Genomic DNA, 230006 nt, shown 5'->3' with positions numbered 1-230006 from the left:
TAGGCCGCCAGCACTTGGGTCAGCGTGGGGATGGCCTGTGTGAAGCCAAAGGCTTTCGCCATCTCAGGCGACAAGGTCAGCTGCTGGTGGGGTAACTCCACAATCCAGCCGCCCAGGCGTGCCACCCGGCCTGCGGCCTCCAGTGCCTGGCCTTGCAGGCGCAAGGTGGCATGCATCTGGTCGCGCTCTTGCAGCATCTGGCCCAGCAGGTGCTTTTGTCGGCGCAGCTCCAGCTGGTCCATGGTCTGGCGCGCCAGCATCTGCAATGCCTGAAGGGATTCACCGCTCAGGCCACGGCTGCGGGTATCCATCACCGCCAGCGTTCCCAAGGCATGGCCCTCGGCCGTGACCAGGGGAATGCACGCGTAAAACCGGATGTGGGGCTCGCCTACCACCAGCGGATTGGTGGCAAATAGCGGGTGCAGCGTTGCGTCTTCCACCACGGTCGGCACCTCGGGGGTAAGCAATGCGTGGTCGCAAAAAGCGATCGAGCGCGGTGTCTCGCGCAGGGGCACGCCCACCGATGCCTTGAACCACTGCCGCCCAGCATCCAGAAAGTTGACCACCGCCATGGGCGCATCGCACAGCCATGTGGCCAGGGTGGCCAGTTGGTCGAAGGACGCCTCTTGCGGGGTGTCCAAAATGGCATAGGTCTGCAATGCCTGCAGCCTTTTGGACTCTGCTGGCGATAGCACCGGCCCAGCCATGCTCACACGGCCCCCCGTGGCGGGAGGCTGCAGTGCACTGGCTGGGGGCTGTGGGGCAAAGTCACCGACATGGAATGAGGGGATAAATGGCGGTCAATGCTACACCGTGACGCTGTGGTGACAGCGCGTCCCCGCCATGCCAATTGGGCTGGGGTTTATGCCTTGCGCAGCGCCCGGCGCGCACGCACCGATGCCGCCAGGCCCTGCAGCACGGGCACCGTCTGCGCCATGCTGATGCAGGCGTCGGTCACCGAAACGCCTTTTTGCAGCGCTTGCCCAGGCACGATGTCTTGGCGGCCCTCTTGCAGGTGGCTCTCGATCATCAGACCCGTGATGCGCGCGTCGCCCGCTGCAATCTGTTGGGCCACCTCGGCTGCCACGGTGATCTGGCGCTGGTGTTGCTTGCTGCTGTTGGCGTGGCTCACGTCGATCATCACTTGCTCGCGCAGGCCTGCGGCCTTGAGCACGGTGCAGGTGGCATCCACATCGGAAGTGCTGTAGTTGGGCTGCTTGCCGCCGCGCAGAATCACGTGGCAATCCTGGTTGCCACGCGTTTCAAAAATCGCGGCCTGGCCCATCTTGGTCATGCCCATGAAGGCGTGCGCCGCCTGTGCGGCCTGGATGGCGTCGCTGGCCACCTTCACGCCGCCATCGGTGCCGTTCTTGAAGCCGACGGGGCATGACAGCCCGCTGGCCAGCTGGCGGTGGCTTTGGCTCTCGGTGGTGCGCGCACCAATGGCTCCCCAGCTCACCAGGTCGCTGATGAATTGTGGCGAGAGCAGGTCCAAAAATTCTGTGCCCACGGGCAGCCCGGTGGCCAGCACGTCCAGCAGCAGCTTGCGCGCCAGCTCCAGCCCTTCGTTGATGGCAAAGCTGCCATCCAGGTGCGGGTCGTTGATGTAGCCCTTCCAGCCGACGGTGGTGCGGGGCTTTTCAAAGTACACGCGCATCACGATGAGCAGGTCGTCCTGCAGTGCATCTGCCTGCACCTTGAGCTGGTGCGCGTATTCCATCGCCTGTGCGTGGTCATGGATGGAGCACGGCCCCACCACCACGATGAGCCGGTCGTCCTGCCCATGCAGGATGCGGGAAATCGCGGCGCGGCTGGTTTCGACCAGCGTCTGCGCTGCGTCCGGTGTGGGCAACCATTCCTGCAACAGTGCGGGCGTAATGAGCGGGCGCACGGCCTTGATGCGCGTGTCATCAATACGCGTGGTGTCGTGGGTGGAGATGGGGTTTGCGGAGTGGTGTGCGTGGGTCATGGTGGCCCCGATTGTCGCAGCGGCGGCCATCTGCAGCCTTTCAGCCGGCGCGCGAGTCGCGCAGCGTCATGCGTGGGGCGGCTGCGCCAGGGAGATCCTGACGTTGAGCGGGCCCGGGCGTTGCAAGGCCTGTGTGCCAGATACCAGGCGGCCCAGTAGCACGAGGCCTTCCGACGCCACACCGTCCCGGTAAAAAATGGCGAGATTGCCCCATGGCGCGTAGAAGCTTATATCGCCCGCTACCGGTGTCCACACCTGCGCTTCCTTGGCCGTGGTCAGCGCTCGCGGCAAGTCTGCAATCTTCTCGGTGGCGTCGTAGTCCACCAGCCTCAGCGATACCGGCAGCAGCGTCGCAAAATCTCGCGCCGTGGCGTTGTCCTCCAGTTCCCCCAGCGCGATCACCCTGCTGTCCACGCGGAACTCAATTTTCATGAACTGCATCTCCTGTCGAGGTACTGAGTGCGTTGGCATGTTTGGAGGTACAAGAGCCCGCCTACTGCAGCGAGAACGTGACGCGCACGCCTTGCGTGCCCAGTGCTTGCGTGAGGGCAGCGGGATTGTCCACCTGGCCCAGGCGGGTGTAGGAATAGGACGAGTCGAAGGTGGCGTAGAAGATCACCACGGTCCGGGTGCCGTACAAAAGCAGGTCGCCGCTGCGGATGGTGCCCAGCCGCGCGGCGCTGGCGGGCAGCGGTTCGCGCAGATCGGCGTGTTTTTCATTGCCATTGAGATCGGCCATCTCCAGCGACAGCGGCATGGCCGCTGCAAACGCCCGTGCCGCTGCCGTATCCGCCAGCGTGATGCCAAAGCGGCGCTGGCCGATGGTCATCCACGCGCGGCTGGGTGGCTGGGTTTGGGCCGCCGGGCTGGTCGCTGGCTGCGCGTGGGCTGTGCTCGAGAACGCGATCGCGGCCATGGCCCAAAGACCCATCCCCGCCAGTGCAGTGCGGCGAACGCGTGCGTGGATGTGGCAGGCAACGGGCGTGAAGATTGGGATAGCTGTGAAACAGGTCATGTCGTGTGTCCTATCGCAGTGGTGCGGTCAGCGCGCGCCGTCAGGCCTACCAGAAATCCGCTGAGCAGCAGCAACCCGGCACTCAAGGCAAACACGCTGGGGTACCCGTTCGTATCGAAGAGTACGCCACCAACAGTGGCACCTAGCGCAATCGACACCTGCACCACCGCCACCATCAGGCCGCCGCCGGCTTCAGCATCGTGCGGCAGGCTGCGGGCGATCCAACTCCACCAGCCCACCGGGGCGGCTGTGGCCACCAGGCCCCATAACGCTAGCAGCGCGGTGGTGGTTGCTACCGACGGGCCCGCTGCGGTCAGCGCCAGTGCAATCGATGCCATCACGGCCGGAATGATCGCAAGCGTTCCGTAAAAGCGCTTCCTCAAAAACCACCCGATCGCCGCCGTACCAGCCAGACCCGACACCCCGATGACCAACAGCACCAGCGACAGCGTGGTGGCGTCAACCTGCGTCACCGTTTCCAGAAAGGGCCGCAGATACGTGAACAGTGCAAATTGCCCCATGAAGAACACCCCCGCCGCCAGCATGCCCAGCAACACACGCTTGCGCTGGAGCAGCGCCCACACCGAAGCGCTGGAGCCCGCCTCACGCTGTCGGATCTCCATGTCCGGCAGGCTGAACCACAGCCACACATACGCGATGACTGCGATGGGAACCAGGCTGAAGAACGCGCCGCGCCAGCCGACGACGGATGCGAGGTAACTGCCAAGCGGCGCCGCAATCACGGTGGCCAAGGCGTTGCCGCCGTTGAAGATGGCCAGTGCACGCGGCACGTGAGCTGGGGCTACCAGCTGCATCGCGGTTGCGGCCGACATCGACCAGAAGCCGCCAACCACCACGCCAATCAGCGCGCGCCCGGACATATAGGTGGCATAGGTGTCTGCGATGGCCACCACGAAGCCTGATACGCACATCAGCGCGGTCAGCGCCAGCAGCAGGGTCTTGCGGCGCACCCGGGCGGCCACGGTCGCGATGCCAAGGCTGGTGACCACTGCGAAGGCGCCTGAGATGGCGATGCCGCGGCCCGCTATGCCCTCGGTGATCTTCAAGTCAAACGCCAGCGGGGTGAGCAGGCTCACCGGCATGAACTCGGATGCGATCAGTGCGAATACGCACAACGACATCGCAAAGACGCCTCCCCAATGCTCTTGGCGTGCCCCTGGCTCAGCCTGCAGTGGGGTGTCGCATGCGCCGAGACCGGGGGCCGCTTGGAGGGCTTTCCGCTCTGTCACCCGGCGCTCGCAGCCACCAGGTGCTTGCCGAAGAATGCCGTGAGCTTGTCCCACGGGATCAGCGTCACCCGGTCGTACAGGTCCACGTGGCCGGCGCCGGATACCCAGTGCAGCTCCTTGGGTTCTGCCGCCTTCTGGTAGGCGTCTTCGCTGAACTCGCGCGAATGCGCCTCGGTGCCGGCGATAAACAACAGGGCGCGCGGCGAGATCGTCTCGATGTCGTTGAACGGGTAGAAGTTCATGAACTTGACATTGCTCGTGAGCGTGGGCTGCGTCGTCGTGCGGGGTGACGCGCCCGGCGGCGTGAACTCGCCGCGCGGCGTGCGATAGAAATCAAAGAACTCGCGCTGGATGGGGTGGGTGTCAGCCGTGAGTTCCAGCACCGTGCCGCCGGTGGTTTGCACTGGCGCGCCGTTGAACTCTGCCTGGCGCTGCTGCGCAGCGGTGGCGATGATCTGCTTGCGCTGCTCCAGCGTTTGTGAGCGGCGCAGTGCGTGGCGGTTGGCAGCGCCCATGTCGTACATGCTCACCGTCGCGATGGCCCTCATGCGCGGGTCGATCTTGGCGGCGCTGATCACAAAGCTGCCGCTGCCGCACACGCCAATGGCGCCGATCCGCTGCGGGTCGACGAAGGCCTGGCTGCTGAGAAAATCCACCGCAGCGCTGAAGCTTTCGGCATACAGGTCGGGCGACACTGCGTTGCGCGGCTGGCCCTCGCTGCCGCCCCAAAAAGGCAGGTCCAGCGACAAGGTCACGTAGCCCTGCTCTGCCATCTTGGTGGCGTACAGGTTGGCGCTTTGCTCTTTGACGGCGCCCATGGGGTGGCCCACTACCAGGGCGGCATGCTTGCGGCCACGGTCGAGGTTGTGGGGCACAAACAGGTTGCCCGCCACTGACATCTGGTACTGGCTTTGAAAGCGCACCGGGCGCATCGTGACGCTCCGGCTGATGTAGAAGTTGTAGGCGCCGCTGGGCAGGTTTGCCGCAGCTTTCGTACCGGTGGCCGTCTGGGCCGATGCGCTGGCCGTGGCCAGCGTGCCGGAAGTAGCTGCGATGGCGACACCTGCGCTGGCAGCCTTGAGGAATTCACGGCGATCACCCGCACTGGCTGCGGGCTCTCGGAGTGCGCCAGTGGCGCGGTCGATAAGCGTGTTCATGGGTCTATCTCCTGGGGTTGTACAAGGCGCGGTGATTTGTGCAGAGGGTCCCTAGGTCACCGTGGAAGAATTTTGCGCATCTGGCCGAGTGTTGACTAGATAATGAATACTTAATGCGCTTATTAGCCAATTAATAAATGGTGAAAAAACGGGGCACAGGTAGCACATGCCAAGACGCAACTTCAACGATTTGCTGGCCTTCGTCACGGTGGCCCGCGAGGGCAGTTTCACCAAGGCTGCGGGTACCCTGGGTGTCACGCAGTCCGCACTGAGTCAGGCCATCCGCGGGTTGGAGGAAAGCCTGCAGATCCGCCTGCTGACGCGCACCACGCGCAGCGTGGCGCCCACCACCGCTGGCGAGCGCCTGATGAAGGCCATCGGCCATCGCTTTGACGAGATCGAGTCCGAGCTGGCCGCATTGACCGAACTGCGCGACAAACCAGCGGGCACAGTACGCATCACCTGCGGTGACAACGTGATGCACACGGTGCTGCTTCCCAAGCTCATGCCGCTTCTGCGCGAGTACCCGGACATCAAGCTGGAGTTCGATATGAACTATGGCTTTCGCGACATCGTGGCAGACCGTTTTGACGCGGGCGTGCGCATGGGCAACACCATCGACAACGACATGATTGCGGTCCCCATCGGCCCGCCGCTGCAGATGGCCGTAGTGGGGTCACCTGAGTATTTCCAGCGCCATCCCATCCCCAGGGCGCCAGGCGACCTGACCGCGCACCAGTGCATTAACCAGCGCATGCCAACGTCGGGCGGACTGTATGTGTGGGACTTCGAAAAACGCGGCCGCAAGGTGAACGTGCGCGTGGATGGTCCACTGATCTTCAACACCGCGCCGCCGCAGGTGGACGCAGCGCTGGCGGGGCTTGGCCTTTCGCTCCTGCCGGAGGACGAGTTGATGCAGCACATCCATGCGGGCCGGCTGGTGCGCGTGCTGCAGGACTGGTGCCCCAAATTTGCGGGCTACCATCTGTACTACCCCAGCAAGCGCCAGCTCTCACCCGCCTTTCAGTTGGTGGTGAAGGCGCTGCGCTTCAGTGGCGCGCGGCGGCAGTAGCTGCAACGGGTGCGTCGGAAAACGGGTTCCACCGCACCAGAATCAGGGCCTGCGGAATGCCGCGTTTTGCCGTGCCCAGTATTTGGATTCCAGGTGGTCCATGCGCACCGTGCCGCCGGTGGACGGTGCGTGCACAAAGCGCCCTTCGCCCACGTAGATCCCGGCGTGCGATGGGTTGCGGCCTCGGCCAAAAACCACCAAGTCACCGGTGCGCAGCTCGCTGCCGTCAATCACCTGGCCCCAGCCGCTGAGCTGGGCCACGGTGCGTGGTGGGGCGGTGCCCACCTGGTTGCGGTACACATAGCCAATGAGCCCGCTGCAGTCAAAGCCCGATTCGGGGGTGTTGCCGCCATAGCGATACGGCGTGCCCACCAGCCCCAGGGCGTGGATGGCAATGCCGTGGGCCTGCTCGTCTGACAGCGTGGTGCCCGCAGACCGCTGCGTGGGCCAAGGGGCGGGCTCTGCCGAGCCGGTGGACGGTGGGCGCACGGTTCCGCAGCCCACCAGCAAAACGGCGGCCGAGGCCAGCCACACAGCACAGAAAGATCGATGGAAAGATCGCATGGCCCGAAGGTTAACGGATGCTTGCCCGCATGGGCCCCAGGCGTTGACTGGGGCAAGGTTATTTATCGTAAAAAGTGCCTGTAAGGCGCATCCAGCAAGCGCTAAAAGCTATGTTATTCATAGTAAGAGATGCCGGGTAAAACACCGGCTTGTGACCGGTGTCTTGCATGCGTTGCCCAGTGCCCAGAACGGGCTTTGGGCCATCATCGCGCCTCAGGCGCTTTGCGCCACCTGGGGCTGGGCTTGGTTGCGCCGCTGGGCCAGCCGGTTGGCCACGCTCACAATGGCCTGCACCGAGGCGGTGACGATGTTGTGGCTGGTGCCCGCACCAAAGGTAGAGCCCGTCACGCCGTCCATCGCGGCTTCCACAATGGCCAGCGCCTGGGCGTTGGCACCGGTGCCGGTGGCCCGTTCTTCGTAGTGGTCTACGCGCAGGGGCAAGCCCAGCGCGTCCACCGTGGCGGCAATGGGGCCATTGCCCTGGCCGCGCAGCGTCTGGCGCACGCCTTCGATGGAGACATCCAACTCAATGCCCTGCCCGTCTTCGTCCAGCCGGTGGCTGTGGCACACCACGGCAGGCTGCGCCGGGGCGCGCAGGTAGGTGGCCTGAAACAGCTCCCACAACTGGGCGGCGCCCATTTCGGTCTCGCTGGTGTCGGTGTGGCGCTGCACCACGGCGCTGAACTCCACCTGCATGCGCCGGGGCATCACCACGCCGTGTTCGCGTTCGAGCAAGAAGGCAATGCCGCCCTTGCCCGACTGGCTGTTCACGCGGATCACGCTGTCGTAGGTGCGGCCCAGGTCGGCCGGGTCAATGGGCAAATAGGGCACCTCCCACAGCGCATTCGGGTCTTGCGCGGCAAAGCCCTTCTTGATCGCATCCTGGTGCGAGCCCGAGAACGCGGTGAAAACGAGGTCGCCCGCATACGGGTGGCGCGGGTGCACCGGCAGCGAGGTGCATTCCTCGGCCACGCGCGCCACGGCGGTGATGTCAGAGAAGTCGAGGTGAGGGTGCACACCCTGGGTGTACAGGTTCAACGCCAGCGTCACGATGTCCACATTGCCGCAGCGCTCGCCGTTGCCAAACAGGCAGCCTTCCACGCGGTCGGCCCCGGCCATCATGGCCAGCTCGGCGGCGGCCACGCCCGTGCCCCGGTCGTTGTGCGGGTGCACCGACAGCACGATGTGCTCACGCGGCACAAGGTGGCGGTGCATCCACTCGATCTGGTCGGCAAACACGTTGGGCGTGGCGTTTTCTACCGTGGTGGGCAGGTTGATGATGATGGGGCGGCCGGGGCCTGCGTTCCATGCGGCAATAGCGGTCTGGCAGGCCTTGAGCGAGACATTCAGCTCGGTGGCGCTGAAGGTTTCGGGCGAGTACTGCAAGGTCCACTGTGTGCCCGGCTGCGCGTCGGTGAGCTGCTTGAGGTAGCCCACATGGTGCGCGATGAGCTGCATCACCTGCGTCACGTTCATGCCAAACACAATGCGCCGCCACGCAGGCGCGGTGGCGTTGTACAGGTGCACGATGGCGCGGGGCGCACCCTTCACCGCCTCTACGGTGCGCGCGATCAGGTCTTCGCGCGATTGCGTCATGACCATGATGGTCACATCGTCGGGGATCAGGTTCTCGTCGATGAGGCGGCGCACAAAGTCAAAGTCGGTCTGCGACGCGGCTGGAAAGCCGACCTCGATCTCCTTGAAGCCGATGCGCACCAGTTCGTGAAAGAGCTTCATCTTGCGCTCGCCGTTCATGGGCTCGAACAGCGCCTGGTTGCCGTCGCGCAGATCGGTCGAGAGCCAGATGGGCGCGCGGGCAATGGTGCGGCTGGGCCATTGGCGGTCGGGCAAATTGATGGGGGCGATGCCTTGGTACTTGGTAGCGGGTTTGGCGATCATCATGAAAGGCTCCACAAACGGTGGGTGCCGGGGCAGCGCATGGGTGCATTGGCTGCGCAGTGCCCGGGCACGGGGTCATCAAAGGTCAACGAACGGACGACATCCCCTGCAGCCCTTTGCGTGTGCAAAGGCTGGTTTGTGGGCCGGGGTCAGGGGGAAGTCAGGTGTTGCGCGAAGTGGCAACAGGAGAGGCGAACGCAGGCAGACCCCGGCCGAGCACTAGTAGGCTTAGCGATAGGGTGGACAGGGGCAGGCTGCGTTGCATAAGAGCCAAAATGTTAGCACAGGCTCCAAACCACCTGCTCAGCCTGCCCTCCACCGTGCCTGGGGTCAGGTGCGGTCTGGGCGCGGCTGGGCCAGCGCTTGCCCTGCCTTGCGGTACAGCGGCCACCAGCACAGCACGTAGGCGGCGACGAGGGCTGCAGTGGTGCCCAGCAGGGGGCGTGCGGGCTCGGTCCACACAAAGCGCCAGGCCCAATACAGTTCAGAAAACCCCAGCAGCGTGAAGCTGGCCAGCCCGGCATAGGCGCCCTCGGCCCGCCATGCACCCACCGACACGAAGGCATGTCCCACCATGGCGCAGGCCCCGCCCAACAGGTGCAGCAGCAAGGCCAGCACGGGGCGCTGCTGCATCCATCCCACCAAGCCACCCTGCGTGGGCGCTTGGGAGGACGGTGTCATGAGGCTGCATGCCAGCAGCGCCACCCAGCCCCCTTGCCTGCGGGCGCGCTGCATCCACGGCATGCCGGGTGTGCGCTGCAGGGCTTGCCATTGCACAGCCAGTTGTTCTGCCAGCCGTTGGGCGATGGCGCCCTGCTCCTGGCTGTCGCTGACGGTCTGAACGGCCAGGGCCTGCGCCGCTTGCAGCGCCTGGGGCTGCAAGCGTGCGGGCACATGCTGCAGCGCGCTGGCACTGGCCTGCATGGCCACGGCACACACCGCCACGGTGCGCCATGGCGTGGGCACATCGGGCAGCCGCCATCCCGCCTCGCGCACATGGTCGGCGCAGGCCTCTTCGCTCAGCATGGGGGCCGGAATCTGTTCCCAAGTTTTCACGCCCTGGCGCAGCGCAGCGGCGTAGCGTGCGGGCGTCATCAGCCGCTTGGGTACAAAGCACACGGCACCCTCGTCGGCCCGCAGCGCAGCATCCACCATGGCATGGGTGATGCGCGCACGGGGCACATCGGCCAATGTGCGGGGGTGGCTTTGCAGCTGCTGCACCAGCGTGGCCTCGTCCGCCGCCCGCATGTGTTCGCGCGCCAGCGGGGCCAGCCAGGTGGTGTCTTCGTGTGCGTCCCATTCGGCGGTGTAGGGCGATTGCAGCGAGAGCACGGTCGATGCCTCCAGCGCCGCCTGCCGGGTGTGTCCCAGTGCCCGGTAGGCGCTGGCCAGTACGTAGTGCGCGTGTTGTGGGTAGCGGGCGTGTGGCAAGCCCTGCAGCGCGTCTTGCAGCGCCAGTGCGGCTTGGCGGCTCCACAGGTGGGCCCAGGCCCGCTGCACGTGCCAGTGGCTGCCATGGCGGGGCTCGCCCTTCTGGCGGGCACGGGCCAGGTCGTTGTCGATCAGCCGGGTGGTCACGTCCGCAGCCAGGTGTGGGGGAACGTGGTGGAACACGTCGTTCCGGTCCTCCAGCGCTGCCACGCACACCTCGGCGCTGCGCAGGGGCTCGGGGATGTCTTGCAGCGTGAGGCCATTGGCGCGGGCCGATGCCAGGCACAGCGCGGGCGTGATCAGCGCCTGGGGTACGTGGGTGATCAGGCGGCCGTAGTCGTGCAGCACAGCGCGCTGCGCCAGTGCGGGGGTGACCTTGTCCGCAGCGATGTAGCTGATGTTGTAGATGTCGGCCTGCAGCGCGGCATGCTCCAGCGCATCGGTGCGCAGCCAGTGCGGCACAGTGCGCAGCGGTGCACCGCATTGCACGGCGTGCAGTGCCAAAGCAGGGGTCAGCAGGCAGCCCCAGAGGTCGTACAGGCTGTTGTGGTCCCACCGGTTGGGGGCGAGTGGGGGGACTTGGCTGCAGCGCTGGTCGTGCCAGTCCCAGTCGGGGTCTCCGGCATACCGCTCGCGGGCCAGCAGCAGCGCGTCCCGCGTCATGCAGTGTGGCGGAATCTCACGCGCCTGGGCCAGGCCCTGGCTCACCAGGGCGTGTAGCCGTTCGGGCGTATGCCAGGCGGGGGGGATATCGCCCAGCACTTGGGCCGCTGCGGCCAAAGCCGTGTCGACCAGGGCATCGTCCAGCCAAACTGCAGGCATTTGGCCGATGGCGCTGGGGTCCTGTTCCACGGCCAACCGCCAAGCCTCGCGCGTGGTGGGTGGATTGTTGGCTGTCAGTGTTTCTTCAGCGTCGGGCAAACAGGGGTTCGGCACGCCAGGGCTGTGTGCAGCCATGGGCCGTCGTGCATCGCGTGCGTGTTGTGCGGCTTGCAGTGCGTCCACGCTCGGTGCCACCATCAGCCACAGCTCCCACCAGGCATCGCCATCGCCCGTGTCGGCCTGGGGGTAGAGGCTGAGCCACAGGGTGTTGGCCTCGGGCACGCACACCAGCTTGTCCGGCGTGTCTGCCACCAGGGGTTGGTGCAGCGGCAGGTTCCAGGCGGCCATGGTGGCGCCACTGTGGTGCCAGGGGGCGGCATGTTCCGGGTCAGGGTCGGCGTGGCCCCAATGGGCTTGCAGGCGAGAGTGCAGCGCTTGGCGCAGCTGCTCCACGGCCTGGGCCAGCCCTTCGCCCATGAAGGCGTAGGGGCCGTTGTGCTCTTCGCTCAGGTAGGCGCGCGCCACGCGGCGCACGACCACGGTGTGGCGCTGGTTGGCGGCTTGGGGGTCATCGTCGTCATCGGCCCCCTCCTCTTCATCGGCTTCGGATGCGTCGGTGAGGGGCTGCGTTGGCAGGCCTTGGGCCAGGTGGTGCAGCCTTTCTTCGGCTTCGGCGGCCAGGGTTTGGGCGTAGTCGGCCACATCGTCAATGCAGGCGATCTGCTCCAGGTGGTCGCTGGCAGACCGATGGAAAAACGGGCGGGGTGCGCTGCAGTGCGGCAAGTTCGGCAAGGGGCCACTGCTCCACAGCGTGTGGCCCTGCGTGTCGCGCAGCGATACCTGCCCTGATTCGTACTTGGCGCGCCATACCACTTGGCCCTCCTTGTCCATCCAAGCCAGGTGGCCGTCGGTGGTCAAGAACGGCACCAGCGGTGTGTCGGGCAGGGTGTTGGGTATCCAGCCGTTACCGTCGGTCAGAGGCTCCAGAAGGCCTGGCGCTGCGGGCACCCAGCGCCCACTGGTGTGCAGTAGCCCCCAGGCGCTGGTGGTGGGGTCTGGGCGGTGGGCTGGGGTGGCAAGCCGCGCCACGGCGCATTCGGTTTCGGCGCGGAAGTCGCTGGCGTAGCTCAGCGCGGGGCCCTGCAGCAGCTTGCCGTGGGCGTCCAGAAAGCGCGTGCCGTCATAGCTGTCCGCCACCACCGCGCAGGCCATGTGGCGGCTGAGGTGGCGCCCGCCTTTGACCACCACCTTGCCCCGCGTGTTCAGGTAACCGTGGCCGTTGTCCCAGCTGTCCGGCTCGTCGTAGTAGGCCAGCCCTTCGCTGTTGAAGGCCTCGATGCACGGGTAGTAGGGCTTGAGCACCCATGCCCCTTCGGCGTCGATCAACCCCCAGGTCTCTCCGTCCACCGAGGCCGCCGTCACGGCATGGTCGTCAAAGGCACGGGCCTGCGCAAAGCGGGCGGCAATCACCCACCGCCCCTGGTGGTCCACATAGCCGCGCAGGCGCTGGTTGCTGCGTGGGTCCCACTGCTCGGCCAGTGCCAGGCCCACGGCGCCAAAGTTGTCCAGTTGGTGGAAGGTAGATTCGCAAGTGAACCGACCTTGGCGGTCGATGATGCGCCAGCAGTGTTGCCCCGTCTTCACGGCGGCCAGCCCGTTGCGCAGGGGGCGCGCGTCTTCAAATTGCGCAGCGATTGCCTCTTGCGCCAGCAGGTCGATGTAGCCCCAGCGTCCGTCGCGGCAAAAGCGGGCCAGGCCGTCGTCAGAAAAGCCGCGCGCGTTGTCCAGCGTGGGCGCAATCAGCCACTGGCCCTGCGCATCGATGTAACCCCAGCGGCCATCCAGGGCCTGCGCTGCGCTGATGAAACCGCCCTGCCCGTTGTCCTCAAACTCCACCACCTGGCGCAGCGCCGGTGTGGGTGCAATGGCCCGGTCGGCGTGCACGATGAGCAGCGCGTGTGCCTGCCCTTCCGCCCCCAGCGGTACCTTGGCCAGCCATGGCGTTGCCGGTGCATTGAGTGTCATTGGGTTGTGCTCCTCCGGGCGGCATCGTAGCCATGCCCCCCGCCCCCCGTGGTAACCATTTGCACCCGTAGGCATGAACCCGACAAGCCCAGACTTTTGCCCTGCACCCAGTGATTTTTGGATTGGATAAAAAAGTGCCTCTAGCGCTTGCTCATCAAGCGCTGGCAGCTATTAATTAAATAGCAAGCACATTTGCTGCGGGGATGCTTGCGCCGCTGTGGTGGTGGGGGCGGTTGGGGGCATTGCCTTGGCCTGCCGCTGCAGCCATTGCGGCAGGGCTTTGAGGGCGCAGCGCTGCAGGCCCTGCAGCAGCGCAAAGTCGGCCGCTGGCACCTGCCATTGGGTGGCCAGGTCGTGCTGCATGCGCGCCAGCAGTGCCGCGGCCATCTCCGCATCGGCCAGTGCCCTGTGGGCCCGCTGCGCGCGCGGCAGGCCCAGGTGCTGCACCAGCGGCCCCAGCTTGTGGGTGGGCGCCTGGGGGTACAGGCGGCGCGACAGCAGCACGGTGCAGGCAAAGGGCTGCGGTGCGGGCGTGTCGGCCAGGGCCAGCTCGGCCTGCCAGAACTTGCTGTCGAACGACGCGTTGTGCGCCACCATGGGCGCATCGCCCACAAACCGTGCCGCATCGCGCATCACGCTGGCGGCCTCCGGTGCCTCCTGCACCATGGCGTTGGTGATGCCCGTCAGCTCGGTGATGAAGGGCGGTATCCATGCCCCCGTCTTCATCAGGCTTTGGAAGCGGTCCACCACTTTTCCGCTTTCCAACAAAACGATGGCCACCTCGGTGGCACGCGCGCCCTGGCCGGGCGACATACCGGTGGTTTCAAAGTCGATGACGGCGATGGGAAGCATGGGAGCTGTGTGACGCGGGGAGGGCTGCAGGCGTTGCGGTGCTTTGGCAGTATCGCCGTTCAGCGGCGGCCCAGCAGCTGCCGAAGTGCACGGGCAATCGCGGTGGGCTTGTCGGCCTTGTCGGTGCCGTCGCCTTCGGCGTAGATGGCATCGCAGCGCTCGGCATGCAAGGCCTCTTTCAGGCCCGGCGCCACGCTGGCGTGCAGTTGCTCACAGTCGCAGCGCAGCCGGGCCTTCACGGTGCGTTTACGCGCATCGCGCACCTCGGCCACCCAGCACGCATCGCCACAGCCACAAGAGCGGTAGACCAGTACCTCACCTGCGGTGGGCGAGGGCAGCGGGTATTCGCCCGTGCCGCCTACGGCATGGCACGAGAGCACGATGGCGCCCCAGGCCAACGCCACCTGCGCTGCGTGGCGTGCGTACCTGCGGCGTTGGGGTTGGGCGTGGGTCGACATAGGTTGGCTGACGGTCTTTCGCAGAGAATCGCGGGATCGGGCTGTGTCCGGTGGCAGCCTGGCTTCGGCACCGCCAACGCGGCCTGTCGTCTTTCTTCCCAATAAACCTCCGATTTTCCATGCGAGTTCACCCGTTTGTGGTCCGTCTTGTGCAAAGTGTGCTGCGCATTGGCGCCGCAGTGGTGGGCGTGTTGGCTGTGGTGGCCTGTGCCGTGCTGGTGATGACCACCATGCCGCTGCACTCCCACCGGGGCGCATTGCCCGCCCTGACGCCGCAGGAATCAGCGCTGGCCGACCGCTTGCGCGCCCATGTATCCACCGTCGCCCAGCAAGAGCACAACTTGCGCAACCCTGCGGCGTTGGAATCAGTGGCCACGTATTTGGAGCAGCAACTCGCTGCCATGGGCTATGGGGTCGAGCGGCAGGAATACACCGTGGCGGGCAAGCCGGTGCGCAACCTGCAGGCCCTGTTGCCCAGCCGCACGGCCCCAGGCCAGCGCACCGTGGTGGTGGGCGCGCATTACGACTCTGCCCACCACACCCCTGGCGCCAATGACAACGCCACGGGCACTGCGGCTGTGCTGGAGCTGGCCCGCAGCCTGCGCAATCAGGGGGACACCTCTGCCGACATCCTGTTTGTGCTCTACACCAACGAAGAGCCACCCTATTTCAAAACCCCTTTGATGGGGAGCCAGGTCCATGCCAAAGCCCTGGCGGCACAAAACACCCGCGTGGTCGCCATGTTGTCGCTGGAGACCATGGGCTATTACTCAGACGTAGCGGGTTCGCAAAAGTACCCATGGCCTCTGAGCCTGCTCTACCCCTCAGAGGGCCATTTCATCGCCTTTGTGGGGGCCACGGGCGACCTGGGCCTGGTGCGCACAGTGGTGCGCTCGTTTCGCTCGCACACCTCTTTTCCGTCGGAGGGCATTGCGGCGCCCCGGTTCATCCCTGGGGTGGACTATTCGGACCATGCGGCCTACATCGACGCGGGTTACCCCGCACTCATGGTGACGGACACGGCGCCCTACCGCTACCCGCACTACCACAGCAGCCAAGACACTCCCGACAAGGTCGATTTCGAGCGCCTGGCGCGCGTGGTGTCGGGCGTGGAGCGCGTGGTGACTGAACTGGCCCGGCAAGCGCCATAGCAGGTGCCCGTGCCGATCTTGGTCCCTGCGCTGTTTACTGCGGTGAATACCTCACCACCCTGACCTCTGCCTGAGTGGGTGTGGTGTTGAAGACCTCTTGCATCCATTGCAAGGCCTGGTCGGCTTGTGCCCCGCCGGTGCCGCCGCCAATCACCGGAAATGCCACAGAGGCGATGCGGTGTTGATGGACCACCGCCATGGCGGATTGCACCGATTTCTGGATCGACTGCTGCGAGGCCACCCACCACATGCTGATACCCGCCACATGGATGATGCCCTGGTACGGTAAGCGCCCCGCAGCGGTGAGCACGGCGCTGCCCAGCGGCATGGGGCCATGGCGTGCCAACTCACGAAAAGGCTGATACCCCGCCCGGCGCTTGATGGCCCCGGAAACGCCTTGCGGCACCAGCAACCACCACGGGATGATGTTGCGGTTCCAGGCGTTGACGATGACATCCACATCCTGGCTCAGCAAGTCGCCTTGCACCACCCGTACCACGGGCACCTGGGGTGCAGCATCTTGAAGCGGTGGGTATGTCATCTGGGGCTCAGGCCTTCTTCAAAAACTCCGACTTCAGCAACATGCTGCCCAGGTCGGTCTTGCAGTCCACGTTGTGGCCGTCTGCGCCGTCGACCAGGCGGATGCTCTTGATCTTGGTGCCCTTTTTGAGCGAAGACGACGAGCCCTTGACCTTGAGGTCTTTTACCAGGATCACCGCGTCGCCATCGGCCAGCGGGTTGCCGTTGGCGTCGCGCACCACGCCGTCGCCAGCGTCGCTGGCATCGGATTCGGCGGTGTCGGCCACCTGGGGCCATTCATGGGCGCAGTCGGGGCACACGTAGTTGGTGCCATCGGGGTAGGTGTTCTCCAGGCCGCATTGGGGGCAGGCAGGCACGGTGTTGGGCATGGGGTTCTTTCTGGTTGTTTGGGGAAAAGGGCTGCGACTGTACAGCGTCGCAGCCCGGCTCTCAAAGTCTCAAAGAGGCGCGCGTTGCTCCAGCGCAAACGGTGGCAAGCCTTTAAGCAGCCGCTGTCCATAGCTAGTGCGCGTCAGGCGTTTGTCGTAGCAGTACACATGGGCCTGGTCGTCTTCGGTGCGGATGGCGCGGCCCACCCATTGCGCGAGGCGGATGGCCGTGGCGGGCACTACCAGCTCGCTGAACGGGTCGCGCCCCACGGCGCGCAGCCATTCGGCGCGGGCCTCGCCCACCGGGTCGTCGGGCGGGGCAAAGGGCAGCTTGGTGATGAAGACCGATTCGCACAGGCGCCCGGGCAAATCCAGCCCCTCGCCAAACGACTGCATGCCGAAGATGACCGAGGGCTCGCCGTTCTCCACGCGCTCACGGTGGCGCTTGAGCAGCTGCGTGCGCGGCAGCGCGTTTTGCACCAGCACCACGCTGCGCATGGCGGTGGGCAGCGCATCCACGGCCTGGCGCATTTGCTCGCGTGAGGTGAACAGCACCAGCGCGCCGTATTCCACGCGGGCAATGTCGTGCAGCAGCGCGTCCACCATCTCGGCGGTGAACTGCGCGGCGTTCTTTGGGTCGGCATGCGTCTCTGCAGCAATCAGCGTGCCCTGCGCTGCGTAGTTGAAGGGGCTTGGCACTTCGAGTGTGGTTGCGGCCTCGTCGCCATGTAGGCCCGCCTCGCGCAAGAAGAAGTCAAAGTGCCCGCAGCTGGTGAGCGTGGCCGATGTGAGCACCGCACCGCGCACCGCACTCCACAGGTGGTTGCGCAGCGTAGTGCCGGGCAGGATGGGGCTGGCGTGGGCCTTGACCACAATGAAGTCGCCATCCACCTCCAGCGTGAACCATTTGGCCGCCGGTACCGCGCCCTCGGGCGCATCCTGCAGCAGCAGTTGCGCCGTGGCGTGCAGCTCTTCCAGGCGCGGGGCCAGCATGCCGATTTGTGCGTACAGCGTGGACAGGCGCTTGGCCTCGTCGGGCTTGTCGCGCATCTCGGCGCGCAGCGCCTTGCTGATGGCGCGCAGGGCGTCGAGAAAGCCCTCGGCACTTGCGGCCAGCAGGCCCAGCGGGGCAATGAGTTGTTCAGGCAGCTCGCCACGCGGCACGCGCACACGCGCCGGGCCCCAGGCGTTGGGCTGGCTTTTGAGCTGCGCGCCATACACGTCCATCACGATGCGCGCCAGGTCTTGCAGCGTCTGCCGCAATTGGGCCGAATGTTTGGGGATGTCGGCAATCTCCTCCACCTCCAGCAGCGCACCAATGCGCAGGCCCCGGCTCGACAGGCGCTCGATCCAGGTGATGCGCGACAAATCCATGCTGCAAGCAAACTGGTCTAGCGCCGTGGCGGGAAGGTGGTGGGCTTCGTCCAGCACCAAGAGGCAGTTGTCCAACTCGGGCAGCACGCGTGCGCCCAGCGACGACAGCAGCAAATCGTGGTTAGCGACGATGACCTGCGCGCCCACCAGCTCCTTGCGCTTGTCGTAATAAGTGCACTGGCTGAAGGCCGGGCAGTGCTTGCCGGTGCACGATGCACCTTCGGCCGCCACGGGGCTCCACACCTCGGGCTCGGGTGGCGTGTCCAGGCTGTCGCGGTCGCCATCCCACGCGCCTTTCGACAGCGTCTGCGCCATGGTCGAGTAGAACTGCATGCGCGCCTCGGTCTCGTGCCGGGGGCGCTTGGCGCGGGCGGCGGCTTCTTCCTCGGCAAACAGGTCGTCTTCGCCTTCTTCCTCAGCCTCACCCGTGCCGGCCAGGCGGTCGAGCTTGAGCTTGCACACATAGCGCCCGCGCCCCTTGGCCAGCGCAAACTTGAAGGGCTGCGGCATCAGCGCGGCCAGCGCGGGCAGGTCCTTGTTGACCAGCTGCTCCTGCAGCGCCACCGTGGCGGTAGAGATCAACACCCGCGTACCGCGCGACAGCGCCAGCGCAATGGCCGGCGCGCAGTACGCCAGCGACTTGCCCACACCCGTGCCCGCCTGGATAACGGCAATGGAGCGCGTGGGCGCGGCCTCGCCACCTTCTTCATCCACCTTGCCCAGCGTGGCGCTGCTGAACGTGCGCGCCACCTGCTCGGCCATCAGCCGCTGCCCGGGCCGGCCACGAAAACCTTCGGTGGCGTTCACCACCGCATCAAACGACTGCAGGGCCGCCTGGGCCCACTCTGTAGAAGACATAACCACCTGCTGTAAGAGCGAGAGTGTGGCATGGCCGCTCTGGCCGCCTTGTTTGGCGGTTGCTGAGGCCGTTGGATGGATGGGAGGTGCCTTGGTTGTTGCTATGTTTTTTATAGCTGCTAGCGCTTTCAGCGTAAGCGCTAGAGGCATTTTTTGCTTCATTGGCGATGGCAACCCTTTCTCTAAGCGCTTGCGGAGGCGCCCTACCCCCCAAAAAGCGCAAAACCCCGAAAAAGAAGTAGCTCGCGGAACAACGCTTTCCTCCGTTGGGTTTTCTGCGCACGGCCATCGGCCTGTTCGGGTCAGTCCGCAGGCCCGGCCGAGGCCATTCAGCCGTCAATCGCCAAAAAACAGCCCTTCTGGCTACTTTTGAACCCCTGTGTTGATTAGTGAAAATTATTAAAAACTGTTCTGGAAAAAATATCAAAAACTGTTTTTCAAAAATCTAAATGGTCGAAAAATTCAATTTCTTAATTCATTTTTTAGATGAATTTTGATTTTTTTAGCACATTTTTGTTAATTTCGAGTTTTTCATTTTTTGCGAAGTAATTGATTTTGCTTAACAAAAATCCATGTTCTGTCAATTAATTTTTATGTGGATGTTTTGTATTTTATTGATGAAATCAGACTAGCCGTCTTATGGATAATTAAAAATGCACAAAATATCCAAATTTCATGAAATCTGTATGAATCAAAAATACAGATTAAAAAATCGATGGATTGCCTAGATGCTTTCAAAAACCGCCTTACCTCGGCTTGAAATGAGTTGAGGGTGAAGCGATAAGGTTGGGCCTCTGCGGCCAGGTGCTTGGTCGCCGCTTGAGGTAGATCCATGGCCAGGGGGGCATGGTGGGCTGCCGTGGCCCGCGTGTGTACCCCCTCACCTTGGGCACGCAATTCGATCATCCACAAAAAAAGATGATCGATGATTTTGTAAGGATTTTTTTGAGAGTGAGCACTGGCGTTTTACTTTTCTGCCAGTGGGTCAAGATGACCCGCTGTGTGTTGCATCCGCTTTGCAATGGGTTGAGATGCGCGGCTGCTGTGGATTGACCCTGTTTAGACGATACAGGCTCAGATGTTCCATCTTCCTGTGGGTCACTGTTTCTAATAAAAAATGGATCCACTGATTTTTATTTAGTATTGGATATTTTTAGGTATTCTGAATTTACGATAAGTTGCTTCATGTGTTTGGTTATTTTGAAAAATCCATTTTATGGAATCTTCAAATGGTGGGCTCACCTTAAGCACATTCTTTGAAAATCCATAAAGCCGCTTTGCGGATCAACCCGCAAATCAGCGTGGCGGTATCCCTCTTTTGATGAAGACACCGTCCATCACAAAAACCGGTGGGTTTTCCCTGGGCTACCGCGTGCCGGGTATGGCCTGCGCAGCCCGCGTGGGTTTGCGTGGCGCTGAGCTCCTATCATGGCCACTGCAGGCTCCCCGACAGTCCAGCCCGTGCAAGTGCCTGCCCATCGATGAGGGAACATGGAATACACGACGCGATTCACCTTGGTTTGCCATCACACCGACGATGCCGATGCGCTCTATGCAGCGTTCAGCGCCCCATCTGGCGAGGCGCTGGAGGACTCCATCAAGGCCTTTTTTGCCAGCCGCAAGGTCGCCATCTACCCGCCGGATGGCATGGGGTTTGACCATTGCGAGCGTGCAGGCCTGGTGATCGATGCGGCCTTCACCTCGGGCTCTACGCATGCGGACGAGTTCATTGGGCCGTTGTCTAGGGTGTGCCACGCGCTGCATGCCGACCTGCGCGATGACGAGATTGCGCGCACCATGGAATACGGCTTTGTGCATGGCAAGAAGAAGCCGCCTGCCGACGTGGTGGCCCTGATGAAGACGCTGGCCCCCGTGGCGCAACTGGGGCGCGTGGGCCGCACCATTGCTGCAACTGACCGTGCAGAGAACGACCCCAGCTATGCGCTGACGGTGGCCATAGGCCTCTCCAAGAACGCAGCCACTGTGCAGGCCTTGCTCGAAAAGGGGGCCGATCCCAACAGCAAGCTGCCCTCTGGCACCTCGTGCCTGAACCGGGCGGTGACCAAGAAGAACGCCAAGATCGTGCAACTGCTGCTGCTGCATGGCGCCGACCCCAACCTGCCGCACAAGGGCTATCCCAACCTGTATGAAGCCTGCCGCTTTTCAGCGCCCAAAATTGTGGATCTGCTGCTGCAGCACGGTGCCGATCCGAACGTGCGCAACGCTGGTGTTTCAGAGCACAGTTACCCCATAGAGATTGCCATCTACTACCACCAGTCCAAAGCCGTGCAGTCGCTGCTGGCCCAGGGGGCCAAGACCACGGGCATGCCCAAGATGTGCAACTTGCTGGATTTGAACGCGGGGTATTTCCACGACAACCACAGTGGCCACCTGCTGGAAAAGCGGGCTATCTTTGAGCTGCTGGTGCAAGACCCTGTGCACCAGGCAGACCTGGTGCAGCGGCGCGACCACCTGGTGGGGCTGCTGCACAAAGGCTTTGAGCCGATGCACAAGACGCCCAAGGACCGGGCGGACTTTGACGCCCTGCTGGCCTACATGGGTGCAGCAACCTGAGGCTGACGAAGGGCCCTTTTTGCAGGGTGTCGTGCGAACCCGGGCGTGGCCCAAGCCAGTCCCCCCGCGCAAAGGCCTGATCCGGCCGCGCCGCCCCACCGCGCTGGGGGTGTCCCCCTCCGGGGGAAGGCGCGAAGCGACTCAGGGGGAGCTTCTCAAGGCCCGCTCAATGCGGTCACGCCGCACCGTTGTTTTGGGCACCTTGAAGGGGAACCAGCTGCGCACGTCTTCTTCCAACCCGATGCCGTGCATGTAGTTGTAGATGGCCTTTTTGAGCGCGCTGCCCAGCGCGTCGTGGTCTACGCCCGTGGGGTCGATGAAGGCCACATCGTTCTTGGCAAAGTCGCCCGGCGGCAGCGGCGCCAGTGTCACGCCGTATTCCTCGGGGTTCTTGCCCACGGGTGAATGCACCGTGCAGGCAAAGCGGTGAAAGAACCCGCTTTGAATGCAGCCGTTGGCAAACAGCTGGCGCACGTATTCGAGCGCGTCCACCGTGTCCTGCACCGTCTGGGTGGGAAAGCCGTACATCAGGTACGCATGCACCAAAATGCCTGCATCGCTGAACGCCTTGGTCACCCGGGCCACCTGGTCCACCGACACACCTTTTTTCATGAGCTGCAGCAGCCGGTCCGAAGCCACTTCGAGCCCGCCGGAGATCGCAATGCAGCCGCTGTCGGCCAGCAGCTCGGCCAGATCGGGCGTGAAGGTTTTTTCAAACCGCACATTGCCCCACCAGCTGATGCCCGCGTTGCGCGCAATCAGCTCGGTGGCCAGCGCTTTGAGCGCCTTGGGCGGCGCGGCCTCGTCCACAAAGTGAAAACCCGTCTGCCCCGTCTCGCGCACGATTTGCTCGATGCGGTCGGCCAGCACCTCGGCACTCGCGCCCTCGTAGCGGCTGATGTAGTCCAGGCTCACATCGCAAAAGCTGCACTTCTTCCAGTAGCAGCCGTGCGCCACCGTCAGCTTGTTCCAGCGCCCATCGCTCCACAGCCGGTGCATGGGGTTGAGCATGTCCAGCAGCGACAGGTAGCGGTCCAGCGGCAGGCCGTCCCAGGTGGGGGTGCCCACCTCGGCAAAGGCGATGTCGGCTTCCATCATGTTGATGTACTGCACGGCCCCGCCATCGCCCCGCACAAAGGTGCGCACCAGCCGCTGGCGCCCCCGCTCGCCGCGCAGGTGTTCCAGCAGGGCCAGCAGCGGGCGCTCGCCTGCGTCCAGGGTCACGTAGTCAAAGTGGTCGAACACGCGCGGGTCGGCCAGCTCGCGCAGCTCGGTGTTCACAAAGCCGCCGCCCAGCACCGTGGCGATGTGCGGGTGCCGCGCCTTGATGGCCTGCGCAATGCGAAACGCCGCATACACCGAGCCGGGGAACGGCACCGACAGCAGCACCACATCGGGCCGGTGCTGTGCGATGGCCTCGTGCGTGAGCTGCTCCAGCAGCTCGTCCACCAGCGTGGGCGAGACCTGGGCTTTGGCCAGCGCATCGGCCAGTGGGTCAAACGTGGGCTGGCTGCCCGCCAATGATTCGGCATAACGCACAAACTCAAAGCGTTCGTCCACCGCGTCGCGCAGCACATCGGCCAGATCGTTCAGGTACAGCGTGGCCAGGTGCTTGGCCTTGTCGGTCAGGCCTAAAGCGCCAAAGGCCCAGCCCAGCGGGTCGCCGCCGTCGTCGTCCACGTACACATCCAGCGTGGCAAAGCGTGGCCCCTCGGGCAGGTAGTGGCGGCCCGCAATGCGGTGCGCCAGCGTGCTGTCGCGCCCCTGCAAAAAGGCAATGGCGGGGCCGATGGTGGCAAGGTAGCGATCCTTCTGCGCCGCAAAGCTTTGCACGGCAGGGCTTTGCTTCTTGGCGGGCAGCGCATCCACCTTGGCGGCCACGGCGCGCAGCCCTTCAGGCGAGAGCAAGCGCAGCACCAGCGCCAGTGCCAGGTCTTCCTGGAACGCCGTGACCCCCCGCGAGCGCAGAAAGCCGGTGAGGTAGGCAGTGGAGGGATAAGGCGTGTTCAGCTGCGTCATCGGGGGGATGACGGAGAGGACGCGCTGGCTGGGGACGTTGGCTAAAGCGGCGGCAGACATGGTGTGAACGGGGCGATGCGGTGCCGCCGCGGGGATCGTGGAAGCCCCCGATTATCCCGGCCCCGCTTTATCCCTTGCTGGCAGGTGGCGCAGGCGGCACCATGGCTGTACCCGGTGGGCCCGCCAGATAGTTGTTCTTCACCCGCACATAGTGCTCAGCCGAGTACTTCAGATAAGCGATCTCAGCCTCCGTTAGCGCCCGCTGGCGCACCGCCGGGCGGCCGATGTAGAGGTAGCCGCTTTCCAGCACCTTGCCGGGTGAGACCAGGCTGCCAGCGCCCAGCATCACGCGGTCTTCGATCACGGCGTCGTCCATCACGATGGAGCCCATGCCGATGAGGCATTCGTTGCCAATGCGGCAGCCGTGCAGGATGACCGAGTGGCCCACCGTGACGTAGTCGCCAATCACCAGCGGCGATCCTTCGGGCTTGCTGGCGTTGCGGTGCGAAACATGGCCCATGGTCAGGTCTTGCACATTGCTGCAGCGGCCCACGGTGATGCGGTTCACATCGCCGCGCAGCACGGCGTTGCACCACACCGAGCTGTCATCGCCCAGTTGCACATCGCCAATCACTTGCGCGCTGGCATGGACGAAGACGTTATGGCCCAACTGGGGCGCGGTGTCGAGGTACGGTTCAAGGGGCATGGGGTGTGGGTCCTGAGGTCTTGAAAAGGCGGCTGCAAAGGGCAGCAGCGTAGCGCATCCCAGGCAGTGCTCCACCTGTCAGCAGCCAAGCCCCTGGAAACACGCCTTTGCCTTTGCTCAGGGCGATGCGCGGGGTTTGCGTGGGCGGGGCGGTGCCTTGCCAGGGGTCGACTGGGCTGCGGCCTGCACTGGGCATTCGGCCACGGCATACAGCCCCAAAAACATGTCCACCGCATCGCCCATCACCTGCGCCTGCTGTGCGGGTGTGAGGGGCGGCTGGCCCATGGCCAGCTGGGGCCAGAAGGCAAAGGCCTTGATCATGCCCTGCAGCAAGTTGGCGGCGTAGGCCACATCCATACCGGGGCGCAGGCGCCCGTCTTGCTGGGCGGAGCGCAGCCAGCGCGGCAGGCCTTCCTCTTTGGCCGAGAGCTTGGTGGCGATGGCGCGTGCGCGCTCGGGCGTGTGCATCATGTCGGCCATGGCCACGCGGCTGAGGTCGATGAAGCTGGCGTCGTCCAGCAGGCGCATCTTGTGGCCCAGCAACGCCAGCAGCTGGCCCCGCAGCGGTTGGTGGGCGTCGTACACCAGCTCCTCGGGCGAGCGGCTGCGCTCCCACATCAGCATCAGGATGGCCTCGAACAGGTCTTCCTTGCTGGGGAAGTGGTTGTACACCGTGCGTTTGGAGACCTCGGCCGCTGCGGCTACGCGGTCCATGCTGGTGCCGTTGAAGCCGTGCTGGCGAAACTCCTCAATGGCGGCTTGCACGATGGCATCGCGCTTGCGGTCCGTCAGGCGGGTGGGGGAAGGCTGGGCACTCATGGGGGAATTTTACACCGTGCAGTTTACTTTTCTTGAAACTAAACTACACTGTGCAGTGCACATTTGAAAAACCACCGGAATTTGCCCATGCCCCGCCGTCTTTCCCGGGTCTGGACCATCGCCACCGTCTTGATCGGAGCCCTTGCCATGGCCGTTGCCACGTCGTCCTGCACCACCTTCCATGCCACCACGCACACCGAAAACGCGCTGCAAGAGGGCGGCAAGTACCGCAATGCCAAGCCGCGCCAGTCGCTGGGGGCGGCCAAGACAGCCAAGGTGCTGTGGAACTTTGCGACGGGCAAAGATGCCGATACTGTGCCCCGGGCCCCCATCCCCGTGTATCCGGTACTGCGCACCGACCTGCTGGCCGCGCCCGATGGCAGCCTGTGGCGCCTGGGGCACTCCACCATGCTGCTGAAGGTGGGCGGGCAGTTCTGGCTGACGGACCCTGTGTTTTCCGAGCGTGCTTCGCCCTTCCAGTTCATGGGCCCCAAGCGCTTTCACGCCCCACCCATCAGCATTGACGAGCTGCCCCCCATCGAAGGCGTGGTGCTGTCGCACGACCATTACGACCACCTGGACTACAGCGCCATCCAGAAGCTCGCGCCCAAGGTGGCGCACTTCATCACCCCGCTGGGCGTGGGCGACCGGCTCATCGGCTGGGGCGTGCCTGCGGCCAAGGTGCAGCAGCTCGATTGGTGGCAGAGCACCACCGTGGGCGCGCTGGAGCTGACGGCCACGCCCGCGCAGCATTTCTCAGGCCGGGGCCTGACGGACAGCGACCGCACGCTGTGGGCTTCGTGGGTGCTGCGTGTGGTGGGGGCTGGCGACGGTGGTGAATCCTCCTCCAGCGGCTTGCGCGTGTTTTTCAGCGGCGACTCAGGCTACTTCGACGGCTTCAAAGCCATCGGCGAGCGCTTTGGCCCGTTTGATTTGACGATGGTGGAAACCGGGGCCTACAACAAGGACTGGCCCGACGTGCACATGCAGCCCGAAGAAAGCCTGCAGGCCCACCTGGACCTCAAGGGCCGCTACCTCATGCCCATCCACAACGGCACGTTCGACCTGTCGCTGCACCCCTGGACGGAGCCCTTTGAGCGCATTACCGCCCTGGCCGAAGCCGCCCAGGTGCCCCTGGTAGCGCCAGTGATGGGCGAGCGCATTGACCTGCGCCAACCGACCTTGTCGCGCCACTGGTGGCGCAGCGTGCAGGCCACGCAGCCCAGCGCAGCGCAGGCCCCAGCGCTGGTGGCCCCGGCGTCTTTATGAAACGAATCTCCAGCGCGGGGCACTAGGGACTCTTGTCAAAGAGCTTGCCCGGTCGCGTGCATTGGTTGCGCGCATTGACCGGGGCATCGGGCTACCGCCCCGCCAACGCCCCCACCACACGCGCCGCCGCGCGAATTTCCTCGTCCCCATACCCTGCATAGCCCAGCAGCCAGCCGCGCCGGGGCGAGTGGATGGCGTAGCGTGACAGCGGCACCAGCATCACGCCCGCCGCCTGGGCGCTGCGGGCCAGGGGCTCGTCGTCGGTGTCTGTGGGCACCTCGTGCAGCAGGTGCATGCCCCGGTCGCTCGCTGGCAGTTGCCAGTGGCCGTCGCTGGCGTCGGCCAGGGTGCCGATCAGCAATTGCTGGCGGTGCAGGTACAGCTCGCGCATGCGACGCAGATGGCGCAGCAGGTGCCCTTCGGCAATGAAGCGGGCCAGCACGGCCTGCGCGTCGCCCGGCGCGTGCCGGTCGGTGATGGCGCGGGCCATGGCAAAGGCTTCCACCAGTGCGGGCGGCACCACCACAAAACCCAGGCGCATGCCGGGGTGCAGCGTCTTAGAAAACGTGCCCACGTACAGCACCCGCTCCGACCCCGGCAGGCTGCACAGCGCAGGCACGCGCTGGGCGGCGTTGCCGTACTGGAACTCGCCGTCGTAGTCGTCTTCCACCACCCAGGCATCGTGGTCGCGCGCCCATTGCAACAGGGCCTGGCGGCGCGGCAAATCCATGCGCACACCTGTCGGGAACTGGTGCGTGGGCGTGACCACCGCCATGCGCGCAGCGGGCCACTGCGCAGCGCCTTGCGCAATGCACAGGCCGCTGGCATCCAGCGGCACAGGCCGCGCCAGCGCGCCGTGGCCCAGCAGGCTGGCGCGGATGCCGGGGTAGCAGGGGTCTTCCACCAGCACCTCCTCGCCCACGTCCAGCAGCAGGCGCGCAATCAAATCAATGCCCTGCTGTGAGCCCGAGCACACCACCACCTGTGCCGCATCGCAGCGGATGCCGCGCGACGCCCACAGCCACTGCGCCACGGCCTGGCGCAGGTCGGGGTCGCCCGCCGGGTCCAGGTAGTGGGCGCGGGCGGCGCGCTGGGCCTGGCTGGCCTGGCGCGCCAGGCGGTCCCACACGGCAAACGGAAAGCTGGCCACCTCGGGCGCACCCATGCGAAACGCCCTGGCGGCCACCAGCGGCGGGCGCCAGCGTGCCGCCGTGTCGGCCACCAGCTGCCCGCGCCGCGACAGGCCCCGGGGTGGCGCCACCAACGCCGGTGCATGGAGTTGTGCATTGGAAGGTGCACCGACCCCGTGCTTGGCCAGGGCCTGCGCCACATAGGTGCCATCGCCCACGCGGGCTTGCACATAGCCCTCGGCCAGCAGGCGCTGCACGGCCCACAGCACCGTGTTGCGCGACACCCCCAGCAGCCCCGCATGCGCGCGCGAGGGCGGCAGCCGCATGCCCGCAGGCCAGCGGCCCTGCTCGATGGCGCTGCGCAATTGCGCATACACCTGCTGGCGCAAGGTGGCCGACGAAGGCGTGGCGCTGGGTGGATTGGCTCTGGCAACGGACACGAATTGGCTCCTTGTGAATGCGCTATGGCCCCTAAACTGAAGAACCATTGTAAAAACCCTCGCCGGAACTTCACCCATGGCTGCACCGCACACCGCCTCCGTCGTCTGGACCCGTGGCACCGATGACTTTCTGGACAAGCGCTACCACCGCAGCCACCAGTGGCAGTTTGATGGCGGTGCCACCGTAGCGGCGTCTTCGTCGCCGCATGTGGTGCCGGTGCCGTATTCGGATGCTGCGGCGGTAGACCCCGAAGAGGCCTACATCGCCGCCCTGACCAGCTGCCACATGCTGTGGTTCTTGGACTTGGCCAGCCGCGCAGGCTGGCGTGTGAACCGCTACACCGACGCCGCCGTAGGCACCATGGCCAAGGATGCCGAAGGCCGCTTGGTGGTGAGCCATGTGCAGCTGCACCCCATCACCGTGTTTGACGCTGCCCATGCGCCCAGCGCCGCCGTGCTGGCCGACCTGCACCACCAGGCGCATGCGGCCTGCTTTCTGGCCAACTCGGTCAAGACGCAGATCGACTGCGCCCCGGTGCTGGAAGTAGAAGCCGCTGCAACGCAAGGAGCCTGACATGGCCAACGCGAACCGCCAGTTTCAAGTGACCGATGCCCCCACCCTGCACGCGCTGGTGCGCGCGCAACCCTTGGCCACGCTGGTGGTGGCGCATGCCGGGGCTCTGCATGCCAACCATATCCCTTTGTTTCTGGACCCCACCCGTGGCCCGCACGGCACGCTGGTGGGCCATGTGGCGCGGGCCAATGGCGTTTGGCCGCTGCTGCCGCAGCAGGCCGTGGCCATCTTCCACGGGCCGCAGGCGTACATCTCGCCGTCGTGGTACCCGTCCAAAGCGGTGGACGGCAAGCAGGTGCCCACCTGGAACTACGCCGCCGTGCACGCACATGGCACGCTCACGGCGGTGGACGACCCGGTGCGCCTGCGCGCCCTGCTGCACACCCTGAGCGAGCAGCACGAAGCCCACCGCCCCCACCCCTGGCGCATCGACGATGCCCCGCCCGATTACATCGACAAGCTGCTGCGCGCCATCGTGGGCATTGAGCTGGAAGTGCAGCGCTGGGAGGGCATCTGGAAGGTGAGCCAAAACCGCACCGACGAAGACCGCGCGGGCGTGGTGCAAGGCTTGCTGGCCGAAGGCACCCCAGCGGCCGAGGACATGGCGGCGCTGGTGCTGGGGCGGTTGATGGGGTGATGATGCAGCTAGAAAGCTATTAATTTCATAGCTGTTTGCGCTTGTCAGATAAGCGATAGAGCCTGTTCTGGCTCTATTTTTGAAGCTGGTGCCAATCACCCCCACCGTTCAGCCGGAGCTTGCCGAAGGCCGTCACAGGTTCACGCCCTGGCTTCGACGAGCTCAGCCCGAACGGGTGGGGTCGATAAAAAAGCAGGCACGCCCCCCACCGTTCAGCCTGAGCTTGTCGAAGGCCGTCACAGGTTTGCGCCCCGGCTTCGACGGGCTCAGCCCGAACGGGTGGATCGATAAAAAGCAAGCAAGCCCCCCCACCGTTCAGCCTGAGCTTGTCGAAGGCCGTCACAAGTCTGCACACGGGCTTTGGCAGCTTCAGCCCAAACGGCTTATGGGCCCATCACCCCTCCAGCACCTCCACCCGCAGCGTCACCACCGGGCCTGCCACCGCAGGGTGCGCGGCCAACGCGTGCACAGCCAAGTCCACGGTGGCTTGGCCCACGGCGTCGGTCAGCACCAGCACCTGGGGCCCGCTGCCTGCGGGCAGTGCCTTTTCGCAGGCTAGCTCCACACGCTGCACGGGCACCTGCTGCGCTGCCAGCCAGGCACCCACGGCCTCCACCTGCTGGGCGGTGTGCACCGGCACGCGCAGGTAGTGGCGGGTGTGCACGGCAGCGCGGGGCAGCACGGCCAGTTGCTCGTTCATCGCCTGGGGGTGAAAGCCCAGGTGCGGCACGCGTTGCGCGGTGGTGGTGCCGTTCAACCGCGCCACGTCCACCAGGTCGGCAATCACCGCCGATGCAGTTTGCTCAGACCCTGCCCCCGCGCCGTAGAACATCGTCACGCCTGCCGCGTCGCCCTTGACCATCACCGCGTTCATCGATCCGTTCACATGCGCCAGCAAATGCGTGGCGGGCACCAGGGCAGGCTGCACGCGCAGCTCCACGCCATCGGCATCTCCGTCTTTGCGCCGCCGCGCCACGCCCAGCAGCTTGATGCGATAGCCCAGCTGCTCAGCACAGGCCACGTCCAGCCCCTGCAGGCGGGTGATGCCCTCCACCTGCGCATCGGCAAAGCGCACGGGCATGCCAAACGCATTGGCCGCCAGCAGCGTGATCTTGTGGGCCGCGTCGATGCCCTCGATGTCAAACGTCGGGTCCGCCTCGGCATAGCCCAGCGCCTGCGCCTGCGACAGCGCCTCGGCAAAGCCCAGCCCCTCATCGCGCATCTTGCTCAGGATGAAATTCGTGGTGCCGTTGATGATGCCCGCCACCCACTCGATGCGGTTGGCCGTAAGCCCTTCGCGCAGCGCTTTGACGATGGGGATGCTCACAGCCACCGCACCCTCATACGCCACGGCCACGCCGTGCTGGCGCGCGGCGGCAAAGATCTCGTTGCCATGCACGGCCAGCAGCGCCTTGTTGGCCGTGACTACATGCTTGCCCGCACGGATGGCGGCCAGCACCCAGTCACGCGCCGGGCCGGTGCCGCCTGCGGCCTCCACCAGTACATCCACATCGGGGTGGGTGGCGACCTGCATCGGGTCGTTGGTCAGCGCCACATCGGTGCCCACCACGCTCATCGCACGCGCCAGGCTGCGGGCGCACACCATCACCAGCTTGATGCCCCGCCCCGCGCGGCCCGCGATCTCGGCCTGGTTGCGCGCCAGCACCCTGAAGGTGCCAGCCCCCACGGTGCCAATCCCAATCATGCCCACGCGCAGCGGGCGGGTGGCCACCGCATCGGCGGGGCTGGACTGGGGCTCAAGACTCTGGACGGGATCGCGGTACATCGGCTTCTCCAAACGATTGAAAACAATCAAACGAACCAACAAACACGACTTGCGCAAATCGGGGTGCAACAGCCGGGTCGCCCTAGGGCAAACCGCCTGCCTCAGCCCTGTTTTGCGCAAGGCATAAAAAAACCCAGCTGCCAGAGCTGGGTTTCGTGCATTCGTCTTGGAAGAGAAGAGAGAGCGATCACCAGGTGGCTGCCGAAACGGCCACCTGCGCTGCGCTCAGGTGGCCGCGGTGGTAATGGTGATCATCATTCGTGCACCCATCGCCCGCGTAAACGCAGGCAGCATCATGCCCATGCACGCAAAGGCTGCGGCAGGTGCGATGACGGAGGATGGAGTGAACGACATGACCGCTGCAGTGTAGCGCACAGCCCGGCGCGTGGCCAACGCGCACTGCGCGGGCTGTCTGGCCATGCATCGCTTTCTCTTCCCATCGCAGAAAGCGTTGCTACTTTATCTGCAGCTACCAGCGCTTGTTTAATAAGCGCTAGCGGTCATTTTGACCATTTCTATTCAAAGATCAGGCGCAAGCGGCCGCCCGGTGCGAACCATCGCAATCGCATCAAACGGGCAGCGCACGGCGCACAAGGCACAGCCCGTGCAGCCCGCCGCATCGTCCAGGTGCGAGCGCTTGGGGCCCCAGGCTTTGGGCGCCGCCCCCGTGCCCTGCGCCTGTGCCTGCACTTGCAGCGACAGCACATGCGGCGCGCACACCGCCACGCACCAGCCGCAGCCCGTGCAGCGGGCGGGGTCTATTGTGGGCAGGGCTTTGGCGTGGGTGGCCTGCGGCAGTGCAGCTGCGCTGGGTGCGTTCTCCGTCACGGCAACACCCCTTGGATGTCGGTGACCACGCGTGCCCCCAGCAGGCCCCGCGAGTGGGTAATGTGCAGCACATTCGTGCCCGATTGCGACCATGCCGCATGGTCCGCAGCCGACACCAGCAGGCGCCCCGCCTTCACATCGCCTGCGCTGCTCGCATCGTTGCGGGTTTTGCCGCCTTGGCCACCTTGACTGCCTGGGGTGCCACCATCCAGCGGCACGATGCGCGCCCAGTGGTAGGGCTCGCGTTGGCCTTTTTGCGGTGAGGTTGTCAGTTGCATCAGTTGTACTTGGGTCACGCGCTCAGCCGTCAGCCGCGCGCCGTTGACCGTGGGGAGCAGCCCCATGGTGACCACAGGCCATGCCATCAGCGCCCCCAGCGTAGTCAGCCATGCAAGCACCCGCCGCGCCTGCGACGGCGGCACCTCTTTGCGCAGCCGCCACTGCAGTGCGGCCACCACGCCCACCACCACAGCCAGCCCTTGCCACACCAGCCCATGCCCCGGTACCAAAGTGCGGGGCACCGACCACCAAGGCAGCAACAACGCGAACGCCATGGTGAGCAACACCGACCCTACAAACGGCGCAAAGCACCACACCACCCACTGGATACCGTGGCGCTGGGTAGCTTGCGCCCAGGCCGCTTTGGCCCTGCGTGCACGCTGGTGGCTTTGCGGGTCGCGGGCGGGGTCTGTGGGGTGGTGCATGGCAAGGGGCCAATCATCGATGTCGCCATCATCCGCCGACCCGTGCCACCCAGGCAAGGCCACGCAAGCAAAGACCCACGGCGGTTGGCTGCTTCACCGCGCCAGCGCCAGGCGCGCTAGGCTCGCCGCGCGCCATAGGCGCAGTACCCCGGCTTGGGGCTCTTCTTCTGTGGGTGCAGCCGGCAGGTCTCGGGCCGCTGGTCGTACACGGTGCACAGGCGGGTTCTGGGGTCGAGAAAGTTGCAGTCCCCACTGCCCCGCCGCGCCATGGTGAACACCACGTTCTTGTGGTTGAAGTGGTCAATCAGCCGCGCCTTCTGCAACCGCTTGGCAATGTGCCGGGGCTCCTCGTGCTCGGCCTCAAACGCATCCACCAGCCCCAGCCGCACCAGGTCCGATAGTTGCACTTCCAGCGGCATGGTGCAGCAGTTGGCCGCACAGGTCTCGCACAGGCCCGCACGGTAGCGGGACCAGGTGTCTAGGCGGTCAACGTCAACGATGGAGATGGAGGAGCGCATGGGTGCAAGTCTGCGGCCAGTGGTTTGTGGGGGGACTAAGAAAAGCTGGCGCGATAAGTGATGGGATCTAGGTCACAGTGCTGATCCAGTGCGCCTTTCAGAGAGAACAACTTTGGAGTCTGCCGAAACTCAAACAGCCGACACAGCGTGAAGTCAGGACCTGCGTCTCTGGAGAAATGCAATTCGTTCTTGGATACGAAAAACGGTGTGTCTTTGCCAAACGCCGTAGTTTTCACTTCGATGAATCGCTCGCGCCCATTCGTATCGAAAGAAAGGATGTCGTAGCCAAGGCCATCCCCCTTTGTTTGCGAAACATGCTCCACCCGTTCAGCCAGATCGAGCTTGCCGATATGAGCCAGTCGCCATTGCTCGTAACGGAAAACGAACTCTTCGCCAGCCTGACCTAGCGAGCGATTGCGGGACTCGATCGCTAGGTAGTCACGCTTGATGGGTAGGTTGCCGTAGCACGGGCTTGATTCGCTGGCATGGTGGCGCTTTTGCGGTGCCTCAGTTTCAACCTTTGAGAAATCCACAATTTCATGGGATATCGCAGGCTGGTGCGCCGCCGCAAGTGCCAGTGAATCTAGTGCGGAGAACCGGTCAACTTGCCGCTCCACTACTTCACGCAGCAGACGTTGGTAATTGGCTCGTGGTTGATATCCGCGCAGGTACGGGCAGCCCAGATGGATGAGCACCGCACTGATATTGCAGTGCTTGAATTCAAGCGAACCGGCAGAGCGGCCATTGAGCTTTTCAAGCAAGGCGCGACGGTGCGCAGCCTTGCTGTAGGCCTGACCAGCCAGTTCAAGACTGAGCATCTTGAGGTAGTCGGCAACAACGGCCTCTACCTCGGCCTGAGACCAGTCCACGATCGGTTCAACCGAGTCGGCTGACTATGTCAAACGTCGATATTCCCAGCGCGCAAGGCGTTGGTTTCAATAAAGTCTCGGCGCGGCTCCACCTCGTCGCCCATCAGCATCGTGAACACGCGGTCGGCCTCGATCGCGTCGTCGATCTGCACGCGCAGCAGGCGGCGCACGGTGGGGTCCATCGTCGTTTCCCACAGCTGCTCGGGGTTCATTTCGCCCAGGCCCTTGTAGCGCTGGCGGGCGGTGGTGCGTTCGGCCTCTGAGATGAGCCACTTCATGGCCTGGCGAAAGTCGCCCACTTTTTCTTCCTTCTGCTTGTCGCCTTCACCGCGCAGGGCCTTGGCACCCTCGCCCAGCAGGCCACGGAAGGTTTCGGCGGCTTCGGCCAGGGCGGCGTAGTCGGCGCCGTGCACGAAGTCTTGGGTGATGACGCTGCTCTTTATGTTGCCGTGGTGGCGGCGGCTGATGCGCAGCAGGGGCTTGTCGGTGCGGGCGTCGAATTCGCCAGCCACTTCGGCGGGGGCGCCAGTGGTGTTGAGCTCGCGCAGCTTGGCTTGCAGGGCCACGGCGCTGGCTTCGGCATCCTGCACGGTGTCGAGCTTCAGGCTCACGCCGTCGGCAATCGCGCGCAGGGCTTCGGCGTCCATGAAGTTGCCCAGGCGGGCGATGACGCTTTCGGCGATCTGGTGCTTGCGCGCCAGCTCGGCCAGGGTGTCGCCGGTCAGGGTTTGCGGGTTGGCGCCGCCGGTGGTCACGCTGGCGTGGTTCAGCGCAATGCGCAGCAAGAAGCCGTCGAGGGCAGGCGCGTCCTTCAGGTACAGCTCTTCCTTGCCGGCCTTGACCTTGTACAGCGGTGGCTGGGCGATGTAGATATGGCCGCGCTCGACCAGCTCGGGCATCTGGCGGTAGAAGAAGGTGAGCAGCAGGGTGCGGATGTGGGCGCCGTCGACGTCGGCGTCGGTCATGATGATGATGCGGTGGTAGCGCAGCTTGGCCACGTCAAAGTCATCACCCCCGGTGGTGCCACCGGCCTTGCCGATGCCGGTACCCAGGGCGGTGATCAGCGTGAGGATTTCGTTGCTGGTCAGCAGCTTTTCGTAGCGGGCTTTTTCCACGTTCAGGATCTTGCCGCGCAGAGGCAGGATGGCCTGGAACTTGCGGTCGCGGCCCTGCTTGGCAGAGCCGCCGGCGGAGTCGCCCTCGACGATGTAGATCTCGCACATCGCCGGGTCTTTTTCCTGGCAGTCGGCCAGTTTGCCGGGCAGGCCCATGCCGTCGAGCACGCCTTTGCGGCGCGTCATTTCGCGGGCCTTGCGGGCGGCTTCGCGGGCGCGGGCAGCTTCCACGATCTTGCCGCAGATGATCTTGGCGTCGGCCGGGCGCTCTTGCAGGTAGTCGGTGAGCAGCTTGCCCACGATGTCTTCCACCGGGGCGCGCACTTCGCTCGACACGAGCTTGTCTTTGGTCTGGCTGCTGAACTTGGGCTCGGGCACCTTCACGCTCAGCACGCAGCACAGGCCTTCGCGCATGTCGTCGCCGGTGACTTCGACCTTGGCCTTCTTGGCGAACTCGTTTTCTTCGATGTACTTGTTGATGACGCGGGTCATCGCGGCGCGCAGGCCGGTCAGGTGGGTGCCGCCGTCACGCTGGGGGATGTTGTTGGTAAAGCAGAGCACTTGCTCGCTGTAGGCGCTGTTCCATTGCATGGCCACTTCCACGCCAATGTGCGTGCCGGGGATGCCGCCGTACGTCTCGGCCGGGCGCTCGCCTGCGGCGTAGAACGAGGTGGGGTGCAGAACGGTTTTGCCCTTGTTGATGAACTCGACAAAGCCGCGCACGCCGCCCGCGCCCGAGAAGTCGTCTTCCTTGCCGCTGCGCTCGTCCTTCAAGCGGATGCGCACGCCGTTGTTCAAGAACGAGAGTTCGCGCAGGCGCTTGGCCAGGATTTCGTAGTGGAAGTCGTTGTTCTCTTTGAAGATCTCGGTGTCGGGCAGAAAGTGCACTTCGGTACCGCGCTTGTCGGTGGTGCCGGTGACTTTCATGGGGGAGACTTCGATGCCGTCCACGGTCTCGAGCAGGCGGTCTTGCACAAAGCCCTTGCTGAACTCCAGCACATGGACCTTGCCTTCGCGGCGCACGGTCAGGCGCAGCATTTTGGAGAGCGCGTTCACGCAGCTCACGCCCACGCCGTGCAGGCCGCCGGAGACCTTGTAGCTGTTCTGGTTGAACTTGCCGCCCGCGTGCAGTTCGGTCAGGGCGATTTCAGCGGCACTGCGCTTGGGCTCGTGCTTGTCGTCCATCTTCACGCCGGTGGGAATGCCGCGGCCGTTGTCGGTCACGCTGATGGAGTTGTCGCTGTGGATGGTGACAACGATGTCGTCGCAGTGGCCGGCCAGGGCTTCGTCGATGGAGTTGTCCACCACCTCGAACACCAGGTGGTGCAGGCCGGTGCCGTCGCTCGTGTCGCCGATGTACATGCCGGGGCGCTTGCGCACGGCCTCCAGGCCTTCCAGGATGGTGATGGCGCCTTCGCCGTAGCTTTCGCTGGCGCCAGCTTGGTTGGTGTCGATCTTGTGTGGAGCGGGCTCACCAGTGCCGGTGGATTCTGGCTCGGGCAGGTTGTTGTCAGCGGTCATGGTGGGCCTTGGGATCCGTGCAGACCTCGGGGTCTCGCACATGGTAAAAGGGTTCAATACAGGTCAAATAACCTTCTAGGGCAAGTAGGATAAGCGCTAGAAGCTATCAAATTGATAGTAATTACGGTGGGTTGCAGTCTGTTGCAAAAGGCTTGCGGCACCCGCAGGTGCCGCAATGCCCATCACCCGTGCGTCATATGCGCATCGGCATGACGACGTATTTGAAGGAGTCGTTGTCTGGGATGGTCATCAGCGCAGAGCTGTTGCCGTCGGCCAGATCGATCTTGACCATGTCTTGGCCCATGTTGGCCAGGGCGTCGATCAGGTAGGTGACGTTGAAGCCGATCTCAATGGTGTCGCCGCCGTAGTCGATATCGAGCTCGTCCACCGCCTCTTCCTGCTCGGCGTTGTTCGATGCCACGCGCAGCGTGCCGGGCTCGATGTTCAGGCGCACGCCTTTGAACTTGTCGCTGGTCATGATGGCCGTGCGCTGCAGGCTGGCCAGCAGCGGGGCGCGGCCCAGGGTCACGCTGTTGTGGTGGTTCTTGGGGATGACGCGGTTGTAGTCAGGGAACTTGCCTTCCACCAGCTTGGTCACGAACTCCATGCCGCCAAAGGTGAACTTGGCCTGGTTGTTGGCGAACTGCATCTCGATGTGGGGCTGGTTCTCGCCACCGGCATCAGACAGCAGGCGCTGCAGCTCAATCACGGTCTTGCGCGGCAGGATGACTTCCTGCTTGGGCACTTCCACGTCCAGCGTAGCGCTGGCAAAGGCCAGGCGGTGGCCGTCGGTGGCCACCAGGCTCAGGGTTTTGCCCTCGGCCACAAACAAGATGCCGTTGAGGTAGTAGCGGATGTCTTGCACCGCCATGGCAAACGACACCTGGCCCAGCAGGTCCTTGAGCGTCTTTTGCGGAACAGCGAACACGGGGCCGAAGGCGGCGGATTCTTGCACCAGCGGGAAGTCTTCGGCGGGCAGGCTTTGCAGCGTAAAGCGGCTCTTGCCGCCCTTGAGGATCAGCTTGGACTGGCTCGACTCCAGGCTCACGGTCTGGTCGCCGGGCATGGTCTTCAAGATGTCGATGAGCTTGCGCGCGCCCACGGTGGTGGTGAAGTCACCAGTGTCACCGCCCAGCTCGGCGGTGGTGCGGATCTGGATTTCGAGGTCGCTGGTGGTCAGTTGCAGCGCATTGCCCGTCTTGCGGATCAGCACGTTGGCCAGAATGGGCAGCGTGTGGCGGCGCTCGACGATGCCAGCCACGGACTGGAGTACCGCGAGAACCTTGTCTTGTGTTGCCTTCAGGACGATCATGTCATCAACCTCTTGTGGTTTTTAGGACGGTGCTTGGGTAGCAGCGGCGCTCCTCGCGCCTTCCCCGTGCTGCACAGCACGCCATTTTGCCTTCTTGTAAGGGCGTTACGGTGGCAGAAACGGTTTTCCGTTGCATGGCTTGCGTGACACCCCAGTCGCCCGGCCAACTGGCGCAGCCCAAGCGCGAGGGACGCCAAGCAAGGGCCGCCCCGCAGCGAGGGCGTCGTCCCCCTTGAGGGCGAAGGCGCCGAAGGCGACTCAGGGGGGTGTTCCATCTCAGCCCTTGAGCGTTTGTTCCAGCACATGCAGCTGCTGGTTCAGCTCAGTGAGCTGCTGGCGCTCGCCAGAAATCTTGCGCACGGCGTGCAAAACGGTGGTGTGGTCGCGCCCGCCAAACAATTCTCCAATTTCTGGAAGGCTTTTTTGCGTCAGCTCTTTGGCCAGGTACATCGCAATCTGGCGCGGGCGTGCAATGCTGGCCGGGCGCTTCTTGCTGTACATGTCGGCGACCTTGATCTTGTAGTAATCGGCCACCGTTTTTTGAATGTTTTCCACAGAAATTTGCCGGTTCTGAATTGACAGCAGATCTCGGAGGGCTTCGCGCGCCAGCTGGATCGAAATTTCCTTCTGGTTGAAGCGCGAATACGCCAGGATTTTGCGCAGCGCGCCTTCGAGTTCGCGCACGTTGGAGCGCACGTTCTTGGCCACGAAGAAGGCGACTTCCTCGGGCATTTCGGTGGCTTCAGCGCGGGCCTTGTTGATCAGGATGGCCACGCGCATTTCCAGCTCGGGCGGCTCAATGGCGACTGTCAGGCCCGAGTCAAAGCGCGACACCAGCCGCTCGTGGATATTGGCAAGGCCCTTCGGATACGTGTCCGAAGTCATCACGATGTGGCTCTTCTTGGCCAGCAGGGCTTCGAAGGCGTTGAAGAACTCTTCCTGGGTGCGGTCCTTGTTGGCAAAGAACTGCACGTCGTCGATCAGCAGCAGATCAAGCGAGTGGTAGCGCTCTTTGAACTCGTCAAAGGTGCGGCGCTGGTAGGCCTTGACCACGTCCGACACGAACTGCTCGGCGTGGATGTAGAGAATCTTGGCGTCGGGCTTGTCTTGCAGCAGGCGGTTGCCCACGGCGTGCACCAAGTGGGTTTTGCCCAGGCCCACGCCGCCGTAGATGAACAGCGGGTTGTACAGGTGCCCGGGCATGCCCGCCACGTGCATGGCCGCCGAGCGCGCCATGCGGTTGGCCGTGCCTTCCACCAGGGTTTCAAACGTGAGGGCTGCGTTCAGGCGGTTGCGAAACACGCCCGCTGAGGATTCGTCGCTGCCGGTGCTGCTGCCCTGCCCTTGCCCAGAGGGACTGCCTTGGGCAGACCCGTGGTTTTGCGTCTGGCCGGAAGACTGCGAGTGCTGCGGTTCCTGCTGCTGCGACGCTGGGCGCACATAGGTACGGATGACCGATTCGCGCTGGGCAATGGCCAGCTCCAGTGTGACGGGCTGGCCGTACAGTCCTTCGAGCAAAGCCGCAATGCGGCCTGCGTATTGGGCGCGAATCCAGTCCAGCTTGAAGCGATTGGCCACCAGCAGGGTGACCTTGGTGAAGTCGTCTGCCACCTGGGCCACCAGGGGCTTGATCCAGGTGTTGAACTGCTGTTCTGGGAGGTCCTGGGCCAGTTGTTCCACACAGGCCTGCCACAGGCCTTGTCTGGCGTCCGAGCCGGTGGGGGTATTGGGGTTGCGTTGGGGTTCCTCGGTCATTTCAAGGGGTGTTTTTATTGTGGATAGGAGGAACGAAGCAAGGGGTGGCATTGTAGCTTGTCAAGGAGTTATCCACAATTTGTGGCCTGGGTAAGAATGGGGTCCCTGATGGGCTACCGCAGGCTGCCGCGCTAGGCATTTCGCAGGTATTTGAGCGCTCGCGGCGCCGGGCTGTGCAGGCGCCTTCCGGGTCGTCCGCTCGCGTGTTACGCAGCCAAGGCATTGCCAGAACCGCAATAGCCTGCGATAATTTTGGGTTTCCCTGAATGTGTTCAGGGCGATTTGACCCGGCGCGCCGTTATTTCTGCCCCAGAGGTCTGTGCTCATGGCACTGCAATTGCAGTGCGGCGGCGCGGGATTCAGGGGGTTCAAGAGCAGCAGTCCGGAACTGAACCTCAAGGAATAGCACCATGAAACGTACTTACCAACCTTCCAAGACCCGCCGCGCCCGCACCCACGGCTTCCTCGTTCGCATGAAGACCCGCGGTGGCCGTGCTGTGATCAACGCACGCCGCGCCAAGGGCCGCAAGCGCCTGGCCGTCTAAGGCCAAACCACCCACCGGCCTGCTCCCCGGTTTGTACCGTCAGGTCCTCAACGGGGTGCGCGCATGCAACGGCTAAAAACCCGTCCGCAGTTCCAGGCCGCCATGGCGGGGGGCACTGTCTCTCGCACAGCGCATTTTGCGTTGCACCGCTTGGTACTCACGGCAGGCAGTTCGCCAGCAGCGTCCACGTCACTTTCAGGGCCCGGTCTCTCGCTTTCTGAGCAAGGGCCGCAGGCCCTGTTTGTCGTGCCTGATGTGTGGCTGGGGGCCATGGTGCCCAAGCGTTGGGCCCGCCGTGCCGTCACGCGCAACACCATCAAGCGCCAGATATACGCCGTGGGCGCTACGTTTGAGGCGCAAATGCCGCAGGCTGCCCATGTGGTGCGCTTGCGCACGGCGTTTGATCGAAAGCAGTTTGTGAGCGCTACCTCGGATCAGCTCAAGCAGGCCGTGCGCGCCGAACTGCTGCAACTGTTTGGGCAGGCCACCAAGCGCCCAGCCAGCGCAGGTGCCAAGGCCGGGCCTGCGGTTGTGGCCCCAGAGGCTGCGCCATGATGCGAGCCCTGCTGATCGGTGTGGTCAAAGGCTATCGGTTGATACTCAGCCCCTGGCTGGGATCGGCCTGCCGTTTTGAGCCCACCTGCTCCGCGTATTCTCTTCAGGCCCTGGAACAGCATGGCGCTGCCGTGGGGAGTTATCTCACAGTGCGCAGGCTGGTACGCTGCCACCCCTGGTGTGACGGGGGGCATGATCCGGTGCCGCAGGAATTGCCGCGCAGCTTGCGGTTGTTCTCGCGACTGAACCCTTCCAACACCCAACCATCCTCACCAAAGAAGTCTTCATGAACGACATTCGCCGCACCATCCTGTGGGTGATTTTTGGCTTTTCCATGGTTTTGCTGTGGGACAAGTGGCAAGTGCACAACGGCAACAAGGCCACATTTTTCCCGTCGCCAGCGGCCGTGGGCGCTGCGGCCCCAGCGGCTGGCGCATCGGCACCCAAAGCCGGGGTTGCCAGCGTGCCTGGCTCTACCGCGCCAGCCGTTGCCTCCATCGGGGCTTCTGCTGTGCCCGGAACGCCTGCTCCGGCAACCTCCGTGGCGCGCGAGAAAATCGAAGTCACCACCGACGTCTATCGACTGACGTTTGACGGCGAAGGCGGCTCGCTCGTGCACGCCGAGTTGCTCAAGCACGCGGACATGGCCGACAAGACCAAAAACTTTGTGCTGTTCGATGAGAGCACGCAACGGGTCTATGCCGCACAAACCGGCCTGATTGGCGGCAGCTACCCCACGCACAAGACCGTGATGACGGTTGTGCCCGGCCCGCGTGCGCTCAAGGATGGCGAGAATGAATTGAGCATCCGCTTCGAGTCGCCAGAGCAAGGCGGCGTCAAGCTGATCAAGACCTGGACGCTCAAGCGCGGCGCCTACGACATTGCCGTCAAGCACGAAGTCGTGAACGCAGGCAGCACCGCCGTGTCGCCTCAGCTGTACCTGCAGTTGGTGCGTGACGGTAACAAGCCGCCAGGAGAGTCCTCGTTCTACTCGACCTTCACAGGCCCTGCGGTGTACACCGAGGCCAAGAAGTACCAGAAGATCGAGTTCAAGGAAATTGAGAACGGCAAGGCCGACATCCCCAAGGAGTCCACCAATGGCTATGTGGCCATGGTGCAGCACTACTTTGCCAGCGCCTGGCTGGTGGCCGACGGCGTTCAGCGCGATCTGTTCACCCGCAAGGTGAGTGACAACCTGTACTCGGTAGGCATGATCGCCTCGCTGGGCAGTCTGGAGCCAGGCACCAGCAAGTCGGTGGATGCGCGCCTGTTTGCTGGCCCTCAGGTCGAAACCATGCTCAAGGAGTTGGCACCCGGTCTGGAGCTGGTCAAGGACTACGGCATGCTGGCCATCCTGTCCAAGCCCCTGTACTGGCTGCTGGACCAGCTGCATACGCTGTTGAACAACTGGGGCTGGTCCATCGTGGCACTGGTGCTGCTGCTCAAGATTGCGTTCTATTGGCTCAATGCCAAGGCCTACGCCAGCATGGCCAAGATGAAGGCTATCAACCCCAAGATCATGGAGTTGCGCGAGCGCCTGAAGGACAAGCCGCAGCAGATGCAGCAAGAGATGATGCGCATCTACCGCGAAGAGAAGGTCAACCCCATGGGGGGCTGCTTCCCGATCATGATCCAGATTCCGGTGTTCATCGCCTTGTACTGGGTGCTGCTGTCCAGCGTGGAAATGCGCAACGCGCCCTGGATCGGCTGGATCCGCGACCTGTCGGCGCCAGACCCGTTCTTCATCCTGCCTTTGCTGATGACGGTCAGTTCCTTGCTGCAAACCGCACTGAACCCCGCACCACCAGACCCGATGCAAGCCAAGATGATGTGGTTCATGCCGCTGATCTTCAGCGTGATGTTCTTCTTCTTCCCCGCCGGTCTGGTGCTGTACTGGCTGACGAACAACATCCTGTCGATTGCACAGCAGTGGATCATCAACACCCGCATGGGCGTTCCACCACAGTTCAATCTGCCGAAGTTCAAGTGAACTTTGTGATCCTGAGAAGCCATTCTCAAACCCTCCAAGGCCGCGCAAGCGGCCTTTTTCATTCTTGCAAGGTGTGCCGCCCCTCGCTGGCATGGCCTTGCCTTGTGTAAAGTGCCTCACCATGCTTGCCCGTCACGTTGACCCCATCGTTGCCATTGCCACTGCTCCCGGCCGGGGGGCTGTGGGTATCGTCCGAGTCTCGGGCAAAGGATTGGCGCCGTTGGTGCAGGCGCTGTGCGGGCGGGAGCTTCGTCCGCGCGAGGCCACCTACCTGCCTTTTCGGGATGCGCAGGGCCAGGCCATTGACCAAGGGTTGGCGCTGTACTTTCCTGCGCCCCACTCCTACACCGGCGAAGACGTGCTGGAGCTGCAGGCCCATGGCGGCCCCGTGGTGCTGCAATTGCTGCTGGCGCGTTGCTTGCAGGCGGCCCAGGCACCCGCAGCGCACGCTGGTGCCGTGCTCCCTGGTTTGCGTGTTGCCCAGCCTGGCGAGTTCACAGAGCGCGCTTTCCTCAACGACAAGATCGATCTGGCCCAGGCCGAGGCGATCGCCGACCTGATCGATGCCAGCACCGAAGCGGCAGCGCGCAGTGCCAGCCGGTCGTTGACGGGGGCGTTCTCGCAAGAAATCCATGCGCTGCGCGATGCGCTGATCCACCTGCGCATGCTGGTGGAAGCCACGCTGGATTTTCCGGAAGAGGACATTGATTTTCTGGAGAAAGCCGATGCACGCGGCCAACTCCAACGCCTGCAGGCCACGCTGGCCCAGGTGCGCCAGCGTGCGCAGCAGGGGGCTCTGCTGCGCGAGGGCATCAAGGTGGTCATTGCTGGCCAGCCCAATGCGGGCAAGAGTTCGCTACTCAACGCCCTGGCAGGGGCAGAGTTGGCCATCGTCACGCCGATTGCAGGCACCACTCGCGACAAGGTGCAGCAAACCATCCAGATCGAAGGGGTGCCGCTGCACGTCATCGACACCGCGGGCCTGCGCGACAGTGACGATGAAGTCGAGCGCATCGGCATTGCGCGTGCCTGGACCGAGATCGAGGGTGCAGACGCCGTGCTGTTTTTGCACGACCTGTCGCGCGCCCACTTGCTGGAGTACTGCGCAGCCGATGCTGCGGTGGCGGACTCCATGCAGCATAAAATCCCGGCCTCCGTTCCGGTGATCGATGTTTGGAACAAAACCGACTGCGCCAGCCTGGGCACCGAAGCCGCTGCCAAATCGAATGAACCGAACGAAGCGAGCCGACGCTCGGTAAGGATTTCTGCGCGTACGGGTGATGGTCTGGACGCATTGCGTCGGATACTGCTGGACGTGGCTGGTTGGCAGTCGGCTCCTGAAGGCATTTACATTGCGCGAGCACGCCATGTGCAGGCTTTGGCGCAGGTGCAAGGCCACCTGGAGCAGGCATCGGCCCAATTGCTCATTGCCTCGCCTGCGCTGGATCTACTGGCCGAGGAATTGAGATTGGCGCAAAACGCCTTGGGCGCCATCACTGGCGAGTTTTCGTCCGACGATCTGTTGGGTGTAATTTTTTCGAGCTTCTGCATCGGCAAGTGACGCTGCGTGCGGGGCGCTCTTTGTTGTAAACGGACGTAAGCATCGCTTGTGTCCATGCTGTAACGCAGGTACTTTCCGCATCATCATGAATGCCATAACGCCCACAGCCCCCCGAGTTGACCTTCGCGGTCTCATTGATGCCATTGCCCAGGCCAATGCAGACGACGCCATGACCAACCCTTTATCGCCAACGCAGTGGGAAGCTATCGCACCTTATTTGCAGTCCATGGTGTTTCCGGCGGGCCACACCGTGTTCACCCAGGGCACCGCAGACCGTACCCTGTATCTGGTCGAGAGCGGCAACCTGAGCGTGCACTACCAAGACGAAAAAGAGCGTTTGCGCCTGGCCGTTGTGGGCCCAGGCTCGGTGGTGGGTGAAGGCGCTTTTTTCTCGCACCGCCCGCGCTCTGCCACGGTGCAGACCAGTGTTCCTTGCAAGCTCTGGGCTTTGCATGCCATGCGCTTTACAGAGTTGGCCAACCGCCAGCCAGCCGTGGCCTTGGCGTTGACCATGGCGGTGGGCTCGGTGCTGGCCAAGCGGCTGGGCAACCGCAAACGCCGCGTTGCGGCCACCTGACACTGCGCACTGTTTGGGTGCGCCTGCGGGCACTACGCACCTTGGGCACCCAAACACCACGTTACACTCAATTCGGATTTATTACGGGCGCCCTTCCGAAGAAAGCAAGCCATGTCTCTGTTCAGTTGGTTCAGTCGCAAACCTGCACCGCCCAAGGCCAAGCCCCGCAGCGGCGGGGCAGAGCCCTCCGGGCTGATGAATGCCGATGCCACTGTGCCTCTGGCGCCTGGGCGACCAGGACAGCCGCTTTTGGAACCCAACCCCCCCGAGCACGCAGCCAATCGCAAAAATGAGCGCATGGAGCGGCGCGAGCTGCTCTACACCGTGGTGCGCGATGCCATGGTGCGCGCAGGTGTTTTGTCGGCCAGCTACAAGTTCAAGGTGTTGTCGCTGGACCAGCGAGGCCGCCAGTTCCTGGTGATGATGGATTTGGCCCGCGAGTACGGTGGCGAGACCACCCGTCTGAGCGAAATCGAAGCCTTGATCGCCCAGACGGCCAAAACCCGCTACGACATCGTGGTGACAGCGGTGTACTGGCGTATCAATGACCATGTGGCGGTGGGACTGCCCCAAAAAGGCATCACGCCTACCCAGCAGCAGGGCTCTTTGTCTGCTCCCAACTTGGCGCGCAAGCCTGCTCCGGCCCCGGTGCCAGTTTCTGCACCCGCGCCAGTCCCCGCATCGTCTTCTTCGCTGCTGTTCCCTGCCGAGCCTGCGGCGCGGTTCCCGGCCACGCCCACTGCTGCGGCGCGTCCCTCCACTGGTGCCACAGCGCCCGCACCGTTGCTCCCCGCGTCCAACACCGGCCCTGCACCATTGGCCCGTGCCACGGCGTCGCGCTATGAGCCCATCGAGGCCGACGAAGTGGCCGCTTTCAAACGTGCACTGGCCGATGCTGCCAGCAGCCCCACCGCAGCCCCGGCGGCAGCGGCCCGCCCTGGGGTTCCCGTGCGCTCTGGGCCTTTGCTGCCACCGTCCAGTTCCACAGGGTTTGCTGACACCGAAATGCCCGGCTCCGACGCGCCCAGCCCAGACCTGAGCAGCACCCAATACGGCGAGTTGAATTAGGCTGGCCAGCGCTGCGGACCAAGCAAAAAGGGGTTCCATCTGCAAAGATGGAGCCCCTTTGTTTTGGACGTTAGAAGGTTTTTGGCGCGGGTGCGTATGCGTGTATGCGCCTATGCCTTGGTGTTGAGCAAGGCGCCCATCATCTGGTCATTGGTCTTGATCACCTGCACATTGGCTTTGAAGGCGTACGTGGCGGACATCTGCTCCACCACGTCTTTTTCGAGCGCCGAGCCCACTTGTCCATCACGTTGCACGCTGGCTTGCACCCCGTTGCTGCCGGGGGCTTCTGTTTGCTCGACCACTTGGCGGCGAAAGCCGGGGGTGTTGAGGTTGGCCACGTTGTGGGCCGATGTATCCAACCTCAACTGGGCCGCTTGCAGGCCAGAGTTGCCAATGGAGGAAAGGCTTGCCATAAAAAGGCCTCACAAAATGTTGCAATTGGGAGGATTGTCGGACGCCTGCCGCGTCAAGGCAAGTGGGCCCGCGCTAGACAACCCTGAAACGCCTGGGTGGCCCGCGATGGGGCGGGTGAGCGGCGCACCAGGCTCACGAACTTGCACTCGTAGTGAAACTGGTCGGGTTGCACCGCCTGCATGCGGCCCGCGCGCTCAAAGGCTTCTGCGTAGTGGTCAGGCAAAAAGCCCAGAAACCGCCCCGACAGGATCAGCGTGGCAATCGACTCCTGGTCGAACCCCGTGGCAGCCCGGGTGAGTTCAGCACGGTGGCTCAGCTCCATGTTGGGCGAGTGGTAGCCCAGTCCGGCAAACGGGTGGTGGCGCACACTTTCCCAGTCCAGCGTGGGGCGCTGCGCGCCAAACAATGGGTGCCCGATGCCGCAGTACAGCAGCATGGTTTCAGTGAACAGATCGGTGTAGATCAGGCTCTGCGAGCTGCGGTGGGCGGGGATGATGCCCACGTGGTAGCTGCCGTCCATCACGCCGCGCTCGATGGCGTTGATGGATCCCACATGCAACTGCAAGTTGACGTCGGGCGCCTGCTGCGCGAAAGCGGCGATGGCCTCACTGATGCGGGCGGCAGGGTTGCTGGCGGTTTTGTCGAATACGGCTACGGCCAGTTGCCCGCCCATGCGCGAGTGGATGTCGTCGATGCTGCTGCGAAAAGCATCTACTGCACTGAGCAGGCGCAAGGTTTCGTCATACACCCGCTGCCCCTCGGCCGTAAGGGCGAACCCCGCACGCCCCCGGCGGCACAAGGTGAGGCCCAGGCGGGTTTCCAGGTCCTTCATGTGGCGGCTCACGGTGCTGGTGCCGATGTTCAATTCCAGCTCGGCAGCCGACATGCCGCCGCACTCCACCACGCTTTTAAACACCTGCAGCAGGCGCAAGTCCATGTCACTGAGCTGGCCCAGCAGGGCTCGGTGCTTGGCTGTGCGGATGTGGGGGGCGTCTGGGGAGGTTTTTACTTGCATAAACGCTCAAGTAAACATTGATATTTGACTATTTGAGAGATTAACACCCCCAGCAACAATGCCCCATATCAAGCCCCAGACGCTGGGGTCGTCCGCCATTTTTCGCCGCCCTTGCACTGGAGAACCCCATGAGCTTCGTCAACATCGAAAAACCCGCCGCCGGTGCCGAAGGCCCCCGCATGGACGCCGAGTGGCTGGACGCCCACTGGATGCCCTACACAGCCAACCGCCAGTTCAAGGCCAATCCGCGCATGATCGTGGAGGGCAGCGGCGCCTACTACACCGACTCCGAAGGTCGCAAGATTTTTGACGGCCTCTCGGGCCTGTGGTGCGCGGGCTTGGGCCACGGCCGCCGCGAGATCGCCGAGGCCATCGGCAAGCAGGCGATGAAGCTGGACTACGCCCCCGCCTTCCAGTTTGGCCACCCGCTGTCTTTCGAGCTGGCCAACCGCGTCAAAGAACTCACGCCTGCGGGCCTCGACTACGTGTTCTTCACCGGCTCAGGCTCCGAGTCGGCCGACACTTCGCTCAAGATGGCACGCGCTTACTGGCGCGCTAAGGGCCAGGCCAGCAAAACGCGCCTGATCGGCCGCGAAAAGGGCTACCACGGCGTGAACTTTGGCGGCATCTCGGTAGGCGGCATCGTGGCCAACCGCAAGCTGTTTGGCCAAGGCATTGAGGCCGACCACCTGCCCCACACCCAGCCGCCCGCAGGCTCGTTCCACAAGGGCATGCCGCCCACGGGCAAAGAGCTGGCCGACCGCTTGCTGGAAGTGATCGCGCTGCACGACGCATCGAACATCGCCGCCGTGATCGTCGAGCCCTTCTCGGGCTCTGCCGGTGTGGTGATCCCGCCCGTGGGCTACCTGCAGCGCCTGCGCGAGATCTGCACGCAGAACAATATCCTGCTGATTTTTGACGAAGTGATCAGCGGCTTTGGCCGCAGCGGCGCTTGGACGGGTGCCGAGGCTTTTGGCGTGACGCCCGACATCCTGAACTTTGCCAAGCAAGTGACCAACGGCGCGCAGCCACTGGGCGGCGTGGTGGCCACCAAAGAGATCTACGACACCTTCATGGCCGCAGGCGGCCCCGAGTACATGCTGGAGTTCCCGCACGGCTACACCTACTCGGCCCACCCGGTGGCGTGCGCAGCGGGCATTGCGGCGCTCGACATCCTGCAAAAGGAAGACATGATCGGCCGCGTGAAGGCGCTGGCCCCGTACTTTGAGCAGGCCGTGCACAGCCTCAAGGGCGCCAAGCATGTGGCCGACATCCGCAACTTTGGTCTGGCTGCTGGCTTCACCATTGCCGCGCTGCCGGGTGAGCCGGCCCGCCGTCCTTATGAAATTGCGATGAACTGCTGGAAGAAGGGCTTTTACGTGCGCTACGGTGGCGACACCATCCAGCTGGCACCGCCCTTCATCAGCACCCAGGCTGAAATCGACCGCCTGGTCAGCGCCCTGGGCGATGCCCTGCACGAAACGGCCTGAGCCTCATCCGCCTGCCCATCGTTCCATGCGCATTTCCATCCTTACCTTCGATGCCTTCAACGACCTCGATTCGCTGGTGGCGTTTGGCATGCTCAGCCGCATTGCGCTGCTGGGCGACACGGACTGGCAGGTGCGCATTGCCAGCCCCACGCCGCGCGTCACGTCCATGAACGGGTTGACCATCGACGCGCACGAGGACCTGAGCCAATTGGCCCAGGCCGACGCGGTGTTGGTGGGCAGCGGCATGAAGACGCGTGAGGTGGCCAACACCCCGGCGCTGATGGAGCCACTGCGCGTGCTGAACCCCGAACGCCAGTTGCTGGCGGCGCAATGCTCGGGCACCTTCCTGCTCAGCCGCCTGGGCCTGCTCAGCGGCACGCCCGCCTGTACGGACCTGACCAGCAAACCGTGGGTGGTGGAGTCCGGCGTCGATGTGGTGCCACGCGCCTTCACTGCCCGTGGCAACGTGGCCACGGCGGGCGGTTGCCTGGCGTCGCAGTACCTGGTGGCGTGGCTGATTGCCCGCCTCAAGGGGCTGGACGCCGCGCGTGAGGTGCTGCACTACTTTGCCCCGGTGGGCGAGAAGCAGGACTACATCGACCGTGCGCTGGCCCATGTGCTGCCTGTGCTGGAACCACAGACAGTCTCGGCTTGATCAATATTAATTTGATAGCTGCTAGCGCTTGATAGGTAAGCGCCAGAGGCACTTTTTACTTGAAACCACCATGAACCACGACAAGAACGTCACCACCACCATCGGCCACCTGATTGACGGCCAGATCGTCGCTGACACCGAGCGCACGCAGCCCGTGTTCAACCCCGCCACCGGCCAGTCGACCACCAGCGTGGCGCTGGCGAGCCAGGCCACGGTCGAGGCCGCCATTGCCTCCGCCGAGGCCGCCTTCCCCGCCTGGCGCAACACGCCGCCTTTGAAGCGCGCCCGCGTGATGAGCAAGCTCAAGGTGCTGCTCGAAGAAAACGCCGACAAGATCGCCGCCCTGATCACCGCCGAGCACGGCAAGGTGCTGGCCGACGCGCATGGCGAGCTGCAGCGCGGCGTCGAGAACGTGGAATACGCCAGCTACGCGCCCGAGCTGCTCAAGGGCGAGCACAGCCGCAACGTCGGCCCCAATATCGACTCGTGGTCCGAGTTCCAGGCGCTGGGCGTCACGGCAGGCATCACCCCGTTCAACTTCCCGGCGATGGTGCCGCTGTGGATGTGGCCCATGGCCGTGGCTTGTGGCAATACGTTTGTGCTCAAGCCGTCCGAGCGCGATCCATCCTCCACGTTGTTCATTGCCCAGCTCGCGCTGGAAGCCGGCCTGCCGCCTGGCGTGCTGAACGTGGTCAACGGTGACAAGCTGGCTGTGGACACGCTGCTGCAAGACCCGCGCGTGAAGGCCGTGAGCTTCGTCGGCTCCACCCCGATTGCCGAGTACATCTACGCCGAAGGCTGCAAACACGGCAAGCGGGTGCAGGCCCTGGGCGGCGCCAAGAACCACGCCGTGCTCATGCCCGATGCCGACGTGGGCAACGCCGTGAGCGCCCTGATGGGCGCGGCCTATGGATCGTGCGGCGAGCGCTGCATGGCCATCCCGCTGCTGGTGGCCGTGGGCGACGAAGTGGGTGACGCCGTGATTGCTGGCCTGAAGACCGAGATCGCCAAGATGAAAGTCGGCCCCGGCACCGACAACAGCAACGACATGGGCCCGCTGGTGACCAAGCCGCACTTTGAAAAAGTGAAGGCCTATGTGGACAGCGGCGTGGCTGAGGGCGCCACGCTGGTGGTGGACGGCCGTGGCGTTCAGGTGGCGGGCCATGAGGAAGGCTACTTCCTGGGCGCCTGCCTGTTCGATAACGTGAAGCCCGGCATGAAGATTTACCAGGAAGAAATCTTCGGCCCCGTGCTGGGCGTGGTGCGCGTGAAGACGCTGCAGGAAGCCATGCAGCTCATCAACGACCACGAGTACGGCAACGGCACCTGCATCTTCACCCGCGACGGCGAGGCTGCCCGCTATTTCACCGACCACATCCAGGTCGGCATGGTGGGCGTGAACGTGCCCCTGCCCGTGCCCGTGGCGTACCACTCGTTTGGCGGCTGGAAGCGTTCGCTGTTTGGCGACTTGCATGCCTACGGCCCTGACGCGGTGCGCTTCTATACCAAGCGCAAGACGATCACGCAGCGCTGGCCCTCGGCGGGCGTGCGCGAAGGTGCGGTGTTCAGCTTCCCGAGCAGCCGATAGGCAGCCGAGGCAAGGGCGCCAAGAAGCGCAGCGCGCTCCAGCAGATACGGCCCCTTGTGGGCCGTTTTCTTTGGTGCGTGGACGTTGAGGATGGGGTCTGAGGCAGCGGTTTACGCACCAGTGTGGTGGGACCATGGTGCGGGGGCTGCAGCCTGGTGCAACGGGGGCTGTGCTGGCGTATTTCGCGTGGCATATCAATTGCTTGAAGGGGTGTTGCATCTATCAACCCGCAACCCCTTTTGAAGGTGAATCCATGCGCAATGTCCTGACGTCGCAATCTCTCCTCCAGCGTCGCAACGCGTTGGTGTTGGCCCTGGTCTCTGCCCTCTCACTCATGGGTGGCAACGCTGCGGTGGCGCAGGACAAAGTGTTGCGCATCGCCATGACGGCCGCCGACATTCCGCGCACGCTGGGGCAGCCTGACCAGGGCTTTGAGGGCAACCGCTTCACTGGTATTCCCATCTACGACTCGCTCACGCAATGGGACTTGTCAAAGGCCGATGCACCGAGTGTGCTGATCGAGGGGCTGGCCACCTCGTGGGCGGTAGATGCCAAGGACAAGACCAAGTGGGTCTTCAAACTGCGCTCTGGCGTCAAGTTCCATGATGGCTCGGCCTTCAATGCCGATGCGGTGGTGTGGAACGTGGCCAAGGTGCTGGACAAGGACGCCGTGCACTTTGACGCCAGCCAGGTGGGCGTGACGGCGTCGCGCATGCCCACGCTGCGCTCGGCCCGCAAGATCGACGACCTCACGGTAGAGCTGACCACCAGCGAGCCCGATGCCTTCCTGCCCATCAACCTGACCAATCTGTTCATGGCTTCGCCCGCACATTGGCAGAAGAAGTTTGATGCAGCCTCTGGCGCCACACCGGCCGACAAGTCCAAGGCAGCGTGGACCGCCTTTGCGGCCGATCCCGCGGGTTCGGGTCCCTTCAAGGTGACGCGGTTTGTGGCGCGTGAGCGCCTGGAGCTGGCTGCCAACAAGGGGTATTGGGATGCCAAGCGCACCCCCAAGATCGACAAGGTGGTGATGTTGCCCATGCCTGAGGCCAACGCCCGCACGGCCGCGTTGCTGGGCGGCCAGGTGGACTGGATCGAGGCGCCTGCGCCCGATGCCATGCCGCAGATCACGCAGCGTGGTTTCAAGATTTACTCCAACGCCCAGCCCCACGTATGGCCGTGGCAGCTGTCGTTTGCCGAGGGCTCGCCCTGGCTGGACAAGCGTGTGCGCCAGGCGGCCAACCTGTGCATTGACCGTGGCGGCATGAAGCAGCTGCTGGGCGGCATGATGGCCGAGCCCAAGGGCACAGTGCCGCCCGGCCACCCCTGGTGGGGCAACCCCAAGTTCGACATCAAGTACGACGTGAAGGCGGCACAGGCCTTGATGGCGCAGGCAGGCTACTCGGCTGCCAAGCCCATCAAGGTGAAGGTGCAGATCTCGGCCTCGGGCTCGGGGCAAATGCAGCCACTGCCGATGAATGAGTTTGCGCAGCAGTCCCTCAAGCAGTGCTACTTCGACGTGCAGTTCGATGTGATCGAGTGGAACACCTTGTTCACCAACTGGCGCAAGGGCGCCAAGGACCCGTCAGCCAATGGTGCGAACGCCGTGAACATCAGCTTTGCCGCCATGGATCCGTTCTTTGCCATGGTGCGATTTGTGAGCACAAAGGCCTTCCCGCCGGTGTCCAACAACTGGGGCTACTACGGCAATGCCGAGGTGGACAAGCTGGTGGCCGATGCCCGCACCAGTTTTGACGATAAGGCCCGTGACGCTGCCCTGGCCAAGTTGCATGCCCACATCGTGGAAGACGCACCGTTTGTCTGGATCGCCCACGACGTGGGGCCGCGTGCCCTGTCGGCCAAGGTCAAAAACGTAGTGCAGCCCAAGAGCTGGTTCATTGACATCGCCACGATGACGATGGATTGATCCCCGGGCAGGGTCACACCGGCCAGCCCGGCGTGAACCCTGCACCCCGCGCCCAGCCCCTGCGGGCGCGCAGCTTGACCTTTCACCCCGTTGCAGGACTGTCCCATGATTGCTTATCTGCTGCGCCGCGTCGTCTATGCCCTGCCCATCATGTTGGGCGTAGCGCTGGTGTGCTTTTTGCTGGTGCACCTAGCCCCTGGCGATCCGCTGGTGTCTATCTTGCCGCCCGACGCCTCGGCCGAGCTGCAGGCCCAGTTGCGCGAGTTGTATGGGTTTAACCGATCGCTGCCTGAGCAGTTTGCGATGTGGGTGTGGCGCGCACTGCACGGTGATCTGGGCGTATCGATTGCCAGCAACCGCGCCGTGGCGGGCGAAGTAATGACGGCCGTGGCCAACACCCTGCGCCTGGCCGTGGTCGCCACAGCCATTGGCTTTGTGCTGGGCAGCCTGTTTGGCTTTGTAGCAGGGTACTTTCGCCACTCGTGGGTAGACCGGCTGGCGTCTCTGCTGTCGGTGCTGGGGGTGAGCGTGCCGCACTACTGGCTGGGCATGGTGATGGTGATCGTTTTCAGCTCGCAGCTGGCCTGGCTACCCGCCACGGGGGCGGGCCCGGGGGGCTCGTCCGACTGGGCCTGGGACTGGGAGCACCTGCAGTTCCTGGTGCTGCCTGCTATCACGATGTCGGTGATTCCGATGGGCATCATCGCGCGCACCGTGCGTGCCCTGGTGGCCGAAATTCTGGACCAGGAGTTCATCGTGGGCCTGCGGGCCAAGGGGCTCACGCACTTTGGGGTGTTTCGCCACATGGTCAAGAACGCAGCGCCCACGGCGCTGGCGGTGATGGGGCTGCAACTGGGCTACCTGCTGGGGGGCTCCATCCTGATCGAGACCGTGTTCTCCTGGCCGGGCACGGGCTTCTTGCTCAACTCCGCCATCTTCCAGCGCGACCTGCCGTTGCTGCAGGGAACCATCCTGGTGTTGGCCTTGTTCTTTGTGTTGCTCAACTTGCTGGTGGACATGCTGCAAACGCTGCTGGATCCGCGCATTGCCCGCGCTTGAGGGAGAAGCCTCCATGACCATCTTGACTGCCGCGTCTTCACCCCATTCTTTGTCGCCTGCCCCATCGTCACCGGATGCCCTGGCTGCAGGCGCGTTACCAGCGCAGCGATCGCGTGGGTACTGGACGGCGGCCTTCATCCGCTTTACGCACGACCCCGTCGCCATGGGGGCGGCCCTGGTGGTGGTGGTGCTCATCGCCTTAGCCGTGTTCGGGCCGTGGATTGCGCCCGCTGACCCGTATGCATCTTCCATGCTCAAGCGCCTCAAACCCATCGGTACCGAGGGTCTTCCGCTGGGCAGCGACGAGCTGGGGCGCGACATGCTCTCGCGCTTGATTGTGGGTGCCCGGCTGTCCCTGTTCATTGGCATAACACCAGTGGTGTGTGCGTTTGTGATCGGCTCGGTCATCGGCATCGTGGCAGGGTATGCCGGTGGCCTGGTCAACACCGCCATCATGCGCACGGTGGATGTGTTCTATGCCTTCCCCTCGGTGCTGTTGGCCATTGCGCTGTCGGGTGTGCTGGGCGCGGGCATGGTCAACTCGCTCATCTCGCTGACCATCGTGTTCATCCCGCAGATCGTGCGCGTGGCCGAGAGCGTGACCACCCAGGTGCGCAACCGCGACTATGTGGAGGCCGCGCGCGCGTCGGGGGCCAATGCCTTCACCATCGTGCGGGTGCACGTGCTGGGCAATGTGCTGGGTCCCATCTTCGTGTATGCCACCAGCCTGATCGCGGTGTCGATGATCCTGGCCTCAGGCCTGTCGTTTCTGGGCTTGGGTGTGAAGCCGCCCGAGCCCGAGTGGGGCCTCATGCTCAACACCCTGCGCACGGCCATCTACGTGCAGCCCTGGGTCGCTGCACTGCCCGGGTTGATGATTTTCATCACCTCCATCTCGTTCAACATCCTCTCGGACGGCCTGCGGTCGGCCATGGACAACAAGGGCTGATGCCATGCATGTGAACCTGGATGTCGGCGGACCTGCGCAGCCGTTGCTCACCGTGCGGGGCTTGGTCAAGCACTTCCCGCTCAAGAAAGACGCGTTCGGGCGCGGCGGTGGCGTGGTGCACGCGGTGGACGGCGTGGACTTTGAGGTGCTCAAAGGCGAAACACTCGGGGTGGTGGGGGAGTCGGGCTGCGGCAAGTCCACCACAGCTCGGCTATTGATGCAGTTGATGGAACCCACGGCGGGTGAGGTCATTTTTGACGGCTGCACGGTCGGCAGCCGTGACCTGCCGCTCAAGGAGTTTCGGCGGCAGGTACAAATGGTGTTTCAGGACAGCTATGCATCGCTGAACCCGCGCCTGACCATTGAAGACTCGGTGGCCTTTGGCCCGCAGGTGCACGGACTGCCAAGGCGCGATGCCGTCGCCCGCGCCCGCAATCTGCTGGACCGCGTGGGCCTGGCGCCTGCGCGCTTTGCAGAGCGCTACCCGCACGAGCTTTCAGGCGGGCAGCGGCAGCGGGTGAACATTGCACGGGCGCTGGCTTTGCAGCCGCGCATGGTGATCCTGGACGAAGCAGTCTCCGCCCTCGACAAGTCGGTGGAAGCCCAGGTACTGAACCTGCTGACCGACCTCAAAGCAGAGTTTGGCCTGACCTACGTCTTCATCAGCCACGACCTGAATGTGGTGCATTACATGAGCGACCGGGTGATGGTGATGTATCTGGGGCAGGTGGCAGAGATCGGGCCTTCGGATGCGCTCTTTGAGCAGCCTGCGCACCCCTACACTGCAGCCCTTTTGTCGTCCATGCCGTCGATGGATCCGGACCACCGCACCGAAGAAGCCCCTCTGGCCGGCGATCCTCCCAACCCCATCCAGCCGCCCTCCGGGTGTCGGTTTCACCCGCGCTGCTGCCTGGCAGCGCCGGTGTGTGCGCAACAGCTGCCGCAGCGCACGTTGGCCACGCCCGTGCATATGGTGGCCTGCTTGCAATACGAACCTGGCAGCGGCCATCCCAAGGCCTTGCCTTTGCGCCAGGCGGCATGAAACCCCGGCACCCATGACGCGCCTTTGGCGCCCCTCCTCAATGCCGACGTATCGCTGACTTCTCCAGAGAAAAATCCAACCATGATGTCCACACCCGACGAAGAGCCAATGGTGGTGCTGCGCGACTTGAGTGTCACCTTCACCGGAGGTCGCAAGCCCGTGCAGGCCGTCAGCGGAGTGACCTTGCAGGTGGGGCGCGGTGAAGTGGTGGCGCTGATCGGTGAGTCTGGCTCGGGCAAAAGCGTCACCTTACGCACGCTGCTGCGTTTGCACCCCGAGCGGCGCACGCGCCTGGGCGGTGAGGTGCGGGTGGCGGGCATGGATGTACTGGCCCTGTCGAGCAAGGCTTTGGCGGACTACCGGGGCAAGGTCACTTCCATGATCTTCCAGGAACCCTTGCTGGCGCTGGACCCGGTGTACACCGTGGGTGCGCAGATCGTGGAGGCCATCCGGCGCCATCAGCCCGCCATCACCGCAACCCAGGCCCAGCAGCGCGCGTTGGCATTGTTCGAGCGTGTGCGCATCCCCAGCCCAGAGCGCCGTCTGCAGGCTTACCCCCATGAAATGTCGGGCGGCATGCGCCAGCGCGCCATGATCGCCCTGGCCCTGGCCTGCCACCCCCAGCTGCTGCTGGCCGATGAGCCCACCACCGCACTGGACGCCACGGTGCAGATCCAGATCCTGCTGCTGTTGCGCGAGCTGCAGCGCGATCTGGGACTTTCGGTCATCTTTGTCACCCACGACATTGGTGCCGCAGTGGAGGTGGCCGACCGCATTGCCGTGATGTATGCCGGGCGCATTGTGGAAGAGGGAACAGCCCACGACCTGATCCGCAATCCACGCCATCCCTACACGCGGGCTCTTTTGCAAAGTCGCGCCCACGGTGCCATGGCGCGTGGCATGCCGCTGCAGACCATTGGCGGGGCTCCGCCTGACTTGTCTGCGCTGCCGCCAGGGTGTGCATTTGCTGAGCGCTGTGCACTGGCCGCCGAGGCGTGCCACTTGCAGCAGCCCCCGCTGGTGGCTATCGCCCCCGGCCACCAGGCCCGCTGTCTGCGCACCGATGCTCTCGATGCTGCAGCCCCCGCTCCCGCTTCGTTCACCCATTAACGCCACTGCCGCTATGCCCTTGTACGACCCTGCCCATGCCTTTGTGCCTTATCCCGACGTGCCTGTGCCCCATGCTGGCTCTGGTCCGCTGTCGGGCCTGACTTTCGGGGTCAAGGATTTGTTTGATGTGGCGGGCTATCCCACGGGGGGCGGCAATCCGCTGGTGTTGGCCCAGTCGGGTATCAAGGCGCAGACGGCGCCCACGGTGCAAAAGCTGCTGGACGCAGGTGCTCGCATGGTCGGCAAAACGGTGACCGACGAACTGGCGTTTTCCATGAATGGCAACAACGCCCACTTTGGCGCGCCCATCAACGGTGGTGCGCCCACACGCATCACAGGCGGCTCTTCATCGGGCTCGGCTTCGGCGGCGTCCTCTGGCCTGTGTGACTTTGCCTTGGGCACAGACACCGGGGGATCGGTGCGTGCCCCGGCCAACCACTGCGGTCTGTACGGCTTGCGCCCTACGCACGGGCGTATCAGCCTGCAAGGCGCTCTGGACTTGGCCCCCAGCCTGGACACCTGCGGCTGGTTCGCTCGCGATGTGTACACCTTTGCCCGCGTGGCCGATGTGCTGCTGGCGGCAGATGTGTCGCCCCTGCCGCCCCAGGTGCGCGTGCTGTGGCCTGCCGATGTCTGGGGTCTCTTGGCTCCCGGTGTGGTGGATGCGCTCCAGGCCGCTACCCAGAGTGTGACCGCTGTGCTGGGGGCACCCATCCGATTGGGTGTAGCGCTGGATTCGTTCGACGCGATGTACTGGAACTTTCGCTATCTGCAAGGCCGTGAAGCCTGGATGACAGATGGTCCACTGATCGAGCGCTTTGCCCCGCCCCTGGGGCCTGGTGTGGCAGAGCGGTTTGCCTGGTCGCGCGCCGTGACCGATGCGCAGGTGGCCGCTGCAAGTGCCTTTCGCGGTCGATTCAAGCAGCATATGACGGACCTGCTGGGAGCCGACGGGGTGTTGCTGATGCCCACCATGCCCGATGTGGCGCCTTTGCGGGCTGCGCCAGAGAGCAGCCTGGAGGACTACCGCAACCGTGCCATCCAGATGCTCTGCATTGCAGGGCTGGCAGGCTTTCCGCAGTTGTCTATGCCGATGGCTCAGCGCGATGGAGCGCCGTTGGGGTTGTCTTTGCTGGGCCCCGCTGGCAGCGATAGATCACTGGTGGGGTTGGCGGAGCGGATCGCTGCTGCGGCCTGAGCTCTGTGAGCGGGGTATTTGTCCAGCCAACTGCTACGTTCCGCATCGCAGCGGTTCAATCCTCTGGGCCCCATTGCAAACACAGCGGGGTGGTCAGAAGCCAAGTATCGCAGTCGATTGCGGAGCTGGCCCGTTCCACCACCAGGAAATCGCCCGCATCCACCGCCATTAAGGCGTGGTGCCATGTACCTGGCGCCAGGGTGACCCCTTGCAGTCCATTGCTTACAAAAGCGCGCAGATCGGATGCTTGTGGGGGCAGGCCTGCGGCGGCCACCACGATCACGAAGCGGCGGCGTCCCAAGGGGATGAACGACTGGCTGCCCAGTTGGTGGCGCTCCATCTCTTCCAGCGCGACGGGAAATTGTCGCGCCTGGGCCCGGAACAGCGCCATTTGTGCCCGCCCGCCTTGTTGGCCCAGGCACAGGTCGTCCACCAGGTCAAACCGCTCGCTGGTGCCTGCATTGATCAGGCGGCCTGGGCCAGGTGGCGCTTGCAGCACGGTGCCAAAGGCTGCGAAAGCTGCAGGCGTGAGGACTGCGGGTGTCAGCTGCTGTGCAGGTGTTGCCAAAGTGGAGGTGTTTAAGGTGGGCATAGGCTCTGTTAGTGCAAGAAGCGCGCCTGTTGGGTGTAGTCGCGCTCAGCGCAATTCCCTATGGCATTTACGCATTGGCAATTGGACAAAATCGCTCCGGACCCAGGCCACAATGCGTTCCCGAGAAGTAAGCAGATCCGCTTACTAGGGTTTTTACGTAACGGCGCCTACAATCTCAGACCCTTACAAAGCTGACAGCCTTCGCCGGGCGTGTGCCCGGTGTTCCTTTCGCCTTACCCCAAGCTGGAGACACTGCATGCCCGAGAACACCACGGCCCAGAACAACAACCCAGACAAGCGTGCCCAGCTGCGCCGCGCGGCACTCGAATACCACGAGTTTCCCAAGCCCGGCAAAATCGCCATCGCTGCCACCAAGCAGATGGTCAACCAGCACGATCTGGCGTTAGCTTATTCGCCGGGTGTGGCCGCTCCTTGTGAAGAAATCGTCAAAGACCCGAACGCGGCCTTCAAGTACACCAGCCGTGGCAATTTGGTGGGCGTGGTGACCAACGGCACCGCCGTGCTGGGCTTGGGCGATATCGGTCCGCTGGCTGGCAAGCCCGTGATGGAAGGCAAAGGCGTTCTGTTCAAGAAGTTCTCGGGCATCGATGTGTTTGACATCGAAATCAATGAGAAAGACCCCGAGAAGCTGGTCGAAATCATTGCCAGCCTGGAGCCCACTTTCGGCGGTATCAACCTCGAAGACATCAAGGCCCCTGACTGCTTCTACATCGAGCGCAAGCTGCGCGAACGCATGAAGATTCCGGTCTTCCATGACGACCAGCACGGCACGGCCATCGTGGTGGGCGCGGCCATCTTGAACGGCCTGAAGGTGGCGGGCAAAGACCCCAAAAGCGTGAAGCTGGTGACCTCGGGCGCTGGCGCTGCAGCCCTGGCGTGCCTGGGCCTGCTGGTTAAGCTGGGCATTCCCCGCGAAAACATCTGGGTGACCGACCTGGCCGGTGTGGTGTACGAAGGCCGCACCGAGCTGATGGACGAGGACAAGATCCAGTTCGCCCAAAAGACGGACCAGCGCACCCTGAGCGAAGTGATCGACGGCGCGGACGTGTTTCTGGGCCTGTCGGCAGGCGGCGTGCTCAAGCAGGACATGGTCAAGAAGATGGCGGCCCGCCCCTTGATCTTCGCGCTGGCCAACCCCAACCCTGAAATCCAGCCCGAAGACGTGAAGGCGGTGCGCGATGACGCCATCATCGCCACGGGCCGCACGGACTACCCCAACCAGGTCAACAACGTCCTCTGCTTCCCGTACATCTTCCGTGGGGCGCTCGATAGCGGCGCCACCACCATCACGCTGGAGATGGAAATTGCCGCCGTGCACGCCATTGCCGAGCTGGCCCAGGCCGAGCAAAGCGAAGTGGTGGCTGCGGCTTACGTGGGCGAGCAGCTGGCCTTTGGCCCCGAGTACCTCATCCCCAAGCCGTTCGACCCCCGCTTGATGATGATGATTGCGCCCGCCGTGGCCCAGGCAGCTGCCGACAGTGGCGTGGCCCTGCGCCCCATCGCTGACATGGACGCTTACCGCGACCAGCTGCAAAGCTTCGTGTACGCCTCGGGCACCATGATGAAGCCCATCTTCACGGCCGCCAAGAGCGCTACGAAGAAGCGCGTGGCCTATGCCGAAGGTGAAGAAGAGCGCGTGCTGCGCGCTGCGCAAATCGTGGTGGATGAGCGCGTTGCCCGCCCCACACTGATTGGCCGCCCCACGGTGATCGCCGAGCGCATCGAGAAATTCGGCCTGCGCCTGCAGGAAGGGCGTGACTACGACGTGGTGAACGTGGAGCAAGACCACCGCTACCGCGACTTCTGGCAAACCTACCACCGCATGACCGAGCGCAAGGGCGTGACGGTGCCGATTGCCAAGATCGAAATGCGCCGCCGCCTGTCGCTGATCGGCGCCATGCTGCTGCACAAGGGCGAGGTCGATGGCCTGATTGCAGGCACCTGGGGCCACACCAATTTGCACCTGAACTACATTGACCAGGTGATTGGCAAGCGCGCCGGCGTGACCACGTTTGCGTGCATGAACGGCCTGCTGCTGCCCGATCGCCAGGTGTTCCTGGTCGATACGCACGTCAACTACGACCCCACAGCCGAGCAACTGGCGGAAATCACCGTGATGGCGGCCGAGGAAATGATGCGCTTTGGCATCAAGCCCCGCGCTGCACTGCTGTCGCACTCCAACTTTGGCTCCAGCAACCAGCCCAGCGCCATCAAGATGCGCCAGACCCTGGAGTTGCTGCGCGTGCAGGCCCCCTGGCTGGAAGTGGACGGCGAGATGCACGGCGATGTGGCCCTGGACAGCAAGGCCCGCGCGGCCATCATGCCGCACAGCGACCTGATCGGTGACGCCAACTTGCTGGTGCTGCCCAACATCGATGCGGCCAATATTTCTTACAACCTGCTCAAAACCGCAGCGGGCGGCAACATCGCCATTGGCCCCGTGCTGCTGGGCGCGGCGCAGCCGGTGCACATCCTCACCGCCAGCACCACAGTGCGCCGTATTGTGAATATGACGGCTTTGACGGTAGCCGACGCTAACGCGTCGCGATAAGCCCTCAAAAGATAGTAACTGCCAACTTTTTTGGCTGCCACCCACGCCAAGCGCCTGCCCAATAATTGGGCAGGCGCTTGCTTTTTGGGGGGTATTGCGTCACACTACGGGCTCGAAATTTCGGGTTAACCCGTGGTTTCTGAAAGGTGTCGTTGATGCTGAAGGCTTTTGCCACCCAGGTTCGCAAAGCAGGGGTTTTGTGGGTTTTGGGTGCCGCGTTTGTGTTGGCTCCGGTGGTGGGCCATGCCCGCCAAACTCCGTCTGCCGCTGGTTCTCTTTCCTCCATTGCATTGGCCGAGCTGCCTGCCCAGGGGCGGGCGACCTATGCGCTGATCCGGGAGGGTGGGCCGTTCCCGTATGACAAGGATGGATCGGTCTTTGGCAACCGTGAGCGCATCCTGCCAGCACAGCAACGCGGCTACTACCGCGAATACACCGTCAGAACGCCTGGCGCTCGCAACCGGGGGGCGCGCCGCATTGTGTGTGGAGGCCAGAAGCCCCGGACGCCGGACGCTTGCTACTACACCAGCGACCACTACGCCAGTTTCCGCGAAATCGTCGAGTGACCTCTTCCATGCCGTGTGCGCCAGTCCCATCTTGGCTGCGCACGGTATGCCCTTTGAATCCTCCCACCCGCAAGGTGCATGCACCGGCCCTGCGGAATGCCAGAAGTTTGTGGACTTTATTTAGAAAGAGTAGCGGAGATGCAGACGCCACTTCGTAAAGACCTGGAAACGCCCCTGCGTGGCGTACGTGCCAACATCGTGCAGTCTATTCGCGCCTTCCGCGTGCAGGATCTGCAGGATGCGGCCACTTCCATGGGCCACCATTTTCTGTATGCCAACCTGGCCCACGCACAGACCAAGCAGGATGTGCTTGACCTCATCGCCGGGCAATTCACCTTCCCGGCGCACTTTGGCAAGAACTTCGACGCGCTGTACGACTGCATGACAGACCCCTTGCACAAATCGGGCCCACAGCCTGGTTTCATTGTGGTGCTAGAGCAGATTCCGGCCACCGTGAAGTTTGACAAGGAAGCCCGGGAGCAACTGCTCGATATCTTCCGGGATGCAGCGGACTACTGGAGTGACCGGAAAATACCCTTCCGCTGTTTCTATTCTTTTCTGTAGCCCGTTCTGCATCCAACAGCCAAGCAGAACGGGCGAACGAGGCCAGTGAAGCACCCAAAGTCCAACGGATCGAGATTGCAGCAGAGCCCGCAGAAAAAATGCCCACCGACAAACTGGTCGATGTGTCCCCCTTGGCGCTGCGCATGAGCAGCCCGTTCAATGCTGGTTATTGGCTGAGCGCGGCTTGAATTCTGTGCATCCCCCTGAGGCGCTTTGCGCCTTCCCCCCTTCTCTCGAACGGCTGCGCCGTTCGGGAAGGGGAACGACACCAGCGCGGCGGGGCGGTGCGGCCGGCGTAGGCCCTTGCGCGGTGTCTCTCGCCTTGGCCGCGCCAGTTGCGAAGGTGAGTGACGACATGGGCGCGAGCGACGGAAGCCCGGGATCTGCTCCCAGCCTGTTTCGTTCCCACCCATTGATGTTTGACTGACGGATTTGGCATCGCATCAAGACCGGTGTGATGTTGGTGGGCACATCTGCTGCGCGACCAGCCTGGGCCCCTAGACTGTCCCAATACTGATCAAATTGGCCGCTACCGCTTTTCCCAAAAGCGCCAACAGCTATCAATTTAAGAGCAAAATCAGGCCTGCTGTGCCAGTGCCACGTATTCTTCCACGGGCACTTCTTCGGCGCGGCGTTGGGTGTCGAAGGTGCCTGCAAACTGGCGCGCTTCGAGCCAGCGGCCCAGGGTGTGGCGCAGCAGCTTGCGGCGCTGGCTGAAGGCCACTTGCACCAGTTCTTCGAGCAGGGCTACGTTGACCTGTGCAGGGGCCTCGCGCGGCACCATGCGCACCACGGCGCTGTCCACACGCGGGGGCGGGTCAAAGCTCTCTGGGGGCACGAACAGCACGTTCTCCATGGCGTAGCGCCATTGCAGCATCACGGATAAGCGCCCATAGTCGCTGGTGGAGGGCCCTGCCACCATCCGGTCGATCACTTCCTTTTGCAGCATGAAATGCTGGTCTTGAATCACGTCCACATGCTCCAGCAGATGGAACAGGATGGGGGTGGAGATGTTGTAGGGCAGGTTGCCCACCACGCGCAGGCGCAGGGTGGGTTGGTTCAGGCGTTCGCGAAAGGTCTGGGCCAGGGCCGTGAAGTCGACCTTGAGCACATCCGACTCGATCACATCGAGCTGTCCATGCAGGCGCAGCCGCACGGCCAAGTCGCGGTCCAGTTCAATGACGGTGAGGCGGCCCAGGCGCTCGACGAGGGGCTGCGTGAGGGCGGCCAGCCCGGGGCCGATTTCCACCATCGGGTCGCCCGGCTGCGGGGCGATCTCTTGGACGATGCCTTCGATGATGCCCTGGTCAGACAGGAAGTGCTGCCCAAAGCGCTTGCGTGGGATGTGCTTCATGGTTTTGTCGCCGGGCCGCCCCAAGGCAAAACGCGGCCCCCTCGGGGGGCAAGGAGCCACACGCAGTGGGCGACTGTGGGGGTCATGTTCATTGGGGGGGCTCGCGGTATTCCACGTAGGCGCGGCCACGCAGTTCCTGCGCCCAGGTGGCGTAGGCTTCGTCCAGCTTCTTTTCACGCACGGCGTCGCGCATCATGTCGCGCTGCTCGCGTTGGTTCAGCTTGGCTTCGCGGCGGTCCACCAGCTGGATCAGATGCACGCCAAAGCGCGACACCAGGGGTTCGCTGATTTCGCCGGGGCGCAGGGCGCTCAGGGCCTGTTCAAACTCGGGCACGTAGCGGCCGGGGTTGGCCCAGCCCAGGTCGCCGCCTTGCTTGGCGCTGCCGTCTTGCGAATGCTCGCGCGCCAGCGTGGCAAAGTCGGCCTGGCCAGCCTGAATGCGGCGGCGGTAGTCGCTCAGGCGCGCTGCGGCAGCGGCCTCGGTCAACTGGGGGCCGGTGCGCAGCAGGATGTGGCGCGCGTTGGTTTGCACGACGGTGGGGCCAGAGCCTGCAGCAGAGCGCTCCACCACCTTCAGGACGTGAAACCCGGCGGGTGAGCGCACAGGCCCGGCAATGCCACCGACCGCCAGCGCTTGGGTCGAGGTGACGAACAACTCGGGGTATCGGTCGGTGGGGCGCAGGCCCAGCAGGCCACCGTCGCGGCGGCCTTCGGGGGCGTCGGAATATTCCTGGGCCACCTTGGCAAAGTCTTCCCCCGCGCGGGCCTTGTCGGCCGCTTGCTGTGCGCGGGCCTGGCGCTCGGCCACCACGGCGGGGCTGGCGTCTTCGGGCACGCGCACCAGCACATGGGCCAGGTTGATTTCGGCGGCACTCACTTCGGAGCCTTGTTGTTCGCGGATGAACTGGTCAATGTCCAGATCGCTCACCTTGACCTTGGCGTCCACTTCGCGCTCGCGCACGCGCTGCATCAAGAGCTGGTTGCGCAGCTCTTCACGAAAGCGGTCGCGGTTCAGGCCCTCGCTCACCAGCCGGCGTTGCAACTCGCTCACGGTGAGCCCGTTTTGCTGGGCCACAGCGGCCTCGGCCTGGTTCACTGCGTAGTCGTCAGCACGGATGCCGGTTTCGCGCGCCAACTGCAGCTGGGCCTTTTCCAGAATGATGCGTTCCAGCACCTCGCGGGCGATCAGCTCGCGCGGGGGCGTGGGGGCGTTGCCGCCTTGCTGGGCCAGTTGCTGCTCCACCCGGGCGATGCGCGAGCGCACTTCGTAGTTGGTGACGGGCTCGGAGTTGACGATGGCCACGATGTAGTCGGCCGAGCGCGGGCCGGTGTCGGCGGCTGAGGGGGTGGGCAGCGCCAGTGTGGGCTTGGCTGCGGGTTTGGCGGCAGGCGTTGCCGCAGCCGCCGCGGGTTGCTGCGCCAGCCCCTTGCTGGCGCTGTTGGAGGGGCGAAGCCCTTGCGCCGCAGCGCCTTGGGATGCGAGGCAGGCCAGGCTGGCCGCCAGGGCCAATGTCATCACGCGGTGGTTCATGGCTGTGTCGATTTAGTCGTAGTTGCTGAAACGGCTGGGCGTACCGACCTGGTCTCGCAGGTACTGGTAGCGCGGCACGTGTTGCTTGAAGGTTTCGAGGGGGCTGGAGCCCAGGCTCAGGCGGGAGAAGCCCACAAATTCGATTTGGAACAGCAGTCGGGTGTTGGAGGTGGAGGTGCTGTTTTGCAGGCGCTCCAGCACCACACGGCCAATCCAGCAGCAGCTGTCGTACTCCAGGCCCACCACGGTGTCTACCAGCTTGCGGTCTTGCATGCTGTAGTTCAGGCGTGCCACGCTGTACCAGCGGCCACCACCTTGTCCACGCCCGGCGCCCAGGTCCTGGCCCTTGTCGCCCCACAGGTCATTCAGCGGCCATTGCCAGCCAATGTCGACCTGCTCGCTGGTGCCGCGCTGGAAACGGTAAGCCGCGCTCACGGTGCGGTAGTTGCCGGGGCTGTAGCGGGCGCTGATGGTGGAGCGGATTGAGCGCTGCGTCTTGGGGTTGTATTGGGTGGTGGAGTCAAACGCCCACTGCTGCGTCCAGTTGATGCCCGCGCCCACCAGCACGTCCGACAGCCGCTCGCTCACCGGGGCCACGCCCGGCAGCGTCACGTTCTGGTCGGTAAAGCGCAGGCGCTGGGCCACGCCAAAGCGCACGTTCTCGGCGCCGGTGTCCGGGTCCAGCAGGCGGGTGGTCATGCCCAGCGTCAGCAGGTTGTTGTCGGCAATGCGGTCGTTGCCGCCGTAGGCGTTTTCGGTGTAGACGGTGGCGAAGTTGAAGTCGTTGGCGGCCGTGTCGTACACCGGCAGGCGGCTTTGGTCGCTGAACGGTGTGTAGGTGTAGAACGCGCGGGGCTCCAGCGTTTGCAGGAACGAGCGGCCAAAGAAGCTGGTATCGCGCTCAAACACCAGCCCGCTGTCCAGGCTGAAGGTAGGCAGCGTGCGGCTGGCCGAGCGCGAGCCGTTGGACAACGCACTGTCAAACTGGTACTGCGTGGTGTGCAACTGCAGCTTGGGCGTGATGAAGCCGCCCGGTGCCAGGAAGGGGCGGCTGATCTGCGCGATGGCGTACGAGCGGTCGGCATTGGGCTGGCCGGTGAGCGCGCGTGCGGCTTCAAATCGCGTGGTGTCCAGCTCCACGCTGGCATCCAGCCCCGCAGGCAGGGTCGATGGCGTGTAGCGCCAGTTCAGCTGCGGCATGCGGTCGTACGGCGGCACGATGGGCGAGGTGACGTCTTGCAGCGTTTGCCACTTGAGCGTGCGCACCTGCGCCGAGATATCGCCCGAGCCCCAGGACAGCGAGGCGTCGTTGGGCAGCAGGCGCTGGCGCAGCGGCTCTGAGGCGCGGCCAAAGTCGCGCCAGTAGTTGTCGTCGCTCACGCGGTTGAGGTTCAGGTTCAGGCCCAGGCCACCCATGCTCGATTCAATGGAGCCCTGGTGCTTGGCCGTGATGCCCCAGCGGGAGCGATCGCGCAGGCTGTCCGATGGCATCACATCGCCGCTGATGGCGCCCTGGTAGGTGGGCTCCAGGTAGCGGAACTCGCCTCCCAGGTTGGCGCCGCGCTTGCTCATCAGCGCCGCGCGCAAGGTGGCGTCGCGGTTGGGGGCGATGTTCCAGTAATAGGGCTGGGCGTATTCCAGGCCGTCGCGGCTGTCCAGCCCGATGGTGGGGGGCAGCAGGCCGGATTTGCGCTTGTCCGACAGCGGGAACGTGATGTACGGAATGGGCAGGATGGGCACGCCCTGGAATTCGAGCACCGCGCCTTCGGCCGTGCCCACTTCTTCCTCGTTGTCGATGCGGATCGTGTCGGCCCGCAGCACCCAGGCCGGGCGCCAGCTGGCCTCGTCGTCCTTCTGGCAGGTGGTGTAGGTTGCGCTGTGCACCAGGGCGCGGTCGCGGTCCAGGAAGTCCACGCGCGTGGCCTCGCCGTGGGCCTGGGTGGCCAGGAAGCGGTAGCGCGCGTCGGTGAAGAACCCTTCAAACGCTTCCACCTTCAGGTCCAGCGCCGAGCCCTCGTAGGAGTTGCCCGCGCGGTTGATGCGCACATTGCCGCGTGCCTTGGCCAGATCATCGGGCACGGTGTAGTCGAGCCGGTCGGCGCGGATCACTGTGTCGCCCCGGCGCAGCTCGGCGTTGCCCTCGATGGTGGCGTTCAAGTCGGTCTGGCCGCTGATGCGGTCGCCCGTGACGAACACCGGCAACTGCGAGCGCACGGCTTCCGGAATCGTCTCTTGCAGCGCAGGGGATTTGCGCAGCGTGATGGGGGCATCCCAGGCGCTGGGTGCGGCGTCCTGTGCCTGGGCGGCCAGGGGCATGCCGCACCAGGCCAGCGCCACGCAATAGGCCAGCGCAGTGGGCACGGGGGGGCGCAGCCGCAATGCAGCTGCCGCAGCGGGCCGGGTCCGGAGGGAAGGGGTCTGCACGGTGGTGGGCTTGCGGCGTGGCACGTGGGGCGTAGGGGGCGAGGGCGGATGGAATCACCCGCGCCGATGGCCCATGGCAAGGCGGTGGGGGCGGGTTTGTAAAATCCGATTATCCATGAGCCACCCCTCTTCCCCCTCATCCCCTGTTTCTTCCACCCACACCACGGGCGCTGCGGCGCCTGGCGCGGTGGTTTGGCCCGATGCGGCCCGCCAAAAAGCCTTTGAGGCCTGGCTCGCCCCCCTGGTGGCCAGCCACCAGCTGGTGGCTGCCAGCCTGCGCCCGGCCTCGGCCGACGCGAGCTTTCGCCGCTACCTGCGCATCGACACCGCTCAAGGCGCCAGCTGCATCGTCATGGACGCCCCGCCCGACAAGGAAAACTGCCGCCCCTTCGTGCAGGTGCAGGCCCTGATGGCGGGCGCGGGCCTGAACGTGCCGCAAATTCTGGCGTGGGACGAGGTGGGCGGCTTCATGCTGCTGACCGACCTGGGCAAGCAGACCCTGATTGAGCTGCTGAAGCCCGAAAACCCCCAAGCGGCACTGCCTTGGTACCAGCAGGCCGCCGACGTGCTGTTGGACTGGCAAAAAGCCTCGCGCCCCGGCGTGCTGCCCGTGTACGACGAACCCCTGCTGCGCCGCGAGCTGTCGCTGTTTCCTGACTGGTACCTGGCCCGCCACCGGGGCGTGACGCTCAATGACAAGCAGCAGGCCACGCTGGACAACGCCTTCAACCTCATCGTGGCGCACAACCTGGCCGTGCCCAGCGTGTTTGTGCACCGCGACTTCATGACCAGAAACTTGATGGTGCCGCTGCAAGAGGGCGGCCCGCTGGCGGTGCTGGATTTCCAGGACGCTGTCTACGGCCCCATCACCTATGACATCGCCAGCCTGCTGCGCGACGCGTTCATCAGCTGGGAAGAGGAATTCGTCATCGACGTGACCGTGCGTTACTGGGAGAAGGCCCGCAAGGCCGGGCTGCTGGGGGCTAACAGCGCCAGCGGCTGGGGCGCGGACTTTGGCGAGTTCTACCGCGCGGTGGAATGGATGGGCCTGCAGCGCCACCTCAAGGTGGCTGGCATCTTTGCCCGCCTCACCTTGCGCGACGACAAGCCCAAGTACCTGGCCGACGCCCCTCGCTTTTTGCACTACATCCGCTCCACCGCCAACCGCTACCGGCAGCTCGGCCCGCTGCTGCAGTTGGTGGATGAGATCGAGGGCACGACACCCGTCACCGGCTTCGCTTACGGGCGCATGTAAAGAAGTACACCCCCCCTGAGTCGCTGCGCGCCTTCCCCCTCTCTCGCTGCGCGGGAGGGGGACAACGCCAGCACGGCCCCGGTTTTGAATCAAATTGGCCTCCAGCGCTTATTAATCAAGCGGTGGCAGCTATGAAAGTAATAGTAGATGCCCCGCTTCCACTGCCCCGCTGACCTGGCCCCTGGTGCCGAACTCGACTTGCCCCCGGGCGCTGCGCGCCATGTGCAGGTGCTGCGCCTGCAGCCAGGCGATGGCATCACCCTGTTCCACGGCGGCGCAGATGGCCCAGGCGGCGAATTTGAGGCCACTGTGCTGCGCATGGGCCGCAGCGACGTGCGCGTGCAGGTGGGCACCCACCATGCGGTGGAGCGCGAGGCGCCCCGCGCCATCCACCTGCTCGCGGGCATCACGGCTAACGAGCGCATGGACTGGCTGGTCGAAAAAGCCACCGAGTTGGGCGTGGCCAGCATCACCCCGCTGGTGGCAGAGCGCAGCGTGCTCAAGCTCAAGGGCGAGCGCGCTGACAAAAAACTCGCCCACTGGCAGGCCGTGGCCGTGGCCGCGTGCGAGCAATGCGGCCGCAACCGCGTGCCCGTGGTGCACGACGCGCTGGACCTGGCCGCCTGGGTGCGTGCCCATGCTGAGCCCGCTGCCGCAGAGCCCGCCAGTGGCACACCCACTGGCCTGCGCCTGTTGCTGTCGCTGCGCGAAGGCACACGCCCCCTGCTGCAGGCTGCGGCAGGGGCGGGGCCGGTGTGGTTCCTCTCGGGCCCCGAAGGTGGCCTGAGCGCGGCCGAAGAAGCCCTGGCCGTGCAACACGGCTTTGCCCCCACCACCCTGGGCCCGCGCGTGTTGCGGGCCGAAACTGCCCCCCTGGCGGCCCTGGCCGCGCTCACACTGGTCTGAACGCAGGGAACAGGCTGGTGTTCCCCTGCCCGCGGGTGCGCAGGTATCGAGGTTGCCTGGATGAACTCGCCTAGCCCGACAGCGCATTCAGTGCTTGCTGTTATGCCTGTGCGCCGTAGAATTTGTTCGGAACAGCGATAGCGAGCGCATCCTCACATGATCGGGCCCCTGTGCCACTGTGTGCGGCCGTGCACCACCACAGCGGGGGGGACCACTTGCATCTGAGCACGTACTGCCGGCGTTGGACCGACTGGGTGCTGACCACCGACAAGCGCCAGCGCATTCGCCTGGCCATGGCGGGGCTGGCGGCGCTGCTCATGGTGTGTTGCCTGTTGGTGATGAACGCCGTGGCCGCAGCGGGCCTGGCCAACGCCGCGCATGTGCGGGTGTGGACGGTGTGCTCGGTGATCGGCCTCATCGTGGTGTATGCGGCCATCCGCAGCGGCTGGTCGCGCCGCTTCAAAGACCCCTCCCTCACGCTGGCACAAATCCTCTACTCCATCGCCTGTTGCGCCGTGGCTTTTGTCATCGCGGGGCCTGCACGGGGCGTCACCCTGCCAATCCTGGCCATCATCCTCATGTTCGGCATCTTCGGGCTCACCACGCGGCAGATGCTGGGCATTTTGCTGTACGGCCTGGTGGTGTTTGGCGTGGCCTCGGGCGCGGTCGCCCTGCGCGACGAGCCCGGTTACCCCCCCGTGGTTGCAGCCGCCTACGTGGGCATGGTGGTGGTGGTGTTGCTCAGCAGCACCTTTCTCACCACCCGCGTGCAAAGCACCCGCGAGCACCTGCGCCGCCAAAAGTCCGAACTCGCCCGTGCGCTGGAGCAAATCCGCGAGCTGGCCACCCACGATGACCTGACGGGCCTGCTCAACCGCCGCGCCATGTTCGAGCGCATGCAGCTCGAGCAGCGGCGCAGCCTGCGCACCGGCCACCCCCTGCTGGTGGCGCAGCTGGACATCGACCACTTCAAGGTGGTCAACGACACCCACGGCCACGCCAACGGCGACCTGGTGCTGCGGGCCTTTGCCGACATGGTGCGCCACAGCGTGCGCGACACCGACCTGCTGGCCCGCTGGGGCGGCGAAGAATTTGTGCTGATGCTGTGCGACACCCCGACCGAGGAGGCGCATGCCCTGCTAGAGCGCGTGCGCCTGGCCGTGCAGGCCATGCGGGTGCCACTGCCCCAGGGGGGCAAGCCCATCGCCATCACCGTCTCCATTGGGCTGGCCCGCCACACCTCGGCCGATACCCTGGCGCGCACGCTGGAGCGGGCCGACCAGGCCCTGTACGCCGCCAAAGCCCAGGGCCGCAACCGGGTGGTGCTGGAGCCCGGATTGGCGTGATGCGGCCTGCCGCCGCAGGTGCCGCCGCCGCGCAGGGCATGGTCCACGCCGCCGGGTCCGGCGTTGGTGCAGGTGCTGGTGCTGGTGCGATCCTCTCCGTCTTCTTCGCATTCCCTTGAGCCGATCTCCATGCCTTCTTTCTCCCGCTCTCTCGTTGTAGCCCTGGGTTTGGGGGCGCTGGTGTACGCAGCCTTGTGCGCGGCCCTGTGGGGCTTTCAGCGATCGCTCATCTACTTTCCCCAGCCGCGCAGTGCAGGCCCACAGGTGCCCAGCTTTGGCCTGGCCGTGCCGGGGGCTCAACTGGTGGTAACCCACCGTCCACGCCCTGGCGCGCCCGCGCTGGTGTACTTTGGCGGCAATGCCGAAGACGTGTCCGCCAGCCTGCCAGCGCTGGAAGCCGCCTTTGCCGGGCATGCGCTGTACCTGCTGCACTACCGGGGCTATGGCGGCAGCACGGGCCAGCCCACCCAAGAAGCGTTGTTCGCCGATGCGGCTGCGCTGTTCGACCACGTACACGCCCAGCATCCCAATATCACCGTGGTGGGCCGCAGCTTGGGCACGGGCGTGGCCGTGCACCTGGCCAGCCAGCGCCCGGTGCAGCGCCTGGTGCTGGTCACCCCTTACGACAGCATTCGCGGCATTGCCAGCGCGCAGTTCCCCTTCTTCCCGGTGCGCTGGCTGCTGCGCGACCCGTTTGATTCTGGCCGTTACGCCCCTGCCGTGACTGCACCCACCCTGGTGCTGATGGCGCAGCACGACGAAGTCATCCCTGAGGCCAGCACCCGGCTGCTGCACACGCGCTTTGCGCCCGGCGTGGCCACGCTGCAGGTGGCCGATGGTGTGGGCCACAATTCCATATCGCAGCACCCTGCCTACGCACAGTGGCTGGCAGGCCTGCGTTGATCGCCTTGAAAACCCGTTCCGATGACCGAATCCACCTCCACTCCGACCCCTATCGTTGCTACCACCGAACTCCATTGCGACACCCACGGCCCGTCGGTCAGTGCCTACCTGTGCGCCCACCTGCAGCAGCAACCCGTGCAGGCTTGGCACTGCAACCCGCCCACGGCCGACGAGCCCTGCCCCGATGCCTGGTGCGACGCCTGCGAGCGTCTGTTTCAGCAAGAGGGCGAATGGAATGAGAAGAACGAGGGGCAGGTCGATATCCGCCTGGTGTGCCAGCACTGCTACCAGGATGCCCGCGCCGCCAGCGTGCAGGCCATGGACGACGAGGTCAAAGCCCTGTGGGTGGACACCGTCACCGTGTGCCACCAGGCGCTGGCAACGCGCCAGGGGCGGCTGACCGAGGCGTATGGCCTGTCCACCCACGAACGCTTTGACTACGACCAGGCCAGCGCCACGCTCACCTTCTCTAACGGCGGCGTGCCCGCCGTGGTGGCCGACGTGGAATTCATCGGCTCCATCTCCAACACCAGCGGCACCTGGCGCTGGTCATGGGCCAACTTCAGCCTGCACCCCCAGGTGGTGGGCCGCATCAGCGCCGTGCGCCAGTACGGGCTGGACAACGGCTTTGCCCCGCTGGTGGTGCCGCAGTGGAAGGCCGACGTGGTCGACGCCTGGGAGCTGGCTGGCGTGGCCGCCTACGTGCTTGAAGCCCAGGGCGTGTACCGCGCACCCACCGACAACGGCTACTTGTTCATGGCGCTCATGGGCATTCGCAGGGCAAGCGTTATCCATCCTGGTGATGTCACCGCATGACGCCCAAAGCCATGGGCTATTTGCGGCTGGTATAAACCTTGTCAACCAAGGAGTACCCCATGAAGACCCCTTCTCAGATGAGCGAAGAATCCATGCAACGCATGGAAGCCCGCATCCCAGAGTTGGCGGGCAGTGCCGTCAAGCTGGCCTATTTGCAGGCGTTGACCACCAGTGGGAGAGTGATCGAGGCCCGTGATGGGCAGTTAATTGAAACCACTGCAGAAGGCAAGGTGCGTGTGATTCGCTCCATTGCCAAGCCTATAGCGGTGACGGTGGGGGCCAAACGGGTGCGGGCGCGCCGGGCATGACAGCACCCGTTCCACGTCTGCGCATGTTTGCGGGACCCAATGGCTCGGGCAAAAGCACCATCAAAGACATGCTCCCGCCGCAGTGGCTGGGTGTGTATGTCAACGCGGACGAGATGGAAAAAGCCATCCGCTCTGATGGCTACTTGGACCTGTCCAGCTTTGAGGTCATGGCCGATGCGGCTGAGCTCCAAACGTTCTTCCAAGCGTCTACCTTGTTGGCAAAGGCGGGGCTTTTGCCACAAGCGCAGCAGTTGACGGTGGTGGATGGCAAGGTGGGTTTTGGCGCAGTTGCCGTCAATTCGTACTGGGCCTCGGTTCTGGCTGACTTCATCCGCCACAAGCTGCTGGTGGCCCAAGTCTCATTTACTTTTGAAACCGTCATGTCGTCGCCCGACAAGGTTGAATTTTTGCGAAAAGCCCAGCAGGCGGGCTATCGGACCTACCTGTACTTTGTGGCCACGGAAGATGCTGAGATCAATGTGGCCCGCGTGCAATACCGGGTAGAGACGGGCGGGCACCCGGTAGCGGAAGACAAAATTCGCAGCCGCTACGTGCGTTCGCTTGAGTTGTTGGCGCAGGCCGTGGCTTATGCCGACCGGGCCTACATCTTCGACAACTCGGGATCAGAGCGCGTGTGGATCGCAGAGGTGACGGACGGCGTTGAAATCGAAATGAAAACAGACGAGATGCCTGCATGGTTCAAGACTGCGCTGTGGGACAAATTTGAACCGGAAGAATCGGCGCCATAACCCACTGCCGTGAGCGGTGTGGCTGCGTTGCCAAGGCTTTGCCTGCACATGGGTTGCTGCAGCGACATGCGAAGCGCTCGCGTGCCACGGCTTGCTTCACGGCTGGACTGGTGGCCCGAGCCCAAGGTTTTTCAGCCCACGTCTTCCGCACGCGCCGGAAACCGCACACTGAACCGCGCCCCCGGCGGTTGCTGGCCGGGGTGGGCATCTTCCAGCAGCACCTCAGCGCCGTGCTTGGCCGCAATCTCCATCACGATGGGCAGGCCCAGGCCCGAGCCGTCCGCTTCGCTGCCCAGCGCCCGGTAAAAGGGCTGGAAGACCAGCTCGCGCTCGGCCTCGGGCACGCCGGGGCCCGAGTCTTCCACCTGCAGCATCAGCACATGGCCAAAGGTGTCGGCCAGCACGCGGGCGGTGACCACGCCGGGCTTGTCGGGTGTTGACGGGGTGTAGTTGATCGCGTTGTCCACCAGGTTGCGCACCAGCTCTTTGAGCAGCGTAGGGTTGCCGTCCAGCCACACGCCGGGCGATTCGGGGAGCGCCCCGTCGTAGCCCAGGTCAATGTGCTTTTCCAGCGCGCGGGGCACCGAGTCGCGCACCACCTCAATGGCCAGTTCGGCCAAGTCACACGGCTGGCGGGCGATGCCCACGCCACTGCCCTCGGCCCGCGCCAGCGCCAGCAGTTGGTTGACGGTGTGCGTGGCGCGGATGCTGGAGCGGCCAATTTGCTGCAGCGAGCGTTTGAGTTCCTCGGTGCTCGTGCCCTCGCGCTGCGCCAGATCGGCCTGCATGCGCAGGCCCGCCAGCGGCGTTTTGAGCTGGTGGGCCGCGTCGGCCAAAAACCGCTTTTGCGTGGCCAGCGACTCGTTCAGCCGCGTGAGGAGGTCGTTGACGGACGACACCAGCGGGGCCACCTCCAGCGGCACGGCGTGGTCGTCCAGTGGCGAGAGGTCGTCCGGGCTGCGCGCGCGGATGCGCTGCTCCAGCTGGTTCAGCGGCTGAATGCCCCGCGCCAGCGCCAGCCACACCAGCAGCACCGCCAGCGGCAAGATGACGAACTGCGGCAGCATCACGCCCTTGATGATTTCGGTGGCCAGCACGCTGCGCTTCTCGCGCGTCTCGGCCACCTGCACCAGCGCCAGCGGGCCGCCCTGCAGCGGCAGCCGTACCCAGATGTAGGCCACCCGAATCTCCACCCCGCGCAGCTCGGCATCGCGCAGGCGCACCTCGCCAGACATAGGGGTTTCATCGGCGGGGGGCTCAGGCAACTCGCGCTCGCCCGAGAGGAATTCGCCCCCCGGCCCCATCACCTGGTAGTAGACGATGTCCGAATCATCGGCCCGCAAGATCTCGCTGGCGGGCTGCGGCAGGTTGAACTGCACCTCGCCGCCCTTCCCTCCCTTTTCGCCGTCTTTTTGCACCCCCACCAATTGCGCCAGGGCGTGGGCGTTGTACTCCAACGCGCGGTCAAACGGCTTGTTGGCCAGGCCCTGCGCCACCAGCCAGGTCAGCGCCAGACTCACCGGCCACAGCAGCAGCAGCGGCGTCAGCATCCAATCCAGAATCTCGCCAAACAGCGAGCGCTGCTCGCGCTGGAAAATTTTCACTGCGCCCCCGGCGTGGTGCGAAATTTTGAGTAAAAAATGGCTCTAGCGCTCAATGGATAAGCGCTAGCAGCTATTGATTTCATAGTGAATGCGCCCTGGCTGGAAGCGGCTAGCCCGGGATTTTTTCCAGGCAATAGCCCAGACCACGCACCGTGGCAATGCGGATCGGGCCCTTTTCAATCTTCTTGCGCAGGCGGTGGATGTACACCTCGATGGCGTTGTTGCTCACCTCTTCGCCCCACTCGCACAGGCGTTCCACCAGTTGCTCCTTGCTCACCAGGCGGCCCGCGCGCTGCAACAGCACCTCCAGCAGGCCCAGCTCGCGGGCCGACAGCTCCACCATCTTGCCGTCAATCGTTGCCACCCGCCCGGCCTGGTCGTACACCAGCGGCCCGTGCTTGATGGCACTGCTGGCCCCGCCCATGCCCCGGCGCGTGAGGGCACGCACGCGGGCTTCAAGCTCTTGCAGGCTGAACGGCTTGGCCATGTAGTCGTCTGCGCCGTAGTCCAGCCCCTTCACCCGCTCTTCCACGCTGTCGGCCGCCGTGAGGATCAGCACCGGCAGCGCCGAGCCCCGGCTGCGCAGCTTCTTGAGCACTTCCAGCCCATGCAACTTGGGCAGGCCCAGGTCCAGGATCAGCAGGTCAAACTCGGTGTTCGTCATCAGCGCCGCGTCCGCCTCGCTGCCACTGGCCACATGGTCCACCACCGCCCCCGAGGCCCGCAGCGTGCGCAGCAGGCCATCGGCCAGCACTTGGTCGTCTTCGGCAATAAGGATGCGCATGGGGTGTCTCCTGGGGCGGCGTGGTTTCTTGCTGATTCTAGGGCGCTGCATGGGGGGGCACGCAGTGGCTGGTCGCCCAGAGGCCCCCACAGCAACACCCGCCTGGTGTCTGCTTGGCTGGCTGGGGTGTCATACCTTTGACGCACTCCCCGCCCAAACTCTCTGGCTTCCTCCATCACCGCGTAGAGACTTGATATGGGCTCCGTACTCCACTCCTTTTGGGGTCGCTTGGCTGCGGCTTCTGCCTTCACCGCCCTGGCGGTCACCTTGGTCGCCTGCGGCGGCAGCGACGATGGCAATCACGCGGGCGAATCCCGCGTCGCCTCGCTCAAATTGATCGGCACAGCCTCCATTCCTACGGGCACGCTGTTTGAGGGGGTGGAGTTTGGTGGTATCTCGGGGCTGGACCAGGCCACGGACGGTAGTTTTTGGGCCATCTCGGACGACCGGGGCGGAGAGCGGGGCACGCCACGCTTTTACAACCTGAGCATTGACTATGCCGGCACCGGCCCTGTCACCGTCAAGATCAACCGCCAGACGTACATGCAGCGCGAGGATGGCTCTTCTTTCCCCGCCGCTGCGCGCACGGTGGACCCAGAGGCGATTCGCCTCGCACCCAATGGCAACCTGTACTGGTCGTCTGAGGGCAACTGGGGCTCGACGGCTGCCACTTTGTTCCAGCCTTTTGTGCGAGAGATGACCACGGCGGGCAAGTTCGTGCGCGAGTTCAAGACACCGGCGATCTACAACTACGTGGACAACACCACTACGGGCGGGCGCAGCAACAAGCTGTTTGAAGCGTTGACCGTGGCGCCCGATGGCACGGTGTTCGTGGCCAATGAGGACGCGCTGATTCAGGACGGCCCCATCACCACCCTGCAGGCGGGCAGCGTGGTGCGCGTGACGGCACTTGACCCGGCCACGGGATCAGCCAAGGCGCAGTATGCGTACCAGTTGCCGAAGATTCCGGTGGATGCTCCGGCGGGTGCTCCTTTCGGCCCGGACAATGGCCTTTCTGACATCCTCGCCATTGGCAACAAGAAGTTCATCGCGGTGGAGCGTGCCTTTGCCTCAGGTATTGGCAACACCATCCGTCTGGTGCTGACGGAGATCACCGATGGCACGACCAACGTGACCAGCATGGCGAGCCTCACCGGTGCAGCAACTTACACGCCCATGAGCCGGAAGCTGCTGCTGGAGATGCCCATCAACTACCAGGGTGTGAAGCTCGACAACATTGAGGCCATCACCTGGGGGAAAACCTTGCCGAACGGGCACCGGACCATCGTGCTGGCGGCAGACAACAACTTCACGGTCACTACTCAGGCGAATCAGTTCATCGTCTTCGAGGTCATTCCGGATTGAGTCGCTTCGCAGGCATTTTTAGGTTACCCCCGCGGATCCGTCCCCAGCAACTTCTCCGTCAACGCCTTCAAATCCCCCTGCAACCGCGCCATCCCTTCAGGGTTCTCCGCCAGCGTGCTCTCGTCCATGTAGAGCTTGCGGTTGATTTCGAGCTGGATGCTGTGGCGGTGCTGGGCTGGGGCGCTGTAGCGGCGCACCAGTTCCACGCCTTTGTAGGGGTGGTTGTATTCCACGCTGTAGCCACAGCCGCGCAGGTGCTCGCACACCAGGACCGACAGGGCGGGGCGGGCGGTGGTGCCGTCGCGGTCGCCCACCACAAAGTCGGCGTGCACCAGGCCCGGAAAGTCGGTGGCGTGGCTGGCCGATATGGCGGGCATGGAGTGGCAGTTGATGTGGATGCTGTAGCCGTGGCGGGCGTGGGCGGCGTCAATGGCCTGGGCCACGGCGGCGTGGTAGGGGCGCCAGCAGTGGTCGATGCGGGCGCGCACCTCTTCCACGGTGAGCAGGCGGTTGTAGATGGCCTCGCCTTCGTCGGTGAACTTCCAGATCAGGCCCTTGCCCAGGCGCACTTTGTTCAGCACGGTGGGGTCGGTGGCGACGGGGTCGGGCCAGGGGGCGTCGAGCAGTGCCGTGTCCAGCTCCAGCGTGTCGCGGTTGGCATCGAGGTAGATGCGGGGGAAGTGGGCTTCGATCCAGGCCACGCCGAGGGCGGGGGCGAAGGCGTAGATTTTTTCAACGTGCGTGTCTTCGGCGCGGCGCAGTGTGGGCAGGCTGCAGGCGGAGCGGAAGTCTGCGGGGTAGTGGGTGCCGCTGTGGGGCGAGTCAAACACCAGGGCGCTGGTGCCGGGCACGGTGGTGACCATGGCGGGCGTGGCCGCTGGCGATGGGGTGGCGGGCGCGCTGGCGGCGCCGGGCTGGGTGGTGTGGGGTTGTGGGGTCAAAGCTGCATGCATAGGCAAGGCATCTGTTGATGGGGGTGGCTGGCCTGGCCACCCGGACCGGCATCCGGGGGCGCGCAGGGCTCCCTCAGTATGGCGGCTTGGGCCGGTGGAGCGGTGTATTCACCCCGGCAGGGGCAGGGCCGCTGCGCGCCGCACGGGTGCGCATTCAAGGCGAAAACAGGCTCCAGGGCAAGTATATCAAGCGCAAGTAGCTATGAAAAATATAGCAATTGGCGGGCGCTGGTGTGCCAACGCCGGGGTACTCAGTCCCCGCGCACCTCGGCCACCAGGTCGGCGAGGGCTTGCACATCGGTCACCACCAGGGCGTGCAGCCCGTCCTTGCGCAGCAGACCGCGTTTGGTCAGGGCGCTGATCTCGCGGGTGACTTGCTCGCGGTTGGTGCTGATTTTGCTGGCCAGCACGGCGTGGGCAGGGGCGGGGTCGATGCGGGCGGCGTTGTCGCTGGGCACCCCGCCCGCATGGGCTAAGCGCAGCAGCTCGGCGTGCAGGCGGGTTTGCACGCCCAGGGTGCTCAGGTCGATGACGCGCTCGGTCAGGCGCCGCACCAGGGTCGTGAGGTTCCTCATCATGCGCAGGGCGACGATGGGCTCGCGCTCCAGCATCGCAATGAAGGCGGGGGCCGACAGGCTGGCCAGCACCGAGGCCTCCAGCGCCACCACGTCGGCCGAGCGGGGTTGCCCGTCAATCGCCGACAGGTCGCCAAAGTGCTCGCCCGCCTCGCAGTCCCGAAACGTGACCTCGCGCCCGCTGGCCGCATAGGTGGTGATGCGCACGCGCCCCGCGCACAAAAAGTACACCTCGCCACCCGGCGATGCGCGGGTGAACAGGGGCGTGCGCGCCTCCACCGTGCGCCAGTCGCACTCGGCGGCAATGCGGTCCAGGCAGGCTTCGCCCAGGCCTTCAAACAGGGCGATGCGGCGCAGGGCCAGGGTGGAGCGGGGGGATTGCGGTGCGTTCATGGAACGTTCATGGAACCAAAGGGTGGGCGCAGTCCCCAAGGCTGGCGCCGCAGAGGTGTGCTAAGTGGGCGGATTATGCTCACAAGCTTCAGAATTCAGTGCTGTACTGGGCTTCTGTGGTGGGCTTCGTTGCGGGTGGGGCGCGTTGTCGGTGATACCGCCTGTGGGGCCTTTCTTTGTGAGGGGGCTCGCCCTCGCATTGCATTTTTGTGTCCTGTGTTTTGACCTTTTCCATCCCCTCCCTTTCATGTCCCTTGCCCTGATCCGCTCGCGCCTGCCTTCCCTCCGCCAGGTGCGCTGGGGCAGTGGCCTGGTGCTGTGGGGCTACGTGGCCCTGCACCTGGGCAACCACGCCACGGGGCTGGTGTCGCTGCAGGTGGCCGATGCGCTGCTGGAGGTGATCAGCAGCGGGTGGCATTCGGTGCCGGGCACGGTGCTGCTGTATGGCGCGCTGCTCACGCATCTGGCGCTGGCAGGCGTGGCCCTGTGGCAGCGGCGCAGCCTGCGCATGCCGTGGGTGGAGGGTGTGCGGCTGGCACTGGGCCTGTGCTTGCCGCTGCTGCTGGCGGGGCACTTTGTCGCCACGCGCTGGGCATTTGAATCCATGGGCGCATCGCCCCCCTACGGCCGCATGGTGAACGGCCTGGCCCGACCCGAGAACCTGGTGCTGCAGTCGCTGCTGCTCATCACGGCGTGGTGGCATGGCTGCCTGGGCCTGCACATGGCGATGCGCGGGCGGCCGGTGTGGCGGCGCTGGCAGCCCGCCTTGCTCACAGGGGCCGTGCTGCTGCCGGTGCTGGCGGCGCTGGGCCTGTTGTCGATGGCCCGCGAGATTGCCTGGGAGGTGAGCGCGCTGCCCCCACCGCCCTCGGGCCGCACCGCGCAGGCCGTGGCGGCGTCGGCCTGGCTGGAGGATGCCTTGCGCTGGGGCTGGGTGGCTGCCGTGGGCGCCCTGTTGGCATTGCGCTGGGCATGGCGCACCTTGCGGCGCTGCCGTGGGGGCGGGCCCATCACCCTGCACTACCCCGACCGCGCTGTGCAAGTGCCGCGTGGCTTTACGGTGCTGGAGGCCAGCCGCAGCCACGGCATTGCCCATCTGGCGCTGTGCGGCGGGCGGGCGCGCTGCTCCACCTGCCGCGTGCGGGTGGATGGGCCCAGTGCCCATGTGCCCGAGCCTGGCCGCGACGAGCGCACCACGCTGGCCCGCGTGCAGGCCCCGCCGGGCGTGCGCCTGGCCTGCCAGCTGCGCCCCACCGGCGATGTGCAGGTCACGCCCCTGTTCCAGCCCGGCCAGGCCCCGCTGCCTGGGCGCCTGGGACAAGAGCGGCCGGTGGCCATCTTGTTTGTGGATTTGCGCCGCTGGTCGGGCATGGCCGAGCGGCAGTGGCCGTTTGATCTGGCCTGGATGCTGGACCAGTACTTCGCCCGCGTGGGTGCGGCCGTACAAGACAGCGGTGGCATGGCCAACCAGTTCATTGGCGACAGCGTGATGGCCATCTTTGGGCTGGAGACCGATTTGCCCACCGCCTGCCGCCAGGCCGTGCAGGCTGCTGCGTTGATCGAGCAGCGCATGGACGCCTGGAGCGAGACCTTTCGCACCCAGTTTGGCCAGTCGCTGGACTTTGGCATGGGCCTGCACGCAGGCCGCGTGGCGCTGGGACAGGTGGGCTATGAAGACACCACCACCTTCAGTGCCGTGGGCGAGGTGGTGAACACCGCCAGCCGCTTGCAAGACCATTCCAAAGTGGTGGGCGCGCGGCTGGTGCTGTCGCTGGAGTCGGCCCGCCTGGCCGGCGTGGCCGACGCTCTGGGCATGCCCGAAGAGGTGCAGGTGCGCGGGCGTTCGCAGCCGCTGCAGGTGTTGCATGTGAAGCGGCCGTCGCAGCTGTTGGGGCCGCCTTTGATCGTATGAGCATGGCGGCGCGGCCGTGGTGCGCGGGGGCTTGATGCTCTGGCAACCTCGCAAAACCTGTGCGTTTACGCACATACGCCAACGCACCCAAAACGGAAACTTCTTCCCATGCAGAACGCAATCACGCACTGCAGGAATCACTCCAAAGGAAGAACTGCTATGACCAACGCCAAGACTGCCGCCAAGACCCTGATCGCTATCGCCACTGTGGCTGCCGCCACCTTTGCCGGTGCCGCTTCGGCCGCCACCCCCACACTGCTGACCGAGCAATGGGTGGGCGCCGAGCCCGTCGCCCAAGGCCCCGCACTGAGCCGCGCTGAAGTGCAAGCCGACCTGAACCTGTGGAACCGCGCTGGCCTGGGCCAAGCCAATGCAGGCGACCGCACCCCCGATGCCGATCCCGCCTACGAAGCCCGCCTAGCCGAATACCGCCGCCTGCGCAGCGGCCCCGAGTTTGTGGCCGAAGTGCGCCGCCTGGGTGGCGATGTGAGCCGCATTGCCGGCCAAGCTGCCGCCAACACAGCCCATTGATGTTGAGGCGTTCAGGGGCACGGTAGGCCGCCAGCGCGGTGCTGCTGCGCGCTCCCCTGAAAGCCTTTTCACTGAACCCCAGGCGCGGCTGTCGTTGACAGTGGTGCCTGGGGTTCAGTGTTTTGGCGGACCTGTGTTTATGACCTTGCAGGGCTAGTTGCCGCCGCCTGCGTACGCCTCCAGCCCAATGGCCACCACCGTGGCCACATCGTCGCCCACCTCGGCGCGAAACTCCGCCTCCGCCTGCGTCACCGCATCACGAAACCCCTGCAGCCACGCCAGCCCGGTGGGCGTAAAACACACCTGGCGTGCCCGGGCGTCGTGCGGGTCGTTCTCGCGGGTCACCAATCCCCACGCTTCGCACTGGTCCACCAGTTGCGCCATCGACTGCTTGGTCATGCCTGCACGCTGCGCCAAGTCGGTCAACCGGTCGCCCCCCAGAGCAAGGTGGCGCGTCAGGTGAATATGCGCCGCGCCCACTTGGTCGCGCGCAGCCAGGTTCGACAGGGCCAGAGGCACTTCCACATTGCGGGCCATGAGCTGCAGCACGCGGGCGTCAAAGCGGCGCATGGCGTGGCCTAGCAGCCGGCCCAGGTGGGTCTGGCGCCAGGCATCGTCAGACGGGGCAGGGTGGTGGGGCGTGCTGTTCATGGGGGGCTCCAGTCGTCCCGGGGGGCGTTCAAAACCTGGTGCGCGGCAGCGGTACGTCGCGTCCACACAGCGGTTGGTAGATGGTAAGGCAAACTGACTAAAAAACTGTTTACTTGCCTGTTTTGCACATCTACATTACTGATCAAGCAGCCAGTGCTGTTGTTAAAAACAGTGGTGTCAAGTACTGACCCAGACAGATCACAACGTTTTATTCAGGAGCCCTTCCATGGACGTCAAAGGTACCAACCCCGCCCTTCCCGTGAACGCCGAAAAGGCCAAGGCCCTGGCGGCAGCGCTGGCGCAAATCGAAAAGCAGTTTGGCAAGGGCACGATCATGCGCCTGGGTGAAGGCGAGGCGATTGAGGACATTCAGGTGGTTTCCACCGGCTCGCTGGGCCTGGACATTGCCCTGGGCGTGGGCGGCCTGCCCCGTGGCCGTGTGGTCGAAATCTACGGCCCGGAATCCTCGGGCAAGACCACGCTGACCCTGCAAGTGATTGCCGAGATGCAAAAGCAGGGCGGCACTTGCGCCTTCGTTGACGCTGAACACGCCCTGGATGTGCAGTACGCCCAAAAGCTCGGCGTGCAACTGTCTGACCTGCTGATCAGCCAGCCCGACACCGGTGAGCAGGCTCTGGAAATTGTGGACAGCCTGGTGCGTTCCGGCGCTGTGGACCTGATCGTGGTGGACTCGGTGGCTGCGCTCACGCCCAAGGCTGAAATCGAAGGCGAAATGGGCGACGCGCTGCCCGGCCTGCAGGCCCGCCTGATGAGCCAGGCGCTGCGCAAGCTCACGGCCACGATCAAGAAGACCAACTGCATGGTCATCTTCATCAACCAGATCCGCATGAAGATCGGCGTGATGTTCGGCAGCCCCGAAACCACCACCGGCGGTAACGCGCTGAAGTTCTACGCTTCGGTGCGCCTGGATATCCGCCGCACCGGCACCATCAAGAAGGGCGACGAAGCCATCGGCAACGAGACCAAGGTCAAGGTGGTCAAGAACAAGGTGTCGCCACCCTTCAAGACGGCGGAGTTCGACATCCTGTTCGGTGAAGGCATCAGCCGCGAAGGCGAGATCATCGACATGGGTGTGACGGCCAAGATCGTGGAAAAGAGCGGTGCCTGGTACGCCTACAACGGCGAAAAAATCGGCCAGGGCCGCGACAACGCGCGTGAGTTTTTGCGCGAAAACCCCGACCTGGCCCGCGAGATTGAGAACAAGGTGCGCGAAGGTCTGGGTATTGCGCTGCTGCCCGGCGCGTTGCAGGCTCCTGCGGCCACTGCTGACGAGTGATGTTTCACGCTGGATGTTTCTGGTTTTGAAGAAAAAAGGCTGCTAGCGCTTATAAATCTAGCGCTGGCTGCTATCAAAAAAGAAGCATTTAAACGTCCACATGGGATTCACGACGCTATCGCTCAAAGGCCGCGCGCTGCGGCTGCTCAGCCAGCGCGAGCATTCGCGCTCTGAGCTGCTGCGCAAGCTCAGCCCCCATGTGCAAGAAGGTGAAGATCTGAACGCGGTGCTCGATGACTTGCAGTCCAAAGACTTCATCAACGAGGCGCGGGTGGTGGAGTCGGTGCTGCATCGGCGTGCTGGCCGTCTGGGCGCGGCGCGCATCCGGCAAGAGCTGCAATCCAAAGGACTGGGGGCAGAGGCCGTGCAGGGCGCCGTGGCCCAGTTGCAGGGCAGCGAACTGGAACGCGCCCGCGAGGTGTGGCGCCGCAAGTTTAGCGAGCCCGCAACAGACCCACAAACCCGCGCCAAGCACATGCGCTTTTTGCTGACGCGGGGGTTTTCAGGCGATGTGGTGCGGCGCGCAGTGCAGGGCTCAGTACCGTCAGACGACGAGTGACTTTGCCCTTGGGCGGGCGCGCCTGACCGGTGGGCAGGTTCTTTCCTGCCCGCGCTGGTTTACAGGCCCAGCATCAACTGCATGTTTTGCACCGCAGCGCCGCTGGCGCCCTTGCCCAGGTTGTCCAGGCGCGCAATGACGATGGCTTGGCGGTGTTCCTCGTTGGCAAACACGCGCAGCTCCAGCTTGTTGGTGTCGGCCAGGGTGTCGGCGGCCAGCTTCAAGTCGTCGGTGGGCGGCAGCACGCTGACCCATTGCTCTGGCGTGTTGGTGCGGGCGTAGTGGCTGGCCAGCGCATCGTGCAGATCGCTGGCTTTGGGGGCGCCGGGCAGCAGGTCCAGGTGCAAAGGCAGTTGCACCAGCATGCCCTGGCGGAAGTTGCCCACGGCCGGAATGAACACGGGGCGGCGTGTGAGCCCGGTGTAGCGCAGGATCTCCGGTATGTGCTTGTGCGTGAGGCCCAGCGCGTAGGCCTCGTAGGGTGCTGCCGTGCCTGCTTCGTAGGCCTCGATCATGGTGCGGCCACCGCCCGAGTAACCCGACACTGATGGCAGGCTCAACGCAGCATCTTTGGGGACCAGGCCCGCATCCACCAGCGGGCGCAGCAGCGCAATGGCGCCTGTGGCGTAGCAGCCAGGGTTGGAGACGCGGGTGGCTTGGCGCACGGCCTGGGTTTGCGAGGCGTCCAGCTCCGGAAAGCCATACACCCAGCCCGCAGCCGTGCGGTGGGCGGTGCTGGCGTCAATGATCTTGATTTGGCGGCCACCCGCGGCTTCGATGGCGTCCACCATGGCGGCGGTTTCGCGGGCGGCATCGTCGTGCAGGCACAGCACCACCAAGTCCACGGTCTCGATCAAAGCGCGCTTGGCGCCTGGGTCTTTGCGCAGTTCGGGGGCAATGCTCACCAGCTCGATGTGCGGCATGGCTTGCAGGCGTTCGCGGATCTGCAGGCCTGTGGTGCCAGCTTCGCCATCAATAAAGACTTTGGACATGGAACAGCTCCGGAGAGGGTAGAGGGGCACCTGGAAGGCCTGCGGCGTACGTAAGTTTGCTACAAGGATGGTGCGTTGCAGCATGATACAGTCGCGGGTTGCCATGTCCCAAGCCCGCGGCCAGACAATCTGTTCATGGCAAACGGGTAATTACCACCCTTCCCTGAGAGAGACCTCATGAAGATTCACGAATACCAAGGCAAGGAAATCTTGCGCAATTTTGGTGTGCCCGTTCCGCGCGGCATCCCTGCATTCACGGTGCAAGAAGCCGTGGAAGCTGCTCAAAAACTCGGCGGCCCCGTGTGGGTGGTCAAGGCCCAGATCCACGCCGGTGGCCGTGGTAAGGGTGGCGGCGTCAAGGTTGCAAAGACCATTGACGACGTCAAGCGCATCTCTGGCGAGATCCTGGGCATGCAGCTCAAGACCCACCAGACCGGCCCCGAAGGTCAGAAGGTCCGTCGCCTGTACATCGAAGACGGCGCCGACATCAAGAACGAACTGTACGTGTCCCTGGTCACCGACCGCGCTACGCAAAAGGTGGCTCTGATCGCTTCGAGCGAAGGCGGCATGGACATCGAGGAAGTGGCCCACTCCACTCCCGAGAAGATCATCACCGAGATGATCGACCCCATCGTCGGCATCACCACCGAGCAAAGCAAGAAGGTTGCAGCCGCCATCGGCCTGACCGGCGCTTCCATCGACCAAGCCGTAGACATCTTCGCCAAGATCTACAAGTGCTACATGGAAACCGATGCGTCGCTGGTGGAAATCAACCCGCTGAACTGCGACTCCAAGGGCAACCTGATGGCCCTGGACGCGAAGTTCAACTTCGACGCCAACGCGCTGTTCCGCCACCCTGAAATCGTGGCCTTTCGCGACCTGGACGAAGAAGACCCGGCCGAAGTCGAAGCCTCCAAGTTCGACCTGGCCTACATCAGCCTGGACGGCAACATTGGTTGCCTGGTGAACGGCGCAGGTCTCGCCATGGCCACCATGGACACCATCAAGCTGTTCGGCGGCGAGCCCGCCAACTTCCTGGACGTGGGCGGCGGTGCCACCCCCGAGAAGGTGACCGAAGCCTTCAAGATCATGTTGAAGAACCCCAAGGTCGAAGGCATTCTGGTCAACATCTTCGGCGGCATCATGAAGTGCGACACCATCGCCACCGGCGTGATCACCGCCTGCAAGGCCGTGAACCTGAACGTGCCGCTGGTCGTGCGCATGAAGGGCACGAACGAAGAGCTGGGCAAGAAGATGCTGGCCGAGTCCGGCCTGCCCATCATTGCCGCAGACACCATGGCCGAAGCTGCGACCAAGATCGTTGCTGCCGTCAAGTAAGCCCGGAGAACACACATGTCGATCTACATCAACAAAGACACCAAGGTCATCACCCAGGGCATCACGGGCAAGACTGGCCAGTTCCACACTGAAAAGTGCCAGGAATACGCGAATGGCAAGAACGCCTTCGTGGCCGGCGTGAACCCCAAGAAGGCTGGCGAGTCGATCTTCAACATCCCAATCTACGCCTCCGTCAAGGAAGCCGCTCACCAGACCGGTGCCACCGTGTCGGTGATCTACGTGCCGCCCGCAGGCGCTGCTGCCGCGATCTGGGAAGCTGTGGAAGCCGACCTGGACATGGCCATCTGTATCACTGAAGGCATCCCAGTGCGCGACATGCTGGAAGTGCGCAACAAGATGAAGGCCAAGGAAGCCGCTGGTGGCAAGAAGACCTTGCTGCTGGGCCCCAACTGCCCTGGCCTGATCACGCCTGACGAAATCAAGATCGGCATCATGCCCGGTCACATCCACCGCAAGGGCCGTATCGGCGTGGTGTCCCGTTCGGGTACGCTGACTTATGAAGCCGTGGCCATGCTGACCGAAGTGGGTCTGGGCCAGTCGAGCGCTGTGGGCATTGGTGGCGACCCCATCAATGGTCTGAAGCACATCGACGTGATGAAGGCTTTCAACGACGATCCAGACACCGACGCTGTCATCATGATCGGCGAAATTGGCGGTCCAGACGAAGCCGAAGCCGCCCAGTGGTGCAAGGCCAACATGAAGAAGCCTATCGTGGGCTTCATCGCTGGTGTGACTGCCCCTCCCGGCAAGCGCATGGGCCACGCTGGCGCGCTGATCTCTGGCGGCGCTGACACGGCTGATGCCAAGCTCGCCATCATGGAAGAATCGGGTTTCATCATCACCCGCAATCCTTCGGAATTGGGCAAGCTGCTCAAGGCCCAACTGAAGTAATCAGAGCCCAGCGAGGGCTGCCTCTGGCGGCCATGCACAGGTGCTGAAAGCACCCGCTACCGATTGGTGGCGGGTGCTTTTTTTTGCTTTGGCGATTCCTGCGCGGTCTTTCTGTGGAGCGCAGAGATGGGGTGATGTTGACAATTTTGTCGCTGGCCGTGGTGTGTCCGACAAAGAGCGGCAACGCCGCCTTCTTCGGCTGCCGAATACGTGCGATAAGCCCGTTTCGGCAGGGTTTGGAAGCCCGGTTTGGGCGGGCGTGAAATTTGCTTTTTTACAATCATTCACAGATTTACACATTGATTGCAAGTGGCCAGACACACATCGGAGCGCAAGCCAAAGACAGGGCGATTGGACGGGTGGATCTGTGCGGCGATCGCTCTCGTACTGGTGGGCGCTTTGTGGCTGGTGGGCGCACTGTCGGCGTTGCAGCGGGTGGTGTACGACTCTGCCTTGGCCCAGACCAAGGTAGTGGCCCCCGCCGATGTGGTTCTGGTCGATATTGATGCGCGCAGCCTGACCGCTGTGCGAGGCGGCTGGACTGATGAGGCGCATGCGGCCTTGATCGACCGATTGGCCTTGGGGGGCGCTAAAACCATCGTCTACACCGCCCCTTTGGCTGCAACCGCTGCGCCGGGTGCCCAAGAAGCCTTGGTGCGCAGTGTGGCGTTGGCGGGCAATGTGCTGTGGCCCGCTGGCTTTGCCTCCACTGGCGCGCCCGCGCCATTGCCACCTTCTTTTTACCGCAGTGTCGTGCCTGAGCTCGCAGGTCTGGGCCCAGATGCTGTGCCCGTGCAGCTGGCGGGTTTGGCGGCAGGTGCGGCTGGTGTGGGTCATCTGCAATGGGCTGCGGACAGCGACGGGGTGCTTCGCCGTGTTCCGCTGCTGCTCAGCCATGACAAGGCTGGGGTTCCTTCGTTGGCCATGCTGGCGGTGCTGCGCGCGCTGTACCTGAGCCCTGCCGATGTGCGTTGGAATGCCCAGGCCCAGAGTTTGCTGTGGGGGGGCTTGTCGGTGGGGGTGGATGCTTCCGCAGCCTTGCGCCCGGTGTTTGGTGCCTCGGTGCCGCGTTGGGCAGCTGCAGATGTGTTGGCCCAGAAGGTGCCCGTTTCAGCGCTGCGTGACAAGACGGTGGTGGTGGGCGTGACGGCTGGGCCACAGGCTGTTTCCTGGCCTGCGCCCGGAGGGACCACGCTGTCTGTGTCGGATGTGGTGGCGCAGTCTTTTGTGGGGCTGCGTTTGGCGCGCGCAGTGACCAAGCCGGGTTGGGGGCAGCCAGTGGGCTGGGCTGCAGCGCTGGTCATGGCTTTACTGGTAGTGGTCATGCCTCGGGCGGGCAAGGCCGTGGTTTGGGGGGCGGGTGCAGCCCTGCTGCTGTGCGCTGCACAGTGGCTGCTGCTTCAGCAGACCTTGCATGTGGTGCCGCTGCTCCCTGCCGCTGGGGTGGCGTTGTTAGGAGGGCTTCTGTGCGCTATGTTGGCAAGGGTGCCCCAGCGTGCTTCTGCCGCTTCTCCGCAAGAGTCCGCGGATGCCGAGCGAATGATGGGGCTGGCGTTGCATGGGCGTGGGGATTTGTTGGAAGCGTTTGCGCGGTTTCGTCCGCTGCCCACCAGCGATGCTTTGAAAGACAACCTGTACCACCTGGGCAAGGACTTTGAGCGCAAGAAGGACTATGCGCATGCCAAAAAAGTCTTCAAGCACCTGCTGCGCCGGGACATGGAATACAAGGACGCCCGTGCATGCTACCGCCGGGCCAAAGCGCACCTGCTGGCGCAGGCGGGCATGGCTGCGGACTCGGTGGCCAGTGGCATTTCGGTGACGGGCGCTTCGTCATTGCCCGCGTCGGTGCAAGAGACCTTTCCGCGCCACAAAGTGCCGGGGCCGCTCGCGCACTACGACCTCAGGCATGAGCTGGGCAAGGGCGCCATGGGGGTGGTCTACCAGGGCCGTGATCTGCGCTCTGGGCAGATTGTGGCCATCAAGACGCTGGCATTGCAGCAGGAGTTTGACGGGGCGGCACTGGTGGACGCGCGTGAGCGTTTTTTCAAAGAGGCTGAGGCCGCCAGTCGGCTGCAGCATCCCCATATCGTCGCCATCTACGGCAGCGGTGAAGAGCAAGGCCTGGCCTACATCGCCATGGAGTTTGTTGCGGGGACCGATCTGAGTGCATTCACGCAACCGGCCTACCTGTTGCCCGTGGCCCAGGTTTTGTCCATTGCCCGCCGCGTGGCGCAGTCGCTGGACTACGCGCATGCGCACAACGTGGTGCACCGCGATGTCAAACCTGCCAACATCATGTGGGACGCCGCGACGGATACGGTCAAGGTCATGGATTTTGGGGTGGCACGCATCACCGATGCGAGCAAGACCCGCACGGGCATTGTGCTCGGCACGCCCAGTTTCATGTCGCCTGAGCAATTGTCCGGCGCCAAGGTCGATGGGCGTGCAGACCTGTATGCCCTGGGCGTCACGTTGTTCCAGCTGTTGACGGGCTCTTTGCCCCTGCGTGCCGACTCCATGCCGGAGCTGATGCGCAAGATCGTCCATGTGGACCCTCCAGATATCCGCACCCTTCGTACCGATTTGCCAGAGGCCGTGGCGCGGCTGATCGCCAAGGCCCTGCGCAAGCTGCCCACCGAGCGGTATCAGACGGGGCAGCAGCTGGCTCAAGACTTGGCTTATGTGATGGGCACTGTTGTGACGGAGGTTCCTGGATCTCAAGCGTCAGCAGTGGTCTATGATTCGGGCCGCACCCCGACAGGGCAACACATGGTGGATCTGGAGAAAACAGTGCTGGAGTACCCGACAGAGCGGGCGCCGGAACAAAGGTCTGTGGTGGCCTCTGCGGGATGACGTGCAGCCCAAAATCCATGACCTACGAATTTTTCGCCCAAACCGACCGTGGGCGCGTGCGCGCCAACAATGAAGACGCAGTGACCGTTGACCGGGATACCCAGGTGGCCATCCTTGCGGACGGCATGGGCGGATACAACGCGGGCGAAGTGGCCAGCGGTATGGCCATCACTTTCATCCGCACAGAAATGAACCGCTGGCTGGCGCAGGCAGGGCCAGAGCCGTCTTCCACGGACTTGCGCCGGGCATTGGAGCTGTGTGTGGAAAACGCCAACCACGCCATTTTGGGCGCGTCGCTGTCCAATCCTCAGTATGCCGGCATGGGCACCACGCTGGTCGTGGGTGTGTTCCAGGGCGATCGCTTGATTTTGGGTCATATCGGGGACTCCCGGTGCTACCGCCTGCGCGCCGGGGTGTTGCAGCAAATCACGCGCGACCATTCGTGGTTGCAGGAACAGGTGGATGCAGGCATATTGACGCGGGAACAGGCAGCCGCCTCTTCCAGCCGCAATCTGGTCACCCGTGCGCTGGGGGTTGAGCCCAATGTGCAGATGGAAGTGAACGAGTTTCAGGTGGCACCCAGCGATCTTTTCGTGATGTGCTCAGATGGCTTGACGGACATGGTTAACGATGACGATCTTGCGCAACTGATGCGCACCCCCGCACCTCTGGAAGAAAAAGCGGCGTTGCTAATTGATACAGCCAATGCACACGGTGGGCGTGATAACGTTAGCGTATTGCTTGTGCAGGCTGCGGCGGGAGGGAAGAAACGCAGCCTCATGTCCCGTCTCCTAGGTGCCGCATGACGGGTGGCAACAAAACAAATCATCAAATCAGGAGTAGATCATCATGCCCAGAATGATCGTTTCAATCGACGGCGTTGTTATCAAAGAAGTACAACTCACCAAAGAGCGTACGACGCTCGGCCGTCGTCCCTATAACGATATCGTTATCGACAATCTGGCGGTGAGCGGTGAGCACTCAGCGATCCATATGGCCCCTAACGGGGTTGAGATTGAAGACCTGGGAAGCACCAATGGCACGTATGTCAATGCCAAAGCTGTGAAACGCCAGGAGTTGCGCAACGGCGACACGGTCGAAGTGGGCAAGTACAAGATCCGCTTCCTCCAGGACGCCGAAGCGGAGAACTTTGAAAAGACCATGGTCTTCAAGCCCGGCATGCTGCCTGCCCTGAATGCTGCCGCGCGCCCCGGTGGAGTGGCTGCGCCGCAGCCTGCCCCTCCCCTGCATGCGGTCATTCGCGTGCTATCTGGCGCCGCTGCGGGCCGCGAGGTGTCTTTGCAAAAAGTGGTAACAACCATCGGCAAGCCGGGTGTGGCCGTAGCCTCAATTACCAAACGCATCCAGGGCTTTGTGCTGGCCCATGTGGAAGGCCCCGACATGCCCACGCTCAACGGCGTGGCGATTGGTACCAGCCCTGTTCCTCTCAAGAGTGGTGACAAGCTGGAGTTGGCCGGCACAGAGATGCAGTTCGAGCAATCCTGATGGCAGTTTTGGCGGGCCTTGCTGCAGTGGCAATGGCCTTGCCCACCTGCTGAGCGGGTTCTAAGTCCATGCGGAGCCTCCTGCTTTTTCGCCGTTGGCGCCGCATCTTGCTCACGCTGGTTCCGCTGGTGTTTGCACTTTTGCACGTATCCGGCAAATTGTCCCTGCCGTTGCTCGACCGGCTGGACCAGATTTTTTACGACGCCCGCCTGCGCCTGAGCATGCCCAGGACATTGGACGAGCGCATCGTCATTGTTGATATTGACGAAAAAAGCATTGAGCGCATTGGCCGCTGGCCCTGGGGACGGGACAAGCTCGCCGTCCTGACGCAAGAGTTGTTTGCGCGCCAGCGTGTGGCCGTGCTCGGTTTTGATGTCATCTTTGCTGAGCGCGACAACAGCTCGGGACTTGCCGCGCTGCAAGCCCTGGAGCGTGGCGCGCTGGCAAAAGCTCCGGGCTTTGCTGAGCAGGTGGCCAGGTTAACGCCTTCGCTAGATCACGATGCCCTGTTCGCGCGCAGCCTGCAGGGGCAAGCGGCCGTCCTGGGCTACTACTTCACCAGTGATCGAAAGGGACACACGCTGGGTGCGCTGCCTTCCCCGGTCGTCACGCCTGCCCAATTGCGCGGACGGCCTTTGGCCGCTACGATTTGGAATGGATTTGGCGCCAACCTGGATGCGTTGGGCCAGGCGGCCCCGGTGGCGGGGTTCTTCAACACCATCAGTGACTCGGATGGTGTGATCCGCAGTCTGCCACTGCTGGCCGAGTACCAGGGGCAGTATTACGAATCTCTGGCCCTGGGGATGTTCCGCTCCATGATGGGCATGCCAGGCGTGGAGCCCGGCTTTCCAGCCACGCCATCGCTGGGCACCCATGAGACGCTGGAGAGCGTGGTGCTGGTGGAGGGCGCACGCCGCATGGCCTTGCCGGTGGACGATCGACTCTCGATGCTGATCCCCTTTCGCGGGCCCGGCGGGCCAGATGGCGGTTCATACCAATACATTGCAGCCAGCGATGTGATCGAAGGCCGCCTTGCAGAGGGTGCTTTGGCTGACAAGGTGGTCTTGGTGGGTACCTCGGCTCCGGGTCTGCAGGATGTTCGCATTACGCCAGTCGGCTTGGTCTACCCAGGCGTAGAGGCCCATGCCAACATGTTGTCCGCTTTGATGGATGGCAATGCCATAGCGATACCAGACTATGCCCGTGGCTTTGATGTGCTCCAGCTGGTGTGTGCTGGGCTGGTGCTGGCCTTGGGACTGTCACTGTTGCCTGCAGGGGCGGGTTTGGTGCTCAGCTTGGCCGTGATCACTGCACTGGTGGGTCTCAACCTGTGGCTGTACCGTGCCCATGGGTTGGCAATGCCTTTGGCCGCTGCGGTGGCTATGGCCCTCTGTGCATCGGTGGTGAACATGGCCCACGGCTACTTTTTTGAAAGCCGTGCAAAGCGAGCCTTGGCCTCCAGGTTTCGCTCCTACGTACCCCCCGAGCTGGTCGATGAAATGCTCAAACACCCCGAGCATTACGGCATGCAGGCAGCTAATCGCGAGCTGACGGTCATGTTTTGCGACATGCGCGGTTTTACCGCCCTGTCTGAATGCATGCCGCCTTTGCAATTGCAGGCGTTGCTCAATGGCGTGTTCACCCGCCTCACCCGTGTCATCCAAAGCCAGCGCGGCACTATTGATAAGTACATGGGTGATTGCGTCATGGCCTTTTGGGGGGCCCCCGTGCCGACGCAAGATCATGCTGCGTGCGCAGTGCGTGCCGCGATGGGTATGGCGCAGGCCATGCAGCAGCTCAACCAAGAGCACCGCGCTCAAGGCCTGCCCGAGGTCGGGGTTGGCATTGGTTTGAACACCGGCACCATGTGTGTAGGTGATATGGGGTCCGACATTCGACTCAGCTACACCGTCATTGGCGATGCAGTGAACCTGGGCTCCCGCCTGGAAGGGCTCTCTAAAACCTACGGGGTTGCGGTCATCGCCAGCGAATTTACCCAGGCCCAGGCCCCCGGATTTTTGTGGCAAGAGCTGGACCGCGTGCGCGTCAAAGGCAAAGCCCAGGCCGTCGCGATCTATACGCCGGTGGCCGAGCATGCGCTGGCCACTCCTGGACAAACGGAGTGGCTCGCCGTCTGGCGGCAATTTCTCACAGACTACCGCGCTCAAGACTGGGCAAAATGCATGGCCGCTTTGCAAATGCTGCTGCGCAGCGACCCCCAATCCACCTTGTATGCCTTGTACGCAGAGCGCCTGCAAATGCTGGCAACACTGCCTCACCAGCCGAACTGGGATGGTGCCACTAACTTTGACACCAAATGACCCGCCCTTCTTGCCCACTCTTCTTGCGCCAAGACCTTGGAGCTGATGGCCATGCTGGTGTTCCGCCTCGCTGCCGTTTCGGGGGCGTGTTCCTGTGAAAGTCCGTGTCCTGGGTTGCTCAGGCGCCATCGCCCGTGATTGCCGGACCACCTCTTTTCTCATCAATCACAACATCCTTATCGACGCAGGTACTGGGGTGGGGGATTTGACGCTGGACGAGATGGCCCAGATCGACCATGTCTTTCTGACCCACTCCCACCTGGACCATGTGGCGGCATTGCCACTCATGCTGGACGCTGTGTCTTCCTTGCGCAGCCAACCCGTCTTGGTCCATGCCCTGCCCGCCACCATTGCTGCACTGCAGACGCACGTCTTTAACAACACCATCTGGCCAGACTTCAGCCGCATTCCGTCAGTGCAGAACCCGTTTCTGCGATACCGCCCCTTGGTCGAGGGGCGCGCGGTCCATGTGGACGGTACTTGGGTACAAGTGCTGCCGGCCGTCCATACGGTGCCTGCAGTGGGCTATGCCGTGCGTGGTGAAAGAGGTTGGTGGGCTTTCAGCGGCGACACCGAGCGCAATCCAGCCTTTTGGGATCAGCTTGAGCAACTGACCCAACTACAGCCGCCACGGCCTGTGGGCATGCTGGTCATTGAAACCGCCTTCAGCAACCGGGAGAGTGAACTGGCACGCCGCAGCTTGCACTTGTCGCCCCAAACTTTGGCTGCTGAACTGGCCCACAGGGCTGGGGACACGAGCTACCCCATCTACATTACCCACACCAAGCCATCAGAAACCAGCCTCATTCTTCAAGAGATAGACCAGATGGGACTGAGCGCCACTGCAGATATCCGCTGGCTGCAGGCTGGACAGGTCTTTGATGTGTAACTAGCTATGTGTTCCGTGACATTCGTGGCGGAACAAAAATGTCAATGTGACGCAGGCCATGCGGTGACCCGATGCCGTTTGTGGAGAAGTCGGCCCTCTGGCGCTTAGGAAAGTGTGCTTCTACCGTATTTCGCAAGCTGGCACGCTATCTGCTTTTAGAGAACCAGCCTGAAGAACAATCGACAGGTTTTCACTTGCAATTTACCCCGAGGAGAGATTTATGAAGCGTTCGCTGCAAAAAGGTTTTACCCTGATCGAACTGATGATCGTGGTGGCCATCATCGGTATTCTGGCTGCTGTGGCTCTGCCTGCTTACCAAGATTACACTGTGCGTGCCAAGGTTTCCGAAGGTTTGAGTTTGGCTTCGGCTGCCAAGACGGCCGTTGCAGAAACCTTTGCAAACACAACACAAGGCACCATTGAAGCGTATGCAGGTGCTGGTGCGATTGTGGCCCCGGCTGCAGGAAATACCACCTACGGCTATGAATACACAGCTGGCACCAATGTGGCAACTGTTGCAATCGCTGCAACTACCATTGCTACTCCTGTTGCTCCTAACTCTGGCCGTATCACTATCACGTACGCCGGTAGCTTGGGCACTACGCTCGGTAATCCCTTGGTTCTGACTCCAGGAAGCGGGACAGTAACCAACGCCGCGTCTCCCTCAGGCCCGCTGGCTGCTGGCGCTCCAGTGGTTTGGGGTTGTGGTATCGCTTCAACCGCATCATTTAAGTATGTTCCTGCAAACTGCCGTTTTGTAGTTGCCCCATAAGTGTGAACGCTTTTGTTAGGCCGCCTTGTGCGGCCTTTCTTTTTGGTGGTGTAGTTGGATTTTAAATTGCGAATTTTTAATATAGAAGTGTAATAATCAAATCTAATTTTGGTGCTTCATGAGAAAATTTGTAAAAAATGGTTTTACTCTGATTGAGTTAATGGTTGTAGTTGCCATTTTGGGTATTTTGGCTGCTGTGGCTTTACCGACCTATCGGGGTTATGTTGTTCGCGCGCAGGTTACAGAGGGCTTGGTTCTTGCGGCTGCTGCAAAGGCGGCGGTGGCGGAAAATTTCTCGTCTACTCCAGAGGGCGGGATATTAAATTACCCTGGTACGGGTGCGCCATTATCTGGTTCATATTCATATCAATATACGGCTGGGGCAAAAGTTGCATCAATCGCAATAGGCGGTATTGCAAATGTTCAAGCTCCTGCCTTGGGCGAAGCGCGCATTACAATAAACTACACTGGAGAGCTGGGTGCACTCCTAGGCTCGCCCGTGGTTCTCACTCCTGGCAGTGGTACTGTTTCTAATTCTGCAATTCCGTCCGCTCCGCTGTCAATGAGTGCACCTATCGTATGGGGCTGCGGTATAGCTTCTACCATCTCGTACCGGTATGTTCCGGTCAACTGTCGATATAGCCCTTAGTTTTGCAAAATGGTTTTTGATAATTTAAGAGATTTTGGGTGGATAGATGTTTAATTTACGTCGCGTACATTTTGCGTTGCGCGCATGTTTTTATCATTTTCTTCTTTCGGTGTTTTTGACAATATGTACGGCTGCGCTGGTATTTGGTGTTTGGTATCCTTGGCCTTTGTATAAAATTGTCGGTGGGTTGGAATTATTCTGGCTTGTGGTTGGTGTTGATGTTATTTGTGGTCCACTTCTTACATTTATTATTTTTAATCCTGAAAAAATAAAAAGAGAATTATTTTTCGATTTATCTTTGGTTGCTTTGGTTCAGGGTATTGCTTTGGCTTATGGTATACATACCGTCGCGACAGCGAGGCCTGTGCATTTGGTTTTTGAGGTGGATCGCCTGCGTGTTGTAACTGCTGCTGAGATCGATACCGCGGGACTAGTTCATGCCCCTGAAACCATGAGCAAGTTGCCTTGGTTTGGGCCCACTTTAATAAGTTTGCGGAGTGCGCGCAACAGCAGTGAACTTGTTGAGAGTGTAGATCTTTCCATTGCGGGTGTTGAACCATCCCTGCGCCCTGGTTGGTGGCAAGACTACGATCTGGGAGTTCCCGAGCTTCTGAGGCGCGCTAGGCCTTTGGATGTTTTGTTTGAGGCGCGTGCGGCACAGAAGGAACTGTTGGATAAAGCAATAAAAAATTCGGGATTACCTGTTCAAGATTTGGCTTGGCTCCCATTGACTAGTTCGAAATCAATGGAGTGGATTGTTTTAGTTGATAAGGCAACGGGCCGGCCTAGAGCTTATGCGCCAATTGACGGTTTTTTGACGAAATAGACTGGTGTCGGATCCCGGACAATTGCATAGATCATGAACGCTATCCACTTTTAATAGCCCGAGCCGTTCTGCAAGAGTTGGTAGAGTCCTTGCAATCCACCCGGGGAGTGAAGCCATGTTGATTGCCCTGTACAAGAACGCCCGCACCACGCCTGCCGTGCGCGCCGAGATCGCGGCCAGCAACGAGACAGCCCGTGTCCTGGCCCAGCGCTTTGGCATCACCGAGCAGACGGTTTACAAGTGGAAGAAGCGCGGGGACCGCTCGCACACGGCCCATCGTCTGCAGACCGTGCTCACGCCTGCGCAAGAGACCGCGGTGGTGCACCTGCGGCGTACCTTGCTGTTGCCCCTGGATGACCTGCTGGCGGTCACGCGCGAGTTCATTTGCCCCCATGTCTCACGCTCGGGCCTGGACAGGTGTCTGCGCCGCCATGGAGCGGGCAACCTCAACGCTCTCAAACCCCAGGAGCCTGCGGTGGCCTACAAGGCCTTCAAGAGCTACGAGCCAGGCTATCTGCACATGGACGTGAAGTACCTGCCCCAGATGCAAGACGAGAGCAGCCGACGCTATCTGTTCGTGGCCATCGACAGGGCCACGCGGTGGGTGTTTGTGCAGTTCAAGGCCAACAAGACGGCTGCCAGTGCACAGGCCTTCCTGAAGGCACTGCACAGGTCTGTCCGATCAAGATCAACAAGCTGCTGACCGACAACGGCAAGGAGGGCGCGATCCGCCTGTTGGCCAGCAAGGAACGCGAACCCAGCGGCAACCATGAGTTCGACCAGCTGTGCTAGGAGCTGGGTATAGAGCACCGGCTGACCAGGCCCAGGACACCCAGAACCAATGGCATGGTGGAGCGGTTCAATGGCCGCATTGCGGACGTTCTGAAGACCCACCGGTTCAACAGCCGTGAAGATATGGAGCAAACCTTGCAGCGCTATGTGGCTTTGTACAACCACCAGTTGCCGCAGTCAGCACTGGGCAGCAAGACGCCGATGCAGGCCATGAAGCAGTGGTACCAGGAGAGGCCGGATCTGTTTCACAAGCGGCCATACGATCGGCCGGGATGCGACAGCTACGCCAAACGATAGGTTCCCGACTTTCCTCCCCGCTTTTCCCTCACCCCCACCCCCATAATCAGCATCCCCCTATCCACCGCCTTGCACATGTCATAAATCGTCAGCAAGGCGATCTGGACGGCGGTCAGCGCTTCCATTTCCACCCCGGTTTGCCCCACTGTCTCCACCGTAGCTGAGCAAAATATGCCCGTAGCGTCCGGTATACGTGTGCTGGCTGCTTCAAATTCAATAGCAACCCGTGTCAGTGCCAAGGGGTGGCACAGCGGAATCAGGTCGCTCGTCTTTTTCGCGGCCATGATGCCGGCGATGCGGGCGATGCCCAGAACATCCCCTTTTTTGGCAGTGCCCGATTCAATCAGTGCCAAGGTTTCCGGCTGCATTTCGATACGGCCGGTAGCTACTGCGATGCGGTGGGTGGCGGCCTTGGCACCTACGTCGACCATGTGTGCCTGGCCTTGGGCGTCGAAGTGGGTGAGCGGGGATGCGCTGGCTGTTTCGGGGGAGTTTGGTGTTTTGGAGGTCATGGTCTTGGCCTGGGCAAGCACGTTGGGTTGCAAACGTGTGCGAAACAATTGGGTTGTCGGGGCATCATACGGTCATGCATCGCGAAGTGAGCGTTGTGGCCGATGGACGGCGCCAGGGAGACCACAAGTGTTGATATTGGGTAAAAAAAAGCCGCTAGCGCAGGTGTGTCAAGCGCTGACAGCTTCTCTTTTGATAGCGACAAGCGCATTTGCTCCGGCGGTGGCGCAGGCCCAGGCTGGGCTGCCCACGCTGGGGGATGGCAGCGACTTGACCAGCAGCGAGGAGCGGCGCCTGGGCGACCGCATCATCCGCGAGCTGTACCGTGATCCGGATTACATCGATGACCCGGTGATTGCCGAGTATGTGCAGGGCATTTGGCAGCCGTTGATTGCTGCGGCGCGTTCGCGCGGGGAGTTGTCTGCCGAGCTGGACGAGCGCTTTGCCTGGGAAGTGCTGCTGGGGCGGGACCGCACGGTGAACGCGTTTGCGTTGCCTGGGGGCTACCTGGGGTTGCATCTGGGGTTGATCGGCGTGGTGGGCACGCGCGATGAGTTGGCCTCGGTGCTGGCGCACGAGTTGAGCCATGTGACGCAGCGACACATCTCGCGGCTGCTGACGCAGCAAAGCCGACAAGCGCCGCTGTTGCTCGGGGCGATGGTGCTGGGTGCCTTGGCGGCCAGCAAGAACCCCGGCGCCACGCAGGCCCTGGTGGTGGGCGGTCAGGCCGTGGCGATGCAGAACCAATTGAATTTTTCGCGCGACATGGAGCGCGAGGCCGATCGGGTGGGCATGGGCCTGATGGAGCCCGCTGGTTTTGCGCCCGAGGGCTTTGTGGGCATGTTTGAGAAACTGCAGCAGGCCAACCGCATCAACGACAACGGCAGCTGGCCCTATTTGCGCAGTCACCCGCTCACAACGCAGCGCATGGCCGATATGCAGTCGCGCTTGCCTTCAGGCGGGCTGGCGGCCAGCAGCGCCCCGGTGTTGGTGGCGGAGCATGCCATGGTGTCAGCGCGGGCGCGGGTGCTGTCCAACCCTGGGGTGGATGTGCTGCGCCAGTGGATTGCTGAGCCGCAGGGTACGGGCTTTGCGGCCCTGCCCCTGGCGCGCAAAGCGGGTGTCTTGTATGCCGCAGCGCTGGGCAGCAGCCAGTTGCGCGATGTGGCGGCTGCCCGTCGGTCGGCCGGGCAACTGCAGCAATTGGTCAAGGGCGATGTGGCGGCGGCCCGCGTGGCGCAGTTGTTGGTGGCCGAGTTGGAACTGGCCGCTGGCAACGCCCCAGCCGCCCTTGCCGCCATGCCTGCGGGGGATACCCGCCGCCCCGAAATCTTGCTGCGCACACAGATCGTCTTGCGCACGGGCCAGCCAGGTTTGCAGGAGGTCACCAGCCCGTTGCAAACCTGGCTGGCCACCCACCCCCGCGATGCGGGGGCCTGGCAGGCCTTGGCAGGGGTGTGGAGTGCGCAGAACCAGCCTTTGCGCGCCGTGCGGGCCGAGGCCGAGGCGCAAGTGTCGCGCTACGACTATGCGGCGGCTGTGGATCGCTTCAGGGCGGGTCAGGACCTGGCGCGGCGCAGCACCTTGGCCGACGACCACTTCGAGGCGTCGATCATCGACACCCGCCTGCGGGCAGTGCAGTTACTGCTTCGTGAACAGGCCGCCGAGCGCTGATTCGATCACCAGCCCGAGTGCTGAGTAAATCAGCGACCCCAGCAGCGCTGCGCCGAAGCCGTTGACGTGGAAGCCGTCGAGCACCCCGGCGGCGGCCCAGAACATCAGCGCGTTGATGACAAACAGGAACAAGCCGACGGTGACTACGGTGACCGGCAGCGTCAGGAGGACCAGCACCGGTCGCAGCACGGCGTTGAACAGGCCAATGACAAAGGCTGCAATCAGCGCCGAGCCAAAGCTCTGCACCTGCACGCCGCTGTAAATGTAGGCCACACACAGCAGCGCTGCGGCGCTGAGCAGCCATTTCAGAAGGATTTTCATGGCGCCAGAATAGCACCGCAGGGGGCTGGTGGAGGCTGGCATAGCGCCCTGCGATGAAGGCGATGGGCGTCTGCTTGGGGGGGCGTTATTGGGGCGAGGCCGCGCTCAGTCGAGCGCCAGAGCCCACAAGGTGCCGCAGCCGGTGAGCACACTGCCCAGCACGCGGGGCCAGTGGCTGGGCCTGGGGGCTGGACTGGGTGCCAGCTCGGTGGCGGCCCGGGGCGTCAGGGGCTGCGGCGCAGCCTCGGTGCTTCTGGGCTTGCGCGCATCCATCACTGGTGCTGTGCGGCTTCCGTTGGCTTGCAAATCGGCTTGCAGTTGTTCGGTCAGTTCGGCCAAAGGGCCTTTGGCCAACACCGTGGTGACTTGTGCTGGCGACAGGCCCACGGTGGTGGTGATTTGCGCAAACAGCTTGTCGGCCCATTTGGTGCGCCAACTCTCGCGGGCGCTGTGGCTGACCCACTTGCTCACGCGGTGTGTCATGCGGGGCGCGCAGGCCACCAGTACCCAGTGCTGGTGGGGCGCAGGGGTGCGGGCCACCAGCGGGGCCAACAGTTGCTGCGCATGGTCAGCGTCGTCCACGTACACAATGATTTTGTCCATGTCGATCACTGCCTGGGTTGAGAGTTTCAAGTAAAGGGCAGAGTGTGCTGGGCCACTCTGCCCTGGAAGCGGTCCAGGCGGGGCGTGGTGTTGCACCCGCCTGGCGGTTCGTTTCAAGGCGAAGTGCAGACGCCTTGTGCCTGTGCGTATCAGCCGTGGGCTGCGTCGCTGCCCGGAGTGCGACGCGACACGATGAACTTGCCTACCGCCAGCACGATCAGGGCACCGGCCACGCTGGCGCCGTACTTCACGACGTCAGACTGCGGCAGCTTGAGCATCCACTGCCACTTGTCGAGGTTGGCGAAGACAGGGTCGGTGACCAGCATGCCGCCCGCAATCCAACCCAGCAGCATGCCGCCCAGCGTGATGATGAGGGGGAAGCGCTCCATCAGCTTGATGACCAACTGGCTGCCCCAGACGATGATCGGGATGGAAATCAGCAGGCCCAGCACCACCAGCAGGAAGGAGTGCTCGCCCGCATTTTGCGCAGCGCCGGCAATGGCGATCACGTTGTCCACGCTCATCACCAGGTCGGCCACGATGATGGTCTTGATGGCGGCCAGCAGCTTGTCGCTGCCTTGCACGTCGCCGTGGCCGTCTTCGTCCGGGGCCAGCAGCTTCACGCCAATCCACACCAGCAGCAGTGCGCCGACGAACTTGAGGAAAGGCAGTGCCAGCAGCGTCATGGCGAAGGCGATCAGGATGACGCGCAAGATGATGGCGCCCGCTGTGCCCCAGATGATGCCCTTGGTGCGCTGGGCAGGTGGCAGCTTGCGGCAGGCCAGGGCAATCACGACGGCGTTGTCGCCGCCGAGCAAGATGTCGATGATGATGATCTGGCCCAGTGCAAGCCAAAATTCGGGCGAAGCCAAAAAGTCCATAAATTCCTCGGTGTTCTAGGTCAAAAGGAGTTTTCCGTCGCCATTGCGGCGCCGGATCTGTCCGTCAGAGTGCTCTGGCCAGCTTCGAGGAAATCAGGGAGCCTGCCAGCAAACGAACCGCTTGGGCGAAGGACGACCTTGATCACCCCGCGACGGGGCCATCAAAGGTCTTGCTCGGCACACTGGATGGGTGTGCACAACGGGCCGGGTGGCTTGTGGGCGCCACCGTACTGACGACCCGTTGACTTTGCTGCAAACCTGATCGGTACAGGTTTGGCAGGCGTTGGGAGCTACTCCCCTTTGGAGTGAGGGGGATTGTAAGAATTTCCATCACGCCGTAGGTTTTTTCTAAAAAACCACTCGCAGCGAGCGGGAATCGCCAGAAAAGCGAGGGGGTGTGCTGTACGAACAATTACGCATAGGGTGAAGGGGTTTGCTTGACTAAACTCCTCGCCCACGGTTGCGAATTGCGCATCCCTCAAAACATGGGTGGTTTCCCTAGCGAAGGCTGCCCCTACCCCAGGACGGAGACATCAATGGAATTACTTTCGAGCCAAGCATTCTGGATCGGGCTGGCCCAGATCATCTGGATCAACATCATCCTCTCTGGCGACAACGCCGTGGTGATCGCCCTGGCGGCCCGCAGCCTGGAGCCCCGCCAGCAAAAGCTGGCCATCTTCTGGGGCACTGCGGCGGCGGTGCTGCTGCGGGTGGTGTTGACCATTGTGGCCGTCAAGCTCATGGCGCTGCCTTGGCTGCAACTGGTGGGCGGCATCTTGCTGCTATGGATTGGCGTGCAATTGCTCAATGACGGCGATGACGAAGAAGACGAAGGTGAGAACAAGCAAAGCGGTTTGATGGCCGCCATTCGCACGATCCTGGTGGCCGACCTGGTGATGAGCCTGGACAACGTGATTGGCGTGGCCGCAGCGGCCAACGGCGATATGGCTCTGCTGGTGCTGGGCTTGGCCATCGCCATTCCTATCGTGATTTTTGGCAGCACGCTGATGATCAAGGTGATGACGCGTTACCCTGTCATCGTGACCCTCGGGGCGGCCCTGATTGGCTGGGTGGGCGGTGAAACCATCGTCTCCGACAAGATGCTGGAGCCCATCGTGCCCCACCACTCGCTGGGCTTCTACGCAGCCGCTGCGCTGGGTGCGGTGCTGGTGGTGGCCACGGGCAAGTACCTGCAAAGCCGCAAGACCTCCAAGGTCGCTGCTGCCTGACCTAACGCCACCCTGACGCACCAAGGCATCGGCCTTGCCATCCCCGCCCTGGCTTTGGCTGTGGCGGGGATTTTTCATGGGGAGACCTTGCAGCGGCGGTGGTGTCCTGCGGCGGCTATCATCCAGCCCCCGTCCTTGTGCCCCCGTTTTGCCCTGCCCCTGCTGCACGCAGCGGCCCGGCCGCCCAGCCGCACAGCTGCCTTTTGCGTCCATGACCGCCATCCACATCACCGACATCGAAACCGCCATCAACCACTGGCGCGAGCGTGCACCCGCCTGCGCGGGCATGGCGCTGGCGCCGCAGGTGCAGGCGCTGGCCGAGGTGTATGCGTTGATGGTGTACCGGCACGAAGATGCGGTGGACGAGGACCGTTTGCCACCCGAAGCGCTACAGGCCTGGCTGGGCTGGTACGACACCACACCCGACACGCCCTGCATTGCCATTTGCTCTACCAGCCAGGGGGACGACCTGTGCAAAGGCTGTGGCCGCACCTTTGACGAGGTGCAGCATTGGCCAGGCATGTCGCCCGGCGCGAAGCGCCAGGTGTGGCGCCGCATCACGCTGGAGCATTCGGCCTGGCGCTTCAACCGCTATGCCGAGCGAGCGGCGGAAGGCCGCGCTACCGGGCAGACATCGCATGCACCTGCACGCGCACCCTCGCCCTGAGAGGGCCTCCGGGTCCGCAGGTCTGTACGCGCGACACTCCAACGGTTAAGGTGGGCCGATGCTGCGCCTGACCCAAGCCCCCAACATCGCGATTGCCACTGTGTGGGCAGACTTGTTGTGCGAAGCGGGCATGACCGCTTCGGTGCAGCGCCAATACCTGGGGGCCGCCGCCGGGCACCTGCCGCCCGACCAATGTTTGCCCGAGATTTGGCTGGACTACGACGAACACGCCGACCGCGCCCGGGCGTTGCTGCAAGACCTGCAGAACCTGCCCCAGCGCCTGTGGGTCTGCCGTTGCGGGGAGACGGTGGAGGGCGGCTTTGAGCAGTGCTGGCAGTGTGGCGCGCTCATGCCGCGTGCGTGATTTTTGCTATTAATTTAATAGCTGCTTGCTATAGGGGTTCAAGCCCTGGAGCCTGTTTCTGCCTGATTAGATACTTGCCTCAGATACCACTCCATCCGTTCGGGCTGAGCCCGTCGAAGCCAGGGCTTGCCGCGTGCGTGCAAGGCTTCGACAGGCTCAGCCCGAACGGGTGGGGACGAGAAGGCGTCTGAGGCAGGTCGCCAATCAGGTGTTTCTGCTAATAATCTGAACGATGGGGCTGCATTGCTCCCGTTGGCGTCATTTCCAGCGCACGGGCTCCACATGCACGCTGCCCAGGTTGCTGCTCAGGGTCAGCGCGCCTTCTTGCACGGTGGCTTGCAGTTGCATGCTGCGCTCGGCCATGGCGGCCAGGGCTTGCGATGCCTCGGTGGGGATGCGCCACACCTGCAGCTTGTCCAAGCGCGAGAGCTTGGTCTCGATGCCTTTCCACCACACTTCCGAGGCGTGGTTGAAGCAGTAGACGAGCACCGAGTCTGCCTTGCTGCAGGCCTTGGTCAGCGGCTTGTCTTCGGGCTGCCCCACTTCAATCCACACCCGCTTGCGGCCCGTGAAGTCGGTCAGCGATGCATCCGGGTCATCCGGGTCCGACAGCCCCGCGCCAAAGGCCAGCGTGCCGTCGCCATTGCACAAGTCGTTGAGCTGGTGCGCCTGGATGGCCAGGGCCGCCAGCCGCACCATCATGCGCTCGTCGGTCTCGCTGGGGTGGCGGGCCAGGGTCAGGGCATGGTCGGCGTAGTAGCCGTGGTCGATGTCGGCGATCTGCAGGTTCGCCTTGAAGATGGTGGATTTGATGGCCATGGGGTGTATCAAAAACAAGAGCTGCCAGCGCAAGTGTTTCCTTGCTTTGGCAGCTCTAGAGGTGTCAAAGGCCCGTGCTAAAAGCGCAGGCAGCTATCATTTTTATACGCGGCGTGCCAGCTCTGCGGCCTTGCCCACGTAGCTGCCTGGCGTCATGGCCAGCAGGCGGTCTTTTTCGGCCTGAGGGATTTCCAGCGACTGGATCAGACCGTGCAGCGCTTCGGCCGTCACGGTCTTGCCGCGTGTCACTTCCTTGAGCTTTTCGTACGCGCCCTGCACGCCAAAGCGGCGCATCACCGTCTGGATGGGCTCGGCCAGCACTTCCCACGATGCGTCCAGATCGGCAGCCAGGGCTTCTTCGTTGATTTCCAACTTATTCAGGCCGGTCAGCAGCGAGGTGTAGGCCAGCGCGGCGTAGCCCAGGGCCACGCCCATGTTGCGCAGCACGGTGCTGTCGGTCAGGTCGCGCTGCCAGCGGCTGACGGGCAGCTTCTCGGACAGGTGCTTGAGCAGCGCGTTGGCCAGGCCCAGGTTGCCTTCGGCGTTTTCAAAGTCGATGGGGTTGACCTTGTGCGGCATGGTGGACGAGCCAATTTCACCGGCTTTGAGGCGCTGCTTGAAGTAGCCCAGGCTCACGTAGCCCCAGATGTCGCGCGAGAGGTCGATCAGGATGGTGTTGGCGCGCGCCACGGCGTCGAACAGCTCGGCCATGTAGTCGTGCGGCTCGATCTGGATCGAATAGGGCTGGAAGGTCAGGCCCAGGCCCAAGGGTTCGGGCGTTTCGATGACCTTCTTGCTGAAGGCTTCCCAGTCAAAGTCAGGCCAGGCCGACAGGTGGGCGTTGTAGTTGCCCACGGCGCCGTTCATCTTGCCCATGATCTTGACCGAGGCGATCTTCTCGCAGGCCGTTTGCAGGCGCATGACCACGTTGGCCATTTCCTTGCCCACGGTGGTGGGGCTGGCGGTTTGGCCGTGGGTGCGGCTGAGCATGGGCACATCGGCAAAGGCGTGCGACATTTCGCGCAGCTTGAGCACGATGCGGTCCAGGCCCGGCAGCACGACCTGGTCGCGGCCCGAGCGCAGTTGCAGCGCATGGCTGGTGTTGTTGATGTCTTCGCTGGTGCAGGCAAAGTGCACAAATTCGGAGGCCTTTTCCAGCTCGGGGCGGGCTTCGAACTTGCTCTTGATCCAGTATTCCACGGCCTTCACGTCGTGGTTGGTGGTTTTTTCGATCTCTTTGATGGCGGCGGAATCGGCCTCGGAGAAGTTCTTGATCAGACCCAGCAAGTAAGCGCGCGCTCCGGTGGTGAGCGGCTTGAATTCTGCAAAGCCTGCATCAGACAGGGCAATGAACCACGCCACTTCAACCTGCACCCGGCGGTGCATGTAGCCGTGCTCGCTCATGATGGGGCGCAGCGCGGCAAGTTTGGGGGCGTAACGGCCGTCAAGCGGCGAGAGGGCGGTGATGGTGGACAGGCTCATGGCGCGCAATTGTAGGCGTGCAGGCACTGTGGTCGCTTCGCCGCCCCGCGTCAGGCGCAGGTGGGCGGGTGCCGATAGAATCGCCACCCCAGCCCGCGCATGCTGTTTGCGTGCGGGCATTCACTTCCTGCTTACCCATGAAACTGATCGGATCCACCACCAGCCCGTACGTGCGCAAAGTGCGCATTGTGCTGGCCGAGAAAAAGCTCGACTACCAGTTCCTGCAGGACAACGTCTGGGGCGACGACACCGCCGTGTCCGCATCCAACCCCCTGGGCAAGGTGCCCTGCCTGGTGATGGAAGGGGGCGAGGCCGTGTTCGACTCCCGCGTGATCGTGGAATACCTGGACACCCTCTCGCCCGTGGGCAAGCTCATCCCGTCGCAAGGCCGTGAGCGCGCTGAGGTCAAGACCTGGGAAGCGCTGGCCGATGGCGCCATGGACGCCGCCATCTTGGCGCGCATGGAGTCCACCTGGGCGCACCGCCCCGATGACCAGCGCTGCCAAGCCTGGATCGACCGGCAAATGGGCAAGGTGCAAGCCGCGCTCAAGGCCATGGGCCAGGGCCTGGGTGACAAGCCGTATTGCAGTGGCATCCATTTGAGCCTGTCCGACATCGCTGTGGGCTGCGCCCTGGGTTGGCTGGAGTTCCGCTACCCCGAGCTGGCCTGGCGTGCTGAATACCCCAACCTGGCCAAGCTGCAGGACAAGCTGATGCAGCGCCCCAGTTTTGCGGACACCCAGCCCGCTTGAGGCGCTGACCTCCTGCGCCGCGCGCAAGCCGCTGTGCAGGGGCTGAACCCCCGGGTATCCAAGGAGGGAGGGCTGGCAGATATTGCCTTATGCTATATCTGCTATGAACGAACTGGTTAGAACCTCTCCCGCCCATGGGCCCGAGCCTGTGACTGTGCCCGCTCCCCGGCGCAGGGTCGCTCGCGACGCCACAGCCGCCTCGGCTGCAGAGCGCGTGCGCGTCAACGACCCCGACCGCACCATGGCCAACATTCTGGAGGTGGCCACGTCCGAGTTCGCCGACAAGGGGCTTGCCGGGGCGCGCATTGACGAGATCGCCGCGCTGACCCACACCAGCAAGCGCATGATTTACTACTATTTTGGTAGCAAAGAAGGCTTGTATCTTGCGGTTCTGGAAGAGGCCTACCGCCGCATTCGCCAGATCGAAACCTCGCTGCGGCTCGAAGACATGGAGCCCGAAGCCGCTCTGCGCACGCTGGTGGGCTTCACGTTCGACTACCAACTGGGCAACCCCGAATTCATCCGTCTGGTGATGAATGAGAACATGCACCGGGGCGAGTTCATACGCCGCTCCGCCACCATCCAGGAGTTGAATGTTCCGGCCATCAACGCCGTTCAGGCGGTGTATGAGCGCGGCGTGGCGGGCGGGGTGTTCCGTTCCGATATGGACCCGATCGATCTGCACATGTCGATCTCGGCCCTGTGTTTTTTCAACGTGTCCAACAGCCACACGTTCAGCGCCATCTTCAAGCGCTCGCTGGATGAGCCCAGCGCTCTGGCGCAGCGGCGTGACTCCATCATCGAGATGGTGGTGCGCTTTGTGCGCTGCTGAACGCAGGTCCATCGGCTCCTCGCTCGGTCCCTCAAGCCCATTGCAAACGGGCCGGTTCATTCACTGAACCGGCCCGTTTTTGCGTGTGCATAGAGCGCGCGTGCGGGTAGGCATCCACCAAGGGTTTGCACCGATGATTAAAACTAACCAGTTCGTACAAAATTATCCCGACAAGCGATAACGTATTGACTGGAGACAAGGATGTTCGAATTTGCGGACCGCGTTTTGCGCGGTTACACCCGGGCGCTGGACATGCTCGGGGGCTTGTTCCTCGCCGTCATGGTGGTGCTGGTCTTCGGCAACGTGGTGTTGCGCTACGCCTTCAACTCGGGGCTCACCATGTCCGAAGAAGTCTCGCGCTGGCTCTTCGTGTGGCTGACCTTCATGGGCGCCGTGGTGGCCTTGCGTGAACACGGGCACCTGGGCACCGATGCCCTGGTGTCGCGTCTGCCCCGTACAGGCAAAAAGATCTGCCTGGTGCTGGCCCAGATCGCCATGCTCTATGTGTCTTGGCTGCTGCTCAAAGGCAGCTGGGTGCAGGCCGAGATCAACTGGGACACCGAAGCCCCCGTCACCGGCGCCTCGGTGGGCATCTTCTACGCCAGCGGCGTGATGCTGGGCGCCTCCTCCATGGCTATCCTGTTGCGCGACTTGCTGCGCACCCTGTTTGCCAGCACGCCAGACCAAGAACTGGTCATGGTGCAAGAGAGCGAAGAAGTGGCAGCGCTGGAGCAGCGCCACCTGGGCGATGTGGCCCCGCATTTCTCGCACGGTCCTGTGGTGGCCAAAGACGATCCAACCCCAGCGCGCAAGCCGTGATGGCCTTTGCCCATCGGTAGCCCTGCTGATTCCCATCCCCCTCATTCGCCCAGTGCCATGACCGTCGCTATCTTCCTTGGCTCCCTGCTGATCGCCATGGCGATCGGCATTCCCATCGCCTACTCGCTCCTGATCAGCGGCATCGCGTTGATGTGGCACCTCGATTTGTTCGATGCCCAGATCCTGGCGCAAAACGTCATCAACGGGGCGGACTCGTTCCCGCTGCTGGCGGTGCCCTTCTTCATGCTGGCGGGCGAGATCATGAACGTGGGCGGGCTGTCCAAGCGCATCGTCAAGCTGGCGCTGGCCGTGGTGGGCCATGTGCCCGGTGGCCTGGGCTACGTAGCCATCATGGCGGCGGTGATTTTGGCGGCGGTGTCGGGCTCTGCGGTGGCCGATGCTGCTGCGCTGGCTTCGCTGCTGTTGCCCATGATGGTGGCGGCCGGGCACGACAAGGCGCGCTCTGCGGGGCTGATCGCGTCGGCAGGCATCATCGCCCCCGTCATTCCACCGTCCATCGGTTTCGTCATTTTTGGGGTGGCCGCCAACGTGTCCATCAGCAAGCTGTTCTTGGCAGGCATCGTGCCCGGCATCCTGCTGGGGGTGGCACTGGCCATCACGTGGTGGTGGTTGGTGCGCCGCGAAAAAGTGGCCCCACCGCCCCGCGCCAGCCGGGCCGAGTTGCTCAAGGCGTTGCGCGAAGCCGTGTGGGCCCTGGGCCTGCCCATCATCATCCTGGTGGGCCTGCGCATGGGCGTGTTCACACCCACCGAAGCCGCTGTGGTCGCTGCGGTTTACGCCCTGTTCGTGGCCATGGTGGTGTACCGCGAACTGAGCTTTGGGCAATTGGCAGACATCTTTCAGGCTGCCGCCCGCACCAGCGCCGTGGTGATGTTTTTGGTGGCTGCGGCCATGGTGTCGGCCTGGCTCATTACCGTGGCCGATCTGCCCAGCAAGATCATTGACCTGCTGCAGCCCTTCATGGGCAACCAGACCCTGCTGCTCATTGCCATCATGGTGCTGGTGATGGTGGTGGGCACCGCCATGGACATGACGCCCACCATCCTCATCATGACCCCCGTGCTCATGCCCGTGGTCAAAGCGGCTGGCATCGACCCGGTGTATTTCGGCGTGCTGTTCATCATCAACAACGCCATCGGGCTCATCACCCCGCCCGTGGGCACGGTGCTCAACGTGGTGGCGGGCGTGGGGCGCATCTCCATGACGGACGTCACGCGCGGCGTCATGCCCTTCATGCTGGCGCAATTCATCGTCATGTTCTTGCTGGTGGCCTTCCCGTCCATCGTGATGGTGCCGCTGCGCCTGCTGGGGGGCTAAGTCCCTCAGGCTCGCCCGCACTGCGTCCTGTATTTCGTTTTCGGCCTCGCTTCATCATTCCCAACCAAGGAGCCTCTCATGACCCTCTTGAAAACCCTGCTGGCCACGGCGCTGGTGGCCGCATCGCTGATCTCGGGCGCGCACGCCCAAGACCGCACCATCAAGTTCGCCTTCCAGAACCAGAAAGACCACCCCCAGGCCCAGGGCGCGCAAAAGTTTGCCGACTTGGTGGCGTCCAAGAGCGGCGGCAAGATCCAGGTCAAGCTGTTCCCTGGCGGCACGTTGGGCGGTGACTTGCAGACCGTGTCGGCCCTGCAAGGCGGCACGGTGGAGATGACGGTGCTTAACGCAGGCATCCTGTCGGCGCAGACCAAGGAGTTCGGCATTTACGACTTCCCGTTCCTGTTCGCATCGCCCCAAGAAGCCGATGCCGTGACCGATGGCCCCTTTGGCAAGAAGCTGCTCGAGAAGCTCAAGGCCAAGAACTTGGTGGGCCTGGGCTACTGGGAGCTGGGCTTTCGCAACGTCACCAACAGCAAAAAGCCCATCACCAAGGCCGAAGACCTGGCGGGCCTGAAGATCCGCGTGATCCAGTCGCCCATCTACATCGACATGTTCAACGCCTTGGGCGCTAACGCCGTGCCCATGCCCTTCCCCGAGCTGTACACCGCGCTGGAGCAAAAGGCCGTGGACGGGCAGGAGAACCCGGTCACCACCATCCTGTCGTCCAAGCTCAACGAAGTGCAAAAGCACCTGGCCATCACGCGCCACATGTACAACCCGCAGGCTGTCATCGTCAGCAAGAAGTTCTGGGACGGCCTCTCGCCTGCAGAGCAAAAGCTGATCAATGACGCCATGGCCGAGGCCACCACCTTCCAGCGCGGCGTCTCGCGTGTGCAGTCAGACGTGGCGCTGGACCAGCTCAAGAAGTCGGGCATGCAGGTGACCGAGTTCTCGGCCGCCGAGCTGGACAAGCTGCGCGCCAAGATGAAGCCCGTGATTGAAAAGCACAGCGAAAAGGTGGGTGCCGAGACAGTGAAAGAGGTGTACGACACCCTGGCCAAGCTGCGCGCTGCTAAGTAAGCCACCCTGCCTGGACCGCTGCCGCAGCGCGGCAGGCCCGCCCCTGCACCAGAGACAGCGCACGCCGCTGACTCTGGTGTTGTCATTGAGGTCCCTGTAGGCTACGCCCGTTGCAGTTGGGCCGACAATGCCACCCAGTCCTCCCTCCCCCTCCTACCTCTTGAGCCTGACGCCATGAGCATTCTTCTTTTGAACGGCCCTAACCTGAACCTGCTGGGCACACGCGAACCGCAGATTTACGGTGCTGACACCCTGGCCGATGTAGAGCGCCACTTTGCCGCCGAAGCCTCCAAGCTGGGCACCACCGCCGCCTGCTTCCAAAGCAACCACGAAGGCCACCTCATCGACCGCATCCACGCGGCGCGCCTGGACGGCACACGCGGCATCGTCATCAACCCCGGTGGCCTCACCCACACCAGCGTGGCCCTGCGCGATGCGCTGGCGGGCGTGGCGCTGCCAGTGGTGGAGGTGCACATCAGCAACGTGCACAAGCGCGAAGAGTTCCGCCACCACTCCTACATCTCGGGCATTGCCGACGGTGTGATCGCTGGCCTGGGTATCCAGGGCTACGAGATGGCGCTGCACTACCTGGTGCGCAAGCTGGCCAAGGCCGCTTAACCGCGTTGAGTCCCTCCCCAGTCAATGGAGGGAGTCGGCATCCTTGAACTTGAAAGTCCGTTCAGGCTGAGGTGGTCGAAGCCCTGCGCGGCGCTTCGACAGGCTCAGCGTGAACGGTTCAAGTGGGTTCGTACCGGACCCATCATTAGCTGTTCGCCCGCCGCTTGAGCCAGCGCATCAGCCCACCCACCACGGGCAGCTTTTCGTACAGCTCTTCGGCGGCGTCCCAATAGTCGCGGTGCAGGGTGATGCGCCCGGCATCGTCCAGCACCAGGTGGGATGCGCCGTGCACGGTCTGCGTCACGCCCGTGTGAAAGCCCTTGAAGCCGAACAGAAAATCCCAGGTCAAAAAGCACTGCTGGCCTTGCACCACGCGGCCCGTGACGACAAAGCGCGGCTGCTCCAGCGCCACAAACATGTGCTTGAAGATGTGCTGAACGGCAGGCACCCCCTGCACATCGTTGAAGGGGTCTTTGAACCGCGCGTTGACCGCATAAAAGGCGTCAATGCGCGCCACGTCAGCGGGCGACAGCGCCTCAAAGAAAGCGATCACGCGGGTGACAGCATCCTCGGTCGATGGGGCTGCGGCAGGGTTTGGGGATGCAGGGGTGGGCATGGTGTCTTTCACAAACCAGTCCGTCACAAACCGGTGAAACGGCGCACCGCCGGAAAGTACCACCGGTACGGCAGCAGGCGCAGCAGCTTCATCACGCGGGTGAAGCGCTTGGGGAAGTGGATATCGAACTCGCCCCGCTCCCAGCCGTGCACGATGGCCACGGCGGCCGCCTCGGGCGTGATGAGTGCAGGCATGGTGAAGTCGTTGCCTGCCGTGAGCGGTGTGGCCACAAAGCCGGGGTTGATCACGCTCACCCCCATGCCCAGGGCGTGCAAATCCAGGTACAGCGCCTCGGCCAGGTTGATGAGCGCGGCCTTGGTGGGCCCGTAGGCCAGGCTCTTGGGCAGCCCGCGAAAGCCCGCCACGCTGCTGATCACGCTCAAATGCCCTGGCCGTCCGGCCTGGGCCGAGGCCAGCATGGCGGGCAGCACCCCGGCCAGCACGCGCAGGGCTCCGGTGTAGTTCACTTCTTCATGGCGCAGGGCCTCGGCCAGGTCGAACTCGGTGGCACGCATGTCGCGGTAGTGGCCCGCGCAGTAGCACACCAGGTCCAGCGCTCCGGTGGCCAGCACTTGCCGGGCCGCTGCCTGCACTTGCGCCGCATCGGCGGTGTCCAGCGGCACGGCCAGGCTGCCGGGGTGTGCGGCCACAAAGTCTTGCAGCGCCTGCGCGTTGCGGGCCGACACGATGACCTGCGCCCCACGCGCATGCAGCAGCGCCGCCGTGGCGCGGCCAATGCCGCTGGAGGCGCCCACCAGCCACACACGCCGCCCCTGCCAGTCGCGAATGTGGGGGTTCAAGTCGGTAAACCAGCTCATGGCAGGCGCTTGGTGAACGACAGCGTGATCTCGCCCAGCCGAAAGCCCAGCTTGCTCATCGTTGCGCGGTTGAGCATCACGCGGTCATCGATCAGGTACATCCAGTCGTCCAGGTCCACGTGGTACACGGTGCCGTCTACGGGCAGGGCCAGCGTGTAGTTCCAGCGAAAGGCGTTGCCCTGCGTCTGCCCGTTGGCCGTGCCCACCACGTCGTCTGCAGTGCCGGTGTAGCGGCCGTCCGCATGCTTGGTCAGCCGCCAAATGCGCCGCTGCGTGGTGCCGTCGGAGTAGGTGAAGGCTTCGTCCAGCACGCCTTCGTTGCCCTTCCAGCGGCAGTCCATCACCACCGTGAAGCGCTTGACGATTTGCCCGCTGCGGCCCTGGAAGATGCCGTGGGCGTCGATGGTGCCGTTGAAGTACTGCGCCAGGTCGAGCACAGGTTTTTCGCTGGCGTAGCCCGCCAGGTTTTGGCTGGCACAGCCCGTGAGGGTGGCCAGCGGCGTGGCGGCAGCAGCGGCCAAAAGGGTGCGGCGTGGAATCATGGTGAGGGTGCCTCGGGTTGCGGTGTGGGGGCTCGGGTTCAGACAGAGGCGGGTGGAGTCAATGGGCGTCTGTGCGGCGCACCACCAGCTGGTACAGCGCGGCCGCTGCGGCCAGCTTCAGCACGCAGGGCAGCACGGCATAGGCCAGGCTGAGCATCTGCAGGCCTGCCTCGCTGCGGGTGCCGGGCGTGTAGCCCAGCACGCCCAGCAGCGGCAGGGCCAGCCCTGCGGCCAGGGCCAGGTTGAGCTTGGTGGCAAAGTTCCACCAGCCAAAGTAGGCGCCCTCGTGCTGGCCGCTGTCGCCTGCTTGCGCGATCACGCCCGCCAGCAGCGCGCTGGGCAGAGCCAGGTCGGTGCCCAGCGCGATGCCCGAGAGGGCGCACACCGCTACAAACGCCAGCGCGTCGCCCGTGCCCAGGGCGGCCGTCCAGGCAAACACCGCCACGGCCAGCAGCATGCCCGCCAGCCAGGTGCGCGCCAGGCCCCATCGCGCCACGGCGCGCAGCCACAGCGGGATCGACAGCGCTGCACACACAAAGTACGCGCCCAAAAACAGAGGCTCTTGCGCGGCGGGGGCCTGCAGCCGGTCTTGCACAAAAAACAGCACCAGCGTGGCTGGGATGGCACTGGCAATGCCGTTGAGCATGAACACCGCCAGCAGCCGCCTGAAGGCAGGCCGCCCCCAGGGGCGCCACAGGCTGGTGGGGCGCCGAGGGAGGTACACACCGGGCACGGCCTCGCAGTTGGCAGGGCGCGGTGCCAGTGCCCAGGCCCACCAGCCCAGGGCCAGCGCGATGGCAAACACGCCCAGCATGGCGGGCAGGCCCGCCAGCGCGGGCAGCAGCGAGGCCAGCACCACGCCCACCAGGGCAGCTCCCTCGCGCCAGGCCACGATGCGGCCGCGTTGCAACTCGTCCCCCCCCAGCCGCGCCCCCCACGACTGGTGGGCAATGCTGAGCTGGCTGTACGCCAGGTAAGTGATGAGCAGGCATATCAGCGCCCAAATTTCTAGCGCCTGCCCGCCCTGCACCTGCGGAAAGAACAATGCCGCCAAGCCCACCGCCAGCACCACGGCCGAGCCCGCACCCACGGCCAGCACAGCGCGGGCCGAGCGGCCGAACAGCCGGTCGCTCAGGCGCCCCAGCAGCGGGTCGGTGGCAGCGTCCAACAGGCGCGCCGCCAGCAGCAGCACGCCCAGCGTGGCCAGCGGCATGCCAAAGTTGCGCGCGTAATGGTTGGGCAGCAGCACATACAGCGGCAGTGCCACAAAGGCCAGGGGCAGGCCCAGCAGGCCATAGGCCAGGCCTTGGCTGGGGCGCAAGTCTGGACGTGTGGGGGCGGTCATGGGCGGGCCTGAGTACGGGCGGTCAGCAGCGCCTGGCGCAGTGCGGGCTCAGAGGTGTTGGGCGATAGCCAGATGCCGAAGAACAGGCGCGCAAATTCGGGGTCGGCCACCTCGCCCACCACACGCGGCCCCAGGCGAAAGGTGGCGCCGCTGCCCGGCTGGTAGATGCCCGTGAGCGTGTCGCCCGGCTTCACGTCGGGCAGCGCGGCCTGCAGTGCGGTTTGCCAGCGCTCGGCCTGCTCGGGGCTGAACGGGGCCACGCGCCGCATCTCTTCGATGGAGCGCTTGGCTATCGCCTGCGCGGTGAAGTTGCGCTGGTAGGTCAGCGCCAGCGCCAGCGGGTGGTCGGCATAGCGCTCGGACGCAAAGCCGGGGCCCACCCACAGCCGGGCCTGGTACACCTCCAGGCCAAAAAAGCGCATGGTGCCCTGGCCTGCCAGCACGGTGCCGGGCAGGGGCGTGGCGTCACTGCCTTGTGCTGCCACAGGCTCTATATAAAAAATGGCTGTAGAGCACGCCAATAAAGCGCAAGCAGCTATCTTTTTCATAGTATTCACCTTGTGGCCGTTGCGTCTTCAGGCGGCAGCGCTGTCGTTGACCAGCGTGTACTGCACCAAGTCGATGTTCTGCATGGCAAACGCGGCTTCGCAATAGGCCAGGTAGAACTCCCAGATGTGCATGAAGCGCTCGTCGAAGCCCAGTTGCAGGATGTGCGTGCGCTGCGCCAAAAAGCGCTCACGCCAGCGCTTGAGGGTTTCGGCGTAGTCCTGGCCGAAGGCAAACTCGTCCACCACGCGCAGGCCTGCGGCTTCGGCCTCGCGGCGGAACTCGCGCGGGCAAGGCAGGCAGCCGCCGGGGAAGATGTACTGCTGGATGAAATCGGTGGAGCTGATGTAGCGCGCAAACAGGTCGTCATCGATGACGATGCTTTGGATGCAGGCCTTGCCGCCGGGCTTGAGCAGGCGCTTGATGGAGGCGAAGTAGGTGGGCCAGTATTCGCGCCCCACGGCCTCCACCATTTCGATGGAGCAGACCGCGTCGTACGGGCCGTCGTGGATGTCGCGGTAGTCCTGCAGCCGCAGGTCGGCCTGGCCCGCTACGCCGTGCTGCGCCATGCGCTTTTGGGCAAAGGCCAGCTGCTCGGTCGACAGCGTCACGCCCGTGAGGGAGGCGCCAAATTCGGTGGTCGCCATCTCGGCCAGCGCGCCCCAGCCGCAGCCAATCTCCAGCACCCGGTCGCCCGCCTGCACGCCCGCCATGCGCAGCGCGCGGCGCACTTTGGCATGCTGGGCGGTGCGCAGGTCGCCGCCCGCGTCGCCCTCAAACCAGGCCGACGAGTAGTTCATCGTCTCGTCCAGCCACAGCTCATAAAACGCATTGCCCAGGTCGTAGTGGGCGTGGATGTTTTTCTGGCTGTTGGCCTTGGTGTTGCGGTTGAGCAGGTGCTTGATGCGGTACAGCAGCCGCCCGGCCCAGGTGCCGTAGATCACGCCTTCCACCTGCTGGCGGTTGGCGATGAAGAGCTTGAGCAGGTCGGTCAGGTGCGGCGTGGTCCAGTCGCCTGCGATGTAGCTTTCGGCAAAGCCGATGTCGCCCGACTTGAGGGCGGCGCTGCACACGTTCCAGTTTTTGAAGGTGATGGCCGCCGAGGGGCCGTTGCCCTGGCCAAAGTGCTGCAGCGTGCCGTCGGGCATTTGCACCGTGAGCTGGCCGTGCTGCAAGCGCTGCAGCAGCTTGAGGGCGGTGCGCGCCGCAGCGGGCGTGCCTGCGGGCAGGGCGGGGGCAGAGCGTGGGGCGGTGGTGGAGTTCATGGCGGCGGTCTCGCGGGGCTGGGTCGGCATGGAATTCAACGGGTCACGATGGAGGCAGGCGCTGCGGGCTTGCGGTGAAAACGCACCCGCTTGAGCCACAGCTGCAGCGCGTGCCAGTGGATGCGGGCGATGATGGCCAGCGTCATGGCCGGGTAGCCCCACAGGGCTTTGCGCAGCATGTGGGCGGTGGCGGGTTGCAGGGTGCCGCTCACGCTGGTCTGGATGAGGGGGCCGTTGGCGTCGTCGTAGTCAATGCGCACCACGGTGCGGCCTGCGTCTTGCTCTCCGGGCGCAGTGCGCATGAAGCGAAAGCGATAGCCTCCACTCACCTCGCAAAACGGAGAGACGTGGAACACCTTGCGGGCGGTCTGCTCCACGCCATATTGCGGGGTATCGAGCAGGTAGCAGTGGCGCTCGCCAAAGGTGTTGTTCACCTCGACCAGGATGGCGCGCAGGCTGCCATCGGCGCGGTGGCAGTACCAAAAACTCACGGGCTTGAAGGTGTAGCCCAGCACGCGCGGGTAGGTGTGCAGCCACACCTCGCCGCTGGCGTTGTCGATGCCTTCGGCGCGCAGCAGGCCGTCCAGCCAGGCCAGCGCGCCGCCTTGCTCGGCGCTGCGGCCATCGCCGTGGTCCACGTCGTGGAAGCTGATGGCACCGCGCCGGTTCACCGCCAGGGCACCGGGGCTGCCGCCCTCTGCCAGCGTGCGCAGCGGCAGCATGGCAAAAAACGTGGCGTAGGCAAACGCGTGGTGCGCAGGCCGCAGCCGCGTGTGGCGCACCTGGCCAAAGCCCAGCAGGGGCTGGGCGGTGGGGGCAGCTCTGGGCTCGGTGGTCATGCCGCCAGCCTTTGGGGGGATTGCAACCGCGGTGCCAACTGGCGCGCCACGGTCAGGCCGGACTTGAGGCCGTCTTCGTGGAAGCCGTAGCCCGTCCAGGCGCCGCAATACCAGGTGTTGTGCTGGCCCTGCAGCGCGGGCACCTGCTGCTGCGCAGCGATGGCGGCCAGGTCGAAGACCGGGTGCGCGTATTCGTACTCGCCCACGATTTGGCGGGGGTTGATGCTGCGCATCGGGTTGAGTGACACCACCACCGGCTGCGCAAAGGGCACGGGCTGCAGCTGGTTGATGAGGTAGTGCAGGCACACCCGGGCGCTCTCGCGGCCCGTCTGCTGCGCGCGCTCGTAGTTCCAGGCCGCCCAGGCTGCGCGGCGCTGGGGCAGTACGGTGGTGTCGGTGTGCAGCACAGCGCGGTTGGGTTGGTAGCGGATGGCGCCCAGCACTGCGCGCTCGTGCGGTGTGGGGGCGGCCAACAAGGCCAATGATTGGTCGGAATGCGTGGCCAGCACGACCTGGTCGAAGTGCTCGGTGCCTTGGTCGGTGACTACGCGCACGCCTGCAGCGTCGCGCTCAATACGGCGCACGGGGGTGTTCAGGCGCTTGTCGGGCAGCCCGGCCAGGATCTTGTCTACATAGTTGCGTGCGCCGCCCGCCACCGTCCACCACTGGGGGCGATTGGCCACCTGGATGAGGCCGTGGTTGTGGCAAAAGCGGATCATCGTGGCCACCGGGAACTGCAGCATCTGGTCCGTAGGGCAGCTCCAGATGCAGCCCAGCATGGGCAAAAAGTACCAGTCGCAGAAGGCCTCGCCAAAGCGGTGTTCCTTCAGAAAGTCGCCCAGCGGCTGCATCAGTGCCTGCTCTGCATTGGCCTGGGCAATGCGCGTGCACAGTTTGTTGAAGCGCAGCAGATCGGCCAGCATGCCCAAAAAGCGTGGGTTCACGAGGTTGCCGCGCTGGGCGAACACGGTGGAGAGGTTGGTGCCGCTCCACTCCAGCGCCCCGCCGTTGCGCGCGCCTGGCACTTGCACCGAGAACGACATGTCCGACTTGGCCGTGGCCACGCCCAGCTCTGCCAGCAGTGCGATCAGGTTCGGGTAGGTGCGCTCATTGAAGACCAGAAAGCCCGTGTCCACGCCGTGGGTGACGGGCTTGCCCGCCGCATCGGGCAAGGTCACATCCACGGTGTGGGTGTGGCCGCCGAAGTAGCTGCCGGCTTCAAACAGGGTGACATGCGCTTGGCTGCGCAACTGGTGCGCCACCGAAAGGCCGGAGATGCCGGAGCCGATGATGGCGACTTTCATGGTCGACCCCCTCTGGTCGACTCAGCGAATAAAAAAGTTGCGAAGCGTCCCGAAACGAATAAGAGAGGGAGGGAGGAGAAGCGCTCCAGGAGGGCAGTCGGAACCAAGGGACCCGAAAGGCTTCGCAACGTTAAACCGTTTGAGCGCTCATCGCGCTCTTGCCATGGATAGAGTGGGGACTCATTCCAGAAGTTCCAGAGCATATCGCGCATTTTTTTAAAGAAAAGTAAAGAAAAATTGCCATTCAGCGGGGGGCTGGGGCCGCCAACTGTTGCTCAATGGCACCGATCAGGCTTTTGCTGTCGGGCGCGGTCATGCTGGAGTAGTTGTCCACCAGCTTGCCGTCTCGCCCCAGCAGGTATTTGTGGAAGTTCCACTGCGGGGTTTTGCCCGACAGCTGCGCGAGCTGGCGGTACAGCGGCGACGCGTCGGCCCCCTTCACGCTGCTCTTGGCAAACATCGGAAACTTGACGCCGAAGGTGTTTTCGCAAAAGTCGGCAATCTCTTTGTTGCTGCCTTTTTCCTGCGCGAAGTCGTTGGACGGAAAGCCCAGCACCACCAGCCCCTGGTCCTTGTAGCGGCTGTACAGCGCCTCCAGGCCTTTGTACTGCCCGGTGAAGCCGCAGTAGCTGGCCGTGTTCACCACCAGCACCACCTTGCCCTCGTACTGGCACAGCGACTGGGGCTTTTCGTCTTGCAGGCGCAAATAGGTGTGTTGCAGTGTGGTGGGGCAGACGCCGCTGCCAGCGCTGGCAGCGGCGTCTGCCGCATTGGCCGTCATGGGCATCGCGACAAGGGCAAACCCCGTGGCCCAAACGATGGCCATCGGGGCCAGAATGAAACGGCGGGCAAAGGCTGCAGGCATGGGGCTCTCCCAGGTGGTTGGATGACAATTTAACCACTTAATCATATTTTGTCCACATCAGTTTTTATTTGAACTGATTGGTATACGTGCGGCGTGCGCGATTGGATTCAGGAAATGGGTGAGCCAATGTGAGCGAAGCCCCAGTGCCGTGAGATAGGCATGGAAAAGCACGCCAGCGCAATATTGATAAGCGCTAGCAGCTATGAAAAAAGGAGCGAAATGCCCAGCGTGGACCGTCTCTGGGGGCGCTGGTTTGTGCGCCAGGTGCCGCTCAGTCAGTGCGCAGGCAGTGCAATGGCAGCGCAATGGCGCGCTGCGGTGTGGGGTCTACACCAGCGGCAGCAGCCGCTCTAGGGAGATCTTCACGCGCACATCCTTGTGGGCCACGGCGCCGGTGATCTTCCACTGGGCCTGCGAAGTGTCGCGGGGGATGAGTTCGCCCGTGGGCATGCCCAGGCGGTTGGTGACCACGGCCACGCGCGGGGTGGTGGCGCTCACGCCGCGGCGCAGCACCACACCCACTTCCTGGCTGGCCAGGCGCACAAAGGCGCCGGGCGGGTACACGCCCAGGCCTTTGACCAGGGCGGCCCCGGCTTCGTCCACCTTGTTTTCCTCGTCGTAGTAGCTGGCCTGCATGGCGGCCGTGACGGGCATGGGCGAGCGGGCGGCGCGGGGGGCAATGCGTGCACCGAACACGTCGGCGCGCTGGATGAGGCGGGCCATTTGCTGGCCTTCGGTCTTCTCGTTGAAGGGGCCGGGCTTGCGGTGGTGGTGGTGGCGCACGGCTTCCAGCCATACGTTGTCGGTGATGCCGAGCTCGGCCAGCAGCGCGGCAGAGCGGTTGGCGTGGTCTTCGACGGCGGCAATCTGGCGAGCGGTGAGCGGCTGGGTCTGCTGGGCCAGCTGGTCTTGCAGCTCGGTCATGGCGATGTTCATGCTCAAGCCCGCTGCGCCCAGCTGGCGCACCTTGTCCGGGGGCCAGCGCAGCATTTCGCGGCCCACCACCATGCAGATGCAGCTGACCAGCATGGCGTGGGTGCCGCTGTACATGCGGGTTTCCTGGGCCGACAAGAAGACCAGCGCTAGCAGCGTGGCGTCAGGGGCCTGCTCGCAGCGGCGGGCCAGGTCCTCGTGCAGCTGCAGAAATCGCTCGCGGAAATCAAACGCCTTGGGCGCACGCAGCACCTGGGTGGTGCGCAGCTGCAGTTCCGACCAGTCCAGCGGGCCGCGCTCTTCGCGGTTGCGGGCGGGGGGCGGTGCGGCGGCGGGGGCGCTCATCTTCACGGCGGCCAACTCGCCCAGGGAGGTCTCCGACATCAGCATCTGCTGCAGCCGGCCTACGTAGGCGCGGTAGCTCTCGCCCGATTCGTCCACGTCCACACACAGCTGGATGCCCCGCCCCGTGATCTCAGACAGCTCGCTGGCGTTGCGCACCACAAAGCCCTTTTGGGCCAGCAACGCGCCACTGGCTGCGCGCAGGGCGAATGGCAACGGTTCACCGAGCGGGACCGATTCGAAATTGATGGCGACGAGGTTCATAGGCTGGGGCCATTATCCAGACAACGGACCCGGTCAAAAGCTGGCAAACCCCCGGGCTTGCCCGGTAGTTTGCGGTTTCACTGCGTGGACTGGGATGCGGGGGCGTCGCTGCGCCCCCCTCCGCTCAGCCGCCGCCACAGCCGCCCGATCTTCAGCCCCAGGTCATCCACCCCCGTGAACACCGCCGGGATGACCAGCAGGCTCAAGAAGGTGGAGGTGATGAGCCCGCCAATCACCGCCACCGCCATGGGCGAGCGGAAGCTGCCATCGGCCGCGCCCAGCCCCAGGGCAATGGGCATCATGCCTGCGCCCATGGCCAGCGTGGTCATGATGATGGGGCGTGCGCGCTTGTGGCAGGCGTCCATCAGCGCTTCAAAGCGTGTCATGCCGTGCTCGCGCCGCGCCAGGATGGCGTATTCCACCAGCAAGATGGAGTTCTTGGTGGCAATGCCCATGAGCATGATCAGCCCGATGAGCGAGGGCATCGAGAAGCTCTTTTGCGCAATCAGCAGGCCCACAAACGCCCCACCCAGCGACAGCGGCAGCGCCACCAGGATGGTGGCCGGGTGCAGGAAGTCCTTGAACAGCAGCACCAGCACGATGTAGATGCACAGCACGCCCGTGAGCATGGCCAGGCCAAAGCTGGCGAACAGCTCTTCCATCATCTCGGCGTCGCCAATGGTGATCTGGCGCACGCCGGGCGGCAGGTGGGTGATGGAGGGCAGCGCGGCCACGGCCTGCGTCACATCGCCCAGCGGCTGGCCTGACAGCTCGATCTCGAAGTTGACGTTGCGGGCTCGGTCATAGCGGTCCACCACCGCCGGGCCACCGCTGAACTCCAGCGTGGCCACTTGTCCCAATAGCACCGGGCCTTTGGCGCCGGGCACGGGCAGGCGCTCCAGCACGGCCAAGTCTTTGCGCGCATCGTCTTGCAGCTTGACGACGATGGGCACCTGGCGCGAGGCCAGGTTGAGCTTGGGCAGGGCCGTGTCGTAGTCGCCCACGGTGGCAATGCGCAGCGTCTCGGCAATGGCGCTGCTGGTCACGCCCAGGTCGGCGGCGCGGGCAAAGTCGGGGCGCACGGCGATTTCCGAGCGCACCAGGCTGGCCGTGGACGAGATGCTGCCCAGGCCAGGAATGGTGCGCAGGTCTTTCTCCACCGCCAGCGCGGCGGTTTGCAGCGCCTGCGGGTCGTCGCCCGTGAGCACCAGCACGTACTTCTCGCCCGAGCCGCCCAGGCCCACCTTGGTGCGAACCCCGGGCAGGCTCTCTAGCGCTGTGCGGATGTCCGCCTCAATGCCCTGCTTGCGCGGGCGATCACCGCGCGCATCCAGCGTGATGGTCAGCGTGGCCTTGCGGGTTTCGGCGTTGCCGCCGCCCGCAAATGGGTCCGAGCCCGCCGTGCCGCCGCCGATGGTGGTGTACACGCTCTTGACGTGGGCCACCCCGGCCACGCGCTCTCGGGCGTCTTCGGCCACGGCGCGCGTCTGGGCCAGCGTGGCGCCGGGGGGCAGCTCCAGGTACACCTGGGTTTGCGAGTTGTCGTCCGGTGGGATGAAGCCCGTGGGCAGCAGCGGGATGAGCGCGAGCGACCCGGCAAAGAAGGCAATTGTGGCGACAAAGGTGATCCAGCGGTGCTGGATGCACCACGCCGCCCAGCGCAGGTACACGCCCATCCAGCGCGGGTCGCGGTGCTCGCCCACGATGGGCTTGAGGATGTACGCCGCCATCATGGGCGTGAGCACCCGCGCCACCACCAGGCTGGCAAACACGGCGAGCGACGCCGTCCAGCCAAACTGCTTGAAGAACTTGCCCGCAATGCCGCTCATGAACGCGGTGGGCAAAAACACCGCAATCAGCGTGAAGGTGGTGGCCACCACGGCCAGGCCAATTTCGTCGGCGGCTTCCATCGCGGCCTGGTAGGGCGTCTTGCCCATGCGCAGGTGGCGCACGATGTTCTCGACCTCCACGATGGCGTCGTCCACCAAAATGCCCACCACCAGCGACAGCGCCAGCAGCGAGATCACGTTGATCGAAAAGCCCAGCCACTGCATGCCGATGAACGCCGGGATGACCGACAGCGGCAGCGCCACGGCCGAGACAAAGGTGGCGCGCCAGTCGCGCAGGAACAGCCACACCACCACCACGGCCAGCAGCGCGCCTTCGTACAGCAGGTGCATCGATCCGTCGTATTCCTCCTGCACCGGGTCCACAAAGTTGAAGGCCTCGGTGATCTCCAGATCGGGGTGCACGGCCCGCAGCTCGGCCAGTGCCACCTGCACAGCGGCGCCCACTTCCACTTCGCTGGCGCCCTTGCTGCGCGAGACCTCAAACCCCACCACCGGCTTGCCGTTGAGCAGCGCCATGGCGCGGGGCTCGGCAATGGTGTCGGTCACGGTGGCAAGCTGGTCCAGCTGCACACGGCGGCCGTCAGACAGCGCCAGGGTCAGGCCTGCCAGCTCTTGCGCCGTCTGCACCGTGGCCAGTGTGCGCACGGGTTGCTCGCTGCCGCCCAGGTCGGTGCGCCCGCCGGCGCTTTCGGTCTGCACCAGGCGCAGTTGGCGCGATACATCGGCCGCCGTGGCGCCCAGCGCCTGCAGCTTGATGGGGTCGAGTGCCACCTGCACCTGCCGATCCACCCCGCCCACGCGGGTGACGGCGCCCACACCGCGCACGGTGAGCAGCTTCTTGGCCACGTCGTTGTCCACAAACCACGACAGCGCTTCGTCGTCCATGCGCGGCGAGGCCACGGTGAACGCCAGCACCGGCTGCGCGGCCAGGTCCATCTTGGTGACGATGGGGTCACGCACATCGCCGGGCAGGTCGCCGCGGATGCGGGCCACGGCAGATCTCACGTCATCCAGCGCCTCCTGCGTGGGCTTTTCCAGGCGGAACTCGGCGGTGATGGTGGCGCCGCCGTCCTGCACCTTGGTGTAGATGTGCTTGAGGCCCTGCAGCGTGGCGATGCTGTTTTCGACCTTGCGGGCGACATCGTTTTCCAGCTGCGTGGGCGAGGCGCCGGGCAGGCTCACCGTCACCGAGATGGTGGGCAAGTCCATGTCCGGAAAGTTCTGCACCTTCATGGCGTTGAACGCGATCAGGCCGCCGAAGGTCAGCAGCACAAACAGCATCAGCGCCGGTATCGGATTCTTGATCGACCAGGTAGAGACATTCATGCAAATGCTCCTTATTTGCTAGCTGCCTGCGCTTGTGGAGCGGGCGATGGAGCCTGTTTTGGCTTGGAATCTGCCGTGTCGTTGGCCACGCGCACCACATCGCCATCGTTCAAAAAGCCCGCGCCCCGCACGGCCACAGTGGCATTGGCGTCCAGCCCGGTGGTGATTTCCACCCGGTCGGCCACACGGCGGCCGGGCTGCACCTTGCGCTGCTGCGCACGCTGCTGGCCGTCCACCACAAACACGTAGAAGAAGCCGTCGCGCACCACCACGGCCTCTTGCGGCACGGTGAGGGCGCTGCCCTCGCCCAGCGCAAAGTCGCCGCGCGCAAACATCCCGGCGCGGATGTCGGGGTTGGCGGGCAAATCCACGTAGACCAGGGCGTTGCGTGTTTGCGTGTCCACGGTGGGGGCCACCATGCGCACCGTGCCCTCCACCGCCGCGCCGCTGGCAGCCGTGACCTGCACCTTGGCGCCCGTGCGGATGCGCGCCAGCTCGGCCTGCGTGACCTCGGCGCGCCACTCCAGCCGGCCCTTGCGCACCATGCGGAACAGCTCAGTGCCTGACGCCAGCACCGCACCCACGGTGGCGGTGCGGGCGGAGATCACGCCGCTGTCGGGCGCCAGCACCTGTGTGAACTTCAGCCGCAGCTGCTGTGCGTTGAGCTGCGCGCGGGCCGCTTCCACACGCGCCTTGGCGGTCTGCTCGGCGGTGGTGTATTGCTGGATTTGCTGCTGGCTCAAGGCGCCCGAGGCTTGCAGGCCCCGCGCGCGCTCGGCGTTGGCGGCGGCTTCAGCGGCATTGGCTTCGGCTTCGAGCACGCTGGCGCGGGCCTGGGCCACATCGGCCTGCACCGTGTCGGCCGCAAAGGTGGCCAGCACCTGCCCGGCCTTGACCACATCGCCCACGTTCACGTTCACCGCCGTCAGGCGCAGGCCGTTGCTTTCGGCACCCACACTGGCTTCTTGCCACGCGGCCACGTTGCCGTTGGCCGACAGGCGCTGGGTCACGCTGGTGCGCTGGGGCTGGGCGGTGGTCACCGTGAGGGCGGGGCGGGGTTGGGCGGCGGCAGGCTTGTCGGCCGCGCGCGAGGCGTCGGTGTGCAGCAGGGCCGCGCCGCCGGTCAGCACGCACAGGGCCGTCAGGGCCAGGGCGACGGGAGAGAGTTTGAATGCGGGCATGGAGATCGTCCGTTTCTTCAAAAGAGGGGTGAAGCGCTGGGGCTTTGGTGCTCAGAGCGCCGTAGCGGCTGGGGTTGCCTGGGCTGTGGGGTGGGCGGCATCAAAGCCGCCCCCCGCCGCGCGGTACAGCGCCACCCAGGCCGATTGGCGCTCGTGTTGCAGGGCCACCAGCGTGGTCTGGGAGGCCAGCAGCGTGCGGCGGGCGTCTTCCAGTTCGACCTGGCTGGCCAGGCCGCCGCGCCAGCGGGCCTCGGTCGCGTCGAACGAGGTGCGGTAGCCCTGCACGGCCGCACGGGCGCTGTCGGCACGCTCGGCCGTGCTTTGCAGGCGCACCAGGGCTTGCTCTACCTCGCTCACGGCCTGGCGCACGCGGCCCTGGTACACCGCCACGGCCTCGTCGTAGCGGGCGCGGGCGGCGTCCACCTGGGCCGCGCGGCGGCCACCGTCGAGCAGCGGCAGGCTCAGCGCCAGCGGCCCGAACGACCAGGTGCTCAGGTCGGTGGTGGTGCCCGCCGCACGGCTCCAGGCGGTTCCCACGGTGCCCGTCAGTGACAGGCGCGGCCAGCGCTGGGCCTGGGCGCTGCCCACCTCGGCACTGGCGGCGGCCACTTCGCGCTCGGCGTTGTACACATCGGGCCGCTGCGACAGCACCTGCACGGGCAGTGCGGCGATGGTGAAGCGGGCTTCGTCAAAACCGGGCACGGGGGCGGTGGTGACCTGGTTGCGCAGCGCGGTCTCGGGCTCGCCGGTCAGCGCCACCAGGGTCTTGAAGTCCACATCGCACTGCATGCGCTGCTGGGCAGCGCGGGCAGTGGCCTCGGCCGCGCTGGCGCTGGCCAGGGCGGCGGTGGCGGGCGCGGTAAAGCCTGCGCGCTGGCTGTCTTGGGTCAGGCGCGCGGTGGCGGCGCGCGACTGGGCGTCGCGCTCGGCCACGTCCAGCTGCTGCAGGCAGGTGCGCAGGCTGCTCACCTGCAGCGCCGCCTCGGCGGCCACGCTCACGCGGGCCTCGTGCCACAGGGCCTGGGCTCCGGCCAGGCGTTCGGTGGCCGCATCGCGTGTGGCCTGGTTGGCGCCGAACAGGTCGATCTCCCACCCCGCTTGCAACCCGGCCTGGGCGCTGGTGGCGGGCGTGGTCACCGGGGCCGTCACGCCCCGGCTGGCGCTGGCCTGCGCATCCAGCGTGGGCAGCAGGGCGGCGCGGGCGGTGGTCTGTGTGGCGCGGGCTTGTTCGACCCGGCTGCGCGCCTGCGCGAGGCTGGGGCTGATGCGCTGGGCCGATGTGATCAGCGCCACCAGCACCGGGTCGTGGGTGCGGGCCCACCAGTCAGTGAGGTGCTGCAACTGCCCGTCGTGCGGCAGCGGGGCCTGCCAGGCGGTGGGCGTGGCGGGTGCCACGGCCTGTGGCGGGCGCGTGGTGGTGCAGGCTGTCAGGGGCGCGGCCAGTGTCACGACCATGGGCAGTACCAGCCACAGCCGATGGCCTGCGCGGCGGGTTGCGGAATGCGTCACAGGGAGTCTCCTTCAGGGGTAGAGGCACGGCGGGTGGAGGAAGTCGCAGCCATCGCCGCGTTGCGCCGCCGCTGGGCCTCGCCCGCCACCAGGTGGTGGGCCATGTCGATGAGTCGGTGGGTGGTGGCGGTCAGGCCCTCGGGGCTGTCGGCCAGGCTGGGGCAGACCTGCTGGATCAGGTCGCGGTGGGCGTAGTACTGCATGGGCAGCGCCCCAATAGACAGCGCCAGTCGGTGCACGTCCTCGTCGGGCTCGGCCGCGCCCACGGCGGTGCACAGCACCTGCACCATCGCGGCGTGCATGGGCTTGATCTCGCATTCCAGCTCTTGCTCCCACAGCCCGGTGGGGTCGAGCATTTCGCGAAAGTGCAGCCGCATGCTCAGCTCGATGCGGCTGCCCTGGTGCAGGGGCTGCATGAAGCCGGTGATGAACTGCTCCAGAAACAAGTCCAGCGATTGGCCATCGGGCCCAGCGCTGGCCTGCAGCGGCCCGCCAAAGGACTCGCTGTAGGCCGCGGTGTACAGCCCCTTCTTGTCGCCAAAGTAGTAGCTGATCAGTGCCGTGTTGACCGAAGCCGCTTCGGCAATCTGGCGGATGGGGGTCTTGGCAAAGCCTTGCTCTGCAAACAGGCGCAGTGCGGCATCCAGCAGGCGGGCTCGGGAATCTGCTGCGTCAGGGGGCGAGGGAGGGGTAGCAACCATGGTGCGCGATTACACCATGTATTAATCAATCGATTAATTAACTTTTTGTTTCGGAACGTTGCGCAAGTGTTTCATGGGCGATGGCAGCGTGGCGCCAAGGTTGCGCTTCGTCCCAGGACTGGATCACAGAACGCTCCTGGCGTCATCGCTCCTTCTTGTCGTTCTGGCGCTGGTACTCAAGGCCACCCCAGTCGTCCGCGCTGAGTCTGCCGAAACGCGGGGCAAGGCTTTGAAAGGTTTTACCCGAGCGTTTTTTGGGGGGCTGTGGTTTGGGGCGGTGGGAGCACCTTTTCGCATGGATGCATCCCGGAGCGCACTCGCAACGCCTTGTGGTGGGCGCGGACGATTACCTTGTATTTTGAGTTTTTGACGATCAAAATACAAGGATGATTGGCCGCAAGCTCAGACCTCTGTTAGAAGAACGCCTCGCCTTCTATCCCGGCATCGTCCTGCTGGGGCCGCGCCAGGTCGGCAAGACCACGCTGGCCAGGGCGATGGCCGCACAGCACCCTGATGCACTTTTTCTGGACCTGGAGCGCCCTGCCGATCGGGCGCAACTGGCTGAGCCGGAACTCTTTTTGGCACAGCACCGCGACAAGTTGGTGGTGATGGACGAGGTGCAGATGTTGCCTGACTTGTTCACCCACCTGCGCCCGGAGATGGATGCGCACCGCAAGCCTGGGCGCTTTTTGCTGCTGGGCTCGGCCAGTGGGGTGCTGCTGCGGCAGCGATCAGAGTCGCTGGCAGGGCGCGTGGGCTACCTGGAGCTCACGCCGCTGCTGGCCAGCGAGGTGGCGGCTACCAACGACCTGGACGAGCTGCAGCAGTTGTGGCACCGGGGCGGTTTTCCGCTGGCGCACCTGGCGCCCAGTGATCGGCTGGCCTATGCATGGAGGCAGGATTTCATTCAGGCCTTTTTGCAGCGCGACCTGCCGCAGATGGGCGTGAGTGTGGCGGCCGATGCGTTGCACCGCTTCTGGCGCATGCTGGCGCACCTGCAAGGGCAGCTTTTCAATGCGTCGCAGCTGGGGCAATCGCTGGGTGGCGCATCGCACACTACGGCGGCACGCTACCTTGACCTGCTGGTGGACACGATGCTGGTGCGCAGGTTGGAGCCGCATTTGCCCAATGTGGGCAAGCGGCTGGTCAAGTCACCCAAGACCTATATCCGCGATAGCGGCCTGCTCCACGCGCTGCTCAACATCGCCAGCCTGTCGGACTTGCAAGGCCACCCCATTGTCGGAGCGTCGTGGGAGGGGTTTGTGGTGGAGCAGGTGGCTGCGCACCTGCCCGAGGGGGCGCAGCTGGGCTTCTATCGCACGGCGGCGGGGGCAGAGATGGACATCGTGGTGCAAGTGGGGCAACGCTGCCTTTGCATCGAAGTGAAGTTCTCGTCTGCACCCACGGTGACCAAGGGCTTTTGGCATGCGCGCGATGATTTGCAGCCCACGCGCACGGTGGTGGTGGCACCGGTAGCACGGCGCTATCCGCTCAAGGATGGTGTGGATGTGGTGCCAGTGAGCGCCATTGCAGAGTTGCTGGGTGAATTGGGCTGAGCATTTACGGTGCAACACCCATCTCCCCGTTGCGGGTGCCCTCCACCCGCACAGCCATTTGGGTGATGAATGTGGTGTGCTATAAAAAGCGTAGCTGCTTGCGCTTGTAAATAGGGCGCTAGGGGTGACTTCTTGTAAAAAGGTGCTGCACTGGCGTGCGCCTTTGAACAGGTTCTTTGCGCCATCGGACTTCAGTGCGCAGCCCCAAACACCGCCTGCCACAGCGCCAGCACCGCATCGCGCTCGGCCTGCAGCGCGGGGGGCGCCACTTGCGTAGGGGCTTCGTCCAGTCGTGCCCGGTGTTGCACGCGGCGCAGTTCGCGGTAGGCGTTGGCAGCGGCGTGGCCTACGCCTGCGGGCAGCAGGCCCACTTGCTCGGCGCGCTCGAGCAGGGCGATGTTGCCCAGGTTGGCGCGCAGCTCAGGGTGCGCGCAGGACTGCGACAGCACCAGGTACTGCACGGCAAACTCGGCGTCGACCATGCCGCCGGGGCTGTGTTTGACCTCGAACATGCCACCCGGCACCGGGTGGGCTGAGCGCACGCGTTCGCGCATGGTGACGATCTCGCCTTGGAGTGCGCTGGCGTCGCGCTCCGAGGTGATGACGGCCTCGCGCACGGCGTCAAAACGCGCTTGCAGTGCGGCGCTGCCCAGCACAAAGCGGGCGCGCGTCATGGCCTGGTGTTCCCAGGTCCAGGCGGTGTTGCTGCCGCGCTGCTGCTGGTACTTGGCATAGGCTTCAAAGCTGGTCACCAGCAGGCCCGAGTTGCCGTTGGGCCGCAGCGCGGTGTCGATCTCGTACAGGTCGCCCTCACCCGTCTTCACCGTGAGCCAGTTGATGAGCTTGCGCACAAAGGCGGCATACACCTCGGGGGCGCGCTCGTCGTCGTCGTCAAACACGAAGACGATGTCCAGGTCGCTGCCGTAGCCCAGCTCTTTGCCGCCCAGCTTGCCGTAGCCGATGATGCCAAACTGGGGCTCGTCGCGGTGGCGGTTCTTCAGGCGGCTCCAGCACCACTGGGTGGTGATGCGCAGCATGCTGTCGGCCAGGGCGCTCAGGTCGTCGGCCACCTGCTCTACCGTGATACGCCCGCCCACGTCGCGCGCCAGGGTGCGGAAGGTTTCGGCGTGCTGGGCGCGGCGCAGCAGGTTCAGCAGGGTTTCGTCGTCGTCTTCGCCGGTGGATTGCAGCGACTTGAGCCGCTGCGCCAGCTCGCGCTCAAAGTCGGCCACCACAAAGCGCTCGGCCATCAGCGCGTCGCCTACCAGCTCGTCGATCACGCCGGGGTGCTGCAGCAGGTAGCGGGCGGGCCACTTGGCGGCGCCCAGCAGGGCCAGCAGTTGTTCGTGCACGGGCGGGCGTTCCAGCAGCAGCGCCAGGTAGCTTTCGCGGCGCATCAGGGGTTCGAGCCAGTTGGTCAGGCGCGAGGCGGCTTCCAGGGTGCAGCGGCCCTCGTTCAGCCACTGGGCCGTGCGCTGCACGATGCGGAACAGCCGGGCACGCGCCTCGTCGCGCAGATTGCTCACGCGCGGGTTGTTGCGCCACTCGGCCACGCGTTCGCGAAAGCCTGCGGGCAGTTGCTCCAGCAGGCTTTCCAGCTCGGGGGGCGGGGGGGCAGATGCCTTGGGGCCGCCGCAGCTGCCGCCGCTGCATTGCTTTTTCTCATTGCCACCCAGCAGGGTGTCGAATTCTTGCGCCACCAGTTCGCGGTGGGCGTCCAGCTCGTGCAAGAAGGCGCAGCAGTCGCGGTAGCCCATGGTGCTGGCAATCCAGGCCAGGTCGTCGTCGCGCGTGGGCAGCACGTGGGTTTGCTGGTCGTCCAGGTACTGGATGCGGTGCTCCACCTTGCGCAAGAACACATAGGCGCGGGCCATGGCGTCGGCCGTTTCCTGGGGCATCAGCCCGGATTGGGCCAGGCGCTGCAGCGCGTCCAGCGTGGGGCGGCGGCGCAACTCGGGGAACTGCCCGCCGCGCACCACCTGCAGCAGTTGCACGGTGAACTCGATCTCGCGGATGCCGCCGCGCGAGAGCTTGACGTCGTTGGCCCGCTCGGGGTGGCCCGCGCTGCGCTTGGCTGCGTGGTCGCGGATCTGGCGGTGCAGCGAGCGCAGGGCGTCGAACACGCTGTAGTCCAGGTATCGGCGGAACACAAAGGGCAGCACCACATTGCGCAGCGCCTGCACTTCGGTGCTGCCAATGCAGTCGGTGGGCGCCACCACGCGGCTCTTGAGCCAGGCAAAGCGTTCCCACTCGCGGCCTTGCACCTGCAAATACTCTTCCAGCGCGGCCAGCGAGATGGCGGCCGGGCCCGAGTTGCCGTTGGGCCGCAGTGCCAGGTCCACGCGAAAGACAAAGCCGTGCTCGGTGGTGTCGCCCACCAGGCTGTAGATGGCCTTGACGGCGCGGGCAAAGTACTCGTGGTTGGAGATACGGCCCCGGCCGCCCTCGATGCCAGCGGTGTCTCCGTCGTGCTCGTACACGTAAATCAGGTCAATGTCGCTCGACACGTTCAGCTCGCGCGCGCCCAGCTTGCCCATGCCAATGATCCACAGCTGCACCGGCTGGCCTTGCGGGCCCTGCGGGGCGCCGTGGCGGCTGTCCAGCTCTTCGCGGGCGTGGCGGCAGGCGTGGTCCAGGGCCAGCTCGGCCAGCTCGGTCACGGCGCGGGTCACCTCGGCCAGCGTGGCGCGCTGCTCGCAGTCCAGGCGAATCAGCCGCTCCATCACCAGCTGGCGCACCATGCGCAGGGCACTGGCCATGTCGGTGCCGCGTGCGCGCAAGGCCGCCAGGGTTTGCTCCACCAGCGCCCGGGTGGGCGCGCCGGGGGGCAGCAGGGGCAGGTCTTGCTCGTAGCGGCGGTGCAGCCTCTGGAAGAAGCGCGAATGCTCGGCCAGCCCTTCGCTGGGTGCGATGGTGTTGCAGGGGGAGGATTCGGAGGGAAGGTTCTGCATGGCGGGCACGGCAATCGAGAGAGATGGCGATGGAATCTATTTCTATTGGATACAAAGCGCCGGGCCATCCGGGGCGCCGGGGCATTTACCCCTTTGCGGCCAAGGGGGTTGGGGCTTGCCGCCCCGCGCGCTGGCCGCAATGCCCTGCCTTGTGGGGCGCCAAGAAGGCCTGCACCCCGCAGGGCTGGGCGTCACAGTCCACAACACCCCGATAAAAGCCGCTGGCGCCAGGAACCGGGGCGCTGGGGGCGGGTCATAATTCCGCCCACTTTCCACCGAAACATGACCGAACCGACCCCTCGCCCTTCCCGTTTGCTCAAGATCGTGGCCGGGTTTGCGCGGTGGTCGTTGGGGTTGCTGGTGGCCTTCTGGCTGTTGCTGGCCGTGGCCTGGGGTGCCCTTCATGGCTGGATTGTGCCGCGAATCGGTGAGTTTCGCCCCCAGATCGAGGCGCGTGCCTCGCAGGCATTGGGTGTGGCGGTTCGCATTGGCGACATATCGGCCCGCTCGGAAGGGCTGATCCCTTCGATTGAACTGATGGACGTGGCCCTGCTCGACGGAGAAGGCCGCGCCGCCTTGCGCTTGCCCCGGGTGGTGGTGTCGCTGTCGCCCCGGTCGTTGTTGCACTGGGGGTTTGAGCAGCTGTACATCGCCTCGCCCGACCTGGACATTCGCCGCGCGCCCGATGGCCGTATCTTTGTGGCCGGGTTGCCCGTGGCGCAAGGCACGGGCGACAGCAATGCGGCCACCGACTGGCTGTTCTCGCAGGGCGAGGTGGTGATCCGCGAAGGCACTTTGCGCTGGAACGATGAGCTGCGCGGCGCCCCTGAGCTGGCGTTGAGCAACGTGGACCTGGTACTGCGCAACGGCAACTGGCGCCACAGCCTGCGCATTGACGCCACGCCCCCCGAGGCCTGGGGCGACCGGTTTACGCTGGTAGGCCTGTTCCGTGCGCCGCTCTTGCGGGTGCGCGACAGCAACTGGCAGCACTGGAACGGGCAGCTGTTTGCCAACTTCTCGCGGGTTGATGTCTCCCGCCTGCGCCACCATGCCGATGTGGGCGTGGAGGTGGCGCGGGGCCATGGGGCCCTGCGGGCTTGGGCCGACATTCAGCGCGGCCAGATTGTGGGCGGCACGGCCGACCTGGCGCTGGCCGATGTGCATGCCACCCTGGGCCCCGATTTGCAGGCGCTGGAGTTGCCCTCCATCGAGGGGCGCCTGGGCGGGCGCCGCCTGCAGGGCGGTTTTGAATTTTCGACCCAGGCGTTGCAGTTTGTGGCCGACGATGGGTTGCACTGGCCCGGTGGCAACCTCAAGCTGCAGTACACCGATGCTTCGGGCAAAGCCCCAGCGCAAGGTGATTTTCGGGCCGATAAGCTGGACCTGGCTGCGCTGGCCCAGATTGCCAGCCGCCTGCCACTGGGCGCCACGGCGCACGAGGCCATCGCCACCTACGCGCCCAAGGGCATGGTGCAAGAAGTGCAGGCCAACTGGAAGGGCCCGCTCGATGCGCTGCAGCAGTACCAGGTGCGCGGCAAGGTGCAGGGCCTGACGCTGGCGGGCGCCGCCCCCACTGAAGCCACCCGCACGCCCGGCCTGCGCGGCGCCGATGTGGACTTTGACCTGACCCAGACGGGCGGCAAGGCGACGCTTTCCATCGCCTCGGGGGCCTTGGTGCTGCCCCGGGTGTTTGAAGACCCGGTGGTGCCTTTGGATGAGTTCACCGCCAATGTGCGCTGGCAACTGGAGGGTCAGCGCATTGCCGTGCAGGCCAACGACATCCGCTTTGCCAACGTCGATGCCCAGGGCCAGGCCCGCATGTCCTGGCACACCAGCGACCCGGCCCGTGTGGCGCATGCCTCGCGCTTTCCCGGGGTGCTGGATTTGTCGGGCGTGCTGAGCCGTGCCGACGGCACGCGGGTGCACCGCTACCTGCCGCTGAGCATCCCGGCAGACTCTCGCCACTACGTGGAGCAGGCCGTGGTGGCCGGTGTGGCCAGCCATGTGGACTTCAAGGTCAAGGGCGATTTGCACGACATGCCCTTCAACGACCCCAAGCTGGGCGACTTCCGCATTGCCGCCAAGGTCAAGGACGTGACCTATGCCTACGTGCCGCCCAGCCTGTTGCCGAACGACACCCTGCGCTGGCCCGCCCTCACGCAATTGGCGGGTGAGCTGATTTTTGAGCGCTCGTCCATGCAGGTGCGGGGCGCCTCAGGCACCTTCATGGGCTTGCCGCAGACACGCCTGATCAAGGTGGAAGCGCAGATTCCCAATCTGGCCCACACGGTGGTGGGCGTCAATGCCCAGGCGCGTGGCCCGCTGCCCGAAATGCTGGGATTGATGGTGACGTCGCCCCTGGCACGCATGACGGGCAACGCCCTGGCGCAGGCCAGCGGCACCGGCAATGCCGACCTGCAGCTGCGCCTGAGCTTGCCCATCAATGACATCGCGCAGTCCAAAGTACAGGGCAGCGTGACGTTGTCGGGCAACGAGGTGCGCATTACTCCCGACACCCCCGCCATGGGCCGTGCCCGTGGCGTGGTGCAGTTCTCTGAAACCGGTTTTGCCCTCAGCGGCATGCAGGCGCGCGCGCTGGGCGGCGATGTGCGGCTGGAGGGCGGCATGCGCGCACTGCCTCCCGGTGCCCCACCGACCGAAGCGGCCATTCAGCTGCGCGCGCAGGGTGTGGCCACGGCCCAGGGACTGCAGCAAACGCCCTCGCTGGGGTTTGTGGCGCAACTGGCGCGCAACGCCACCGGCAGCGCGCCCTACAGCCTGGCGCTGTCGTTTCGCCGTGGGGTGCCAGAGCTGCAGGTCAACACCACCTTGCAAGGCATGGCCCTGGACTTGCCTGCGCCCTTGGGCAAAACAGCCGAGGCCCTGCAGCCGCTGCGTTACGAGCAAATGGTGGCGCGCGAGTCGTTGGTCAGCACCCCGGCGGGCGCGCCCTTGCCCCCACTGCGCGACCAGATCACGCTGGACCTGGGTGCGGTGGGCTCGGCCACCTACCTGCGCGATGTGAGCGGCGCCCAGCCCCGGGTGCTGCGCGGCGCGATTGGCGTGGGCCTGTTGGGCGGCGAATCGGCGCCGCAACCGAGCGAAGGGGTGGGCGCCAACATCCGACTGGGCAAGGTGGACGTGGACGCGTGGGAGCGCTTGTTCACCCAGTCCACTGGGGTGGCCGGGGCCGCCCGGCCTGGGCCCGTGCCCGTCATGGGCCCAGGGCCTGCGGCCAACCCCGCCATGGACTACCTGCCCAATGTGCTGGCCCTGCGCGCCAGCGAGCTGACGGCCGAGGGCCGCACCCTGCACAACCTGGTGGCTGGTGGCCTGCGCGAGGGCAACCTGTGGCGCGCCAACCTCGACGCGGCCGAGCTCAATGGCTACCTGGAGTTTCGCCAGCCCACCTCGGGTGACATGGGCAGTGGCCGCCTGTTTGCCCGCCTGTCGCGCCTGAACATGCCGCAAAGCGAGGCCACCCAGGTGGAGGCGCTGCTGGACGAGCAGCCCGGTGCGCTGCCCGCTGTGGACGTGGTGGTGGACGACTTTGAACTGCGTGGGCGCAAGCTGGGGCGCATCGAGATCGAGGCGCAAAACCGCATTGGCGACGCTGCCCAGCGCGAGTGGCGCCTGAACAAGTTCAACATCAGCACCCCCGAGGCCAGCCTGACGGCCAGCGGCAATTGGGCGGTGCTCAACCAGGCCAGGGCCGCTACAGCGGGTGCGGCCCCCCGCGCGCCAGACCGCCGCACGGTGCTCAATTTCAAGCTGGACATCCGCGACTCGGGCGACCTGCTGGGGCGCTTTGGCATGGTCAACGTGATCAAGCGTGGCAAGGGCCGCATGGAGGGGCAGGTGGGCTGGATTGGCGCGCCTATCAGCCCCGACTACCGCACCATGGCCGGGCAGGTCAACCTCAACATCGAGGCCGGGCAGTTTCTGAAGGCCGACCCGGGCCTGGCCAAGCTGCTCAGTGTACTCAGCCTGCAGTCGCTGCCGCGCCGCCTCACGCTCGACTTCCGCGATGTGTTCAGCGAAGGCTTTGCCTTTGACTTTGTGCGTGGTGACATGCACATTGAGCAAGGCGTGGCCTCGACCAACAACCTGCAGATGAAGGGCGTGAACGCCGCCGTGCTGATGGAAGGCAGTGCCGACATCGACAAGGAAACGCAGGACCTGCGCGTGGTGGTGGTGCCTGAGATCAACGCCATGACGGCATCGCTGGTGGCCACGGCCATCAACCCCGTGATTGGGCTGGGCAGCTTCTTGGCGCAGGTGTTTTTGCGCGGCCCGCTGATCGAGGCGGCCACGCAGGAGTTTCGTGTGGATGGCGCCTGGAGCGACCCGCGTGTGGTGCGTGTGCCCCGCCGTGGCCGCGAAGGGGTGGGCAGCACCGGCCACAGCACGCCCGCCCCGCAAGTGGCATCGCCTGAGCCGACCCACACCGGAGACCCGTCATGATGAAAGTCGCAGCCATCCAGATGGTGTCTTGCCCCCGCCCGCAGGACAACCTGGCCACCGCCCGCCGCCTGCTGGAACAGGCCGCGCAGGCGGGTGCCGAGCTGGCGGTGCTGCCCGAGTACTTTTGCATCATGGGCCTGCGCGACACCGATAAGCTGGCCCACCAGGAGGTGCCGGGCCAAGGCCCGATCCAGGACTTTTTGGCGCGCACCGCGCGCGAGCTGGGGCTGTGGATTGTGGGTGGCACCCTGCCCCTGCGCACCACCGACCCCGAGCGCGTGCGCAACACCACCCTGGTGTTTGCGCCCGACGGTGCGTGCGTGGCGCGCTACGACAAGATCCACCTCTTCTGGTTTGACAACGGGCGTGAGCAGTTCCACGAGGGCCGGGTGATCGAGCCTGGCGATAACGCCCCTGTGCAGTTTGACTTGCCCGCCCGCGACGGCCACCGCTGGCGCGTGGGCCTGTCGGTGTGCTACGACTTGCGCTTTCCGGAGCTGTTCCGCGCCCATGCCAGCGCCGGGGCCGATCTGCTATTGGTGCCCAGTGCCTTCACCCACGTCACGGGCCAGGCCCATTGGGAGGTGCTGCTGCGCGCCCGTGCCATCGAAAACCTGGCCTACGTGGTGGCGCCCGCCCAGGGCGGTGTGCACGAGAACGGCCGCCACACCTGGGGCCAAAGCCTGGTGGCTGACCCCTGGGGCCAGGTGCTGGCGCAGCAAGCCCAAGGTTCTGGCGTGGTGCTGGCCGACCTGGACCCCGCCCGGCTGCACAGCGTGCGCCAGCAGCTGCCCGCCCTGGCGCACCGCATCCTGTGAAAACCATCCCCCGCGCCATTTGGCGGCGCTGGCGCAGCGCTTGGCGCCGCTGGTCGCTGTGGACGGCGCTCATTGCCCTGGTGGTGTCGATGCTGGTCACCATGGTGTGGCTGGCGGGCCGCTACGAGGCCAGCCAGGTGCAGTCGCACCTGGAGCGCGACACGGCCGATGCGGTGTCGGACATCCGCGCCGCACTCACCCGCAACCTGCAAAGCCTGCAAGCCCTGAACTCTGGTGACCCGGGCCTGCTGGCCTGGGAGGTGGAGGCCTCAGACCTGCTGCGCAACCAGCGTGAACTGGTGCGCCTGGAGTGGCGCGACAGCGCCATGCGCCTGCGCACCCATGTGCAAAGCCCCTACCGTGCCGTGCTGTGGGACCGGGGGCTGCGTGAGCACAACAACTCTGAGGCCAGCCAGGCTTGCAGCACGGCGCGCCGCTTGAGCAGCCCCGCCTACTCGGGCAGTTACTACCAGCCGCATGTCGATGGGCTGGGCTCGGAGCTGATGGAGCTGTGCTTGCCGCTGAGCACGGGTGGGCGTGCCTCGGGCTACTTGATCGCCACCTATGCGCTGCAGTCGGTGCTGGCCGACATGGTGGGCGCCAGCCTCACGCGCAGCCAGGAGGCCTCTTTCACCGAGCCCGACGGCACCCGCCTGGCCGTGCTGGGCGCTGCGCGCCGGGGCTCTCGCATGTTCACCGCGCAGCAACTGCTGGACTTGCCCGGCACCACGCTGGTGTTGCGCATGGACACCTGGCACACCGCGCCCAGTGTGTTCCCCAACGTGCTCACGGCGCTGGTCACGGCCATGTCCATTGCGCTGGTTACGGTGATGTGGGTGCTGGTGCGTGACAACCGCCGCCGCCTGCGCGCCGAGCGCGACCTGGGCGATGCGTTGGCGTTTCGCAAGGCCATGGAAGACTCGCTGGTGACGGGGCTGCGTGCGCGCGACCTGCAGGGGCGCATCACCTACGTGAACCCCGCGTTTTGCGAGATGGTGGGCTTTACGGCGCAAGAGTTGATGGGCCACAGCACCTCTGCCCCCGCCTCCGCCTTGTATTGGCCGCCCGAGCGGGTGGAGGAGTACCGCCAACGCCAGGCCATCCGCTTTGCGGGCAACACGCCGCCGCGCGAAGGGTTTGAATCCGAGTTCATGCGCAAGGACGGCACCCGGTTTCCGGTGCTCATCATCGAGGCTCCACTCATCAACGCGCAGGGCCTGCACACCGGCTGGATGAGCGCGTTTTTGGACATCAGCGAGCAGCGGCGCGTGGAGGAGCTCTCGCGCGCCTCGCAAGAGCGCCTGCAGGCCACCGCCCGCCTGGCCACGGTGGGCGAGATGGCGTCGCTGCTCAGCCACGAGCTGAACCAGCCCCTGGCCGCCATCTCCAGCTACGCCACGGGCTCGCTCAACCTGCTGGAGCCTGCGTCGGCCGACGATCCACAGCCCAGCGCTGACAGCTTGCAGGATGTGCGCATGGCCATGCGCCAGATCGCCCGCCAGGCCGAGCGCGCGGGCCGCGTCATCAAGAGCGTGCACGACTTTGTGCGCCGCCGCGACCAGGCCCGCGAGGCCGTGCCTGCTCAGCAGCTGGTGGATGCCATCTTGCCGCTGGTGAACCTGCAGGCCCGCAAGCTGGGTGTGCGTGTGTACACCCTGGTCGAGCCGGGCCTGCCAGCGGCCTTTTGCGACCGCACCATGGTGGAGCAGGTGCTGCTCAACCTGGCCCGCAATGCCATGCAGGCCATGGACGACCCGGCCATCCACACCCGCGTGCTGGACATTCGCGTCAAGCGCGCGGCATCGAACATGCACAGCGGCTGGCTGGAGTTTTCGGTGACCGATGGCGGCAGCGGTATCCCGAAAGAGGTGGGCGAAAAGCTGTTCACCCCTTTCTTCACCACCCGCGCCGAGGGCATGGGCCTGGGCCTGAGCCTGTGCCGCACAGTGGTCGAGCAACACGGGGGATACCTTGGCTTTGCCCCCCATGAGCCGCGTGGTACGGTATTCACTTTCACCCTGCCCGCTTACCAACCTTCCAAAACCTGACCCTGATGGAACCCGTATCCAACGCGACTGTGTACATCGTGGACGACGACGCCGGGGTGCGTGAAGCGCTGGCCTGGCTGCTGCGCTCGCGCCGCCTGCCCAGTGAATCGTTTGAAAGCGCCGAGGCGTTCGACGCCATGCTGCAAACCCGTGCGCCCCAGCGCCAGCCCTGCTGCCTGCTGCTGGACGTGCGCATGCCTGGCCTCAGTGGTCTGGCGCTGTTTGACCTGCTGGCCGCGCGGGGCGACCTGCAGACCATGCCCGTCATCTTCCTCACCGGCCACGCCGATGTGCCCACGGCGGTGGACGCCGTCAAGCGCGGGGCCTTCGATTTTTGTGAGAAGCCGTTTTCCGACAACGCGCTGGTGGACCGCATTGAGCAGGCCCTGGCCCAGTCGGGCGAGCGGCTGGCCCAGCTGCGTGAGCGCAGTGACCTGCAGGTGCGCCTCAAAGACCTGACAGAGCGCGAGCGCGACGTGATGGACTTGGTGGTGGCAGGGCTGCCCAACAAGCTGATCGCTGATCAGCTCGACATCAGCGTGCGCACGGTGGAAGTGCACCGCTCACGCGTGTTTGACAAGATGCAGGTCAAGTCGGCCGTGGAGCTGGCCAACCTGCTGCGCTCTAGCCACTGAGCGCAGCGCCGCTGCATCAGAAGCGGTTCTTAGCGGGGGCGCTCACCCACAAAAATTTCCACCCGCCGGTTGCGGGAGCGCCCTTCGATGGTGTCGTTGCTGGCGATCGGGTAGCGCTCGCCCACGCCATCGACAGCAATGCGGCGCCCGTCCACGCCGCGCGCTGCCAGGTAGCTGCGGGTGCTAGCTGCGCGGTCCACCGACAGGGGGTTGTTCACCGCATCGCTGCCTGTGCTGTCGGTGTGGCCCACGATGCGCACGTCCGAGTACGGGTTGTTGCGCAGCCCTGCGGCAAACTGGTCCAGCACCGGCGCAAAGTTGGGCTGGATGTCCGAGCGGCCCACCGCAAACGAAATATCGCTTGGGATGTTCAGCATCAGCTGGTTGTCGGCCGTTTGCGTCACGGCAATGCCGGTGCCTTGGGTGGCTTGTTCCATCTCGCGCTTTTGGCGCTCCATGTTTTGCGACCAGATGTAGGTGCCCAAGGCCCCCACCCCGGCGCCCACCACGGCGCCCGTGCCTGCGTTGCCGCCAGTGGCCGATCCAATCACCGCCCCGGCCAGCGCGCCAATGCCTGCGCCCGTGGCGGTGCGGCGCTGGGTGTCGTCCATGCTGGCGCAGCCCGAGGCCAAAACGACGATGGCGCTGACGCCCAGAAGAATGTGTTTGCGCATGTGTGTGCTCCTTGAAAACCGAGCCAGCGCCCCCCGAAAACTGTACGCGTTCAGTGTGAGTCCGCTGCCGGATGCTGACGATGGTCAGGCCAGCCCAGGGCCCGCGCCATCAGCCTGCGGGCCAAGGGGATGTAGGACGGAGCCTTGCCTGCGCGCAGCCTGTCAAGGGCGCGAGGAGGGGGGCGGAGGCGGCGTGCCATGGTCGTCTTTGGGGGGCGGCAGGTTCAGCTCCCCGCCCTTGCGGCCGGAAAACATCGTCCACCACACAATTGCAACCAACACCACCAGCGCCAGCAGCGCTTCAAGCAAAATCAGCCCCATGAAATTGACACTCCTGCGCCTGGTTGCAACGGCGCTGATTGTAGGAACGCTCGTCGCCTGCTCCACCCCGCCCGCCCCATCCCCCTCGGTCCCTGGGGGCATGCCTGCGCCCCAGCCCACCGCGCCTTATGCCGTGCCGGGCGACACCGGCCCGCTGCCCCCACCCCTGGCCCAGCCCAAAAGCCGCTGGACACCGGTGCGCTGGGCCGAACTGCCCGGCTTTGCTGACGACGCCCTGCACGAAGCCTGGAACGCCTGGATCAAAAGCTGCGAGCGCCCCGTGGCCCCCTTCACCGCCCTGTGCAGCGAGGTGCGCCAGCTCAGCATCGCCACCGGCGAAGACCAGCGCGCCTGGATGGTGGCGCGCCTGCAGCCCTACCGCGTAGAAGCCGCAGATGGCAACCCCGACGGCCTGCTCACCGCCTATTACGAACCCCTGATGGACGCCGCTCGCCAGCCCGGCAACGGCTTCACCGTGCCCATCTACCGCCTGCCCGCAGGCTTTGGTGCCCGCAAGCCCTGGTACACCCGCCAGCAGATCGAAACCCTGCCCGAAGCCCAGGCCGCCTTGCAAGGCCGCGCCATCGCCTGGTTGCGCGACCCGGTCGAATCCATGGTGCTGCACATCCAGGGCTCGGGCCGGGTGCGCGTCACCGAGGCCGATGGCTCCACCACCTTGCTGCGGGTGGCCTACGCGGGCACCAACGACCAGCCCTACGGCAGCATTGGCCGCTGGCTGCTCGACCAGGGCTACACCCGCGACGCCACCTGGCCTGGCATTCGCGCCTGGTTGGCCGCCAACCCGCAGCGCACCAACGAGCTGATGTGGACCAATCCCCGCTACGTCTTCTTCAAGGAAGAACCTCTGGTGGGCATGGACGCAGGCTTTGGCCCCAAGGGCGCACAGGGCGTGCCCCTGACGCCCGGCCGCTCCATCGCGGTAGACCGCCAGAGCATCCCCTACGGCACGCCCGTGTGGCTGGCCTCCAGCGGCCCGCAGGTGCAACTGAGCCGCCTGGTGCTGGCGCAAGACACGGGCAGCGCCATCCTGGGCGCGGTGCGGGCGGACTACTTCACCGGCTGGGGCCCGGAGGCCGGGGACATTGCCGGGCGGCTCAAGCAGAACCTGCGGCTGTGGGTGTTGTGGCCGAGGTGATTTACACCATTTTGGCTGTCAGCGCCCATCAATAAAGCGCTGACAGCTATTAAATTCATAGTGCATTGGCGGCTTGCGAGCGAGGGCATGCGCGGTGTCACGCAGCTTTCACAGGCCGTGCCTAGCATCCAGCGCTTTACGTTTTGCCGCTCGGATCGCCCATGCCCTTCGCCCGTTTTCTCCCCGTAGCTTCCCAGCCCGGTGCGCGTTTGCGCCTGACCTCCATCGCCGCGCTGCTGGCCTTGTCTGCCTGTGGCGGGGGTGGGGGCGATGAGCCCGTGGCCCCGGCCATGCCGCAGGCGTTGGGCGTGACCGACACGGCGCCCGTGCCCACCGTGACGGCCTTTGTGGACACCGCCGCCACCAACCAGCGCGGCGATGCGCGCTACGCCACCGCCGACACCAACGCGGGGGTGCGCGTGCTTGCGGGTTTCCTGGACATCTGGGAGCCCAGCACCCGCTTGGTGGATGCGGGGCAAACCGCCCCAGCTGCCAACGGCTTCCCTGCCGTGGTGGCATCCACGTGGTCGGGCATTCCTGGCGATGCGACCGATGGCAAGGTCAAAAACGCCGCCGTGCACAAAGAGAACATCGACTTTGTGGTGCGCACCACCACCGCCCGCACTGCCCCCCAATCCCAGGCTGCTTACTTTGACGACCGCCGCGGCAAGAACTACAGCGTGACCGATGGCATGGGCCCGCTCACCGATGCATGGCGCAAGGCCGCCCGCCAGACCACCTCCATCACCACTGTGCCCGCAGATGCCACCACCACGCTGTACAACGACGGTGGCAACAACACCGGCGTGTCGGGCGACACCAACCCCGAGTTTGGCCGCGTGATTGCGTTTGTGGAAAGCATGGGCGCCAACGCCTCCACCGAGCCCGCCAAGCGCTTTTACAAGTACGCCCGCCCCTGGCGCTGGAGCGCGGACGTGAAAGTGGAACCCACGCTGCTGCCTGCGCGCAGCAGCACCCCCGCCACCGATGGCGGCTACACCAGCGGCCATAGCGCCGAGGCGGTGCGCAACGCCGTGGCCATGGCCTACTTGGTGCCTGAGCGCTTCCAGGAAATGCTCGCACGCGGCTTGGAGCTGGGCGAAAACCGCATCATGGCTGGCATGCACTCGCCGCTGGACGTGATCAGCGGTCGTATGCTGGGCCAGGCATCGGCGGTGGGCAACATTGCCGCAGCGAGCAAAGACACCCGCGCTGCCGCCTACGCCCAAGCGCATCAAACCTTGATGGCCGCCGTGGGCTCCGCCACGCCTGCCCAGTTTGCTGCCTTTGCACGCAGCCAGGGCACGGACAAAGACCGCTTTGCCGACTACGCGGCCAACCAGCTCAACTACCAGCGCCGTCTGGTGTTTGGCTTCACCCCCATTGGCAGCACCACGCAGCCTGCCGTGGTGCCCAAGGGCGCTGAAGTGTTGCTGGAAACCCGGCTGCCTTATCTGAGCGACGCGCAGCGCCGCGTGGTGCTCAAGACCACGGCCTTGTCGTCCGGTTACCCCGTCATGGACGACGCCGAAGGCTATGGCCGCCTCAACCTGTTTGCTGCAGGCAGCGGCTACGGCGCCTTCAGCGGCGATGTGGACGTGACCATGGACGCAGCCCTGGGGGGCTTCCATGCCCTGGATGTGTGGCGCAACCCCATTGCGGGCGCTGGCAAGCTGACCAAGCGCGGCAGCGGCACCCTGGCCCTGGCGGGTGCCAGCACCTACAGCGGCGGCACTGAAATCGCTGCCGGCACCGTGCGCGCCGATGCCGCCAAGGCCCTGGGCACTGGTGCGGTGTATGTGGCGGGCGGCACCTTGCTGACCAACACCAGCGCTGCTTTGGAACTGCCCGGCGGCCTGACGCAGACCGCCACCGGCACCCTGGCCCTGCAACTGGGCGCAGCCGATGCAGGCACGATCAGCACGGCGGGCGTCGCCACGCTGGCAGGCCCCCTGTTCGTCACCTTCCGCACCGGTTTCACGCCCAAGGCGGGCGACACGCTGACGCTGCTGCGCGTCAAGCGGGTGCAGGGCACGTTCAGCGCCATCACCGTGGCGGGCTTCAAGGCGACGGCGGTGTACAACGGGGACAGCGTGCAGTTGGTGTTGAGCAACTGAGGGATGCAACGCGCCGGGGGCTTGGGGCTGCCTGGGCCTGCGGGTTGGAGGGGGCGGGCCCCTGCGCTGTTGGCGTCTTGATGGCTGCTTGCCTGCGCAGGTGTGATGGGGTGTTTTTAGGTGTTTTGTGGCTGTAGCGCTTATGGAGCTAGCGCGGGCAGCTATGAAATTGAGAGTGATCTGCGGATGGCTCCAGTACGTTTGAGCTGAGCTTGTCGACGCGGGGGCGCTACCTCCTCCCCGTCCGTTCGGGCTGAGCCCGTCGAAGCCTGGGCGCCACCTCCACCCGTTTGGGTTGAGTCCGTTGAAGCCTGGGCTCTACTCCCACCCGTTCGGGCTGAGCTTGTCGAAGCCGGGGGTTGCGGGTTGATCGGATTGCATGCCTGTGCCAAGGGCGGGTGCCGGGATGTGCGCCCGGCGGCGCACCTTCTTTTCTTGCGTCGCCAAGAAAAGAAGGCAAAAGAAGGCGACCCCACTGTCTGCGTCCCTGCGCTTCGCTTCGGGCAACCTGCGGTGCTCGCGTCCAGCGGGGTCTCGCTCGAACTCGCTTCACTGCGTTGCGCTCAAACAGTCGCGAGCCCTGATCCGCTGGCCGCTGCGCTCCTCGGCGCATACAGAGGGGATGGATGCCGAACAGCCGAACAGCCGTGCGGGCCATCGCTTCGCTCGGCCTGGCGGAGGCTCAGGGGCCCAGGCTGCAGCGGGGGCTCAGGGGCAGGGCACCTTGGTGGCGTCGGTTTCTGTGCGTGGGGTGGCTGCAGAGGCTGCGGGTGCTGCAGCCGGTGCGACGGTCGCGGTGTGCAGTTGGTCGCCTTCGATGCGGTAGGCGTATTCGCGCGTTGTGGTGGTCATTTCCGCCCTGACCGTGCTGCCCGCCAGGGTAGTGGCGTACACCTGGGGGCGCACGACTTGGTACCGGTAGGTGGTGGTGGCCAGGCCACGGCTGGTTCTGCAGGTGGAATCGAGCTGTTCTTCCTTGAACTGGAGAGTGCAGCGGCCAGAGCGGTCTTCGAGCTTTTGGCCGTCCACCGTGTGCAGCACGATGGCGGTGGCGCGCCAGCAGCCGAGCAGGGATGGGTCGGGGGCGGCGGCTTGGGCGCAGGGCGCGATGCAGAGTGCGCAGAGCAGCCAGCGGGAATATGCGATGCGGTTCATGGGCTGTGATTGTCCACGGGGTTGCGCGCCCGTGCTGTTCAGTCTGAACACGGCGGCCACATGCATTAGTTTGCTATTGAATGCATAGCTGACAGCGCTTGTTCTATAAGCGCTGGAGGCGAAAATTGCCTAAAAATACTACCGTTCCACCGTCCACCGCGTCACCCTCGGGGGCGCGTCCCCGGTGTGAAACGCCAGCTTGCGCTCGCGCAGCGCCACGTCGGATGCGGTGACGCGGTCAAAGCGGCGCAGGTGTTCGGTCCACGATTCGTCTTCGATGCGCTCCACATAGCGCGTCGGGTTGCTGATGTCGTGCAGCAGTTGCCAGTCCAGCGCGCCCTGGCGCAGGCGGCTGCGGCGGCTTTCCTGCATCACGGCGCGGAACTCGGTGGCGCGGGCGGGATGGATGAAGTACTCGATGGTGACCACCACATGCCCGGCCTCGGGCGGGGTGGGGGCGGTGGGGGCCTTGAAGGCGCTGGACGGGCTCAAGTCTTCTTCGATGGACCGGTCGGCCGCCAGGCGCTGCACCACGGCCATCACGATGCCGCCGCTCACGGCGGCAACGCCTAAGCTGGTGTGCACATCGGTGAGCGAGGCCACCTGGCCCCACAGCGCGGCGCCTGCGGCGGTGGCGCCCATGATGCTCATTTGGTAGATGGACATGCCCCGGGCCCGCACCCAGTTGGGCAGGGCCAGTTGGGCCGAGACGCTGAGCGTGTTGGCGGTGGTGATCCAGGCCATGCCACCCAGCACCATGGCGGGCACGGCCACATACACATTGGGGGCCCAGGCGATGACGCCGGTGGCCGCAGCCTGCAGCAGCGTGCCGCGCAGCACCAGCACATCGCGCGGCATGGCCTGGCGCAGGCGGGGCAGGAACATGGCGGCCACGATGGCGCCCCCGCCCATGCTGGCCAGTAGCAGCGTGAAGGTGCCCGCGCCGCCGCCCTCAAGCCCCTTAGCCACCAGCGGCAGCAGCGCCATCAGTGCCGTGGCGTGCAAGAAGAAGACGGAGATGCGCCACAGCACGGCGCGCATGCGGGGCGACTGGCGCACAAACTGCACGCCCACACGCATGGCGCTGGGCAGGCGCTCACGCCCGAGCGGGCTGGGCACGTGTTCGCGCTTCCAGCGCATGATGACCAGGCCCGAGAGCACCGACAGCACGGCGTTGAGCACAAACACCCAGGCGCTGCCTGCGCTGGCGATGATGGCTCCCGCCAGCAGCGGGCCCATGATGCGCGAGGCGTTCATGGCCACGCCGTTCAGAGCCAGCGCCGCAGGCAACTGCGGGCGGCTGACCAGCTCAGGGACGATGGCGGCAAACACCGGCCAGCGCATGGCCAGCCCAATGCCGTTGGCAAAGGTGAGGGCCAGCAGCAGCGGCGCCGACATGCCGCCCCAGACGATGGCGCAGGCCAGCACCACGGCCACGCCAGCCACCCAGAACTGCGTGGCCATGAAGTAGCGGCGCCGGTCGAGGATGTCCGCCAGCGCGCCGCTGGGCAGGCCCAGCAAGAACACGGGCAGGGTGGACGCAGACTGCACCAGCGCCACCAGCACGGGCGAGGTGGTCAGCGTGGTCATCAGCCAGGCGGCGGCCACGTCGTTCATCCACATGCAGGTGTTGGCAGCCACCCAGGTCAGCCACAGCATGCGAAACACGGGCACCGACAGCGGGGCGAAGGGCGAGAGCGAGGCGTCGGAGCGTACGGCCCCGGCGGCGGCGCTTTGGTCCAGGCTGTGCTGGGCCGATTCTTCGGTGCCTTGGGCGAGTGCGGCGCGCTCTGCGGCGCTCAGGGCCGGAGCGTCAGGCGGGGTGAGGGCATCGCCTGCGCTGGCGGGCGTGTGGTCGGAGGGGCTGTCGCGGTGGGGTTGGGGTGGCATGTGCGCTGATTGTGCGATGTCTGACCTCCTGGTGCCCAGCGCAGGCCTGGCGACCCGGCTTGTGCCATGGATTTTGGAGATCCGTTTTTTAAGTAAAAACGGGCTGCGGCGCTTATATATAAAGCGCTTGCAGCTATCAAAAAAAGAGCAATTCAAGTCGCCCAGCCCAGAACCCCAGGGGCAGGCCTGGGCAGACTCAGCGGGCCTTGGGCTGCGTCAGGTGCGCCAACGGCAGCGCGCCGCTGGCCTTGACCTCGCCCAGCGAGAAGCTGGTGTGCATGTCTTTCACGTTGGGCAGGTTCAGCAGCACATCGCGCGCAAACTGCGAAAAGCTGTCCAGGTCGCGCGCCACCACCTGCAGCTCAAAGGTGCCGGTGCCACTGATGTAGTGGCAGGCCACCACTTCGGGGATCTGGCGGATGGCTTCTTCCATGGCGCGGGTGAGGTTGCCGGTGCTGCGGTCGGCGTCCAGCCGCACAAAGGCCAGCACGCCCAGGCCGATCTTGTGGCGGTCGATCTCGGCGCGGTAGCCCTTGATGTACCCGGCCTCTTCCAGCGCCCGCACCCGCCGCCAGCACGGCGCGGCAGACAGGCCCACGCGCTGGGCCAGCTCGGCGTTGGTCAGCCTGGCGTCGGCCTGCAATTCTTGCAAGATGGCGAGGTCGTATTTGTCTAAATTGTTCATGTTATGGCGATTTTAAGAAATATCCTTTCTGAATCGAGGGTAAACACGGCATAAAAACGAAAGCACATATCCGGCGCGCCTGCCTAAACTGCCTGCAAGCCATCCATTTCGACGCCCGCTGCCGCCCACAAGGTGGTGGCAGGGCCGCCACCCCCACGGAGACAGCCATGAACGCCCCCTTACCCGAATCGATCCGCAAAGCCCTGGAGACGGTCACTCTGGATGACAACCCGCAACGCGGGTTGCAACACAAATACGTGGCGGGCGGCAATGCCGCACGCGGTGGATTTGGCGTCGAGCGCGCTTGCGAAGGAGGTGTGCTGTGAACGCCCCGCTGCCTGAACACATCCGCAGGGCGATCGAAACCGTATCGCTCGACGACAAATACACCCTGGGCGAGGGCCGGGCCTTCATGAGCGGTGTGCAGGCCCTGGTGCGCCTTCCCATGTTGCAGCGCCAGCGCGATGCGGCGGCGGGGCTCAACACGGCGGGCTTCATCAGCGGCTACCGGGGCTCGCCCCTGGGCACGTACGACCAGGCCCTGTGGGCCGCCAAAAAGCACCTGGCCGAGAACCACATCGTTTTCCAGCCCGGCGTGAACGAAGAGCTGGGCGCCACGGCGGTGTGGGGCACGCAGCAGCTCGACCTGTATCCGCAAAGCAAAAAGTACGACGGCGTGTTCGGCATTTGGTACGGCAAGGGCCCAGGCGTGGACCGCTGCTCAGACGTGTTCAAGCACGCCAACATGGCGGGCACCGCCAAGCACGGCGGCGTGATCGCCATTGCGGGCGACGACCACATCAGCAAGAGCAGCACGGCGGCGCACCAGAGCGACCACATCTTCAAGGCCTGCGGCACGCCGGTGTTCTTCCCCAGCAGCGTGCAGGAGATTCTGGACATGGGCCTGCACGCCTTTGCCATGAGCCGTTTTTCGGGCGTGTGGTCGGGCATGAAAACCATCCAGGAGGTGGTGGAGTCGTCCAGCAGCATCAGCGTGGACCCCGACCGCGTGAAGATCATCCTGCCCGAGGACTTTGCGATGCCGCCGGGCGGCCTGCACATCCGCTGGCCTGATGCGCCGCTGGAGCAGGAAGCGCGCCTGATGGACTACAAGTGGTACGCGGCCCTGGCGTACATCCGCGCCAACAAGCTCAACTACAACGTCATTGAGGGCAAGAACGACCGCTTCGGCATCATCGCCAGCGGCAAGGCCTACAACGACACGCGCCAGGCGCTGGTGGACCTGGGGCTGGATGACGACACCTGCCGCCAGCTGGGCATTCGGGTGCACAAGGTCAACGTGGTGTGGCCGCTCGAAGCCACCATCACCCGCGACTTTGCGCAGGGCCTGCAAGAGATTTTGGTGGTGGAAGAAAAGCGCCAGGTCATCGAGTACCAGATCAAGGAAGAGCTGTACAACTGGCGCGCCGACGTGCGGCCCAATGTGCTGGGCAAGTTTGACGAGGTGGAAGGTGACAACTCGGGTGGCGAGTGGAGCATGCCCAACCCCAGCCAGAACTGGCTGCTGCGCCCCAAGGCCGACCTGACGCCAGCCATCATTGCCAAGGCCATTGCCAAGCGCCTGAAGAAGCTGGGCGTGTCCAGCGACATCGTGGCCCGCATGGAAGCCCGCCTGGCCATCATCGAGGCCAGCGAACGCGCGATGACGGAGTTGAAGGTGGACACCGGCGAGCGTGCGCCGTGGTTTTGCAGCGGCTGCCCGCACAACACCAGCACCCGCGTGCCAGAGGGCTCGCGCGCCGTGGCAGGCATTGGCTGCCACTACATGGTCAACTGGATGCCCGACCGCCGCACCAGCACCTTCACGCAGATGGGTGGCGAGGGCGTGACCTGGGTGGGCCAGCAGCCCTTCTCCACCGACGCACACATCTTTGCCAACCTGGGCGACGGCACGTACTTCCACAGCGGGCTGCTGGCCATCCGCCAAAGCATTGCGGCGGGGGTGAACATCACCTACAAAGTGCTCTACAACGACGCCGTGGCCATGACCGGCGGGCAGACCGTGGGCGAGCGGCCCGAGGGGCACTCGGTGCTGCAGATCATGAACAGCCTGAAGGCCGAAGGCGTGGCCAAGCTGGTCATCGTGACGGACGAGCCGCACAAGTACGACGGTGTACCGCTGGCCGAAGGCGTGACAGTGCACCACCGCGACGAGCTGGACACCATCCAGCGCCAGTTCCGCGAGATCAAGGGCTGCACCACCATCATTTACGACCAGACCTGCGCGACCGAAAAGCGCCGCCGCCGCAAGCGCGGCAAGCTGGCCACGCCCGACAAGACCGTGGTCATCAACGACCTGGTGTGCGAGGGCTGCGGCGACTGCTCGACGAAGTCGAACTGCCTGAGCGTGGAGCCCGTGGAGACCGAGTTTGGCCGCAAGCGCCGCATCAACCAGAGCACCTGCAACAAGGATTATTCCTGCGTCAACGGCTTTTGCCCGAGCTTTGTGACGGTGGAGGGCGGCCAGCTGAAAAAGCCGAAGAAGGAAAAGAAGGGCGACCTGTCGGCACTGCCCAACATCCCTGAACCTGTGCTGCCCGTGGCCGAAACCGCCTGGGGCATTGTGGTGGGCGGTGTGGGGGGCACGGGGGTCATCACCATCGGCTCGCTCTTGGGCATGGCTGCGCACCTCGATGGCAAGGGCGTGATCACGCAGGACGCCGGCGGCCTGGCGCAAAAGGGCGGCGCCACCTGGAGCCACATCCAGATCGCCAACCGGCCCGACGCCATCTACACCACCAAGGTCGATACGGCCAAGGCCGACTTGGTGATCGGTTGCGACTCCATCGTTGCCGCGCACAAGTACACCCTGGCTGTCATGCAGCCGGGCCGCACCTTTGTGGCGCTCAACACGCACGGCACGCCCACGGCGGCGTTTGTGAACAACCCCGACTGGCAGTTCCCCGGTGGCAACTGCGATGCAGCCATTGCCGCTGCCGTGGGCGCGGGCGGTGTGGGCAGCTTTGACGCCGAGCAGGTGGCCACGCAGCTGCTGGGCGACAGCATCTACACCAACCCGCTGATGCTGGGCTACGCCTGGCAGAAGGGCCGCGTGCCGCTGACGTTCGCATCGCTGATGCGCGCTATGGAATTGAACGGCGTGCAGGTGGACAACAACAAGGCCGCCTTCGAATGGGGCCGCCGCTGTGCGCACGACCTGGCGGCGGTGCAAGCCTTGTTCCAGGCCGCACAGGTGATCCAGTTCGTCAAGAAACCCGCGCTGGCCGAGATGGTCGCCAAGCGCATTGAATTCCTCACCGGCTACCAGAACGCAGCCTATGCGGCCGACTACCAGGCCTTTGTGCACAAGGTGCAAGCGGCTGAAGCCAAGCTGGGCAGCACCACCCGCCTGACCGAGGCGGTGGCGCGCTACCTGTTCAAGCTGATGGCGTACAAGGACGAGTACGAAGTGGCGCGCCTGCACACCGATAAAGCCTTCACCGACAAGATTGCCGCCCAGTTTGAAGGCGACTACAAGCTGGTGCACCACCTGGCCCCGCCGATGCTGGCGAAGAAGAACGCCAAGGGCGAGCTGCTCAAGCAAAGCTACGGCCCGTGGATGCGCAAAGCCTTTGGCCTGCTGGCCCGCATGAAAGGCCTGCGCGGCACGGCGCTCGACATTTTCGGCAACACCGAAGAGCGCCGCACCGAGCGCGCCCTCATCGTGGAATACCGTGCCTGCATCGACGAGCTGCTGGAGCGCCTGAGCAGCGACAACTTGGCCCTGGCCGTGGAGATTGCCCGCATCCCCGAAGAGATCCGTGGCTACGGCCATGTGAAGGAGCGCCACCTGCAGGCCGCGCGCCCCAAATGGAGCGGCCTGATGGCCCAGTGGCGCAACCCCGGGGCAGCGGCCCACCGCCAGGCTGCCTGAGGCCACCGCGTTGCTTCGCAGGCAGCGCGGTGCGTTTGTCGCTATTAAATTTATAGCACCTAGCGCTTGTATATCCAGCGCTAGGGGCTATTTTTATTGGAATGCGGCGTGGCGCTGGCACCCGCCAACTCCCCCAGGCGCATCTGGTCTTGGGCTTGGGCGGGGTGCCGCATACAATGCCCGGTTACCCCATGGCGGGCGCCCAGGGCCCCGAATGGGGAATTCGTTGCATAAAGACGCCGAGCATCGCCGCCAGGCTGCGTTGCCAATCCTCGCGATAGCGACGGCTATCGCTGCGGTTGGCGCCTTGCCTGGCGACGATGTCGACCTCTTTCTTGCATCAACGAATTTCCCATTCGGCACCCTGGCGCTGGCCGTGTGGAATTCCGACCGTTTTGACCATCCGCTGTGGAGTCCCTGCCGTGTTTATTTCTTCTGCTTTTGCCCAGACCGCTCCTGCCGCCGCTGCAGGTGGTGGCGACCTGATGTCTTCGCTGACCGGCATGCTGCCATTGGTGCTGATGTTCGTGGTGTTGTACTTCGTCATGATCCGCCCCCAGATGAAGCGCCAAAAAGAGCACCGCGCCATGATTGATGCCATCGCCAAGGGCGACGAAGTGGCCACGTCGGGCGGCATCATCGGCAAGGTCACGCGCCTGTCCGAAGGCTTCCTGCACATTGAAATCGCCAGCAACGTGGAAGTGCAGATCCAGCGCAGCGCCGTGGTGCAAGTGCTGCCCAAGGGCACGGTGAAGTAAAGAACCTGAAGTCAGGGCGTGGCAGCGGTGGTCGCTGCCAGCCTTCGTCAGGGGCAGCGGCCACGGCGTCGCCCGCCCCGATAGCTTTCCGTGAGGTAAGAGCGCGATCATGAACCGATATCCGGTCTGGAAGTGGGCGATCCTGGTGATCGTGCTGCTGGTGGGTGCCTTGTACAGCCTGCCCAATTTCTTTGGTGAAACGCCTGCAGTGCAGGTCTCTGCGGTCAAGAGCGGCGTCAAAATTGACGACGCTGTGGCGCAGCGGGTGGAGCAGGCCCTGGCGGCCGCCAGCCTGACGGCCGAGCGCGTGGCGGTGGAGGGCACTTCGGTGCGCGCACGCTTTGACTCGCTGGAAACCCAGCTCAAGGCCAAGGACGTGATTCAAAAGGCGTTGGTGCCCGATGCGAACGACCCCAGCTACGTGGTGGCGCTGAACCAGATCTCGCGCACCCCCGGCTGGCTCAGCGCGCTGCACGCCCGCCCCATGTTCCTGGGGCTCGATTTGCGCGGTGGCGTGCACTTCATGTTGCAGGTGGACATGCAGGCGGCCCTCACCAAAAAGGCCGAAGCCTATGCCGGTGACATCCGCACCGCGCTGCGCGAAAAGAACGTGCGCCACAACGGTATTTCGCGCGATGGCCAGATCGTCGACATCAAGGTGGCCGACGAAGCCACGCAGACCAAGGTGCGCAACCTCATCAGCGACCAGTTTGTCGACCTGCAGGTGGTGAGCCAGCCCGATGGCGACGGCTTGCGCCTGCGCGCCAGCATCAAGCCCGAGGCGGCGCGCAAGGTGCAAGAGCAAGCCGTCAAGCAGAACATCGTCACGCTGCACAACCGGATCAACGAGCTGGGCGTGACCGAGCCCGTGATCCAACAGCAAGGCCAGGACCGCATCGTGGTGCAACTGGCTGGCGTGCAAGACACCGCCCAGGCCAAAGACATTCTGGGCCGCACCGCCACGCTGGAAGTGCGCATGGTCGAAGAAAGCACCGAAGCCCGCGCTGCCGAGCAAGGCCGTGGCCCCGTGCCTTTTGGCACCGAGCGCTACCCCGAGCGCAGTGGCCAGTCGGTGATCGTCAAGAAGCAGGTCATCCTGACCGGTGAGAACCTGACCGACGCCCAGCCGGGTTTTGACAGCCAGACGCAAGAGCCCACCGTGAACCTGACGCTGGACGCCAAGGGCTCGCGCATCTTCCGTGACATCACCCGCGAGAACATCGGCAAGCGCATGGCCATCGTGCTGTTTGAAAAGGGCAAGGGCGAAGTCGTGACGGCGCCCGTCATTCGTTCTGAAATTGGTGGCGGCCGTGTGCAGATTTCGGGCCGCATGACCACGGCCGAGGCCAACAACACCGCGCTGCTGCTGCGCGCAGGCTCGTTGGCCGCGCCCATGGAAATCATCGAGGAATACACCATCGGCCCTAGCCTGGGTGCTGACAACATCGAGCGCGGTATCCACAGCGTGGTGTGGGGCCTGGCGGCCATTGCCGCATTCATGTGCGTGTACTACCTGCTGTTCGGTGTGATTTCCAGCATTGCGCTGGCGGTGAACGTGATGCTGCTGGTGGCTATCTTGTCGATGCTGCAGGCCACGCTGACGCTGCCCGGTATTGCCGCCATGGCGTTGGCCATCGGTGTGGCCATTGACTCGAACGTGCTGATCAACGAGCGCGTGCGCGAAGAGCTGCGCGCTGGTGTGGCGCCGCAGGCGGCCATCCACACCGGGTATGACCGTGCGTGGGCCACGATTTTGGATTCGAACGTGACCACGCTGATCGCGGGCCTGGCCTTGCTGGCATTTGGCTCGGGCCCTGTGCGCGGCTTTGCCGTGGTGCACTGCATCGGCATTTTGACCAGCATGTTCTCGGCGGTGTTCTTCTCGCGCGGCCTGGTGAACCTGTGGTACGGCCGCCAGAAGAAGCTCAAGAGCGTTTCCATCGGCCAGGTCTGGAAGCCTGAGTCGGACGCCACAGCCGTGGCCAAGTCGCAATAAAGGAGGAAGACATGGAGTTCTTCCGCATCAAAAAAGACATCCCTTTCATGAAGCACGCGTTGGTTTTCAACGCGATTTCCTTCATCACCTTTGCACTGGCGGTGTTCTTCCTGTTCTCTCGCGGGTTGCACCTGTCGGTGGAGTTCACGGGCGGCACCGTGATGGAAGTGGCCTATAGCCAACCCGCTGAGCTGGCCAAGGTGCGCGACACGGTGTCGGGCCTGGGTTACACCGATGTGCAGGTCCAAAGCTTTGGCACGCCCCGCGACGTGCTGATCCGCCTGCCCGTGCAAAAGGGCGTGACGTCGGCGCAGCAAAGCGAGCAGGTGTTGCAGGCGCTGAAGGCTGGTGATGCCAATGTGGTGCTGCGCCGCACCGAGTTTGTGGGCCCGCAGGTGGGCGATGAGCTGGTGCACGGCGGCCTGATGGCGCTGGGCATGGTGGTGCTGGGCATCGTGATCTACCTGGCGTTCCGTTTTGAGTGGAAGTTCGGCGTGGCGGCCATCATCGCCAACTTGCACGACGTGGTGATCATCCTGGGCTTTTTCGCGTTCTTCCAGTGGGAGTTCTCGCTGTCGGTGCTGGCCGCCGTGTTGGCGGTGCTGGGGTACTCGGTGAACGAGTCGGTTGTTATCTTTGACCGTATCCGCGAAGCCTTCCGCAAGTACCGCAAGATGACGACGCACGAGGTGATCGACCACGCCATCACCAGCACCATGAGCCGGACCATGATCACCCACGGTTCCACCGAAATCATGGTGCTGTCCATGTTCTTCTTCGGCGGCCCGAGCCTGCATTACTTTGCGCTGGCCTTGACCATCGGCATCTTGTTCGGCATTTACTCGTCGGTGTTCGTGGCCGCAGCCATTGCCATGTGGCTGGGTGTCAAACGCGAAGATCTGGTGTCGGGTCCGCGCAAAGACGCCGGTGATCCCAATGACCCCAATGCCGGAGCCGCCGTCTGACCCGGTAATATCTACGCATGCAGACAAACGACTCCCTCGTAGCGCAACGTCGTCTGGCGCGCCAGGCGCGCCAGCGCTTCGTTGAGGGGTTGTGCACCAGTCTGCCGGACCTGGACAAGACAGTAACCGAGTTCCTGTCGGCGCTTTTGGCGCAAACAGGCACCCAGCGCGAAATGCAGACCCGGCGCGACGCCTGGCTGCTGTACCAACAACACCACACGGCCTGGCTGGAGCGCACGGCCAAGACCTGGCGCGATGCGCTGGCCCCCCACTCCAGCAGCAGCCAGGGGCAGCCAGTGCTGGGCAGCCAGTTTGAGCTGCTCAGCGACGATGTGGTGGAGAACAAGATCGTGGCCGCCCGCATGGCCATCACGGTGGCTGAGCAGGTCAGCCAGCAGTTTGACTCCTTGCGCCAGCGCACGCAGGTGCTGGAGGGCCAGGACATGGACAGCACCGACATCCTGCGCATCGAGACGGTATGCTTGAAGCTGGTGGAGCAATGGGTTGATGCAGGCTTGCCCCGCACCGATTTGCTCACGGTGGTGGATCCGCTGCAGCGTGAGCTGGCCAAGCAGGTCCAGAAGCACTACCAGGCCGTCAACGTTTTTTATGTGGAGCAAGGTGTGGCCATGCCCACGGACATGCGGGGGCGCGTGCGCCGCACCGCTTCGGGTGGCGTGGGCGGGGGCGCTGCATCCTCCGGGGCGGGCGGTTTGGCCTCCCAGGCGCTGGCCCAGTCGCGTGATGCCATGGCGGGCATGCAAGGTGCGCCGGGCGCGCGATGGGGTGGCCCGGCATCTGGCCGGGGCGAGCCTTTGCAACAGCGCCCCATGATGTCCCCCCAGCAAGGGCAGTACATGGCCCCCCAGCCAGGCATGGTGGGTGGAGGCTACGGCGCCGTCACGGGCATGACGCCATTGATCCGTGCCCGCCAGCGTGCACAGGGGGTGATGGGCCAGTTGCGCAAGTTGTTGACCCAGCCAGCGACCGGCTTTGACATGGTCAAGGCTCCACCAGCTTCTGCTGCGCTGGCACATGCCTTGTCTGCGCAGCGGGTTCAGGCAGACACCTATTACAGCGGCGTGGCCACTCTCATGGAAGATTACAGTCCCGCTGCCGTGGTGCAGGTGGCTGGTGCCGTGCGCGAACGCTCGGTCGAGCTCAAGAAAAAAGCCGTCACCCCGGGCGAAAAGGCCATCATTGAGGTGGTGGCGCTCATGTTCCAGAGCATCCTGGCGGAAGACCGCATTCCGCCTGCCGTGCGGGTCTGGTTTGCGCGCTTGCAGGTGCCGGTGTTGCGGGTGGCCCTGGCAGAGCCCGAGTTTTTCAGCAACCTGGACCACCCTGCACGCCAACTGATTGACCGCATGGGGGCTTGCGTCATGGGCTTTGATGCCACGGCCATTAACGGCAGCGCGTTGGAGGCAGAAATCCGCCGAGTGGTGCAGGTGATTGAGCAGTACCCCGAGACCGGGCGCCGTGTGTTCCAGTTGGTGTACGAAGAGTTTGAGAAATTCCTCTCCAAGTTCCTGACCGAAAAGCAGGCCACGTCGCGTCTGGTGAGCGTGGCCCAGCAGGTGGAGCAGCGTGAGACGCTGGCCATCCAATACACCATCGAGCTGCGGACCATGTTGCGCGACATGCCGGTGCGCGATGAGATCCGTGAGTTTCTCTTCAAGACCTGGGCCGAGGTGCTGGCCTTGTCTGCGGTGCGCGATGGTGCGCAGCATGCGGACACGGTGATGTTCAAGCAGACCGCGGCCGATCTGGTGTGGGCCGCCAGCGCCAAGCCCAACCGCACCGACCGCTCGCTGGTGATCCAGCAACTGCCCGGTTTGCTGCAACGCCTGCGCCAGGGGCTGACGTTGATTGGTGTGACGGGGGCTGAGCAGGATGCGCGCATCAAGGTGCTGACGGACACCCTGGCTGAAGCATTTTTGTCCAAGACGGCGAGCATTCCGCAAGCGCACATCGAGGCCATGTCCAAGCGCTTGGCCAATTTGGAAGACTTCATCAACGATGCCACGCTGGGCGACATGCCGCTCAATTCCGAAAGCATCGAAATGATGCTCGGCATCGACGCATCCTCGATCTTCGTGATTGCGGACAATGGTGCCCCGGTGGAAGACGCCATGGTGGCCTGGGCACAAGACCTCAAGCCCGGTACCTGGTACACGCTGGACCACAATGGGTCTTCGGCCCAGGTGCAATACGCGTGGCAGAGCAAGCGCAAGCAGCTGCATTTGTTTGCAGCCGTCGATGGCAGCAGCTACCTGATCCAGCTGCACCGGCTGGCGGCCTATCTGCAGACCGGGCTGCTGGTGGCCCAGGACGAAGAGGGGCTCACCATGCGCGCCACCCGCGACGCCCTGGCCAAGCTGGACGCCAACCCTGAGCGCTTGCTCGACTGATTTGGGCCAGGCCCGGTTGTGGCCTGCTTCGTAGGCCCTACCCGCGCCCCATGCGCTGAAACAGCGCGCCAGGTAGTCTAGCGATGGCGCCGTCCAACTCCAATTCCAGCAGCTGTACTTGCAGGCTGGCCGTGTCCAGGCCCGTGCGGCTGACCAGCGCGTCCAGCCCGACCGGGTCGTAGCCTATGGCCTGCAGCAGCGGGCTTTCGGTGGCTGCTGCAGGAGCATCGCCAGTCACCGCTTCGGGTGCGCGCGGGGCGGCAGACCATCGGCATTCTTCCAGAACATCTTGGGCCGACTCGACCAGCTTGGCGCCTTGCTTGATCAGTGCGTGGCAGCCCCGCGATTGGGGGGCGTGGATGGAGCCCGGAATAGCGAACACTTCTCGGCCTTGCTCGGATGCCATGCGGGCCGTGATCAGCGAGCCCGAGGCCAATGCGGCCTCTACCACCAGGGTGCCTTGCGATAGGCCGGAAATGATGCGATTGCGCTTGGGGAAGTTGCCGGCCAACGGCGGTGTGCCCAGCGGGTATTCGCTGACCAGCAGGCCGTGCCGGGCAATGCGGTGGGCCAGTGCCAGATGTTTGCTGGGGTAGACGCGGTCCAGACCCGTGCCCACGATGGCGATGGTGGCGGCTTGCTCTGAGGCGTCGCCCGGCGCTACATCGGCCAAGGCCCCTTCATGCGCGGCGGCATCTACGCCCAGTGCCAGGCCAGACACGATGGTCAGCCCCGCAGCGCGCAGTGCTTTGGCAAATTGGTAGGCGTTGTCTGCTCCCTGTGCCGTGGGATTGCGGCTGCCCACCACAGCTAGGCATTGCCCCTCGCTGAAGGGGGTGTCCTGCACCAGTGCTTGGGCGCCCATCACGTACAGCATCAGGGGCGGGTCCTCGGTGTCCAGCATTCTCTGGGGAAAGCGCCTGTCCCCCAGGGTGATGATGTCCCGGGCCACTCCTTCGGGGGTATCGGTCGCTTGCAGCCACTGCCAGGTTTTCTCCAGCAAATCTGGCCATTCGGCGGGCGGCGTGCTCAGGGCTTGGGCCTGGCGCTGCGTCACCCACTGGCCCAGGATCGCTTCAGGCTGGGCAAAGATGCCTGCAGGCAGGCCAAAGGCCGCTAGCAGCTTGCGCGCAGCCTGGTTGCCAATGCCTTTGGTCGTGGCAAGCCGTAGCCATGCGCCCAGTTCGTCCCGGTCCATAGTTGGCCAATGAGGGTTGGAAGGTTTGTGTGGGGGCTATGCAAAACGGGGCCCAAAGGCCCCGTTGCAAAGTGATCAATCGCAGGCTTGGCTGCGTTTACTGTGGGTTGACCAGTCGGTCGCCCACCTGCACGCCAGTGCGCACTTCCAGCAGCAGCGCGTACGAAACCTTGTCAAAGGTCAAGAACACCATGGCCAAGCCATTGTGTTCGCTGGGCAGCTTGATCATCGGCTTGCCGTCAGCGGTCACGTCCTTGACGAGGTCGCCCTTGGTCAGCAAGGTCAACACATGCCCTGGCTCAATGCCTTGGGTCGAGCCCATGTTGATGGCCACGACCTGGTTTTGGCCAGCCACCGCCACGTTGGAGGAGCCATAAATCGATACCACGCGTGCGTTCACGTTGGTTTGTGGCTCGTGGGGAATGTAGTTCTTGAAGTTACGGCCGGGCTCGGGGAGCATGCGGTCGCCTGCGCGAATCTCTTCCTTGGTGGCCGTGATGTCCACGGTGGCTGGCACCAACTCTTGCTTGACCTTGCCCTTGCCGTCGCTGACTTCTTCCACGGTTTCGCTGCGGGCGAGTTCGGCATTGCCCAGGTAGCGCGCTTCGTAGCCCAGGATTTCGCCCGACACGGGATCCTTCAGCGCCACGGCGTCGCGGAACACGCGGAAGCTGCGGGGGTTGCCCGCCTTGGTGCTCAGCTGGGCATTGGCGCTGCCGCGTGCGTACACACGATCGCCTGCGGCCATCAGCACGCGCTGGTCGGTCGTGGCCACCAGGCGAGGCGCTTGCTCAATGGTGGCGGCGTCGGCCACCAGGGGCTCGACCAGGAAAGGCGCAATCAGGTGCGATTGGAGGGTGGGCAGGGCCAGGCTGGCCAGGCTGTCGGTGCGTGTGCGCGGCGACAGGCGCACGGTGTCGGAGCCGCCCACGGGCTGGGTGCGCAGGCGCGCATAGCCGTCGGACTTGTCCAGGTACAGCGTTTGTCCAGGGAAAATCAGGTGGGGATTGGGCAGAGCCTTGAGGTTCATGCCCCACAGCTCAGGCCAGCGCCATGGGCTCTTGAGGTACATCTTGGAGATGTCCCACAGCGTATCGCCGCGCTTGACGACATAGGTGTCAGGGGCATTGGGGGCCAACTCAGAGATCGGGATGCCCTTCTCCGACACCTGTTGCGCGGTGCTGCGCTGGGCATCGGAAATCGGGTATTTTTGTGCCAAGGCGGGCGTGCATGCCAAAGCGGCGGCAATGACTGTCAGCGCACCCAAGGCTGTTCGCTGCGCGCTGGAGAAAGTCATCATGTTTTTCCTTTTTTGATGCATTGAGAAACGCCCCCTCACTGACGCCTGGCCACCCATATCAGGCGAGTGGCCAAGCAAAACCATTACAAATCATCTCAGATTCTCTGCTCAAGCCCTTGATTCGGCAACGAATATTGGCTTGCTGGGCAGCGCCTTTGCTCAAAAGTGGCGAAAATAGCGACACTTATTACCTGGTTTCATGGCAATTCTTCCTATTCTTTGTTATCCCGATCCACGTCTGCACAAGGTGGCGAAGCCTGTTGCAGCGGTGGACGAGCGCATCCAAACCCTCGTGGCCGATATGCTGGCCACCATGTATGACGCCCATGGCATTGGCTTGGCGGCTACGCAAATTGACGTGCATGAGCGTGTGGTGGTGATCGATGTCTCCGAAGAGCGCGATCAGCCGCTGGTGCTCATCAACCCTGAAATCACCTGGGCGAGCCCTGAAAAGCAAGTGGGCGATGAAGGCTGTCTGTCTGTGCCGGGTATTTACGACGGTGTCGAGCGTTCTAGCAGCGTACACGTCCAAGCCTTGAATGAAAAAGGCCAGACGCACACCGTGCAAGCCGATGGTCTTCTTGCTGTGTGTATTCAGCATGAGATGGACCATTTGCTGGGCAAGGTGTTTGTGGAATATCTCTCTCCCCTCAAACGCAACCGCATCAAGACCAAAATGGTCAAGCAGCAGCGAGGTAATCGCGAGTGAATACCCAGGTGCCCGGCATCCAGAGTGGGGTGCAGGCACTGCGCGCGCGCACGGTGTTGCGTGCGCAGCGGTGGGTATCAGCGGCTGCGCTGTGCGGGCTGGGCGCCGCCTGTGCATTGCTGGTGGGTTGCGCCAGCCCGGCCAAAGAGCCTTTGGGGGCCTCGCGCCAAGACGTGGCCCAGCGGCTGGGCCGGCCCACGGCGGTGTACGCCCGGGCCGAAGGCGGAGAGCGCTGGCAGTATTCCGAGTTGCCCGCTGGCGTGCAGGTCTACAACCTGGATTTTGATCCCGCTGGCCGCTTGGTGGCCAACGCCCCGGCCCTCACCCAGCAGTGGCTGGAGCAGATTCCGGTGGGGCAATGGACTGTGGCCGATGTGCGCTACTGGCTGGGCACCCCGCAGCGTGTGGACCGGGTCGCCCGCTTTGACGGGGAGGTCTGGACCTACCGCTTCACCCAGTTGTCCGACCCACGTTTCGCCTACATCCATATCGACCCGGCAGGCACTGTGCGCCAGGTGCTGTTTGTGGACGATGTTTCCAACGCCCCAGACGACCGCCCATGATGGTGGCCCGGCGGCCCCATTGGGCTGCTTTCTACGGTGCCACCGACCCCAGAGGGCTGTTGCCCTGCTGACCTGTATTGGGAGAGATACCCCATGAGAGTGATTTTTGCTGGCACCCCCGAATTTGCCCGCGTGGCCCTGGACCGCTTGTTGGCGGCAGGTTTTACCGTGCCGCTGGTGCTGACGCAGCCTGACCGCCCCGCCGGTCGCGGCATGAAGCTGCAGGCCTCGCCCGTCAAGCAGTGCGCGCTGGAGCATGGCATTGCCGTGGCGCAGCCGCGCAGCCTGCGGCTGGATGGCAAGTACCCCGAAGACGCCGCCGTCGCGCGCGAGGCCCTGCTGGCCGCCCAGGCCGATGTGATGGTGGTGGCCGCCTACGGGCTGATCCTGCCGCAGTGGGTGCTGGATTTGCCCGCCAAAGGTTGTCTCAACATCCACGCCAGCGTGCTGCCGCGCTGGCGCGGCGCTGCGCCCATCCACCGGGCGATTGAGGCGGGCGATGCACAAACCGGCGTCACCATCATGCAGATGGACGCAGGCCTGGACACCGGCGACATGCTGCTGCTGGAGAAAACCCCCATCGCCGCCACCGACACCACCGCCGTGCTGCACGACCGCCTGGCCACCCTGGGCGGCCGCATGATCGTGGAAGCCTTGGAGCTGGCCGCCTGCGGTGGCCTGCAGCCCATACCTCAGCCCGCGGAGGGCGTGACCTACGCCCACAAAATCGAAAAGGCCGAGAGCGAAATCGACTGGTCTTTGCCTGCAGCGGTCATTGGCCAGCGCATCCGGGCCTTTGACCCGTTTCCGGGCGCCAGCACCCATTTGCAGGGCGAAGCGATCAAAGTGTGGGGCTATGAAATTGATAGCTTCTCGCGCTTATCTAATGAGCGCTGCGGCCAGATTTTGGCATCAGGCCCTGAGGGCGTGACAGTGGCTTGTGGCGACGGCGCCCTGCGCTTGACCACCTTGCAGCGTGCCGGGGGCAAGCGCCTGCCCGTGGCCGATTTCTTGCGCGGCTTTGCGTTGCCGGTGGGGCAGGCGCTGGGCGCTGGCGCGGAGGCGGCGTGAACGCGGCCACCCCATCGACCTGGGGGGCCATGGTGCGCCACCCGTCCTTTCGGATGGCGGCCAAAGACATGGCGGGCACCTCGCTGGGCATTGGTGCCTGGGGGCTGGTCACCGGGGTGGCGATGATCAAGAGCGGCATGTCGCTGCCCATGGCGGTGTTCATGTCGCTGGTGGTGTACGCGGGCAGCGCGCAGTTGGCCGTCATCCCGCTGCTCACGGTGGGCGCACCGCTGTGGGTGGTGTGGCTCACGGCGGCGTGCGTGAACCTGCGCTTCGTCATCTTCAGCAGCATGTGGCGCAACTACTTTGCCCACTTGCCACGGCGCTGGCGCTTGGTCATCGGCTACTTCAGCGGTGACGTGATCTTTGTGGCGTTCATGAAGCGCTTTCCTGCGCAAACCCCCGAGCCTGACCAAGTGCCCTACTTTGCCGGGGCCGCTTGCACCAACTGGCTGGCATGGCAGGTGCCGTCGCTCTTGGGCATTGCGCTGGCCAATGTGGTGCCGCTGTCGTGGGGCCTCGGGTTTGCGGGCGTGCTGGCGCTCTTGGGGGTGCTGCTGTCGCTGCTGTTCGACCGCGCCACCTGGCTGGCCACGGGCGTGGCGGCCACGGCGGCCATCGCCGCTTTTGCGCTGCCGCTCAAGCTCAACATCCTGGTGGCCATTGCCGCCGCCGTGGCGGTGGGGCTGATGATCGAAGCGGTGGAGCACCGCCGCCGCCACCCCGAGCTGCTGCTGGTGCCCGCCAACGAAAAACTGCCTGCGGACGAAAAACAGCATGTGCGCGACGGTGACGTCGTGCCCGTGCGCGAGGAGCGCCATCCATGAACTGGTCCTGGGTTGAACCCGTCATCGCCATCCTGGGGCTGGCCGTTATCACCGTGGTGTCGCGGGCGTTCTTCATGATTCCCGAGCGCGAGATGGCGCTGCCCGATTGGCTCAAGCGCGGCCTCAAATACGCCCCGTTGGCCGCGCTGTCGGCCGTGATCGCGCCCGAGATCTTCATGGCCCATGGCGAATTCATCCACACCGTCCAGGATGCGCGCTTGCCCGCCGTGGTCCTTGCCAGCGCTTACTACTTCTGGCGGCGCGGCATCCTGGGCACCATCGTTGTGGGTATGTGGGTGTACCTGCCGCTGCACATCGGCTGGGGCTGGTAGGCGAGGAAGCCCCCCTTAGGTGCCCTTGGCGCCATCCCCCCGGAGGCGGACGCACCCGCTAGCCTGGCAAAGCCAGTTCCACGGGTGCACTGGCAAGGGCCTGGGAGCCGCCCAGACCTCGCTCACTAAAATGGCGGGCGACAAGACCGATTCACTCCACCCTCTCCCATGAACATCCTTCGCTTTTCCGATCTGTGCGCCCAGGGCAAGGCCCGCAACCAGCGCGTCTTCATCCGTGCCGACTTGAACGTGCCGCAAGACGACGCAGGCAACATCACCGAAGACACCCGCATCCGTGCCTCCATCCCCGCCATCCGCATGGCGCTGGACGCCGGTGCCGCTGTGATGGTGACCAGCCATCTGGGCCGCCCGACCGAAGGCGAGTTCAAACCCGAAGACTCGCTGGCCCCCGTTGCCAAACGCCTGGCCGAGCTGCTGGGCCGTGAGGTTCCGCTGGTTGCCAACTGGGTGGACGGCGTGCAAGTGGCCCCCGGCCAGATCGTGCTGCTGGAAAACTGCCGCCTGAACGTGGGCGAGAAGAAGAACAAGGAAGAGCTGGCCCGCAAGCTGGCCGCGCTGTGCGACATCTTCGTGAACGACGCGTTTGGCACCGCCCACCGCGCCGAAGGCACCACCTACGGCATCGCGCAGTACGCCCCCATCGCCTGCGCAGGCCCGCTGCTGTCGGCCGAGATTGATGCACTGACCAAGGCCCTGGCGCACCCCCAACGCCCGCTGGCCGCCATCGTGGCGGGCTCCAAGGTGTCTACCAAGCTCACCATCTTGCAAAGCCTGGCCGACAAGGTGGACCAGCTCATCGTGGGCGGCGGCATTGCCAACACCTTCATGCTGGCCGCTGGCCTGCCGATTGGCAAGAGCCTGGCCGAGCCAGACCTGCTGGACGCTGCGAAGTCCGTGATGGCCGCGATGAAGGCCCGTGGCGCCGAGGTGCCAATCCCTACCGATGTGGTGGTCGCTAAGACCTTCTCCGCCGACGCCCCCGCCACCGTGAAGGCGGCCACCGATGTGGCTGCGGACGACATGATTCTGGACATCGGCCCAGAGACTGCGGCCCGCCTGGCGGCCCAGCTCAAGTCCGCTGGCACCATCGTCTGGAATGGCCCCGTGGGCGTGTTTGAGTTTGCGGCCTTTGAAAACGGCACCAAGCAACTCGCCAAAGCGATTGCCGAATCCTCGGCCTTCAGCATTGCTGGCGGTGGCGACACGCTGGCCGCCATTGCCAAGTACGGCATCGAAAAGCAGGTGGGCTACATCTCTACCGGCGGCGGTGCCTTTTTGGAAGTGCTGGAGGGTAAGACCCTGCCCGCGTTCGAGATTCTGGAAAAGCGCGCAGCCGGGGGCTGAGGCGCCTGACAGCCTGTTCAAAGGCTTTGCTCAAGGCCACCAAGGCCACCCTGCGGGGTGGCCTTTTTCATGGGCAGACCCGCCCGAACAGGTTCTGTAGCCCCCGCCCAGCGGCACCCACCTAAAATCACCCCCTATGACCTTCATCGACACACTGCGCACGGCCACCACGCAAAACCAATCCATGCTGTGTGTGGGCCTGGACCCTGAGCCCTCCCGCTTTCCCGCCCACATGAAGGGCGACGCCAGCAAGATTTACGACTTCTGCGCAGCCATCGTCGATGCCACGGCCGACCTGGTCTGCTCCTTCAAGCCGCAGATCGCCTACTTTGCCGCCTACGGCGCCGAAGACCAGCTCGAGCGCCTGATGGAGCACATGCGCCGCACAGCGCCGAAGGTGCCGGTGATCCTGGACGCCAAGCGCGGCGACATCGGCTCCACCGCGCAGCAGTACGCCAAAGAGGCGTTCGAGCGCTACGGGGCCGACGCTGTCACGCTCTCGCCCTTCATGGGCTTTGACTCCATCGAGCCCTACCTGGCCTACCACGGCAAGGGCGCGTTCTTGCTGTGCCGCACCTCCAACCCCGGTGGCGACGACCTGCAAAACCAACGCCTGGCCAGCATCGAAGGCCAGCCCCTGGTGTACGAGCACATTGCCAAGCTGGCCCAGGGCCCTTGGAACCTGAACGGTCAGTTGGGCCTCGTGGTGGGCGCGACCTACCCGCAAGAGATTGAACGCGTGCGCAGCATTGCGCCCACGCTGCCCCTGCTCATTCCCGGCGTGGGCGCGCAGGGCGGCGATGCGGTGGCCACCGTGCGCGCAGGCCTGCGCAGCGACGGGCCCATCATCGTGAATTCTTCCCGGGCCGTGCTGTACGCGTCCTCGGGCGATGACTTTGGTGCGGCTGCCCGTGCCGAAGCGCAGCGCACCCGCGCCGTGCTGGAGGCCGCGCGCAGCGCTTGAGCACGCGGCCACAGGCTCCGTCCTTTCCACCCCCTCCAGCGCTACTTTTCGTGCGTTGCCCCCAGGTGCCTTGCCCATGCAACTGAAATGGCTGGAGGACTTTGCTGTGTTGGCGCAGGAGCGCAGCTTCACCCGCGCCGCCGAGATACGCCACGTCACGCACCCCGCCTTTGGGCGCCGCATCCGCGCGCTCGAGGCCTGGGCCGGAACGCCGCTGATCGAGCGTGGCGGCGGCTCGGTGCGGCTTACCGCCGCAGGCCAGGCCTTTGTGGACACGGCCGAGCAAATGGCGCGCAACCTGGCCCAATCGCACGATGAGCTGATGGCCATTGCGGGCCGTCAGGCCCGCACCGTCACGCTGGCCACAGGCCGCACCTTGGCGCGCACCGTGGTGGCCGACTGGCTGGTGCGTTTGCGGCCCCATCTGGCCGATGGTGAGCTGCGCATCCTCACCCGCGCGCTGGCCGATGCGGTGCAAGACTTGCAGCAGGGCGTGGCAGATTTCGCCATCCTCTATCACCACCCCTCGCTGACGGTGCCGTTGGATGGGCGGCAGTTTGTGCATGTCGCCCTTGCCACTGACCGGCTCTTGCCCATAGCCCTGGCAGATGCGCATGGCGCTCCGCGCTATCGGCTGGGTGCGGGCAGCACAGCGGTGCCGTACATCGCTTTTGGCCGCACGCTTGCGCTGGGGCGTTTGGTGGAGGACCTGCTGGCCCACCACCCCCAGGCCAGCAGCTTGCAGCGGTTGGTGGAATGTGACTCGCCCGACGCGAACTACGAATACGTGCGCAAAGGTTTGGGGGTGTCGTGGCTGCCTTGGTCCATGGTGCATGGCGACTGCAAGTCGGGCCTGTTGGCGCCTGCCGGTGACAAGAACCTGGAGGTGAAGTTCGATGTGCGGCTGTACCGCCCCAAGCGCCGGCTCAGCACGCTGGCAGAGGTGCTCTGGTCCACCATTGCGCGCCGCTGATACAGCGCAGTGGCGCGGTTGCCTGCGCAGAGGGTGTGTGGACCTGCTGGACAACGCATCGGTTTCTGCAGGGCAGCAGAGCAACCGGCGGCCCAGAGATTCCGGTGCTAAAAATGCACCGTCTCGTGCCATTTAGGCACCACATGGAGGGGCGGCGATTCGGACAATGGGGCACTACCACCCCACACAAGGAAACACGATGCGTCCTCTCTCTATTGCCCGCCGCCAGGGGCTTGTCCGATGTGTTGCCGGTGCACTGGCGTGTGCCGCCGCCGTATCCGTGGCCTGGGCCCAGGCCCCAGCCTATCCGAGCAAACCCATCACCATCGTCGTTCCCTATCCGCCCGGCGGCAGCACCGACCTGATGGGGCGCATGGTGGGCACCGAGCTTTCCAACCGGCTGGGCCAGCCCGTGGTGATCGAGAACGTTGGTGGTGCAGGGGGTGCGATTGGTGCACAGAAGGTGGCCAGTGCGCAGCCCGACGGCTACACGCTGCTGGTGGGCGCCAGCAATGAGATTGCCATCAACAAGCTGGTCACCAAAAAGGTCAAGTACGACATCAAGGACTTCACCGCCATCGGGCTGGTGGCGTCGCAGCCGCTGGTGCTGGTGGCCTCGCCTGCCTCGGGCGTCAAGAACGCGGCCGAATTCACCCAGCTGGTCACCAAGAACCCTGGCAAATTCAGCTACGGCAGCTCGGGCGTGGGCACCTCGCTGCACCTGGCCGGTGAGATGCTCAAAGACCAGGGCAAGCTGTTCATGACGCACATCCCTTACCGTGGCGTGGCGCCCCTGGCCAACGACCTGGTGGGCAACAACCTGGAGTTTGGCGTGTTCGTGCTCTCCAGCGGCCTGCCGCACATCAAGAGTGGCAAGGTGATTGCCCTGGGCACCACCGAGGCCAAGCGCTCGCCCATCACGCCCGACATTCCGGCCCTGGCCGAACTGCCCCAGTTCAAGAACGTAGACATCGGCGTGTGGTTTGCGCTCATGGCACCGGCCAACCTGCCCAAGCCCATCTACGACAAGCTGCGCAAGGCGCTGACCGACACGCTGCAGTCGCCCGACTTCCGCAAGAAGATGGAAGCCACTGGCTCCGTCGTCGCTTCTCCCACCACCGATACCGACAAGTACATCGCCAGCGAAATCGCCAAGTACCAGAAGATCGTGCAGTTCGCCAAGATCGAAGAATGACCGCCCACATGAGCACACGCATGGACACCACCGCCGCATCGCCCGGCTTTTCACTGCCAGTCCCCGACATCAGCGCCTGGCGCGTAGGCAACACAGGCGTTGAGGGGGTTTGGCACTTTGACAGCGGCCAACCGGGCCGCAGCGCCATGGTCAGTGCGCTGGTACACGGCAACGAGCTGTGCGGCGCCTGGGCCCTTAAGGGCCTGCTGGAGGCGGGTGTGCGGCCCGAGCAGGGCCGCCTCACGCTGGCGTTTTGCAACCTCGATGCGTTTGACCGCTTCGATGCCAGTCACCACGATGCCTCGCGCTTCACCGACGAAGACCTCAACCGCCAGTGGCTCAATGCACGCATCGATGCAGGCGACACCCGTGAGCGCCGCCGCGCCGCCGCACTGCGGCCGTTTGTCCAGCAGGCCGATTGGCTGCTCGATATCCATTCCATGCACGAGCCCTCGGCCCCGCTGCTGCTCACCGGCGTGCAGCCGCGCAACCTGGCGCTGGCGCATGCCATGCGCTCGCCCGAGCACATCGTGGTGGACGCGGGCCACAAAGACGGCGTGCGCATGCGCGACTATGGCCGTTTCGGCCTGCCCGATGCCGAGGCGGGCGACACCCGTTCGCTGCTGATCGAGTGCGGCTTTCATGGCGACCCGGCCAGCCTGCAGGTGGCGCGCGACCAGTGCGTGCGGTTCATCGAGCAGTCGGGCGTGGTCAGCGCGCAGGCACTGGCGCAGCAACTGCCGGGCTGGCGCATGCCCGATGCGCCCCGCCAGTGGGCGCTGGAGGTGACCGGCCCGGTGGTCGCCTCCAGCAGCGCGTTCCGGTTCGTGGCGCCCTACACGGGCCTGGAGCTGTTTGAAAAGGCTGGCACCGTGATCGGTGACAACGATGGGGTGCCTGTCACCACCCCTTATGACAACTGTGTGCTGGTGATGCCCTCGGTGCGGCAGGCGCGCGCGGGCGTGACGGTGGTGCGGTTCGCGCAGCGCACTTTGCTGTGAACGGGCATGGAGTCTGCGGTGCGACCAGCGCGGCTGCCGCGTCAGTGGCCCGGGCGTCCGGCCTCTATCTGGCCCCGCACCAGTTGGGCCAAAGCCATGTCACCGGGGGTTTCGGGGGTCCACTTGTCCACGGGGCGGGGGGTGTCGGTGTCGTCGGGTGAGACGAAGACGGCCACGCAGTGCGTCACTTCCTGGTAGGCCTCGCCTGGCTGCGGGCCGCTGCGCACTTCGATGAAGATGTTCATGCTGGTGGTGCCGGTATAGGCCAAGCGGGCCTCGACCTCCACCAAGGCACCGCCCATCACTGGGTGCATGAAGTGCAGCCTGCCAAAACTGGCGGCTACGCAGGGGCTCTTGGCCCACTGGTTGGCCACCACGTTGGCGGCTTCGTCAATCCACTTCATGACGACGCCTGCCGACACGCGGCCGCCGGGGCTGTCTGCGGAAGATTCCGCCAGAAAACGCAGGATGGTCGAGGTAGTGGTCATGGGGGCGCTTGGCTCTGGTGGAGCGAAAGAGTTCTCAATCCGCCCCATTATTCATGAGCGCCCAGGGTTTGTGCTTGCCGCTGCGATCTCGAAAGTGACCTTTTATAGCGATACCCCGCGCATCACGCAGCGCGCAGTCTGGTAAATGCTATTAAATGTATAGCTGCTAGCGCTTATTTATAAAGCGCTAGAGCCTGTTTTGGTTGAGATGCCTTTGGGTGTCAGTGCCCCGGTGCGCTGATGCCTAGCGCTGCCAGCTCGTCCGCCGCGAACACCCGTGATCGCGTGTGGAATGCCTTGCCCTCCGGCCCCTCCAGCGAGAAGGTGCCGCCGCCATGCCCGTCGAGCACATCGATGATGAGCTGCGTGTGCTTCCAGGTCTCGTACTGGGCTTTGCCGATGTAGAAGCGGCAGCCGCCGATGTCACCCAGGTACACATCGCCCGCGCCCATGGTGATCTCGCCGGGCAGGTAGCAGTTGGCGGCGCTGTTGTCGCAGCAGCCGCCGCTTTGGTGGAACATCAAGTCCGGGCCATGCTTGGCTTGCAGCAAGGCCACCAGCTCCAGTGCGGCGGGCGTGGCCACCACCCGTGGGGGTGGTGGGGTGCCGCTGGCGTGTGCGCAATCCACGGCGTCCATGGCCTTCATGGCCTCAGACCGTCATGGCCCCACGGAAGATGCCTTCGATGTCGGCCTGCGTGGCCGTGCGCGGGTTGGTCAGGCCGCACGCATCCTTGAGCGCGTTGGTGGCCAGCATGGGAATATCTGCCTCCTTCACCCCCAGGTCGCTCAGGCACTTGGGGATGCCAATGTCCAGCGCCAGCTGGCGGATGGCGGCCAGGCAGGCCTGTGCCCCGGCTTCGGCGTCCAGCCCCGCCACGTTCACACCCATGGCGTGTGCCACATCGCGCAGGCGTGCGGCCGATGTGGGCACGTTGAACGCCTCCACATGCGGCAGCAGCAGCGCGTTGCACACGCCGTGGGGCAGGTCGTAAAAGCCGCCCAGCTGGTGCGCCATGGCATGCACATAGCCCAGCGATGCGTTGTTGAACGCCATGCCCGCCAGGAACTGCGCATACGCCATCTGCTCGCGGGCGTTCAGGTCGTCGCCATGGCTCACGGCGGTGCGCAGGTGGCGGGCAATCAGCTCCACCGCCTTCAGCGCGCAGGCGTCGGTGATGGGCGTGGCGGCGGTGGACACATAGGCCTCCACCGCGTGGGTCAGCGCATCCATGCCGGTGGCGGCTGTCAGGCCCTTGGGCTTGGCCAGCATCAGCTCGGGGTCGTTGACGGACAGGATGGGCGTGACGTTGCGGTCCACGATGGCCATCTTGATGTGACGCGTCTCGTCGGTGATGATGCAAAAGCGCGTCATCTCGCTGGCGGTGCCCGCCGTGGTGTTGATGGACACCAGCGGCAGCTGCGGCTTGGCAGAGCGGTCCACACCCTCGTAGTCGGCAATCTCGCCGCCGTTGGTGGCGCACAGGGCAATGCCCTTGGCGCAGTCGTGGGGCGAGCCTCCGCCCAGCGAGATCACAAAGTCGCACTGCTCGGCTTTGAGCTGCGCCAACCCGGCGCGCACATTGCCCACCGTGGGGTTGGGCTGCGTGCCATCAAATACCACCGAGGCAATCTGCTGTCCGGCCAACTGGGCTTGGATGCGCGCTGCCACGCCGAGCTTGTTCAGCACCGCGTCGGTAACGATCAACGCCTTGCGAAAGCCGTGGCCCTTCAGCGCCACCATGGCCTCTTGCAGGCAGCCTGCGCCCATGATGTTGACACTGGGCATAAAGAACGTACTGGTCATCGTGAACCTCCTTGATGGATCAAACCAACAGCCTGGGCTGCAAGGCTTGCAGCGGGCCGCTTCGCCAAAAATCGTACGCCCGCCAGGGCGCAGCGAAGCGGCCAGGCCGCCTCAACCCTTGACGCCCGTCAAAAGAAGCCCAGCTTGTTCTCGCTGTAGCTCACCAGCAGGTTCTTGGTCTGCTGGTAGTGGTCCAGCATCATCTTGTGGGTCTCGCGGCCAATGCCCGATTCCTTGTAGCCGCCAAACGCCGCGTGCGCTGGGTACGCGTGGTAGCAGTTGGTCCACACCCGGCCCGCTTTGATGGCGCGGCCCATGCGGTAGGCGACGTTGCCGTTGCGGCTCCACACGCCCGCGCCCAGGCCATACAGCGTGTCGTTGGCGATCTGCAGCGCTTCGGCTTCGTCCTTGAAGGTGGTCACGGCCAGCACGGGGCCGAAGATTTCTTCCTGGAAGATGCGCATCTTGTTGTGGCCCTTGAACAGCGTGGGCTGCACGTAGTAGCCGCCTTCCAGGTCGCCACCCAGGTGGGCTTGGCCGCCACCGGCCAGCACTTCGGCGCCTTCTTGCTTGCCCAGGTCGAGGTAGCTCAGGATCTTGGTGAGCTGCTCCTTGCTGGCCTGCGCGCCCATCATGCTGTCGGTGTCCAGCGGGTTCTTGTGTTGGATGGCGGCCACGCGTTTCAAGACACGCTCCATGAACTTGTCGTAGATCGATTCTTGGATGATGGCGCGCGATGGGCAGGTGCAGACCTCGCCCTGGTTGAAGGCAAACAGCACCAGGCCTTCAATGGCTTTGTCGAGGAACGCGTCGTCCTTGTCCATCACATCGGCAAAGAACACGTTGGGGCTCTTGCCGCCCAGCTCTAGTGTGGCGGGGATCAGGTTGTTGGCGGCGGCCTGTGCAATCACGCGGCCCGTGCTGGTCGATCCGGTGAAAGCGATCTTGGCAATGCGCTTGGAAGTCGCCAGCGGCATGCCCGCCTCACGGCCAAAGCCGTTGACGATGTTGAGCACGCCCGGCGGCAGCAGGTCGGCAATCAGCTCGGCCAGGATCAGGATGGAAATGGGTGTGGACTCTGCAGGCTTGAGCACCACGCAGTTGCCCGCGCCAATCGCAGGGGCCAGCTTCCAGGCCGCCATCAGGATCGGGAAGTTCCACGGAATGATCTGGCCCACCACGCCCAGCGGCTCCTGGATGTGGTACGCCACGGTGTTCTCGTCGATGTTGCTCAAGGCGCCTTCTTGTGCGCGCACGCAGCCCGCAAAGTAGCGGAAGTGGTCCACGGTGAGGGGGATGTCGGCGTTCAGCGTCTCGCGGATCGCCTTGCCGTTGTCTACCGTTTCGGCGTACGCCAGCAGCTCCAGGTTCTGCTCGATGCGGTCGGCAATTTTCAGCAGGATGTTGCCGCGCGTGGCGGCGTCGGTCTTGCCCCAGGCATCGGCGGCGGCGTGGGCGGCGTCCAGTGCCAGTTCGATGTCTTCGGCGGTGGATCGGGCGGCCTGGGTGTAGACCTTGCCGTTGACCGGCGAGATCACATCAAAGTACTGGCCCTTGACCGGGGCTACGAACTTGCCGCCGATGAAGTTGTTGTACTGGGGCTTGTAGGCGATCTTGGCGCCAGCGGCGCCGGGGGCTGCGTAAACGGTCATGCTGTGTCTCCTGTCGGTGTTGTTGGCATCTGCTGCGCGCATGTCGGCAGGCTGGTGCGGCAGTCAGGTAGCAGGTCCTATACAAGACCCATGCCAGCCATTGGCTGCGCCGGGCTAGGCAGGCAAGCCCTTGATTCCATTGAATTTTTGGCAACCAGGGGTGCTGTGCGGGGGCCGCCCGGCCACCGCGTTACGTTCCAACACAGAACACCTGTCACGAAATGGAACAGTTGGAACACCCCCCTGTGCAAACGCTCTTGCCCCGCCCCTCAGGCCCGGCCATACTGCGGCGCAAAGCGGGACGCCATGACGCCCGCTCAGGAGACAGCGTGCGCACCACATCCCCCCTGCTGGCCTTGCAACAGGCCCGGCGACATTTGCTGGAACACGGCCATTGCCCCAGTGGCGTGGTGGACGAGCGGCTGGCCCGCTCATGGCGGCGCAGCCTGGCCGCAGGCCTGGCCCCCACCGGGCGCGCCATGGCCGACCTGCCCAGTACCGGCGACCTGCGCCAGGCCATGGCAGGCAACCACAGCCTGCTCACCCACTCGCGCCCCATCATGGAATACCTGTTCGACCAGGTGCGCCACAGCCACAGCGTGGTGGTGCTGGCCGACCGCGCAGGCATGCTCATGCACACGCTGGGCAGCCCCGGCTTTATCGACAAGGCCGAGCGCGTGGCGCTGACCTGCGGCGCGTCGTGGCACGAGGCCCACCGGGGCACCAACGCCATTGGCACGGCGCTGGCCGAGGGCAGCGCGGTCGAGGTGCATGGCGGCGAGCATTTTCTGGAGCGAAACAGCTTCCTCACCTGCGCAGCCTCGCCCATCCTCTCGGCCACGGGCGAGTTGCTGGGCATCCTCGACATCTCGGGCGACCACCGCAACGGCCACGCCCACACCCTGGGCCTGGTCAGCACGGCCGCCCGCATGATCGAAAACCGCCTGCTGGTGGCCACCTGCAAGCGCAACATCCGCCTGCACCTGCACCGCGAGCCCGAAGGCATTGGCAGCGTGGCCGAAGGCATCCTGGCCGTGTCGGCCGACGGCTGGATCGTGGGCGCCAACCGCGTGGCCCTGGCCCAGCTGGGCCTACACACGGGCGACCTGGGCGCCACCTTGCTCGAGCGGGTGGCCGACGTGCGGCTCGACGACCTGCTCTCGCACCACCACCGTCGCCCCCAGCAGCCCCAGGCGCTGCGCCTGCGCGGCGGGGCCTTGCTGTATGCCCAGGTGCAACTGGACGCCGCCGCCTGGCCCGCCGTGCACAAGCCCACCGCCAGCGCCCCCACGGCGGCCGTGCCGGACGACGCCCTGGCCCGGCTCGACACCGGCGACGCCCGCTGGCGCGCCGCCGCCGACAAGGCCCGCCGCGTGGTGGGCAAGCCCATCCCGGTGCTCATCCAGGGCGAATCGGGCGTGGGAAAAGAAGTGTTTGCCCGCGCCCTGCACGCCAGCGGCCCACGGCGCGAAGGGCCCTTCGTGGCTATCAACTGCGCCGCCATCCCCGAGCACCTGATCGAATCCGAACTGTTTGGCCATGTGGCCGGCGCCTTCACCGGCGCCCGCAAAGAAGGCAGCCTGGGCCGCCTGCGCCAGGCCCACGGCGGCACGCTGTTTCTTGACGAGATCGGCGACATGCCCCTGGCCCTGCAAACCCGCCTGCTGCGCGTGCTGCAAGACCGCAGCGTGACGCCCGTGGGTGCAGGCCAGGCCGTGCCGGTGGACTTTGGCCTCATCAGCGCCACGCACTGCCAACTGCTGCAGGCCGCAGAGCAGGGGCGCTTTCGGCACGATCTGTACTACCGCTTGAACGGCCTGACGGTGCAATTGCCCGCCCTGCGCGAGCGCACCGACTTTGCCGCCCTCACCAGCCAACTGCTGGCCGACTTGGCCGCCGAGCAGGGCCTGCCCCACCCCGTGCACCTGGCCCCCGCGCTGCTAGAGCGCCTGGCCACCCACCCCTGGCCCGGCAACCTGCGCCAATACGCCAGCGTGCTGCGCACCGCGTGCGCCATGCTGGCCGAGGGCGAAGACCAGCTGGGCTGGGAGCACCTGGGCGACGACATCGTGCAGGCGCTGCAAGCGGTGGCTGCACCCGCAGCGTTCGCCCTGTCCATGCCTGCCCATGCACACGGACAGGCCAACCTGCCCACCCCCGCGCCGCTGAGCCTGCAACAACTCTCCAGTGCCGCCATCGACCAGGCCCTGCAAAGCGCGCGCGGCAACGTATCCCAGGCCGCCCGCCAGCTCGGCATCAGCCGCCAAACGCTGTACCGCAAGCTGGCAGCGCGCGTGCATTGATTTTTGCTATTAAAAGCGTAGCTGTCTGCGCTGATATATCTAGCGCTGCGACCTGTTTTTGCTCAAATCTTTGGGGCCAGACCCACAGGCAGCACCAGCCGCGCCCGCAGCCCTTGGCCGGGGGCGCTGTGCAGCGTGAGCCGCCCGCCGTGCGCGCGGGCCACGCGGTCGGCAATGGCCAGGCCCAGCCCGGCGCCGGGGCGTCCGCTGCGGGCTGCCTCGCCCCGGGCAAAGGGCTGGCGCACGCGGTCTAGCTCGCTGGCGGGCAGGCCGGGGCCATGGTCCTGCACTTCGATCCAGACGGCATCGCCTTCGCTGCCCGTGCGCAGCACCACGGGCGCGGTGCCGTGGCGCCAGGCGTTCTCCACCAGGTTGTCCACCGCGCGGCGCAGGGCCTGGGGCTGCACGGGCGCAAGGGGCGGTGCGCCCAACTCCAGCGCCACGCTGCGGCCATGGTCGGCCTGCGCCTGGGCGATAGCCTGGGCCAGGTCGTCCAGCGCGGCAGGCTGCGGGGGCTCGGCTTCTTGCATGCGGGCAAAGTGCAAAAACTGGCCGACGATCGCGTCCATCTCGTCCATGCTGCGCACCATGCCCGTGGCCAGTTCGGGCTCGATCTGCGCGCCCGCAATCTCCACCCCCAGGCGCAGCTTGGTCAGCGGGGTGCGCAGGTCGTGCGACACGCCCGCGAGCATCAGGGCGCGTTCCCGATCGGCCTGCGCCAGGCTGTGCGCCATGTGGTTGAAGCTGCGGGCCACGGTGGCGATCTCGGTGGGGCCGTCCTGGGACAGGGGCGCGGGCGGCTGGCCCCGGGCCAGGCGCTGCGCGGCCTGCACCACGCGCTGCAGCGGCTGGTTGAGGTGGCGCTGCAGCCACCACGCGCCCGCCAGCGCCAGCACCATGCTGGCCAGCGTGGCCATGAGCCAGGCCCCGGTGAACTCGCGCGTCGGAAAGACGCTGGGCAGGTTGAGCCAGTAGGTTTCCGGCCCCTGCGCGCCCTCATGCACCACGCGCAGCGACAGCACGCCGCTGCTGTCGCGCCGCCACACTGGCTCAGCGGACGTGGCCTGTGTGCCTTGTGCAGCATCCAGCCGCTGCGTCACAGCGCGCACAAACTGCCGCTCCATGGGCGATAGCACGGTGCGCCAACTGCCCGGTGCAGCGGCCAGTGCGTGGGCCTGCGTTTGTGCGGCCTGGGCGTTGAAGGCCTGCACAAAATCTTGCCGTTGCCCTGGCGGCAGCGCCTGCAGCCCAGCGCGGATGGCGGCCACATTGCGCGCCACGCCATCGGCCACTTGCGCCACGCGGGGTTTGAGGATCATGTGCCGTACCAGCGCCGCCGCGCACAGCTGCCCCAGCACGATGAGCACCGCCATCAGCAGCAGGTTGCGCCCCAGTAGGCTGCGGGGCCAGAGGCCACGCGGCGCAGCGGCAGCAGCGGCAGTGACCGCAGAAGCAGCCGCAGTCATGGCCTGCCCCCGCTGGCAGGCGCAGCCCCATCGGGCACAAACACATAGCCCACGCCCCACACGGTGCGGATGTGGCGCGGCTGGGCCGGGTCGGCTTCAATGAGCTTGCGCAGCCGCATGATCTGCACATCAATGCTGCGGTCGGTGGCCGTGTGGTCGGGGCCGTAGGCCAGGGCCATGAGCCGGTCGCGGCCCAGCGGGCGCTGCGGGTTTTGCGCCAGCGCCAGCAACAGGGCGAATTCGCCCGTGGTGAGGGGGATGTCCGCCCCCGCCTTTTCCAGTCGCCGCTCGGTGGGCAGCAGCACCAAGTCGCCAAACGCGATTCGTTCGTGCACACCCTGCGGCCCGGTGTGCGCGCCCAGCATGCGCTGGCGGCGCACCATGGCCTGGATGCGGGCCAGCAGCTCGCGCGGGTTGAAGGGCTTGGGCAGGTAGTCGTCTGCGCCCATCTCCAGGCCCACGATGCGGTCCACCGGGTCGCCGCGGGCGGTGAGCATCAGGATGGGAATGGTCTCGCCCTGCGCGCGCAGTCGCCGGCAGATGGACAAGCCATTTTCGCCCGGTATCATCACATCCAGCACCAGCACGTCAAACCGCTCACGCTGCAGCAGCGCATCGAGCGGCCCGCCGCCATCGACCGTGCGCACGGTGTAGCCCTGGTCGCTCAGGTAGCGCTGCAGCAGGGCGCGCAGGTCGGGCTCATCATCTGCGACCAGGATTTTGGCCAGGGTGTCGGTCATGGGCTGGGACAGCGTTGGAAGGGGAATGGTGGCAATGGTAGGCGTTGGCGCGTCTTTCGCCTCGGCAGCCATGACAAGGCATGACCGGGCCGCTGGCGTTTGTCATGGTTTGTCATACATCGGCCGTTTTCTGCCATCAATGGCTCACACCTGGGGAGCACAGTACAGCCATGCCGCATTCCGAGGCATACCCCAAGGAGTTCATTGCCATGCCTTCGCTGACCCGCCCCGCTGACCCTGACCTGCTGCAACGCCCCGTGCTGGCAGCGGGCGTCTTTGTGTTCTCGGCCCTCACCGCGCTGGGTTTCAGCGCTGTGCTGGCGCTGGCCGCCCCGGCCGAGGCCCAGGCCCGCACCCGCCACAGCGTGGAACACAACGCAGACGGCAGCACCGCCACCCACACCGGCGTGGCCCGCAGTGGCCCGAACGGCGCCGTGCTGCGCAGCCGCACCGCCGCCACCGATGGGCAGGGCAACGCGAGCGTGACAAGCCGCAGCGCTGCCATGGGCGCGCAGGGCGGCATGGCCACGCGCCAGGGCAGCACCACCCGCAGCGCCGACGGCAGCGCCAGCCACAGCGGCACCGTGTCGGCCCAGGGTGCGCAGGGCAGCCTGCAAAGCAGCGGCGGGGCTACCCGCAACGCCGACGGCACCGTCACGCAAGCGCGCAGCACCACCGCTACCAGCGCGGCCACCGGCAACAGCGTGCAGGCGCAAAGCAGCTACAGCAAAGACACTGGCTTGAGCCGTAGCGCCACCTGCTACGACGCCAGCGGCACGGCGATGGCCTGCCCTGTGCGGCCTTGAGGTCGGTCTTGAGTTCGTCGCCGGCACCTGGCCTGTGTGAGCTAGAAATATCCGTTCGGGCTGAGCTTGTCGAAGCCTTGCGCGGCGCTTTTACAGGCTCAGCGTGAACGGTTTGGTTAGAGCCGACCTTCTCCATCGTCCCTTCTCATTCCCGCCCTCCACCTTTTACCCTGACAGGAGCTTTGCCATGTCCCTGCGCCACCTTTTGACAGTGACTGCCCTCGCCGCGCTCACGCTGGCCACCGCCAGTGCGCAGGCCCAGACCACCGCACAAACCACTCCACAGAACGGTGGCCGCCTGCGTGCCCTGATCGCACAAAAGCAGGCTGCGGCCACCGAGGCCGCCCTGCCCACAGGCGTGCAGCGCATTGCCGATGTGCCCTACGGTACAGACCCTGCACAGCGCATGGACGTGTATGTGCCCACCAGCCCCACAGGCGCTGGCGCTGGCACGGGCACCAACAGCCTGGTGGCCAGTGCGGTGCGCGCACCCGTCATCTTCATGGTGCATGGCGGCGGCTGGCGGCATGGCGACAAGGCCATGGGCCGCGTGGTGCAAGAGAAGGTGAACCGCTGGGTGCCCAAGGGCTTCATCCTCATCTCCATCAATTACCGCATGCTGCCCGACGCCCCTGTGGCGGTGCAAGAGCGCGATGTGCAGGCCGCCCTCATGGCCGCGCAGCAGCGCGCAGGCACCTGGGGTGGTGACCCGAACCGCTTCATCCTCATGGGCCACTCCGCCGGTGCCCACCTCGTGTCCCTGCTCAATGCCCGCGCACCGCAGGCCCTGCGCGAAGGCGCCTGGCCGTGGCTGGGCACAGTCTCGCTCGACAGCGCGGTGATGAACGTGCCCGCCTATATGCGCGCGCCCCACATGCCGCTGTACGACGACGCCTTTGGCAGCGACCCGGCCTATTGGGTGGCGCTGTCCCCCTTCCACCAGTGGACGGCGGGCGCGCCGCCGATGCAGATGGTGTGTTCTACCGAACGGGCCGACCAGCCCTGCACCCAGGCCGATGCCATGGCCCGCCACGTGCGCAACCAGGGCGGCCGTGCCGAGGTGTTGCCGCAGGACCTGAGCCACGGCGAAATCAACGCCCAGTTGGGGCTGGAGAGCGACTACACCCGGGCGGTGGAGGTCTTCATGGGATCGCTGGACGCCGAGGTGGCGCGGCGGTTGCGGTGTGGCGCTGCCATTTGCTATTAAATAGATAGCTTATAGCGCTTTATTTATAAGCGCTGGAGGCCATTTTTATTCAGATTTAGCCCGCAGATGTTGCGCCAGATACGGCGCCAGATACCGCCCAGTGTGGCTGGCCGGGTTGGCTGCCAGTTCTTCGGGCGTGCCCACGCCCACCACGGTGCCACCGCCCGCACCGCCCTCGGGGCCCATGTCGATGAGCCAGTCGGCGGTTTTGATCACATCGAGGTTGTGCTCGATGATGACGATGGTGTTGCCCGCATCGCGCAGTTGGTGCAGCACCTTGAGCAGCAGGTCGATGTCGGCAAAGTGCAGGCCGGTGGTGGGTTCGTCCAGGATGTAGAGCGTGCGGCCGGTGTCGCGCTTGCTCAGCTCCTGCGCCAGCTTCACACGCTGCGCCTCGCCGCCCGAGAGCGTGGTGGCCGCCTGGCCCAGGCGAATGTAGGAGAGCCCCACATCCAGCAGCGTCTGCAGTTTGCGCGCGATGGTGGGCACGTCCTTGAAGAAGGCGGCGGCGTCTTCCACCGTCAGCTCCAGGATCTGCGCAATGTTCTTGCCCTTCCACAGCACTTCCAGCGTCTCGCGGTTGTAGCGCTGGCCGTGGCAGATGTCGCAGGGCACGTACACGTCGGGCAGAAAGTGCATCTCCACCTTCACCACGCCGTCGCCCTGGCAGGCCTCGCAGCGGCCACCGGCCACGTTGAAGCTGAAGCGCCCAGGGCCGTAGCCACGCTCCTTGGCGGTGTTCACCTCGGCCATCAGTTCGCGGATGGGGGTGAACAGGCCGGTGTAGGTCGCGGGGTTGCTGCGTGGCGTGCGGCCAATGGGGCTCTGGTCGACGTTGATGACCTTGTCGAAGTACTCGATGCCCACGATCTCGTCGTGCGCGGCTGGCTCTTCGTGCGCGCGGTACAGCTGGCGGGCCACGGCGGCATACAGCGTGTCGTTGACCAGCGTGCTCTTGCCCGAGCCCGACACGCCCGTCACGCAGGTGAGCAGCCCCACGGGGAAGTCCACCGTCACGCCCTTCAAGTTATTGCCCGTGGCGCCTGCCACGCGCAGCGCCTGCAGCGCGCCTTGGCGGGCATGGTGTTCGGCCATGCGCTCGGCGCGGCGCTTGCTCGCCTCGGTTTGCGGAAAGCGCGATTTGGCCTTGGCCTCCACCACGGGCGCGGGCTGGTCCAGCACCGGCAACCAGGGCGTGCGGCGCTGGGGCACGGCAATGGTGCGGGCGCCCGACAGGTACTGGCCGGTGAGCGACTGCGCGTTGCCACGCACTTCGTCGTACGTGCCCTGCGCCATCACCCGCCCGCCGTGCACGCCCGCACCGGGGCCCATGTCGATCACGTGGTCGGCGGCGCGCATCATGTCTTCGTCGTGCTCCACCACGATCACGCTGTTGCCGATGTCACGCAGGTGTTTGAGCGTGGCGATCAGGCGGTCGTTGTCGCGCTGGTGCAGGCCGATGCTGGGCTCGTCCAGCACATACATCACGCCCGTGAGGCCCGAGCCGATTTGTGACGCGAGGCGGATGCGTTGTGCCTCTCCACCGCTGAGCGTTTCAGCGCTGCGGTCCAGGCTCAAATAGCTCAGGCCCACGTCGTTCAGGAACTGCAGGCGCGTGGCGATCTCACGCACCACTTTGTCGGCAATCTCGGCCTTGGCGCCCGTGAGCTTCAGGTCGTTGAACCAGGTGTGGGCGGTGTTCAGTGTGGCGTGGCTCACTTCGTAGATAGCGCGGGCCTGCTCGCCCTCGCCCAGCCGCACGTGGCGGGCTTCGCGGCGCAGGCGCGTGCCGTGGCATTCGGGGCAGGGCTGGGTGCTGCGAAAGCGCGCCAGGTCCTCGCGCACCACCACTGAATCGGTCTCGCGGTAGCGGCGTGCCATGTTGGGGATGATGCCCTCGAACGGATGCTTTTTGGTGTGCACCTTGCCCTTGGAGGCGCCGCTGTCCATGATGTAGCTGAAGGCGATTTCTTCATCGCCCGAGCCGTGCAGGATGGCGTGCTGCACCGGTGCGGGAAGCGATTCAAACGGCGCCTCAATGTCAAACGCGTAGTGCTTGGCCAGGCTCTCCAGCATCGCAAAGTAGTAGCCGTTGCGCCGGTCCCAGCCCTTGATGGCGCCGCTGGCCAGGCTCAGCGTGGGGAAGGCCACCACCCGCGCCGGGTCAAACACGTCGCGCTGACCAATGCCGTCGCACGCGGGGCACGCACCCATGGGCGAGTTGAACGAGAACAGGCGCGGTTCCAGCTCGGGCAGCGAATAGCTGCACACCGGGCATGCAAATTTACTGCTGAACAGATGCTCCTGCCCCGTGTCCATCTCCAGCGCCAGCACACGGCCATTGCCCTCGTGACCGCCCACGCGCAGCACCGCTTCGATGCTCTCGGCCAGGCGCTGCTGCAGGTCGGCGCGCACCTTGATGCGGTCGATCACCACGTCGATGTTGTGCTTCTCGGTCTTCTTGAGCGCGGGCAGGTTCTCGTGCTCGTAAATCTGGCCATCCACCCGAAAGCGGACGTAGCCCAGCGCCTGCATCTGCGCGAACAGCTCGGTGAACTCGCCCTTCTTCTCGCGCGCCACGGGCGCCAGCAGCATGAGCTTGGTGTCCTCGGGCAGGGCCAGCACGGCATCCACCATCTGGCTCACAGTCTGCGCCGCCAGCGGCAGGTTGTGGTCCGGGCAAAACGGCGTGCCCGCCCGGGCGTACAAAAGCCGCAGGTAGTCGTGGATCTCGGTCACCGTGCCCACGGTGGAGCGCGGGTTGTGGCTGGTGGCCTTCTGCTCGATGGAAATCGCGGGCGACAGGCCTTCGATCAGGTCCACATCGGGCTTGTCCAGCCGCCCCAGGAACTGCCGCGCATAGGCGGACAGGCTTTCCACATAGCGCCGCTGCCCTTCGGCATACAGCGTGTCAAACGCCAGGCTCGACTTGCCCGAACCCGACAACCCCGTGATCACCACCAACTGGTTGCGCGGAATGTCCAGGTCAATGTTCTTGAGGTTGTGCGTGCGCGCCCCCCGGATGCTGATGCGCTGCTCGCGCAGGGCGCGGGCGAGGTAGAGGCCATCGGCGGGGGGCTGGGATGCTGAGGTGTCGGTCACGGGGCGGCTAGTGGCAGGAAAACCTACCATGATAGGCCAGTCGCTTTTTCGAGCGGACGCATTGGTTTCGTGCAGAACTCCAACCGTGCCCTCCATAATTTGGATGCCATGACATCGCCCCAGCCATTGCCCTCCACCGTCTTCAAAACCGACCAATCGGACGGCGAAGAACGCTTTGAAGCCTGGCGCCAAAGCATTTCCGTGGTGTTTGACGTGGCGCCGCTCACGCCGCAGGCGGTGGATGGGTTTGATGCCTCGGTGCAGGCTACGCACTTGGGGATGTTGCTGTTGGGCGATCTGCATTTCAGCGGGCAGCAGTTTTCGCGGCAGCGGGCGCGGGTGGCGCGGGATGGGCTGGACCACTACCTGGTGCAGTGGTACCGCCAGGGCGGGTTTGTGGGGCAGTACGACGATGGCAAGGACATCGAGGTGCGCGCGGGCGACATCACGGTGCTGGACTTGTCGCGCACATTGCGCACCTTTGCCCAGCCCTCGCATGTGATGTCGCTCATCGTGCCCCGCGCGTTGGCCGATGAAGCCTTTGGCAGCCGTGCGCTGGATTTGCACGGAACGGTGCTGCGCACCGAGACGCCGCTGGGGGGCTTGTTCAGTGACCACCTTTTGTCTTTGCAGCGGCGCTTGCCCGCCATTGCGCTGGAGGATGCGCCCCAGGTGGCGCGGGCCAGTGTGCAGATGCTGGCGGCCTGTGTGCGGCCCGGTGCCGACACGCAGGCCCATGCGCAGGAGGCTGTCCAGGGCGTGGCGCTGGAGCGCATCCAGCGCCACATTGCACGGCACCTGGGCACCGCGTTGAGCCCGGAGGGGCTGTGCAATGAGTTCGGCATTTCGCGCAGCGTGCTGTACCGGCTGTTTGAGCCCTTAGGGGGTGTCGCTCACTACGTACAGCAACGCCGGTTGTTGCAGTCGTTTCACACTTTGGTCAACCCGGCCAGCCGCCGCTTGCGGGTGGCCGAGGTGGCGGCCCGCACGGGTTTTGCAAGCAACGCGCATTTCAGCCGCGCGTTCCGGGCGGCGTTTGGCATGTCGCCCAGCGATGCCCGGGCCATGGCCCTGTCGGCGGCGGCAGCGGGGGCCATGGCCGATGTAGGCGCGCATCCACTGTCCTCGGTGGAATACGCCACCTGGCTGCGCGGCCTGAAGGCGCGATAAAGAGGGGCGGCGGCCCCTTGGCCCTGCAGACCTTCACATCCTTTTGCGCTCCACCGTCCCCTTCTGCCCGAGCGCGGCCCTTTCCATCAGGGCTGGGACGTTCAGTCAACAAAGCGCAAACGCACAGGCAAATCGTGCACAAGGCAGCCCCTAGCATCGGGTTGGGTTCCGTCTGGCGGAGCGCTTGCGCAATGGGCTGCAAGCTTTCTGGCGCCTGGCGGGCTTTACCTTTTGGGGCGGCCCGGGCCCCCGTTGATTGCATCGTCCATGCCCCGCAAGCACCTGCTCCTGGCGAATTTCGCCTCACTTGCTGCTTTTTCGGCAGTGCGGGGGGGCGCTGCGCGTGCGGGCTTGGTGGCCTTGCTGGTGGGGCTGTGCCCGTGGGCCTGCGCCAAGGTCAAGGAAGCCTCTGCCGAAGCGGCACTGGCGGCGGGGGGCGCAGTGGCCCTGGTGGCCGATGCTGCAGCGACACCGGCGCGCAAAACCCTCTCGGGCGGTCTGGAGGGGATGCAAGGCGAGGCCGTGGTGACTTTGCTGGGCGGTGGGGCGGACTGTGCGCTCGAGCCCGGTGGTGGCTTTGGCCAGGCACCGGCGCCTGAGCCCAAAGGGGTGCGCATGCCCTACGGTGTGCTGGCGTTCAGCGCCTCGGGCTGCACGGGCAGCATCACGGTGCAGCTCACTTACCCTGAGCCCTTGCCGCCCACGGCCCAGTTGTGGAAGCTGGGCCCAGCCACCCAGGGCGCCACCACCTCCACCTGGTTTGCCTGGAGCGGTGCGCAGTTCAGTGCCGACCGCCGCACCGTGATCTACACCGTGCAAGACAACGGCGTGGGGGATTCGGATCCTGCCGTGGGTCGCATTCGCGACCCCGCCACTGTGGCGTTGGTGCCTTTGGTGGCGGTGCCCTTGTTGGCCGACACCACCTGGGCTCTGTGGGTGGCGGCGGTGATTCTGGGGCTGATGGGGTGGCTGGATGTGCGCAGCCGGCCGCGCATCACGGGGCTGTGAGCGGGGGGGGCGCCAATCGGTGAGAATCCCCCTTTGCTTTATTTGGCCTGAGTGCACTACCGTGCCGGATTCTTCCTCTTCCCTGTCGGATGCCACGGCAGCCCGATCGACCCCTTCCCCTGAGCGCATGACACCGCTGGAGCGCCGCTCTAGCGTCAGCCTGGCGCTGATTTTTGCTTTGCGCATGCTGGGCCTGTTTCTGGTGCTGCCCGTGTTTGCGCTGGAGGCCCGCAAGTACCCCGGCGGTGATGACCCCGCGCTGGTGGGGCTGGCCATGGGCATCTATGGCCTGACCCAGGCGGTGCTGCAGCTGCCACTGGGCATGGCGTCCGACCGCTTTGGGCGCAAGCGGGTCATCGTGCTGGGCCTGCTGGTGTTTGCCGCAGGCAGTTTGCTGGCAGCGCTGGCGGATTCATTGACGGGCCTGCTGCTGGGCCGCGCCTTGCAGGGGGCGGGGGCCGTGTCGGCCGCTGTCACGGCCTTGCTGGCCGACCAGACGCGCGACGCTGTGCGCACCAAGGCCATGGCGTTGGTGGGCGGCAGCATTGGTCTGATGTTTGCAGTGGCCCTGGTGGCCGCGCCCGTGCTCACGGCGGCCGTGGGCCTGTCGGGCTTGTTTGGACTGACTTGTCTGCTGGCCCTGGCGGGTGTGGCCGTGGTGCTGTGGTGGGTGCCGCCCGAGCCCGCGCACCTGAAGAACGCCCCCCGTGGCCGCTTGGCCGATGTGTGGGCGCACCCCGATTTGCTGCGTTTGAATCTGGGCGTGTTCGTACTGCACACCGTGCAGTTGTCGATGTGGGTGGCGGTGCCCGCCATGCTGGTGCAGGCCGGGCTGGACAAAGACCACCATTGGCAGGTGTACCTGCCAGCCGTGGTGCTGTCGTTTGTGGCCATGGGCGGGCTTTTTGCGCTGGAGCGCAAGGGCCACCAGCGTGCCGCCTTGCTGGGCGCCATTGCCTTGGTGCTGGCGGTGCAGGTGGGGCTGGGCGCACTGGCGGCCAGTGGCGCTGCGCCTTCGCTGTGGGTGCTGGGTCCGCTGATGTTTGTGTTTTTTTGCGGGTTCAATGCACTGGAGGCCAGCCAGCCCAGCCTGGTCTCGCGCATGGCACCGCCCCAGCTTCGGGGGGCGGCGCTGGGCAGCTACAACACGCTGCAGTCCATGGGCTTGTTTGCCGGTGGCGCACTGGGAGGGGCCTTGGTCAAATGGGTGGGGCCTGCGGGCTTGTTTGTGGCCACTACGGCGCTCATGGCCCTGTGGCTGGCGTTGTCCTGGAAGCTGCAGCCCGTGGGCCGCGAAGGCCACGGCGGGGGCGCCGCGAGCCACTGAAGGCGGTCGGAAGGCGGGCGCGGGCGCGATATCCGCTACCGGTTGCGGCACAATGGCGCGTTTGGCGCGCGGAAACCTCCCTAAATCCGGCGCTGTTTTAAGTGAAAGCACAGCCATGGCATCCATCAACAAAGTCATCATCGTCGGCAACCTGGGTCGTGACCCTGAAATGCGCACCTTCCCCAGTGGCGATCAGGTGGCCAACGTGACCATTGCCACCACCGACAAGTGGAAAGACAAGCAGACCGGCGAAATGAAAGAGGCCACCGAGTGGCACCGCGTGGTCTTCAACGGCCGTCTGGCCGAAATCGTGGGCCAGTACCTGCGCAAGGGCTCGCAGGTGTACGTGGAAGGCAGCCTGCGCACCCGCAAGTGGACCGACCAGGCGGGCGTTGAAAAGTACAGCACCGAAATCCGCGCCGACCAGATGCAAATGCTGGGCGGCCGCCAGGGCATGGGCGGCCAAGGTGGTGGCCAGCAAGGCGGTGGCTATGACGACGGCGGCTACGGCGGCGGCGGCGACCAAGGCGGCGGCTACGACCAAGCCCCCCGCCGTGCAGCGCCTGCACCAGCTCCACGGCCCATGGCCGCACCGGCCCCGCGCCCCGCGCCAGCACCCGTGGCGCAGCCCCCCCGCGCGGCTTCGGGCTTTGATGACATGGACGACGACATTCCGTTCTGACCCCTGGCCAGCGTGCACACCCGCACACCATCGCAAGCCTGCCCGCGTCCGCGCTGGCAGGCTTTTTTGTGGCCGCGTGTACCCCAGGCGTTCTCACCCTTGGTTGGCATTGTTGATCCAGACACAGCGCTTGCTCCATGACCGTTCAACCCGACTCACTCGCATCTGACGACGCTTTGCGCCGGTGGAGGCTCATTCTGGGCCGCTATGCCGCCCGGCCCATGGGGGGCGTGGGCATGCAGGGTGAGGACTGGAAGCTCGACCAGGCACTTGAGTACCTGTACGGGCGCGAATACGATGGCCGGGGCCTGGCCAAGCCTGCGGGCGGCCCAGGCTCGCTGGACCCGACCCAGTTGCGCGCCATCGACTGGCTCAACCGCTCGCGCAAGCTGTTTCCGCAAGAGGTGTTTGAGCGCATGCAGACGCAGGCGATCGACCGCTACCAGCTCACCAGTTTGCTCAACGACCCTGAAGTGCTGCGCTCCATGGACGCCACGCCCGGCCTGGCTAAGGCCCTGCTGGGTATGCGCGGGCGCTTGTCGGGGCAGATGCGCGACGCCGTGCGCGATGTGATCCGCAAGACGGTGGATGAGATCACCCGCCGCCTCAAGAGTGACTTTGTGAACGCGCTGGTGGGCCGTCGCAACCGGCAGCGCCGCTCACTGGTGCCCAACGCCCAGAGCTTCGATGCGCGCGCCACCATTGCCGCCAACCTCAAGAATTACAGTGCCGAGCGCGGTCAGCTCATCATCGAGCGGCCGCTGTTCAACGCCCGCGTCAAGCGCAACCTGCCCTGGGACGTGGTGCTGTGCGTGGACCAGAGCGGCTCGATGATGGACTCGGTGATCTACAGCTCCGTGGTGGCAGGCATCATGAGTTCGCTGCCCGCTGTGCGCGTGAAGCTGGTGGTGTTTGACACCAGCGTGGTCGACCTGACCCACCTGGCGCACGACCCGGTGGAGGTGCTGCTCACGGTGCAACTGGGCGGCGGCACCGACATCGGCCGCGCTGTGCGCTACTGCGAGTCGCTCATCGGCAACCCGCAGCGCACGGTGTTCACGCTCATCAGCGACTTTGAAGAAGGTGCCTCGCCCGGCCCCTTGCTGGCCGCCGTGCAGCGCATGGCGCAGGCGCGCGTCAAGCTGCTGGGGCTGGCCGCGCTGGACGAATCGGCCAACCCCGTGTACGACCGGCAAATGGCCCAGCGCCTGGCCAGCCAGGGCATGCACGTGGCCGCCCTCACGCCCACCCACTTTGCGCAGTGGCTGGCCGAGGTGATGAACTGAAGTACCCCACACCCCCATGACCTGGACCCACGCCTACCGCGCCTACGACGACGACACGCTGGCTACGTTGGCCAATGCGGGCCTGCTGCGCCGCGCCGCCAAAGACGTGGAGGCGGGCAAAGTGCAGTGGCAGCGCCAGGGCGACACCGATGGCGTGGTGCAGGCCGATGGCCAGCAGGTGCAACTGGACGCGCGCGGCCCCCACAAAGCGCAATGCGACTGCCCCGCGCCCGGCCTGTGCAAGCACATCTTGGCGGCAGCGCTGTGGCTGCGTGCGCTACCGGATGGGGGCACTGACGCTCCAGCACCTGAAGCCGCTCCCACCAACGCGGCTGCCCTGGAGGCCAACGCTGATGCCCCTGCACCACCGCTGCCGCCCCCTGCGGCACAGGCCGACCCCTTGGCAGAAGTGCTAGCCCTGGACTCCGCAGCCCTTTTCAAAGCCGCTGGTGTGGCCGCGCAGCGGCGGGCCTTGCAGGCTTTGCCCTGCGGAGTGGAGTGGCGCGTGCAAGGCAGCGCGCTGGTGATGGATTTGCCCGCCCTGGGTGTGAGCTGCCGCTGGGTGGCCGGGGCAGGGTTTGACGGCATGGTGTCCGAGGTGCCCGCGCGGGAGCGGCGCGCTGTGCACCTGATTGCCCTGGCTGCCCTGCGCAGTGCCGCAGGGCAGCCTCTGGCGTGGCCCGATGGGCAAGCGCCCCAGGCGGCACCCGCCACCGAGGCGCCACGCCCCCTGGGCACCAGCGAGCGCGCCTTCGTGCAGCAGGTGCAAGCGCTGCTGAGCGAGCTGCTGCGAGGCGGGCTGTCGCACGTGAGCCGCCTGTCGAGTGCCCAGCTGCTGGCGCTGAATATGTCGGCCCGGGGCGAGGGCCTGCCGCGCCTGGCGGCACTGCTGCGCAACCTGGCCGGTATGGTCGACGCTCTGGAGCGGCGTGACCACCGCACGCTGGAGGCCGACGCACTGGCCCTGATGGCCCGCACGCATGCCCTGTGCGTGGCGCTGTGCGCCCCCGAGGCGACGCCCGACACCTTGGCGTTGCTGCGCGGTCGTGTACGGCGTGATTTTGACGAGACCGCCACGCTGGCCCTGCTGCCGCTGGGGGCCTACTGGTGGCAAACGCTGGGCGGTGCGCGCGGCCTGACCCTGGGGCTGTGGGACATGGACGGCCAGCGCCTGCTGCAGGCCACACTGGCGCGCCCCGATGGCGGCGACCCGGGGTTTTCTCGCCACGCCGCCTGGGCCACGCTGGCCGTTTGGCCCGGTGCCGGGGCGGCGCACAAGCTGTGCCAGGCGCCGTTGCAGCTGGAGCAGCCCCGCTTGGCCGACGATGGCCGCCTGGCCGTGGGCGGCGCCAGCCGCGCCAGTGTCGCCCCCGCCTGGCGGGCCGACGATCCGCGCCTGGCCACGCTGGGTTGTGGCCGCTGGGCCGACTTGCGCGGGCCGCTGCAGGCCGCCACCGGCCTGGGCGGTGAGCCGGTGGATATGCTGCTGCTGCGCCCCAGTCGCACCCACGCCCCGGTGCTGGACGAGACCCGCCAGCAGTTGCACTGGGCATTGCAGGACGAGGCGGGCCGGTGGCTGCGCCTGACCGTTCCCGTCAGCGACGAGACCGCGCTGCGCCTGGACAACCTGGACCGCCTCACCGCCCGGCAGGCCCCCATCCATGCCGTGCTCGTGCGTGTGGAGCGCACCGGGGCCGAGACCTTGCTGGTGCCCGTGGCGGTGCTCATCAGCGGTGTGTCGGCCGGTGCCACGGGCGATACGGTGCAGGCCGTGTCGCTGGACTTTGCCACCGAGCCCGCTCGCCCCACGCCGCTGGCGCAGCGCATCTTGCGGCTGATGCAGTGGCGCAAAGAGCAGCAGGCCGCCCCGGCGCTGGCGCAGCCCACGCTGGCCCAGCGCCTGCTGCAGCCGGTGATGACTGTGCTGGAGACCCAGGCCGCCACGGGCCGCATGGCGCTGACCGATGCGCAGCGTGATGCCCTGGTGCAGGCGCGCGCTGCGCTGGCCTCGGTGGGCCTGCGTACGCTGGATGCCGCCTTGCACACCCATCTGCACGCGCCCGGCAGCCACAGCCTGCTGCCACTGGCCTGTCTGGCGCAGTGGACTTTGGAGCTGGACGGCCTGCCTTTGTGTGCTGAATCCGATACGCCTTGATACACATCCGAGCGGCAAATGCGGCGAACGCGCGACATATGCCACATCGATCGCAGGCAACTTGATCGAGACAGCGCCGAAGCTCTTGAATCGCCACCGTCTGCTGCCAGAATCCTCGGTTTTTGGGCCGAGACTCTTTGAAAAAGGTCGCGGCGCCCCTCTGCACAGAACCTACAAGGGATGCCCATGGGATTGCTCGACAAGATGGTGAAGGCCGTACTGGGATCTGCCACTAGCGATGTGGGTGCATTGACTGCCAGCCAGACCAACCTGCTGCGCCAGGCCATGGAGCCGCTGGGCACCCTCTCGGCCCCCCGTGTGGCAGAGCGCGCGCTGGCATTCATCACCGAGGGCACTGAAGAAGGCGTGCTGCAGGACTTGGCTTGCGTCACCCCTTCCGAGGTCAGCAGCAACCTGCTGGGCCAGCCCGGCCGCCTGCGCTGGGGTTTCCATGCCGGGCATGGTGGCAAGTCGCAAAGCGCGGGCGACAAAAGCATGGCGGGCCGCGCTGCGTTTTACGACAGCGTGGCCACGCACCCGGTGCCGCTGGAGGTGATCGTGCGGCTGGGCAAGGTGCTGGCGGCGGGCGACCAGGGCAAGTCGCTGGACCACCCCGGCGCGCCCATTCCTGATTGGTTGCAATACCTCGTCAACGACGCGCTGCACGCCTCCTTTGGTGGGCACAGCAACCAACACGACCTGACCCAGCGGCGCGCCTGGCGCGTGCCCTTGTTTGCCCAGTTGTTGGCGCACGAGGGGTTGGACGAAACCCTCGTGCTGCAACTGGTGTTTGAGCGCAAGGGGCTCGACAGCTACTACTCCGACCGCTTTCGCGGACTGGTGGAACCCACCGAGGTGGCCGACTACATGCTGACCCACCCCGAGGCCGTGCGGGCCTTGCTGCAGCAGCTGTCTGCCAGCGGCAAGGTGGAGTTAGCAAGGCGCATCGGGCAAGCCAAGAACCTGACCACCGCCTTTGCCCCTGAGCTTGTTGCCCTGGCGGTGGACGGCGCCAAGACCACGCGCGCCGAGGCCGTCAAACACCTCGAAGGCATTCCCACCGAAGACCGCCTGCGCCTGCTGGGCGCCCTGTTGCGCGAGGGGGAAACCACCCAGCGCACGCAGGCGGCCGAGCTGCTGGCCCGCTGGCCCGCCGACACCATCGCGCCCTTGCTGGAGGCGGCGCTGGAGAGCGAAACCAGCAAGCCCGTGCAGCAGGCTATTCGTGCCGCCTTGAACCGCCTGGGTGCGGCCAGCGATGCGCAAGACCAAGCCCTGCCCCCCGCGCCCGAGTGGACTCCCTTTGCCGATACACCGCTGGGCGACGAAGCGTTGGTGCTGTTTGAGTCCAACCTGAAAGACCTGCTAGAGCGTGCCCGCAAGGCAGCCGAAGAAGAGGCCGAAGAGAACAAGACCGCCAAGCACAAGTACACCTGGCGCCAGCAGCACTACGCCAAGATGGCCAAGGTGAGCACCGAGGACCTGCAAGCGGCCCTGAAACTGCTGAACGGCGAAGGCGACAAGAAAGATGCGCAGCGCGTGCGCAACGGCGAAGTGGCCAACGTGGTGAGCGCAGGCAACCGCCTGTACACCTTGCCCGGCTTTGGCCCGGTGCACCTGGTGCGCTGGCTCACGGCCTCGCACCACTGGCGCAGCTTTTGGGCGGACGATGGGTTCCAGAAATGGCTGGGCCAGCAGCCCGCAGGCAGTGTGGACCTGCGTGCCCTGGCCGCGGTGTTCCAACGTGCAGGCCTGCCGCTGGAGGACGTGGCCCGCGCTGCGCTGTGCGACTACTGGAACACCCCGAACGCCGTGGATGTGCTGCCGCCCGAACAGATCTGGCCCTTCTTTGCCGAGCACCCCGAGTTCATCGATGAAGGCCTGGGCCTGGTGGCACCGCCCAAGCGCGAACGCAACCATTGGCCGCTGGAGATGGGGGCCACGATGCGCGTGCTGGCTATCTTCCCGAACATCCCCGCGCGCTGGATGCCGCGCCTGATGGAGCTGGCCCTGGGCGAGGGCAAGACCCACCGCCCACTGGCACAAAAGGCCCTGGCGGGCGTGCCCGACATTGGCCGCAGCGTGATCGACTCCCTGGTCCACACCAAGAGCGAGGTGCGCATCGAGGCGGCCCGCTGGCTGGCCGATTTGAAGCACACCGCCGCAGTGCCCGCGCTGACCCAGGCGCTGGACAAGGAAAGCCGCGAAACCGTGCGCGCCGCCTTTTTGACGGCGCTGGAAGCGCTGGGCGAAGACATCGCGCCCCGCCTGGCCCCGGCGCTGCTGCTGGCCGAAGCCAAAAAAGGCCTCAAAGCCAAGCCCCCCGCTGGCCTTGCCTGGTTTGCGATGGAGGGCCTGCCCGCAGCCCGCTGGGCCGATGGCAGCGCGGTGGAGCCCGAGATCACCCGCTGGTGGGTGGTGCTGGCCTGCAAGCTCAAAGAGCCCGGTGGCAATGCCTTGCTCACCCGATACATGGGGCTGCTGGACAGCGCCAGCCGCCAGGCGCTGGGCAGCACGGTGCTGCGCCAGTTCATCGCGCAAGACACGCGCCACCCGCCGCTGGAAGAAGGCATTGCCTACGCCAACCAGCACGCGGCGCAGCGCTACCAGCGTTACCAAAGCGGCTACCAGAACGCCAAGCCCGAGTACCGCCAGTACTACGAGGCGGATTACGCCAAGTCGCAAGAGCAGGTGTTTGAGGAATGCAAGCGCGAGAAGATGGGCGAGTACCTGGGTAGCGCCATTGGCGAAAAGGGCATCCTGGCCCTGGCCGCCCACGCGCCGGGGCACGAGCTGGTGACGCTGTTGCAGCACTACATGCGCGACCACTACCAGCGCCGTGCGCAGATCGAGGCCATGCTCGAAGGCGCTGCGCCGGGCAATGACCCGCTGGTCATTCAGCTGCTGCTGGGTCTGTCGCGCCGCTACCGCACGGCCTCGGTGCAAACCAAGGCCCGCACGCTGGTGCAAGAGATTGCCGACCGCAACGGTTGGACGCAAGAGCAACTGGCCGACCGCACCATCCCCACCGCCGGGTTGGACGACACCGGCACGCTGGTGCTGCCGTATGGCGATCGCACCTTCACCATGGTGCTGGACGCGGCCATGAAGCCAGAGCTGCGCAACCCCGAGGGCAAGCCCATCAAAGCCCTGCCCGAGCCGCGCCAGAATGACGACCCTGCGCAGACCAAGGACACCAAGGCACAGCTTTCGGCCAGCAAGAAAGAGCTCAAGCAGGTCATTGACCTGCAGACCGCACGGCTGTTTGAAGCCATGTGCACCGGCCGCGTGTGGCCCCAGGCCGAGTGGACGGAATACCTGCAGGCCCACCCTATTGCCGGGCGGCTGGTGCAGCGCCTGGTGTGGATGGAGCTGGACGCGCAAGGGCAGTGCCTGCAGACCTTCCGCCCCACCGAGGACGGTAGCCTGATCAACACCGACGATGATGAAGTGACCCTGGCGGACGGCAGCACGCTGCGCCTGGCCCATGCCTCGTTGCTGGACGGTGCGCAGGCCAGCGCCTGGACGGGGCATTTCAAGGACTACAAGCTCGCGCCCCTGTTTGCGCAGATGGCCCGCAAGGCGCCGGACATCGCGTTTGCCGACGACAAGGGCGTTGCGGTGCGCGAGATCAAGGACCGCGAGGGCTGGGTGAGCGACACCTTCACACTGCGCGGCACCTTCACCAAGCTGGGCTACCAGCGCGCACAAGCCGAAGACGGCGGCTTTTTCTACAAATACACCAAGGAGTTTGCGAGCGCAGGCGTGCGGGTGGTGATGGAGTTCTCAGGCAACTGCCTGCCTGAAGAAAACGTGGCCGCCGCCCTCAAGACCCTGAGCTTTGAAAACAGCAAGCAGCGCGGCTGGGGCGACCACAGCCTGCCCCTGGCCGAAGTGCCGCCCGTGCTGCTGGCCGAGGCCTATGGCGACTACCTGGCGCTGGCCAAAGTGTGCGCTGGCTATGATGCCGATTGGGAGAAGAAGATGCCTTGGTAACGCGGTGCCATGGGGCATTCGGGGCGGGCGCAGCCGCTTTTACACCAGGCTGCAGCGGCCTCACCCCACCACTTTGTCCAGTGCGGTGCGCTGGCCACACCGCGTGCATTTTTTGACAACAAAAGCGCCCAATTCGAAGATCATCACGGCCTTGCCCGTGCGTTGTCTTTGAAAACCGGGCAGCTGTTTTCAGTGTTTTGATTCACTACCAAAGAAAGAGAGAGGGATTGTCATGGGATTCATTCGCAAGATTCTGATTTTCATCACCGGCTATGCATGGCTGCTGCTGTTGCTGGGCCCCGGCATGATTGCCATGTCGGTGTACAGCGGCTGGAAGGCCGATGGTGACCACGCCTTCACGGCCCGCGAAAAACTCACCACCGTGACCGGTAAGGTGGTGGAAGCCTCGGAGGTCACCGTCAAGCGCCGTCGCAGCTCGTCCACCAAACACTACTACCAGATCAATGTGCAGCCCGATGCCGGCGGTGATGTGCAAAAGCTGCGCATTGACTACAGCACGCCCAAGGTCTTGGTGAGCGCTCTGATCGACGAAAAGGTCACCGCGCTGGTGGACAAGAGCGACAGCGACTTGGTGTACGAAGTGTCCATGGGCGACAAGCCACTGATCCCGTACGAAACCACCAAGCAGCGTCTGGTGGCCGAGGCCGCGTCTTCGGCCAAGTCGATGAGCGGCGCAGGAATGTGGATTTTTGCCATCTTCCTCACGCTGATTGGCGCCGCCGGTGTGTGGTCCAATCGTAAACTGCGCGCTGCCGACGAAGAAGCGCAAGCCGCAGCGGCCTGAGATTCAAAGAGAGAGGGGGAGGAGGTGCGTAGCTGCGCACCAGCTCCCAAATTGCCAACCACCCAAGGAGGAATAAGCCATGAACCCTAACGTACTCACCCCCGACGCACCCGAAGGTGCCCCGTTTGAGCGGCGCGACTTCATCGTCTCGACCTACAAGCACCTGGGCGCCGCCATGCTGGCGTTTGTGGCGCTGTCGGCCGTGCTGATGATGACGGGCTTCTCTGGCACCGCCGCCAAGATGCTGCTGGGCAGCGGCAACAAGTTCCTGTGGCTGGGCGTCATGGGCGCCTTCATGCTGGTGGGTTGGCTGGCCTCGCACCTGGCCGACAACTCTGAAAACCCCCAAACGCAGCTGATGGGCCTGGGCCTGTACGTGCTGGCCGAAGGCCTGATCTTCGCACCCATGTTCGGCATCGCGCAGATCGTGGCCCCCGGTGCCATCGGCGCGGCAGCCTTCATCACGCTGCTGCTGGTCGGCGCGCTGACCTGGACGGCCTTTACCTCCAAGACCGACTTCTCCTTCCTGGGCGGCACGCTCAAGGTGGTGGGTCTGGTGGCCCTGGGCACCATCATCGCCGGTGCCATTTTCGGCTTCAAACTGGGCATCTGGTTCTCGGGCCTGATGGTCGCTTTTGCTGGTGCTTGCGTGCTGTATGACACCTCCAAGATCATCCGCGACTACCCTGTGGACCGCCCTGCCGGTGCCGCCCTGCACCTGTTTGCGTCCATCGCGCTGATGCTCTGGTACGTGCTGCGCATCCTGATCAGCCTGGCCACCAACGACGATTGATCGCACCCCGCTGTGCCAACCAAGCCGGAGCCCTCCACGCTCCGGCTTTTTTCATGGCGTACCCGATTTGAAGTAAAAATGGGCTCTAGCGCTTTATTGATAAGCGCAAAAAGCTCTTAATTTGATAGCAAATGACCGCCTCTGCCCCTACTCTTGCACAGGCCGTGCGCCTGGCCCCTGAGCACCGCTTTGCCGACGAGCTGGCCCGTCTGGCTGCCGCCGACACCCTTGCCCGCCCACCGGGCTGGCGCCTGTCGCCGCGCGCGGTGCGGCAGTTCATCCTGGGGGATGCGGGGCTCAAGGTCAGCCAGAAGTTCTTTGGTGACGATGCGCTGATCGACCGCGCCATCGTCACCCTCATGGGCCACCAGGGCCTGATGCTGGTGGGCGAGCCAGGAACGGCCAAGTCGCTGCTGTCTGAGCTGCTGGCTGCGGCCATCAGCGGCGATTCGGGCCTCACCGTGCAGGGCACCGCAGGCACCACCGAAGACCACATCAAATACAGCTGGAACTACGCCCTGCTGCTGGCCGAGGGCCCCAGCCAGCGCGCGCTGGTGCCCTCGCCCGTGTACCGCGCCATGCAGGCCGGGCAGATCGTGCGGTTTGAAGAAATCACCCGCTGCCCGCCCGAGATCCAGGACGTGCTCATCTCGCTGATGAGCGACAAGCAACTCATCGTGCCCGAGTTGGCCAAGGACGAGAAAGACGGTGCGCGCCTGTTTGCGCAGCGCGGCTTCAACATCATCGCCACCGCCAACCTGCGCGACCGGGGCGTGCACGAGATGTCGTCCGCGCTCAAGCGCCGCTTCAACTTTGAAACCGTGCGCCCCATCCGCGACCACCAGTTTGAGGTCGATTTGGTGATGGCCCAGCTGCAGCGCGAGCTGGCAGGCACCGAGGCCCCCGTGCAGGTGCCCCGCGATGTGGTGGGCCTGCTCGTCACCACCTTCCAAGAGCTGCGCGCAGGCCAGACGCAAGAGGGCACGGCCATCAAGGGGCTGGATGCCGTGATGTCCACCGCCGAGGCGGTGAACGTGGCCTACGCCGCTGCGCTGCAAGCCCGCCACTTCAATGGCGGCGAGCTGACCCCGCGTGAGATTGCGGGCCAGTTGCAAGGCGTGGTGCTCAAAGACAGCCTGGACGACGCCAAGCGCGTGCGCCACTACTTTGACACCGTGGTGCGCGAGCGCGCCCGCCGCGACCCGCTGTGGAAGAGCTTTCACGACGCCGCCCGCAGCCTGTGGCAATGAGCGTGATGCCCGCAGGCACCGTTGCAAAGTCCATCGCATTCCCGGAGGCGGTGGCCCAGCAACTGCCCCAACTGCTGGGCACCGAGGGCGACCCGGCCCGCGTCGTCTTTGTGCCCGTGCGCCACCACAGCCCCGCCTGCGCCTGGGCCCTGCGCGCCCTGCTGCGCGAGTTGCGCCCCGCCGCCATCCTCATCGAAGGCCCTGACGATGTGAACAGCCTGCTGCCGCTGATGAGCGACCCGCAGACCCGCCCCCCGGTGGCCTGGCTGTGCCAGGCGGTGCGCGAGCGGCCTGCAGCCATTTCCGACGACAGCACCGATGACGCCGCACCCGAAGCTGGCGCGGACGCCGATCCCGATCCCGGTGCCCCCCGCACCGACACCCGCAGCTCCTTCTACCCCTTTTGCGACTACAGCCCCGAGTGGATCGCCCTCCGCGAAGGCGCAGCGCTGGGCGCGCAGGTGGCACTGATCGATTTGCCCTGGCAAGACAAGGCCTGGGAGCGCGAGGACGGAGACGGTGATGGAGACGGCGACGCAGAGACCCTGGGCACTGCCGCGCGCAGCCAGATGGAAGAGCGCCACTTTGCCCACAGCCGCTACCTCACGGCCATGGCACGCCAGCTCGGCTGCGGCGACCACCACGACCTGTGGGACCGCCTGTTTGAGCTGCGCAGCGCTGACCAGCGGGCCGACTGGCGCAGCCTGTTCGCCGACGTGTTCAGCTGGTGTGCCATGGCCCGGCTGGACTACGAGCCCGAAGTGCTGGAAGCCGAGCTGAGCCTGCCCCGCGAACGCCACATGGCCGCGCACATCCAGCGCTGGCGTGCGCAGGTACAAGGCACCATCGTGGTGGTGACCGGGGGCTTTCACACGCCCGAGCTGATGCGCCTGTGCGCTGCCAATGCGGATGCCAGCACAGATGCCAAGTCCACCAGCAAGCCCCGCAAAGCCAAAGCCACCCCCGCTGCCAAAGCGGCCAAGGCATCCGCAGCGGCCGCCGCCCCCAACGCCTGGCTGATCCGCTACAGCTTTGAGCAGCTCGACGCGCTCAACGGCTACAGCGCGGGCATGCCCTCGCCCGGCTACTACCAGCGCCTGTGGGAGGCATGGAACCGCAGCGAGGCCGAAGCATCGGCGACGTCTGCATCCCGGCCGCTGGGTTCACCCCCATCAGTTCAGGCTGAGCCTGTCGAAGCCCATCCCCCAGTTATGGGCAAGCAAACCCCGCGCCCCATGGCCGAAGCCGTCGCCGCGCCTGCGCAGGTCCTTCGACAAGCTCAGGGCGAACGGGGGGATATTGCGAAAGGGGCAGGTGCAGCGACCGGAGCGCACACCCCCCCCACCGTTCAGGCTGAGCCTGTCGAAGCCCGGCATGGCCTTGGCACGCCCAGCCCCTTCATCGCCGTAGCGCTCGACGTGCTGACCGGCTACGCCCAGCAAACCCGCCAGCAAGACCAGGCCGACGCCATCTCCACCGCCCTGGTGCAGGCCGCCGCGCTGCAGGCCCAGCGCCTGGCCGACTTGCGTGGCAACGCTGGGCCGGGGCGGCAAGACCTGCTCGACGCCATTCGCTCGTGCTTTGTCAAAGGCGCCATCGACGAAGGCACACGCGGCTTTACCGCAGACCTGCGTGCCTACCTCAGCGGCACCCGCATGGGCGAGGTGCCCCCCAGCGCAGGCTCGCCCCCACTCATCGAAGACGCCCGCCGCCTGGCCCGCGCTGCCGGGGTGCGGCTGGACGACACCACTGCCCGCACCACGCGGCTGGACTTGTATCGCAAGCCCACCCACCGCGTGCGCAGCCGCTTCTTTCAGGCCATGGCCTACCTCGACACCGGCTTGGCCCAATGGGTGAACGGCCCCGACTTTTTGGCGGGCACGCGGCTGAACCTGCTGTTTGAAGAATGGCACGGCGCGTGGAGCCCGCTGGTCGAAGCCCGTCTGCTTGCCCTGGCCGCCGATGGCGCCAGCGTGGAGGCCGCCTGCCTGGCCAAGCTGCAGCGCGAAGAAGCCGCCCTGGCGGATGAGGGCCGGGGCCGCAGCGCCAGCGCCGCCGTCATGCTGCTGCTGCGCGCCTGCCTGGTGGGCTTGCAGCACCGCCTGCCGCAGCTGCTGGGCATGCTCTCCACCCACCTTAACGAAGACGCTTCCATCGGCTCCGTCATCGACTGCGGCCACCGCCTCGTCACCCTGTGGCGCGCCCGCGAGCCACTGGGCGTGCAACAGCACCCCGAGCTGCGCCGCCTGCTGGCCCGCGTGTGGCCCGCCGCGCTGTTTCTGCTGCCCAACTTGCAGCACAGCCCGGCCGAGGCCGAGGCGCAAGCCGTGCAGTACCTGCTGGCCCTGCGTGAGCTGGGCCGCATGCTGCAAACGCTGGACGCCCCGGCGGACGGGGGCACAACCGCAGGCGCTGCCCCCACGCCAGCCCCGGCCAGCGCGCTGGCCATCGACCCCGCCTTGCTCATCCCCCACCTGCAGCGCTTTGCCACCGAGCCCGACACCTCCCCCGGCGTGTGCGGCGCCGCCACCGCCTTGCTGTACCTGGAGGGGTTGTGGGACGACGCCCAGCTCGACACCGTGCTGCGCCAACGCTTTGGCCCCGGTGCGGTGCCCGCCGATGCGGTGCGGTTCTTGAACGGCGTGATGCAAGCGGCCCCCGAGCTGCTGCTGCGCCTGCCCGCCCTGCTGCAGGGGCTGGACGCCCTGGTGCGCGGCTGGGACGAAGCCGCCTTCATCGCCCACCTGCCTGATTTGCGCCAAGCCTTCACGGCCCTGCGCCCCCAAGACACCGCCACCCTGGCCGAACGCGTGGTGGGCCTGCACGGCGGCGATGCGGGCGCGGCCAGCGCTTTGGTGGCAATGCATTACGAGACCAGCGAGGCCGATTTGCAAGCCGGGCTTGCGCTGCAGCAGGCCTTGCAGGCAGCGTTGTTGCGCGATGGGTTAGGGGCGTGGGTGGGGCAGTGAGGGGCACCACACCACCTGTTCGGGCTGAGTTGGTCAAAGCTAGGGCATCCACCCCATCCGTTCGGGCTGAGCTTGTCGAAGCCGGGGCACGCTACCAAAAACTTCTAAAACCATAGCTGCTTGCGCTTGTTGCATGCTGCCTAGAAGCATATTTGATGTTCAGCGAAGCGCTTCGACAAGCTCAGCGTGAACGGGCGGGGGAGTACAGGCCGGGACATACGTGGCAGGAATACGTGTGGGGATGCGGGCAGGGAGCTCCTGGCACCTTCCCCACCCCTTCGGGCTGAGCCTGTCGAAGCCAGGGCACGCCGCCAATCACTCCCAAAACCATAGCTGCTTGCGCTGACCGCACGCCGCCTAGAGGCACATTTGACGCTCTGCGCAGCGCGCCATCCCCTCAGCGGACGGCCTCCACCGGGTGCTCCACCGCATTGATCACCCCACCCCCCAAACACACCTCCCCGTCATACAGCACCGCACTCTGGCCCGGTGTCACCGCCCATTGCGCATCGGCAAAGTCCAGGGCAAAGCCCTCGGGGGCGGCGGTCAGGGCGCAGGCCGCATCCTGCTGGCGGTAGCGGGTTTTGGCGGCATAGGCGCCGGGTGTGGGCGCATGGCCTGCACACCAGCTCACGTCCTGCGCCACCAGCCGGTGCGACAGCAGCCAGGGGTGGTCGTGCCCCTGCACCACGCGCAGGGTGTTCTTCTCCAGGTCTTTGCGGGCCACAAACCAGGGCTCGTGCGCGCCGCCGCCACGCTGGGCGCCCTTTTCCTTGATACCGCCAATGCCCAGGCCCTGGCGCTGGCCCAGCGTGTAGAACGACAAGCCCACATGCTGGCCCAGCTTGCGCCCCCGGTCGTCCAGGATGGGGCCGGGCGCGTGGCTGATGTAGCGGTTCAAAAACTCGCGAAACGGCCGCTCGCCAATGAAGCAGATGCCGGTCGAATCCTTCTTCTTGGCGTTGGGCAGGCCAATCTCTTCAGCAATGCGGCGCACCTCGGTCTTGTGCAGCTCGCCCACAGGGAACAGCGTTTTGGACAGCTGTGCCTGGTTCAGGCGGTGCAAAAAGTAGCTCTGGTCCTTGCTGGGGTCGAGGCCCTTGAGCAGCTCATGCAGGCCCGTGGCCGGGTTGTGGCGCATGCGGGCATAGTGGCCCGTAGCGATCTTCTCGGCCCCCAGGCGCATGGCGTGGTCCAAAAAGGCTTTGAACTTGATCTCGGCATTGCACAGCACATCGGGGTTGGGCGTGCGCCCGGCCTGGTATTCGCGCAGAAACTCGGCAAACACCCGGTCCTTGTAGTCGGCCGCGAAGTTGACGTGTTCGATCTCGATGCCAATCACATCGGCCACGGCGGCAGCGTCCACAAAGTCGATGTTGGACGAGCAGTACTCACTGTCGTCGTCATCTTCCCAGTTCTTCATGAAGATGCCGACCACTTCGTGGCCCTGTTGTTTGAGCAGGTAGGCAGTGACGGCGGAGTCCACGCCTCCCGAGAGGCCGACGACAACGCGCTGTTTGGTAGAGGCAGTCATTGGGGGGATTGTATTTTTTTGGCGCTCAGGGGCTGGTGAAGGAGTGCAGAACGCTGGGTCTGTGGTGGGGCATAGCGCGCAAAGGGCTTACGATTCACCGTCATTTGTTGATTGCAGACCAGCGTCTACCCATCTATTCCACAGGCTTATGAAAACCAGATTCAGGAACGTTCTTTTCGCGCTTTTTTGCGCCGCGCTGCTGGCTGCATGTGCAGGCCCTGCGCAAACTTCGGCTGACCGGGTGCGAACCCAAGGTGAGATTTTGATCGTCACATCGAACTCGATGAATGACAGCACGAATAGCGCTCCGCTCAATGCAGGAATGGGGCAAGAAGTGCGTACCTTCGCGGCTGCCATGAAACAAGAGCTTGAGAGGCAAGGCAATGTCGCCCACGTGCAGGAACTTCCTGCTGGCCCAGAAGGCCAAAAGGTCATTGCGTCCACGCTGGGAAAGCGCCCTGGTGCTTATTCGCACCTTGCGCAAGTCTTCTGGAAACTGGACGAAAAGAGCAACCTCTCTTTGGTCGCGACGGTCTTGCCTGTGACCTATTCTGGTCAACAACTTAAGTTTGGCAAGGAAGAGTGGGGACGACGCTACTTCTTTGCAGGTAAGGGCATTGAGCCGACAAAGACCTCTCGTCAATTGGGAGAGGAGTTTGCGGGATACCTTCGCAAAAATGGGATGCCGCCTCAGGGGGCGCAGAGGCAGTAGACCCGCTGCAGTATCAGCGCGACCCCGTCAGTGACAACGACCTGAGGCGATAACGACTCCCATGGAACTCCGCCAACTCCGCTATTTCGTTCGCATTGTCGAACTCGGCTCCATGGGCCGGGCGGCGGCCGATCTGGACATGGTGCAGTCGGCGCTGAGCCAGCAGATCAGTCGGCTGGAGGGTGAGCTGAGCACCCGGCTGCTGCAGCGCACCTCCAAAGGCGCAGTGCCGACGGAGGCGGGGCTGGCGTTTTTTCGCGAGGCGCAACTGGCCCTGCGCCATGCCGACCAGGCGGCGCGGGCGGCGCAGCAGGCGCGGCTCACGGGCAGTGTGAGCGTGGGCCTATCGCCCACCACGGCCTCGGTGCTGGGCGTGCCGCTGATGCGCGCCATGCACGAGCGTTATCCCGATGTGCGGCTGCACATGGTGGGCAGCTTGTCGGGCCACCTCTCCAACATGCTCAATGCCCGCCAGCTTGATCTAGCTGTGCTGTTCGACACCCAGCCCGCGCGCCGCTGGAGTGTGCTGCCGCTGCTGGAGGAGCGGTTGTTCCTCATACGCTCTGCCCAGCGCGGCGTGCGCAAACCCGCGCTGCGGCGCAAGGTGGCGCTGGCGCAGCTGGCCGATGAACCCCTGATCTTGCCCACCGGCCCGCACGGCCTGCGCAGCCGGCTGGATGCGGCCTTTGCCCAGGCGCGCGTGGTGCCGCGCATGGCCATGGAGATTGACTCGCTGGCGCTGTTGATGGACGCGGTGGACATGGGTCTGGGCAGCACCATCCAACCCTGGGCGGCGGTGGGCCGCTATGCCGATGCTGCCGAGCGCTTTGTGCTGGCCGAGATTGCAGACGGCCCCGCCTTTCGGCCTGCGGCGCTGTGCAGCTTGTCGGACGACGAACTCTCGCCCGCTGCCCTGGCCGCGCGCGTGGTGTTGGGCGACTGCGTGCGCGAGCTGGTGCAGTCGGGCCGGTGGATCGGCGCAAGGCTTGTCTGACGCCAGTTCTGACATGCCCCCCATCCCTCGTAGGTCGGGTTAGCCCGCAGGGCGTAACCCGACGCCCGCAGGGCACGCCGCGTTGGCGTCGGGTTACGCTGCGCTAACCCGACCTACACAACGGTCCCGCCAGGCCTTTCCACACCATTCACGCTGAGCCCGTCGAAGCGCTCGCAAGGCTTCGACAGGCTCAGCCCGAACGGTGGGAGCATGGCAAGAAGCACCGGAGCCACCACCCAACCCATCACGATCCGTGATGGGGCCATGCCTGTGCAGGCCCTGCACAGGCAGCGGGGTTCTTCCTACATTCAGGCCACCCATGAATGCAAAGAAGAACTGCAAATGCACCCCGATGTTTTGGTGATTGGCGGCGGCAACGCTGCCCTTTGCGCTGCGCTGATGGCCCGCGAGGCCGGGGCCAGCGTGCTGCTGCTTGAGTCGGCCCCGCGCGAGTGGCGCGGCGGCAACTCGGGCCACACGCGCAACCTGCGCTGCATGCACGATGCGCCGCAAGACGTGCTGGTCGATGCCTACCCCGAAGAAGAGTTTTGGCAAGACCTGCTCAAGGTGACGGGCGGGCTGACCAACGAACACCTGGCGCGCCTGGTGATTCGGGAATCGAGCACCTGCCGCGACTGGATGCGCAGCCACGGCGTGCACTTCCAGCCGCCGCTGTCGGGTGCGCTGCACGTGGCGCGCACCAATGCGTTCTTCATGGGCGGTGGCAAGGCGCTGGTCAATGCCTACTACCGCAGCGCGGAAAAGCTGGGCGTGCAGATTCGCTACGAATCGCCCGTGGACCGCATCGAGGTGGAGAACGGCCGTTTTGTGGCCGCGCATTGCACCGTCAACGGCCAGCGTGAGCGCATCACGGCCAAGGCCTGTGTGCTGGCCGCAGGCGGGTTTGAATCGAACCGCGAATGGCTGCGCGAGGCTTGGGGCCAGAACGAGCGCGGTGAGTGGCCTGCGGACAACTTCCTGATCCGCGGCACGGCCTACAACAAGGGCGTGTTGCTCAAGCACCTGCTCGACGACCACGGCGCAGACCGCATTGGCGACCCCACCCAGGCGCACATGGTGGCCATCGACGCCCGCGCGCCTTTGTTTGACGGCGGCATCTGCACGCGCATCGACTGCGTGTCGCTGGGCGTGGTGGTCAACCGCAATGGCGAGCGTTTTTATGACGAGGGCGAGGACTTCTGGCCCAAGCGCTACGCCATCTGGGGCCGCCTGGTGGCGCAGCAGCCAGGGCAAGTTGGTTACTCGATCATCGACAGCAAGGCCATCGGCCGCTTCATGCCGCCTGTGTTCCCGGGCGTCAAAGCCGACACCCTGCCCGAGCTGGCACAAAAGCTAGGCTTGCCTGTGGATACGTTCACCCGCACGCTCGATGCCTACAACGCTGCCTGCCGCGTGGGCCAGTTCGATCACACCGCGCTGGACGACTGCCACACCGAAGGCGTGGCGCCCGCCAAAACGCACTGGGCCCGCCCCATCGACACTGGCCCGTTCTACGGCTACGCACTCAAGCCCGGCGTCACCTTCACGTACCTGGGCCTGCACACCGACGACACCGCCGCCGTGCGCTTCAACAACGTGCCCAGCCCCAACCTGTTTGTGGCGGGCGAAATGATGGCGGGCAACGTGCTGGGCAAGGGCTACACCGCCGGTGTGGGCATGAGCATTGGCACCGCGTTTGGCCGCATTGCAGGCACGCAGGCGGCTTTGGCATCAAAACAGTCTCCAGCGCTTATCCATAAAGCGCCAGCAGCTACAAAAACAGGAGTAACTAATGCAAGCGCTTGAAGCCCTGACCCGCGACGCCAAGGCGCTGGCCAACGGCGACATCGTGCTGTCGGCCCCCGAGTCTGAAGTGGCCCGCCAGCTGCAGATCTGCAACGCCTGCCGCTACTGCGAAGGCTTTTGCGCCGTCTTCCCGGCCATGACGCGGCGGCTGGAGTTTGGCAAGGCCGACATCCACTTCATCGCCAACCTGTGCCACAACTGCGGCGCCTGCCTGCACGCCTGCCAGTACGCGCCGCCGCACGAGTTTGCGGTGAACGTGCCGCAGGCCATGGCCCAGGTGCGTGGGCAAACCTATGCCGACTACGCCTGGCCCCCTGCGCTGGGCCAGCTCTACCAGCGCAATGGCTTGACCCTGGTGCTAGCCTTGGTGGCGGGGCTCACGCTGTTCTTGCTGCTGGCTGTGGGGCTGCATGGCCAGGACGTCAGCGCGCTGTGGCAATCGCCAGCGGGTGGCTTCTACGGCATCTTCCCCCACAACCTGCTGGTGGGCCTGTTTGCGCCCGTGTTCCTGTTTGCCGTGCTGGCCTTGGGCCTGGGCGTGCGCCGCTTCTGGCGCGACGTGACGCCCGCCACCAGTGGCGCGCCGTTGAGCGCGCCCGCAACGGCCGAGGCCACTGGTGCGGTACTGCGCCTCAAATACCTGGACGGTGGCCACGGCGAGGGCTGCCACAACGAGGACGATGCCTACACCCTCTCGCGCCGGCGCATGCACCACCTCACGTTCTACGGCTTCATTCTGTGCTTTGCGGCCACCAGCGTGGCCACGCTGTACCACTACCTGCTGGGCGTGCCTGCGCCTTATGACCTGCCTAGCCTGCCCAAGCTGCTAGGCGGCGTGGGCGGCATCAGTCTGGCCATCGGCACCGCAGGCCTGTGGCGGCTGAACTTGCGCCGCCACCCCCAGCATGGCGATGCGGCACAAAAGCCCATGGACCGCGCCTTCATTGCGCTGCTGTTCCTCACCGCCACCAGCGGCCTGGCCCTGTGGGCAGCGCGCGGCAGTGCGGCCCTGCCGCTGCTGCTGTGCCTGCACCTCGGCGCGGTGATGGCGCTGTTTGCCACGTTGCCCTACGGAAAGTTTGCGCACGGCATCTTCCGCACCGCATCGCTGCTGCGCCACGCGGTAGAGAAGCGCCAGCCCAACCCCATTGGCCTGGGCGCCGACTAAGAGCGACCCACAAAACTCCCCTGACGTCGTTGTCTCGCCTTGTCGTACCGCTTGTACTGCCTGCGGCGAAACGCCTAGCCAGGGTCACTTCGCTGAGTTTTGTGAGCCGCTCTGAGCCCATGACCCATCAAAAAACCATCCACGATGAAGGAGACCCCGATGAACAAACGCACCCTGCTGCACTGCGCCCTGGCGCTGGCCACCGTTCCCTTGACCTTTGGCGCTGCGGCGCAAGACTTTCCGCCCAAAAAGCCCGTCACGCTCGTCGTGGGCTTTGCGGCAGGCGGCGCTGCCGATGCCGCAGCACGCCTGATTGCCAAGAAGCTGGGTGAGAACACCGGCCAGTCGGTGGTGGTGGACAACAAGGGCGGTGCGGGCGGCAACATCGCCCACCAGTTTGTGGCCAATGCGGCGCCCGATGGCACGGTGCTGCTGCTGGGTTCGGTGGGGCCGCTGACCATTGCGCCGCACCTGATGAAGGTGACCTACGACCCGTTCAAAGACCTGGCCCCGGTCTCGGGCGGGGTTAACTTCCCCAACGTGCTGGTGGTGCACAAAGGCGCTGGCGTGAAGACGCTGGCCGAGTTTGTGCAGCTGTCCAAAAAGAAGCCCGGCAGCGTGGACTTTGCCTCCACCGGCGCGGGCTCGGCATCGCACCTGGCGGGCGAGTTGTTCAACCAGCGCGCGGGCATCGACATGACCCATGTGCCTTACAAGGGCGGAGCCCCGGCGCTGCAGGATTTGCTGGGCGAGCGCGTGACCTCGTACTTTGCGGCGCCCCCCACTGCGCTGCCGCATGTGGAGTCTGGCAAGCTGATCCCGCTGGCCACCACGGGGCTCACCCGCCCGGCCTATTTGCCCAACATTCCCACCGTGGCGGAATCGGGCTTTCCGGGCTTTGAGGCGCTCAACTGGTATGCCTTTGTGGCCCCGGGCAAAACGCCTGCGCCGCTGCTCGATCGCTGGAACCAGGAGATCGTGAAAGTGTTGAACGACCCGGGCGTGAAAGAGGCGCTGAACAAGCACGGCCTCACGCCCCAGCCCACCACGCGGGCGGAGCTGGCGGCCTTCATGAAGAAAGAGTCTGCGCAGTGGGCCGCCACCATCAAGGAGCGCAAGATCTCGATGGACTGAGTGCAGCCCCCGCCAGGGCTCGGCGCAGGGCCTACCGGGGGGCCGTCACAGACGGGTCGGTGTGCACCAGCGTGAGCGGGTGGCGCTGGCCTGCCAGGTAGTCCTCCAGGCACGCCAGCAGCAGCGGGCTGCGGTGCCGCTCGGGGCAGGCGCGGATTTCGTCGGGGGTCATCCACAGGGTGCGGACAATGCCTGCGTCCAGCGAGCGCCAGCCGTGGTGTGTGCCCAGCGTGCCGGCAAAGGCAAAGCGCATGTAGGTCAGGTCGTCGCCCGTGCGGGTTTTGGTGAAGCGGTTGAGGTACACGCCAATGAGGGCGGTGGGCACAAAGTCGTGCGCAGTTTCCTCCAGCACCTCGCGGGCGCAGGCCTGTTCGGGCGATTCGCCAGGGTCCAGGTGGCCTGCGGGGTTGTTGAGTTTGAGACCGTCTGTGGTCTCTTCTTCCACCAGCAAAAAGCGCCCATCACGCTCGATGAGGGCGGCCACGGTGACGTTGGGTTTCCAGCGGTTTGGCATGTGGCCCATTATGACCACAGGGTGTTGCGGTGTTCTTACGGTGTGGAGCTGGCAAGCGAGAGGGTGCGGGTCATGTACACCGCGCCGTCGCCGTAGCTGGCCAGGCGCTGCTGCTGCAGCGGGTGGGCCAGTGCCTGCACTGCGTAGCCCTGCCGCTCCCAATACCCTTGCGAGCCTTGCACTGACACCAGCGTGCTGTGGCGCAGGCCCGTGGCACGGGCTTGTGCCCACAGGGGCTGCAGCAACTGCTGCGCCAGGCCCCGGCCTGCCATGCCGGGCAGCACGGCCATGTCGTGCAGGTACAGCGTGTCGGGCGCGGTGCCCACGGGGGGCTCAAAGTCGCCATGCAACGGCGTCACCTTGCCCTGCACCGACTGGTAGGCCGCCAGATAGGCGCACAGCGCGCCATCGAGCAGCAGGGCCAGCGAGCAGTTCACGGGGCTGGCCAGACGGCGGGCAAAGACCTCGGTGCTTTCCATGAACCCATCGCCATAGGCGGCGCGTTGCACCGCCATGAGTGCGGTCAGGTCGGTCGTTTGCAGGGGGCGTGTTTTAAAAACTGTCATGGGGCGTGGGCTTTGCTGCTGCGGGTATGTACGAAACGGGTGGGGTCACTGCGGCCACTGCGGTGCCTGGAAGGCATCGGCCAGAAAGTCCACCATGCGGCGCACTTTGGGCGCCAGTTGCTGGCGGCTGGGGTACACGGCGTAGATGCCCAGCTCGGTGGAGCGAAACGCTGGCAGCACCTCCACCAGCGCACCAGAGCGCAGGTGCTCGCCTACCAAGAATGCGGGCTGCAGCACCAGCCCCTGGTGTTGCAGGGCGGCCTCGCAGCATGAGTCGCCGCTGTTGCTGCGCATACGGGGGGTGATCTTGACGACGCAGGGCCCCTGGGGCCCATCAAAGTGCCATTGCTCCCCCGTGGCCAGCAGCTTGTAGGCAAAGACAGGGTGGCGGGCGATGTCGCTGGGGTGGGTGATGGTTTCGTGCTCGGCCAGGTAACGCGGTGAGGCGCACAGGATGAGGCGCGTGGCCGCCAGCCTGCGGCTGACCAGCGAGGAGTTGGGCAGCTGTGCAATGCGCACCGCAAGGTCATAGCCCTCGTCCACCAGATCGACTAGCCGGTCGCCCAGCGTCACGTCTAGCAGCAGGCGGGGGTGCTGAGCCATGAAGCGCGGCCACAAGGGCGCCAAGTGCATGAGGCCGAACGTAACCGGCGCACTGACCCGCAGCTCCCCCATCACTTCACCTGCGTGCTGGCGCACCTCGGTCTCCGCATCCTGCATGCCCGCGAGCAGGTCTTTGCAGCGCTCGTAAAACAGCTCACCTTCGCGCGTGAGCGATAAGCGCCGGGTGGTGCGCTGCAGCAGGCGCACGCCCAGCCGCTGCTCCAGCTCAGACACCACGCGCGACACCACCGACTTGGACAGGTCCAGCGCGTCGGCACCGCGCACAAAGCTGCCCGCATCGACCACGGCCACGAAGGCCTGCATTTCCATGAATCGGTCCATGCCTGATTGTCCTTGTTTCACGGCCAATGCGTCCCGGTGGGGGCGGTTTATCCGGCGGGCAGGGCGTCCTACAGTTCACTCCATCGCAGCAAACACGCTGTTTTACAAGGAGTTTTGCAATGAAAGTCACCGTCATCGGAGCCGGCAACATGGGTTCGGCATTTGTGCGTCAACTGGTGGGTGCCGGTCACCAAGTGAGCGTGGCTGCACGCGATGCCGCCAAGGCGGCCCAGGTGGCGGCGGCCCATCCCGGCGCTGTGGCCGTGCCTGCGGCAGGTGCCGCCCAGGGGGCTGACGTGGTGGTGGTGGCCACTGGCTATGCCGATGCGGTGGCCGCCTTGCGCACTGCCGATGTGCAGGCCGGGCAGACCGTGATCGACATCACCAACCCGCTCACGGCGGACTACATGGGCCTGACGTTGGGCCACAGCACCTCGGCCGCTGAAGAGATTGCCAAGGCCGTGCCACAGGCCGCGTTGGTCAAGGGCTTCAACACCGTGTTTGCCGCCGTGTTGGCTGAAGGCGCCGACTTTGGCTCCGGGCGCAAGGTCAGCGTTTTTGTGGCCAGCGACAGCGCACCCGCCAAGCAGCATGCCACGCAGCTGGCCACCAGCATGGGCTTTGAGGTGGTGGACGCGGGCGGCCTGAAGAATGCCCGCTACCTGGAGCCCCTGGCGGGCCTGAACATTTACCTGGGCTACGGCGCAGGCCTGGGTACGGCGATTGCGCCCACCTGGCTGCACAAGGGCTGAGCCATTGACCCCGCAGAGGGGGCCCTTGAGCAGGCTCCTAGAACAGGCGATTGAACTGCTTGTGAGCCCCCGCTGCACTCTTTCCCATCGAAAAAAACCTAAGGAAATCCCATGCCCGTCGTACGAGTGAGCTGGTTCAGCGGAAAAGACGCCCAAGCCAAGCAGGCCGTGGCCGCTGAGATCACCGAGAGCATTGTCAGAAACACAGGCACCGACCCCAACTACATCTACGTGGTGTTTGAAGATGTCTCGCCCGCCAACTGGGCCGGTGGCGGCAAGATATTTGGAGCCGAGGCGGCCCCGGGTGCCGGGACATAGCGCCGCTGCGAGCCTTAAAGCCCCAACGACTGCATCAGCGCCTCAGCCCGCGCGCTGGCTTCGGGCGTCATGTGCATGGGCCGGCCCCACTCGCGCTGCGTCTCCCCCGGCCACTTGTTCGTGGCGTCCATGCCCATCTTGCTGCCCAGGCCGCTCACGGGTGAGGCGAAGTCCAGGTAGTCGATGGGCGTGTGCTCCACCATCATCGTGTCGCGCGCCGGGTCCATGCGGGTGGTGATGGCCCAGATCACTTCCTTCCAATCGCGCACGTCCACATCGGCATCCACCAGCACGATGAACTTGGTGTACATGAACTGGCGCAGGTGGCTCCACACGCCCATCATCACGCGCCGCGCGTGGCCTGCGTAGGCCTTGCGGATGCTCACTACCGCCATGCGGTAGCTGCAGCCTTCGGGCGGCAGGTAGAAGTCCACGATCTCGGGGAACTGCTTTTGCAAGAGCGGGATGAACAGCTCGTTCATCGCCAGGCCCAGCACGGCGGGCTCGTCGGGCGGTTTGCCGGTGTAGGTGCTGTGGTAGATCGCGTCCCGGCGCAGGGTGATGCGGTCCACCGTGAGCACGGGGAACTCGGCGCATTCGTTGTAGTAGCCGGTGTGGTCGCCGTAGGGGCCTTCCAGCGCGTGCTGCCAGCCTGTCGCATGGTTGGCGTCGGGCTGGATGTGGCCTTCGAGCACGATCTCGGCGGAGGCGGGCACTTGCAGCGGCACGCCTAAAGCAGCAGTCACTTCGGTGCGCGCACCGCGCAGCAGGCCTGCGAACTGGTATTCGCTCAAGCTGTCGGGCACGGGCGTCACGGCGCCCAGCAGTGTGGCCGGGTCGGCCCCCAGCGCCACGGCCACGGGGTAGGGCTGACCGGGGTGCTGGGCGCAGTGGTCGGCAAAGTCCAGCGCGCCGCCCCGGTGGGCCAGCCAGCGCACGATGACCTGGTTGCGCGAGAGCACCTGCTGGCGGTAGATGCCCAGGTTTTGGCGGGCCTTGCGCGGGCCGCGCGTGATGGTCAGGCCCCAGGTGATGAGTGGGGCCACGTCGCCGGGCCAGCAGTGCTGCACGGGCAGGCGCGCCAAGTCTACGTCCGGCCCCTCCCACACCTCTTGCTGGCAGGGCGCGTTGCGGCCCACGGTGTGGGGGGCCATGTTCCACAGGGTTTTGAGCAGCTGGCCCATGCCCAGCATGTCTTTGAAGCCTTTGGGGGCTTCGGGTTCTTTGAGCGTGGCGAGCAGCTCACCCAGGGCGCGCACGCCGCGCAGGTCTGGCACGCCCATGGCGCGGGCCACGCGCTCGGGTGTGCCAAACAGGTTGGTCAGCACGGGCATGCGGTGGCCCGTGGGCTGGGTGAACAGCAGCGCCGGGCCGCCCGCGCGCAGCACGCGGTCGCTCAGCGCGGTCATCTCCAGGTGGGGCGACACGGGCTCCGCCACGCGGCGCAGCTCGCCCGTGGCTTCGAGCTGGGCCATGAAGTCGCGCAGGTCTTTGTAGGCCATGGTTCTGAATAAAAAAGGCCTCTAGCGCTTTATGTATAAGCGCTGGCAGCTATGAAATTGATAGTTAAGGGGCGGCGGCCAGTGGGTCAGGCAGCCCGGCCCAGCGCGTGGCCAGGGTGTGGGGTACGTCGATGAGGTCGAGCACCCGGGCCACGCTGGCGTCCACGATGTCTTGCACGCTGCGCGGGTGCTGGTAGAAGGCGGGCAGCGGCGGGCAGCAGATGGCGCCCATCTCCGTCACGGTGAGCATGTTGCGCAGGTGCACCAGGTGCAGCGGGGTTTCGCGCACCATCAGCACGAGCTTGCGGCGCTCTTTGAGCACCACGTCGGCCGCGCGGGTGAGCAGGTTGTCGCTCAGGCCATGGGCAATGGCGGCCAGGGTGCGCATAGAGCAGGGCGCCACCACCATGGCGTGGCTGCGAAAGGACCCGCTGGCCAGCGTGGCGCCCACGTTGTGCACATCGTGCAGCTGGTGGCCGGGAGTCAGGGCCTGTAGCGCGGCGGGGCTGTCCACACCGCATTCATGCTGCAGCGTGCGCCAGCCTGCGTCAGACACCACCGCATGCGCTTCGATGCCGGGCTGGCCGTGCAGCGCCTGCAGCAGCCGCACGCCGTAGATGGCGCCGCTGGCGCCCGAGATGCCGACGACGATGCGGGCCACGGTGCGCGCAGTGGGGTCGCGGGGGGCGGCTTCGCAATCAGCCATGCGCGGGCTCGGTACGCTGCTGGTGGACGGGGGTATTCAGTGGCTTGGCCAGGGGCTCGTAGTGCAGGTCGTCCAGCACGCGCTCCAGCACCAGGGCGGCCTGGGCGGGGTCGAAGTCTTCATGGGCGCGCTTTTTGACGCCGTATTGCTGCAGCTGGTAGTGGCGTGCGGGGTCAATGCCGTGGCGGGCCAGGGTGCTTTTGACGCACACCAGCGGGCAGCCATCGAGCGCAATGATGGGGCGGCCCGAGCGCGCAGTCTTCATGAGGTGGGGAACATCGCCGCCCACGCCCGCAATGCACGACATCTCGGCCGCGCCGCAGCGGTCCAGCCGCAGTGCGACGTGGTTGGCCAGCTGGGCGGCGCTGGAGCAGCCCGAGCACGAGTACACGAGCGGCAGGGGGGCGTTGGCGTGGGTGCTTGCGCGGGCGGGTGGGTTGGGCGGGCGCAGGTCGCCGGGTTCGGTGTTCATACGGCAGGCCTCCTCAGGACTTGGGGAACAGGCGCGCCAGTACGGCGCGTGGGGCCCATTGCGCGGGGTCGAGCACGGGCAGCTCCAGGGCGTCGAGCGCGTTCTTCACCACCAGGCCCAGCTCGGTGTCGCCTTGCATGGACAGGCGGCGGCTGAAGAACAGCGTGTCCGGGTCTTGCTGGCGCTGGGCCAGCAGCACAAAGTCGTGCGCGCTGGCGCTGATGGTGAGGTCGGGCGCGTTGGGCGTATTGGGTGCGTTGGCCGCTTGGGACGCACCGGGGGCACCGGTCGCTTTGGCCGCGCCGCCGGGGCGGGCGGGGTTGCAGGGGGTAAAGCGCTGGCCGTTCCAGGCAAAGTCAAAGGCCACGCGGGCATCGCGCACCTCAATGCGCAGCTTGCGGTGCAGTAGCAGGGCCAGCACGTCGGCGGGCAGGTGGCGGGCCAGCGCCAGGTTCAGCGCGGTGACGAGCAGCACCGAGCCGGGGTAGGCCGGCAGGCGCGAGAGCACGGCGCCCACGGGCGCGGGCAGTTGCTGGGGGCGGGTTGCGTGGTGCTTGGCGGACGGGTGTGCTGTGGGGTGTGCGGGCGGGTACATGGCGGTCCAGAGAAGGGTGTGCGGCGTGCCGTTCAGGCTGCCGAGCGTTGGTCGGTGTGCTGTGCCTGGTGCAGGTCGCTGCGGCCTTGCTCCAGCCCTGGGCGGCCGTGCCAGAAGCCGTTGCAGGGCCAGTCGGGCATCAGCGCCAGGATGCGGTTTTGGGCGTGCGCGGCGTTGGCGCTCTGGCGGCGCACTTCGTCAAACAGGGCAATCACCTGCGCCATGTGCTGGGGCTGGGGGCTCAGGCGCACCAGGTCCACGCCCAGGGCTTGCATCTGGGGCAGCTCTTCGATGAGGTTGTAGACGCGGGCCGACTGCGTTTGCGTGCCGTTGAGCACGAGGAAGCCTTCTTTCTCGCGCGTGCGCAGGGGCAGGCCTTCGGGGTGCTCCATGCAGCTGAAGCGGCAGTCGTCCTTGGGCTGGTTGTAGTGCCGCGCCGTGAAGCAGCGGGCCGAGTACGCCAGCGGCAGCCGCCCGTAGGCGAACACCTCGGTCTGCAGGCCTGCGGGGCGTGCGGCCTGCACCACGGCCAGGTCCTGGTGGCGCATCTCCAGCGGCATCACCCAGCGGCTGGCGCCGAGCTGGGCCATCCATTGCACAGCCTGGGGGTTGTAGAGGTTCAGGTGCGGCCCGGCCACAAAGGGCTGCTTGCCCGCCAGGCAGTGCACGGCGCCCATGTCGTTGGCCTCGATGGTGAATTCGCCGTTGGCCGCCAGCTTGTGCAGCCAGGCCACGTCCGAGCCCGATTCGAGCAGCACCTGGCTGGACATGACGACCCGCTTGCCCTTGCCTTGCAGGTGGCGGGCCAGCCCGAGCCAGTCGGACAGGCGCAGTTCGTGGCGGCGCGAGCACACGGTCTCGCCCAGGTAGACCTCGTCCACGGCCGTGTCGGCCATGGTTTCGTAGAACGCAAAGACGGTGTTGCGCGGCCAGTAGTACTGCAGGGGGCCCAGGGTGATTTTCATGGTGGGGGACTCCGGTGTTTCATCGGGGTATTTCTGATTCAAAGCGGCGCACCGACCTTCGGACTGGCGCGATCCAGGCCAGGGGGCGCCGCGCAAGGGCCGCCCCGCCGCGCTGGCGCCGTCCCCCTTCCCCTAGCGCGAAGCGCGTAGAGAGAAGGGGGAAGCCGCGCAGCGGCTCAGGGGGTTGTCGCCAGAGCATTTCACTTCCAGGGGCGGTGGTAGGCGCCCAGCGTGTGTTGCTGGCCCTCGGCCACCTGGTCCAACTGGGCCATCCAGTGGGTTTTGGGGGCGTAGCGGTGGGGCTGGGCCATGCAGTGGTCGATGGCCTCGCGCCACACCCGCGTCACGTCGGTCACGTAAGCGGGGCTGCGCTGGCGGCCTTCGATCTTGATGGCGCGCACGCCGATCTTGACCAGCTGGGGCAGCAGCTCCAGCGTGTTCAGGCTGGTGGGCTCTTCGATGGCGTAGTAGTTTTCTTCATCGGCTACGTCAAAGCGGCCCTTGCACAGCGTGGGGTAGCCCGCGTTTTCGCCGGGGGCGTAGCGGTCAATCAGCACGCCGTTCAGGCGCGACTCCAGGCCCTGCGGGGTTTCTTGCCAGCGCACGGCTTTGGGCGGCGAGCACACGCCGTGGGTGTTGGGCGATTCGCCCGTCACGTACGACGACAGGGCGCAGCGGCCTTCCACCATCACGCACAGGCTGCCAAAGCCGAAGACTTCGATCTCGACCGGCGTGCGTTCGATGACCTGGCGCACCTGCTCCATCGACAGCACCCGGGGCAGCACGGCGCGCACCACGCCAAACTGCTCGCGGTAGAAGTTGATGGCCTCGAAGTTGGTTGCCGAGCCCTGCACCGACAGGTGCAGCCGCAGCTGTGGGTGGTGCTGGGCGGCGTACTGCATGAGGCCCGGGTCGGCCAGGATGACGGCGTCCAGCCCCATGTCCACGGCCTTGTCCACCGCGCTGCGCCAGGGGCCGGGGTTGGAGGCCTGCGGGTAGGTGTTGAGCGCCATGAACACCTTGCAGCCGCGCTGGTGGGCGTAGGCAATGCCGTTGGCAATGGCGGCTTCGTCAAAGTTCAGCCCCGCAAAGTTGCGGGCGTTGGTGGCGTCGCGCAGGCCCAGGTACACGCAGTTGGCGCCGTGGTCTACGGCGGCTTTGAGCGCGGGCAGGCTGCCTGCGGGGCAGACGAGTTCGGGGGTAAGCTGGACAGCCACGGGGGCGGCGGCAGGGGCTGCAGAGGTGGCTGCGTGGGTTGTGGGCGCAGCGGGGGGCAAGGGTTCCATGGCAAGCGTTTCATCGCCAGCACCGGTAGGGTGCCAAGGCATTGGCCGCCACCTTAGTCAGCCCTGCGTGCGCAGCCGCTGATCTTCATCAACCGGGCTGCAGAATGCCAGACAAATTTGATCGGGATTTGACGCGCCTGCCGGTCCAGCGTCTGCGCTGTGGCGCCGGGGGCAGGGGCTGTCCTGCCTGCGGACCAGATCGGCTGGTTGGAGTTGCTATTGAAAATATAGCTGCTAGCGCTTATTGGATAAGCGCTAGAGGCATTTTCTGAGTGATTGCCTGCCTCGGATAGGCCGTTCGCCCTGAGCCCGTCGAAGGGCTGTTTGCAAAAGGCGCCCTGGCTTCGACAGGCTCAGCCTGAACGGCTGGGGGATGAGCAGACTGAGGCCGGTTGCCAATGAGGCATTTTTTCCTCAAAGCCGGGTTCAGTATTTCACGCCAAAGCGCGCCAGCAGCCAGTCTTGCAGCATCTGCAGCACGGGCGTGGCGTACTCGGGGGTTTCGTTGAACAGCTCGTGAAAGGCGCCTTCGAAGCAGTGCGACTGCACCATGGCTGGCGGCGCTGCCTGCGCAAAGGCGCGGCTGCCTGCGGGGTTGACCAGCCGGTCGGCCCCCGCCCACATCAGCAAAGTGGGCACGGCCCAGGTGGGGGCGGTGGCCACAGTGGCGGGGCCTGCGTCGGCAATGAAGCGGGCCAGCCGGGCGCTGATGCGGTCATGGCACTGGGGGTCGGCCCGGTAGTTGGCCACCACCTGCGCGTCGTGCGAGAGGTAGTGGGCGTCCAGCCCGTTGCCCACGCGCAGGTTGGGGGCGATGCGGGGCAGGGCGGACACCAGCAGTTTTTGCACCGGCCCCAGGCCTGCATCGAGCGCAGGGGACGACAGCACCAGCGCATCCACCGGGCACAGGTTGAGCGACACCAGCCGCGCGGCCACCAGGCCGCCCATGCTGTGGCCCAGCAACACCAGCGGTAGGCCAGGCGGCAGGCGCGCGCGGGTGCACTCGATCATGTCGGCCAGGTCGTCCAGCAGTCGCGTGTCGCTGGTCAGGCCGCCGCGCGGCCCGGCCGATGCGCCGTGGCCGTAGTGGTCGTAGCCGCGCACGGCAAAGCCCCAGGCGTTGAGCTGCTCGGCCAGCGCGCCGTAGCGGCCCGCATGTTCGCCCAGGCCGTGCACCAGCACCACCAGGCCGCGCAGGGGGGTGTTGGCGGCCACGGGCCATTCGTGCAGAGCGAGGTTTTCCCCATCGGCAGCAGTGAAGGGGCTGAGGGTGGAGGGTGAACAGTGCTGGGGCATACCGGGGCGCTGGGTGGCGGGGTGGGCGCGGTCAGCGCAAGGGGTTCAGGGGGCTGCGGTCGCGCTGGTGGCCACCTGGGCCTGCGCCATCGTGGCAATCACATGCGCCACCGAGGCCGTGAGGCGCTTGGCGTAGGGCACATGCAAAAACTCGTTGGGGCCGTGGGCGTTGCTCTTGGGGCCGAGCACGCCGCACACCATCATTTGAGCGGTGGGAAAGCCTTCGCTGAGCATGTTCATCAGCGGAATGGTGCCGCCCTGGCCGATGTAGCCGCAGGGCGCACCAAAGTGGGCTTGCGAGGCTTCGTTGAGCGCTTGCTCGAACCAGGGCGTGGTGGCCGGGGCGTTCCAGCCGGTGGCGCCGCTCAGGCTCTGGAAGGTGACCTTGGCCTGGTAGGGCGCGTTGTCTTCGAGCAGGGTCTTGAGTTCTTGCACCGCCTGGGCCGCATCCACCAGCGGGGGCAGGCGCAGGCTGAGCTTGAAGGCGGTGTAGGGGCGCAACACGTTGCCCGCGTCTTGCAGGGCCGGAAAGCCCTCGGCGCCGGTGACGCTGAGCGTGGGCTCCCAGGTCCGCTTGATCAGTGCCTGCAGCGGGTCGGTGGTGGTGGGCAGCGCAAAGGTGGTGGAGCCGCCGCAGTCGTAGTGCGCCCACGGAAAGCGCCGGTACACCTCTTCGCCCAGGATGGCGGCGGTGGCTTGCGCCTGGGCCTGCCGCTCGGCGGGCACTTCGCAATGGAAGCTCTGGGGCAGCAGGCGGCCGGTGGCGCTGTCTTCCAGGCGGTCGAGCACCTGGCGCATGATGCGAAAGGACGAGGGCACGAGGCCCGAGGCGTCGCCCGAGTGGATGCCTTCGGTGAGGATTTCGACCTTGAGCGTGCCGCTGGCCATGCCGCGCAGGCTGGTGGTGAGCCACAGCTGGTCGTAGTTGCCTGCGCCGCTGTCCAGGCAGATCACCAGGCCCACATCGCCCAGGCGGGGGCGCAGGGCGTCGATGTAGGGCATCAGGTCGCGCGAGCCGCTTTCTTCGCAGGTCTCGATCAGGCCCACGATGCGGGGGTGCGGCACGTTCTGGCGCTTAAGTTCTTGCACGGCGGCGATGCTGGCGTACACGGCGTAGCCATCGTCTGCGCCGCCCCGGCCGTAGAGCTTGCCGTCTTCGTACTTGGGCGTCCAGGGCCCCAGGTCGTTGCGCCAACCGCTGAATTCGGGTTGCTTGTCCAGGTGGCCGTACATCAGCACCGTTTGCGGGGCGTGGGCTTGGGTGGCTTCGATCTCAAAGAACAGCACCGGGGTGCGGCCAGGCAGGCGCACCACTTCCAGGCGCAGGCCCGCCACTTTTTGCGCTTCGACCCAGGCGGCGGCGTTGCGCACCACAGTGTCAAGCAGTCCTTGCTCGGCCCAGTCGGCCGCAAACATGGGCGACTTGGCGGGGATGGCTATGTAGTCGGTGAGCTGGCCCACGATGTCGCTGTCCCACGCCTGGCTCACCCGCTCCAGTGCGAGGGTGGGTTCAAGGGCTTGGGTGGGGACACGGGCGTTCATGGCGGGCTCCTGTGGGCGGTGGAAAAGCACCATTCCAACACAAGCGTGCGGGGGCTGCCATCGAATTTGGCGTATTCCGACCATGGGCCGGGGTGCATGGCGTGGCGGCTGAAAGGGCGCGCAGCCTGGCGCAGCAGGTTCTAGAAAAGCCCAGGCTGCGTCTCAGGCCCCGAGGCAGCGGCCGCCTGCGATGTGGGGCGGCGCAGCACCTCGCCCACCTCCACGCGGTTGCGCCCACGGTTTTTGGCTTCGTACAGGGCGCGGTCGGCGGCAGAGATCAGCATGTCCCAGTGGTCGCCAGACTGCAGCGTGCCCCCATACACGCCAATGCTCACGGTGACCGGAATCTGCAGCCCTGCATGGACGATGCTGGCGGCCTCTACCGCCTCGCACAGCTGCAAGGCCAGCAGGTAGGCTCCTTTGATGGTGGTGTCGGGTAGCACGACCAGGAACTCTTCGCCGCCGTAGCGGCCCACCAGGTCCTGGGAGCGCACCCGCTCGCGCAGCACGTTCACCACGCTGCACAGCACCTGGTCGCCCATAGGGTGGCCGTAGCGGTCGTTCACCTGTTTGAAGTGGTCAATGTCCACCATCATCAAGGCAATGGGCTCGCGGGTGCGTATGGCGCGGGCCACGTCGCGGTCCAGCGCCGCAATCACGGCGCGCCGGTTGGCCACGCCGGTGAGGGCGTCTACCGCCGCCAAGCGCCGATTGCCTGCATCGGCCCGGTCGCGCGCCATGAACACAAAGCCCATGGAGGCCAGCAGCACCACGGCAAAGGCGGTCATGAACGTCATGGTTTGCACGACGCTGGATTGGAGCAGTTGCGCCCCGGCGAGCGGGCTCACGCCCACCAGGGCCACGCGCAGCACCAGCACCAGCGTTTGGAAACCCAGGGCGCCCACCACCAGCCAGGCACCGCGCCCGCCCACGGTGCGCCAGCGCACCAACAGGCTGCCCAGCAGCCACAGGTTCAGCGCGCACAGCAACAGCCCTGCCACCACCACGCGCGCTGAGTAGCTGTCCGACAACAGGGCCATGCACCCCGCCGTCAGCAAGGGCAGCAGCAGCGCCACCCCGCGCGGCAATGCGCGCCCCTGAAACTGCAGCACCGCCGCCAGCATCGACAGGTACACGCCCACCAGCAAGGCGTTGCTGACCACCACAGACAGCAGGTCAGGGATGCGGCCACGCAGCGCAAACAGCAGGTAGGCCATCGCATTGAACAGCAGACCCAGTGCCCATAGCCGCACCCCGTCATCCTTGCGCCCCCAGCCCACCACGGCCATGCCGCCGGCCGTGACCAGGGATGACAGGATGATCATCACCAGCATCGTGGGAACATCGGCGGCAGCAAGGAGCATGGGGCGAGCGAAAAGTGCAGGCAGATAGATTGTGGTGCAAGCCCTGCGCGAGGCGCACCCACAGTCGGTGGGGCGGTGCAGACAAGGCTTGCGCGCGGCGGGGATGCGGTGGCCTGGGCCTGTCCACCCTCTGGCATTCATGTTTGCATGAAATCAGCACCCAGGGCAATAGGCAGTTGCGCTACAAGCTATTATTTTAATAGCAATGTGCCGACGCAAGTTCCCTGCAGTGGGGTGCGTCCCTCAGAATGGTCCGCCGCACGGCCTTGCCGTCCCTGGCACCGTGCGATTCCAAGGAGGTATCAGATGTCTCGCCAAGTGTTGGTGGTGCTTGGGCACCCTTGTTCAGACAGCCTGTGTGCCGGGCTGGCCACGGCCTATGCCGACGCCGCCCGCGCCGCCGGGGCCCAGGTGCGTGTGCTGCGGCTGGGCTCGCTGGCGTTTGACCCGCTGCTGCATGCGGGCTACCGCCAGGTGCAAGCCCTGGAGCCTGATCTGGTGGCGGCGCAGCAGGACATCCTCTGGGCGCAGCACTTGGTGTGGGTGTACCCCATTTGGTGGGGGGCGATGCCTGCGTTGCTCAAGGGGTTCATCGACCGGGTGTTTTTGCCCGGCTTCGCCTTCAAGTACCGCGAGGGCTCATCGATGTGGGACAAGTTGCTGGCTGGGCGCACCGCCGAGCTGCTGGTCACCATGGATTCGCCGCCCTGGTACTTTCGCTGGGTGACACGCATGCCGGGCCACCAGCAGATGAAGCGGGCCATCCTGGAGTTCAGCGGCGTCCGGCCGGTGCGGGTGCACAGCTTTGGGCCGGTGCGCAGCGCCAGCCCCACGCGCATCGCCCAGTGGCTGGAGAAGGCGGGCCAGCTGGGCTCGCGCCAGTCGGGGTAGCTGGCGCTGGGGAGGGGTAGCTCAGGCGTTTTCGAAGCGAAACACGGCCGTGCCCGCCAGCGCATTGGGCAGCCAGCGCACCTCGCGCCCGTCCTGCAGCCCGAAGGAGTCGAGGATGCGCAGGCGGTTCTTGTGCGCCAGCACCTCAAAGTCTTTGTAGGTGCCCACGCGGATGTTGGGTGTGTCGTACCACTGGTAGGGCAGGCGGCGCGTGACGGGCATGCGCCCTTGCAGGATGGACAGCCGGTTGGGCCAGTGCGCAAAGTTGGGGAAGGCCACCACGCCGGTGCGGCCCACGCGAGCGGTTTCGCGCAGCATCACTTCGGCGTTGCGCAGGTGTTGCAGGGTGTCGATCTGCAGCACCACGTCAAAGCTGTTGTCGCCAAACATGGCCAGGCCTTCGTCCAGGTTGAGCTGGATCACATCGACCCCGCGCTGCACGCAGGCCAGCACGTTGGCGTCGTCAATCTCTACGCCGTAGCCGGTGCAGCCGCGCTCGCGTTGCAGGTACGACAGCATGGCCCCGTTGCCGCAGCCCAGGTCCAGCACGCGCGAGCCTTGGGGCACCAGGCGCGCCAGGGCTTCCAGGGTGGATTGTTCGCTCATGCAAACTCCTTTGCAATGCTATCGAAATAAGAGCGCATCACGCTCATGTAGCGAGCGTCATCGAGCAAAAAGGCATCGTGCCCGTGGGGCGCGTCGATCTCGGCGTAGCTCACGCGGCGGCGGTTGTCGAGCAGGGCCTTGACGATCTCGCGGCTGCGCTGGGGCGAGAAGCGCCAGTCGGTGGTGAAGCTCACCAGCAGAAACTTGGCCTGCGCGCGTGCCAGCGCCAGGGTGAGGTTGTTGGCGTGCGCGCGGGCCGGGTCGAAGTAGTCAAGCGCCCGGGTGATGAGCAGGTAGGTGTTGGCGTCGAAGTACTCGCTGAACTTGTCGCCCTGGTAGCGCAGGTAGCTTTCGATTTGAAATTCGATGTCCTGCGTGCTGTAGAGATAAGCCCCCACGCTCTGCGCTGGCGCGTCACCGCTGCCCTCCAAGGGGGCCTTTTCGAGCACCTGATGCCTTAACTGGCGGCCGAACTTCTCGTTCATCACGTCGTCGCTCAGGTACGTGATGTGCCCGATCATGCGGGCGATGCGCAGCCCGCGCTTGGGGATGACGCCGTGGCGGTAAAAGTGTCCGCCATGAAAGTCCGGGTCGGTCACGATGGCGCGGCGAGCGACCTCATTGAAGGCAATGTTCTCGGCCGTGAGGTTGGGCGCGCTGGCCACCACCACGGCGTGGCGCATGCGCTCGGGGTGTTGCAGCGTCCAGCTCAGGGCCTGCATGCCGCCCAGGCTGCCGCCCAGTACGGCGGCCAGTTGCGCGATGCCCAGGCGGTCAAGCAGGCGGGCCTGGGCGTTGACCCAGTCTTCCACCGTGACCACCGGAAAGTCTGCGCCGTAGATCTCGCCCGTGTCGGGGTGCGCATGCATCGGGCCGGTTGAGCCGAAGCACGAGCCGAGGTTGTTGACGCCAATGACGAAAAAGCGGTTGGTGTCCACCGGCTTGCCGGGGCCGATCATGTTGTCCCACCAGCCCTCGCTCTTGGGCTGGCCCTCGTAGACGCCCGCGACGTGGTGCGAGGCGTTGAGGGCATGGCACACCAGCACCGCGTTGGACTTGTCGGCGTTGAGCGTGCCGTAGGTCTCAAAGGCCAGGTGGTAGTCGCGGATGGACGCACCGCTTTGCAGCGGCAGAGCCTCCGGAAAATGCATGGATTGGGGCGTGGCAATGAACGACATAAAAAAACCCGGCATCGCTAAAAACGAGGCCGGGCGGGTATGTCGGACGGGTCTTTAGCAGGATTTATAAAGCGCCCGCAAGCTGTGGCAAATCGGCGCGTTGTTTAAATATACCAAAAGCACTCACGCCTGCGCTACCCGATTCCGCCTGCTGTCTGGCTTAACCTGCCGGAGCAAAGATCGCCAGCAAGCCCAGCACCAGGAAGATCACCGCAGAGATCATGTGCACTGCGCGGATCGGCACCTTGCGCGTGATGCGGTCGCCCAGCCACACCACAGGGGCATTGGCCAGCATCATGCCCAGCGTAGTCCCAGCCACCACCCACAGGTAGGCGTTGTACTGCGCTGCCAGCATCACGGTGGCGATCTGTGTCTTATCGCCCATCTCGGCCAGAAAAAACGCCACCACCGTGGTGCCGAACACGCCCCAGCGCGGTTTGCCATCGGCGTCGCCCTCGTCGAGCTTGTCTGGGATCAGCATCCAAACCGCCATGGCGATGAAAGAGGCGCCCAAAATCCAGCGCAGCACCTGCGGGCCGATGAAGGTGGTGACCCAGGCGCCGACGGCGCCCGCCAGGCCATGGTTGACCAAGGTGGCGACCAGAATGCCCAGAACAATGGGCCAGGGTTTGCGGAAACGGGCTGCCAATACCAATGCGAGCAGCTGGGTCTTATCGCCCATCTCGGCCAAGGCGACGATGGCGGTTGAAACAAAAAAAGCTTCCATGGTGGGGGTTCAATCCGGCCGGATTGTGTTGAGACGCGCATTGACTGCACCCCCGACTCCGGCCATTGGATCGGCATGCAGTCAATGGTCTCGCCCAGCATTCAAGCCGCATACGCCATAGGTTTTCAAGAAACCCAAGTGTGTTGACGCATGCCCCGGCGCATTGCGCAACCGGCGGGCTACTCCCCAAAGACCCTCGAATTTTAGCGCAATGCAATGCCTATTTTCCCGAACAAGAAAAACGCGGGTACAAATAAAAAGCCACAACACCCATAAAGTGATTAATAATGGATTGGTCCTTATGTCGAGCTTTGCGCGGCACGAGGGCGCCGAAGTAAGCGGTGATTGGTCAGTTTCGCGTCTTTGAAGTCGTCACAGGTTTGTTGATTGCGTCGGGCTCCATCGCGTTTTCATGTTTTTTGAGGAGTCCCTCCATGGGCAACAAACTTTACGTGGGCAACCTGCCCTATTCTTTCCGCGACCAAGATCTGGAACAAACCTTCAGCCAGTTCGGCTCCGTAGGCAGCGCCAAGGTCATGATGGAACGTGACACCGGCCGCTCCAAGGGTTTCGGCTTTGTCGAAATGGGCAGCGATGCCGAAGCACAAGCCGCCATCCAAGGCGTGCACGGCCAAAACTTTGGCGGCCGTGACCTCGTGGTCAACGAAGCCCGTCCTATGGAACCCCGCGCTCCACGCAGCGGTGGCTTCGGTGGCGGCAATGGTGGTGGCGGCTACGGCGGCGGTGGCCGCAGTGGTGGCGGCGGCTACGGCGGTGGCCGTGAAGGTGGTGGCGGCGGTTACGGCGGTGGCCGTGGCGGCTACTAAGCACTTCGCTGCTTAAAGCACCCCGTTCGGGCAGGCGTTCAGTCTGGCCCGCAACAATCAAGGAGCCTTCGGGCTCCTTTTTTTATGCCTGAGACTTTGCCGCCACACTGGTTGGCTCCCATGCATCGGCTTGCTTTTTTTTTAATTTTGTGGCGCATAATGCCAAAGCGAGTTTTTCTCGCTTCTGGTTTGCGGTGATCCGTCAGTTTCGCGCTGAGAGCGTCATTGAGATTAGCTGGCTGCGTTTTCGGGACTCCATCGCTTTATTCATGTGTTTTTGAGGAGTCCTTCGATGGGCAACAAACTGTACGTCGGCAACCTGCCTTACTCGGTGCGCGACAGCGATCTGGAACAGGCTTTTGGCCAATTCGGTGCCGTGACCAGCGCCAAGGTCATGATGGAGCGCGACACAGGCCGCTCCAAGGGCTTTGGCTTTGTTGAAATGGGCAGCGATGCCGAAGCACAAGCCGCCATCCAAGGCATGAATGGCCAGCCTTTGGGTGGTCGTGGCATTGTGGTCAATGAAGCACGCCCCATGGAGCCACGTCCTCCACGCAGCGGTGGCTTCGGTGGCGGTGGCGGCTTTGGCGGTGGTGGTGGTCGCAGCGGTGGCGGCGGCTACGGTGGTGGTGGCGGTGGCTACGGTGGTGGCCGTGAAGGCGGCGGCGGTTATGGCGGCGGTCGTGAGGGCGGCGGCGGTGGCTACGGTGGTGGTCGTGGTGATGGCGGTGGTCGTGGTGACGGTGGCTTCCGTAGCCCCTACGGCTCTGGCCCACGCAACGGTGGCGGCGGTCGCAATGGCGGCGGCGGTGGCTACGGTGGCGGCAACAGCGGTTACTGATCCCATCCAGGGCTATTTGGCCCCAAGATGCGCAAAAAGCCCCTTCGGGGGCTTTTTTGTTGCCTGTGCACAATGGAGCGCGGGGTTTGTCAGCGTCCGGTTTCGGTTTGGCGGCGTTTGCGTGGCCGTCCGGCCAGCAGTTTGTCAAACACGGCATTGGGCAGGGCGCGCAGCAGTTTGGCCACCACGCCCATTTGCCAAGGGATGACGCGGTAACTGTCTGCCTTGTCGATGGCCTGGAAGGCCTGGTCTGCAAAATCCTGGGGCTGCATCAAAAACGGCATGCTGTACCGGTTTTGGCGGGTCAAAGGGGTGTCGATGTAGCCGGGAGACAGGGTGACCACACGCACACCAAAGGGGCGCATTTCGCCGCGCAGGCTTTCGCAGTAGCTGATAACCGCGGCTTTGCTGGCGCAATACGCGCCGTGGCCGGGCAGGCCCCGGATGCCGGCCACGCTGCCAATGCCCACCAAGGTGCCGCTTTTGCGCTCTGTCATGCCCGGCACAAAGGGGTGGAAAGTGGCGGCCATGCCGATGTTGTTGGTGGCAAAGGTGCGGGCCATGACGTCCAGGTCGTCGCGGTCGGCGGTGTCCATGCCCACGCTGATGCCCGCGTTGGCAATCACCACATCGGGCAGGCCCTGGCGCGCAAGGCAGTCTTTGCCAGCAGCCACGATGCTGTCGGTGATGGCCACATCGGCACTATAAATTTCATAGCTGCTAGCGCTTATTCCATTTGCCTCAGCCCACGATTTGACTTCAGCTGTGCGCCGCGCCACCAAGGCCAGGCGGTAGCCCGCCTGGTGAAAGCGCAGTGCCAGGGCTTGTCCGATGCCGCTGGAGGCTCCGGTGATGAATGCGAGGGGCTGGGTCATGGCATTTGCTTGTGCGGTGGCGCAATGGCGCTGGGGTTACTTGGGCGCCGCCGTGCCGCCGGGCATGAGCATGCCGCGCACCCTGCCGCTCAGTTGCAGCACCTGGTCGAGGTTGTTGTACTCCATGGCGTCTGCCGTGAAGCGGTCGCTGCCCCGAGTGAGCTGGACTGGCTGATTGGAGCGCACCTTTTCTTCCTGGGTGAATGCGTGCAGAAATTCCCCACGGAACTCCAGCCGGGGTTGCGCGGATGCGCCCTGGCGTGCGGGCACGGCCTCGCGCGTCACGATGGCGTTGCCAAACAGTTGCACCTCGGAGCCGTCGGCGTTGCTCAGGGCCCGGTCCGATGTGGCGAAAGTCAGACGCCCGTCGAGTGCAATGGAGCGCATGCGGGCTTTGTCGATTTCCAAGGTATCGGTGGCCGGGAAGTGGCGTGCCGTGTCGCCCTGTACCTCGCTTTGGAGCCGCCCCTTGGCATCGAAACTTTTGACGGCAAAGGTCTTCATGGAATAGTCCGGCTGGTCTGCTGCCACCTTGGGGGCGGTGGCCACCAGCGGGGTGGGGGCATTGCGCACCAGCCACCAGGTGCCCAGTGCCAGCAGACCCATGAGGAGCACCGGCAGGTACAGCGAGAGCCAGTCTACGGCTTGCAGCATGCGGCGCATCATGCGGCGTAGTCCGACAGCAGGCGGGCGTAGGCGCCTGTGGCCACCAGCAGCAGGTCGCAAAATTCGCGCGCTGCCCCCTCGCCACCGCGTGCCTGGGTGGTGTGGTGCGCGCATTGGCGCACTTCCAGGTGGGCGTTGTGGGGTGCACAGGCCAGTGCGCTGCGCCGCATCACGGGCAGGTCGGGCCAGTCATCGCCCATGGCGGCCGCCTGCGACCAGTCCAGCCCCAGGCTGGCGAGCACTTGCTCAGCGGCGGGGCGTTTGTCTTCGGTGCCATAAATGGCGTGCTCCACCCCCAGGGCCTTCAGGCGCACGCGCAGCGGGGCGGAGTCTCGCCCGGTGATGATGGCGGGGGTGATGCCCGCCTTTTGCAGCAGCTTGATGCCGTGGCCGTCCAGGGTGTTGAAGCGCTTGAGGGTTTCGCCCGCTTCGCTGAACAGCAGGCCGCCATCGGTCAGCACCCCATCCACGTCAAAAAAGGCCACGCGCACGCTCTGGGCGCGCAGCAGCAGCTCGGGGGGGAATTGCAGCACGGGAAAGGTTACGTCAGAGGTCATTACACAGCATTTGAACAGGCGCGGCCAAAGCCAGTGCACCCGTGGAACCGGCTTCGCCGGGCCGGGGGGTGCGTCCCTCTTGGGGGGAAGGCGCGAAGCGACTCAGGGGGGTCATATCACTTTTGCCCGCATCAGATCGCCAATGTGCACCACGCCGGTCAGTGCGCCGCCCGCGTCCACCACCAGCACGCTGGTGATGCCGTGGGCTTCCATCATCTCGGCGGCGTCTACCGCCAGCGCATCGGCCGCAATGCGGCGTGGCGAGGGGTGCATGACCTGGGCTGCTGTGGCGGTGCGCAAATCGGCTCCCGCCTCAATGCGGCGGCGCAAGTCCCCATCGGTGAAGACGCCCAGCACCTGGCCGTCTGCGTCCACGATGGCCGAGGCGCCCAAGCCTTTGGCGCTCATCTCGCGCATCAGGTCGCTGAACGATGCGTCGGGCGCCACGCGGGGCACCTGGCTGCCGCTGCGCATGACATCGCTGACGTGCGTGAGCAGTTTGCGCCCCAGCGAGCCGCCCGGGTGCGAGCGCGCAAAGTCTTCCGGGCGAAAGCCACGCGCATCCAGCAGGGCCACGGCCAGGGCGTCGCCCATGGCCAGCTGGGCGGTGGTGCTAGCGGTGGGGGCCAGATTCAGGGGGCAGG

General features: G+C 65.1%; 198 protein-coding genes, 1 pseudogene and 1 riboswitch (2 of these 200 running past the window's edge). Of the genes and pseudogenes, 105 read left to right on the top strand and 94 right to left on the bottom strand.

Annotated elements, in window-relative coordinates:
- From C8C98_RS07760 to C8C98_RS07735, 6 genes are all read right to left on the bottom strand, one after another.
- Positions 1-707 carry the 5' portion of an EAL domain-containing protein gene (locus tag C8C98_RS07760; RefSeq protein ID WP_121453787.1) on the bottom strand. The gene continues 3802 nt to the left of window position 1, outside the view, so 707 of the gene's 4509 nt are visible here — the first part of the coding sequence; the start codon lies at positions 705-707; the stop codon falls past the left edge of the window.
- A 155-nt stretch (positions 708-862) separates the two neighbouring features.
- Positions 863-1969 (bottom strand): 3-deoxy-7-phosphoheptulonate synthase, encoded by a 1107-nt coding sequence (locus C8C98_RS07755; RefSeq protein ID WP_121456122.1) that lies wholly within the window; start codon positions 1967-1969, stop codon positions 863-865.
- Between the two features lie 66 nt (positions 1970-2035).
- The gene (locus C8C98_RS07750) at positions 2036-2401 is read right to left on the bottom strand and encodes a cyclophilin-like fold protein (RefSeq protein WP_121456121.1); all 366 of its coding nucleotides are present in this window, start codon (positions 2399-2401) and stop codon (positions 2036-2038) included.
- A 61-nt stretch (positions 2402-2462) separates the two neighbouring features.
- Positions 2463-2984: a cyclophilin-like fold protein gene (locus C8C98_RS07745; RefSeq protein ID WP_233574486.1), complete on the bottom strand. Its 522-nt coding sequence runs from the start codon at positions 2982-2984 to the stop codon at positions 2463-2465.
- On the bottom strand, positions 2981-4126 hold the full coding sequence (locus tag C8C98_RS07740) for an MFS transporter (RefSeq protein ID WP_121453786.1): 1146 nt from the start codon (positions 4124-4126) through the stop codon (positions 2981-2983). The genes C8C98_RS07745 and C8C98_RS07740 overlap by 4 nt, the downstream gene beginning before the upstream one ends.
- A gap of 104 nt (positions 4127-4230) precedes the next feature.
- Complete coding sequence (locus C8C98_RS07735) at positions 4231-5391, bottom strand: alpha/beta hydrolase (protein WP_121453785.1); 1161 nt, start codon at positions 5389-5391, stop codon at positions 4231-4233.
- Between the two features lie 166 nt (positions 5392-5557).
- Here C8C98_RS07735 and C8C98_RS07730 point away from each other — a divergent pair, with 166 nt between their 5' ends.
- Positions 5558-6463 (top strand): LysR family transcriptional regulator, encoded by a 906-nt coding sequence (locus C8C98_RS07730; RefSeq protein WP_121453784.1) that lies wholly within the window; start codon positions 5558-5560, stop codon positions 6461-6463.
- A gap of 42 nt (positions 6464-6505) precedes the next feature.
- Here C8C98_RS07730 and C8C98_RS07725 read toward each other — a convergent pair whose 3' ends face one another.
- The 5 genes from C8C98_RS07725 to C8C98_RS07705 form a co-directional block, all read right to left on the bottom strand.
- Positions 6506-7027 carry a C40 family peptidase gene (locus C8C98_RS07725; RefSeq protein ID WP_121453783.1) on the bottom strand — a complete coding sequence of 174 codons (522 nt, stop codon included), beginning with the start codon at positions 7025-7027 and terminating at the stop codon, positions 6506-6508.
- A gap of 213 nt (positions 7028-7240) precedes the next feature.
- The gene (leuA, locus tag C8C98_RS07720) at positions 7241-8926 is read right to left on the bottom strand and encodes a 2-isopropylmalate synthase (protein ID WP_121453782.1); all 1686 of its coding nucleotides are present in this window, start codon (positions 8924-8926) and stop codon (positions 7241-7243) included.
- Positions 8927-9256: 330 nt separating this feature from the next.
- Positions 9257-13204: a WG repeat-containing protein gene (locus C8C98_RS07715; RefSeq protein ID WP_121453781.1), complete on the bottom strand. Its 3948-nt coding sequence runs from the start codon at positions 13202-13204 to the stop codon at positions 9257-9259.
- 171 nt (positions 13205-13375) lie between these two features.
- Positions 13376-14056 (bottom strand): PolC-type DNA polymerase III, encoded by a 681-nt coding sequence (locus C8C98_RS07710; protein WP_121453780.1) that lies wholly within the window; start codon positions 14054-14056, stop codon positions 13376-13378.
- Between the two features lie 59 nt (positions 14057-14115).
- Positions 14116-14514 (bottom strand): hypothetical protein, encoded by a 399-nt coding sequence (locus C8C98_RS07705; RefSeq protein ID WP_121453779.1) that lies wholly within the window; start codon positions 14512-14514, stop codon positions 14116-14118.
- 119 nt (positions 14515-14633) lie between these two features.
- Between C8C98_RS07705 and C8C98_RS07700 the strand changes: the two genes are divergently transcribed.
- Positions 14634-15665: a M28 family peptidase gene (locus tag C8C98_RS07700; RefSeq protein WP_199726568.1), complete on the top strand. Its 1032-nt coding sequence runs from the start codon at positions 14634-14636 to the stop codon at positions 15663-15665.
- A 34-nt stretch (positions 15666-15699) separates the two neighbouring features.
- On the opposite strand, the gene C8C98_RS07695 is transcribed toward C8C98_RS07700, so the two are convergent.
- The 3 genes from C8C98_RS07695 to dinG form a co-directional block, all read right to left on the bottom strand.
- Positions 15700-16206 (bottom strand): macro domain-containing protein, encoded by a 507-nt coding sequence (locus C8C98_RS07695; RefSeq protein WP_199726567.1) that lies wholly within the window; start codon positions 16204-16206, stop codon positions 15700-15702.
- A 7-nt stretch (positions 16207-16213) separates the two neighbouring features.
- Positions 16214-16573 (bottom strand): zinc ribbon domain-containing protein YjdM, encoded by a 360-nt coding sequence (locus C8C98_RS07690; protein WP_121453778.1) that lies wholly within the window; start codon positions 16571-16573, stop codon positions 16214-16216.
- 69 nt (positions 16574-16642) lie between these two features.
- On the bottom strand, positions 16643-18805 hold the full coding sequence (dinG, locus tag C8C98_RS07685; protein ID WP_121453777.1) for an ATP-dependent DNA helicase DinG: 2163 nt from the start codon (positions 18803-18805) through the stop codon (positions 16643-16645).
- A 1491-nt stretch (positions 18806-20296) separates the two neighbouring features.
- Between dinG and C8C98_RS07680 the strand changes: the two genes are divergently transcribed.
- Positions 20297-21379: an ankyrin repeat domain-containing protein gene (locus tag C8C98_RS07680; RefSeq protein WP_121453776.1), complete on the top strand. Its 1083-nt coding sequence runs from the start codon at positions 20297-20299 to the stop codon at positions 21377-21379.
- 141 nt (positions 21380-21520) lie between these two features.
- On the opposite strand, the gene C8C98_RS07675 is transcribed toward C8C98_RS07680, so the two are convergent.
- From C8C98_RS07675 to C8C98_RS07665, 3 genes are all read right to left on the bottom strand, one after another.
- Positions 21521-23398 (bottom strand): radical SAM protein, encoded by a 1878-nt coding sequence (locus C8C98_RS07675; protein ID WP_121453775.1) that lies wholly within the window; start codon positions 23396-23398, stop codon positions 21521-21523.
- A gap of 127 nt (positions 23399-23525) precedes the next feature.
- Positions 23526-24104: a gamma carbonic anhydrase family protein gene (locus C8C98_RS07670; protein WP_121453774.1), complete on the bottom strand. Its 579-nt coding sequence runs from the start codon at positions 24102-24104 to the stop codon at positions 23526-23528.
- Between the two features lie 117 nt (positions 24105-24221).
- Positions 24222-24923, bottom strand: coding sequence for a TetR/AcrR family transcriptional regulator (locus C8C98_RS07665; protein ID WP_121453773.1), 702 nt, complete (start codon positions 24921-24923; stop codon positions 24222-24224).
- Between the two features lie 87 nt (positions 24924-25010).
- On the opposite strand from C8C98_RS07665, the gene C8C98_RS07660 reads away from it, so the two are divergent.
- Entirely contained in the window at positions 25011-26192 is a 1182-nt protein-coding gene (locus C8C98_RS07660; protein WP_121453772.1) for an MBL fold metallo-hydrolase, read from the top strand.
- A 91-nt stretch (positions 26193-26283) separates the two neighbouring features.
- Here C8C98_RS07660 and C8C98_RS07655 read toward each other — a convergent pair whose 3' ends face one another.
- The gene (locus C8C98_RS07655) at positions 26284-27762 is read right to left on the bottom strand and encodes a PLP-dependent aminotransferase family protein (protein WP_233574485.1); all 1479 of its coding nucleotides are present in this window, start codon (positions 27760-27762) and stop codon (positions 26284-26286) included.
- Between the two features lie 76 nt (positions 27763-27838).
- Here C8C98_RS07655 and C8C98_RS07650 point away from each other — a divergent pair, with 76 nt between their 5' ends.
- Together C8C98_RS07650 and C8C98_RS07645 are read left to right on the top strand one after the other, a co-directional pair.
- Positions 27839-28336 carry an OsmC family protein gene (locus tag C8C98_RS07650; RefSeq protein WP_121453770.1) on the top strand — a complete coding sequence of 166 codons (498 nt, stop codon included), beginning with the start codon at positions 27839-27841 and terminating at the stop codon, positions 28334-28336.
- A gap of 1 nt (position 28337) precedes the next feature.
- Positions 28338-28973, top strand: a complete 636-nt coding sequence (locus C8C98_RS07645) for an FMN-binding negative transcriptional regulator (protein WP_121453769.1) — start codon at positions 28338-28340, stop codon at positions 28971-28973.
- 394 nt (positions 28974-29367) lie between these two features.
- On the opposite strand, the gene C8C98_RS07640 is transcribed toward C8C98_RS07645, so the two are convergent.
- The 9 genes from C8C98_RS07640 to dnaA all read right to left on the bottom strand — a co-directional run bounded on the left by C8C98_RS07640 (position 29368) and on the right by dnaA (position 39381).
- Complete coding sequence (locus C8C98_RS07640) at positions 29368-30759, bottom strand: homoserine dehydrogenase (RefSeq protein ID WP_121453768.1); 1392 nt, start codon at positions 30757-30759, stop codon at positions 29368-29370.
- 225 nt (positions 30760-30984) lie between these two features.
- Positions 30985-31179: a hypothetical protein gene (locus C8C98_RS07635; RefSeq protein ID WP_121453767.1), complete on the bottom strand. Its 195-nt coding sequence runs from the start codon at positions 31177-31179 to the stop codon at positions 30985-30987.
- A gap of 99 nt (positions 31180-31278) precedes the next feature.
- On the bottom strand, positions 31279-31587 hold the full coding sequence (locus tag C8C98_RS07630) for an ATP-binding protein (RefSeq protein WP_233574484.1): 309 nt from the start codon (positions 31585-31587) through the stop codon (positions 31279-31281).
- A complete protein-coding gene (locus C8C98_RS07625; RefSeq protein ID WP_147436340.1) occupies positions 31584-32291 on the bottom strand; it encodes a hypothetical protein in 708 nt (235 codons plus the stop codon). The genes C8C98_RS07630 and C8C98_RS07625 overlap by 4 nt, the downstream gene beginning before the upstream one ends.
- Positions 32292-32407: 116 nt before the next feature.
- Positions 32408-32809, bottom strand: a complete 402-nt coding sequence (locus tag C8C98_RS07620) for a YkgJ family cysteine cluster protein (RefSeq protein ID WP_121453764.1) — start codon at positions 32807-32809, stop codon at positions 32408-32410.
- A 35-nt stretch (positions 32810-32844) separates the two neighbouring features.
- Positions 32845-33678: a DUF3883 domain-containing protein gene (locus C8C98_RS07615; protein WP_233574483.1), complete on the bottom strand. Its 834-nt coding sequence runs from the start codon at positions 33676-33678 to the stop codon at positions 32845-32847.
- A gap of 29 nt (positions 33679-33707) precedes the next feature.
- Positions 33708-36314, bottom strand: coding sequence for a DNA topoisomerase (ATP-hydrolyzing) subunit B (gyrB, locus tag C8C98_RS07610; RefSeq protein WP_121453763.1), 2607 nt, complete (start codon positions 36312-36314; stop codon positions 33708-33710).
- A 193-nt stretch (positions 36315-36507) separates the two neighbouring features.
- A complete protein-coding gene (dnaN, locus tag C8C98_RS07605; RefSeq protein ID WP_121453762.1) occupies positions 36508-37626 on the bottom strand; it encodes a DNA polymerase III subunit beta in 1119 nt (372 codons plus the stop codon).
- Positions 37627-37902: 276 nt separating this feature from the next.
- The gene (dnaA, locus tag C8C98_RS07600) at positions 37903-39381 is read right to left on the bottom strand and encodes a chromosomal replication initiator protein DnaA (protein ID WP_121453761.1); all 1479 of its coding nucleotides are present in this window, start codon (positions 39379-39381) and stop codon (positions 37903-37905) included.
- A 410-nt stretch (positions 39382-39791) separates the two neighbouring features.
- Here dnaA and rpmH point away from each other — a divergent pair, with 410 nt between their 5' ends.
- The 7 genes from rpmH (at position 39792) to C8C98_RS07565 (ending at position 45677) form a co-directional block, all read left to right on the top strand.
- Positions 39792-39926: a 50S ribosomal protein L34 gene (rpmH, locus tag C8C98_RS07595; protein ID WP_005798102.1), complete on the top strand. Its 135-nt coding sequence runs from the start codon at positions 39792-39794 to the stop codon at positions 39924-39926.
- 63 nt (positions 39927-39989) lie between these two features.
- Positions 39990-40481 carry a ribonuclease P protein component gene (locus C8C98_RS07590; RefSeq protein ID WP_121453760.1) on the top strand — a complete coding sequence of 164 codons (492 nt, stop codon included), beginning with the start codon at positions 39990-39992 and terminating at the stop codon, positions 40479-40481.
- Positions 40478-40771: a membrane protein insertion efficiency factor YidD gene (gene yidD, locus C8C98_RS07585; RefSeq protein ID WP_121453759.1), complete on the top strand. Its 294-nt coding sequence runs from the start codon at positions 40478-40480 to the stop codon at positions 40769-40771. Before C8C98_RS07590 ends, yidD begins: the two co-directional genes overlap by 4 nt.
- Positions 40768-42471, top strand: coding sequence for a membrane protein insertase YidC (gene yidC / locus C8C98_RS07580; RefSeq protein ID WP_121453758.1), 1704 nt, complete (start codon positions 40768-40770; stop codon positions 42469-42471). The genes yidD and yidC overlap by 4 nt, the downstream gene beginning before the upstream one ends.
- A 121-nt stretch (positions 42472-42592) precedes the next feature.
- Positions 42593-44032 carry a tRNA uridine-5-carboxymethylaminomethyl(34) synthesis GTPase MnmE gene (gene mnmE / locus C8C98_RS07575; RefSeq protein ID WP_121453757.1) on the top strand — a complete coding sequence of 480 codons (1440 nt, stop codon included), beginning with the start codon at positions 42593-42595 and terminating at the stop codon, positions 44030-44032.
- Positions 44033-44117: 85 nt separating this feature from the next.
- Positions 44118-44609, top strand: coding sequence for a Crp/Fnr family transcriptional regulator (locus C8C98_RS07570; RefSeq protein ID WP_121453756.1), 492 nt, complete (start codon positions 44118-44120; stop codon positions 44607-44609).
- Between the two features lie 111 nt (positions 44610-44720).
- Entirely contained in the window at positions 44721-45677 is a 957-nt protein-coding gene (locus C8C98_RS07565) for a hypothetical protein (protein ID WP_121453755.1), read from the top strand.
- A 110-nt stretch (positions 45678-45787) separates the two neighbouring features.
- Here the strand turns inward: C8C98_RS07565 and C8C98_RS07560 are convergent, their stop codons facing one another.
- Together C8C98_RS07560 and C8C98_RS07555 are read right to left on the bottom strand one after the other, a co-directional pair.
- Positions 45788-46090, bottom strand: coding sequence for a flagellar basal body protein (locus C8C98_RS07560; protein ID WP_121453754.1), 303 nt, complete (start codon positions 46088-46090; stop codon positions 45788-45790).
- 53 nt (positions 46091-46143) lie between these two features.
- A complete protein-coding gene (locus C8C98_RS07555; RefSeq protein WP_121453753.1) occupies positions 46144-47106 on the bottom strand; it encodes a LysR family transcriptional regulator in 963 nt (320 codons plus the stop codon).
- A gap of 128 nt (positions 47107-47234) precedes the next feature.
- Between C8C98_RS07555 and C8C98_RS07550 the strand changes: the two genes are divergently transcribed.
- From C8C98_RS07550 to C8C98_RS07510, 9 genes are all read left to right on the top strand, one after another.
- Positions 47235-48596 (top strand): aspartate aminotransferase family protein, encoded by a 1362-nt coding sequence (locus tag C8C98_RS07550; RefSeq protein WP_121453752.1) that lies wholly within the window; start codon positions 47235-47237, stop codon positions 48594-48596.
- Between the two features lie 25 nt (positions 48597-48621).
- Positions 48622-49251, top strand: a complete 630-nt coding sequence (locus tag C8C98_RS07545) for a DJ-1/PfpI family protein (protein ID WP_121453751.1) — start codon at positions 48622-48624, stop codon at positions 49249-49251.
- A 70-nt stretch (positions 49252-49321) separates the two neighbouring features.
- Positions 49322-50839 carry a CoA-acylating methylmalonate-semialdehyde dehydrogenase gene (locus C8C98_RS07540; protein ID WP_121453750.1) on the top strand — a complete coding sequence of 506 codons (1518 nt, stop codon included), beginning with the start codon at positions 49322-49324 and terminating at the stop codon, positions 50837-50839.
- 334 nt (positions 50840-51173) lie between these two features.
- A complete protein-coding gene (locus C8C98_RS07535; protein ID WP_199726647.1) occupies positions 51174-52766 on the top strand; it encodes an ABC transporter substrate-binding protein in 1593 nt (530 codons plus the stop codon).
- Positions 52767-52871: 105 nt separating this feature from the next.
- A complete protein-coding gene (locus C8C98_RS07530) occupies positions 52872-53825 on the top strand; it encodes an ABC transporter permease (RefSeq protein WP_121453748.1) in 954 nt (317 codons plus the stop codon).
- Between the two features lie 13 nt (positions 53826-53838).
- Positions 53839-54774 carry an ABC transporter permease gene (locus tag C8C98_RS07525; protein WP_162996073.1) on the top strand — a complete coding sequence of 312 codons (936 nt, stop codon included), beginning with the start codon at positions 53839-53841 and terminating at the stop codon, positions 54772-54774.
- A 4-nt stretch (positions 54775-54778) separates the two neighbouring features.
- Complete coding sequence (locus C8C98_RS07520) at positions 54779-55816, top strand: ABC transporter ATP-binding protein (protein ID WP_121453747.1); 1038 nt, start codon at positions 54779-54781, stop codon at positions 55814-55816.
- A gap of 84 nt (positions 55817-55900) precedes the next feature.
- A complete protein-coding gene (locus C8C98_RS07515; protein WP_233574664.1) occupies positions 55901-56926 on the top strand; it encodes an ABC transporter ATP-binding protein in 1026 nt (341 codons plus the stop codon).
- Positions 56927-56939: 13 nt separating this feature from the next.
- Positions 56940-58124: an amidase gene (locus C8C98_RS07510; protein ID WP_121453745.1), complete on the top strand. Its 1185-nt coding sequence runs from the start codon at positions 56940-56942 to the stop codon at positions 58122-58124.
- 55 nt (positions 58125-58179) lie between these two features.
- Here the strand turns inward: C8C98_RS07510 and C8C98_RS07505 are convergent, their stop codons facing one another.
- Entirely contained in the window at positions 58180-58716 is a 537-nt protein-coding gene (locus C8C98_RS07505) for an ureidoglycolate lyase (protein WP_121453744.1), read from the bottom strand.
- Between the two features lie 256 nt (positions 58717-58972).
- Between C8C98_RS07505 and C8C98_RS07500 the strand changes: the two genes are divergently transcribed.
- The 3 genes from C8C98_RS07500 to C8C98_RS07490 all read left to right on the top strand — a co-directional run bounded on the left by C8C98_RS07500 (position 58973) and on the right by C8C98_RS07490 (position 62418).
- Positions 58973-61288: an NADP-dependent malic enzyme gene (locus tag C8C98_RS07500; RefSeq protein WP_121453743.1), complete on the top strand. Its 2316-nt coding sequence runs from the start codon at positions 58973-58975 to the stop codon at positions 61286-61288.
- Between the two features lie 155 nt (positions 61289-61443).
- Positions 61444-61854: a ribonuclease domain-containing protein gene (locus C8C98_RS07495; RefSeq protein WP_121453742.1), complete on the top strand. Its 411-nt coding sequence runs from the start codon at positions 61444-61446 to the stop codon at positions 61852-61854.
- 138 nt (positions 61855-61992) lie between these two features.
- On the top strand, positions 61993-62418 hold the full coding sequence (locus C8C98_RS07490) for a barstar family protein (RefSeq protein ID WP_099657231.1): 426 nt from the start codon (positions 61993-61995) through the stop codon (positions 62416-62418).
- 577 nt (positions 62419-62995) lie between these two features.
- On the opposite strand, the gene rsmA is transcribed toward C8C98_RS07490, so the two are convergent.
- The 3 genes from rsmA to C8C98_RS07475 all read right to left on the bottom strand — a co-directional run bounded on the left by rsmA (position 62996) and on the right by C8C98_RS07475 (position 67619).
- On the bottom strand, positions 62996-63772 hold the full coding sequence (gene rsmA / locus C8C98_RS07485; RefSeq protein WP_121456115.1) for a 16S rRNA (adenine(1518)-N(6)/adenine(1519)-N(6))-dimethyltransferase RsmA: 777 nt from the start codon (positions 63770-63772) through the stop codon (positions 62996-62998).
- Positions 63773-63860: 88 nt separating this feature from the next.
- Positions 63861-65303, bottom strand: a complete 1443-nt coding sequence (locus C8C98_RS07480) for a peptidylprolyl isomerase (protein ID WP_121453741.1) — start codon at positions 65301-65303, stop codon at positions 63861-63863.
- A gap of 12 nt (positions 65304-65315) precedes the next feature.
- Positions 65316-67619 carry an LPS-assembly protein LptD gene (locus tag C8C98_RS07475; RefSeq protein ID WP_121456114.1) on the bottom strand — a complete coding sequence of 768 codons (2304 nt, stop codon included), beginning with the start codon at positions 67617-67619 and terminating at the stop codon, positions 65316-65318.
- 223 nt (positions 67620-67842) lie between these two features.
- Here C8C98_RS07475 and C8C98_RS07470 point away from each other — a divergent pair, with 223 nt between their 5' ends.
- The 7 genes from C8C98_RS07470 to C8C98_RS07440 all read left to right on the top strand — a co-directional run bounded on the left by C8C98_RS07470 (position 67843) and on the right by C8C98_RS07440 (position 74010).
- A complete protein-coding gene (locus C8C98_RS07470; protein ID WP_121453740.1) occupies positions 67843-68982 on the top strand; it encodes an aminoglycoside phosphotransferase family protein in 1140 nt (379 codons plus the stop codon).
- Positions 68983-69129: 147 nt separating this feature from the next.
- Positions 69130-69888, top strand: coding sequence for a 16S rRNA (uracil(1498)-N(3))-methyltransferase (locus C8C98_RS07465; RefSeq protein WP_121453739.1), 759 nt, complete (start codon positions 69130-69132; stop codon positions 69886-69888).
- A gap of 215 nt (positions 69889-70103) precedes the next feature.
- Complete coding sequence (locus C8C98_RS07460; protein WP_370450360.1) at positions 70104-71234, top strand: GGDEF domain-containing protein; 1131 nt, start codon at positions 70104-70106, stop codon at positions 71232-71234.
- 129 nt (positions 71235-71363) lie between these two features.
- Positions 71364-72137, top strand: a complete 774-nt coding sequence (locus tag C8C98_RS07455) for an alpha/beta hydrolase (protein ID WP_121453738.1) — start codon at positions 71364-71366, stop codon at positions 72135-72137.
- A 21-nt stretch (positions 72138-72158) separates the two neighbouring features.
- Positions 72159-72953: a DUF6882 domain-containing protein gene (locus tag C8C98_RS07450; protein WP_233574482.1), complete on the top strand. Its 795-nt coding sequence runs from the start codon at positions 72159-72161 to the stop codon at positions 72951-72953.
- 59 nt (positions 72954-73012) lie between these two features.
- Positions 73013-73261: a hypothetical protein gene (locus tag C8C98_RS07445; protein WP_121453737.1), complete on the top strand. Its 249-nt coding sequence runs from the start codon at positions 73013-73015 to the stop codon at positions 73259-73261.
- Positions 73258-74010: a zeta toxin family protein gene (locus C8C98_RS07440; RefSeq protein WP_099742509.1), complete on the top strand. Its 753-nt coding sequence runs from the start codon at positions 73258-73260 to the stop codon at positions 74008-74010. Before C8C98_RS07445 ends, C8C98_RS07440 begins: the two co-directional genes overlap by 4 nt.
- 131 nt (positions 74011-74141) lie before the next feature.
- Here C8C98_RS07440 and C8C98_RS07435 read toward each other — a convergent pair whose 3' ends face one another.
- The gene (locus tag C8C98_RS07435; RefSeq protein WP_121453736.1) at positions 74142-75614 is read right to left on the bottom strand and encodes a sensor histidine kinase; all 1473 of its coding nucleotides are present in this window, start codon (positions 75612-75614) and stop codon (positions 74142-74144) included.
- Positions 75615-75723: 109 nt separating this feature from the next.
- The gene (locus C8C98_RS07430; RefSeq protein ID WP_121453735.1) at positions 75724-76398 is read right to left on the bottom strand and encodes a response regulator transcription factor; all 675 of its coding nucleotides are present in this window, start codon (positions 76396-76398) and stop codon (positions 75724-75726) included.
- A 195-nt stretch (positions 76399-76593) separates the two neighbouring features.
- Here C8C98_RS07430 and C8C98_RS07425 point away from each other — a divergent pair, with 195 nt between their 5' ends.
- Complete coding sequence (locus C8C98_RS07425) at positions 76594-77763, top strand: esterase-like activity of phytase family protein (protein ID WP_121453734.1); 1170 nt, start codon at positions 76594-76596, stop codon at positions 77761-77763.
- 23 nt (positions 77764-77786) lie between these two features.
- Here the strand turns inward: C8C98_RS07425 and C8C98_RS07420 are convergent, their stop codons facing one another.
- Both C8C98_RS07420 and C8C98_RS07415 read right to left on the bottom strand, forming a co-directional pair.
- On the bottom strand, positions 77787-78716 hold the full coding sequence (locus C8C98_RS07420; protein WP_121453733.1) for an N-formylglutamate amidohydrolase: 930 nt from the start codon (positions 78714-78716) through the stop codon (positions 77787-77789).
- Positions 78717-78967: 251 nt separating this feature from the next.
- Entirely contained in the window at positions 78968-79684 is a 717-nt protein-coding gene (locus tag C8C98_RS07415) for a Crp/Fnr family transcriptional regulator (RefSeq protein ID WP_121453732.1), read from the bottom strand.
- Between the two features lie 247 nt (positions 79685-79931).
- On the opposite strand from C8C98_RS07415, the gene C8C98_RS07410 reads away from it, so the two are divergent.
- Entirely contained in the window at positions 79932-81596 is a 1665-nt protein-coding gene (locus tag C8C98_RS07410; RefSeq protein WP_121453731.1) for an adenylate/guanylate cyclase domain-containing protein, read from the top strand.
- Between the two features lie 159 nt (positions 81597-81755).
- Positions 81756-82127: a DUF4148 domain-containing protein gene (locus tag C8C98_RS07405; RefSeq protein ID WP_121453730.1), complete on the top strand. Its 372-nt coding sequence runs from the start codon at positions 81756-81758 to the stop codon at positions 82125-82127.
- Positions 82128-82280: 153 nt separating this feature from the next.
- Here C8C98_RS07405 and C8C98_RS07400 read toward each other — a convergent pair whose 3' ends face one another.
- Positions 82281-82778: a MarR family winged helix-turn-helix transcriptional regulator gene (locus C8C98_RS07400; RefSeq protein WP_121453729.1), complete on the bottom strand. Its 498-nt coding sequence runs from the start codon at positions 82776-82778 to the stop codon at positions 82281-82283.
- 226 nt (positions 82779-83004) lie between these two features.
- Between C8C98_RS07400 and recA the strand changes: the two genes are divergently transcribed.
- Positions 83005-84075 (top strand): recombinase RecA, encoded by a 1071-nt coding sequence (recA, locus tag C8C98_RS07395; protein ID WP_099657216.1) that lies wholly within the window; start codon positions 83005-83007, stop codon positions 84073-84075.
- A gap of 100 nt (positions 84076-84175) precedes the next feature.
- Positions 84176-84634 (top strand): recombination regulator RecX, encoded by a 459-nt coding sequence (gene recX, locus C8C98_RS07390; protein ID WP_121453728.1) that lies wholly within the window; start codon positions 84176-84178, stop codon positions 84632-84634.
- Between the two features lie 59 nt (positions 84635-84693).
- Here recX and argC read toward each other — a convergent pair whose 3' ends face one another.
- Positions 84694-85626, bottom strand: a complete 933-nt coding sequence (gene argC / locus C8C98_RS07385; RefSeq protein ID WP_121453727.1) for an N-acetyl-gamma-glutamyl-phosphate reductase — start codon at positions 85624-85626, stop codon at positions 84694-84696.
- 177 nt (positions 85627-85803) lie between these two features.
- Between argC and sucC the strand changes: the two genes are divergently transcribed.
- From sucC to C8C98_RS07330, 11 genes and pseudogenes are all read left to right on the top strand, one after another.
- Positions 85804-86964, top strand: coding sequence for an ADP-forming succinate--CoA ligase subunit beta (gene sucC / locus C8C98_RS07380; protein ID WP_099657213.1), 1161 nt, complete (start codon positions 85804-85806; stop codon positions 86962-86964).
- A gap of 15 nt (positions 86965-86979) precedes the next feature.
- Positions 86980-87876, top strand: coding sequence for a succinate--CoA ligase subunit alpha (gene sucD / locus C8C98_RS07375; RefSeq protein WP_121453726.1), 897 nt, complete (start codon positions 86980-86982; stop codon positions 87874-87876).
- Positions 87877-88227: 351 nt separating this feature from the next.
- Positions 88228-90729, top strand: coding sequence for a CHASE2 domain-containing serine/threonine-protein kinase (locus tag C8C98_RS07370; RefSeq protein WP_158600147.1), 2502 nt, complete (start codon positions 88228-88230; stop codon positions 90727-90729).
- Between the two features lie 17 nt (positions 90730-90746).
- Positions 90747-91535: a Stp1/IreP family PP2C-type Ser/Thr phosphatase gene (locus C8C98_RS07365; RefSeq protein ID WP_099657211.1), complete on the top strand. Its 789-nt coding sequence runs from the start codon at positions 90747-90749 to the stop codon at positions 91533-91535.
- 43 nt (positions 91536-91578) lie between these two features.
- Positions 91579-92235, top strand: a complete 657-nt coding sequence (locus C8C98_RS07360; protein ID WP_121453724.1) for an FHA domain-containing protein — start codon at positions 91579-91581, stop codon at positions 92233-92235.
- Between the two features lie 68 nt (positions 92236-92303).
- The gene (locus C8C98_RS07355) at positions 92304-94556 is read left to right on the top strand and encodes a CHASE2 domain-containing protein (RefSeq protein WP_121453723.1); all 2253 of its coding nucleotides are present in this window, start codon (positions 92304-92306) and stop codon (positions 94554-94556) included.
- 94 nt (positions 94557-94650) lie between these two features.
- A complete protein-coding gene (locus tag C8C98_RS07350) occupies positions 94651-95445 on the top strand; it encodes an MBL fold metallo-hydrolase (protein WP_121453722.1) in 795 nt (264 codons plus the stop codon).
- A 220-nt stretch (positions 95446-95665) separates the two neighbouring features.
- Complete coding sequence (locus tag C8C98_RS07345; RefSeq protein ID WP_121453721.1) at positions 95666-96217, top strand: pilin; 552 nt, start codon at positions 95666-95668, stop codon at positions 96215-96217.
- 118 nt (positions 96218-96335) lie between these two features.
- The gene (locus C8C98_RS07340) at positions 96336-96866 is read left to right on the top strand and encodes a pilin (protein ID WP_121453720.1); all 531 of its coding nucleotides are present in this window, start codon (positions 96336-96338) and stop codon (positions 96864-96866) included.
- A 46-nt stretch (positions 96867-96912) separates the two neighbouring features.
- Complete coding sequence (tfpZ, locus tag C8C98_RS07335; protein WP_233574481.1) at positions 96913-97692, top strand: TfpX/TfpZ family type IV pilin accessory protein; 780 nt, start codon at positions 96913-96915, stop codon at positions 97690-97692.
- A gap of 115 nt (positions 97693-97807) precedes the next feature.
- Positions 97808-98781, top strand: a pseudogene (locus tag C8C98_RS07330) (IS481 family transposase).
- Here the strand turns inward: C8C98_RS07330 and moaC are convergent.
- Positions 98766-99293, bottom strand: a complete 528-nt coding sequence (gene moaC, locus C8C98_RS07325) for a cyclic pyranopterin monophosphate synthase MoaC (RefSeq protein WP_121453719.1) — start codon at positions 99291-99293, stop codon at positions 98766-98768. The pseudogene C8C98_RS07330 and the gene moaC overlap by 16 nt on opposite strands.
- 163 nt (positions 99294-99456) lie before the next feature.
- On the opposite strand from moaC, the gene C8C98_RS07320 reads away from it, so the two are divergent.
- The gene (locus C8C98_RS07320) at positions 99457-100965 is read left to right on the top strand and encodes a M48 family metalloprotease (RefSeq protein WP_370450356.1); all 1509 of its coding nucleotides are present in this window, start codon (positions 99457-99459) and stop codon (positions 100963-100965) included.
- Here the strand turns inward: C8C98_RS07320 and C8C98_RS07315 are convergent.
- The 3 genes from C8C98_RS07315 to C8C98_RS07305 form a co-directional block, all read right to left on the bottom strand.
- A complete protein-coding gene (locus C8C98_RS07315; RefSeq protein WP_121456110.1) occupies positions 100933-101286 on the bottom strand; it encodes a phage holin family protein in 354 nt (117 codons plus the stop codon). The two genes, C8C98_RS07320 and C8C98_RS07315, sit on opposite strands and share 33 nt — an antisense overlap.
- 105 nt (positions 101287-101391) lie before the next feature.
- Positions 101392-101889, bottom strand: a complete 498-nt coding sequence (locus C8C98_RS07310; RefSeq protein WP_121453717.1) for a hypothetical protein — start codon at positions 101887-101889, stop codon at positions 101392-101394.
- Positions 101890-102038: 149 nt separating this feature from the next.
- Positions 102039-102770: a TerC family protein gene (locus tag C8C98_RS07305; RefSeq protein WP_121453716.1), complete on the bottom strand. Its 732-nt coding sequence runs from the start codon at positions 102768-102770 to the stop codon at positions 102039-102041.
- A gap of 536 nt (positions 102771-103306) precedes the next feature.
- Here C8C98_RS07305 and C8C98_RS07300 point away from each other — a divergent pair.
- The 3 genes from C8C98_RS07300 (at position 103307) to C8C98_RS07290 (ending at position 105030) form a co-directional block, all read left to right on the top strand.
- Positions 103307-103999, top strand: coding sequence for a TerC family protein (locus C8C98_RS07300; protein WP_121453715.1), 693 nt, complete (start codon positions 103307-103309; stop codon positions 103997-103999).
- Positions 104000-104210: 211 nt separating this feature from the next.
- The gene (locus C8C98_RS07295; protein ID WP_121453714.1) at positions 104211-104666 is read left to right on the top strand and encodes a DUF3717 domain-containing protein; all 456 of its coding nucleotides are present in this window, start codon (positions 104211-104213) and stop codon (positions 104664-104666) included.
- A 58-nt stretch (positions 104667-104724) separates the two neighbouring features.
- Positions 104725-105030: a DUF2007 domain-containing protein gene (locus tag C8C98_RS07290; protein WP_121453713.1), complete on the top strand. Its 306-nt coding sequence runs from the start codon at positions 104725-104727 to the stop codon at positions 105028-105030.
- 258 nt (positions 105031-105288) lie between these two features.
- On the opposite strand, the gene C8C98_RS07285 is transcribed toward C8C98_RS07290, so the two are convergent.
- Both C8C98_RS07285 and purB read right to left on the bottom strand, forming a co-directional pair.
- Entirely contained in the window at positions 105289-105849 is a 561-nt protein-coding gene (locus C8C98_RS07285) for a YaeQ family protein (RefSeq protein ID WP_121456109.1), read from the bottom strand.
- A gap of 102 nt (positions 105850-105951) precedes the next feature.
- Positions 105952-107331 (bottom strand): adenylosuccinate lyase, encoded by a 1380-nt coding sequence (purB, locus tag C8C98_RS07280; RefSeq protein ID WP_121456108.1) that lies wholly within the window; start codon positions 107329-107331, stop codon positions 105952-105954.
- A gap of 137 nt (positions 107332-107468) precedes the next feature.
- On the opposite strand from purB, the gene C8C98_RS07275 reads away from it, so the two are divergent.
- The 6 genes from C8C98_RS07275 to aroQ all read left to right on the top strand — a co-directional run bounded on the left by C8C98_RS07275 (position 107469) and on the right by aroQ (position 112773).
- Complete coding sequence (locus C8C98_RS07275) at positions 107469-108083, top strand: glutathione S-transferase N-terminal domain-containing protein (RefSeq protein ID WP_121453712.1); 615 nt, start codon at positions 107469-107471, stop codon at positions 108081-108083.
- 103 nt (positions 108084-108186) lie between these two features.
- The gene (locus tag C8C98_RS07270; RefSeq protein ID WP_121453711.1) at positions 108187-108915 is read left to right on the top strand and encodes a TetR/AcrR family transcriptional regulator; all 729 of its coding nucleotides are present in this window, start codon (positions 108187-108189) and stop codon (positions 108913-108915) included.
- Between the two features lie 201 nt (positions 108916-109116).
- Positions 109117-109734: a TRAP transporter small permease gene (locus tag C8C98_RS07265; protein ID WP_121453710.1), complete on the top strand. Its 618-nt coding sequence runs from the start codon at positions 109117-109119 to the stop codon at positions 109732-109734.
- A 57-nt stretch (positions 109735-109791) separates the two neighbouring features.
- Complete coding sequence (locus tag C8C98_RS07260; RefSeq protein WP_121453709.1) at positions 109792-111072, top strand: TRAP transporter large permease subunit; 1281 nt, start codon at positions 109792-109794, stop codon at positions 111070-111072.
- 78 nt (positions 111073-111150) lie between these two features.
- A complete protein-coding gene (locus C8C98_RS07255) occupies positions 111151-112155 on the top strand; it encodes a TRAP transporter substrate-binding protein (RefSeq protein WP_121453708.1) in 1005 nt (334 codons plus the stop codon).
- 174 nt (positions 112156-112329) lie between these two features.
- A complete protein-coding gene (aroQ, locus tag C8C98_RS07250; protein ID WP_121453707.1) occupies positions 112330-112773 on the top strand; it encodes a type II 3-dehydroquinate dehydratase in 444 nt (147 codons plus the stop codon).
- Between the two features lie 145 nt (positions 112774-112918).
- Here the strand turns inward: aroQ and C8C98_RS07245 are convergent, their stop codons facing one another.
- The 14 genes from C8C98_RS07245 to C8C98_RS07180 all read right to left on the bottom strand — a co-directional run bounded on the left by C8C98_RS07245 (position 112919) and on the right by C8C98_RS07180 (position 129019).
- Positions 112919-113389 (bottom strand): nuclear transport factor 2 family protein, encoded by a 471-nt coding sequence (locus C8C98_RS07245; RefSeq protein ID WP_121456107.1) that lies wholly within the window; start codon positions 113387-113389, stop codon positions 112919-112921.
- 23 nt (positions 113390-113412) lie between these two features.
- Entirely contained in the window at positions 113413-114207 is a 795-nt protein-coding gene (locus C8C98_RS07240; protein ID WP_121453706.1) for an SDR family oxidoreductase, read from the bottom strand.
- Positions 114204-114749, bottom strand: a complete 546-nt coding sequence (locus tag C8C98_RS07235; RefSeq protein ID WP_121453705.1) for a DUF3833 domain-containing protein — start codon at positions 114747-114749, stop codon at positions 114204-114206. The genes C8C98_RS07240 and C8C98_RS07235 overlap by 4 nt, the downstream gene beginning before the upstream one ends.
- Positions 114750-114807: 58 nt before the next feature.
- Entirely contained in the window at positions 114808-116094 is a 1287-nt protein-coding gene (locus C8C98_RS07230; RefSeq protein ID WP_121453704.1) for an MFS transporter, read from the bottom strand.
- Positions 116091-116642 (bottom strand): chalcone isomerase family protein, encoded by a 552-nt coding sequence (locus C8C98_RS07225; protein WP_121453703.1) that lies wholly within the window; start codon positions 116640-116642, stop codon positions 116091-116093. Before C8C98_RS07225 ends, C8C98_RS07230 begins: the two co-directional genes overlap by 4 nt.
- Before the next feature lie 27 nt (positions 116643-116669).
- Positions 116670-117905, bottom strand: a complete 1236-nt coding sequence (locus C8C98_RS07220; RefSeq protein ID WP_121456106.1) for a cyclopropane-fatty-acyl-phospholipid synthase family protein — start codon at positions 117903-117905, stop codon at positions 116670-116672.
- A 35-nt stretch (positions 117906-117940) separates the two neighbouring features.
- Entirely contained in the window at positions 117941-118744 is an 804-nt protein-coding gene (locus C8C98_RS07215) for a DUF1365 domain-containing protein (RefSeq protein WP_121453702.1), read from the bottom strand.
- Complete coding sequence (locus tag C8C98_RS07210; RefSeq protein WP_121453701.1) at positions 118741-120048, bottom strand: NAD(P)/FAD-dependent oxidoreductase; 1308 nt, start codon at positions 120046-120048, stop codon at positions 118741-118743. Before C8C98_RS07210 ends, C8C98_RS07215 begins: the two co-directional genes overlap by 4 nt.
- A 244-nt stretch (positions 120049-120292) precedes the next feature.
- A complete protein-coding gene (locus C8C98_RS07205) occupies positions 120293-120874 on the bottom strand; it encodes a glutathione peroxidase (RefSeq protein WP_121456105.1) in 582 nt (193 codons plus the stop codon).
- Between the two features lie 366 nt (positions 120875-121240).
- Positions 121241-122452, bottom strand: coding sequence for an HD-GYP domain-containing protein (locus C8C98_RS07200; RefSeq protein ID WP_121453700.1), 1212 nt, complete (start codon positions 122450-122452; stop codon positions 121241-121243).
- A 77-nt stretch (positions 122453-122529) separates the two neighbouring features.
- Entirely contained in the window at positions 122530-125628 is a 3099-nt protein-coding gene (locus tag C8C98_RS07195) for an efflux RND transporter permease subunit (RefSeq protein ID WP_121453699.1), read from the bottom strand.
- 11 nt (positions 125629-125639) lie between these two features.
- On the bottom strand, positions 125640-126809 hold the full coding sequence (locus tag C8C98_RS07190) for an efflux RND transporter periplasmic adaptor subunit (RefSeq protein ID WP_121453698.1): 1170 nt from the start codon (positions 126807-126809) through the stop codon (positions 125640-125642).
- 51 nt (positions 126810-126860) lie between these two features.
- Positions 126861-128264 carry an efflux transporter outer membrane subunit gene (locus C8C98_RS07185; protein WP_121456104.1) on the bottom strand — a complete coding sequence of 468 codons (1404 nt, stop codon included), beginning with the start codon at positions 128262-128264 and terminating at the stop codon, positions 126861-126863.
- A 50-nt stretch (positions 128265-128314) separates the two neighbouring features.
- Positions 128315-129019, bottom strand: coding sequence for a CerR family C-terminal domain-containing protein (locus tag C8C98_RS07180; protein WP_121453697.1), 705 nt, complete (start codon positions 129017-129019; stop codon positions 128315-128317).
- 386 nt (positions 129020-129405) lie between these two features.
- Here C8C98_RS07180 and C8C98_RS07175 point away from each other — a divergent pair, with 386 nt between their 5' ends.
- Complete coding sequence (locus tag C8C98_RS07175; protein ID WP_121453696.1) at positions 129406-130575, top strand: ATP-binding protein; 1170 nt, start codon at positions 129406-129408, stop codon at positions 130573-130575.
- 191 nt (positions 130576-130766) lie between these two features.
- Here the strand turns inward: C8C98_RS07175 and glnE are convergent, their stop codons facing one another.
- Positions 130767-133526: a bifunctional [glutamate--ammonia ligase]-adenylyl-L-tyrosine phosphorylase/[glutamate--ammonia-ligase] adenylyltransferase gene (gene glnE / locus C8C98_RS07170; protein WP_121453695.1), complete on the bottom strand. Its 2760-nt coding sequence runs from the start codon at positions 133524-133526 to the stop codon at positions 130767-130769.
- A gap of 282 nt (positions 133527-133808) precedes the next feature.
- Between glnE and C8C98_RS07165 the strand changes: the two genes are divergently transcribed.
- The 4 genes from C8C98_RS07165 to C8C98_RS07150 are packed head-to-tail and all read left to right on the top strand — an operon-like array spanning position 133809 to position 141491.
- Positions 133809-137990: a YhdP family protein gene (locus tag C8C98_RS07165; protein WP_121453694.1), complete on the top strand. Its 4182-nt coding sequence runs from the start codon at positions 133809-133811 to the stop codon at positions 137988-137990.
- The gene (locus C8C98_RS07160; RefSeq protein WP_121453693.1) at positions 137990-138808 is read left to right on the top strand and encodes a carbon-nitrogen hydrolase family protein; all 819 of its coding nucleotides are present in this window, start codon (positions 137990-137992) and stop codon (positions 138806-138808) included. Before C8C98_RS07165 ends, C8C98_RS07160 begins: the two co-directional genes overlap by 1 nt.
- Positions 138805-140856 (top strand): nitrogen regulation protein NR(II), encoded by a 2052-nt coding sequence (locus C8C98_RS07155; RefSeq protein WP_233574479.1) that lies wholly within the window; start codon positions 138805-138807, stop codon positions 140854-140856. The genes C8C98_RS07160 and C8C98_RS07155 overlap by 4 nt, the downstream gene beginning before the upstream one ends.
- Before the next feature lie 5 nt (positions 140857-140861).
- A complete protein-coding gene (locus tag C8C98_RS07150; RefSeq protein WP_121453692.1) occupies positions 140862-141491 on the top strand; it encodes a response regulator transcription factor in 630 nt (209 codons plus the stop codon).
- A 29-nt stretch (positions 141492-141520) separates the two neighbouring features.
- Here C8C98_RS07150 and C8C98_RS07145 read toward each other — a convergent pair whose 3' ends face one another.
- Complete coding sequence (locus C8C98_RS07145; RefSeq protein WP_121453691.1) at positions 141521-142165, bottom strand: OmpA family protein; 645 nt, start codon at positions 142163-142165, stop codon at positions 141521-141523.
- A gap of 162 nt (positions 142166-142327) precedes the next feature.
- Entirely contained in the window at positions 142328-142486 is a 159-nt protein-coding gene (locus C8C98_RS21880) for a hypothetical protein (RefSeq protein WP_199726566.1), read from the bottom strand.
- Between C8C98_RS21880 and C8C98_RS07140 the strand changes: the two genes are divergently transcribed.
- Together C8C98_RS07140 and C8C98_RS07135 are read left to right on the top strand one after the other, a co-directional pair.
- The gene (locus C8C98_RS07140; RefSeq protein ID WP_121456102.1) at positions 142419-143642 is read left to right on the top strand and encodes a murein transglycosylase A; all 1224 of its coding nucleotides are present in this window, start codon (positions 142419-142421) and stop codon (positions 143640-143642) included. The two genes, C8C98_RS21880 and C8C98_RS07140, sit on opposite strands and share 68 nt — an antisense overlap.
- Before the next feature lie 161 nt (positions 143643-143803).
- On the top strand, positions 143804-145759 hold the full coding sequence (locus C8C98_RS07135; protein ID WP_121453690.1) for a phosphatase PAP2 family protein: 1956 nt from the start codon (positions 143804-143806) through the stop codon (positions 145757-145759).
- Positions 145760-146467: 708 nt separating this feature from the next.
- Here the strand turns inward: C8C98_RS07135 and C8C98_RS07130 are convergent.
- The 3 genes from C8C98_RS07130 to C8C98_RS07120 form a co-directional block, all read right to left on the bottom strand.
- Positions 146468-146914: a hypothetical protein gene (locus C8C98_RS07130; protein WP_121456101.1), complete on the bottom strand. Its 447-nt coding sequence runs from the start codon at positions 146912-146914 to the stop codon at positions 146468-146470.
- A 138-nt stretch (positions 146915-147052) separates the two neighbouring features.
- Entirely contained in the window at positions 147053-148804 is a 1752-nt protein-coding gene (locus C8C98_RS07125; protein ID WP_199726565.1) for an MFS transporter, read from the bottom strand.
- Between the two features lie 196 nt (positions 148805-149000).
- Positions 149001-149489 (bottom strand): Lrp/AsnC family transcriptional regulator, encoded by a 489-nt coding sequence (locus C8C98_RS07120; RefSeq protein WP_121453689.1) that lies wholly within the window; start codon positions 149487-149489, stop codon positions 149001-149003.
- 167 nt (positions 149490-149656) lie between these two features.
- Here C8C98_RS07120 and C8C98_RS21765 point away from each other — a divergent pair, with 167 nt between their 5' ends.
- The 6 genes from C8C98_RS21765 (at position 149657) to C8C98_RS07095 (ending at position 159514) form a co-directional block, all read left to right on the top strand.
- The gene (locus tag C8C98_RS21765) at positions 149657-149815 is read left to right on the top strand and encodes a hypothetical protein (RefSeq protein ID WP_158600146.1); all 159 of its coding nucleotides are present in this window, start codon (positions 149657-149659) and stop codon (positions 149813-149815) included.
- Complete coding sequence (locus tag C8C98_RS07115; protein ID WP_121453688.1) at positions 149812-153384, top strand: indolepyruvate ferredoxin oxidoreductase family protein; 3573 nt, start codon at positions 149812-149814, stop codon at positions 153382-153384. Before C8C98_RS21765 ends, C8C98_RS07115 begins: the two co-directional genes overlap by 4 nt.
- Before the next feature lie 422 nt (positions 153385-153806).
- On the top strand, positions 153807-154142 hold the full coding sequence (gene yajC, locus C8C98_RS07110) for a preprotein translocase subunit YajC (RefSeq protein WP_121453687.1): 336 nt from the start codon (positions 153807-153809) through the stop codon (positions 154140-154142).
- Positions 154143-154251: 109 nt separating this feature from the next.
- A complete protein-coding gene (gene secD, locus C8C98_RS07105; protein ID WP_121453686.1) occupies positions 154252-156138 on the top strand; it encodes a protein translocase subunit SecD in 1887 nt (628 codons plus the stop codon).
- 11 nt (positions 156139-156149) lie between these two features.
- Positions 156150-157103, top strand: coding sequence for a protein translocase subunit SecF (secF, locus tag C8C98_RS07100; protein WP_121453685.1), 954 nt, complete (start codon positions 156150-156152; stop codon positions 157101-157103).
- A 17-nt stretch (positions 157104-157120) separates the two neighbouring features.
- On the top strand, positions 157121-159514 hold the full coding sequence (locus C8C98_RS07095; RefSeq protein WP_121453684.1) for a DUF1631 family protein: 2394 nt from the start codon (positions 157121-157123) through the stop codon (positions 159512-159514).
- A 37-nt stretch (positions 159515-159551) separates the two neighbouring features.
- Here the strand turns inward: C8C98_RS07095 and dprA are convergent, their stop codons facing one another.
- Both dprA and C8C98_RS07085 read right to left on the bottom strand, forming a co-directional pair.
- On the bottom strand, positions 159552-160712 hold the full coding sequence (dprA, locus tag C8C98_RS07090; RefSeq protein WP_121453683.1) for a DNA-processing protein DprA: 1161 nt from the start codon (positions 160710-160712) through the stop codon (positions 159552-159554).
- Positions 160713-160809: 97 nt separating this feature from the next.
- Entirely contained in the window at positions 160810-162012 is a 1203-nt protein-coding gene (locus C8C98_RS07085; RefSeq protein WP_121453682.1) for a LysM peptidoglycan-binding domain-containing protein, read from the bottom strand.
- 199 nt (positions 162013-162211) lie between these two features.
- Here C8C98_RS07085 and def point away from each other — a divergent pair, with 199 nt between their 5' ends.
- The 10 genes from def to C8C98_RS07035 all read left to right on the top strand — a co-directional run bounded on the left by def (position 162212) and on the right by C8C98_RS07035 (position 171012).
- A complete protein-coding gene (gene def, locus C8C98_RS07080; protein ID WP_121453681.1) occupies positions 162212-162721 on the top strand; it encodes a peptide deformylase in 510 nt (169 codons plus the stop codon).
- A complete protein-coding gene (locus C8C98_RS07075) occupies positions 162718-163284 on the top strand; it encodes a hypothetical protein (protein WP_233574478.1) in 567 nt (188 codons plus the stop codon). Before def ends, C8C98_RS07075 begins: the two co-directional genes overlap by 4 nt.
- A gap of 93 nt (positions 163285-163377) precedes the next feature.
- Positions 163378-164355 (top strand): methionyl-tRNA formyltransferase, encoded by a 978-nt coding sequence (gene fmt / locus C8C98_RS07070; protein ID WP_121453680.1) that lies wholly within the window; start codon positions 163378-163380, stop codon positions 164353-164355.
- 29 nt (positions 164356-164384) lie between these two features.
- Positions 164385-165182, top strand: a complete 798-nt coding sequence (locus C8C98_RS07065) for an AzlC family ABC transporter permease (RefSeq protein WP_099657159.1) — start codon at positions 164385-164387, stop codon at positions 165180-165182.
- Complete coding sequence (locus C8C98_RS07060) at positions 165179-165514, top strand: AzlD domain-containing protein (protein ID WP_121453679.1); 336 nt, start codon at positions 165179-165181, stop codon at positions 165512-165514. The genes C8C98_RS07065 and C8C98_RS07060 overlap by 4 nt, the downstream gene beginning before the upstream one ends.
- A gap of 168 nt (positions 165515-165682) precedes the next feature.
- Positions 165683-166879 carry a phosphoglycerate kinase gene (locus tag C8C98_RS07055; protein ID WP_121453678.1) on the top strand — a complete coding sequence of 399 codons (1197 nt, stop codon included), beginning with the start codon at positions 165683-165685 and terminating at the stop codon, positions 166877-166879.
- Positions 166880-167015: 136 nt separating this feature from the next.
- A complete protein-coding gene (pyrF, locus tag C8C98_RS07050; protein ID WP_121453677.1) occupies positions 167016-167843 on the top strand; it encodes an orotidine-5'-phosphate decarboxylase in 828 nt (275 codons plus the stop codon).
- A 76-nt stretch (positions 167844-167919) separates the two neighbouring features.
- Positions 167920-168816 carry a LysR family transcriptional regulator gene (locus C8C98_RS07045; RefSeq protein ID WP_121453676.1) on the top strand — a complete coding sequence of 299 codons (897 nt, stop codon included), beginning with the start codon at positions 167920-167922 and terminating at the stop codon, positions 168814-168816.
- Positions 168817-169015: 199 nt separating this feature from the next.
- Positions 169016-170011 carry a tripartite tricarboxylate transporter substrate binding protein gene (locus C8C98_RS07040; protein WP_121456098.1) on the top strand — a complete coding sequence of 332 codons (996 nt, stop codon included), beginning with the start codon at positions 169016-169018 and terminating at the stop codon, positions 170009-170011.
- A gap of 8 nt (positions 170012-170019) precedes the next feature.
- Entirely contained in the window at positions 170020-171012 is a 993-nt protein-coding gene (locus tag C8C98_RS07035; RefSeq protein ID WP_233574477.1) for a succinylglutamate desuccinylase/aspartoacylase family protein, read from the top strand.
- A 41-nt stretch (positions 171013-171053) separates the two neighbouring features.
- On the opposite strand, the gene C8C98_RS07030 is transcribed toward C8C98_RS07035, so the two are convergent.
- The 4 genes from C8C98_RS07030 to C8C98_RS07015 form a co-directional block, all read right to left on the bottom strand.
- Positions 171054-171500 carry an acyl-CoA thioesterase gene (locus C8C98_RS07030; protein WP_121453675.1) on the bottom strand — a complete coding sequence of 149 codons (447 nt, stop codon included), beginning with the start codon at positions 171498-171500 and terminating at the stop codon, positions 171054-171056.
- A 221-nt stretch (positions 171501-171721) separates the two neighbouring features.
- The gene (locus C8C98_RS07025) at positions 171722-172147 is read right to left on the bottom strand and encodes a DUF779 domain-containing protein (protein WP_233574476.1); all 426 of its coding nucleotides are present in this window, start codon (positions 172145-172147) and stop codon (positions 171722-171724) included.
- A gap of 4 nt (positions 172148-172151) precedes the next feature.
- Positions 172152-173306, bottom strand: a complete 1155-nt coding sequence (gene yiaY, locus C8C98_RS07020; RefSeq protein ID WP_121453674.1) for an L-threonine dehydrogenase — start codon at positions 173304-173306, stop codon at positions 172152-172154.
- A 128-nt stretch (positions 173307-173434) separates the two neighbouring features.
- Positions 173435-174958 (bottom strand): aldehyde dehydrogenase family protein, encoded by a 1524-nt coding sequence (locus C8C98_RS07015; RefSeq protein ID WP_121456095.1) that lies wholly within the window; start codon positions 174956-174958, stop codon positions 173435-173437.
- A gap of 329 nt (positions 174959-175287) precedes the next feature.
- Between C8C98_RS07015 and C8C98_RS07010 the strand changes: the two genes are divergently transcribed.
- A complete protein-coding gene (locus tag C8C98_RS07010; protein WP_121456094.1) occupies positions 175288-177261 on the top strand; it encodes a sigma-54-dependent Fis family transcriptional regulator in 1974 nt (657 codons plus the stop codon).
- A gap of 62 nt (positions 177262-177323) precedes the next feature.
- On the opposite strand, the gene C8C98_RS07005 is transcribed toward C8C98_RS07010, so the two are convergent.
- Positions 177324-178727, bottom strand: coding sequence for an ATP-binding protein (locus C8C98_RS07005; protein ID WP_121453673.1), 1404 nt, complete (start codon positions 178725-178727; stop codon positions 177324-177326).
- Positions 178724-179467 (bottom strand): two-component system response regulator OmpR, encoded by a 744-nt coding sequence (gene ompR / locus C8C98_RS07000; RefSeq protein ID WP_121456093.1) that lies wholly within the window; start codon positions 179465-179467, stop codon positions 178724-178726. Before ompR ends, C8C98_RS07005 begins: the two co-directional genes overlap by 4 nt.
- Positions 179468-179637: 170 nt before the next feature.
- On the opposite strand from ompR, the gene C8C98_RS06995 reads away from it, so the two are divergent.
- Both C8C98_RS06995 and C8C98_RS06990 read left to right on the top strand, forming a co-directional pair.
- Positions 179638-180273 carry a hypothetical protein gene (locus C8C98_RS06995; RefSeq protein WP_233574475.1) on the top strand — a complete coding sequence of 212 codons (636 nt, stop codon included), beginning with the start codon at positions 179638-179640 and terminating at the stop codon, positions 180271-180273.
- A 187-nt stretch (positions 180274-180460) separates the two neighbouring features.
- Complete coding sequence (locus tag C8C98_RS06990) at positions 180461-181480, top strand: alpha/beta hydrolase (protein WP_121453672.1); 1020 nt, start codon at positions 180461-180463, stop codon at positions 181478-181480.
- A 45-nt stretch (positions 181481-181525) separates the two neighbouring features.
- Here the strand turns inward: C8C98_RS06990 and uvrA are convergent, their stop codons facing one another.
- Complete coding sequence (uvrA, locus tag C8C98_RS06985; RefSeq protein ID WP_121453671.1) at positions 181526-184612, bottom strand: excinuclease ABC subunit UvrA; 3087 nt, start codon at positions 184610-184612, stop codon at positions 181526-181528.
- 78 nt (positions 184613-184690) lie between these two features.
- Here uvrA and C8C98_RS06980 point away from each other — a divergent pair, with 78 nt between their 5' ends.
- From C8C98_RS06980 to C8C98_RS22030, 11 genes are all read left to right on the top strand, one after another.
- Positions 184691-185752 carry a helix-turn-helix domain-containing protein gene (locus C8C98_RS06980; RefSeq protein WP_121456091.1) on the top strand — a complete coding sequence of 354 codons (1062 nt, stop codon included), beginning with the start codon at positions 184691-184693 and terminating at the stop codon, positions 185750-185752.
- Between the two features lie 267 nt (positions 185753-186019).
- On the top strand, positions 186020-186760 hold the full coding sequence (locus C8C98_RS06975; protein ID WP_121453670.1) for a choice-of-anchor U domain-containing protein: 741 nt from the start codon (positions 186020-186022) through the stop codon (positions 186758-186760).
- 127 nt (positions 186761-186887) lie between these two features.
- A complete protein-coding gene (locus C8C98_RS06970; RefSeq protein ID WP_121453669.1) occupies positions 186888-188087 on the top strand; it encodes an MFS transporter in 1200 nt (399 codons plus the stop codon).
- 115 nt (positions 188088-188202) lie between these two features.
- On the top strand, positions 188203-188769 hold the full coding sequence (gene ssb / locus C8C98_RS06965) for a single-stranded DNA-binding protein (protein ID WP_121453668.1): 567 nt from the start codon (positions 188203-188205) through the stop codon (positions 188767-188769).
- 137 nt (positions 188770-188906) lie between these two features.
- Positions 188907-190055, top strand: coding sequence for a VWA domain-containing protein (locus tag C8C98_RS06960; protein ID WP_121453667.1), 1149 nt, complete (start codon positions 188907-188909; stop codon positions 190053-190055).
- A gap of 16 nt (positions 190056-190071) precedes the next feature.
- Positions 190072-192210 (top strand): SWIM zinc finger family protein, encoded by a 2139-nt coding sequence (locus C8C98_RS06955; protein WP_121453666.1) that lies wholly within the window; start codon positions 190072-190074, stop codon positions 192208-192210.
- 186 nt (positions 192211-192396) lie between these two features.
- The gene (locus tag C8C98_RS06950; RefSeq protein ID WP_121456090.1) at positions 192397-196206 is read left to right on the top strand and encodes a DUF4132 domain-containing protein; all 3810 of its coding nucleotides are present in this window, start codon (positions 192397-192399) and stop codon (positions 196204-196206) included.
- Positions 196207-196438: 232 nt separating this feature from the next.
- Positions 196439-197011 carry a hypothetical protein gene (locus C8C98_RS06945; RefSeq protein WP_121453665.1) on the top strand — a complete coding sequence of 191 codons (573 nt, stop codon included), beginning with the start codon at positions 196439-196441 and terminating at the stop codon, positions 197009-197011.
- 79 nt (positions 197012-197090) lie between these two features.
- Complete coding sequence (locus C8C98_RS06940; RefSeq protein WP_121453664.1) at positions 197091-197804, top strand: Bax inhibitor-1 family protein; 714 nt, start codon at positions 197091-197093, stop codon at positions 197802-197804.
- 131 nt (positions 197805-197935) lie between these two features.
- Complete coding sequence (locus C8C98_RS06935) at positions 197936-199054, top strand: AAA family ATPase (protein ID WP_121453663.1); 1119 nt, start codon at positions 197936-197938, stop codon at positions 199052-199054.
- The gene (locus C8C98_RS22030; protein WP_233574474.1) at positions 199051-202023 is read left to right on the top strand and encodes a DUF5682 family protein; all 2973 of its coding nucleotides are present in this window, start codon (positions 199051-199053) and stop codon (positions 202021-202023) included. The genes C8C98_RS06935 and C8C98_RS22030 overlap by 4 nt, the downstream gene beginning before the upstream one ends.
- 397 nt (positions 202024-202420) lie before the next feature.
- On the opposite strand, the gene mnmA is transcribed toward C8C98_RS22030, so the two are convergent.
- A complete protein-coding gene (mnmA, locus tag C8C98_RS06920; RefSeq protein WP_121453662.1) occupies positions 202421-203557 on the bottom strand; it encodes a tRNA 2-thiouridine(34) synthase MnmA in 1137 nt (378 codons plus the stop codon).
- A 148-nt stretch (positions 203558-203705) separates the two neighbouring features.
- Here mnmA and C8C98_RS06915 point away from each other — a divergent pair, with 148 nt between their 5' ends.
- From C8C98_RS06915 to C8C98_RS06895, 5 genes are all read left to right on the top strand, one after another.
- A complete protein-coding gene (locus tag C8C98_RS06915) occupies positions 203706-204269 on the top strand; it encodes a hypothetical protein (protein WP_147436339.1) in 564 nt (187 codons plus the stop codon).
- Between the two features lie 61 nt (positions 204270-204330).
- Positions 204331-205263, top strand: a complete 933-nt coding sequence (locus C8C98_RS06910; protein WP_121453660.1) for a LysR substrate-binding domain-containing protein — start codon at positions 204331-204333, stop codon at positions 205261-205263.
- Positions 205264-205605: 342 nt separating this feature from the next.
- Positions 205606-207069, top strand: a complete 1464-nt coding sequence (tcuA, locus tag C8C98_RS06905) for an FAD-dependent tricarballylate dehydrogenase TcuA (RefSeq protein WP_121456089.1) — start codon at positions 205606-205608, stop codon at positions 207067-207069.
- Positions 207056-208237, top strand: a complete 1182-nt coding sequence (gene tcuB / locus C8C98_RS06900; protein WP_121453659.1) for a tricarballylate utilization 4Fe-4S protein TcuB — start codon at positions 207056-207058, stop codon at positions 208235-208237. Before tcuA ends, tcuB begins: the two co-directional genes overlap by 14 nt.
- Positions 208238-208396: 159 nt before the next feature.
- On the top strand, positions 208397-209371 hold the full coding sequence (locus C8C98_RS06895) for a tripartite tricarboxylate transporter substrate binding protein (protein ID WP_121456088.1): 975 nt from the start codon (positions 208397-208399) through the stop codon (positions 209369-209371).
- 31 nt (positions 209372-209402) lie between these two features.
- Here the strand turns inward: C8C98_RS06895 and C8C98_RS06890 are convergent, their stop codons facing one another.
- From C8C98_RS06890 to C8C98_RS06880, 3 genes are read right to left on the bottom strand one after another with little or no spacing between them, the layout of a single operon-like run.
- Positions 209403-209885: an NUDIX hydrolase gene (locus tag C8C98_RS06890; RefSeq protein ID WP_121453658.1), complete on the bottom strand. Its 483-nt coding sequence runs from the start codon at positions 209883-209885 to the stop codon at positions 209403-209405.
- Positions 209886-209920: 35 nt separating this feature from the next.
- Positions 209921-210451, bottom strand: a complete 531-nt coding sequence (locus C8C98_RS06885) for a GNAT family N-acetyltransferase (RefSeq protein WP_121453657.1) — start codon at positions 210449-210451, stop codon at positions 209921-209923.
- Between the two features lie 45 nt (positions 210452-210496).
- Complete coding sequence (locus tag C8C98_RS06880) at positions 210497-211396, bottom strand: LysR family transcriptional regulator (protein WP_121453656.1); 900 nt, start codon at positions 211394-211396, stop codon at positions 210497-210499.
- 119 nt (positions 211397-211515) lie between these two features.
- On the opposite strand from C8C98_RS06880, the gene C8C98_RS06875 reads away from it, so the two are divergent.
- Both C8C98_RS06875 and C8C98_RS06870 read left to right on the top strand, forming a co-directional pair.
- Positions 211516-212148: an NADPH-dependent F420 reductase gene (locus C8C98_RS06875; RefSeq protein WP_121453655.1), complete on the top strand. Its 633-nt coding sequence runs from the start codon at positions 211516-211518 to the stop codon at positions 212146-212148.
- Positions 212149-212259: 111 nt separating this feature from the next.
- The gene (locus tag C8C98_RS06870) at positions 212260-212466 is read left to right on the top strand and encodes a 4-oxalocrotonate tautomerase family protein (protein ID WP_121453654.1); all 207 of its coding nucleotides are present in this window, start codon (positions 212260-212262) and stop codon (positions 212464-212466) included.
- A gap of 14 nt (positions 212467-212480) precedes the next feature.
- On the opposite strand, the gene ubiD is transcribed toward C8C98_RS06870, so the two are convergent.
- The 9 genes from ubiD to C8C98_RS06820 all read right to left on the bottom strand — a co-directional run bounded on the left by ubiD (position 212481) and on the right by C8C98_RS06820 (position 222194).
- A complete protein-coding gene (gene ubiD, locus C8C98_RS06865) occupies positions 212481-213968 on the bottom strand; it encodes a 4-hydroxy-3-polyprenylbenzoate decarboxylase (protein ID WP_121453653.1) in 1488 nt (495 codons plus the stop codon).
- Between the two features lie 64 nt (positions 213969-214032).
- Complete coding sequence (locus C8C98_RS06860) at positions 214033-214674, bottom strand: UbiX family flavin prenyltransferase (protein ID WP_121453652.1); 642 nt, start codon at positions 214672-214674, stop codon at positions 214033-214035.
- The gene (locus C8C98_RS06855) at positions 214667-215146 is read right to left on the bottom strand and encodes a putative zinc-binding protein (RefSeq protein WP_233574473.1); all 480 of its coding nucleotides are present in this window, start codon (positions 215144-215146) and stop codon (positions 214667-214669) included. Before C8C98_RS06855 ends, C8C98_RS06860 begins: the two co-directional genes overlap by 8 nt.
- A gap of 13 nt (positions 215147-215159) precedes the next feature.
- Complete coding sequence (locus tag C8C98_RS06850) at positions 215160-215741, bottom strand: SCP2 domain-containing protein (RefSeq protein WP_121453651.1); 582 nt, start codon at positions 215739-215741, stop codon at positions 215160-215162.
- Positions 215742-215773: 32 nt separating this feature from the next.
- Entirely contained in the window at positions 215774-216706 is a 933-nt protein-coding gene (locus C8C98_RS06845) for a U32 family peptidase (protein ID WP_121453650.1), read from the bottom strand.
- 200 nt (positions 216707-216906) lie between these two features.
- Positions 216907-217992 carry a peptidase U32 family protein gene (locus C8C98_RS06835; protein WP_233574472.1) on the bottom strand — a complete coding sequence of 362 codons (1086 nt, stop codon included), beginning with the start codon at positions 217990-217992 and terminating at the stop codon, positions 216907-216909.
- 426 nt (positions 217993-218418) lie between these two features.
- On the bottom strand, positions 218419-219288 hold the full coding sequence (locus tag C8C98_RS06830; protein ID WP_121453649.1) for an alpha/beta hydrolase: 870 nt from the start codon (positions 219286-219288) through the stop codon (positions 218419-218421).
- Positions 219289-219333: 45 nt separating this feature from the next.
- Positions 219334-220830 carry a M20 family metallopeptidase gene (locus C8C98_RS06825; RefSeq protein WP_121453648.1) on the bottom strand — a complete coding sequence of 499 codons (1497 nt, stop codon included), beginning with the start codon at positions 220828-220830 and terminating at the stop codon, positions 219334-219336.
- 140 nt (positions 220831-220970) lie between these two features.
- A complete protein-coding gene (locus C8C98_RS06820) occupies positions 220971-222194 on the bottom strand; it encodes a diguanylate cyclase (RefSeq protein ID WP_121453647.1) in 1224 nt (407 codons plus the stop codon).
- A gap of 306 nt (positions 222195-222500) precedes the next feature.
- Between C8C98_RS06820 and C8C98_RS06815 the strand changes: the two genes are divergently transcribed.
- Positions 222501-223085: an NAD(P)H-dependent oxidoreductase gene (locus C8C98_RS06815; RefSeq protein ID WP_121453646.1), complete on the top strand. Its 585-nt coding sequence runs from the start codon at positions 222501-222503 to the stop codon at positions 223083-223085.
- Positions 223086-223106: 21 nt separating this feature from the next.
- On the opposite strand, the gene metW is transcribed toward C8C98_RS06815, so the two are convergent.
- The 3 genes from metW to C8C98_RS06800 form a co-directional block, all read right to left on the bottom strand.
- Positions 223107-223691, bottom strand: coding sequence for a methionine biosynthesis protein MetW (metW, locus tag C8C98_RS06810; RefSeq protein WP_121453645.1), 585 nt, complete (start codon positions 223689-223691; stop codon positions 223107-223109).
- Positions 223688-224869: a homoserine O-acetyltransferase gene (locus C8C98_RS06805; protein ID WP_121456085.1), complete on the bottom strand. Its 1182-nt coding sequence runs from the start codon at positions 224867-224869 to the stop codon at positions 223688-223690. Before C8C98_RS06805 ends, metW begins: the two co-directional genes overlap by 4 nt.
- A gap of 160 nt (positions 224870-225029) precedes the next feature.
- Positions 225030-225596 (bottom strand): TMEM165/GDT1 family protein, encoded by a 567-nt coding sequence (locus C8C98_RS06800; RefSeq protein ID WP_121453644.1) that lies wholly within the window; start codon positions 225594-225596, stop codon positions 225030-225032.
- Positions 225597-225612: 16 nt separating this feature from the next.
- Positions 225613-225796: riboswitch (yybP-ykoY riboswitch) on the bottom strand.
- A gap of 234 nt (positions 225797-226030) precedes the next feature.
- On the opposite strand from C8C98_RS06800, the gene C8C98_RS06795 reads away from it, so the two are divergent.
- Both C8C98_RS06795 and C8C98_RS06790 read left to right on the top strand, forming a co-directional pair.
- Positions 226031-226423, top strand: a complete 393-nt coding sequence (locus tag C8C98_RS06795) for an RNA-binding protein (RefSeq protein WP_099657122.1) — start codon at positions 226031-226033, stop codon at positions 226421-226423.
- Between the two features lie 292 nt (positions 226424-226715).
- A complete protein-coding gene (locus C8C98_RS06790) occupies positions 226716-227264 on the top strand; it encodes an RNA-binding protein (RefSeq protein ID WP_121453643.1) in 549 nt (182 codons plus the stop codon).
- 89 nt (positions 227265-227353) lie between these two features.
- Here C8C98_RS06790 and C8C98_RS06785 read toward each other — a convergent pair whose 3' ends face one another.
- The 4 genes from C8C98_RS06785 to C8C98_RS06770 all read right to left on the bottom strand — a co-directional run.
- Positions 227354-228139 (bottom strand): SDR family oxidoreductase, encoded by a 786-nt coding sequence (locus C8C98_RS06785; protein ID WP_121453642.1) that lies wholly within the window; start codon positions 228137-228139, stop codon positions 227354-227356.
- 36 nt (positions 228140-228175) lie between these two features.
- A complete protein-coding gene (gene lptC, locus C8C98_RS06780) occupies positions 228176-228805 on the bottom strand; it encodes an LPS export ABC transporter periplasmic protein LptC (protein ID WP_121453641.1) in 630 nt (209 codons plus the stop codon).
- Positions 228802-229362 carry an HAD family hydrolase gene (locus tag C8C98_RS06775; RefSeq protein WP_121453640.1) on the bottom strand — a complete coding sequence of 187 codons (561 nt, stop codon included), beginning with the start codon at positions 229360-229362 and terminating at the stop codon, positions 228802-228804. The genes lptC and C8C98_RS06775 overlap by 4 nt, the downstream gene beginning before the upstream one ends.
- Before the next feature lie 111 nt (positions 229363-229473).
- Positions 229474-230006, bottom strand: partial view of an SIS domain-containing protein gene (locus tag C8C98_RS06770; protein WP_121453639.1) — the 3' portion only. It continues 469 nt past the right edge of the window; the window shows 533 of its 1002 coding nt (coding positions 470-1002); its start codon lies beyond the right edge, outside the window; its stop codon occupies positions 229474-229476.

It is taken from the genome of Acidovorax sp. 106 (assembly GCF_003663825.1).
Lineage (GTDB): Bacteria > Pseudomonadota > Gammaproteobacteria > Burkholderiales > Burkholderiaceae_C > Acidovorax.
The sequence above is the reverse complement of the archived record's forward strand: the minus strand, read 5'-3'. Positions and strand labels throughout refer to the sequence as shown.

Coding starts and splice junctions, on each gene's coding strand:
- C8C98_RS07755 (WP_121456122.1), bottom strand. CDS start 1,969: ATGACCCACGCACACCACTCCGCAAACCCCATCTCCACCCACGACACC.
- C8C98_RS07750 (WP_121456121.1), bottom strand. CDS start 2,401: ATGAAAATTGAGTTCCGCGTGGACAGCAGGGTGATCGCGCTGGGGGAA.
- C8C98_RS07745 (WP_233574486.1), bottom strand. CDS start 2,984: ATGACCTGTTTCACAGCTATCCCAATCTTCACGCCCGTTGCCTGCCAC.
- C8C98_RS07740 (WP_121453786.1), bottom strand. CDS start 4,126: ATGTCGTTGTGCGTATTCGCACTGATCGCATCCGAGTTCATGCCGGTG.
- C8C98_RS07735 (WP_121453785.1), bottom strand. CDS start 5,391: ATGAACACGCTTATCGACCGCGCCACTGGCGCACTCCGAGAGCCCGCA.
- C8C98_RS07730 (WP_121453784.1), top strand. CDS start 5,558: ATGCCAAGACGCAACTTCAACGATTTGCTGGCCTTCGTCACGGTGGCC.
- C8C98_RS07725 (WP_121453783.1), bottom strand. CDS start 7,027: ATGCGATCTTTCCATCGATCTTTCTGTGCTGTGTGGCTGGCCTCGGCC.
- leuA (WP_121453782.1), bottom strand. CDS start 8,926: ATGATCGCCAAACCCGCTACCAAGTACCAAGGCATCGCCCCCATCAAT.
- C8C98_RS07715 (WP_121453781.1), bottom strand. CDS start 13,204: ATGACACTCAATGCACCGGCAACGCCATGGCTGGCCAAGGTACCGCTG.
- C8C98_RS07710 (WP_121453780.1), bottom strand. CDS start 14,056: ATGCTTCCCATCGCCGTCATCGACTTTGAAACCACCGGTATGTCGCCC.
- C8C98_RS07705 (WP_121453779.1), bottom strand. CDS start 14,514: ATGTCGACCCACGCCCAACCCCAACGCCGCAGGTACGCACGCCACGCA.
- C8C98_RS07700 (WP_199726568.1), top strand. CDS start 14,634: ATGCGAGTTCACCCGTTTGTGGTCCGTCTTGTGCAAAGTGTGCTGCGC.
- C8C98_RS07695 (WP_199726567.1), bottom strand. CDS start 16,206: ATGACATACCCACCGCTTCAAGATGCTGCACCCCAGGTGCCCGTGGTA.
- C8C98_RS07690 (WP_121453778.1), bottom strand. CDS start 16,573: ATGCCCAACACCGTGCCTGCCTGCCCCCAATGCGGCCTGGAGAACACC.
- dinG (WP_121453777.1), bottom strand. CDS start 18,805: ATGTCTTCTACAGAGTGGGCCCAGGCGGCCCTGCAGTCGTTTGATGCG.
- C8C98_RS07680 (WP_121453776.1), top strand. CDS start 20,297: ATGGAATACACGACGCGATTCACCTTGGTTTGCCATCACACCGACGAT.
- C8C98_RS07675 (WP_121453775.1), bottom strand. CDS start 23,398: ATGACGCAGCTGAACACGCCTTATCCCTCCACTGCCTACCTCACCGGC.
- C8C98_RS07670 (WP_121453774.1), bottom strand. CDS start 24,104: ATGCCCCTTGAACCGTACCTCGACACCGCGCCCCAGTTGGGCCATAAC.
- C8C98_RS07665 (WP_121453773.1), bottom strand. CDS start 24,923: ATGAGTGCCCAGCCTTCCCCCACCCGCCTGACGGACCGCAAGCGCGAT.
- C8C98_RS07660 (WP_121453772.1), top strand. CDS start 25,011: ATGCCCCGCCGTCTTTCCCGGGTCTGGACCATCGCCACCGTCTTGATC.
- C8C98_RS07650 (WP_121453770.1), top strand. CDS start 27,839: ATGGCTGCACCGCACACCGCCTCCGTCGTCTGGACCCGTGGCACCGAT.
- C8C98_RS07645 (WP_121453769.1), top strand. CDS start 28,338: ATGGCCAACGCGAACCGCCAGTTTCAAGTGACCGATGCCCCCACCCTG.
- C8C98_RS07640 (WP_121453768.1), bottom strand. CDS start 30,759: ATGTACCGCGATCCCGTCCAGAGTCTTGAGCCCCAGTCCAGCCCCGCC.
- C8C98_RS07635 (WP_121453767.1), bottom strand. CDS start 31,179: ATGGCCAGACAGCCCGCGCAGTGCGCGTTGGCCACGCGCCGGGCTGTG.
- C8C98_RS07625 (WP_147436340.1), bottom strand. CDS start 32,291: ATGCACCACCCCACAGACCCCGCCCGCGACCCGCAAAGCCACCAGCGT.
- C8C98_RS07620 (WP_121453764.1), bottom strand. CDS start 32,809: ATGCGCTCCTCCATCTCCATCGTTGACGTTGACCGCCTAGACACCTGG.
- gyrB (WP_121453763.1), bottom strand. CDS start 36,314: ATGACCGCTGACAACAACCTGCCCGAGCCAGAATCCACCGGCACTGGT.
- dnaN (WP_121453762.1), bottom strand. CDS start 37,626: ATGATCGTCCTGAAGGCAACACAAGACAAGGTTCTCGCGGTACTCCAG.
- dnaA (WP_121453761.1), bottom strand. CDS start 39,381: ATGACCGAGGAACCCCAACGCAACCCCAATACCCCCACCGGCTCGGAC.
- rpmH (WP_005798102.1), top strand. CDS start 39,792: ATGAAACGTACTTACCAACCTTCCAAGACCCGCCGCGCCCGCACCCAC.
- C8C98_RS07590 (WP_121453760.1), top strand. CDS start 39,990: ATGCAACGGCTAAAAACCCGTCCGCAGTTCCAGGCCGCCATGGCGGGG.
- yidD (WP_121453759.1), top strand. CDS start 40,478: ATGATGCGAGCCCTGCTGATCGGTGTGGTCAAAGGCTATCGGTTGATA.
- yidC (WP_121453758.1), top strand. CDS start 40,768: ATGAACGACATTCGCCGCACCATCCTGTGGGTGATTTTTGGCTTTTCC.
- mnmE (WP_121453757.1), top strand. CDS start 42,593: ATGCTTGCCCGTCACGTTGACCCCATCGTTGCCATTGCCACTGCTCCC.
- C8C98_RS07570 (WP_121453756.1), top strand. CDS start 44,118: ATGAATGCCATAACGCCCACAGCCCCCCGAGTTGACCTTCGCGGTCTC.
- C8C98_RS07565 (WP_121453755.1), top strand. CDS start 44,721: ATGTCTCTGTTCAGTTGGTTCAGTCGCAAACCTGCACCGCCCAAGGCC.
- C8C98_RS07560 (WP_121453754.1), bottom strand. CDS start 46,090: ATGGCAAGCCTTTCCTCCATTGGCAACTCTGGCCTGCAAGCGGCCCAG.
- C8C98_RS07555 (WP_121453753.1), bottom strand. CDS start 47,106: ATGCAAGTAAAAACCTCCCCAGACGCCCCCCACATCCGCACAGCCAAG.
- C8C98_RS07550 (WP_121453752.1), top strand. CDS start 47,235: ATGAGCTTCGTCAACATCGAAAAACCCGCCGCCGGTGCCGAAGGCCCC.
- C8C98_RS07545 (WP_121453751.1), top strand. CDS start 48,622: ATGCGCATTTCCATCCTTACCTTCGATGCCTTCAACGACCTCGATTCG.
- C8C98_RS07540 (WP_121453750.1), top strand. CDS start 49,322: ATGAACCACGACAAGAACGTCACCACCACCATCGGCCACCTGATTGAC.
- C8C98_RS07535 (WP_199726647.1), top strand. CDS start 51,174: ATGGGTGGCAACGCTGCGGTGGCGCAGGACAAAGTGTTGCGCATCGCC.
- C8C98_RS07530 (WP_121453748.1), top strand. CDS start 52,872: ATGATTGCTTATCTGCTGCGCCGCGTCGTCTATGCCCTGCCCATCATG.
- C8C98_RS07525 (WP_162996073.1), top strand. CDS start 53,839: ATGACCATCTTGACTGCCGCGTCTTCACCCCATTCTTTGTCGCCTGCC.
- C8C98_RS07520 (WP_121453747.1), top strand. CDS start 54,779: ATGCATGTGAACCTGGATGTCGGCGGACCTGCGCAGCCGTTGCTCACC.
- C8C98_RS07515 (WP_233574664.1), top strand. CDS start 55,901: ATGTCCACACCCGACGAAGAGCCAATGGTGGTGCTGCGCGACTTGAGT.
- C8C98_RS07510 (WP_121453745.1), top strand. CDS start 56,940: ATGCCCTTGTACGACCCTGCCCATGCCTTTGTGCCTTATCCCGACGTG.
- C8C98_RS07505 (WP_121453744.1), bottom strand. CDS start 58,716: ATGCCCACCTTAAACACCTCCACTTTGGCAACACCTGCACAGCAGCTG.
- C8C98_RS07500 (WP_121453743.1), top strand. CDS start 58,973: ATGCCCGAGAACACCACGGCCCAGAACAACAACCCAGACAAGCGTGCC.
- C8C98_RS07495 (WP_121453742.1), top strand. CDS start 61,444: ATGCTGAAGGCTTTTGCCACCCAGGTTCGCAAAGCAGGGGTTTTGTGG.
- C8C98_RS07490 (WP_099657231.1), top strand. CDS start 61,993: ATGCAGACGCCACTTCGTAAAGACCTGGAAACGCCCCTGCGTGGCGTA.
- rsmA (WP_121456115.1), bottom strand. CDS start 63,772: ATGAAGCACATCCCACGCAAGCGCTTTGGGCAGCACTTCCTGTCTGAC.
- C8C98_RS07480 (WP_121453741.1), bottom strand. CDS start 65,303: ATGAACCACCGCGTGATGACATTGGCCCTGGCGGCCAGCCTGGCCTGC.
- C8C98_RS07475 (WP_121456114.1), bottom strand. CDS start 67,619: ATGCCCCTGGCCGCCCAGGCACAGGACGCCGCACCCAGCGCCTGGGAT.
- C8C98_RS07470 (WP_121453740.1), top strand. CDS start 67,843: ATGAGCCACCCCTCTTCCCCCTCATCCCCTGTTTCTTCCACCCACACC.
- C8C98_RS07465 (WP_121453739.1), top strand. CDS start 69,130: ATGCCCCGCTTCCACTGCCCCGCTGACCTGGCCCCTGGTGCCGAACTC.
- C8C98_RS07455 (WP_121453738.1), top strand. CDS start 71,364: ATGCCTTCTTTCTCCCGCTCTCTCGTTGTAGCCCTGGGTTTGGGGGCG.
- C8C98_RS07450 (WP_233574482.1), top strand. CDS start 72,159: ATGACCGAATCCACCTCCACTCCGACCCCTATCGTTGCTACCACCGAA.
- C8C98_RS07445 (WP_121453737.1), top strand. CDS start 73,013: ATGAAGACCCCTTCTCAGATGAGCGAAGAATCCATGCAACGCATGGAA.
- C8C98_RS07440 (WP_099742509.1), top strand. CDS start 73,258: ATGACAGCACCCGTTCCACGTCTGCGCATGTTTGCGGGACCCAATGGC.
- C8C98_RS07430 (WP_121453735.1), bottom strand. CDS start 76,398: ATGCGCATCCTTATTGCCGAAGACGACCAAGTGCTGGCCGATGGCCTG.
- C8C98_RS07425 (WP_121453734.1), top strand. CDS start 76,594: ATGGGCTCCGTACTCCACTCCTTTTGGGGTCGCTTGGCTGCGGCTTCT.
- C8C98_RS07420 (WP_121453733.1), bottom strand. CDS start 78,716: ATGCATGCAGCTTTGACCCCACAACCCCACACCACCCAGCCCGGCGCC.
- C8C98_RS07415 (WP_121453732.1), bottom strand. CDS start 79,684: ATGAACGCACCGCAATCCCCCCGCTCCACCCTGGCCCTGCGCCGCATC.
- C8C98_RS07410 (WP_121453731.1), top strand. CDS start 79,932: ATGTCCCTTGCCCTGATCCGCTCGCGCCTGCCTTCCCTCCGCCAGGTG.
- C8C98_RS07405 (WP_121453730.1), top strand. CDS start 81,756: ATGACCAACGCCAAGACTGCCGCCAAGACCCTGATCGCTATCGCCACT.
- C8C98_RS07400 (WP_121453729.1), bottom strand. CDS start 82,778: ATGAACAGCACGCCCCACCACCCTGCCCCGTCTGACGATGCCTGGCGC.
- recA (WP_099657216.1), top strand. CDS start 83,005: ATGGACGTCAAAGGTACCAACCCCGCCCTTCCCGTGAACGCCGAAAAG.
- recX (WP_121453728.1), top strand. CDS start 84,176: ATGGGATTCACGACGCTATCGCTCAAAGGCCGCGCGCTGCGGCTGCTC.
- argC (WP_121453727.1), bottom strand. CDS start 85,626: ATGTCCAAAGTCTTTATTGATGGCGAAGCTGGCACCACAGGCCTGCAG.
- sucC (WP_099657213.1), top strand. CDS start 85,804: ATGAAGATTCACGAATACCAAGGCAAGGAAATCTTGCGCAATTTTGGT.
- sucD (WP_121453726.1), top strand. CDS start 86,980: ATGTCGATCTACATCAACAAAGACACCAAGGTCATCACCCAGGGCATC.
- C8C98_RS07365 (WP_099657211.1), top strand. CDS start 90,747: ATGACCTACGAATTTTTCGCCCAAACCGACCGTGGGCGCGTGCGCGCC.
- C8C98_RS07360 (WP_121453724.1), top strand. CDS start 91,579: ATGCCCAGAATGATCGTTTCAATCGACGGCGTTGTTATCAAAGAAGTA.
- C8C98_RS07355 (WP_121453723.1), top strand. CDS start 92,304: ATGCGGAGCCTCCTGCTTTTTCGCCGTTGGCGCCGCATCTTGCTCACG.
- C8C98_RS07345 (WP_121453721.1), top strand. CDS start 95,666: ATGAAGCGTTCGCTGCAAAAAGGTTTTACCCTGATCGAACTGATGATC.
- C8C98_RS07340 (WP_121453720.1), top strand. CDS start 96,336: ATGAGAAAATTTGTAAAAAATGGTTTTACTCTGATTGAGTTAATGGTT.
- tfpZ (WP_233574481.1), top strand. CDS start 96,913: ATGTTTAATTTACGTCGCGTACATTTTGCGTTGCGCGCATGTTTTTAT.
- moaC (WP_121453719.1), bottom strand. CDS start 99,293: ATGACCTCCAAAACACCAAACTCCCCCGAAACAGCCAGCGCATCCCCG.
- C8C98_RS07315 (WP_121456110.1), bottom strand. CDS start 101,286: ATGAAAATCCTTCTGAAATGGCTGCTCAGCGCCGCAGCGCTGCTGTGT.
- C8C98_RS07310 (WP_121453717.1), bottom strand. CDS start 101,889: ATGGACAAAATCATTGTGTACGTGGACGACGCTGACCATGCGCAGCAA.
- C8C98_RS07305 (WP_121453716.1), bottom strand. CDS start 102,770: ATGGACTTTTTGGCTTCGCCCGAATTTTGGCTTGCACTGGGCCAGATC.
- C8C98_RS07300 (WP_121453715.1), top strand. CDS start 103,307: ATGGAATTACTTTCGAGCCAAGCATTCTGGATCGGGCTGGCCCAGATC.
- C8C98_RS07295 (WP_121453714.1), top strand. CDS start 104,211: ATGACCGCCATCCACATCACCGACATCGAAACCGCCATCAACCACTGG.
- C8C98_RS07290 (WP_121453713.1), top strand. CDS start 104,725: ATGCTGCGCCTGACCCAAGCCCCCAACATCGCGATTGCCACTGTGTGG.
- C8C98_RS07285 (WP_121456109.1), bottom strand. CDS start 105,849: ATGGCCATCAAATCCACCATCTTCAAGGCGAACCTGCAGATCGCCGAC.
- purB (WP_121456108.1), bottom strand. CDS start 107,331: ATGAGCCTGTCCACCATCACCGCCCTCTCGCCGCTTGACGGCCGTTAC.
- C8C98_RS07275 (WP_121453712.1), top strand. CDS start 107,469: ATGAAACTGATCGGATCCACCACCAGCCCGTACGTGCGCAAAGTGCGC.
- C8C98_RS07270 (WP_121453711.1), top strand. CDS start 108,187: ATGAACGAACTGGTTAGAACCTCTCCCGCCCATGGGCCCGAGCCTGTG.
- C8C98_RS07265 (WP_121453710.1), top strand. CDS start 109,117: ATGTTCGAATTTGCGGACCGCGTTTTGCGCGGTTACACCCGGGCGCTG.
- C8C98_RS07260 (WP_121453709.1), top strand. CDS start 109,792: ATGACCGTCGCTATCTTCCTTGGCTCCCTGCTGATCGCCATGGCGATC.
- C8C98_RS07255 (WP_121453708.1), top strand. CDS start 111,151: ATGACCCTCTTGAAAACCCTGCTGGCCACGGCGCTGGTGGCCGCATCG.
- aroQ (WP_121453707.1), top strand. CDS start 112,330: ATGAGCATTCTTCTTTTGAACGGCCCTAACCTGAACCTGCTGGGCACA.
- C8C98_RS07245 (WP_121456107.1), bottom strand. CDS start 113,389: ATGCCCACCCCTGCATCCCCAAACCCTGCCGCAGCCCCATCGACCGAG.
- C8C98_RS07240 (WP_121453706.1), bottom strand. CDS start 114,207: ATGAGCTGGTTTACCGACTTGAACCCCCACATTCGCGACTGGCAGGGG.
- C8C98_RS07235 (WP_121453705.1), bottom strand. CDS start 114,749: ATGATTCCACGCCGCACCCTTTTGGCCGCTGCTGCCGCCACGCCGCTG.
- C8C98_RS07230 (WP_121453704.1), bottom strand. CDS start 116,094: ATGACCGCCCCCACACGTCCAGACTTGCGCCCCAGCCAAGGCCTGGCC.
- C8C98_RS07225 (WP_121453703.1), bottom strand. CDS start 116,642: ATGAAAAAGATAGCTGCTTGCGCTTTATTGGCGTGCTCTACAGCCATT.
- C8C98_RS07220 (WP_121456106.1), bottom strand. CDS start 117,905: ATGAACTCCACCACCGCCCCACGCTCTGCCCCCGCCCTGCCCGCAGGC.
- C8C98_RS07215 (WP_121453702.1), bottom strand. CDS start 118,744: ATGACCACCGAGCCCAGAGCTGCCCCCACCGCCCAGCCCCTGCTGGGC.
- C8C98_RS07210 (WP_121453701.1), bottom strand. CDS start 120,048: ATGAAAGTCGCCATCATCGGCTCCGGCATCTCCGGCCTTTCGGTGGCG.
- C8C98_RS07205 (WP_121456105.1), bottom strand. CDS start 120,874: ATGGCCATCGTTTGGGCCACGGGGTTTGCCCTTGTCGCGATGCCCATG.
- C8C98_RS07200 (WP_121453700.1), bottom strand. CDS start 122,452: ATGAACCTCGTCGCCATCAATTTCGAATCGGTCCCGCTCGGTGAACCG.
- C8C98_RS07195 (WP_121453699.1), bottom strand. CDS start 125,628: ATGAATGTCTCTACCTGGTCGATCAAGAATCCGATACCGGCGCTGATG.
- C8C98_RS07190 (WP_121453698.1), bottom strand. CDS start 126,809: ATGCCCGCATTCAAACTCTCTCCCGTCGCCCTGGCCCTGACGGCCCTG.
- C8C98_RS07185 (WP_121456104.1), bottom strand. CDS start 128,264: ATGGTCGTGACACTGGCCGCGCCCCTGACAGCCTGCACCACCACGCGC.
- C8C98_RS07180 (WP_121453697.1), bottom strand. CDS start 129,019: ATGGTTGCTACCCCTCCCTCGCCCCCTGACGCAGCAGATTCCCGAGCC.
- C8C98_RS07175 (WP_121453696.1), top strand. CDS start 129,406: ATGATTGGCCGCAAGCTCAGACCTCTGTTAGAAGAACGCCTCGCCTTC.
- glnE (WP_121453695.1), bottom strand. CDS start 133,526: ATGCAGAACCTTCCCTCCGAATCCTCCCCCTGCAACACCATCGCACCC.
- C8C98_RS07165 (WP_121453694.1), top strand. CDS start 133,809: ATGACCGAACCGACCCCTCGCCCTTCCCGTTTGCTCAAGATCGTGGCC.
- C8C98_RS07160 (WP_121453693.1), top strand. CDS start 137,990: ATGAAAGTCGCAGCCATCCAGATGGTGTCTTGCCCCCGCCCGCAGGAC.
- C8C98_RS07150 (WP_121453692.1), top strand. CDS start 140,862: ATGGAACCCGTATCCAACGCGACTGTGTACATCGTGGACGACGACGCC.
- C8C98_RS07145 (WP_121453691.1), bottom strand. CDS start 142,165: ATGCGCAAACACATTCTTCTGGGCGTCAGCGCCATCGTCGTTTTGGCC.
- C8C98_RS21880 (WP_199726566.1), bottom strand. CDS start 142,486: ATGGGGCTGATTTTGCTTGAAGCGCTGCTGGCGCTGGTGGTGTTGGTT.
- C8C98_RS07135 (WP_121453690.1), top strand. CDS start 143,804: ATGCCCTTCGCCCGTTTTCTCCCCGTAGCTTCCCAGCCCGGTGCGCGT.
- C8C98_RS07130 (WP_121456101.1), bottom strand. CDS start 146,914: ATGAACCGCATCGCATATTCCCGCTGGCTGCTCTGCGCACTCTGCATC.
- C8C98_RS07125 (WP_199726565.1), bottom strand. CDS start 148,804: ATGCCACCCCAACCCCACCGCGACAGCCCCTCCGACCACACGCCCGCC.
- C8C98_RS07120 (WP_121453689.1), bottom strand. CDS start 149,489: ATGAACAATTTAGACAAATACGACCTCGCCATCTTGCAAGAATTGCAG.
- C8C98_RS21765 (WP_158600146.1), top strand. CDS start 149,657: ATGAACGCCCCCTTACCCGAATCGATCCGCAAAGCCCTGGAGACGGTC.
- secD (WP_121453686.1), top strand. CDS start 154,252: ATGAACCGATATCCGGTCTGGAAGTGGGCGATCCTGGTGATCGTGCTG.
- secF (WP_121453685.1), top strand. CDS start 156,150: ATGGAGTTCTTCCGCATCAAAAAAGACATCCCTTTCATGAAGCACGCG.
- C8C98_RS07095 (WP_121453684.1), top strand. CDS start 157,121: ATGCAGACAAACGACTCCCTCGTAGCGCAACGTCGTCTGGCGCGCCAG.
- dprA (WP_121453683.1), bottom strand. CDS start 160,712: ATGGACCGGGACGAACTGGGCGCATGGCTACGGCTTGCCACGACCAAA.
- C8C98_RS07085 (WP_121453682.1), bottom strand. CDS start 162,012: ATGATGACTTTCTCCAGCGCGCAGCGAACAGCCTTGGGTGCGCTGACA.
- def (WP_121453681.1), top strand. CDS start 162,212: ATGGCAATTCTTCCTATTCTTTGTTATCCCGATCCACGTCTGCACAAG.
- fmt (WP_121453680.1), top strand. CDS start 163,378: ATGAGAGTGATTTTTGCTGGCACCCCCGAATTTGCCCGCGTGGCCCTG.
- C8C98_RS07065 (WP_099657159.1), top strand. CDS start 164,385: ATGGTGCGCCACCCGTCCTTTCGGATGGCGGCCAAAGACATGGCGGGC.
- C8C98_RS07060 (WP_121453679.1), top strand. CDS start 165,179: ATGAACTGGTCCTGGGTTGAACCCGTCATCGCCATCCTGGGGCTGGCC.
- C8C98_RS07055 (WP_121453678.1), top strand. CDS start 165,683: ATGAACATCCTTCGCTTTTCCGATCTGTGCGCCCAGGGCAAGGCCCGC.
- pyrF (WP_121453677.1), top strand. CDS start 167,016: ATGACCTTCATCGACACACTGCGCACGGCCACCACGCAAAACCAATCC.
- C8C98_RS07045 (WP_121453676.1), top strand. CDS start 167,920: ATGCAACTGAAATGGCTGGAGGACTTTGCTGTGTTGGCGCAGGAGCGC.
- C8C98_RS07040 (WP_121456098.1), top strand. CDS start 169,016: ATGCGTCCTCTCTCTATTGCCCGCCGCCAGGGGCTTGTCCGATGTGTT.
- C8C98_RS07035 (WP_233574477.1), top strand. CDS start 170,020: ATGAGCACACGCATGGACACCACCGCCGCATCGCCCGGCTTTTCACTG.
- C8C98_RS07030 (WP_121453675.1), bottom strand. CDS start 171,500: ATGACCACTACCTCGACCATCCTGCGTTTTCTGGCGGAATCTTCCGCA.
- C8C98_RS07025 (WP_233574476.1), bottom strand. CDS start 172,147: ATGAAGGCCATGGACGCCGTGGATTGCGCACACGCCAGCGGCACCCCA.
- yiaY (WP_121453674.1), bottom strand. CDS start 173,306: ATGACCAGTACGTTCTTTATGCCCAGTGTCAACATCATGGGCGCAGGC.
- C8C98_RS07015 (WP_121456095.1), bottom strand. CDS start 174,958: ATGACCGTTTACGCAGCCCCCGGCGCCGCTGGCGCCAAGATCGCCTAC.
- C8C98_RS07005 (WP_121453673.1), bottom strand. CDS start 178,727: ATGACTGCGGCTGCTTCTGCGGTCACTGCCGCTGCTGCCGCTGCGCCG.
- ompR (WP_121456093.1), bottom strand. CDS start 179,467: ATGACCGACACCCTGGCCAAAATCCTGGTCGCAGATGATGAGCCCGAC.
- C8C98_RS06995 (WP_233574475.1), top strand. CDS start 179,638: ATGCCGCATTCCGAGGCATACCCCAAGGAGTTCATTGCCATGCCTTCG.
- C8C98_RS06990 (WP_121453672.1), top strand. CDS start 180,461: ATGTCCCTGCGCCACCTTTTGACAGTGACTGCCCTCGCCGCGCTCACG.
- uvrA (WP_121453671.1), bottom strand. CDS start 184,612: ATGGTAGGTTTTCCTGCCACTAGCCGCCCCGTGACCGACACCTCAGCA.
- C8C98_RS06980 (WP_121456091.1), top strand. CDS start 184,691: ATGACATCGCCCCAGCCATTGCCCTCCACCGTCTTCAAAACCGACCAA.
- C8C98_RS06975 (WP_121453670.1), top strand. CDS start 186,020: ATGCCCCGCAAGCACCTGCTCCTGGCGAATTTCGCCTCACTTGCTGCT.
- C8C98_RS06970 (WP_121453669.1), top strand. CDS start 186,888: ATGACACCGCTGGAGCGCCGCTCTAGCGTCAGCCTGGCGCTGATTTTT.
- ssb (WP_121453668.1), top strand. CDS start 188,203: ATGGCATCCATCAACAAAGTCATCATCGTCGGCAACCTGGGTCGTGAC.
- C8C98_RS06960 (WP_121453667.1), top strand. CDS start 188,907: ATGACCGTTCAACCCGACTCACTCGCATCTGACGACGCTTTGCGCCGG.
- C8C98_RS06955 (WP_121453666.1), top strand. CDS start 190,072: ATGACCTGGACCCACGCCTACCGCGCCTACGACGACGACACGCTGGCT.
- C8C98_RS06950 (WP_121456090.1), top strand. CDS start 192,397: ATGGGATTGCTCGACAAGATGGTGAAGGCCGTACTGGGATCTGCCACT.
- C8C98_RS06945 (WP_121453665.1), top strand. CDS start 196,439: ATGGGATTCATTCGCAAGATTCTGATTTTCATCACCGGCTATGCATGG.
- C8C98_RS06940 (WP_121453664.1), top strand. CDS start 197,091: ATGAACCCTAACGTACTCACCCCCGACGCACCCGAAGGTGCCCCGTTT.
- C8C98_RS06935 (WP_121453663.1), top strand. CDS start 197,936: ATGACCGCCTCTGCCCCTACTCTTGCACAGGCCGTGCGCCTGGCCCCT.
- C8C98_RS22030 (WP_233574474.1), top strand. CDS start 199,051: ATGAGCGTGATGCCCGCAGGCACCGTTGCAAAGTCCATCGCATTCCCG.
- mnmA (WP_121453662.1), bottom strand. CDS start 203,557: ATGACTGCCTCTACCAAACAGCGCGTTGTCGTCGGCCTCTCGGGAGGC.
- C8C98_RS06915 (WP_147436339.1), top strand. CDS start 203,706: ATGAAAACCAGATTCAGGAACGTTCTTTTCGCGCTTTTTTGCGCCGCG.
- C8C98_RS06910 (WP_121453660.1), top strand. CDS start 204,331: ATGGAACTCCGCCAACTCCGCTATTTCGTTCGCATTGTCGAACTCGGC.
- tcuA (WP_121456089.1), top strand. CDS start 205,606: ATGCACCCCGATGTTTTGGTGATTGGCGGCGGCAACGCTGCCCTTTGC.
- tcuB (WP_121453659.1), top strand. CDS start 207,056: ATGCAAGCGCTTGAAGCCCTGACCCGCGACGCCAAGGCGCTGGCCAAC.
- C8C98_RS06895 (WP_121456088.1), top strand. CDS start 208,397: ATGAACAAACGCACCCTGCTGCACTGCGCCCTGGCGCTGGCCACCGTT.
- C8C98_RS06890 (WP_121453658.1), bottom strand. CDS start 209,885: ATGCCAAACCGCTGGAAACCCAACGTCACCGTGGCCGCCCTCATCGAG.
- C8C98_RS06885 (WP_121453657.1), bottom strand. CDS start 210,451: ATGACAGTTTTTAAAACACGCCCCCTGCAAACGACCGACCTGACCGCA.
- C8C98_RS06880 (WP_121453656.1), bottom strand. CDS start 211,396: ATGGACCGATTCATGGAAATGCAGGCCTTCGTGGCCGTGGTCGATGCG.
- C8C98_RS06875 (WP_121453655.1), top strand. CDS start 211,516: ATGAAAGTCACCGTCATCGGAGCCGGCAACATGGGTTCGGCATTTGTG.
- C8C98_RS06870 (WP_121453654.1), top strand. CDS start 212,260: ATGCCCGTCGTACGAGTGAGCTGGTTCAGCGGAAAAGACGCCCAAGCC.
- ubiD (WP_121453653.1), bottom strand. CDS start 213,968: ATGGCCTACAAAGACCTGCGCGACTTCATGGCCCAGCTCGAAGCCACG.
- C8C98_RS06860 (WP_121453652.1), bottom strand. CDS start 214,674: ATGGCTGATTGCGAAGCCGCCCCCCGCGACCCCACTGCGCGCACCGTG.
- C8C98_RS06855 (WP_233574473.1), bottom strand. CDS start 215,146: ATGAACACCGAACCCGGCGACCTGCGCCCGCCCAACCCACCCGCCCGC.
- C8C98_RS06850 (WP_121453651.1), bottom strand. CDS start 215,741: ATGTACCCGCCCGCACACCCCACAGCACACCCGTCCGCCAAGCACCAC.
- C8C98_RS06845 (WP_121453650.1), bottom strand. CDS start 216,706: ATGAAAATCACCCTGGGCCCCCTGCAGTACTACTGGCCGCGCAACACC.
- C8C98_RS06835 (WP_233574472.1), bottom strand. CDS start 217,992: ATGGAACCCTTGCCCCCCGCTGCGCCCACAACCCACGCAGCCACCTCT.
- C8C98_RS06830 (WP_121453649.1), bottom strand. CDS start 219,288: ATGCCCCAGCACTGTTCACCCTCCACCCTCAGCCCCTTCACTGCTGCC.
- C8C98_RS06825 (WP_121453648.1), bottom strand. CDS start 220,830: ATGAACGCCCGTGTCCCCACCCAAGCCCTTGAACCCACCCTCGCACTG.
- C8C98_RS06820 (WP_121453647.1), bottom strand. CDS start 222,194: ATGCTCCTTGCTGCCGCCGATGTTCCCACGATGCTGGTGATGATCATC.
- C8C98_RS06815 (WP_121453646.1), top strand. CDS start 222,501: ATGTCTCGCCAAGTGTTGGTGGTGCTTGGGCACCCTTGTTCAGACAGC.
- metW (WP_121453645.1), bottom strand. CDS start 223,691: ATGAGCGAACAATCCACCCTGGAAGCCCTGGCGCGCCTGGTGCCCCAA.
- C8C98_RS06805 (WP_121456085.1), bottom strand. CDS start 224,869: ATGTCGTTCATTGCCACGCCCCAATCCATGCATTTTCCGGAGGCTCTG.
- C8C98_RS06800 (WP_121453644.1), bottom strand. CDS start 225,596: ATGGAAGCTTTTTTTGTTTCAACCGCCATCGTCGCCTTGGCCGAGATG.
- C8C98_RS06795 (WP_099657122.1), top strand. CDS start 226,031: ATGGGCAACAAACTTTACGTGGGCAACCTGCCCTATTCTTTCCGCGAC.
- C8C98_RS06790 (WP_121453643.1), top strand. CDS start 226,716: ATGGGCAACAAACTGTACGTCGGCAACCTGCCTTACTCGGTGCGCGAC.
- C8C98_RS06785 (WP_121453642.1), bottom strand. CDS start 228,139: ATGACCCAGCCCCTCGCATTCATCACCGGAGCCTCCAGCGGCATCGGA.
- lptC (WP_121453641.1), bottom strand. CDS start 228,805: ATGATGCGCCGCATGCTGCAAGCCGTAGACTGGCTCTCGCTGTACCTG.
- C8C98_RS06775 (WP_121453640.1), bottom strand. CDS start 229,362: ATGACCTCTGACGTAACCTTTCCCGTGCTGCAATTCCCCCCCGAGCTG.